The sequence below is a fragment of the Pirellulales bacterium genome, assembly GCA_019636335.1.
Lineage (GTDB): Bacteria > Planctomycetota > Planctomycetia > Pirellulales > JAEUIK01 > JAHBXR01.
This window is the reverse complement of record JAHBXR010000008.1, coordinates 1-220,833: the sequence shown is the minus strand read 5'-3', so window position 1 is coordinate 220,833 and position 220,833 is coordinate 1. Positions and strand designations below refer to the sequence as shown.

Here is a 220,833-nt window from a genome sequence, read left to right as displayed (position 1 = left end):
TGTCGGGGGCTTGATTTCTCGCACGGTACCAATTGCCAAGTCCAGAGTCTTGGTTTTACCGTTTGGGAAAGTGTGTCGTGCGTTGATGCCATAGACGATCTTATCGGTCAGCGCTTGCTCACGAAGCACATCACATGCAGCTAGCAAATCTTCAACGAGGTATGCGCAAAGCGCATTGGAGTGAGCGTCGCTACGCGGATGATATCGATACTTCTGGCGATAGAACTTGTCCACATGAGTGTGGGTGGACATCCAGCTTGCAATCTGTTCCGGCGCGCTCATTCATGCCCTCCTTGGCAACAGGGATGGGCATAATCCAAAAGCAGGGTGGGCTGGTCAAGACCGGTTGGTCTACCCATAATTCAACCGCGCCGGCGTCCCACGCTGAATCGGCACGTCGAACAGACGTGGCCCGTCGGCCGACAGCCCGGCCTTCACCTTGGCCGCCAGTTCATCCGGATCGGTGATGCGTTCGGCCTGCACGCCGAGCGACTGGGCCAGACCGATGAAATCGACCTCCGGTTCGACAAGGTCCATGCCCAGGAACCTTCCAGCCTTTGCTTCCGGCAGGCCGAGTCCCTGGGCGCCGATCTTCAGAATCTGGTACTGCGCGTTGTTCGCGATGACGAACGTCACCGGCAGCTTGTAGTGGGCCGCGGTCCATAGACCCTGGATGCCATACATGGCCGCCCCTTCGCCCAGGATCGCCAGCACCGGCCGCTCGGGCCACGCCAGCTTCACGCCGATCGCGCAGCCCAAGCCCCAACCGAGCGCCCAACCACGGTGGCCGAAGTAACCCGTCGTGTTCTTCAAAGCACCCAAACGCTCGAACATCGTGTTCGTCGACGTAACCGCCTCTTCGATCACTGCCACGTCGGGCGGAAGAATTCCGGCCAACGCCGACATCATCGTTATGGACGAAAGAGGACGCATCGCGCGCTCTTCCACAGCCTTCGCGCGTATCGCCTCCTGCGTCTTGCGCTGCACCTCGCCGTGCATGGCAATCCGTTTCTTCGCCGCTTCGACCGCCGCCGGCTTCATCCGCTCGGCGAGCAGCGTATCGAGCTCGGCCAGTCCCATCTTCGTATCCCCCAGCAGCCCGACTTCGACCGGATAGTTCTTGCCGATCTGCCACTGATCTTCGTCGAGATGAACGATCTTCGACGCGATTGGCAGCGCCCGCGGCGGCTCGTGGTAGACATACTGCCGCAGCAGATCCATGCCGGCGACGAATAGCACGTCGTACTCGGCCAGCCGCGCGTTCACCTCCGGAGACCAGAGCGGCAGCCCCAGCACGGACAGCGGATGATCGGCCGGGAAGCTGAGCCGGCCGTGCGTCGTGCCCGACTCGGAGATTACCGGCGCCCCGAGACGCTCGGCCACGCGAACCAGCTCCGCCACGGCGTCACGCTCGACGACGCGGCTACCGACCAGGATCGCCGGGTTCTTCGCCCCGGCCAGCACGTCGGCCGCGCGGGCCAGCGCCTCGACGGGGGGCCGCGTACGAGTATTAAGCAGCGCCGGCATCGTCAGTTCCAACTCCGCTTCCTCGGACATGATGTCCATCGGCAGCGAGAGAAAGACGGGGCCCGTCGGCGGTGTCAGGGCGGTCTGCACGGCGCGGCGCAGCGCGGAGGGCAGATCTTGCACGCGATTCACCTCGACGGCCCATTTGGTCCAGGGGCGCGCCACGCTCACCATGTCGGACCAGAGGATCGGCTCCTCGAAGCTCAATCGCCGATCGGTCTGACCGGCGGTGATCAGCAGCGGCGTGCCCGCGCGGTAGGCGTTGTAGATCATGCCCATCGCGTTCCCCAACCCACAACTGATGTGCAGGTTGACGAACCCTACTCCGCGCGAGGCCTGCGAGTAGCCGTCGGCCATGCCGACCACGGGTACTTCCTGCAAACCCAGGATGTACTTGATCCGCGTGTCCTGCAGCATCGCATCCATCAGCGGCAATTCCGTCGTGCCGGGATTGCCGAACAAATAGCGGACCCCCGCGGCATGGAGCATCTCGAGCAGGGCAAAGCTTCCGTTCATAATGTGACTATAAGCTCCAGGCTAAAGGCGGTCGGCGCGGGGGACGATCGGGCCTCAGTCTATGGCATGCGCGTAGCGTCTTGCTAGCGTCACGTGAGGACTCGATGAAGGCCCCTCGTCAGATGCCGGAACGATTTCGTAGAATGCGTGGGTGAACCCCGCCTCGCCGCCTGCCTCTACCTCGCGTCACGATCCCTTTGTGGTGGCGGTTGTCTGTGGCCTGCTGTCGGCCATCTTCTACACGGCCACCAACGTCTTTCTGCGCCAGGTGGCCGAGACACGCGACCCCGCCTGGGTGGGCTGCGTCAAATCGTTGCCGGTGGTCCTCGTGGCCACGATCGTCCTCGCGCGACGGCGCCTGCGGGGCGAGCACGTCTTGCCCACCTGGCGCGTGCTCGGGCTGCTCGTCGGCACCGGTCTCATCGTGCAGATCGTGGGCAATGTGCTCAACCAATGGGCGCTCGGGCAAGTCGGCATGACGGTCACGGTCCCCCTGACCCTGGGGGCGATCATCGTCTCCGGGGTCGTCATGGGACGTGTCTTTCTGGGAGAACCGATCTCGCCGCGGGCAGTCGTTTCGCTCGCCGTGCTCGTCCTGTCCATTCTCGTGCTTAGCGTCGGCACCGAGCGCGCCGAGGTCGGGACGACGTCGCTCGGCGCCACGCCCACCCAATCGAGTGTCGCACTGGGAGTGCTGGCCGCCTGCATCTCGGGGCTCGCCTACGCCACCAGCCACGTCACCATTCGCCGCGTCTCGGGCGGAAACACCCCCATGGCGGCCGCGCTCGGGGTGATCGCCTTCACCGGCACCGTAACGCTCGGCGCGATCACGCTCGGCGTCGTGGGCTGGGAAGAAATCCGCGCCACGACCCGCGCCGATCTTTTCTCGATGGTCATGGCGGGCATGTGCAACGCCGCCGCCTTCTTCTCGCTCGGCAAGAGCCTGCAGGTCCTCTCGATGGCCTACGTGAATGCCTTCAATGCCTCGCAGACCGCCATGTCGGCCATGGCCGGGGTGCTCGTTTTCGGCGAGGCCTTCACGCCTACCCTGGCCGTGGGAGTCCTCCTCACCATCGCCGGCCTGCTCGTCATGCGCACCTCGAACCCCCGGCACGAAGAGGTCGGCATGCCGGTCGAGCCGCTCGACGAATGATTCTGCTGAGAAAAGCTCGCGCGGAGGCGCGGAGTAAAACGCGGAGCGGGCCGAAAGAGGTTGGTAACGCGGGGCTCGGAATCCGGTTGCGGTCGTTCTAACTCGTTCTCCTCGTTGCGGTTCTGAACTCGCTTCTCGGTTGCGTCGGTTTCCCTCAAGTTTTTCTGCGGAATCGTTCCAAGATTCACGCGCCGATCGCGACTAACCCTTACGGCCAATTAGTTACCGCCTCGCGGTGGCCGCCGAAGGACCCTCGCAGACCCGTCGTGAGCGCAGCAGAAAGGACCGTGGATCATGATCAAGAAGGCCATCTACGCCGGTGTGGGAGTATCACTCCTGGGACTATTTCTCTTTGGCCGAGACGCCGCCAGTTACGTCGGCACCTCGATCGGTTGGGTCAAGGATTCGGTCAAGGAGGCGGTGCCGATCGAGTTCGAGATCGAGCGCGCCCGCAAGTTGGTTCGCGACATCGTGCCCGACATTCGCAAGAACATGCACGTCATCGCCCGCGAAGAGGTCGAGATCGAGCGGCTCGCCGAGCAGATCGGCAAGGCCGAGCAGACGCAAACGGCCGACCGCGAGAACATCCTGCGTCTGAAGAACGATCTAGGCACGCAGCAGGTGTCGTTCAGCTACTCGGGACGCAACTATTCGCGCGACCAGGTGAAGGTCGACCTGGCGAATCGCTTCGAGCGTTTCAAGACCCGCGACGCCACGTTGGCCAGCCTGCGCGAGATGCACAACGCCCGCGTCGCTAGCCTCGACGCGGCCCGGCAAAAGCTCGACGGCATGTTGGCCTCGAAGCGGCAGCTCGAAGTCGAGGTGCAGAACCTCGAGGCCCGTCTGAAGCTGGTCGAAGCCGCCCAGACCACGAGCAGCGCCACCTTCGACGACAGCCGCCTGAGCCGTGCCAAGGATCTGATCGCCGAGCTGCGTAGCCGGTTGGACGTGGCCGAGCGTCTGGTCGACAGCGAAGGCGCCTACCAGGGGGAGATTCAGCTCAACCAACAGGTGCCGGACGAGATCGTCGACGAGGTGACCGAGTACTTCGAGGCCGGCAGCCAGGATGTCCCGCAGGAAAAGGTCGCCCAAGCGAAAGCGGCGTAGGGACGGCGACTGGCCGATGGCACTGCTGGGCCAGCCAGCAGTGCCTGTCGGGTAGGTGGACATTGCTCGAATGTTTTTGTAGGTCAGGTACCCCGTACCTGACAAACTATCGAGTTGGCCATGTCGAACGCTGTCAGGTACGGGGTACCTGACCTGCAAGGGGCAACAGTGCCACTCGGCGTATGAACGTTGCCAATGGTGAGACTCTCCCCATGTTTCAGGCCTGGCGAATTCAACTGCGTGAAGCGGAGCTGGCGTTCGCCGCCGGCCGGCTCGAAGAAGCGCATTCGATTCTCGGTCGCGAGGGGCTGGACGAGTTTCACCAGGCGCAAAAGCTACGCCACCGGATCGCGGAGCGCATGGTCGATCGCGGCGCCGATCTGGCCGCCAAGGGAGAGACGCAAGCCGGCTGGCGCGATCTCGAACGAGGGGCCCAACTCGGCGCCGACACCAGGCACGTTGCCACCGTCAGACGCTCGCTCATCGAGCGCCTGCTGGGCGAGGTCGAAAATCTGCTCCGGCTCGGCCATACCGAGCAGGCACTCCATCGGCTCGAAGAGCTCGCCGCCCGGCATGCCCTGACGCGCGAAGCAAGGGCCTTGGATACGGTCGTGCGCCGCGTGGCGAACGCCGAGCGATTCATGCGCCGGGGCAAGTTCTCGCAGGCCGAGGCGGAGTGGCTGGCCGCGATCGCGCTGCGGCCCGACCTGACCACGTTGGAAGAGCGTCGTCGAGCCTGTAGCCTGAAGGCGACAGAACTGCGACGCTTGTCGCAGCGGCTGCACGAGGGGATGGCCGCCGCCAACTGGAGCGATGTCCTCGCCACCGCCGAGCAGTTGCTCGTGCTCTCTCCCGGCGATGCCCCGGCTCGCGAGGCCCGCCGCCGCGCATGGTCGGCCGTCGGGACCAGGCTGGCCGATTCGGCGATGATCGGTCCACGCCTGGCGGCCGCTCGAGTAACCTTGCCCGGACCGCGCCAGGCTTCGCCACCGGTAGCCATCATGAACAACTCGCAGCCAGGCCATGCCCCGTCAGGAAAAGCCGGCGCAAGATTTTTGATGTGGGTCGATTCCGTCGGCGGCTTCCTCGTCTGCGATGGGGACGAAGTTACCCTCGGGCAGCCGATCGCCGGACAGCAGGTCGAGATTCCCCTGCTCGGCGATCTCTCGGGCCGCCACGCCATCATTCGTCGTGACGGCGAGGGATACCTGCTCGAGGCACTGCGGCCGACGCGCGTCTCGGGGCGACCGGTCGAAGGAGCCGCCCTGCTCACCGACGGCGCCACGATCGAGCTGGGCGAGGGGGTTGTGCTGCGATTTCGCCGACCCCACCCGCTGAGCTCGACGGCGCGGATCGAATTTGTAAGCCGGCACCGCACGCAGCCGGCGGCCGACGCCGTGATCCTGTTGGGCGAATCTTGTGTCCTGGGACCATCGTCCAAGGCCCACATCACCTGTCGCGATTGGACCCAAGACGTGGTGCTCGTGCGACAGGGGAACGAATTGTACTGCCAGAGCTCGGGAGCCTTTGCCGTCGATGGCGTTGAGCAGAGCGAGCGGGTCGAGATCGGACGCTCGTCGCAGATCACGGGCGAGGATTTCGCCATCAGTCTGGAACCTTTGTAAGAATCGTCCGACGGGAGCGAATGAGTACGGAGACGGCCGTCTGCGGCAGGGCCGGCCCGCGGCGTGCCGGGCGAAAGCCATCGGTACGGCGACCTCGAAGCTGGCCCACTGGGCACGAGTTACGAACAGAATCGGCTGAGAAGCAGGCACGAAAAGCGAGAGCAAGATGTTCCGTGGTTGTGGGGGGCCCAGTAGGCAGCCTCGTTCCGCATGGCAGGCCGGTCCAACCAAGCTGGATTCGGCCCCCGGAAATGGTGCCCACGTTGGGCTACTCGATCCTGGACAGATGGAAGAACCAACAGCTACGCTAGAACAAAGCGGTGCCAAACCCATGAACCTGCGAGCCACCGAAGCGGAAGAGATCCGCGAGCCGCGAGGCGGCCCTATGAAGTTCACCTACACGAGCGGTTCTCGTCCGCTCGATGGTTACACGATCAAACGCGGCATCGGTCGGGGGGGCTTCGGCGAAGTCTATTACGCCGTGAGCGACGCCGGCAAAGAGGTGGCGCTCAAGCTCATTCGACGCAACCTCGATGTCGAGCTGCGCGGCGTCACCCACTGCCTCAACCTGCGCCATCCGCACCTGCTGGCCCTCTACGACATCAAGGTCGACGACCAGGACGACACCTGGGTCGTCATGGAATATGTCCGGGGCGAACAGCTCGAGGATTGCGTGACACGTCATCCCGAGGGGTTGCCCCTCGACGAAGCGCTCGCCTGGATTCACGGCGTCGGCGCCGGCGTGGCTTACCTGCACGATCAGGGCATCGTCCACCGCGATCTCAAGCCCGGCAACGTCTTTAACGACGACGGCATCGTCAAGATCGGCGACTACGGCTTGTCGAAGTTCATCTCGTCGAGCCGCCGCAGCGGACAGACCGAAAGTGTCGGTACGGTCCACTACATGGCGCCCGAAGTGGCCAACGGCCGTTACGGCAAGGAAATCGATATCTACGCCTTGGGCGTGATGCTGTACGAGGTGCTGACCGGTCGTGTGCCGTTCGATGGGGAAAGCGTCGGCGAAGTGCTCATGAAGCATCTCACCGCGCAGCCCGACTTGAGCCGCCTCGCCGAGCCTTATCGTACGGTAGTCGCCAGCGCGCTCGAGAAGGATCCCGCCAAGCGGGCTCAATCGGTGGCAGAGCTGCTCGCGCGATTGCCGCAGCCTGCTTCGGCGCCGCGCGTCTTCACGGCCGTTGCGTCGGCCTTGTCTCCCCGCCCAGCGGCCGAAACGGCCATGTACGATCGCCCTACCCCCGCGCCCTTCATGGCGGTGGCCGGGCACGGCGAGACCGCCTATGCCGGCGCCATTCCCCCGGCGGCTTCCCCCGCGGCCAGGCACGCGCCGACGATGCACGTCGACGAGCGCGACCCCATCGCGCGGGGACTCGGCCGCGTGTGGACCGACCTGCGCACGGGTTGGCAGGATCTCAACCTACCGATCTGGGCGCGCGTGCTGTGCTACGTCTTGGGATCGATCATGCTCGTGGCGACGATGGGTCTTTGGGCGCCTCTGCTCATCCTGTCGTTGCTGATCTACTGCATCTATGCCGTGGTTCTGTCGGCGATCTCGCCGAACCCACCGCGCTTGCCGGCGACGGCCGAGCTGCATCATCCCGATGTGAGCCCGTCTCCCCCCCCGCCCCCTGTTCCGCCGCTCTCGCCGGGTGCGCAGGCCGCGGCTCAAGTGCGCCGCGAAGAGTTTCGCAAGTATTCGCGCCGCGTGCGCGGCGAATCGCAAGCGGTCGCGTTCCTCCCCCTTTCGGCGCGCGATCGCTTTACCGAGCTGACCGGTTCGATGCTGGGGGGGGCAGCCGCCGCTTCGGCCATCAGCCTGCTGTTGCTGCTGATGACCGGCAGCCTGCGTCCCGACTTGTTTGCCTGGTTGGCGATCGTCTCGACGATCGGCACCTGGGGTATTCAGATTGCCGCCAAGAGTTGGGAAGGAACGCGCGTCGAGGTCCTGCCACGCCGCTTCGTCTTGCTGGTGGTAGGGCTGGCGCTCGGCACCGTGGCTTATGGCGTACACAGCGCCTTGTTGATCGATCTGCCTTACTCGACGACGACCGATATCATTGCCCCGCAGCATGGCCCCTTGTCCGCCAGCGAATCGGCCAACACGATTCGCGAGTCGCTCTTCGACGAGCAGGGTGCGCCCCGCCTGACGGCCTATCTCGCCTACTTCGGCTTGCTCTTTCCCGTGCTCCGCTGGTGGGAGCTGGCCGATCCGCAACGCCGTACCCGTCTGCAATTGTGGAACGCCTTCGGCTGCGGGCTGTGGGCCTTTGTCCTGAGCCTCTTCTGGCAGTTTCCGAGCGGCGCGGGCATGGCCGTGGCGTTCACCATCGCGTGCAGCGTGCAGTTGGCCAGTCCCTGGGTGAATCGACGCCTGCGCCGCGCGCAGCGCTCGACTTAGGGGGGAAGGATCAATGACACCACTTCTGGCGCAAATGGGGCCTTCGCTGGCAGGTATGCTTTGCTTTCTGGTTGCCGCCATGATCTTCTTTGCCGGGTCGATTGGCGTGATCGTGCTCCTCTGCACGCGCTTGGGGCGGCGAGCACTAACCATCTGCGCACTCTTCGTAGTGGTGGCGTTTGTGGCGGTCGGCGTATTGCGGTTTCACGGTGCCTTCCGCCATGCGACAGCGCAACGCGCAGCCGCCGAGGCCGATCAGCGGACCGTCGCCGATCGCATCCGCGCCGAGATCGAGGCACGCCTCGGCGGCGACGCGCTCCAGCAGACCGCCGGCCCGCGCCCCGATCACGTCACGCTCGAAATTCGCTGGCATGCCGACAAGCTGCCAGAACTCCGCGCGAATCCCGGCGCCATCGTGTCGGCGGTCACCAGCATACTGACAGCCGTGGACGACACGACGAACGAGGAGACAGATCTCGCTGACGTGCCACTGACGCATTTGCTCGACCTGCGAATCTCTCTCGACGACGACCACAAGTTCCCCCTGGGCGAGGTGGCGCAGGTGGGGCGGCGCCGCCAGGTGGGCGTGGCCCGGCCCGAAGACACGATTCACCTGAGAATCGAAGGTCTTGACGCAAGTCAGGCCAAAAAGCTCATGCACGACGCGACGGCCTTGCTCGAGCGTGCCGTGGCCGCGGCCGACGACCCGCTGCGGACGTTGGTCAACATCGATCGCGACGAGGACTCCCAAGGATTCGCCCTTCGCATTCCTGCCCGCGAGGTACGCCAGGTAGCGGCGAGACTCATGCTGCCCGTAGGCTTGGATACGCCAGTGCAACAGGAGGGCAAGGCCACGAAGAGTGAAAGTGTCGCTGAGCCGGCCGATGAGCTTGCCGCGGCGGAACCCGTCGCCGCCGAGAAACCCCTGTCACCGGAACCGGCAACCCCACAGCCGCCCCCTCGGCCGGTCCAGCCACAACTCGTCGCGACGCCCTCCGTCGCGCGCGACACGTCGTCTGGCCAGCGCGCCAAGCCCGCCTGGGTCGCCAACGGCAAGGAAGAAGAACGGCTCCCCAACGGCGTCTATCGCATCGCCGCCCGGTCGGGACCTTATAGCTCGACCGAGGAATGCTTTGCCGAGGCCCCCACCCTGGTGCGGGGGATTGTCCACCGATACGTCGCCCGACTGTATGGCAACCGCGCGGCCGAGGAGATGCAGGTGCCGGGCATCTGGATCGAGTCGGCGCTCGTCAAGGATCAGTGGATCGGTGAAGTCGAGAGCGTCACCCTCGGCACCACGATGTACGAAATGCACGTGCTCGTCGAGTTTGACGACATGGCGCGACGTGAGCTTGCCGGCATGTGGCACCAGACGCAACTCGAACGGCGCTTGACGATGACCGGCGCCGCCTCGGGGCTGGTGTTGCTCCTGTTGGGAACCACGTTCGGCTATCTCAAGCTCGATACGGCCACACGCGGCTTTTACAGCGGACGGCTCAAACTGGCGGCGGGCGCGATCGTGGCCGGCGCGGGACTGGCGCTCTTCCAGATGTTGCGCATGGTATAGTAAGGTCGCCGCGCGGTCGCGTCAGGTGCCGGGCGGAACCCCACGCGTGGTGCCAAGTTGAATGCTCCTTCGCAATACGAACGTCTCTTGATCGATCGCATCCGCGCGGGCGAACCCGATGCGTGGAGCGAGTTGATCGCGCGCTACGAGGGGCGCCTGCTGGCCTTCGTCGAGAGTCGTTTGCGTCGGCGTGCCTCGAGCGAGGATGTCGTCCAGGAGGCCTTCATCGGCTTTCTCACGAGCCTGCCGAATTACGACGGCGGACGGCCGCTGGAAACCTACCTCTTCAGCATTGCCGCCCACAAGCTGACCGACCACCTGAGACGCGAGGGCCGCCGGCCCACCGTGCCGCTATCGTCGGGGCGAGGGGGAGAAAGCGACTGGGATCTCCCAGGCTCGGAGCGTGCCGCCAGCAGCATAATGCGCAGCGGCGAGCGGCGCCGGCTGGAAGAAAAGGCGCTCACGGCGGCCCTGGCCGAGAACATCGCCCGTTGGCGCGAGCGCGGCGATTGGGAAAAAATCCAATGCGCCGAGCTGCTTTTTGTGCGCGGCCTGCCCAACAAAGAGGCCGCCGCGCGCTTGAGTATTTCGGAGCAGACCGTCGCCAACCACAAGTTCGATCTGCTGGCAAAACTACGCGCCGCCGTCCGCAAGCAGGGCCTGCCGCAAGATGTCTTTCCGGAACTACGCGAGGCGGCGGTTTAAGAACCAGGCAGCTCACGGACGGAAGCAATGCACTACAGCGATACCGATCTCGAAGGTTATCTCGACGAAGCCTTGCCGGCCGAGGAAATGGCGCGCATCGAGCATGCCGTGCGGAGCGACGCTTCCCTCGTCGGACGGCTGACCGAGCTCCACGCTCGGCGCGATGCCGGCATGCATACGTTGGGGGGCATTTGGCGGCGGCATCGCCTCACGTGTCCAGCGCGCGAGCAATTGGGCGGCTTCCTGCTCGGCACGCTCGATCGTGGCACGACGAGCTATGTGAAGTTCCACGTCGAGGTGGTCGGCTGCCGACTCTGCCAGGCAAATGTCGAAGACCTGCGCAATCAACAGCAGGAAGCCGCCGACGCCATCGAGACGCGCCGCCGCAAATATTTCCAGTCGAGCGCGGGTTATCTCCGCGGCAAGTAGACTCTTCACTCGCTGTTCCTTGGAGCAGACAAGTGGCACAGGCCGCCGGCCTGTGGAGAGTTGCTCAAAGCACAGGCTAGCAGTCCGTGACACGTTGTTGGCTACGGTCGTCTCGGCGAGGCCTCTTGGCAGTCGCACGATTCTGCTTCGCCGATTCCGGCTTGGGTTTCTTCACTTCATCGGGGGCCAGCTCGAAACGCAAGCGATAGGCCCGATAGCCGGCGTCGAGCTGCTCGGCGTAGATGGCGTCGATCTCGGCGCGCAGGGCCCGGGCGTTGTCGAAGCCGTCGAGCACCGCGTCCTCGTCGGTCAGCTCGTCGAGGGCCACTTCGTCCACGGCGCGGATCCAGATATATCCTACGCCCGGGATGTAGCTGCGCTGGCCGGCGCGCACGCGGCGCACTTTCCACAGGCGAATGGTTTGCGTCTTGCGCCCCGCGCGAATCGCGTCGAGAAACTTCTTCTTGAAAAGCAACATGAGCATGCCGGCGCAGCGAGTTCGCCGTGCATGCGCGGCACGCCCCCGTGGCCCACGCGCATGCTCGGCGAGGGTGCGTCAGCATAGTGCCGCGTGCGCGGCGAGGTCAAATCGGCGACTGGACCAGCGCCGTATCTCCGGGATACGATACAGGCATGTCGTACGAATCCACTTCCTCGCAGGGCTACGAAGCCGGGCGTCCGCCGGGCGATCCAGGGTCGCCGCGCGGCAAGAGCAGCCTGCGCGAACGGTTCGCCACGTTCGTCTGGCCACGTCTCAAGCCCCGCCTGTGGCAGACCTGGCTGAATCTGCAGATCTGGCTCCCCTTTCTGCAGAATCCCAATGCCCGGGCAAGGCAGATCATCTATTGGGGACGCGAGCATCGCGAGGGGCACGCCTGGCGCATCGGGCTGCCGGCAGTCTGTTGGTACTGCGGCCGGGGCGAGGGGCTACGCAGCCGCGAGTACGACGTCGAGGTCCGCTCGTTCGAATACGCCCTGCAGATCGGCGCCGCGACCGCGGGCTTTTCGCTATTCTTCTTGCTGATCGCCTATTGGCGCGGATCGTGGTGGTTTCTCTTGTTCGCCCTGATCACCGCGCTGGCGGGAGTCGGCATGTTATTTCTCAAGAGTTGGCACGAACGGGTCCGCCTGGTGATGTGGTCCTGTCCCGATCATGCCGCGGCGATGTTGCGTCCCGATCTGGTAGTCGACGAGAATCAACTACACATGGTCATGCCGACCGAGACGCTGGCCGGCGCCGCACAGGAAGAACTGAACGCCGAACGCCGCCGCCTCGCCGCGCAAAAGGGTGCAGGCGGCGGCAGCGGGTCCTCGGGCGGAACGAGTTGGAGCACGCCCCCTTCGCGCAGCGCCGAGGCAGGGCCGGTACCTCTGGCAAACGACGCCCCCCCCGCCTACAAGCCGGTCTACAACACGCCCAACGCCCCCGAGTTGCCCCCCATCAAGCTCTTTGGCGAGGACGACGAAGAGGAGCAGAAGTAGCCGGGATGAGTTTCTCACACGGCGCGGAGCCGACACGAGTTCGCAAGAACTTGGGGCAGAAAGTGGCACAGGCCGCTGGCCTGTGTTACTGCACGGCAATTTCTAAGCCTTAAGCCATGTTCTCGGCAAACTGCCGGAACAGGTAATGGCTATCGTGCGGCCCGGCCGACGATTCGGGGTGGTACTGCACGCAGAAGGCGGGCAGTTCCCGGTGACGCAGTCCTTCGATCGTGTTGTCGTTCAGATTGCGATGCGTGATCTCGAGCGTCTTCGGCAGCGACTCCTCGTCGACCGCGAAGCCGTGATTCTGCGAGGTGATCTCCACGCGATCCGAGTCGAGGTTGAGCACCGGCTGGTTGGCCCCTCGATGGCCGAACTTGAGCTTGTAGGTCTTGGCGCCGCAGGCCAGGGCCAGAAGCTGATGCCCCAGGCAGATGCCGAAGACGGGCGTCTTGTTCTCGAGCACGCCGCGGATCGTTTTGATGGCGTAGTCGAGCGGTTCCGGATCGCCGGGGCCATTGGAGAGAAACACGCCATCGGGTTTCAACGCCAACACATCCTGTGCTGAGGCCGTCCCCGGCAGCACCGTGACGCGGCAACCCAGGTCGTGCAGATGCCGGCCGATGTTCCACTTCATGCCGTAGTCGAGGGCGACGACGTGCTTGCCCCGCGCGATCCCATGTTGGCTGTTCGACTGCGAGGGATTCTCGAGCGTCGTCCAGGGACTCAACTCTTCCGACCATTCGCGCGGCTGGTGGGGAATCACCTCGCGGATCAAGTCGCGGCCTACCAGCCCGGGGCTTGCCTTCGCCTTGGCCACTAGGCTCGCGTCATCCAGATCGCGCGTCGACAAGATGCCCTTCATCGCCCCCACGATACGCAGCCGGCGGACGAGGGCCCGGGTATCGATGTTGCTGATGCCGACGATGTCGTGGCGAGCCAGATACTCGTCGAGCGTGCCATTGGCACGGAAATTACTCGCAATTCGACTCAACTCGCGGACGACGAAACCCGCCAGGTGCGGCTTGCCACTCTCGACGTCTTCGGCATTGACGCCGTAGTTGCCGATCTCGGGGTAAGTCATACAGACGATCTGGCCGCGGTAACTTGGGTCGGTGAGGATTTCCTGGTAGCCGGTCATCGAGGTGTTAAAGCACACCTCGCCGTCCACCTCGCCTTCGGCGCCGAAGCCGATTCCCGTGAAAACCGTTCCATCTTCTAACGCAAGCTTGGCGATGCGCGTCATCTGGCGAACCTGGATGTTGGCGGTGAACCCTGGCTGGGCGTGTAGGGTATCTGAGACTTTGACGATTGCGACCGACGCGTGTGCGCGCCAGTCGATCGAGTCGGTACAGCTTCGCGCGCGGCCGGCGGTGAATTCCTCAGGCTGGGGGCGTGCCTCGGCGTTTCTGCCGCGCGTGGGAGGCACGGTACAAAGACGCCAGGTAAAGCAAGCTGACGATGCCCGTCAGACTCGTTCGACGCGGCACCATTCGACCGTGGGGCGGGAACCTAAAGTCGCAGGGACGGCGGCCCGATAGGGTTTTATAACGGCTGTGGGTCTCCGAAGTTGAACGCCGCAAGGCATTCGATTCGGACAGCCAAAGTGGCGAGGGTTCTTGTCCCGGCGAGCAAGAACCCTCGCTTTTTTTGTTTCGCGGGCGAGCCACGCTGGCGGCTCCGATGACCTTGGAACGCCCCCCTCTGTGCAACTTGAGGGGCGATTATAGCCGCCGCTGGCCATCTCGGCGAGCGGCCCCTTGTGCCCCTGGCGGCATGCCGTTACCGAGTCACGTTCGGATCGACGGCCACGTTGGGAGCCGGCGACGGAGCGGGGGGGGACGGCGGCTCCAACCCCAGGCAGCGACCGATCTGGCGGACCGCCTGACGCAGCCGGTTCTCGTTTTCCACGAGCGCCAGTCGCAAGTAGCCTTCGCCCGAGGGACCAAATCCGGCGCCGGGGCTCACCGCGACGTCCGCCTCTTCGAGCAGCTTCATGGCGAAGTCGATCGTCCCCATCCGCTGCATCCACACCTCCGGCACTTTGGCCCAGACGAACATCCCCGCGCGGGGCGGGGTGATGTCCCAACCGATACGGCGCAGACCTTCGCACAGCACGTCGCGACGACGCTGGTACAGCGCGGCCTGTGCCTCGACGCCGGCGTCCGTGTGACGCAGGGCCATGATCGCCGCCACTTGGATCGGCAGGAACATGCCGTAGTCGTAATAGGCCTTGATCGTCGAGAGGGCACGGATCATCTCGGCGTTGCCGGCGCAGAAGCCGACGCGCCAGCCCGCCATGTTGTAGCCCTTGCTCATCGTGGTGAATTCGACGCCGACGTCGCTCGCCCCGGGGGCGGCCAGGAAGCTGGGGGGCTTGTAGCCGTCAAAGGCGACGTCGCCATAGGCCATGTCGCTGATGACCATGAAGCCGTACTTCTTGGCCAGCTTCACCACCTCGACATAAAACTCCGGCTCGATCGTCACCGACGAAGGGTTGTGCGGGTAATTGACGATCAAGAGCTTCGGCCGCGGATAGAGCTTCTCGCACGTGTAGGCGATGTTCGAGAGAAACTTCTCGTTGTCCTTCACCTCGAGCGAGATCACATTGCCCCCCGCCAGCGCCACGGCATAAACGTGTACCGGGAAGGACGGGGCCGGCACGATGGCCGTATCCCCCGGACCCATCAGCGCCAGGCACAAGTGGCTGAAGCCTTCTTTCGAACCGAGGCAAGTCACGATCTCGCTCTCGGGATCGAGTCGCACGCCGTAGCGCTTGAGATACTTGCTCGCCACTTCGCGGCGCAGGTTCGGAATGCCGATCGAGTGGCTGTAGCCATGGTTGCGCGGGTCGCGGGCCGCCTCGGCCAGCTTTTCGATCACCAGATCCTGCGGCGGATCGGAGGGGTTCCCCATGCCCAGGTCGATCACGTCGGCGCCGGCCCGTCGCTTCTGATACTTGAGCGCGTTGATGCGGCCAAACAGGTAAGGGGGCAACCGCTTGACCCGATCGGCGACCGGGATCTCAAAGGGTTGCGGTAGCCGGGGAATCTCGTCGCGCGGTTGGTCTTGGCTCATCGGAAGCAAGGGGTAAGCATTGGGGGTCGGGGAGCGCTAACCCTTTAGGATATCCGGTTTTCGAGGGGGAACAAGCACGGCGCAGAACCGCCGAATGTCGGCCAGCCAGACACCGCGCACCCCCCGCAAGTTCGCGGCAGCTAAACCGATCGACAATGCTTCGGTCAAAAAACCCTTTGCCCTCCGCGTCTCCTCCTCACTTCGCGTCTCCGCGTGAGCTTTCAGATTTGAAGGTCGGCTCCACCTTGCCGTCGATGATCGCATCGAGCACCGCGGTCAGGTTATCGAGAAAGTCTCCCTGCATCCCCTGCGACTTGGCGAACTCGTCGAGCTGGGCGATCTCGAAATAGCTGCGCGGGCGGATATCGATCTGCCAGGCGGCCTTGGCCGAGGGAGACTGTTTGGCTGCCGTGTAGGCGGTGAAGAAGATCGTGCTGTCGATATCGGACTCGGCCAGCGTTTCCGGCGATTTGTACGGCCTCAGGTAGTTCAGCCGCGTCATGTATTCGCTGGTATTGAAGCTGTGCAACTCGACTTGATCGCCGTTCACGCGCGCACGCACGAAAAACAACTCGTAGTGCGGCTCGAGAATCGGGTCACCTCCCGTCGGATTCGGCTTGGCGAGCGTATCGCGATTGATGCCGACGAAGGTGCGGAAGGCCTCGGCCGACGGCTTCTCGCCAGGGCCTACGAAGAGCCCCAATCCGCGACAGTCGCGGACCGAGTCTTCCATCAGCGCCGCGAATTCCTGGGCCCCGGGCTGGCCGTACGTGCCGATCGCGGCGAACGGCTTGTAGTAGAGATACACGTGGCCGGTCGATTGATCGCGGTGGACGCGGAGCTGGATGCTGATGTAATTGCCCCCGACCCGCGAGAGAATTCGCGACTTGCTCACCGAGGGGAGCTTTTCCTGATCCTCGGGGGTGAGCTGCATGCCGTAGCTCACCACGCCCAGTCGCGAATAATCGTAGGGGAGCTTCTTGGCGACTTTCTTCCCTTTTTCGGTGACGGTGACGTCGTATTCGGTCTTGCCGGCGAAGTCCTCGATTTCGAGCGGATCCCCCACGGCGACCTGGATCGAAGCCGCCTTGCTCGCCGCGTGTGCGGCGGCCAACTCCTCATGCGTCCGCGGCAGCTTCGTGATCGTCTTGGCGACCCAAAGCGGGGTATCGGCTGCCTGGGCCGGCGCGGACAGCAGCAGAACGAGCAGAAACCAGCAGACGCGGCGAGCGACAAACGGCATGACGTACACCCTGGGTGTGAACAATCGGCAAACGCAGCCAGGCGGGCAGCAGACGCTAGAGCCTGACATTTAACTTGGCCGGCACAGCCATGTCCAGAAAGACACCGGCTCGATTACCCGGTAGTCGCGGCCGGAGGCATCAATCTCGGTATTCGGCTCTCATGTGCAAGAAGGTGCCCATGTGCTGCAGCCCCTGGGCTGCGCAACGCCTTTTTTGAGGAGAAGTCGGAGTGAATGAGGTACGTCCACTCGAAATCCAGACAAATTCACGCGGCATGGCCAACAATTCTTCGGCATTCGCTTGCAGCCAGGATTTCAGCCACTGCAGCTTATTCAGAACAACCGTGATTTCTCGATCGCTGGCGGGATGCACCTCGACCCAATACACCACTTCGCTGTCCAGGTTCGCCGGTTGGTGGCCAATGGCGTAGTCCCAGCGTGGATCGTTCGGGCACGCTTTCGACAACGTGGTATCGATGTCGATGCTTCCCGTAAGGCGGCGTGGATCTTCCGTTCGAATGCAAGCACGGTCCGCAGCGGTCAGCGCCTGCAGGCCATCACAATACGCCGACTGCAATTGTGCCGATTGTTCAACAGCACTCTTGAAGATCACGATTGCCCCGCGTGGCTGTTTGCCACGGCTCGCGCCACGGCCGCATTCGCGCGACCGCTGAATTCCGCCAGTCCGCCCCAACTATCATCCGTTTCTTCGTTCGCTACGTCCAGGTCAGAGATGTCCTTCGTGCCGGCGATGGAAGAATCGAAGTAAAACACTCGAACGGAAGCGTCGAGGATCGCTTTCGCGATCTTCTGCATGGCCGGAGTTTCCGGCGCATCGAAAACCTCGAGCAAGGCCTTGGGCGACGCCCCATTCTCTTTCAGGTTTCGAAGTGTCCACATGGCTTCGAGAACTTGCGGCGAATGCGTGGAAAGGCACACGCGGTATCCCCGCATGATAAGTTCAAACACCAGGAGCAACACCACCGAGATCGCCCGCGGATGAAGCCCCATCTCCAATTCCTCGAGCACCACCCATTCGATATTTCCACGCCGCGAGACCTTCGTCGGCGGCATGAGCCAATAGAGGCCGAGCAGCAGCGGCACGAATTCTCGCTGGCCAGCCGACCATACCATGTAAGGGAGAGGTTCGCCGTTGGCGCCAAGCACGAGACGCTTCTGTGCGCGGAACTTGTCGACGTTGACACTGTATTTGGCAAAGATGGTCTGTTCCAACAACTCGCGAAATTCCGCTTTGAGGCGTCTCTCCTGCGGGAACAGCTTCTCACCGCCGCCAAACTCTCGCTCCACGAGCAGACGTAGTTTTTCGCTAAACTCGCGCACGGCGAAGGGATCGCCCGGCGAGTAGTCCGTAAAAGGGCGGGGCCATCCATCGCGGAGCGTCAGCACTCGTTGCGCCGGAATAAAAAAAACGGATTCTTCCTTGCTTCTTTGTTTCCGCCGAATCAGCTTCTGCATATCGACGGCTTCGCCATTCTTGGAAACGGCGCTGGTCCCCTCGCGCCAAATGGCATGCATGCCTTCGCCGAAGTAGATGTCAAAAAATGCAGACAACTGTCCCGACCAATCCAGACCATATCGTGTGAGCTCTCGCTGGATGTGTCCCGTGTCGAGGAGCAGCTTCAGAAATTGCAGCGAAATGCTCTTGCCCGTTGCCTGTGGGCCAACCAGCACGGTGAGATCTCCGAACTTGAGATCCGCCTCTCCAATCTGCCCGATGTTTTGAAGTCTCAAATGCACGAGTGTTCTCTATCATTCCAGGCAGGCGGCGTAAAAATACCTGATGGTTGGGGGGCGTACCTCTCGCAGCCAAGATGTCCGTGTCATCCGGTCATCCAAGTATAGGCGACGCTCGGACGCAAGTCGCTTAAAGCGGTGGCAGGTTGCTGAGAAAATCGCCCAACGCCTCGAAGTATTCCGGCGGATGCAAATCGTTGTGCTGAAAGCCTTCGAGCGTGAGAAATTGCTTCGGTTCGTGCGCCTGCTCGAACAGCTTCCTCCCCAACGCATAGGGCACGATCGTGTCGATGTCGCCGTGGCTTTGCAGCAATGGGCCATGAAATCGCCCAATCTTCGCGGCCGAATCAAGCCGATTGCGCATGAGCATGCTTGCCGGCAGCCAGCCAAAATGAAACTTGGCGACATCGACAAGCGAAGTGAACGTGTTCTGCAATACGAGGGCGCGGGCGCCGTCGTGGGCCGCCAGATCGACCATCACGCCGCCGCCGAGCGATGTTCCCATCAACACGATATCTTGTTCCCTCACGCCGGCACGCTCGGCGAGCCACGCCCGGGCCGCACGCGCATCCTGCAGCACGCCCACTTCATTGGGCGAACCGGCGCTGCGACCATAGCCGCGATAGTCGAAGATCATGACCGAGGCCCCCGCGCGAGCGTGGATCTGGCGCAAGTCTTCGGCCCAGCCCGTCAGGTTGCCGCCGTTGCCATGCGCGAAGAGAATCACCGCGCGGGGACTCGGATGTGGGACGTACCAGCCATGCAGCTTCGTGCCGTCGGCGGCCTCGAACCAGGCGTCCTCGAATTCGAGCCCCAGCGGGTTCCAATCTCCCGTGGGATACTTCGCCGGAAAGTAGACGAGCGAGTTTTCGAAAAAGGAAAACAACACGACCACCGTAAGCAGGACGACGGCAAAGAACAGGACTGCGCGACCAGGCGAGCCCTTTCGAACCTGCGTTCGCGGCGACGGCACGTCGTCGTTCCAGGTGCTGACCATCTCCCACCTGCCGACGACGCCTGAACGGGACTCTCGCTGCGCCGCTACGATCGACGGTTATTGTAGCAGCGCCCGCCCCGCTAGGAACTTGGCCGAAGGCACGCGCGGCGACGCGCTACTCGTAGAGAATACCGAGCACGTCGAGTGCTCGGATCGCGCGCCGCGGATCGCGGATCTCTTCTCCGTCGATGCACTGTCGCCAGACATTCAGGGCGTGCCGCAGATACTGCTCGCGAGATTCGCCCACGCCGTGGGCGCCGAGCTTCTGCAAAAGTGCCGGCCAGAGCTGACGCAAGGCCATCAATGCCGCCGGGTTGCCGGCGATGGCCTCGAAGACGGTGTCGTCGAGCGTTTCCAGTTCGTGCTGAATGTCTGGATGGGCCGCTCCCAGCACTTCGGCGGGTAAGTTTTCCCACATGCGCAACGTGGCCGCCGCCGTGCCCTCGAAGCGACGATGTGCCCCGTCCGCTCGCCGTCCGCCCGAGGACTCCTCGTCGTCGGCCTCGTGGTTCGTCGGCAACGGAATGCTGACGATCCCCTGCTCGTCGCGCGATCTCGAGCCGAACGTTCGGCCACTCGAGGACGAATCGCCGGCAGGGCGTCCCTGCTCGTCCGCGTCATCCCCCGAGGCCCCCGACATCTGCGCCATCAGGCGGCGTCCGAGACTGTTGAGGCCTTCCAGGTCAAGTTCTGGCCGTGGTTGGGCGAGCTGCCCGCCGAACCAGGCCATCTTGCGGCGTTCGAGCGCGGCATCGACGAAGCAGGCCCAGCCGTCGCGCGCTTCGAACTCGCGCGGCGGGTCGCCCGAGAGATCGAGCACGCGCAGGTCGTAGCGCCGTTCGAGACGCCGCGCCTCGGCCTTGGCCGGCGGAAGGCAAATCAGCCGGAAGGGGCGTCGCGGCGAATAACGCAGACCCGTCGAGAAGCTGAATTCCGCGCGGCACTCGGTGGGCAGGCAGTGAATCAGCCCCTGCACGACGCGCTGGCCGTTGTTGCCTACCATGAGCCCCAGGCGCGGCTCTTCGACGAGCGCCTGCACCAGCGTCGAGAGCCAGGTGCTACCCGGGTCGTCTGCCAATTGCCCCACGAGCGCCTGATCGAACGGCGCTGCGCGCCCGACGAGCCGAATGGGCGTCAACCGCGCGGGCACGGGATTGTGGACGCGCAGCGAACCCTGCGCGATCACGGCACGCAACAAGGCGAACGGATTGTTCGAGAAGCGGGCCAGCAATTCCGGGTTTACAAGCAGGCATTGCGTGTAGATCTGCGGTCCGCGCCGGCCGCTGTACTCGGCGCCCGCCGGCGTCGTGCGCGAAACGCAATAAGCGCCGCTGGGCAGGCGGTGAAAGTTCACGCTCGAGGCGTCTGCTCCCTCTTCCCAGAGCGAATCGTGCGACGGCCCCCAGTTCGACAATTCCTGGGCGTCGACGTCGCGCACGCCGGGGCTGGTGCTGACCAGGCGATAACCGCTCGACCAGTCGGTCTGCGCCGAGGTAAAGACTGCTTGTTCGATGAGCATGGCGTGTACACTCGCTCCGTGGCCGACGATGCCTACTTCAGCCGGCCGATGAGCCAATCGAAGGGTTCGATGATGCCGCGCGGTTCGACACGCAACGGAACGCGCACGTGCCCGTCGCCGCGCTGGTAGCGGACCGCGCACGCGCCGGCCACTCCCGACGCAAAGAACGCGTGGTCCTTGAATCGCTCGCGACAGTGCTGCCACAGCCCCGGCGTGTGGGCCTGCGCGAACGAGGCCGCATCGAGAAACGGCTCTTCGCGCTGGTCCGCCTTGCTGAAGATCATCGCCACCGGGCGATTGCGCCAGCCGGTGCGCGGATCGTCATCGAGCTCGTTCAGGTAGCTCAACAGCTTCATCGTGAAGTAGTCCTGATCTTGCGTGCCGTCGTAGAGCTTCATCGTGTCGATCAGGATCATCACGCCCGAGCACTTCTCGAGAAAGGCGCGAATGACCGGATACGAGCGCGGGTGATCCACCTCCTCGAACAGCGCTTCCCCCGCCATGTCGGGCATGATCAACTCGACCGGGTTGCGGCGCTTGGGCACGCGCACCTGGCAGTGGACCCAGTTCCAGCGATCGGGCTCGTTCGGGGTCTTGTGGGGGAACTCGCTCCGCGCGAGCGCCCCGATCGTGAGCTGTTGCAGCGAGATCGAGAAGGCCCCACGCGCCAGCATCTGCATGCCGCTCGCCTGGCGCGAGAGCATGTCGATCAGCATGCCGAGAAAGACCGTCTTGCCGGCGCCGCTGGCGCCGATCGCGGCGATCATCTGCGGGCCGACCTTCTGGCTATTGGCCTGATGCGCCAGCGCCATCGGTGCAAAGCAGTGTCGGCAAAGTTCGGCATCGTAGGTGTTGCCTTCGTCGCAGACGTAGCAAGGCACCTGCACGGCGTAAGACGCCAGCCGGTACGAATCCATCGGGAGCGTGCCTTCTCTGGTCATGTCACGCAAGCCTCAGGGGTGTGGGCAGCGAATGCCGTCTCTTCGTCCGCGTCCGGCTCGCGGGGTTCGCTCGCGCGCGGGGCGCCGGCGAGCGCCAAATCACAAACACTGACGGCGCAACGGAAGCCGATGTTGTGCTTCCGCGCCACCGGGTCCTCGCCGCTCTGGAACTGACAAGTCGCCTGATTGTCGAAATAGGTGTCGAACGCTCCGCCACGAATGCACTTGACCGGCGTGGCCAGAACCAGCCCACCGCCGGGATAGCACCACTCGCCAAAGTTGCCGGTGGTCCATTCCCAGACATTGCCAATCAGTTGATGGACGCCACCGACGCTGACCCCCTCGGAGAAATCGTAGACGGAAACCACTTTGTTCGGACCCGAGCCCCACAGGTTGGCCCGCTTGCGATCGAGCGTATCGCCCCAGGGATAACGGCGCTGAGGACGCTTGCTCGCAGTGAGCTGCACCGGCCACGATCCGGCCTTCTCCCACTCCGGATCGGTCGGCAATCGCTTGCCGATCCAGCGCGCGTACGCCGCCGCCTCATACCAGCAGATGCCCATGACCGGGTGGTCTTCGGCGCCGGGCTCGTGTCGGCCGTTTTTCCAGTAACGTGGACCGGGAACCCCCGTCTGGTCGACGAACTCGAGCACGCCCGGCCAGATGTCGGGCTCCCAGATGGCCATTTGCTCGTAACCCCCCGCCGAGACAAACGCCTGATACTGGCGATTCGTCACCGGGTAGCGGTCGAGATAGAAACGCTCGACGCGCACGATCGTGCCGTGGCAGCGCGGCAGATCACGCACATCCTCCTCGAATTGCTCGTGGGGTTCGCCCACCTGGCCGACGATCAACTCTCCCTCGGGCACCAGCGCCATCGACTCGAACAGCGAGACCCGTGCTCGTTCGTACTGACTCTCGGTCAGGTTCGGCACGATCTCGGGCCGCAGCAAGAGCGCGTAGCGTCCTTGGGCCAACATCAATTCCACCAGCCCCATGGTGTCGGCGGGGGCATCGGACGTCTCGGGCTGCGGCTCGGCCACGATCGTCGGCGTGGGAACGATCACGACGGTCCGGCGCGTGCGCGGCGCCCAGCCCATGGCCCGCAACATGGCGTAGCAGAGCCCCGAGGCGCCCAGACCGAAGCTGTAGTAGTCCTGTCGCAGCAGTCCGACGGCGATGCCTACCAGGCTGACGATACCGATCAACCAGGCAAACTTGTTGTTCTTGAAGGCTTGCATCGCGATGTTCGCTTGTTCGTGTTCCCGAGGAGAAATCGACGCGACGGATTTCCTACGCTACGTGTGAATTGGCGCGACGCTGTGCGCGATCGCGCTGGAGTTGTTCGAACTGCGCCATCACCGAGTCCAGTACGGGATCGGCCGGCGGAGCCGGCGCCGGACGAGTTGGGGGCTGCGGCGCGGGCGCCGCCGCAGCAGCGGCCGGCGCATAACTCGGTGGCGACGCATAGCCCTGCTGGGGATACGCCGGCGGGTATGCGGCAGCAGGCGGAGGAGCCTGGGGCTGCACCATCGTTTGCGTCTCCATGGCGCGGCGCAACTGTCGCAATTCGCCGGCCCACTGGGCCCGCTCTTCCGCAATCCGCCGCTTGTCCTCGGCCGATGCCTCGAGCAACTCGGCCGCGCGATTGCGCACGGTTTCCAGCTCCAGCTCGAGCGACATCCGTTCTTGTTCCAACTCGACCACCTGGTGACGCAACGCCTCGTCGGCCGGATTGCGCCCGTCGGCCGTTTGCTCGCGAAGATCGAGAATCTCGGCCCGCAGATCAGCAATCACGGCTCGCGCGTCAGCTAGATCGATGGCGGTGCCCGCCATGCGCGCCGCTTGGGCTCGTGCCGCGTCGAGCTCGGCCCGCAAGGCACTGCGTTCTTGTTCCAATTCGAAAGCACGCTGCTCGAGCGCGGCATGATCGCCAGCCGCCGCCGCGGCGAGATGCGTCTGCTGACGCGTCAACTCGGCGCGCGATTCGTCGAGCGTCTCGCGCATTTGCGTCAATTCGACCTTCATCGTCGTGGCGCGAACTTCTACTTCCGCCAGCCGCGCGACCTCGTTGCGGGCCGCGGCCAGATCAGTCTCTAACTGGCTCCGCTCGCGCTGCAGCTCCGTCACGCGCTCGCGTTGCGATTGCTCGAGCGTGCGCCGCTCGCTGTCGCTCGACGCGCGAAGTTGCGAGAATTGTTCCTGCACGGCGGCCAACTGGGCCGCGAGTTGCTCGCGCTCGCGCATCTCGTCGGGGAGTCGCGCCGCTTCCACTCGCAGCGTGGCAAGCTGTTCTTCCGCGGCCACGCGAGCAGCCTCGGCTTCTTCCAGCCGGCAACGCAGTTCGCTCTCCGACTGCTTGCGCTCCTGCTGCAATTGCTTGCGCACGCGCTCCACTTCGCTACGCGCCTTCTTCAGATCGGCAGCCAACGACTGGCTGTCGCTGGCCGCCGTGGAAAGATCCTGGAGCTCGTGGCGGGCTTCGGCCAGTTCGTCGGCCAGCTTACCGCGCGCGTCCTCCGCCGTGCTGAGCTGTGACCGCAGCTCGTCCGCCAGTTCGTCGCGCGCGGCGGCGCGAGTTTCTTCCTCGCGGGCGAACCGCGCGCGATTCTCTTGCAACTCGGCTTCGGCCGCGGCCACGCGGGCCGCCGTTTCGGCCAGGCGGGCCGCTTGTTGGCGGGCCGCTTCCTCGGTCGCCGTTCCCTCGGCACGGCGGCGCTCGATGTCTTCCAGTTGCCGGCGAAGCTCTTCCTCGGTCGCCTCGCGAACCGTCTCCCACTCTTTCCGCTCGGCCAGGTAAGATTCGCGATCGCGCTCGAATTCCTCGCGCGAGTGCTTCAACTCCGACTCGAGCTCGGCCAGCTTCGCGTACCGGGTGGCCAGGGCCGCCTCGCGTTCGTGCAACTCGTCGTTGCGCGTGTCGAGCGCGGCGGCACGCTCGGCGATGGCCCCTTGCTCGCGCGAGAGCTGCACGCGCAGTTCGACGATCTCGCGCTCCCGCCGCGATAGCCCGTCGCGCAGCCGCTCGAGCGTCGCCCATTCGTCGGCGAAAAAAGTCTCGATCTCGTGATCCGCCGCGCGCAGGGCCTCCAACGAGGCCGCAATCGGCTTCCAGCTATCGCGTTCGGTGAGGAGAGGAGCAGTCACGCGGGCGTTGATTCAGTGGAAAGTGGTTCGGGACGATATTCCCGCCCCCTACGTGCCGCACGGCGCAACGTGATCTCGCGCGCCACCGCGCAGCCGCACACGGGCGGACATGCCTTTCGCGTCAGACGAACGAACTCTCAGCGGCCGAGCGGCCAATGGGTACGACGTGTCGTCGAGAATGCTGCGAGCACGGGTGAAGGGACCGAGACGCCAGCCAAGCGTGAAGCCGGCCAGTGCCAAGGGAACATGCACTCGGTACGCATCCTTGACTGGACAACCCTACGTCAGCACCTGGGGGGAGGCAAATCGAGATGATGTGCCGCGATCGGGGGGAAGGTGTTTGCCCGTCACGACTTCCGCCACGGGCCGAAAAAATCCACCTCCGAAGTCGATAATTGAACGCTTCGCCCCGCCGCCAGAAGGACATTTCCGCCGGCTTTTTTCTCGCAAATAGCAAGGTGGGGGTGCTGTAAGTAGCTGGGTATACGGGGGTTGCGGCGTTCCCGCGGCTGCCGCGGCCCCCTCGCCCCCTTGCACTGCGGGGCGAATATGCCATCCTTGACGCAGTCGCGCACCGGCTTAGTGCGTTGTTCACGAATGGAGTAGATGAAACGAGACGGAGGAGTGACGCGATGTCGAATCCCAAGAAACTCTTGCTCGCCGTGGCCGCGGCGTTCTTCCTGTGTACCGCCTCAAGCGAATCGGATGCCGCGGGATTATTCCGCCGCGCGCCGGTGAGTACGTTCATGCTGACGAGCGTGGCGACCACCTCGGGCAACGTGGGTGGCATCACCCCCGACTGCTGCGTGCCCGAGCCCCGTGCCTGCTGCCAAAGCGCCTGCTATCGTCCCTGCGTGCGCTACGTCGATCGTAGCTGCTGCCGCTCGTGCGATCCCTGTAACCCACCCGTCAAGCAGACACTGACCTACTGCGATCCCTGCACCGGCTGCAAGATGGCCATCAACGTGTGCATTCCGGCCTGCTGCACCGGCTGCCCACAGGTCTCCGAGCGCTGCACGATCATCGGCTGTGGCGCGGTTACCTACCAGTGGTGCTGCGGCTTCTCGGCCACGCTGCGTTTTGCCCGCTCGGGCGACGTCACCGTGATCTACCGCGGCTAAGAAACCAGATCATCAACAAAGCCCGGCGAGCCAGGTGGCACGCCGGGCTTTGTTTGTTTCTGGCGTGTCGATTCGCCTCGTCGCACGTGCCCTGTTAACATGCGAAGCAACAAATCGGTTGCCCCGTCTTCGCCCCGGAGCGTGCTGAACGATGCGACGTCTGATCGATCTGCTGATTGGTGTGACGATGGTCTTGATCCTCCTGCCCGCGATCTCGCGCGGCGCGGAGAAAGCCCGTCCCAACGTCTTGTTGATCTGCGTCGATGATCTCAAGCCGGCGCTCGGTTGCTATGGCGATCCCCTGGCGAAGTCGCCGAACATCGACAAGCTCGCCAGCCGGGGCCTGCGCTTCGAGCGCGCCTACTGCAACCAGGCGGTCTGCTCTCCCTCGCGCAATTCGCTGCTGACGGGGCAGCGGCCTCAGTCACTCGGCATTTACGACTTGGCGACGAACTTTCGAATCGCCGCGCCCGATCTCGTGACCTTGCCGCAGCACTTCAAACAGCAGGGCTATCGCACCGAGTCGCTCGGAAAGATCTTTCACGTCGGGCATGGAAACCAGGACGATCGCGTGTCGTGGTCGGTGGCCTCTTGGAAGTCCGACCGCGACGCATACGTCTTGCCCAAAAGTAAGATCCGCCGCGGCTCGACGCGCGAAGGCACGCCTTCCCCAAGCAGCCCCGCGAGGAATCGACCCCGCGGCGCGGCGTACGAGGCGGCCGACGCGCCGGACAACGCGTACCCCGATGGCGCCACGGCCGATGAGGCCGTCCATCGCTTGCAGGCGGCGGCCACTAGGCCGGATCAACCGTTCTTTCTCGCCGTCGGCTTCGTGAAGCCCCACCTGCCGTTCTGCGCGCCGCGGAAGTATTGGGACTTGTACGACCGGGCGTCGTTCGAGCCGGCCGCGCGTCAGACTCCTCCCGACGGCGCCCCGGAGTACGCGCCGCAGTTCGGTGGCGAGCTGCGCCGCTACAAGAATATTCCCGGGGAAGGCCTTCTTCCCCCCGAATTGCAACTGACCTTGCAACACGGCTATTACGCGGCAATGAGCTATATGGATGCTCAGATCGGCCGCGTGCTCGACGAGCTCGATCGACTCGACCTGGCCTCGAACACGATCATCGTCTTTTGGGGCGACCACGGGTGGCACCTGGGCGACCACGGCATCTGGTGCAAGCACACCAACTACGAGCAGGCGGCGCACATTCCGCTTATCGTCGTGGCGCCCGGCGTGACGCAGGAGGATACCGTCTCTTCATCGCTCGCCGAAACGGTCGACATTTATCCCACGCTGTGCGAGCTGGCGAATCTACCCCGTCCCGCCGCGCAGGAATTCGACGGTGCGAGCTTCCTACAAACGCTGCGCGATCCCTCGCAGGCCACCAAGGACGCGATCTTCCACGCCTATCCACGCACGCCAAAAGATCGTGAACCATTGATCGGCCGCGCCGTGCGAACGTCGCGCTACCGGCTCGTCGAATGGAAGCAACCCGGCGCCGATCCCGCCACGGCAGACCTCGAACTCTACGACTACGAAGCCGATCCGGCGGAGCTGAAGAATCTGGCTGCCGAGCAGTCGGCGGTCGTCTCCGAGCTGCGCGAGATTCTGGCACAACAGCCAGAAGCAAGACCGCAAATCACACGGCCGCGGTAATTTAAGTAGACAGGCACTTGTACCAAGCGCGCGGACTAGGTTCGAGTATCCGGACCTTGTATTGAGAATTTGCCTTCATAGCCCTTTTCCGGTGTCCCATCAACGACTTCGAAGATGAGTTGGCAAATGCGCATTCCGGCTTCAAGTTTTACGTCCAGAGGGCCAATATTCCACATCTCGAGTTGTAGAGGACAGCCCGGATACGAATCGTCGTCCTTCTTATACCCAAAACCAGCATGAATGGTTGGTGCTGTCACATGAACACCGATCCCGAGGCGGGCAAGGCTGCTCTTGCCTTCGACTCGCGCAGCTAGACGAGATTGGTGGGGAAGCTGGACTTTCTCCATGGTCCAGCCAAGTAAGAATGACTGTGATTTGAATTTGTAACCTTCCTCAGGAATATTGATCTGCTTGGAGTATCGATTCCGCACTGCATCAAAGTTGTAGTCGGATCGAGTTGGACAGACGACCGACTCGACTCCATCGCCCCCCGGTGGTTCCCACAAGACAAGTTCCTTTGCCAATCGCAAGTCGACCGCTGTCGATGACCAAGCTTCTGCAGGAGGCTCTTCGGTAAGCTTAAGTGCCCCGCGAGCAATTGCAGCTTTGATTTCTCGATCCGAGAGAATCATGTATAGGCCTCTATGGGCTCATCAATCTGTTCTGATTTAACCCAAAGCCGATTTGCTCCCGTTTCAGCTTCGTGCGGCAGTTCGATCAAGACGGCACGATTTCGTTGGTCGATGTGGACAACTCCGACCGGCAAGAAATGGAGTTGGTCCTTGTCTGTAAGAAAGTCTCGCTCCACGCGGATGAAATGAGTGCGGCCATGGTAGTCTTTGAAACTGGCTACGGCTTCTGATGCGCGAAGACCATTCGAAACGTTATCGCAACGAAGTTTTGCCATGATGGAGATCCTTTTCTCGCATGACTCGTAAGAGAGCACAGATAACGCCCGTTACTTCCATGATGGCGCAAAGACTAGCATCGGCACAAGCCGTTGACAATGTTGGCAACTAACCGCGGTGCTTCTTCACCGCCGCCGTCAGCGCCGGCACGGCCTCGAACAGATCGGCCACCAGCCCGTAGTCGGCCACCTCGAAGATCGGGGCGTTGGCGTCCTTGTTGATCGCCACGATCGTCTTGCTGTTGCGCATGCCCGCCAGGTGCTGAATGGCGCCGCTGAGACCGCAGCCGATGTAGAGTTTCGGCGCGATCACCTTGCCTGTCTGGCCGACCTGAAAGTCGTTCGGCATCCAACCCGCGTCGACCACGGCGCGACTGGCGCCAACGGCGGCGCCGAGCACGTCGGCCAACTCCTCGAGCAGCTTGAAGCCCTCGGCGCCACGCGTGCCGCGTCCCCCCGAGACCACGGTGTCCGCCTCGGTCAACTCCGGTCGTTCGAGCGGCGTGCGATTCATCTCGACGAACTTCTTGCGAGCATGCGCGAGCGTCGCCGGCAACTCGGCCGCCTTGATCGGCGCGGCGGCGCCAGTCGCGGCAGGCGGATCGAACGACGACGCGCGGCACGTGGCCACCGCTGCCGGCCCGACGAGATCGACGTCGGCCAGCAAATTGCCCGAGAAGGATGGCTTCGTAATGCCGATCTTCGAGCCATCGCACTCGCCGAGGGCGAGCACGTCGGACGCCATAGGGGCCTTGAGCCGGGCGGCGACGCGCGGCAGACAATCGCGCATGGCGGTCGTGGCGGGGCCGGCGACAAGTCGGTATCCGCCCGACTTGGCAACCGCGCCGATCGCGGCGGCGTGCGCTTCGCCGGTCGGTTTGGCCAGATCGGCGTGATCCCCCACGAGCACGGTGCGTGCGCCATGCTCGGCGACGCCGGCTGCGGCCGAGCTTGCGTTCGGACCAAGCAGCAAGGCATCGCACGCGCCGCCGACGAGGCCCGCGGCCTTCAGACCAAAGCCCAGGGCCGCCAGCTCGCTACGCGAAGGGGTCTCGCCGCCGGGAATCAAGACAATCAAGACGTCGGACATCGGGCACCCTACGAGTAGAGGATTTTCAGACGAGATTCTTGGCAATGAGTCGCGCGGCGAGCTCTTCGACCGATTCAACGATCTCGCCCGCCTGTCGTGGCGGCAACGTGTGGTAAGCGGCCACCTTCAGTCCCTGCTCGGGCAGGTCGGCCACTTCGGCCAGCGGCATCACGTCCGAGGGCTTCTTCTTGGCCTTCAAAATGCCGGGGAGCGACGCGTAACGCGGCTCGTTCAATCGCAAGTCGGTCGTGATAACGGCCGGTAGACCAACTTCGACCGTCTCCAGCCCGCCGTCGACCTCGCAGGTAACTCGGGCGATCTTGGCCGCCGGGTCGACCTCGATCTTCGAGGCGAACGACGCGTGGGGCCAGTCGAGCAACTCGGCCAGCATCAAGGGGACCTGGCCATTCTCGGCATCAATGGCCAGCTTGCCCATCAGCACCAGGTCGGGCGACTCTTTTCGTACGGCGGCCGCCAGGGCCGTGGCGGTCTGTAGCGGATCGAGCGGCTGGTCGGTGTCGACCCGCAGCGCGCGATCGGCCCCCATGGCCAGGGCCGTCTGTAATTGTTCGGACAAGCCCGCGGGACCGACCGTGACGGCGATGACTTCGCCCCCGTGCTTCTCGCGCAGACGAAGCCCCTCTTCGACCGCTAGCTCGTCGAAGGGGTTCACTTCGTACTGCAATTGATCGGTGACGAGCCCCCCTTCGGGCGTGAGCTTCATCCGCGTGTCGCGCTGCGGCGTGCGCTTGATCGTGGCGATGATCTTCATGAGAGGCGTGCAATGGTGAATGAAACGACACGCCCGGGGAGACGATTCCCCGGGCGTGCCGCGGATTTTACTACTCGCAAGGTTGCTGCGGGTCGCTCGGTGGCGTTCACGCCACGGAGCGGCCTGCGGCTGCCGACAACTACTTGGCGTACGGCATCAGGATCTCGTCCGGCTTCATCCCGGCGATCGACTTGAAGCCGCCGTCGGCGATCGTGGCGCCGAGCTTCGTGGCCGCCTTGAAGTACGCATCGGTCGGACGCTTGCCGGTGAGGCCGCGCTTCAGGTCCTGGCAGGCGACGTCGGCCGCTGCCCGCACCACTTCGTCATCCTTGCGGGCACCGTACAGCGCCGTGCAGAGCATGACAGTGGCGTCCTGGATGCGACGCGAGATCTCGGACATGCGGCACTGGCGATCGGCCAGGCCAAGCTGATGCTTGCTCATCGTGCCGCTGATGTCCTGCGGCGAGCGCTGCAGGAAGTCGGCCGCGAACTCGGCGTGAGCACGCAGCGCCGCCGGCATCGGCGGCAGGGTCGGGGCCGATACACGACGCAGCTTCTGACCGATGACCCACTTGCCGTAGGCCGTGGCCGGACCACGCAGCGCCCAGAAGTGGGCCGGGTTCGCCAGGTTCGGCTTCTTGATGCCGGCGGCCATCAGGGCCTTGCCGATCGGCTCGAAGAACTGCACGCCGTGCTGCTTCACCAGCGACTTGAAGAAGGCCATGCCGAGCACTTCCCCTTCACCCTCGTAGATGCACGGGGCGAGGTATTCATGCACGTTGTCGCCGAACAGATGCCCCTCGAGGAACGAGCGGCCGCCGTGTGTCTTCATGAAGTACTCGATGGCGGCGTGCTTCTGGGCCTCGCTGCCGAAGATCTTCGCGATGACGCATTCCATTTCGCCGCGGTAACCCTGATCGATGAGACCCGAGCACCACTCGACCAGCGCGTCGCTGGCGGTGATCAAGCCGGCGAGGCAGCCGAGACGGCGCTGCACCAGTTCGCGGGTCGCGATCGGCTGGCTGTAGGTGACGCGGAAGTTCGCCCAAGGAATCATCGAGGCGAGCATCACGCGCATCATGCCCGCGGCGTTGGCACACAACGCCACGCGCCCCAGGTTCAGGCCGTGGTAGGCGATCGTCAGGCCGTCGCCACGCTGCACCTTGAGCAGGTTCTCGGCCGGCACGCGGAAGTTCTTGAAGATGATGCCGCGGTTGTACGCCCCACGAATGGCGTAGAGACCGTACTTCTTGAGCTGAAACTCTTCGTTTTCCTGCTCGGGCAAGTCGGCAATCAACACGGCCGGCTTGTTGTCGATCAAGCAGACGAGGCCCACCGTGCGCCCCGGCACGACGTTCGTGATGAACAGCTTCTCGCCGTTGACGACGTACGAATCGCCTTCGAGCTTGGCCACCGTGCGCAGCGCGGTGAGGTCCGAACCTGCCCCCGGCTCCGTCAACGCGAAGGCCGACAGGCGCTCGCCGCTGGCCAGCTTCGGCAGGTAGCGCTTCTTCTGATCGGCGTTACCGAAGGTGCGAATCGGATCGACCGCGCCGATACAGCCGTGGACCGAGGCGAGACCCGCGACGGTCCCCTCGAGCGTGGCCATCTTGGTCAGGAACGGAGCAAACGCCGAGAACGGAGCGCCGGCGCCGCCGTACTCGGGCTTCACCAGCAGACCCCAGTAGCCGACGCCGCCCAAGTCGTTCAGCAGTTGCTCGCGGAGCTTGCCGTCTTCGTTGTAGAGCGTGCCCGCCTCGCGGTGACGACGCACCACCTCGAGCGAGTCGTCCATCACCTTCTGCAGCGCCGGCGAGATCGTGGCGGGCTGGCTGGTGAAGAGATCGATCGGCAGTTCCTTGTCCCACACCGCGCGGTGGGCCGGGCTGTTGACCGTTTGATACTGCGGCTTGAACAGGGCCTCGACCTGATCGTCGGCCTTGTCCAAAGCACCCGTTCGTCGGGCTTCGTCGTCGCTCTTGCCGGCCAGGCGGAACGCCGTTTCGGCAAACGAGGCTTCTTCTTTCTCGGGCTGCGGTTTCAGTTTGTCTGGCGCATCGGTACTCATGCTTGCTACCCTTGTCTAGTCATGCCTTGTGTTGTTGCGGCTGCTTGACCGACGCGCACTCCGCGTCAACAGGCCATGTATCTCATACCGGAGTTATGGTAATCGGGTGTCAGAGACCGGGCAACGAAACCCACGGGCTCGGTCCTACACTCGTTCAAAAATAGTGGCGATGCCCTGGCCGACACCAATGCACATCGTTGCCAGACCGACGTTCGCGCCCCGATCGATCATGTTGTTTACCAGGGTGGTCGTAATGCGAGCACCGCTGGCGCCGAGCGGATGGCCGATGGCCACCGCGCCGCCGCGGACGTTGATCTTCTCCTCGTCGAGCTTCAGACCGCGAATGCAGGCCAGCGCCTGGGCGGCAAAGGCCTCGTTGAGCTCGATGACGTCGAGGTCTTCGATCTTCATGCCGGCACGCTCGAGCGCCTTCTTCGTGGCGGGGATCGGGCCCGAGCCCATCACCGCCGGGTCGACCCCCGCAATGGCCGTCGCCTTGATGCGCACGAGCGGCTTGAGCCCCAGCGACTTGGCCTTTTCTTCCGACATGACCAACATCGCCGCGGCGCCGTCATTCAGCGGCGAACTGTTGCCCGCCGTCACGGTGCCCATGCCCGGCACGAAGGCCGGCTTCAACGCCGAGAGTCCTTCCATGCTGCAATCGGCACGCACGCATTGATCGGTGTCGAGCAACACGCGGTTGCCCTCTTCATCCTTGCCCCAAGTGGGGATGATCTCGCGCTTGAATTCTCCCTTGGCATGCGCGGCCGCGGCACGCTGGTGGCTGCGCACGGCGAAGGCATCCTGCTCCTGACGCGAGATGCCTTGGGTCATGGCCAGAAACTCCGCCGTGAAGCCCATGCCCAGCGCGGCCTTCGACGTGCGGTGGAAGAGCTTCGGGTTGGGGTCGGCGCCGGCTTCCATCGGAAAGTGACCCATGTGCTCGAGACCACCCACGATCTGGCAATCTTCGAAGCCCGACATGATGGCGTGCGTCGCCTGGTGCAGCGCTTGCAGGCTCGAGCCGCACAGGCGATTCACCGTCGTGCCTCCCGACTCGATCGGCAACCCCGCCATCAGGCCGACGACGCGGGCCACGTTCATGCCCTGCTCGCCCGTCTGCTGCGTGTTGCCCAGCACGATGTCTTCGATCTCTTTCGGATCGACGCCCGAACGCTCGATCAGCGCCTTGCAGACGGCGACCGCCAGGTCATCGGAGCGGACGTCGCGATAATAGCCCTTCTCCTTGTGGGCGCGTCCGACGGGAGTGCGAATGCAATCAACGATGACGGCCGATTTCATCGATTTCTATCTCCGGTGCAATGAGTGCCGCGTTCGGGTCTCGTCGTGCGGCGCTTGTGAAGTTTATTGGTCGGGGTGTTTGTTTTCAGCAGGAAGTCGACGCGTGGCCTTAGCCGTAGAAGCCGCGTCCTTCCTTGGCCAGTTGTTCGAGCATGGGAGTGGGCTTGGCCCGGGCACCCAGCGATTCGAGCGGCTTCAGCATTTCGAGGATCTTCTTCGCGCCGAGCGTGTCGGCCCAGAACAGCAGGCCCCCCTTGAACGGCGGGAAGCCCGTGCCGAAGATCAGCCCGAGATCCACGTCGCGCGGATCGCGCACGATCTTCTCGTCGAGAATACGCGTCGCTTCCAGCAGCATCGGCAGGAACAACCGCGAGACGATCTGCTCGTCGGTGAACTTCTCCTGCTTGCGGATCAGCGGGTTGATGATGTCGCCCAGCGTCGGATCCGGCGCGCCCTTCTTCTTGGGATCCTTGTAGGAGAAGAAGCCCACGCCCGACTTCTGCCCCAAGCGGCCCGCCGTGTACATCGCCGGCAACAGCGGCGACTCCACCACGCGATCGGGGAAGGCGTCTCGCAGCACCGAGCCGGCGAAGACCGCCGTGTCGATGCCCACCACGTCGTACAGCGTGATCGGACCCATCGGCATGCCGAAGTTCTTCGCCGCACGCTCGATCGCCTTGATCTCGGCGCCGTCGAGGATCAACTCGAGCGCCTCGTTCATATAGGGCAACAGCAGGCGATTCACCAGGAAGCCCGGGCCGTCGTTCACCACGATCGGCGACTTGCCGATCGCCTTGGCGTAGGCCACGGCGGTCACCACCGTCTCGTCGCTCGTCTTCGCGCCGCGGATCACCTCGACCAGCGGCATGCTGCGCACCGGATTAAAGAAGTGGATGCCGCAGAATCGCTCGGGACGCTTGAGCCCCTCGGCCAGCCGGCTGATCGGAATCGTCGACGTGTTCGTCGCCAGGATGGCGTCGTCCTTCAGCAGCGGCTCGATCCGGGCGTACAGATCCTTCTTGACCGTCGGGTTCTCGACCACCGCCTCGATGATCAGATCGCAACCGGCGAACTCGGCATCGCTGAGCGTGCCATTCACGCGCGGGGCATTCTCGAGCAGCTTCTTCGGGCTCGGTCCCCGGAGCTTCTTGTCGTACGAGACCGCCTCGAGAACGTTCTTGACCCCCTTCTCGAGCGCGGCGGGCATCGCGTCCGAAATCGTGATCGTGTAATCCTTGCGGAGCGTGGCGGCCGCGATGCCGGCCCCCATGATGCCCGCCCCGAACACCCCCACCGACTTGAGCTGCTTCGGCTTGATCGTCGGATCGGCGACGCCGGTGTCCTTCTTGTTGCGATCGGTCAGCAAGAAGACGTTGATCAGCGAGCGATTCACCGGCGAACCGAACAGGTCGGCGAAGCCTTGGCTCTCGGCCGTGCCAGCGGCGTCCTCGTCGAGTCGCGCCGACTGCACCATCACGTTCAAACAGGCCAGCGGCGCCGGGTACTGCCCTTTCGTCTGCCCTTGGATGTAGCCCTGCGAGGTGGCGAAGAGGAACGTCAGCTCCGTGTCGTCGAGCGGCAGCCCCCCCTTCCAACGCTCGCGATCTTGCTTGTACTCGCCCGACTTCTGCTCGGCGCGGACGAGGCGAATCGCCGCGTCTTGAATCTTCTCGGGAGCGACGACGTCGGAGACGAGCCCCATCTTGTAGGCCGCTTCCGCATCGCACGGCTCGCCGCTGCAGGCCAACTCGACGGCGTTGGCCAGACCGACGACGCGCGGGGCCCGGACCGTGCCCCCCCAGCCGGGATAGATGCCGATCTTCACCTCGGGAAAGCCGAACTGCGTCTTGCGATCGTTCGCCATGATGCGGCGATCGCACCACAGCGACATCTCGGCGCCACCGCCGAGACAGACGCCGTCGATGGCCGAGACCGTGACGCACGGCACCTTCGACAGCCGCTGGAAGAGCTGCCGGCCACGGGTCGTCATCTCGACGATCTGTTCCTTGGTCACCTCCTTGGCCGAGGCGAACTCGGTGATGTCGGCTCCGGCGATGAACGCGCCCGGCTTGCCCGAACGAAGGATGATCCCGGCCAGACCCTTGCGCTTTTCGAGCTCGTCGAGGTGATTCTGCAGTTCGAGCATCACGTGAGATGAGAGAACATTGGCCCCTTTACCGGGGGCGTCGAACGTGAGGACGGCAATGTCCCCTTCGACCATCTCGAGCTTGATGCTGGGTGCGTCGGCCATCGCAAATAGTTCCTCGGAAAGATGTAGTTGGTGTGCGGTGGAAAGTCGCTCGGCGGCGACCTTCGTGTCTTGTAGGTCAGGTACTCCGTACCTGACACAACCTATTGGAGCGCGGCGAGTTCACCTTCGCCAGCTCGCTGCGACGGGGCCGTCTCCGTGGAATGTCCGGTACGGAGTACCTGACCTACGGCGCTCGTCGGCTACGATATCGAACCAGCGCGACGGCCGAACTGCTTCCGTTCGACACCGCGCAAAGAATCTCGCAAGATTGAGTAAGGTGTTTTTATAACACACCCCTCCCAGGCAGGCAGGGGTTAAGGTAGGCAATTTTTTCTATAATCATCATAAATCTAGACAATGCTCGGCCGGCCCCCTTTCATCATCTACGGCGGGTCCCTCCGGCGTCCCGCCGTCGCCATCGCGGTGGCCGAAAATCGCAGGCGCGGCGAGGCGCGACCACAGGTAAAGTGAACGCCGCTAGCCATCGCGCGCGTCGTTTCCCCCCAGGATGAAACGTCTACCCACGCTGCGTATCCCAAAGTCACGTTCGTCTACCCAAGGCCATGACCGCGACAACGCCCAGCCTGCCATCGAATGCCGCCCTGCATGCCTCGGCCCGAGCGATCGCTGGTGCGCGATGGTGCGCGGTGGTCCGCGATGGTGCGCGTATTCGGATGCCTCATCAAGGCTTCAGCGCACAGCCCGGTCTTCGCTGCGCAACTACCCACTGCCCAACAACTTGCTGCCAGATCCGCGGCTTGCGGAACGACCGCATGGTCCGCAGTGGTGCGCGTGGTGCGCGAACCAACGCATTCGCGCTGATAATTTGGCGCCGCGTGCCACGGCTGGCTTTGCTGCTCTGCTTGATTGTCAATCAGGCAATGGCCCAAGACCCTGTGCAATTCGTTCGCCAAGGCCTTTCCGTTAGCGTTCCCGGCGACGTTTCGATCCGCGATGCCGCGGGCAACGCCATCGATATCGACGATTCAGTCACGCTCGACGAGGGATCGAGCCAGCGGCAGATCCTCTTCTTCGATTGGCAACCGCGCGCCGAGTATCGCATCACCGTCGATCGTAAAGCAGAGCAAGCCATGCGTGCTCCGGCTGCTCCGAGTCCCTACCTCGTGCGCACCATCCCGCTCGAAGACGCCTCGGCCTCGGCCGGCGCCGGCATGGGAGCCGCCACGGGCACGCCCCCCGACAGTGTCGTGCGTTTTTCGCCCGACAATCGACTCCTCGCCATCGGCACGTTGGCGGGGCATCTCCGCGTGGTCGACATCTTTACCGGCAAGCTGCTTCATCACCAGCGCATCAGCGAAGGGCAGATCAAGCAGCTCGCCTGGTCCCCCGATGGACGGCAGCTCTACGTCGGCGAGCAGAGTCCCGATGCGAATCTCTTCGCCCTCGCCCTCCCCTCGGAGCATGGTAACGCCAAGGCATTCCGGCGGATTTGGACGTTACGTTTGGCCGATCAACTCGAGTCGAGCCGTCTACCGCCGGGGGATCGATACGGAGTCTACTCGCTGCCGGCCGTACACGATCTCGCCGTCAGCGACGATGGCCGGCTGTTCGTGGTGGGACTGCACAGTTGGTCGGTCGGCGGCACGCCCCGCGTCCGCTCGATGCTCTATTCCGTCTCTGCCGATGGGAAAACGCTCTGGCAATTCCCGGGCGAGCGTGCCGCGGAACTGTCGATCACGCATGCCGCGATCGATGCGGCCGGTACGAAGCTCGTCTTCCTGGCGAATCCGCCGATCTCCCCCGAGGCGGAACCGCGCGTCCGCGGCAACACGTTCTATCAACTCGACGGACTCTCGGGAGAGGTCGTCTACCGCTACTCGCCGAACCCGCTCGAGCCACACTTTCAACGACTCGAGGCCTGGGATTCGGTGGCCGTCTCGCCACGAGGAGATCGCTTCGGTCTCGGATTGGCCGATGGTCGCGCCTTGCTCTTTCTGCCTCAAGCAGGTCGGCCGCCGCGAGTCGAGACCTTTGAACTCGGCACGCCGGTGCTGGTCGGGGGCCTTCCCGTCGCTGCCGCCTGCAGCTACACGCGGGCCTTTGGCGACACCATCTACTTCGAGACGCAAAACTCGCACGTCCCCTTCGGCAGCCCGCAGGCGGCCCATCAGGCCCCCGCGCCCCATCGCGGGGCCAACATGCTGACGGCCTTGGGGCTCGAAGGCTCCGTCCGCTGGCGCTATCGTGGTCCGTTCGCGCTGTCGGGCGTGTGGTGCAATCGAGCCGAGGGGGAGGCCGATCCTCGCTGGCTGATGGTGACCTGCCGCGAACTGCCGGGCGCAGGCGAGCCGGGGCAGTTCGGCTTTCTGCTCTTCGATCTCGCCCGTCCTGGCGGTGGGAGCGACAAGCTGGTGTACTACTACGCGACCGAAGGTCCCGTCATCTTCAATGCCGACATCAGCGCCGACGGGCGCTGGATCGCGGTGACGGAAGTTCCCGCACCGACGCCCGATGGTTTCGACTTGTATGGCACGCACCAGGTTCACATTGTGCATTAGCGCCGCGCGCGGCATCGTCGCGCTCGTCGTGTGCGTGCTGTTGGGGGGCGGTTGCGAGCGGCAATCTTCGCAGGCGGAACTCGCGCCTCCGCAGGTCGAATTCACCCACTTCGGCCTGAGTGTCCACTTTTCCCAGCCCGTCGCCGCCGAGCGACTCTTGGTTCGCACGTCAGGGGGGACGCTCGAGCGAGAGCTTCCGCTGACCGGACAACGTCGTGCGTTCGACGTCCCCTTCGACTGGCAGCCCGGCACGACGTACGTGCTCGAATGGCAGCTTGCCGACCGCCAGCTTCACACCACCGTCACGGCGCCGCCGGAAAAACCAACGTGGCGGGGGACCCTCGAGGCCCCCTGGGGTCAGGGGGGCGTCCCCTTGGGCGAGCCCCCTGTCTGGCGGGCGCTGCTGCCCGAGGATGGACAGCTCTCGTTCGGCCTCGTGCTCGAGAATCTCGTGCAGACGCCCGCGCGATTCGAGATCATGCTGCGCCCGGAGCAGAGCATGGATCTCAACAGCGAAGATCCGGATCTGCAACACACCGACGCAGGCGATTACGTTCGCACGCTCGGATTGAACGTGCAGCACGATTACGCGCAGGTGCTCGGCGAGGCACGCCTGCGCGCCGACGCGGACACGGCGCGCATCGAGGTGATCGTGCGACGCGTTGACGCCATGCCTCCGGAAGAACAGTCGATCACGCTCGAGCTACAGCGGGTGTCGCGCGAACGACTACGTGAACTGATCGCGCCGGGCAACGTGGCCTTCCCCTGCGATCCCCAAGGGCGCCCTCGGCCAGAACGCCAGGGAGACACCGTTACGCTTCCCGACGCGGTCTGGGCGACCGTGCGGCGCTGGTTGCAGCCGACCGAACGGGTCTTCAACTTTCATGGGCCGTACGCCTACCAGGGCTTGCCGATCGAGAATCGCAGCGATGTACCGCTCAATTTGCTTCTCGAGTCGGAGGTGGTCGCCGCGAGTGGTGACGCGCCGCTGTTGAACTTCGCCCCGCCCGTTTGGGCGGCGCCGCGCGAGTCGGCCACGGCCGTACACCTGTTGCGCGTGCCTCCGCGCGAGACCGCCTGGGCCGTCATCCCGCTCTTTGTGCGTCCCGAGACGTCCCCCGGCGACTACGTGCGCCAGATCCGCGTTTCGCTCGCTGGGAGCGCCGCGCCGCTCTACTCGATCGATGCGCCGCTGCGCGTCGTGCGGGGCAACCCGGTCGTGGCCACGGTGGCGGCTGCGTCGCTGGTCGTTTCGGCCGTGGCGTGGCTCCTCTTCTTCTGCGTCGGGCGACGCTGGATCGGCTCGCTTGGCACGACGAGCCTGGCCGTGATCGGCATGCTGGCGGCCCTCCACTTTGCCGTGTCGTTCGGCTCGCGCATCGCAGGAGACGTGATCGCCGCCGTGGCGGGTCCTTTTGCCATCTTCCTTGCCGGTGTCGGCAACGAAGGACTCACCTGTCTCGTGCTGGCGGCCTTGGTCGTGCTCGTCCCTCGCCCCGGCACCGTCACGGTGTCGAGCCTCACGGTCTTCTTGTTAAACGCCATGTTCAGCGGGCAGTTCGGCCTGCTCGACGTCGTCTTCGTCACGGTGAGCATCGTCTGCAACGAAACGCTGCTCGCGCTCGCCGGCGTGACGACGCGCAGCACCTTTGCTCATGATGAGGCAACAACGTTCTCGAGATGGTCGACGCGCTGGCGTACCGCCGGCGCCATCGGCCTGGCGAATGGGCTCGTGCTGTTTGCCCAGTTCTGCCTGATGCAATTACTCGTGCGCCTTTTCTTTGCCACTTGGTACGTCACGGCGGTGGCGCTCATCGTGGGGGTGCTCTACGGCACGATCGGCGCGCTCGCCGGTGCGGCCCTCGGGCAACGATTGCGGAGCACCGCGCGATGAGTACTCCCCCCCTGCAGGTCGTCGATCTCGGCTACACATTCGCCGGCCGAACGGTTCCGTCCTTGGCCGAGATCGATTTCACACTCGAGCCGGGCACGTGGACTCTCCTCGCGGGACGCACCGGCTCGGGCAAGTCGACGCTGCTGCGCGCGCTGGCGGGACTCATTCCGCATCACACCGCGGGCACCATGCGGGGACGGGTCGAACTCGATGGCCGGGACACGCGCCACATCACCAGGGCCGAGCTTGCCCGCACCGTCGGCATCGTGTTCCAATCGCCCGACGATCAGATCTGCAGCACCACCGTGGCGGCCGAAGTCGCCTTCGGGTTGGAGAATCTTTCGGTCGACGAGGCCGAGATCGGCGAGCGCGTCGCCGCGGCCCTCGCACGGGTCGGACTCGCCCAATTCCGCGATGCCCGCACGGCCCATCTCTCCGGTGGTCAGAAGCAGCGCCTGCTGTTGGCGAGCATTCTGGCGATGGAACCCCAGATCGTGCTGCTCGACGAACCCCTCAGCCAGCTCGATCGCGCCACCGCGGGCGAACTGCTGCAAACGCTCGACGACTTGCGCCAGGCGGGGCTGACCCTGGTCACTGCCGAGCATCGGTTGGACGAGATCATCGACCATGCCGATCGGCTGCTCGTGATCGACGAAGGCCTGCTCGTGGCCGATCTCGATCCGCGCGACGTCGCACGCGTACACGCCGCGCTCGCGCAGCACGACCTCGATCCGCCGGAACTCTACGAGTTGGCCGTGCGAAGCGGACAATCGCTGCATGCTTTGTTCTCTCATGCTGGCGACATCCCCTCATCCCCGGCGGGAGAGGAGCCGACCGCGAGCGGGCCTTCACACTCAGTCACCAAGAGAAATTCGCCGTCACGGCTGCTGAGCGTCGAGCAACTCACCCATCGCTTCTCGCGACGCGCGGAACCGATCTGGAACTCGTTGAGCTTTGCCATTCGATCGGGCCAGCGCGTGGCACTCGTCGGACCGAATGGCTCGGGCAAGAGCACCCTTCTGTCCGTCTTGGCCGGAGTCATGCGGCCCAGCGAAGGAAAGGTCGACGCGCCCGCGATCGACCGCGACCGCGCGGCGATCGGGCTCGTGCTGCAGAACCCCGACCTGATGCTCTTTTCGGCCACCGTGTGCGAGGAACTGGCCTTCGGGCCGCGGCAGTTGGGGCTCGATCCCGGCGAGGTGGATCGACGCGTCGCCAATGCCGCTGGAGCGCTCGACCTGGTCGACATGCTCGACGAGCCGCCGATGGCCCTCAGCCAGGGAGAGCGGCTGCGCACCGCCGTGGCGGCTACGCTCACCCTCGCGCCGCGCGTTCTGCTGCTCGACGAACCGACGACCGGACAAGACCTGCGCCAGGTCGAACGCGTGATGCAGGCCATCACCGCCGCCTTGCAAGGTCCCGCGCCGGTCGGCGCGGTGCTGTTCGCCACGCATGATTTGCGCTCTGTCGCGCGCTATGCCGATCGCGTGCTGGTGCTGACGGGTGGCCAACTGCTGGCCGACTGCACGCCCGAAGAGTTCATCGCCCGCGACGAGCTTCTGCGGCAAGCCCGACTGCTGCGCACGCCACTGCTCGAGCTGCGCAGACAACGCGGGCTGCTCGGTTGGACTCCAGCGGAGCTGGCCCAGGAGCTTCGAGCATGAGTGGCGGACTCATTCTCTCCGACGCGCACGGCGCGCCGTGGCTCACGCGGTTCGATCCGCGCCTCAAGCTGGCCTGGCTGGCCTGGGTTTCGACCCTGAGCATCGTTCTCGACAGCACCGCCGCGCTGGCGACCTTGTTCATCGTGGCCGCGCTGTCGGTCGTCGCACTCCGCATGAGGGCAACGGCATGGCTGGTCGTGTTCGCTCTTTTGCTAGCCATCGTGTGGAGCACGCTGCTCAGCCAGGCGCTCTTCTATGCCGAATTGCCGCGCACGGTGCTCGTGCGCTTGATTCCACCCTTCGAATGGAACGGCCGAGTATGGTCGGGACTGTCCCTTTCACGCGAGGGCGCGCTGTACGGTCTGACGCAATCGTTGCGATTGCTCGCCGTGATGATGGCAGGTCTCACCGTCTGCCTATCGACCAGTCCCGAGCGATTGCTGGCGGCGCTGGGGCGCCTGCGCGTGCCGGTGGCGATTGGCTTTACCACGGTCACGGCCCTGCGGTTTCTTCCCCTCTTGGCCGACGAGTTGGCCACTGTCCGCCGGGCGCGCCGACTACGCGGTTACGGCGGGTCTCGCACCACGCGATTCTCGCTCCGCGGCGAAGTGGCGCTGTTCTATCCCGTGCTCGCCGCGGGATTGCGCCGCGCGACGACCCTGGCAGCCTCGGTCGCCAGTCGAGGATTCGATCCGCTCGAGCGCCGCACCTACTACCCGGCACTCCGCTTCCGTTCTATCGAGTGGCTCATGCTCGGCACGCTCGCCGCGACGTGGATCGGCATCGCGACAGTGAAGCTCTTGTACTGGCTCTACCTGGCCGAGCTGTTCTACCGCCCGTCGCTGCGCGGCTGGTACGACGTGGCCCGGCTCTGGCTTTGATCGCTCGCCGGCGCGGCCACGGAGAGCGGAGCGTTCGCCGACGGGCGCCTGGCCACGGCGGGCTGTACCGCCGCCGACTCGTTCGCACGCTCGAACCAGCGCCGCCAGCGAATGGCCTGTTCGTCGAGCGTGGGTGGCGTGACGTCGTTGCCGCGGCCGATGTTCTGTCCCACGACATTGGCCAGACTCGCCGCGGCGGCTCGTTTCAACCCTGGCGGCCCGTCGAGCGAATTCATCAGCGCCGCGGTGTATTCGGCGTGGGGAACTTCGCCCATCATCCGCACGGCCTGCATGCGCACGTCGAGATCGAGATCGTACACCAGACGCTCCAGCGCCGCGCGGCCACTCTCGTGCCCCGCGCGGGCCAGGGTTCGTGCCGCTTCGAGCTGGACGAAGCGATCGGGCGTGGCGAGCAGCGTTTCGACGGGCCGCGGATCGGCCAGCATGCCCGGTTCCCCCAGCGCGCGAACGCCCGCTCGCACCACGGTTGGATCGGCATCGGTCAAGCTCGGCAGCAAGACCGTCACGTGGCGCGGGTCGGCATGCTGGGCCAGATACTCGCAGCCGCGGCGGCGCACGTCGGGCGCTTCGTGCGTCAGTGCCGCATACGCCAGTCGCACCGCGGCCTCGTCCGGTTCAGAGGCGGTAACCACGAGCGCGCTCCGCCACACGTCGGCATCGCGCTCGACCATGACCTTCTCGACCAGGCGCACGAGCGCCAAACGCGATAGCGGGCGCTCACGGACTCGTGCGACCAGCGAGCTCGCCGCGCGACGCCGCTCGACGATCTCCGCGGCGTCGAGTTGCAACAGCACCTCGAAGACCGCATCGCGCTCGGGGAGCACGTGGCGGTAGAGGGCCTCGGGAATGGGCCGGCCACGCTCGAGCGCGAGCACCGTGAGGGGCGCAAGCAAATCATCTTCCATGGCCGATAATGCAGCCAGGGCTGCGGCGCGATCGTTCGCGTTCGCGCCAGCCTGATCGACGATCGACAGCAGTTGATCGACCCGCGCCAGTTGTATGCTATACGCCGTCTCGCTCGTCTGCGGAGCCAAGGTAGCCGTGTTGAGCGAGGCGCCCGCATTCGCGCCAGCCACGGGCTGCACCGGCGAGGCAACCTGTGCCACTTGCGGCGCGTCGACTTCCTGCGTGGTGAGTGATTTGAGGTCCGTTTCTTCATCGACCGCGGCCGCAACGATCTGTTCGGTGGCCGCGCGACGTTCGAGGGCACCCAACGCCTCGCGCTGCGCGTCGAACGGCGCATCGATCGGGAAGTTGGTCGCCTCCGACCAGCGCTCGGCCAGGTGCGCGAGCGCCCCTTTCTTCGTCGCATAGCCCGGCCGCTGCACGGCCAGCAGCCACAAGGGGGCCGCCTCTTCAAAAGGCCACGCCGCAATCGCCTCGACCGCGGCGGCCTGCACCATCGGACTCTGATCGGTCAGAAGCCGCGCGGCGAGCTTGCCCGGTCCCGCTCCCCGGAACCCGCCGATGCCGCGCGCCACCGCCGCGCGCACGCGCCACGATTGGTCCTGCACGGCCAGGTACAAGGACGACTCCGATTGCATCGTTACCAGTGCCTCGGCCGCGGCGATGCGAATCACCTCGGGACGCTGAGCGCCCAGTTGCTCTTCGAGCGGCACGCGCGAGCCCTCGCCTCCCAGTTGCCCGAGCGCTCGAATCGAGGCGAGCTGCACGGGCAACTCGTGATCGCGCAGGCCTGAAGCGATGGTCGCCACCGCCTCCGGCGAGCCCGACTTGGCCAGCGCCAGGAGCGCTACCTGACGTACCCGGCGATCGGGATCGTAACGCAGTTCGTGGGCTTGCGGAGGCAGTGTCACGCCCGGGTTCTGCGACAGAGCCGCCAGCGCGACGATCCGCACCTCGGCGGCCTGGCTCTTCAGGGCGGCGGCATAACGCTGCTCGGCGCCAGGTGCATTTTGTTGGGCGAGTGCCCGCAACAACTCCGCGTGCAACTCGGGGAGATAACTACGAACTCCCTCGCCAAAGCGGCCATACTCGTCGAGCAACTCGTGCAGGGCCGGTTGCGCCGCGGCTGTGTCCAGGTAGCCGAGCGCCTCGGCCGCCGCGCGGCGGCAGGGAAGATTCAATTCGCTGCTTTCCACCGAAGCAATCAGCGTCGGCAGGCAAGTGGTGTCGTCCTGGCGCGCCAGGGCGATCGCCGCGTTGGCCGCCACCACCCGCCGCGTCGAATTCAACGCCACGCGCAGGTTCGGTCGTTTCTTGGCAGGACGCGCGAGGATTTCTTCCACGCCGACGTGACGCCAGCGGTATTCGCTCGGAGCGCTGGCGGTCGGTTTTGAAGTGCGATGGTTCGGCGCCGCGGCGCTCCCTGCTTGCAGCACCGGCGCCTGATCGTTGAGGTGATCGCGCAGCCAGTCGATCTCCCCCGCGCGGCGCGAAGTCTGAAACCAGATGTCGCTGCCCAGTTGACGTTCGACGTCGGCCAGCGCCGCCTCGCGCTCGACTTCCTCGGGCGCGAGCTTTTCCCCTTTCGACTCCCCCTTCGACCTGGCGGCGTTCGTGGCCGCGGTTGAAGAGGGCGCGCTGGCGTCAGCATCGGGCGCCTCGGACGTTGTCGCCAGCGCGTCGGGTCGCTCACTGAGGTTCAGCGTCTGGCAACCGACGATCGCCAGGCACAGCAGGCACGGCGACAGTCGGACCCAAGCGCGCGTAGCGAGAGCCGCGGCACTTGCGATGGAGCAAGAGCGGGCATCCATGCACGCTGGTGATGAGAGAGTGTGGGACATGGTCGGGCAAATCCATTCGCCACGAGCCACGAAACGAGATCAACGCCAGGACATCTATCCGTAACTACTGTAACTTCAACCACACGAGCGAACGAACAACGGCGACGTTAGGGAGACGTGGCACTGGCGCCGGCGCCTAGCGCCTCGAGAATCCCCTTCGCGCGCCCCGAGAGCCAATCATGAACATCGGGAGAGCGGCCCGCGGGAGGCGTCTGCGCTTGAGCCAAGGCACGCAACTCGTCGCTGAGTTTCTTTTTGACGTCTTCGCTCATCGGTCCGGCGGCGTGACGTTGGAGCCCGATCAAGGCCGCCGCCCGCAGCGCATCGCTGAGATCGTCCACCGGCCCCGCGTTGTCGATGAGCTTGAGCAATTCGACCTGCGCCTCTGGCAGAGGCACGGTGCCTGAGCCCTGAAAATTGGGCTCCGTCTTGTTGAGATCACCCAAGATCAAGATGGCGTTCACGCGGGCCGTGGGAGAGTACGCCCCATCGGCGATGATCTCGCGCGTGTGCGCAAGAAACCGGTTCACCGCCTGCGTCCGCGCCGGATCCTTCGCACGCTGCATATCCTGCTTGAGCTTCTTCCGCATTTCGGGCAGCAGCGCCGCGTTCTTGCCGAGCGTGAATTCGGCCACGCGGAACCGGCACCAGTCGTCGAACATCTTTGGATCGGTGATCTGCCCTTCGGCCAGGACCTTGATCATCCCGATCTTCGAACCCGTCGGTTCCTTGAATTCCGACTGCTCTTTGAAGCGAGGTGCCGGAGCGGCCGGCGCCGGCGCAGCAGCAGGTGCGGCGGCAGGTGGTGCCGCGGGAGCCTGCGCCAGGCAAGCCACGTTCGCCTGCAAGCTGCCCCAGGCGATACCGAGCACGGCCGCGAGCGGCACGGCTCGACGGCGCCACCCGTTGCACATCAGGAGATGACGAAGTGCCATCGACGAAGTCCCTTAATTCCAGCAGTCGCCTGGCGGAGTTCCGGAAGCCGCGGGGCGTGGATCAATCTAACAAACGGCAAGCAGGCGCAATACCCAGTGTCTACGATGCAGGCACGGTCGCGTAGCGCCAAGCAGCGGGGATGCCTTGCATGATGCACCCTCGCGGTATTCCATTCATCGCGCGATCGCGCAACTTTCGACGAGTCGCCTCTTCGGGCCACTCGTCCCTCTCCGCTCTTGCGGCACCCACCAGAAGGGACTCGGGTGCGGCAAATATCGGCAAGACAATCACTTGTGGCCACTTCTAGGGTACTCATCCACAGAGGCCAGCGTCAAGTTCGCTTAGCCGTACAAGAGAGATCGCGCGGGGCGACCGGTCAGTTCGCAACTGACGTCCTCACCGTGGGTTACGCCTGGCGTCGGTTTGACAGTCCACCTCCCCCGGCGCTACGATTCGCTAGCCGCCTGGCCTCGACTGCCGCCAAGCCACGAGAATGTGTCCCCCCATGACCCTCCTCTACAGCGATCCCCTTTTCCTCGAGCATGCCACCGGCCATCACCCAGAACGCTCCGAGCGCTTGCACGCCATCGTCCGGCAACTCGAGCGGACGGGGCTCGACCAGCGCTGCGTGCGTCCCACCTGGGCGGCTGCCACGCCCGAACGCATCGGCCGCGTCCATGCCCCCGACTATCTCGAGACGCTACGGCGTTACGCCGAGTCGGGGGGTGGCTGGATCGAGGAGGACACGTTCGTCGCGCCGCGCTCTTTCGAAGTAGCCCAGTCTGCCGCCGGCGCCGTGTGCGACGCGGTCGAGCGTGTCGTCCGCGGCGACCAACAGAGCGCCCTCTGCCTCGTCCGTCCACCGGGGCATCATGCCCTGCCCGACGGCGCCATGGGCTTTTGCCTGCTCGGAAACGTCGCCATCGGCGCTCGGCTGGCGACCGACGAGTTGGCGCTCGATCGGGTGTTGATCGTCGATTGGGACGTCCACCACGGCAACGGAACGCAGGACATCTTTTGGACCGATCCGCGCGTGGCCTTCTTTTCGATCCACCGCTGGCCCTTCTATCCCGGTACCGGTCGGGCCGAAGAGACCGGCACGGGCGATGCGCTCGGCACGATCAAGAATCTGCCGGTCGAATTTGGCACGCGCCGCGGCGATTATCTGAAACGCTTCACGTATGAGTTAGAACGCTTCGCCAACCACATACGGCCGCAGTTGATCCTCGTCAGTGCTGGCTTCGACGCCCATCGCGACGATCCCGTCGGCTCGCTCGGTCTGGAGACCGAGGACTTCGCCGAACTGACCAAGGTCGTCCTCGACATTGCTGCCACGCATTGCGCGGGCCGCCTCGTGAGCACGCTCGAGGGGGGGTACAACACGGGGGTCCTCGCCGGCTGCGTCGAGCTGCACCTCGCGGAACTATTACAACGTGACGAAACGTCCCCGTCGGGCAATCCTTGACTCGTGCGCCACCCGGCCGGGGGGCTTTCTCGTCGGTTTCCGAGAACAATCTTGGCCGATCCGCCGTAGAACCGTATGCTGAAATCGTGAGTTGTTTCTTTGCCCGGAGTTTGGCCGTGTCCGCTTCACGACATCAATCACGCTGGCTCGCCTGGACGTTGGCGCCGGTGCTGCTTGTTGCGGCCATTCTGTCTCCCTGTGGCGTGTGCTGCGCCGTCGAGAAGGGTACTCACGCCGCATCGCCGCGGGGGTCGCATTCCTGCTGTCAGCATGCTGCTGCTCCCCAGGCAGATCCGGCGGAGGCGACGCTCACCACTGGCCCGCACGCTTGCTGCCGCACCTCTTCCGAGTCCACTTCGCAGGGACAAAGCGGTGGAGACTGCGATTGCTGTGTGGGATCGCGAGCGGCCTGGGTCGTACCAAAGTTGAGTGAGCGCGAGCTTGCCAGCGGTCACGATTTCGTCCTCCCGGCGATCATCGACTGGAATGCTTCGGCGGAGTTGGTCATGGTGTCGCGTCTGGCGCCGTCCCAACTCCTCGATGAAGCTCCGCCTCACACCTTGCCGCTGCGGGTCCTGTACTGCAGTTGGTTGATCTAATCGGCTCGGCACGTCGCTACGCGCCAAAAGGCTCGCGGCGACCTCTGCCCTGGCAGCCGACTCTTGTTGCTCGCGAGTCGTTGCCTTTTCGTTGCGCCATGTCGGCGCAAGCAATGCCCCGCCGAGCCAGGTGAATGAGATCTTCCATCCTGAAAGGATCAGTACCATGTTGCGTTCTTTGCTTTCGATCGGGGCGGTCTTCGGTTTGGTGGCAATGTTGGCGTTCGCCGCGGGACCCTGGGCACAAGCAGGGTCGACTTCCGCAGGGGGTGCGTGTGACTGCACCTGCGCCTGCTGCGCCGATGGCTGCCCCAGCGACGGCTGCTGCTGCGCGACGGGAAGCTGCGAGTGCGATGGCACTTGCTGCGACAGCCCCTGCTGCAGCGATGACGCCACGACCGCCAAGCCCGCCGGCTGCGGTCACTGCGCTGCCTAAGCGCGGCTGCTAACGCGGCGATGCTCGCCGCGCTGCGTTGTCAAAAAAAAGACTGGGCGACCGGGGATGGTGCTGCGGCCCTCCTCGGTCGCCCTTCTTCTTGCGCGGAACTCACCAGGAAGTCTGTTTTCACCGAGTGTGCAGGCTGTAACGTGCAAAAACCGCGTGGCGTGAAGCGTTCCGCCGATTGACGCGAGGCGATTCAAGCGACAGCCCCGCAGGCGTTACAATGGAGGTGGATCGAACTGCACAGGCTGACAGTCTGTGCCACTTGCTTTCCGCCTCGCTCAAGCCTCTGCACCACCCGGTTAATCTGCCCATGAAAGACGACCTCAGCCGCAAGCTGCTCGCCGATGTCGACGCCTACTGTCAGGAACTGCGTCCGATCGAGGATCTCTGCTACCTCGAACATCGGCACAACGAAGAGACGCTCAAGCTGGCCAGGAAATACGATCTGCTCGGTATGCCGCTCCCCGTCGAGTACGGCGGCCGCGGGGCCGATGCCCTGACCTACGCCCGCGCGCTCGCCCGCATCGGCCGCGAAGGGACCGGCGTGCGCACGTTTTTCTCGGGCCATACCTCGATCGGTGAATACCCGGTCTGGCGCTACGGCAGCGAAGCGACCAAGCGCAAATATCTGCCGAAGGCGGTCTCGGGCGAGTGCATCATGGCCTTCGGCCTCACCGAGCCCGACGCCGGCTCCAACCCGCTCGAGCTCACCACCACCTACCGCCGCGAGGGGAATCACTTCATTCTCAACGGTGTGAAGTATCTCATCTCGAACGGCTCCATTGCCAACGCCGTCGTGGTGTTCGCTTACCCGGGGGACGCCCCAACGGAAAAGCGCCGCATGAGCGCCTTCGTCGTCGACACGACGGGAGACACGTTCGCCACCGAGGAGCTTCCCTCGAAGCTGGGCATGTTCACCGCCGACACCGGTATGTTCCAGATGACCGATCACCCGGTGCCGCTCGAGAACCTGCTTTCCGAAGAAGGAAACGGTTTCCGCGTGGCGATGGGCACCCTCATCTCGGGTCGCTTGAGCGTGGCCGCCGGTTGCCTGGGCGTGATCGAGGATCTGCTCGCCGAGGCACTCGATTACAGCCGCACGCGCCACCAGCACGGCAAGCCGATTGGCAAGCATCAATTGGTGCAGGCCCACATCGCGCACATCGAGATGGATCGCGCGGCGAGCGACGCCCTGGTCGAACGCGCGGCGCTGGCGAAGCAGGCGAGCGACGAGAATCCAAAAGATGCCGGCCTGCGCGCCGAGGCCGACTTCCGCGTGGCCGAGGCGAAGTTCTTTGCGACGAACGCCGCCTGGGACGCGGCCGATCGCGCGGTGCAGGTCTTCGGCGGCCGCGGCTTTTCGGAGCTTTACCGCGTGGGTCGCCACCTGCAAGACGTCCGCGTCTGCCGCATCTACGAGGGGACCGACGAGATCATGCAACTCAAGATCGCCTCGGCCCTGCTCGGCAAGGATTTTGCCGCGTTCCATTGAGCGACGACGCAAAGCAATGGATGACGTAAGTTAACCACGACGGCACAACGACACGACGTACTCGCGCCATCACAACCCGAAGCGTCAGCGAGGGAATCCGGCAAACGATTCTTGCACAGAAAGAATTGATCCACAGATGGACGCAGATGCACGCAGATGAATTCAATCCTTTCCTATCTGCGTGCGTCTGCGTTTATCTGCGGATAGTAAAAGGATTCCAGAGGGCTTTCGTCAGCATCGACGAAACAACCGACGAAATCTGCGTAATCTGTGGATGAATCCCGTTCGCGAGTGAGCATTGTTAGCCAGCCAGTTGCTCGCGGATCTTGCTCCACGAGGTGCGGATGATCTGTTCCGCTGCGCCGCGCACGAGTGACGGGCTGACGGTCGCCACGAGTCCCTTCATTTCCGTGACTCGGGCCTCCCAGTTGAGTCGCGAGCCTGTCCCTTCATCGGCAATCTTCAACGTCGATTCGACCAGCATCTGCACGCCGATGCCGGAGCTGCGAATGGTCATCTTCGCATGTCGCGGCGCTTCGAGCTCCGCCATCTCGATCGCCAGCTTCATCGTGCCGCGCAGAAACGAAAACCCCGGCTTTACCACGCAGTGGAGCACGCGTTCGCCGGCCTGCTCGGCGCTCACCAGGTCGGGAATGTTCCTGGCAAACTGATCGAGATCCGTCAGCAGGCCAAACACCTTTGCGGCTGGCACATCGAAACGTTCTTCGCCGCCGAAGGTGAGATCTTTTTCGTTGGGCATGGCTGGGTGTGTCGCATCGCGGTATTGGTTAACTTGACTCTGTGACCATTGTAGTACACAAACGCCAGGTGTCTTGCGACGTCGGCATTCAGGCTTCGTTTGCTGGGAGACAGTTTCGATGCTCGAACTCGAACACCGCGGCGAGGTTACCATTCTCCGCATGGCGCGCGGCAAGGGGAATGCGCTGAACCTCGAGTTCTGCACGGCCCTGATCGAGGCCTTCGAGCGACTCGAACGCGCCTCGACTCGCGCCGTGGTGCTCACCGGGCAAGGTAATGTGTTTGGGGCGGGTGTGGATCTCCCGGCTCTCGTGGCGGGGGGCGCGCCGTACCTTCGCCAGTTCCTGCCCGTCATGCAGCGCTCCTTCGAGCGGTTGGCGACCTTTCCCAAGCCGGTCGTCGCGGCGGTGAATGGTCATGCCATCGCCGGCGGCGCAATCCTCACGCTCGCCTGCGATCAGCGACTGATGGTGCGGGGAACGGCCCGCTTCGGCCTGACCGAGGTCCTGGTCGGGGTCGTCTTCCCGGCCTGGGCCTTGGAGATCGCCCGCTTCGCCACGCCGCCGCAACATTTTCAATCGGCGATCGTCACCGGCCGCACCTGGGGTCCCGAGGAGTCACTTGCCCGCGGCTTCATCGACGAACTGCTCGAGCCGGAGCAATTGCTCGACCGCGCCTGCGAGGTAGCCGCCGAGCTGGGGGCCGTGCTGCCGGCCACCTTCGCCGAGACGAAACGCGCCGTCCGCCGCCCCATGATCGAGGCCGCTCAGCGCATCGCTCGTGAAACCGACGCCGCGGTCCTCGCCCACTGGTGCTCCCCCGAGGTGTTACGGCAGATCGAGGAATTCGCCGCGCGGAATATCAAGCGGCGGGAGTAAGGCTGAATTCTGCACACCCGCCAGCCTGAGATGGGCCGAAATAGGCGAACCTCCTCGTCTTGAAGCCCCGCCCCGCGACCCCTATACTCACTGGTTCGGATTCCTCGCGCTCGTCGCCCATGGAGGGGGGGATGCCGGCATGGTGCGTGGCACGCTGCAGCCGTACGAAATCCTGGTTCGCGACCGCCAACGGGCGGATGAGGCCGGGCATCCTTCGATGCTCGACCGGCGGCCGGTCGATGCCCAGCGGCGGCAGTTGATGCTCGTGCTTTCGCCCTGGACGGCGTTTGCCGCGGCGGCCCTGGCCGTGTCGGTCCTGGCCTTCGTCTACACGCTGGGCCGCCACGACCCGCTCCGGGCGCGACCGGTGGAGCCCGCCGCGAGCAATACGCTCGACGACGTCCGCCGACAGGAACCCGTCCCCTACGAACAACTTCAAGTCGACCGCGGCCGTTGATTACAGGCCACGGGTCGGATCGCAGGACACACGCTGGAGATCGACTGACATGACGATGGACAAGAGCCTCAAGCGCCGCACGGCGCTCGTTCGCTCGCGCAACGTGCTGACGCGCGCCGAGCGTATTGCAAAGCTGCAAGAGGGGGATCGCTGGGCCGATGGGCAATCGCCGTTGGGCCTGCCCAAGGTACGCGTGATCAAGCTCTCGATGAAGAAGAAAAAGAAGAAGAAGGAAGAGGACGAAGGCGATACCAAGGCCAAGCCGGGCAAGGGCAAGTAGACGTCCGACCGGTCTTCTCCGGCGGTGCGCGACGGCGCGCCGAGCTTCCCGTCAACCGAATCGCCGGATGCCGAGCGAGGGACGCCTCGCTCTTCGCGGGCACACCGCAGACGGTGCCTCTACGCGCCCGGCTCGCCGATCGTGCGCAGGTAGCTTGCCAGTCGCGACTGCAGCTCGACCAGCCCCTGCCATTGGCGCTGATCGAGTTGCACCGTTTCAGCGTCTTCGTCGACCTGCACTGTCTCGATCAGCAGGCGGATGCGAATGTGCAGGTACTCGATCAACTCCGAGAGTTGCGCCGCCTGACCGGGACTGAGCCGGGCCGGTAGCTCGGGCGGAACCAGGGTGTGGAGCGTCGACTGGGCGTGCTCGCTCCAACTGAGCTCGAAATCGAGCGAATGCCCGTTCACCTCTCCCTGCTCTTCCTCCGGGCTCAGCGTGCGCTCGTCCAGGCTGCCGCGGAGCTGGCGCAGCCGCGTGGCGATCTGTTCGCGCGAGCCGAAGACCATCACCGAGCGACCGACGGCGATCAGATCGCCGTGGCGCAAAATGCGCAGGCGAATGTCTTCGCCGTTGACCTTGGTGCCGTTCGTGCTGTCCAGGTCGGTCAGGACCACCTGGTCGTGGTCCTCCTGGATCTTGAGATGAAAGCGGCTGACCCGCTCGTCATTCAATTGAATCGAATTCCCTTCCTCGCGGCCAACGGTGACCGGAAGGGGAATGTTTTCGTAGACGCGACCACGCTCGGCCCCGTCGATGATCTGGATCGTGACGGTGGGCATGCGACCTGAGAGACGTGGTTGCCACGCACGGCAGCGAAACGGATCGGGATCTCGGCCCGACGCTCTTTTTTAACATGCGGCGCCAAGGGTCTCAAGGCAATCGGCTTACTGCCGTCGCCGGCTCCTTTCCTTGTAAAAACCCCTAGTACGAGCATCATAACCCGAAGCGTCAGCGAGGCGGCACTTCGATCGATGACCTCTCCAAGAACTCCCTCGCTGACGCTTCGGGTTATGATTTTTTTTCGGAAGTACCCAGTTCTGGTCTGCTGGGCAGACGATCTTCCTAAATGTTCCGTGCGAACAGGCGGTAGGTCTTGTAGCGGCGCCCCCCTACCTTTTCGATGGCCCGGTTGATCAGGTCGTTGTCTTCCAGGGTCCAGCCCAACTCGGCGCCGGTGTAGTGGAGCTTGTTGCGACCGGTGTCGAGCGTGTTCAGGATCAACAGCTCGGCGACACCCCGCCGGCGAAACGCCTCGAGGATGCCGAGCACCGCGAAACGGGCCGTGCGGATGCGGCGCTTGGCCCACAGCAGACGCGCCAGACCTACCGGCACGCCATACGTGGTCAGGCGTCCCTTTACCGGCTTCAACGCTTCGTTGAAGTCGGGCAGCGTCATCGAGAAGCCGACCGGGCGCCCGTCGGCCTCGGCCAGAAACAGCAGATCGGTCTCGGCCAGGCTGCGAAGCTGAGCCGCCAGGTGGTAGAATTCGGCCTCGGTCATCTTTACGAAGCCCCAGCTCTTCTCCCAACTCTGGTTGTAGACCTCCATGCAGCGTTCGACCTCGGCGTCGAAATCGTCGCGGCGGAAGGGCCGGATGGTGATGCCGCTACGGGTAGCCAATCGCTTGGCGCGGTCGCGCCAATGCTCGAGCATGTTGAGCTCGTCCTCGAACCACCAGGCGTACAGATCCTTCGCCTTGGCCAGTCCCCACGACTCGAGCAGTCCGCGGTAGTAGGCGGGCTGGTGATTCATCATCACCCGCGGCGGCGTCTGGAAGCCATCGATCAATAGGCCACACGCGTAGTTGGTCGAGTAATCGATCGGCCCCATGATCTGCGTGCGACCGCGACTCTTGAGCCAGTCTTGCGCGGCGTCGAGCAGTGCGTCGGCCACCTGCCCGTCGTCGATCGATTCGAACAGGCCAAAGCAGCCGACGTTCGAATCGTGCTGCAGGTTGTAGCGCGGGTCGTCGCTGACGAGTACCCGGCCTACCACTTTGCCGTTGCGCCGCGCGACGAGCGCCTGGGCCGACCCGTGCAGATAGAAGGGGTGCTGATTCGGGTCGATGAAGGCCTTCACGTCGCGCACTAGGGGGGCGACCCAGTGGGGGTCGTGGGCATAGATCTCGAACGGCAGTTCCACGAAGTCGTGCCGGTCGCGACGGGTGGTCACCTTGCTCACCTCGACCGGCGCCCCCACGGCACGGCCGACGCGCGCCGGCGCAGATTGTTCCGGCGTGTTGCTCCGCGAGTCGCGGGGGACGCGATGGATCGGCCGTACGACCGTGTCTTCGCTCCGGTCGACGACGAGCACGCTGGCATGCGCCTCGACGGCCGCCTGATAGGCCGCCTTGGCCCGGGCAAGACGCTGGGCCGTTCGCTCTGAAGCGGTGGTCGTGCGACGTCGCGAGGGACGATCGGCCGTGATGGTTCCCTCCTGCCGGTTGGTCCAGGTCGCCTCGTGTTCCAGGCCGTGCATGGTGATCTCCTCGTGCCGTTTCGTACGTGCTGGGATAGGATTCCGCGGCCGCTCCTGACCGGGGGATTCATTCGCTCTGATCTGTCGAGCGTGCCCCGGACTGGTTTGTTACAGGCCGCCCATCCGGCACGGCTTGCCGGGGGGTGGAGAGGAACGCAATAACGCCCGGCCCTGGCTAGCGCTGTGTCAAACCTTGATTTTCGGGTGCCGTCGAATTTCAACCCGAAGCGTCAGCGAGGGGACTCCTGGAAAGGGCGTCGATCGAGATGCTCCCTCGCTGACGCTTCGGGTTACGATTCCGCGAAAAGCGCAACTTCAAAACGGACGCTTCGCGCTTGTGATGGAGGTTCTCGAACTTCTGGCTTTGACAGACCTCTAGAGGGGCGATTCCTGCCAGCGTCAAAAGCCGGCCTGTAACAAGGCTGCCGGCCTCACGCTTGGCCTGGTAGACGGTCATGTCGACCGGCTAACAGAGACCACGAACACCGGCGCGAGCCGCAGTAGAAAGCGGAGTGCAAGATGGCAACCGTCACGATCCACGAGACGATGGGACTCGAAGGCAAGCTGACCAACCCGGTCCGCGATCAATTCACACCCAGCCGACGTTTCTCGAGCGACACGTGGCGGACGACTTCGACGCGCCGCGTTCCCACTCCGCCGGTCCAAAAGCCAGTTGCGCCGCAGCCGCAACCCCAGCTCGAAGTCAACGCAGAGACCTCTCTCATCGACATGATGCGTGCCCGCGACAACGGCGTCGACCTGAAGACGGTCGCGGCGTTCTTCCGCGCGGCACTCGAGGAATACGAACGAACCGGCCACAACCTGTATCGCCGTTCGTTGCTCGGCCCGAGCGACGCCGAGGCCCTGGTCCACTATCCCCGCGAGACCGAAGAACGGGAAATGGTGATCCTGGCCTCGAACAACTATCTCGGCCTGACGAGCCATCCGCGCGTCATCGCCGCCGCTCAGGAGGCCGCGGCGAAGTACGGCACCGGCTCGGGCAGCTCGCCCCTGCTGGTGGGCACGTTCCCCGTCACGCGTGAGCTGGAAGCCAAGCTCGCCAAGTTGAAGGGTGCGGAAGAGGCGTGCGTCTTCGCCACCGGCTACCAGGCGAACGTCGGCGTCATCTCGGCCGTGGCCAGCGGACCGAACGACGTCGTTATTCTCGACCGCTACGCCCATGCGAGCATGGTCGATGGCGCGAAATTGTCGGGCGCCCAGGTTAAGGTCTTCAAGCACAACGACGCCGAGCACTTGGATCGCGTGCTTGAGCGCAATCGCGACGCCCGGCTGAAGCTGGTCTGCGTCGAAGGCATCTACAGCATGGATGGCGACATCGCCCCGCTCGACAATATCCATGCGGTCTGCCAGAAGCACAACGCGTTGCTGCTGGTTGACGAGGCCCACTCGACCGGCGTGCTGGGTGAGAACGGAGCGGGCGCCGCCTCGCAGTTCGGCCTCGAAGGCAAGATCGACCTGCACATCGGCACGCTCAGCAAGGCCATCGGCGCCTGCGGCGGTTTCGTGGCCGGATCGGCCGACCTGGTGACCTACATCCGCTACTTCGCTCGCTCGGCGATGTTCTCAACCGCCCCGTCCCCCATGGTCATGGCCGCCGCCAGCGCGGCGATCGACGTACTGCACGACGAACCGGAGCGTCAGGCCCGCCTGTGGGAGAACTGCCGCTTTTTGCACGCCGAGCTCAAGAAGCTGGGCTTCACGGTCAACGACGAGCCCAGCCCGGTGATCCCCGTGATCGTCGGCACGATGGCCGGCCTGCGTCAGATGACGCTCGACCTGCATCGCGACAACGTCTGCGTGAACTCGGTCCCCTTCCCCGTCGTGCCGCACGGCAGCGAACGCATCCGCATCAGCCTGACGGCGAATCACACGCGGGAACAGCTCGTGCGGGCGCTCGAGGCGCTGGCCAAGGCAGGGCGAGCCGCGGGGGTTATCGAGTAGCCGGCAATCTGTGAACCAACGGATCGTGGCTCAGGCCTGGTGGTGCGTACGCTCCCTGACAAGCGTACCGCCACCAGGCCGCTCTGTTTGATCTCTTTCGTGGCAGCGTGAGAATCTTTTTTTGAAGTAACGACCTACCGGCGGATCTTCATCGAGAAGTCGGGATCATCGCGGTAGCGATAGGCCAGCTCGTTCACGCGGGCCCGCGCGTGGATTTGTTCGAACGAGCCCTCCTCGGCCAAAAGCCCCAACTCGTAGGCCAGCTTGTCCGAGTAGCCGGGCAGCAGCACGCGGTAGTCGTACGGAATGCGTCCCGGCGACATGTGATTGATGTGAGCGCGGATGTTCGTCGTGCAGTTGTTCGTCAGCGTGTTGTAGAACTCGGGCTGCTCGTGCAGATCGTTCACCCGGGCGAACACGTCTTCGAACAGCACCCGTACCTGCTCCTTGGTGGCCTTGGCGCGGTAGATGTTCACGTCGTCGAGTCGATGGTTGGTGCGCAGGCCGATCAGGTCGCGTTCGTCGCCGACGACGTACATGATCTCGAACTTGTTGGCGACGCCCCCCAGCGGCGCGTACTCTTCCCCCTTTTCCTTGCGGATCTCGACCGAGACCGCGACGTAGTCTTGCCCGCCAAAGCCGAAGCTCATCATCGTGTGCGCCAAAGCCGGCGAGAGCCGAAACGGCACCACGATGAAGTCGACGCTCGAAAGATCGTCGAGATGGTATGTACGGTCGTAGTGGTGGACGTCGTAATCTTGGGTCGAGCGGTACTCGCAGTTGCGAATGTTGAAGATGCGTACCGTGTCGCCGCGGAACTCGGCGTAGGGGAGCACGGCCTGATCGGGCGACCAGTCGCGGTAGTTCGAGGGGCGCAGGGCGCCACAGCCCGCGGTCGCCACCAGGGCGAGCGAGACGAACAGCAGGCGCAGGAGACGCGGCGCGCAGCCGATCACGAGCCGACTTTCGTTGGGCTGAGGTTGCGGCGAGAGTGAACGCTGCTGCCCCAGAACAGGGCAGACTACGACCAGCAAGGCGACTCTTTACCCGGCCGTCCAGATCGCCGCAAGACAAGACGCCGCACGCATGGCACTGCTGGCATCCATCGGCAGAATTGGATTATCCACAGATTACGCAGATTCGGCAGATTGGCTTTCTCGTCGAAGCGGGCTAGCGATGCACGGAAGTGCCAGCACCGAATCTGTGTGATCTGCGTAATCTGTGGGTGAACGCAGGCACGCGGAAATGCGCTGCTTACTTCGCTCCCGTCGCCACGGCCTGGGGCTTTTCGCCAGGGTGGTAAACCACCTTCGCCTGCGCCTCGACATCTTCCCAATAGAAGAGCTCCGGTTTCAGGCGGCTTTCGGAGAGCAACTTCGCCTGGTCGAAGAAATGGGGCGAGTCGGGATGCCCGCTGCTGCCAAACTGCGTTAGCGAAGCTCCTTGCACGCGCGGGCCAAACTCGACCGTACACATGTAGGTGTTCCCCACTACGCCGTAGTGCTTCTTCATCGAACGCACCAGGGGAATAGAGACGCTGGGGGTGTAGTACGCCACGTTCGCCACGCCCAGAGGGCCGGGCAAGCCGGGGCTCGGCAGGCTCGGCTCGTTGTCGTTGAAGGGAATGTCGAAGAAATCCGCCACGTCGGCGTGGCGCTGCAGGCGGTAGACTTCGCCCCAGGGCATCTTCCAATCGCCAAACAGAGCCTTGATCTTGCCCGCCGCGGTAATGAGGGCCTTGAACCTGGCCTCGGGCGAGTTGACGAACTGTGGCTTCAATTTTTCGGCCGGATAGCCAAAACCGTACAGCTCCTCGTACCAGCCATAGCAAAGCGTGGCCTGGGTCGAATCGTTCCCGCCGCGGCAATCCCAATCGAGCAAGTGCTCGAAGTAGGGCTGCGCCTGCCTGGCCAGCGTGGGGTTCGTGGCCTGGAGCGTCTCGAATTCCTCCTGGAAACGCGGCAATTCGGTGAGCGGCCAGTAGAGCGTCGTGTCGAAGGCGGCCCGTTGCCAGTCGTCGAACGTGATATCGTGCATCTGGCGCAGCAGGTAGCGTGAGATTTTCGCGCGGCGCTTATCGTCGTGCTTGTCCTCAGCCATGTAGGGGGGGAAGTCCATCTCGTGCGCGTTGCCGTCGTCGGTCACGGTAAAGGGGCTCGAGTTGCAACTTTGCACGAAACCGCTGGGGGGATTCAGCACCTGCGGCAGGTCGGCCAGTTCGTGATAGCCGTTCCACTCGGTCTTGGGCGAGCTGCCGTCGACCGGCTTGCTCCAGTTATGGCCTGTCTCGCGGCGCGGAATGATACCGTTGTAGAGATAGAAGATGTTGCCGTCGCGGTCGGCGTAGACCGTGTTCATGAACTGGAAGTTCAGCAGCGACATGCCGGCTTTGAACTCGTCGATGTTCTTGGCCCGCACCAGCTTCATCACCTGCCGCAGCAGGTTGGCTTCGTAGAGCTTGGCCACGTTCGCCGAGAGGAACGTGGTGGCGTTTTCCTTGGCCACGATCGGACCGTGGTGCGTCTTGCGGAAGGTGAAGACCTTGTCCTCGAACTTCGTCCCCTTCTTGATGCGCACCGTGTCCTTCCACTCGGTGGCGACGCGATACCCGCCGTCGTAGCGGTAGGCGAGCGGGTTATTCGGATCGTCGAACGTTTCGCGCCACACGTCGGCGATATCGGGCTCGTTTACGGTGAAGGCCCAACCCAGGTACTCGTTGTGCCCCAGGGCGAGCATCGGGTTGCCGAAGAACGTGGCGCCGGTGAAGTTCCAGCCTTCGCCACTACGCATGTGCGCTTCGTAAAACTGGCCGAAGCCGAACCAGGGCTGGTGAGGATTGATGAAGAGCATCGCGTGCTTTGACTTCGTGCGGCTGGGGGCGATGGCCCAGGCGTTTGAGCCCACGTGCTGGCGGAACTCTTCGTTGTAGGGCTGCGTCGCGGCGCCGGCCTGCGCCGTCCAGATCTCCTTGTTCGACCGCGGCATGAATTCGTCGGTCAGCCGCGTGTAGCGGAAGCCCATCTCGAGGATCAATTGCCGGCCGAAGGCGAGCACCATCCACGGCTCGAACTTGTCGATCAATCGTGGCTTCACCTCGGGGTTCTTCGCCAGGAAGAAATTCAGCCCCGCGGTATAGGCGCGAGCGAGCTTGTACAGCTCCGGCTCCATCGTCTTCTCGTCGCGCTGGGCCGAGGGAACGATCTCGAACGCGCGATTGAGCAAATCGGAGTTGAGACCCTTGCGGCCGTAGATCTCGCTATAGCGACCGAGGCCCAGGATGTAGCTGTCTTCGATCTGCCAGAAATAGTCCTCTGCCTGGCAGTAGGCGAGGCCGAAGACGACACTCACGTCGGTGGGGCCGTCGATGTGCGGCACGCCAAAGCTGTCGCGATAGATCTTCACGCTCTGGGCGAGTTGGTCCGCGTCGAACTCGGTCGAGGCGTCCTGTGCCAGGGCGGGTACAACGCCGGTAGTGCAGAAGCCCAGCAGCATCCCAACGACGAGCAGACAAGAGAAGCCGCGCCAGGCCGCGCTCCTTTTGCGCGCCCTCCACCACGAATTCGATCCGACGATAGTGGCGGGTGAACTCTCGATCGAACGCACGAGCATGTCGCAATCCTTACGAACGTGAAGTGCCTGGCGCGACGAACGGGCAGAGCCAGACAGAATTAGTTTTGAGCGCCATCGGCCGGCTTCTCGGCGGGTTCGGCCTCGGCAGGCTTTTCCTCCGCCGGTGGAGCTTCTTCAGCCGGCTGGGCCTCTTCCGCAGGTTTCGCTTCCTCAGCGGGTTTGGCCTCTTCGGCCGGTTTCTCTTCTGGTTTGGCCTCTTCGGCCGGCTTTTCCTCAGGTTTGGCCTCTTCGACCGGCGGGGCCTCGGCGGTCGTTTCGGCCGCTGGCGGTTCTGCCGGCTTTGCTTCGGCGACCGGTGCTAACACCGCGAGATCCTTCGGTTGCCAGCCCAGTTCCCAGGCGCGGATCGAATCTCCCTGCGTGCCGGCGAAGAGCGTCTTGCCGTCGGCCGCGTAGGCCACGGCCCAGCCGGTGTTTTCCAGACCACCGAGCGAGGCACTCAATTCGCGCCGCTCGACGTTCCACACCCTGACCGCGCGGTCGTAGCCGATCGAGGCCAGCGCGGCGCCATCGGGAGAGAATGCGATGTCGGTGATCCAGTTCGTATGTCCGCCGAGGATTCCCTTCTCGGCCGGCGCGGCGACATCCCACAACCGCACGGTGAGATCCGCGCCGCCGCTGGCCAACGTCTTGCCGTCGGGCGAGAACGCCACCGCCGCCACGGCGTCGGTATGTCCTTCGAGCTTTGCTTTTTCAGCGTTCGAGGCGGTATCCCACAGCTTGACCGTCTTGTCGGCGCTCGCCGTGGCCAGCAGCGAACCATCGGGCGAATAGGCCACGCCACGGATCATCGCCCCGTGAGCCCCTTCGATCGCCGACTTTGGTGTGCCCGAGGCCACATCCCAGAAGCGCACGCTGCCATCTTCGCTGGCCGAGGCGAGCGTCGCGCCATCGGGCGAGAAGGCCACCGCGGTGACCCAGTTCTTGTGTCCTTCGAGGTTCGACTTCACCGCGCCCGACTCGACGTCCCAGAGCTTCAACTCGTGCGCATATCCGCCGGTGGCGAGCGTCTTGCCGTCGGGCGAGAACGCCACCGACCAGACGGCGCTTTCGGCGCCCGCGAGCGACTTCTTCTGCGCGCCGCTGGCGACATCCCACAAGATGACATCGCCAGGGCGATAGAGGAGCGAGTCGCCGCCGCCGGTGGCCAGCGTGGCGCCGTCGGGCGAGAAGGCCAGCGACGAAACCCAACGCTTGTGCGTTCCCAGCGAGGGGGCCTCTTCGGCGACTGCCGGCGAGACCGCGAGTAACAACAGCGTCGCGGCCAACAAGGTTGCCGACGAACGGGACGTGATCGGGCGAATCATGGCGAGCTTCCCCAGACGATTTCCAAGTGCAAACTTCCCCCAGCCAGTAGCGCGGGCACCCTGCTGCCGCTGGGGCAAGCATACGCCACTGCGCCTGCTATGGTATGCTCCGCCGGGGCCGACTGCCAACAAATCGGCCCTCATCGTGGCACTTGCGCTCCCGGCCCGGCCGGGGGTGTGACGCCCTCGGTAGACCATTGACTGCGTGATTGCGGCGGATCGTTTCCAACGGGCTTTCCGACGCGGCCTGCCTCGTCTCCGCGAGGCGTCGCGTGGCAAACAGCGCCAGCGAGCGAGCTTGCAGCTTATAGACGTTCGAATCCCCAGCGGATTGGGGGCCAGACGATAGTAGCTGGCATTGTCGATGCCGCGGAAAGGAAGCCGCTAGGCCCCGAGCAATTCGTCGAGGCGAGCCACGATCGCCTGCGCGTCTCCTGGCTGGAGGCAGAAGGGATCGATCACGAGCACCCCGGCTTGCGCTCCAGCGTCTGCCAGGTAGATCGCTGGCGATCCTTGGGCAAGCTCGCGAGCGACCACGATGGCCGTCTGGCGATCCGGCTGGTCGGGGAATTGAAGACGCACTTGCCGCCAGCGGCCCGCGTGTTCGACCAGCGAGACGTCGAGGGCCGTGATGCGTTTCAGCCCCGCCGCGAGTTCGACGGCAACCTGATCGAGCCGTTCGCGTTCGCCCGCTTCGTCGCGCGCGAGGAAACGTTCGAGCGCGACCGCCAGGCCCACGATTTCCTCCTTGCCGATCTTCATCGCGCGCCCCAGGCCATGATTGGGCACGCCGCGCGTCACGACGTCACGATCGACGAGTTCCGCCGGCGGGTTCCACAAGGCGGGCAGGTGGTCCATGTCCCACATTTGCAGCGCGGCCGAAGCGATCAATTCCCGTCGACCGCAGAGGATGCCACTTGCCTGCGGTCCGCGCAGTCCTTTGCCGCCGCTGAAGGCCACCAGGCTCGCGCCGGCAGCGATAAACGTTCGTAGATTCGATCGTGGCGGCAATTCGGCCGAGGCATCGACGATGACAGGCAGAGAATGCCGCTCGGCCACGCGCACGACCTCGTCCAGCCGAAGATCCGAAAAGCCCGCGGCGAACGCCACGGCCACCGTTCGATCGTGGATAGCCGCCTCGATCTCCCAAGGCTGCGGGTCGCGAGTCCGCTCGGCAACCCCCACCTCGACGATTCTTGCACCGGCGGCGCGGAGCGCGTGGTCGTAGCCGTTGCGATGCGAGCGCGCGACGATGATCTCGTTCGGCAGGCCACGGGTGTCGGGCAGGCGGTCCATCCGCGCAAAGTCGAGCCGCGCAAGACAGGCTGCCGCCGCCAGGGTCACGGCCGCGGCGGCGCCGCTGGTGACGAGGCCGGCTTCGGCGCCGGTCGCCTCGGCAATGCGTCTTCCCACGGCGACCTGCAGCTCGTCGATTCTTACGAAGCTGCGCGACGCCTCGGCCATGGCGGCCACGACTTCGGGCTCCATCAGCGAACCGCCCAAACGCGTCAACGTACCGGCGCCGTTGATGACCGTGCGAACGCCAAGGCGAGAATAGATCTGTGACATCCGAACCGTTGCGTGCGAGGTGCTAGCACCAACCGAGACCCGATCGAAACCAAGAGATTGTCTCCGGGCGATTTTCTCGCGGCAAGTGCGGGTGCCCCAGGCGGTCTGGCCAGGCGTGGCAAGGATGGCCCCTGGCGACGGGCCGGATGGGCAGACTCGGCCAGGAATGACGCCAGCGTGAAACCTTGCCGCGCGGCTTCGGGTAGTCCTGTTTCGGGGACGCACTGCGCGCAAGTCGAAGCGGTTGCCAGGGCCTATTCCGGCCACTATGTTGACGCTGACCGTGGATCGGCGGCGCTCGTGCTTCCCGCTCCCCGTTCTCCTCGCGCGTACTTCGGCCGCCCTTGTTCGCGCGCAGCCTCGACTCGGCGGTCTATCAGCTAAGAGAGCACAAGAAAGGTTCACTCATGCGGAAGACAATTAGCACTACGGCACGCGTCGGGCTGTGGGCGGCACTGGCGCTGGCCATTTCGTTCGGTGCCCGCGCCCAGGCGGCCGACGCGCTCGGTTGGAAGTTCAAGGAAGGCGACAAGGTTCAGTACGCCGTGTTGAACGCGCAGCACCGTCTGATCGACGCCAGCGGCGCCGAGTTCGACATCGATTTCGCCTTCACCACCGACGTCACCTGGGTGGTCGACAAGGTCAACGCCGATGGCAGCGCCGAACTGACGCAGACGATCGACCGCGTGCAACTCAAGGTGAACACGCCCTTCACGGGCGAGTTCGGCTTCGACTCGGGCGATAAGGATTCCCCGGCCCCCGAAGGCCCGATCTGGGAACGCATGGGCCCCGCCATCGAGAAGATGGTGGGCGGTCAGTTCAAGGTCAAGGTCACCAAGCGGGGTGAGGTCACCGAGGTCACGTTGCCGCAGGATCTGCTCGACATCATCAAGGAGCAGTCGGAGCAGGGTGGCGGCGGTGGCGGTGCCGGCGCCCTGTTCATGGGGGGCAACATGTTCGGCGAGAAGGCGATGAAGGACACGATCCAGCGCGGCATCGTGATCTTCCCCGAGTCGGCCGACCAGGAATGGACGCACGTCGTCGAAGAGAAGATGGGCGAGTTCGCCACGATGAAGTTCGACACGAAGTACGTCCGCTCCGGCACCGAGAAGAAGGATGGCAAGGAGCTGCAGAAGATCGAGTCGAAGACCGAGATGACTCTCGAGTTGGCCGATGGCGCCGAAGACGGTGACGTCGTCCTCGAGCTGATCGAGCAGGAAGGCTCCGGCACGATCCTCTTCGATGCCGCCGCCGGCCAGACCGTCTCGTCGACCTCGGTGCAAAAGAGCTCGATGGAGGGTGAGTTCATGGGCAACGAAGTCGCCTTCGAGACCGAGAACAAGGTCGTCGTCGTCCTGGGCACGAGCGACAATCTGCCGAAGGACGAGGAAGCCGCCGAAGAGGCGCCCGCCGACGAAAAGTCGGACAAGTAAGTCGTCCGGCAATCGAGATCGGCACGGCCCGCCCCGGGGGGAGCTTTTCCCGTGGGGCGGGCCTTTTTTCGTGCCCTCAGACGCTAACAAACGCCTGCCCCCTGCGCCTCGCTAGCTTGATGGCGCGGGGTTGAGCTGGTTCCAGCGGCGTTGTTCAGCCCCGCGCAGACCCCCAAAAGTGGCCGGGGAATCCCCCGAGATACATGCAGACGCCAGCCGGTGTACTTGATATGCTTGATGCTTCCGTCAGCGGGCGGGCATCTGGTGCCTCGCCGTACGGCGGGAAGGATTGAGGACGCGGCCGCTTGAGCGCTGGATTGCCACGGCTGACGAATATATGTGGGAAGTTCACTTCCGGGATCCCGGCTTCGACGTCGGAATCGGCAGAGCGGCTTTGACGCCGTCTGAGTGCCTTTGCGGCCTACCCTCTTGGTTTTCTTTCTCCCTGATGATGAACTCGGCCGGTGCCATGCGCGCCGGTGGAACGCATGTCCGCACGTCATGACCTTGTCGCACTTCGCCAAATCGGGCCGGTGATCCTGCCGTCTCTGTTGATGTGCGATTTTGGCAATCTCGAACGCGAGGTGCGACGACTCGAGGAGGCGGGCGTCGGCGCGCTTCATCTCGATGTGATGGATGGCCACTTCGTGCCGAATCTGACGTACGGCATGCCCCTGGTTGAGGCGGTGCGGCGTCTGACCTCGCTGGTCGTCGACGTACACCTGATGATCGACGATCCCGTGCAGTACGCCCCCCAGTTTCTCGCGGCGGGCGCGGATCGGCTGATCGTTCACCTCGAGACGCTGCCCGAGCCCCGTCCGTTGCTCTCCGAGCTCGCCGCGAGCGGCGCCGCCGTCGGACTGGCGATCAATCCCCCCACGCCCGTGAGCGCGGTGGTCGAATATCTCGACCTGTGCGACCATGTGCTCGTGATGAGCGTGATGCCGGGCTTTGGCGGGCAGTCGTTCGAGCGCGTCGCCCTCGACAAGATGCGCGAGTTGCGCGCGATCGCTCCGCCGGAACTGCTGATCGAGTGTGACGGGGGCGTGAATGAAGAAACCATCGGCGATTGTGCCGCCGCCGGGGGCGATCTGTTCGTTGTTGGTTCGGCGATTTTTCGACACCCTGATTACAAACCGCGCGTGGCGCATCTCACCCAGCTCGCCGCCGCGTCTATGACGAGTCGCTAGGACATCCATGGTGCAAATCGTTTTGATCCGGCCGGGAGCCACTGACTTCGACGAGCAGGGCCGCATCCAGGGAACGCTCGACATCCCGCTCAGCCCCCAGGGCAACGATGAAATGGCCCGCGTCATTGGCGAGTTGAAAGACAAGGGGGTCGAGGTGATCTACTGCTCTGATGCCGAGCCGGCCGGCGAATCGGCCGACGCGCTGGCCGCAGGGCTGGGGATCAAGGTCAAACGGCTCGATCACATGGAGAACCTCGATCACGGGCTCTGGCAGGGCATGCAGATCGAAGAGGTGAAGCGTAAGCACCCGAAGGTCTATCGCCAGTGGCAGGAGCAGCCCGAGAGCGTGCGTCCGCCCGAAGGCGAGACCGTGGCTGAAGTCGCCGAGCGGATCCGCCCCGCCGTGCAGCGGCTAATCAAGAAACACAAGCATGGTATGATCGGCCTGGTGGCCCCCGAGCCGCTGGCTTCGCTCGTGCGCCAGCAATTGAACGGGCAGAGTTTGGGAGACTTGTGGCGGGCGAGCGATTCCCACGGCGTGTGGGAGTTGATCTCGCTCGAGCCGCAAGGCGTTTCGGCCCATACCTGAGTTTCCGCGGCCTCGCGCCGCGTCGGAGCTGTCTTACGATGTCCAGCGACAACAACGAATCGCGCACGCGCACGACCCGGCAGCCCAAACGTGGCGTGCCCGAAGGGTTGTTTCAGCGTTGCCCCGGCTGCCAGGAAATCATCTTCCGCAAAGAGGTCGAACGTCGTCTCGGCGTCTGTCCCGAGTGCGACTATCACTGGTATGTGTCGGCGCGCGAACGCGTGCGGCAGGTCCTCGATGACGGGACCTTCGAAGAATGGGACGAGAACCTCGAACCGGGCGATCCGCTCGAATTCGTCGACGTGAAGCCGTACGCCCAGCGCATCGTGGCTGAACGGGCCCGGACCGGCTTGCGCGACGCCGTGGTCACCGGCACCGGCATGATTCGCGCCCGGCGTGTCGCCTTCGCCGTGACCGATTCCGCCTTTCTGATGGGCAGCATGGGTTCGGTTGTCGGCGAAAAGCTGACCCGCACCATCGAACGCGCCACGACGCAGAACCTGCCGTTGATCATCATCAGCGGATCGGGAGGGGGCGCCCGCATGCACGAAGGCATCCTCTCCTTGATGCAGATGGCCAAGGTATCGGCCGCGCTGGCGCGCTATCACGAGGCGGGGGGGCTGTATATCTCGGTGCTCACCAATCCCACGATGGGGGGCGTCGCGGCCAGCTTCGCCTCGCTGGGCGATCTCATGTTCGCCGAGCCCCGCGCGCTGGTCGGCTTTGCCGGTCCGCGCACGATCAAGGCCACGATTCGCCTCGAACTGCCCAAGGGATTTCAGACGAGCGAGTTCCTCCTCGAGCACGGCTTCATCGACCGCATCGTCAGCCGCGCCGATCTGAAGTCGGAGATTGCCCGGGCGATCGACTACTGCGGCAAGTAGCCCCGCCCCCTGGCAGACCGCGCCGCACTACCCCCTGCTGGCCCCTTCAACTACGATTGAAGTGCGCATCGCTGGCTGTCGCGGAATGGCTGGGGAGTTTTCTGCCCGATGAGTTTGCTCGATCGATTCATGACGGTGCTCTCCGGCGGCAAGTGCAACGTCAAGTCGCGCTTCGAGCTGCTGCGCGAGGCGATCTCGGGCACCATGTCGCAGACCTATCGCGCCCGCGACCGGCGCAACGATCAGATCGTCGCGCTCAAGATTCTTGATCCGCAAAAGCTGGCCGATCTCGAAGCACGCCTCCGTGGTCTCAATCGCCCCAAGGAAGGGGAGATTGCCATGTCGCTCGAGCATCCCAACATCGTCAAGACCTACGAGCACGGTCGGACGACGAAGGGCGAGCAGTACCTGGTGATGGAGTTCATCGAAGGCCCCGGGCTGAACTCGCTCATCATCGGCCGCAACGACGAGGTGCTCGATGGCATCCGCGTCGAGTTGATCAAGCAGATCGCGCAGGCGATTGCCGCGGTACACAAGGCGGGCTACATCCATCGCGATATCTGCCCGCGCAACTTGATGATCGATCCGAACGGCGGCGTGCTCAAGCTCATCGACTTCGGTCTCACCGTGCCCGCCACTCCCGAGTTCATGCAGCCGGGCAATCGTACCGGGACCCCCAACTACATGGCTCCCGAACTGGTGAAACGGCAGAAGACCGACCAGCGGCTCGACGTGTTCGCCTTCGGCGTCACGGCCTACGAGCTGTGTACTTATGAACTGCCGTGGGATCGCGGCACCACGGGACAGGCCGCCATGGGACACGCCCAGCGTCCCGCGACCGAGATCTTCAAATACCGGCCGCAGATCAACAAACGACTGGCCGAGGCGATCCACAGTTGCCTGCGACGCGAGCCGGACAAACGGTGTCCCTCGATGGAGCACTTTCTGAAAATGGTGCAGAAAGTGGAAAGTGAGGACGAGGGGTAGGCGTGCAGAATGTAGATCTCGACGCCGAATGTTGACCGGTGGGCAGCATGATGCCAGGGTCGCAGAGATGAGTGACGAACCCTACCGTCATAAGGAATTGGAGGACACCGCGCTCCCCGCGCGCATTTGTCCGAAATGCCATCAGCACATTCCTGAATTTGTCGAGTTGTCTGACGCGGATCGGCAGCGTATCGTCTCGTTAATTCGAAACGGTCGGAAGATGATGGCGATGCAGGAACTTCGAGCGTCCACTGGTTGCTCAATCGCCTTGGCAAAACTCTGGGTACTGCATGAAGGGCGGCCTGACACCCAGGGCACAACCAGTCCGTGTCCTTATTGCGGCCAGCCGCTCCGAACGGCGCTGGCCATGCAATGTCTACACTGCCAAATGGACTGGCATGATCCTGCCCGTCCAAAACGACTTGGCCAGTAGGAGTCTGACACATTCACAGACGGCGAGCGCCGAACTCAACTTTTTAGGGGGCAATGTCCGTTGTTTGAACAACTCAGCGAAGCGGCCACGGCAATCAAACCCATCATCGATGTTGTTGCGGGCCTCGGGCTCGCCGCAATCTTTGGTGCTGCCTTGCTAGCAGTCGTGCGGCGTAATGCCCAACTCCGACAATGGCGCACTTCAAGGATGACCTCAACGACTGGGCCGAAAAACTGCTGCTGAAGCACGATCGCCATCCCAAAGAACTCACGGACGACGAATGGAAATCGGAGTGCGAGTCGATGCTCTACGATGCGCAGTTTACCCCATCTGAGATTACACAGATTCTGGACTTGGCTATAATCGTGGCCAAGTCGACTACCGTCGATCTGCTGGACTATCGCGAACGGTAAGGAAGGCGATCATGCCCGACGCGTCTTACTCCACGGAACAGGAAGCCGTCGCCTCGCGCGAACGCGCACAGCAGGCGCGGTTCGCCTCGAAGAGAACAAAGTCGGTAGCTTTAACAGCGATTGGTGCGATTCTCGCTGTCGTCTTACCGATGGTTGGGCTTTGGATCTTGGCCCTCAGTGCGCTGTTTGTCGCATTGATCGGCCTCTCGAACTACTTCGCGGCGAACGGTCATCTGCATCACCTGCAAAGACGCGAGCGATATCGACGAAGACTCGCTCGTGATTTCTCAAAACTTCGACCGGATGGCCCCACACGCCGCGACTCTCTCGATCCAAGTGGCGTGCCGACAGGCTGATTCGCCGCCCGGCACCTGCCTCGCTGAGTTCGGGGTCAGCGTCGATTCGGTTTTTAACATGCCACGCAAAAAGAAGCCGTCTGTCGAAGCACGAATTGTCGCAGGCTTACAAAGCGTTGCCGATGCCCTGGAAAAGGGAGAACGGCTAGAGGATCGCTTCAACTGCCGCACCGTTCGTCTGAACATCGAATCCGTGGCCTATACCCCCGATCGCGTCAAGTCGGTGCGAGACATGTTGGGGCTCAGTCAGGCCCTGTTCGCTCAGTTCCCTGGGCGTATCAACCAACAGTGTTCAGGCGTGGGAGCAAGGTGACCGAGCTCCCTCGCCTCTGGCATGCCGCTTCATGGACGAGATCGCACACGCCCCGGCCGCTTTCCGCAGACGCTTCTTGAGCTTGACGAGCCAGTAAGCGGGGCGAGGCCGCGCTCCGAATCTTCGGCCGGTGCTGACAGCCTAACTTATTTATGGATCAATGGTTGTGGTGCCATTGGTGCGCCCCGAGTTCCTTGAGAGAACATGCCGAGGGAGCGATTGACCACCCGCGCCGGCGCGGGTAGCATGAGTCGCTTATCGCCTTGAACGGCCCAAGGCGGTATGGCGCTTTCCTTTAGCGTCGCAATCATCTGGCCGGATGTCCGCTCAGAACGCCGGACGCCCCTCGGATGCCACGCATCCGACACGGGCCAAGAGCCGGTGTGCCTATGACGAGGAGTTTCCCTTGGCGAACGTATTGGCGAAGGAGTTGATCGAGGCTGGCGTCCACTTTGGCCACCGTGCCAGCCGCTGGAACCCGAAGATGGCCCCGTACATCTTTGGCCGGCGCAACCTGATTCACATCATCGACGTGCGCGAGACGATCCGCGGCCTGTTGCGGGCGCGTAAGTATCTCTCGCAGGTCGCCTCGGCCGGCAGTCTGGTGTTGTTTGTCGGCACCAAGAAGCAAGCCGCCGAAACGATCCAGCGCGAGGCCGCGCGTTGCAACATGCCCTACGTCAGCGAGCGCTGGCTGGGGGGCACGCTCACGAACTTCCGCACGATTCGCAGCCGCCTGGCCCGTCTCGAACAGCTCGACGAGTTGATGTCGAGCGGTCAGATCTCGGTCTACTCGAAGAAGATGCAGTCGGCGCTCACGCGCGAGCACCGCAAGATGCTGCGCAACCTGAACGGCATGCGTACGCTCAACCGCCTGCCCGAATGCCTGGTGATCATCGATCCTCGCAAAGAGCACAACGCCGTGCGCGAGGCTCGCAAGCTGGGCGTGACAACCTTGGCCTTGATTGATACCGATTGCGATCCCGATCTGGTGGATCTGCCCATCCCCGGCAATGACGACAGCATTCGCTCGATCGAGCTGGTCGTGCGTCATCTGGCCGATGCGATCATCGAAGGGAACGCCAACCGGGGTGAAGCGGCAGCGACCCACGCCAAGGCCTACTCGAGCGAGCCGGCCGAAAACGGCGAGGACAAGGACTAACCCGTACCTGCCCGACGGACGAAGCGCCCCGCGCCTCGCGCATTTTCGGCGGTAGCGATCCGCGCGATCGATCCGCCGTCCTGGCCTGGAGGCGAGCGTCGTCCGTTTCCACCTACAAGAGCGCCTAGCGCAAGGGAGATATTGGAACCATGGCAGAGATTTCTGCAGCAGCGGTCAAGTCGCTCCGCGACAAGACCGGCTTGCCGATGATGGAGTGTAAAGAGGCCTTGAAGGAGACCGGTGGCGATCAAGTCGCCGCGCAGGAGTTGCTCCGCAAGAAGGGCCTGAAGACGATGGAAAGCCGCGCCGGCCGCGCCACCGAATTCGGCCGCATGGGCGTCTACGTCGACTTCGACAAGCAGGTCGGCGCCATGGTCGAGCTGCGCTGCGAAAGCGCTCCCGTGGTGACGAACGACGAGTTCAAGCAGTTGGCTTCCGACCTGGCCAGGCAACTCGCCACCGGTCCCGGCGCCAAAACTCCCGACGACCTGCTCGCGCAGCCGTCGCCGAGCAATCCGCAGACGACGCTCAAGGCTCAATTGGATGACCTGACGAATCGCATTCGCGAGGTGTTCCAGGTCACCCAGATTGCGCGCATCGACGGCCCGACGGGGGGCTATGCCCACCACACGGGCACGAACGGCGTCCTCGTCGAGCTCGAAGGGGGCAATCAACAGTTGGCCAACGACATCAGCATGCACGTCGCGGCCATGCGGCCCGACGTCGTCTCGATCGAGGATCTCGATCCAGCCGTGGTGGCCAAGGAGAAGGAGATTCTCTCCGAAGCCGCTCGTGCCGAAGGCAAGCCAGAGAACATCATCGGCAAGATGGTCGAAGGCCGCCTGCGCAACTACTACGCCGAGCGCGTGCTGAACGAGCAGCCTTACGTGAAGGACGACAAGCAGACGGTGGCCAAGTTCGCCGCCGCCCAGGGGGGCAAGATCCGTCGCTTCATCCACTGGAAGCTTGGCAAGTAGTGCGGGGTACGTTCGACCCGGGGCGCGGATACCGACGGCGGGCGGTGCAGAAGGGATCAAGTCATCATGGCCGATACCACGACCGCTGACCGAACGCGTCCACGCCGCGTCGTGCTGAAGATCTCGGGCGAGAGCTTCAGCCAGGCGGGCGAACGGGGCATCAGCATGCCCGAGGTCTCGCTCATCGCCGAGCAGACGCGTCGGGCGGCCGAGCGCGGCGCGGAGATGGCCATCGTCATCGGCGGCGGCAATATCTTGCGCGGCGCGCAGTTCACCTCGAGCAGCTCGAGCATCCAGGAGGCGACGGCCCACTACATGGGCATGCTTGCCACCGTGATGAACGGGCTGGCCCTGCAGGATGCGCTCGAATCGATCGGCTGTGCGACGCGGCTACTCACCGCCATCCGCATGGATGGCGTGGCCGAGCCGTACATCCGCCGGCGCGCGCGGCGCCACCTGGAGAAAGGTCGCATCATCATCCTGGCGGCCGGCACCGGCAGTCCCTTCGTCACCACCGACACCGCCGCCGCGCAGCGGGCGCTCGAGCTCGAGGCCGACGTCCTGCTCAAGGCGACCCGCGTCGATGGTGTCTACAGCGACGATCCGGAAAAGAACCCGCACGCCGTGCTCTACAGCGAGTTGACCTATCACACCGTGCAGCAGCAGAACCTGCGGGTAATGGACTCGACCGCGATTGCCCAGTGCATGGAGCACGACATGCCGATCCTGGTGTTCAATTACAAGAAAGAAGGCAACATCGAGCGTGCCGTGCATGGCGAAAAGGTCGGCACGCTGATTACCAGCCGTGCGGCGTCCGAATTGGCCGCCGGCGGAAGGGCAACCTCATGAGCGCTGAAGAAATTCTGTTCGACGTCGAAGAACGCATGGAAAAGGCCCTGGGCGTGCTCAGGCATGCCATGACGGGCATCCGCACGGGGCGCGCCAATCCGGGGCTCGTCGATGGCCTCCGCGTCGAGGCGTACGGCTCTCCCACGCCGATTAAGCAACTCGCTTCGGTCGGCTGCCCCGAGCCTTCGCAGATCGTCATCCGGCCGTTCGATCCCGGCACGCTCAAGGATATCGAGAAGGCGATCCAGGCCAGCGGGCTCGGCTTCAACCCGATGAACGACGGCCGCGTGATCCGCCTGAACATTCCTCCCTTGTCGACCGAAGTTCGCCGCAAGATGGTGGCGCGCATCAAGGACCTGACCGAAGAGGCCAAGGTGGCCGTGCGCAACATCCGACGCGACGGCAACAAGCTGGCCGATCAGGAGCAAAAAGACAAGCTCATGACCGAGGACGAGTGCGAATCGGTCAAGGAAGAGATCCAGGAGCTCACGAAGAAGTTCGAGAACCAGGCCTCGGATCTGGCACGCCAGAAAGAGGTCGAGGTCATGGAAGACTGAGCGAGCGGCGCCTTGCGCCATCGCCGGCCGCAGGGCGGTTGGCAAACCATGCTGCCGGCGCTTCACCCGTGCGGATGAAGATTCTGTTCGCTCGACTTGCATTCGTGTCGATTCTCGGACAGGCTGGCAATCTGTGCGGTGAGAGTCATCCCATCTGAATCCAGGCTACCTGCTGTCATGCGCTCGAACTTTCGATCTGTCTTGGTCGTTGCTTGGCTGGCGTTCGCCGTGGTGGCCGTCCAGGCCCAGGCCGCCGATCGTGTCGCCTCGGCGTCCGCTTCGCTGGTCGAGGCCGATCGCATCCTGGTGATTGCGCACCGGGGCGATAGCGCCGCGTACCCCGAGAACACATTGCCGGCCTTCGAGTCGGCGGTCAAGGTCGGGGCCGATCTCGTCGAGCTCGACTATCACCACACGGCCGACGCCGTGCCCATCGTGCTGCACGATCCGACGCTCGATCGCACGACCAACGCCCGAGATAAATTTGGCGTCAAGGGGCTTCTGATCAGCAAGCGCACGCTCGAGGAGCTCGCGGGGCTGGATGCAGGATTGTGGAAGGGGGAGCAGTTTGCCGGAGCGCGGCTGCCGACGCTCGACGATGCGGTCACCGCGATTCAAGCCGGTTCGATGACCCTGATCGAGCGCAAGGCGGGGGACGCCAAGACGTGCGTCGATTACCTGCGTGCCAAGGGACTGCTGAACAATGTCGTCGTGCAGGCGTTCGACTGGAACTATGTGACCGATTGTCACAAGCTGGCCCCCGAGTTGGCCCTGGCGGCACTCGGCCGCGACGAGATTACCGGCAAGCGGCTCGACCTGATCGAAAAGACCGGCGCCAGGATCGCGGCCTGGCACGAGGCCTCGCTCTCGTCCGAATCGATCGGCCGCATCCACAACCGTGGCCTCAAGGCTTGGGCCTACACGGTCGACCATCCGCAGCGCGTGCAGGAGCTCATCGACCTGGGCATCGACGGCATCATCACGAACAAGCCGGCTGACGTGAAGCGGATTCTCGCCGAGCAAGCTGGCCGCTAAGTCGCACGTTTTCCGGCTATTTTCCCACTCAAATTGCCCGAGAGCGAAGCGAGGTTGGCCGCCTCCGGCAGCTTGGCATATCATGGTGTCTAGGGAACATCGGGCAACGTTCCTAATCCCACCGGTGAAGATGGCTCGGGCAACACCTCCTGCCTGACGCGGCCCATGACGATTTCCCGCCTCCTTGCGCCCCTCTGCTTTGCGTTCGCGCTTTCGTTGGCTAGCGGCGTTCTGACCGCTGGCGAGCCAGCCGCCGAGGCGACTGCGCCGCTCGATGCGGCGCCGTCCGACGCGGCAACGGCGCCAGTCTCCGAACAGCAAATCGCAACGTTGCTCTCGCAGCTCGACTCCGAAAATTTCGCGGTGCGCGAGGATGCCGCCCGGCGGCTTGGCGAGTTGGCGTCCCTTCCTCGATACCTCGCTGCCCTGGCTGCGAATTTGCGTCGCGTTTCGCTCGATCCGGCGACGTCGTTCGAGGTGCGCACGCGGATCGCCCCCATCCTCGAACAATTGCGGGCGGAACCGTCCAGCGGCAAGAACGCTCTGCCAGCGCAGCAGGGAGAAGCCCCCACGCCCGAAGAGATCGACCGACTGGCCGCGGCGCTGACCGATGACGAGTACGGAGTGCGTGTCGGTGCGATAGCACGCTTCGACTGGCTGCTGCGGCATCGCGAGAACGTGCCCCAGATTTATGCCACGCTCAAGCGGCGCATGGCCGATCCCACGCTCGGTGAGTCGGGGCGTCGCGATATCGCGCCGGTGCTCGAGCGCGCCCGCGGCGCCTGGCTGCTGGGGCCCGATGACGAGGCGGTGCTCGGTCCGGTGTCCGACGAACAGATGGTGGCTTGGATCGATCTGCTCGCCATGCCCTTGGCGGCCGATCGCGACGATCGCCGTCGCGCGCAACGGCGCCAGGCCGAGCAGGAAGTGCTCGACCTGCTGGCGCGAGCTGCCTACGTGAACAAGGTCGCGCAAGCACTCGGCGAGCGACTCGCCAAGCCCGGGCTGACCGACGATGCCCTCCAGCGAATCGAGAATCTGCTGCACTGGACGAAACCCGCTCTGGTGGCGGAGTTCTGGTTCGTCGATCCTTCGGCCGGTAACACTTCGACGGGCGAACTGCGACACGGCGGCGTCCAGTATCTGCTAGTCGGAGTGCCCAGCCTGGGCGAAGGGGCCGAACGCCCCAGTCACTTCGACCGCATCGACGATCGCGAGGCGCACTGCGTGAGCGGCAATGCACTTTCCGAAGGGAACTATCCCGTGGGGGTGCTGTTTCCTCATCCGCAGCAGGAGAGTGCGTTTTTTCATTTAGTGAATCTTCCCGCACCGCGCCGCCGTATGGCGTACGAGCACTATCTGCGTACCGATGAGGAGCAGCGTGCGCGCGACCTCAGTCGCCGTACGCTCGAGGCCATCGCCGCGCGCAAGTCGCCGTTGCAGCCGTCCGAGATTCTCATGCTGGGCGCCGTCGATCGTGAGGAATTCTCGCGTTTTGTCGGGCCCTATTTCATGGCCGTCGACGACACTCCCTTCGAGATTGAGTTGGCGGCTAACACGCCGGCCGGGCAGACGAGTCGTCATGGTCTGATCTGCTTGATGCTGGCGGACCGCGGCACGCCAACGGCCATTCCCGGATTGCTTAAGGCGATCGAGGCCAAACGCATTCTTCCGCCCACCCCGGGCGGGCCCTGCGACATGCCGTGGATCGCCGCGTTGGCCATTGCCAGTCGCGTGCAGGAGCGCCGCGAATGGCCCGATGTCGACGACTGGCTCGCCAGCCTCGTCCCGCGCACGGAGCCACTCGTGCTCCCGCGTCGCAACGTCAAGCCGGAGGAAATCAACAGCGAGGACGATGCCCCCGAGATCGGCGAAATGTATCCCGACCTGGGAGCGACGGCCGCAGCCATCCTGCTGCGTCGCCATGGCATTGCGCCGAGCGTCTACGGCCTCGAACCGATCGGCCGGCAGTTGCTCATTCACGTCGGATGCCAGGGGCACCGTTTTACGCAAGCCCACCAGCGTGAGGCCCTGCTCGAATGGTGGGGCGACCGGCAGACCGCCCCCTCGGCGACCAGTGCTGCCACTGCTTCGCCGCGACGTTAATCGGTCGGCGGAGGCAAGTCCTCGCTGGGCGTCGCGGCAAGCTCTCTGGCCAGCCGCAAGAATCTTATCGCCAACCAGACCGAGAGTGGGAAGCAGGCGAGGCTCGTCAGGCCGAACGTCAGTGGGACGATCTGGCCACTGCGCCACGAAACGGGCCAGTCGACCGAGTACGTCAGCCACGTGCCCACGGTGAAATTGACGCTGCTAAACATCGTAAAGGTCGCCACGGCGAACCAGACTCGCGCGAGGCTGGGACGTGCCGGTTTCACCTCCGGAGCTTGCGGCGATTCGTAGGGGTTCGTCGTCATGGCAGGTATCGTAACCGATCCCCGCGGATGCCTGTCGTCGACGAGGTCCTGGCCCGGCATCGGCCGGCGGCAGCATGCTCGCCACCGGCAATTCGTTCGAGTACCATCGTGTGGGGTATTCGAGGGTTGTTTCCCGTTCGTGAGCCGGGAATTATCCACCCCATCCGCAGTTCAGCACACCATCACTCCACCCACGCATCGCAAGGCGCAGGCGGTACATCTATGCGATTTCGAGTCGGGCGTTTCATGCCCCTGTCGTTGATTCTGGCAATGGCGTTCCCCGCCCTGCTCTTGGCCGCCGATCCGCCGGAGGGGATCGCCCCGATCGACGACGACGGCAAACGGCTGAATCTCGATTTCGAGTCGGGCACGCTCGAAGGTTGGGTCGCGCAGGGCGATGCGTTCAAAGGCCAGCCCGTGCGCGGCGATACGGTCCATGCTCGCCGTGGCGACTCGCACAGCCGCCACGAGGGAGATTTCTGGATCGGCACGTTTGAAGTCGCCGGCGATCGTCCGCGCGGCACGTTGACCTCGGCCACCTTCAAGGTGACGCACCCGTTCGCCAGCTTTCTGGTAGGTGGTGGACAGAATGCGAACGCCTCGCGCGTCGAGCTCGTGAGCGCGAAGGACAAGACCGTCTTGTTCCAGGCCTCGGGCGAAGACGCCGAAGACATGCGTCCCGCCGTGGCCGATCTCGGCCAGCACGTGGGCGAGGAGATCTTCATCCGTCTGGTCGACAATTCAGGCGGCGGCTGGGGACACATCAACTTCGATCATTTCCGCTTTCATGCCTCGAAGCCCAGCTTTCCGGGACGCGAACGCGCCGGCACGCTCGACGTGATCGCCAACGCGGGCCTGTCGCCGGAAGAGGCCGCCCTCGCAATGACCGTGCCCGAGGGCTTCCGCGTGCAGCTTTTCGCGGGCGAACCGGACGTGCATCAGCCGATCGCGATGGCGATCGACGATCGTGGCCGCCTGTGGGTGGCCGAGGCCTACGGATACCCGCAGCGTGTCAAGGATGACAAGGCGGCGGACCGGATTCTTATCTTCGAGGATAGCGACGGCGACGGGCACTTCGACTCGAAGAAGGTCTTTGCCGACAAGTTGAACCTGGTCAGTGGTTTGGAGCTTGGCTTTGGTGGCGTGTGGGTCGGCTCGGCGCCGCATTTGTTGTTCATTCCCGACGCCGATGGCGACGACGTTCCCGACGGCCCGCCGCAGATCCTGCTCGATGGCTGGGGCTATCAAGACACGCACGAAACGCTGAACGCCTTCACCTGGGGCCCCGACGGCTGGCTCTATGGTTGCCACGGCGTGTTTACGCATTCGCTGGTCGGCAAGCCCGACACGCCCAAGGGAAAACGCACGCCGATCAACGCGGGCATTTGGCGCTATCATCCCACGCGGCACGAGTTCGAGGTCTTTGCCCACGGCACGAGCAACCCTTGGGGGGTCGATTTCGACGAACATGGCCAGGCGGTCTGCACGGCCTGCGTGATTCCCCACCTCTTCCACATCATCCAAGGGGCGCGCTATCACCGTCAGGCCGGGCAGCACTTCGAGCGTTACACCTACGACGACATCAAGACCGTGGCCGACCACGTACACTGGCTTGGCGAACGACCCCACGCCGGCAACAACCGTTCCGATGCCGCGGGGGGCGGTCACGCGCACGCCGGGGCGATGATCTACCAGGGGGGCGCCTGGCCCGAGGAATATCGCGGCCGCATCTTCATGAACAATATCCACGGCGCGCGGATCAATACCGACATTCTCGAGCCGCGCGGCTCGGGATTGGTCGGTCACCACGGGCCCGACTTCTGTCTGGCCAACGACAGTTGGTCGCAGATCCTGAATTTGTATTACGGTCCCGATGGCCAGGCCTACATGATCGACTGGTACGACAACAATCAGTGCCATCGGCTCGAGATCGACGTACACGACCGTTCGAATGGCCGCATCTTCAAGATCGTCTACGGCGATCCTCAACCCGTCGCAGTCGATCTCAAGAAGCTCGACAACGCGGTGCTGGTCGGTCTGCTGACGCACGAGAACGACTGGTACGTGCGCCATGCTCGCCGTTTGCTGCAAGAGCGCGCGCAGGCCGGCCAGGTCGATGCCGCCTCGCAGAACAAGCTGATGGAGCTGGCGTTGGCCCATCCCGACGAGACTCGCCGTCTGCGGGCATTGTGGGCCTTGCACGCCGTGGGGGGCGTCACTCCCACGCGTGTGGCGCAACTGCTCGACAACGATAGTCCTTTCGTCCGCGCCTGGACGATCCAGTTGGCGCTCGAGCAATCGCCCCCGGACGAGGCGTTGCTCGCGCGACTGGTAAGGATGGCCCGCGCGGACGATTCCCCCGTCGTGCGGCTCTATCTTGCCTCGGCGGCGCAGAAGGTGGCCATCGACAAGCGGTCTGAATTGGTGCAGGCGCTGGTGGCGCATGGCGAGGATGCCGGCGATCACAATCTGCCGCTGATGTATTGGTACGCGGCCGAGCCGCTTGCCGAGCCCGACATGAGCCAGGCCTTGGCCGTGGCCAGCGACGGCAAGATTCCGCTCGTGCTCGAGTTCATGGTCCGCCGCGTCGGGGCGATCGGCACGCCGCGGGCGCTCGACACGCTCGTGGCCGGGCTCGCTGCCTGCGACGACGACGAAGCGCGGCAACTCGTTTACGTGCGCGGCATCAACGAGGCCCTCAAGGGGCGGCGCCGCGTCGACATGCCCCAGGGGTGGTCGGAGGTGGCCCAGTGGCTCATGGCCAGCAAGTCGCCCGATCTGACTTCGCTCGTCGAGTCGCTGTCGGTGACGTTCGGCGATCCGGCCGCGCTCGCGCGCGTCCGCGAGTTGGTCGTCGACAGTACGGCCGATCTTCCCACACGCCGCGTGGCGCTGGCCACGCTCTTGGGAGCGAAGGATCCGGAGCTAGCCGGCGTGCTACAGAAGCTGCTCGCCGACGAGACGTTGCGGGCCGAGGCTTTGCGCGGGCTGGCCCTGTACGACGATCCGCTAACGGCCGAGGCGATCATCGCCGTCTATGCCAGGCTCACCCCGGCCGAACGCCGCGATGCGCTCAACACGCTGGCCGCGCGAGCGCCCTACACGCTCGCGCTGCTCGACGCGATCGCCGCCGGCAAAGTGGCCTCGTCCGATATCTCGGCCGATCTCGTGCGCCAGATGCGCAACTTGAAGCATGCCGACATCGATACCCGCCTGGGCGAAGTCTGGGGCACCGTGCGCGAGACGAGCGAGGACCGCGCGAAGCTCATCGCCGAGTACAAGCAGCGTCTCGAACGCAAGCCGGCGATCGAGCCCGACCCCACGCACGGCCGCGCGATCTTCGCCAAGACGTGCGCCCAGTGCCATGCCCTCTTTGGCGCCGGCGGAAAGGTGGGACCCGAGCTCACGGGCTCGAATCGTGCCAATCTCGAATACGTCCTCTCGAACGTGCTCGATCCCAGCGCCTTGATCTCGAAGGATTATACGGCCACGGTCATCGCGACCGACGACGGCCGCGTCGTGACCGGCATCGTGAAGCAGGAAAACGACCAGGCGGTAACGGTCGTGACGGCGAACGAGACGATCGTCATTCCCCAGGGGGAAATCGACCAGCGCGAGCTGAGCGCGCAGTCGATGATGCCCGATGACATCTTCAAGCCACTCTCGGACGATGACATTCGCGCCTTGATCGCCTACCTGGCGAGCCCCGCGCAGGTGCCCATGCTGGCCACCGCGGACAACGCGACGTCCCTCTTCAACGGCAAGGATCTGGCCGGTTGGAGCGGCGACACGTCTCTCTGGAGCGTCGAAGAGGGGGAACTGGTGGGCCGTAGCCAGGGGCTCGATCACAATGAGTTCCTGATGAGCGACCTCGCCGCAGGCGATTTCCGTTTGAAGCTCAAGGTGAAGCTCGTCAACAACGCCGGCAATAGCGGCATCCAGTTCCGCAGCGAGCCACTCGAGCACGGCGAGATGCGCGGCTATCAGGCCGATATCGGCGTCGGCTGGTGGGGCAAGCTGTACGAAGAGAACGGCCGCGGCCTGCTGTGGAAGGCCTCGGGCGAGAAGCACTTGAAGCCCGGCGAATGGAACGACTACGAAGTCGTCGCCGTGGGAGATCGCCTGCGCACCTATCTGAACGGCAAGCTGTGCGTCGATCTCGAAGATGCGCCGGGCGCCAAACGCGGCATCTTCGCCCTGCAACTGCACTCCGGCCCGGCGACCGAAGTGCGCTTCAAGGATTTTCAATTGGAGGTGGATCCCACGGTTGAGCTGGCTCGCGAATCGCAGGATAAGCCGGCCACGCGGGGAGGGGAGTAACGCAGGCGGACTTCCATTAGAAGTTTGATCCGGCTGCCACGCCGATACCAATCGCCGCCGCGACCACTGCGAAAATCAAGCCGCAGCAGATCACCATGGGCAAAAGCACTGCTGCCGTGGCTTTCATCCCAGAGATCTCTTGCGCCTTCATCAAGCCGATGATGTAAAAGACGATCCCCACGATGCCGCTGACGTACTGCCCACAAAACGGAATTGCGAGCAGTAACGACGAAGCACCACCGGCATAAGCGATCACGCGGAAGGTTGTTTCGTAAGGGAAGTTGGCCGCCCCCAGCAGCAGCAACATCAGGTGGTAGATGCCACTCCACAAGAAAGTGGCAATGACGACACCAATGGGAATAAAGACCATCATGGCCAGGGCCATGCCGACTCCCATGCCCGCCATCAGGCCTACCGCCTGAGCGTCAGCCTGACCTGCCTGCGCGCCGGTCATCACCAACTGCAGAAAGATCTGAGGAATGGTGCCGATGACACCACCGATGACGCCGCCAATCATGGCGAAGAGCAATGGTGCGCCAAAGCCTCCTTCGCGACGCATGTCGGCGAAGAGTACCATCGTGTTCGTGTAGGCCAGCGTCACCGTCTCGACGTAGCGCCCTACCAGGGGACGCTCGGTCTGTTCCCAGGGGGGGCCACTGCGGATGCCTCCCGCGGGCGAGAACGGGTCGGGACCCGACGACGCCAGCGGCGCTTGAAACGGGTTTTCGCCAGCCGGAAAACCAGTGGGACCACTCATGCCAGCTCCTTGGGCACGCCTGCCAGAACGAATCTTGTCGTCATCGCAAGAAAACCGGATGCCCTGGCATCCGATGGGGGCGCATCGTACGCCTCGCGCACCCGACGTGTCAACAATAGTTGGCGTCTAGTTGCGGGCCGGTGGCAGATTGAATCGCGCGCGAGAGGCTATCGCCCTTCGAACTTCGGCGCTCGCTTTTCCTTGAAGGCGCGCGGTCCTTCACGGGCGTCGCGCGTGGCGAAGACCGGCATGCCGATTTCCAATTCGCGTTCGAGCGACTGCACGTCGGGCAGACCCAGACAGGCCCGTACCGAGCGTCGAATCGCCTTCACCGCCAGCGGCCCGTTCGCGGCGATCGTGTCGGCGAGGGCCAGCGCCTTGTCGAGCACCTGCTCGCGCGGCACGACGTGATTCACGAAGCCCAACTCGTACGCGCGCCGCGCGTCGATGGGCGTGCCGGTGAGCATGATCTCGAGCGCCGCGGAGAGCGGAATCTGCCGCGGCAGCCGGGCCGTCGAACCGCCGATGGGGAACAAGCCCCAGACCGCTTCGCGCAGGCCGAACTGCGCCGTCTCGGCAGCCACGCGAATGTCGGTGCCGACGACGAACTCCATGCCGCCGGCCAGCGCCGCGCCGTTGATGGCGGCGATGATCGGCTTTTCCGGGTCGAAGTTGCGCAACAGTGCCCGCATCGAAAGCGTGGGATCCTGCACGACCTTTTGATCCCATTCATCTTCGGGCTGCCGGGCCCCGGTAATGAGCGGAATCAAACGCGCCAGATCGGCGCCCGAGCAAAACGCCCCCTCGCCCGCGCCGGTGACGATGGCCACACGAATCTCGTCGTCCGTGCGGACGGTTTCCCAGGCTTCGGCCAAACGCACGGCCACCTCGGGACTGATGGCGTTGTGTGCCTCGGGCCGGTTGAGCGTGATGAGCGCCACATGCCCGCGCTTTTCGAACAAGACGGCACTCATCGAGAATCTCCCCTGAGAAAGCGGTCCCTTGCGTCGTGTCGCTGTGCTTGTCCACCACTGCGGCGCGGACCTGGCACGCCGAGCTTGCGGATGCGGGCGCCAGGCTAACTGTCGAACCACTTCTTGATCGCGCGGACCGTGGTCGCGCGGCCGGCGCGGCCGATCGACGTCGTGAGCGGGATCTTTTTTGGACAGACCGCCACGCAGTTCTGCGCATTGCCGCAGATCTGGATGCCCCCTTCTTCCATCAGCGCGTCGAGACGCTCGCCCGCGTTGAGGCGCCCGGTCGGGTTGCTGTTGAAGAGCACCACCTGGCTGATGGCATGCGCGCCGACGAAGGCACTGTCGAAGGCCTGCTGCTGCCGAGTGGCGAAGTCGTCCTCCGACTCGTCGGCCCCCTGCGTGAGCTCGACCTTGGCGTATTGCGGACACGCCTCGAGGCAGCAACCACAGCTCATGCACTCGCTGAGCGGATAAGCCTGCCCCTGCTCAGCCTGCGATTGGCGCGGGCCGGGGCCCATGTCGTAGTAGCCGTCGACCGGGATCCACGCCTTGATCTTCTGCAAGGCGCGGAACAAGCGCGCCCGGGAAACCACCAAATCGCGCACGACCGGGAACTTGCTCATCGGACGCAGCTCGATTTCGTCGGGCTGCTCGGTCAGCAACTTGTCGACCAGCGCGCTGCACGCCTGGCGCGTGCGACCGTTGATCAGCATGGTGCAGGCGCCGCACACCTCTTCGAGGCAGTTACAGTCCCAGGCGACCGGGGCGACGTCGCGCCCATCGGCCGTATGGGCCTGCGCGGCGATGCGCTGCAGCACGCTGATGACGTTCATCTCCGGCTCGTGCTCGACGCGGTGGCGTTCCCAATAGCTCGCTTCGCCTGGGGCGTCTTGCCGCAGGATGCGCACCATGAAGGTGCGGGGCTGTTGGCTGGCATGGCCGTTTCCGTGACCGCTCGCGTGATGATCGCTCATGGAGAAATCCGCTCGCCTCGTACGCTAGGTTCTAACTGGTGACATCCACGATAGCCGCCGGCTCAGTTGGCCACCGCGGCCCGTACCGCACGCCCCGCCGACGCGCCATTGCCATCCGTGCCGTTTGCTTTGCGCGCCGCCTGGCGTGCCTTCCACGCCTCGTCGATCGCCTCGGCGCCGACCAGACCATACAGACGCGGCCGCGGCGGGATCAGCGACGTATCGACATCTTCATAGGCCAACTGCGGCTCGCCATCCGCACCCAGCGAGGCCACGGTCGACTTGCACCACTTGCGCGAATTGGCCTCGAACCGGTCGCACCACTCCTCGGCCTGACGGCGATGCTCCGCCGGATCGGTCGCCGTGAGCCCCGGCATGGCGAAGTCGGGCTTGAAATGAGCGCCGCGGCATTCGTCGCGCTCGAGCGCCCCCTTCAAAATCGTCTTCGCCAGCGGGAACATGTCGATGAGCGACTTCGTGAACACGACGTTCTGGTTCGTCCAGTTGCCGGTGTCCGACAGCGAGCAATGCTTCGCGCGCTCGGTCAGATCGTAAACCTGAGCCAGCGCCGCTTCGAGGTCTTTGTTGTAGCGGACGACCGTGGCGCCCTTGGTCATGACCTGCCCCAGCGTCTGATGTAGCAGATAGGGGTTTTCGCCGCCGCCGCTGCGCTTGAGCAGGCGGTCGTGAGCATCCTGGTGCTTCTGGCGAGCCGTCTCGTAGAGGCTCGACGGGCGATCGGCCGCTGTCTTCTTCGAGGCCTTGAGCAGCGTCTCGATCCCCGGCGCGGTAATCAAACCGCTGAAGATACAGCTCAACAGCGAGTTCGCTCCCAGGCGATTCGCCCCGTGGTACTGGTAGTCGCACTCGCCGATGGCGTACAAGCCCGGGATGTTCGTCACCTGGTTGCGCGGCGATCCGACCACGAGCCCACCGCTGGCCGACTTTTCGTAATCGACCCATAGCCCCCCCATCGAGTAGTGGACGGCGGGGAAGATCTTCATCGGCACTTCGCGCGGGTCGACCCCCTGGAACTTCTCGTAGATATCGAGAATGCCTCCCAGCTTGCGATTCAGGGTCTCGCGCGGGATGTGGGTCACGTCGAGATAGACGCACTGCCGATCGTGCTCGACGCTCAATCCCTCGTAGGTGCAGACGGCAAAGATTTCGCGCGTGGCGATATCGCGCGGCACCAGGTTGCCGTACTTCGGATAACGCTCTTCGAGGAAGTAATAGCGTTCGCTGTCGGGAATGCTCTTCGGATCGCGCGTGTCCTGCGGCTTGCGTGGGACCCACACGCGCCCCCCTTCGCCGCGGGCGCTCTCGCTCATCAAGCGGAGCTTATCGGCGCCGGGAATGGCCGTTGGATGGACCTGGATGAACTCGCCGTTGCCGTACTTCGCGCCGGCCTGGAAGCAGCGGCTGGCGGCGCTGCCGGTGCAGACCATCGACATGGTCGAACGACCGTAGATCAAGCCGCAGCCCCCCGACGCCACGATGACGGCGTCGGCCGGGAAGGCGCGAATCTCCATCGTCGCCAAGTCTTGCGCGACGCAGCCGCAGCAGACGCCGTTCTCATCGAGCACGGGACCGAGGAAGTCCCAGAATTCGTACTTCGTCACCTTGCCGGCGACTTCCCAGCGGCGCACCTGCTCGTCGAGTGCGTAGAGCAACTGCTGGCCGGTCGTCGCGCCGGCAAAGGCGGTGCGCTTGAAGAGCGTGCCACCGAAGCGGCGCTGATCGCGGAAGCCCTCTTCGGTGCGGTTGAAGGGGACCCCGAGACGATCCATCAGGTCGATGATCTTCGGACCCCACTCGGTCATTTCCTTGACGGGGGGCTGATGCTGCAGGAAGTCACCGCCGTAGACGGTGTCGTCGAAGTGCAGCCATTCGTTATCGCCTTGCTGCCGTGTGAGGGAGTTGACGCTGTTGATGCCACCCTGGGCGCAAACGCTGTGCGAGCGCTTGACCGGAGTGAGGCTCATCAGGTCGACGTCGATGCCGAACTCGGCCAGCTTCATCGCGGCGGCCAGGCCAGCCAGTCCGCCCCCCACGATCATGACCCGTTGTTTCGCCATGAGGACTTTCTTTCTCGTGTTCGGAAGTCGCCCGCTGTGCTCGGGCGTGGGCGTGTGCTAGCGACTGGCGTCGGCGGTTTCGGTCCCGTCGTCCGCCTCTTCTTGTTCGAGGGCTTTGCGTTCCTCGTCGACTTCGGCCGCCGAGACCTCACCGGTCGCGACGCGGTGCTCGTTCAACTTGTTTTCGATGGCGAGCGAGTCTTCGAGATTGACGGTGATCATTCCATACAGGGCCCCCAGCCCCACGGCCGTCAGCGCGAGGCCCACGGCCAGCGCCAGGTAATTGGCGCGGTGTTGCGCGGCGGGGGTGGTCCATAGTCCCCAGGTGATGCCCATCGTCCACAGGCCATTCGCCAGGTGGTAGACGCAGGCCAGAATGCCAATGACATAGGCCAGTTGAATCAGCACCGAGGCCTGCAAGGCCTGGGCCGTCGAGCTGGTGGCGAACAGGACCTGGAACTGTCCCCCCCCCACCTCGGTCGCCAGCGGCTTGAACCAGCCGTGCAGGTGGAAGACGTGCCCCAGGATAAAGAACAGGGCAATCCAGGCCGTGATCCGCTGCAGCGTGTAGCGGTAGTTCTTCGCGTAGCGGTATTGGCTCGTGTTGGGGATCGCCCCCCGGGCAATCATCACGCCCACTACCGCGTGAAAGATCAGCGGCAGAAAGATGAACGTCCACTCGACCAACGGCAGGGCCTTGCCCAGGCTGTGGATCATGTCGACGCGGGTTTGAAAGGCCCGCGCCCCATCGAGCACGCTCGCGTTCGTGAGCAGGTGAACCACCATGAACGCCCCGACCGGCACCAGACCGCTCAGCGAATGCAATCGCCGGATCAGGAACTCGTGGCGCGCGAAAAACGAGGGCGAAGACGAACTTTCCACGGCGTGCCTTCCACTAATCCAGTCTACCGCGGTGGGTAGCGCCGCACGTCATCGCCACGCCGCCGAACACCAGGGCTCCATTGCCCAAGGACCGCGCGACGCGCGACGAATGCCTATTGCGAGGGGGGGCAACGAGTGCCGCTGCGAGGCGAAAGAGACTCGCCGCCGACCGGCGACAATCCGTTACTGCGCCTTAGTATAGGGGTCGTGCCTGGTCTGACAAGGAGACCCCAGCGGCGGCGGATTCCACCACCCGTTGCCGGACCGGGAGATTCGTCCGCACGAGCACGGCCACATCTTCGCAGCCAGCGGGTAGCGTGCTGCCTCGGTAGATCTGGTAATGCGCCGACTCCTGTTGCTCGAAGTGGGCCAGCAATGCTTGTTCGCTCGGCTGCTGGAGCCACAGGGCAACGACGTCGGGCTCGACCTCCGCGACGCGTCCCAGCGCTTCGCGGGGCGATGCGTCGGACGAAATGCCCTGATGCCGCGCCTGGGCGTAGTACCCCACGAGACGCTCCAGATTCTCGGAACAAAGGACCGTGCGATCCTCGCCGTAGTAGTGCCGGATCCACCGCCCGAGATCGGCCTTCAAGTGGCGGCTGCGATATTCGCTCGTCAAGGCGTCCGTGCAGCCGATCGCCCCGATCGCGGCCACCAGCAGGACCGTGCCGACCAGCACCGCGCGACGCGCGACGGGCGCGGTACGAGCGAGCCGGGCCCCCTGTTCCGCCAGCCAAACCACTCCCCCCCCGGCATACGGCAGACCCACCAGCACGATGAGCAGCATGTAGCGGGAGGTGATTTCGTGGTGCGTCCAGAAATAGATCCACACCGCCCCGAGATTCACCGCGGCCAGCATCCACAGGGGGAGTTGGTCGCGCAGAAAATGCTGGCGCCGCACGGCCCACAATCCGACGCCCATCGCCAGCACGTACAGCGGGTGGACCCCTTGCAGGAACGTATGCGCCATGCCCCAGCACATCACCTTGAGGCTGGGACGCTTGCTGGCATCTTCTGGAGTGAAGTTCTCGGTCGAAAGGGGCACGCGCGCGCCAGGCTTTGTCGCCGTCGCACCGTTATCAGACACGTGCGTTCCCTGCGCGGGAGTGGCGGTCTCGGCGCCGAAGGTCCAATTCACCGCCATGGCCAAATGATCGAAGCGTCCCCATTCCCAGCGGTGGTGTCCCGGAAAGCAACATACATTGATCGCCACCAGCCAGAGGGGAGTCATCGCCGCGGCCACACCAATCCTGGCGGCAACAGCCGGCCACGTCGCGCGTGCCGTACGATGGGCGATGGCCCACCACAGCAGCGGCACTACCAAAAACCATCCCTCGAACCGGATCAGGCCTGCCAGCGTCAGGCACGAGCCAACGATCGCGTACAACGCCAGGGTGTAACGCTCGGCCGAGGCCGCGACATGACCGAAGTAGAGAGTCGCTAGCAGCAAGAACCAGAACGTAGGGTCGCGAATGATCTCCGGGCTCCACTCGATCAACTCGGGCTGCACGGCGTAGAGCAGGCAGGCCACCACGGCGGCCCGTTCCCCAAACAGTCGCCGCGTGAACCCGAAAAGGGGGAGCACGGCGAGCGTCGCAAAGGCGAGACTCCACAAGCGACCGGCGGTCTCCCAATCGAGCCCCGCGTGATGCAGTCCAGCCAACACTAAGGGATAGGGGTTCAGTCCCAAGCGCGAGAGCCCCGCGGCATAGTCGCCACGTTCGAAGGCCTCGGCCCGTTCGATGAAGAAGGGGGCATCGGTACAGACCACCTGCCGAATCTGATGCATGGCGAGCCGCGGCGCGAACGCCGCCACGACTAGCACTGCCAGGAGCAGCGCTCGCGCGCGAGCCGTGGGCAAGGTTCCTCTCGCAAACGCTAGGGCTGGATGTGTTTCCATACGGAACGGCCCGTGGGAAATCGATCAGGGAGAGCGGCTGGCGAAGTGTAACCGTCTCGCGAGATCCTCCCGACCCCAGTTGTCGGCGGCCTGCCAAGTTGACAGTCCTTGCCCAAGGCTCGAACAAGCTCAATGCGACGCAGCTTTCCCAGTTTCTCTGGTTTGAGGGCGGTCTGCGTGCTATAAATAATGCTAGAGCAAGTGGTTAGTGCAATTTGCTCGGGAAAGTGATGAGGAGAACCAATCGTTTGGTATCCGAATTGCTTTCTTGCTCGATTGCCGTCAGGAAATTGCCATCCCCTCTGCCTCCTTCCGGCGGTGCCGGTTCGGGTAGTGGCATGCATATTCAACAGCCATCGATTCTCATTACCGACGACGACGCCAACTTCCGCGAGACGTTGCAGGAAGTCCTTGCGCCGCAGGGTTACCGCACCGTGCTGGCGAGCGATGGCGAAGAGGCGTTGCACATCGTCGAGCGGCAGCCGGTCGATTTGCTGCTGATGGACATGCACATGCCCAAGCTGACCGGGCTGGAGACGTTTCGCCGGATGCGTCAGGTGCGGGCCCTGTTGCCATGCATCCTCATGTCGGCCGCGGCCGACGAGAACCTGATGCGCGAAGCGCGCTCGATGCGGATCTTCCGCGTGTTGTGCAAGCCCATGAGCCGGCGGCAAATCACCGTCACCGTGCAGTTGGCGTTGCGACGCACGTACAACCTGCAACTCGGCGACCTGCACCGGCCCGAAAACCAAGCTGGCGAGTCGGAAGAGTAGCCGACTCGTCGTTCGCCCGTTTTCGTGCGGTAGCACCGTGGGCGGTGCTCCGACTTAGGTGCCTTCGGCCTGACCCAACTCGGGACGTTCTTCGTTCGATTCGGCAGGTGTGCTGCGACGCCGATCGCTGAGCGTGCCCGGTACGATCTGGGGACTGGGCGAAGTCTCTTCGATGATCTGCTTCAGCTCGTCGGCGTCGATGACTTCTTTTTCGATCAGCCGTTGTGCCATCGCTTCGAGCGAGGTCCGCCGCGCGGCGACGATGTGCCGCACCTTGCTGATTGCCTCGTCGATGATGCGTTTCACCTCCTGATCGATTTCGCGGGCGGTGTGCTCGCTGTGGCTGCGCTCGCGCGGCCAGTCGCCGCTGCCTGCCAGGAAGGGAGAACGGCCGCTTTCGCGATAATTGACACGTCCCAGCCGGCTCATGCCGTAGTCCATCACCATGCTGCGGGCCATCTCGCTGGCACGCTCGAGGTCGTTCTGGGCGCCGGTCGAAACGTCGTTGAAGACCAGTTCTTCGGTGATCGTGCCGGCCAGCAGTACCTGGATGCGGCTTTCCAACTCGCCTTGTGTCATCAGGTAGCGATCCCCTTCGGGCCGCTGCAGCATGTAGCCCAGCGCCCCCATGCCGCGGGGAATGATCGAGACTTTGTGTACCGGGTCCGTATTCGGCAGGCTGTAGGCCACCAATGCGTGACCGCTTTCGTGGTACGCCACGCGCTGCTTTTCGTCCTGGTGCATGACGCGCTGCTTCTTTTCGAGCCCCGCGGTCACGCGTTCCACGCCGTCGTTGAACTCTTCCATGCCCACGGTGCTCTTTCCCTTGCGGGCGGCGAGCAGGGCCGCTTCATTGACCAGGTTCGCCAGATCGGCGCCGACGAAGCCCGACGTGATGCCGGCGACTTCTTTCAAATTCACCTTGTCGCTCAGCTTCACGTTTTGCACGTGAACCTTGAGGATCGCCTCGCGGCCGCGAATATCGGGGCGATCGACGAGCACGTGCCGGTCGAAGCGGCCCGGTCGCAAGAGGGCCGGATCGAGCGTCTCGGGCCGGTTCGTGGCCGCCATGACGATCACGCCGCTGTTCGAGTCGAAGCCGTCCATCTCGACGAGCAAGGCGTTCAGCGTCTGCTCGCGCTCGTCGTGACCGCCGACCACGCTCGATCCGCGCGTCTTGCCCAACGCGTCGAGCTCGTCGATGAAGATGATGCAGGGGGCTTTGGCTTCGGCCTGTTGGAACATGTCGCGGACGCGCGCGGCCCCCACGCCGACGAACATCTCGACGAAGTCGGAGCCCGACAGGCTGAAGAAGGGCACTCCCGCCTCGCCGGCGATCGCCTTGGCCAACAGCGTCTTGCCCGTGCCTGGCGGGCCGACCAGCAGCACTCCCTTGGGAATGCGACCGCCGAGTATCTGGTATTTCTCGGGCGTGCGGAGAAACTCGACCACCTCGCGCAGCTCTTCCACGGCCTCGTCGATGCCGGCGACGTCCTCGAACGTGACGCCGATGTCTTCCTGGGCGTACATCTTGCCGCGGCTGCGACCGAAGGCCATGGGCGAGCCCGCCCCCCCCAGCCGCCGCATGATGAAGACCAGCATCAACAACAGCAGACCGGTGGTGAGCAGCACCGGGGTATAGAGCTTCCACCAGGGGGCGGCGTCTTCCGCGCGGTACTTGAAGCCGTGCTCTTCGAGCAGGCGGCGCAGCTCGCCGTTGTCTTCCTCGAGCCCCAGGCGCGCCGTGCGGAAGGGGGTCTTCTCGCGGGGGGTGTCGCGCGGGTCGCCGGAAACAATCTTGTACGTGACTGTGCCCGTCACTTCGGACGGAGCCACTTTCACATTTTCGAGATTCTTGTACTCGACCTGGCGCGGCGTGGTGCCGTGCATTTCGGTGGCGGTGAGCGCGTGGTCTTGGGTGTCGCCGGGACCCTTCTTAATCAGCGCGATCAGGTCGCTGTAGATGATCTCGGTGTCCGTGCGGCTGGTGAGCAGATTCACGAGAAACAGGGTGACCACCCCCAGAATCAGCAGGTACCAGACGACGTTGTTGCCCTGTTGGGTCGGTTTCTTCGATTCCCCCGGCTTGCGCGGGGCAGGTTGATCATTCTTCATGCGCTGAGGCTTTCGAGATCTCGATTTCAAGAAGGGAGCTGCCGTAGCGAGCAGCGCGTGGTGGGCAACTTGGAGCGGCCGGACAAAGGCAGAGGCCAGCCAAGGAGCGTACGGCCCCCGATACTAGTACGACGTAATAGTATGGCGTATGGTTTTTTCCGACAACGATACGGCAGATTTCTTTGGCTGGCGTCGCTCGCAACGGACGAAGCTCGCTTGTCCCCCCTGGCGGACCCCCCTAGAATGCGCTGCGTCTGGCTCGAACCTTAACGCGCCCTTGCCATTGCGCCGCGCGACGAGGGATCGCAGGCCGGCAAAAATCGCCCCTCTTTTCGGCCGCGTGGCGAACGTCGTCCGCCGATCTCGCCGCGCCGTTCGTAGAAAGTTGATCCACCGCGGGATGGCGATGGGCCGATTGTAGCGGCAGGCCGTGGTAGACTTTTGGGTTCCCCCTGCCCATTTTCGCCCCAAGAACACGCCCCGCGGCAGCGAATGAACGTTTTGCGAAACGCCCCGGGCGTGCCCCGGTGCTGTCGGTAGTGGGGGTAGTGACACCGTACGGAAGGTGTCGAGGATTCGCCTCTCCAATGGATTATCCCGTGACCAACGTCGCTGTGCTGGGATCAACGGGCAGTATCGGTCGCAGCACGCTCGACGTGATCGCCGGCTCGCAGGGCGAACTCCGCGCCGTGGGTCTCTCGGGGCATCGCCGTTGCGAGTTGCTGGCCCAGCAGGCGGCGCGACATCGTCCCCGCTGGATCGCCGTCTGCGATGGCGACGCGGCGGCCGAGGCCGACTGGTCCTCGCTTCCGCCGGGCACTCATCTGCATGTGGGGGCCGAACAGCTCGAACGTCTGGCGGCCGACGATGAGGTCGATGTCGTCGTGGCGGCCATCGTCGGCAGCGCCGGACTGCGCAGCACCTGGGCCGCGCTCGAGGCCGGCAAGTCGGTCGCCCTGGCGAACAAAGAAACCATGGTCGTGGCCGGACCGCTGGTGACAGAATTGGCCAGTCGGCGCGGCGCCCGGATCGTGCCGGTGGACAGCGAGCACAGTGCGGTTTTTCAGGCGTTGCAGGCCGGACGGCGCGACGAGGTGCGCCGCATCGTGCTCACCGCCAGCGGGGGACCCTTCCGCCGCCACTCGCGGGAACAATTGGCCACGGTCACCGTGGCCGAAGCACTGGCCCACCCCACCTGGGAGATGGGGCCCAAGATCACGATCGACTCGGCTACGATGATGAACAAGGCGCTCGAGATCGTCGAAGCCCGCTGGCTGTTCGATCTACGCCCCGAGCAGATCGAGGTGGTGGTCCACCCGCAGTCGATCGTCCACTCGTTCGTCGAATTCGTCGATGGCTCGCTGGTGGCGCAGCTTGGCCAGCCCGACATGCGCCTGCCGATTCAATATGCGTTGACCTATCCGCGTCGCCGCCCGGGCGTGGCGCCTCGGCTCGACCTGCGGAGCGCGATGTCGCTCGAGTTCGAGCCTCCTGATTTCGATCGTTTTCCGGCCTTGGCCCTGGGGCTCGAAGTGGCCCGGGTGGGAGGCACCGCCGGCGCGGTGTTGAATGCCGCCAATGAGGCCGCCGTGGCCGGCTTCCTCGCCGGCGAACTAGGCTTTACCGAAATCGTTCCGGCCTGCCGCAGCGTGCTGGAACAACACACCTTCGATCCGGCGCCGTCGCTGGCCGATCTCGAACGGCTCGATCGCTGGGCACGAGAGGAGATCTCCCGTTGGGTATGCACTTGATTGCCGCCACCGGTGGCTTTGATTTCATGTATTACGTCGAGTACCTCCTCGTCATTCTCGAGGTGGCCTTTGCGCTGGGCGCCGTGATCTTCGTCCACGAACTGGGACACTTCGCCGTCGCCAAGTGGTGCGGTGTGAAGTGCGAGAAGTTTTACCTGGGCTTCGACATCTACGGGCTCAAGCTCTGGAAGCGCCAGTGGGGCGAAACCGAGTACGGCATCGGCGCACTCCCCTTGGGGGGCTACGTGAAGATGCTCGGCCAGGAAGACAACCCCAACCGTCTGGCCGAAGAGATCGAACGTTCGAAGACGCCGGGCGCGCCAGCCCCTGTGGGGGGCGATGCGCCGAATGCCTGTGAGATTGCCCACGCCGAAGCGGCGCTGCACGATCCGCGCAGCTACCTGGCCAAAAGCGTGCCGCAACGCATGGCGATCATCTCGGCCGGCGTGATCATGAACCTGATCTTCGCCTTCTTCTGCGCGATGGCGGCCTATGTGATCGGCGTCGACTACACCCCCTCGGTCGTGGGAAGCGTGCTTCCCGGCCAGCCCGCGTGGCGGGCCGATATCCGCCCCGGGGACGAAGTGCTGCAGATCGGCAACATCGCGAATCCTCGCTTCAAGCAGGATCTGCGCTCGGAAGTCGCCTTCGGCGCCAAGGATGGCGTGAAGCTGGTCATTCAGCGGCCGGGCGTGACCGAGCCGATCAACGTGACGCTTCGACCCGATAGCGAAACTCAATTGCTCCCCACCATTGGCGTGGCGAGTCTGAGCACGAACGTCATCCATCGTCCGCGTCATGAACGCGACAAACGTCCGGCCGTGCTGCCCGATTCAGCGGCCAGCCGTACGACGCCCCCCTTCCAGGCTGGCGATGAGATCATCTCGGTCGACGGCGCTCCGGTGTCGAACTCGGCCGAGATCGACGCCATTCTGTCGCGCATGCCCGACAAGACGGTCCAAGTGGTCGTGCGTCGCCCAACGGTGAAAGCCGAGCCAGACACGCCAACGAAGCCCGGCGAAGTGGCGACCCCCGCCCCCTACGAGGAGGTGAAGATCAGCCTGCCGCCGAGCCCGCTGCGCACGCTCGGCCTCGAGTTGGGGGTCGGCCGCATTACGGCGATTCAAGACAATTCACCTGCCGCCTCGGCTGGACTGAAAGTGGGCGACCTGATTACCAAGATCGATGGTGAGCCGCTGGGCGATGCCCTGACGCTCCCCGGGCGACTGCGCGATCGCGCGGGCCAGACCGTCACCCTGACGGTCGATCGCCCCGACCAGAACGAGCCCCTGCAATTGACGGCCACGTTGCGCGAACCGTTGTCGAGCGATTGGCCGGGCGTGGTCGTCACCGAGAACATGGCGGTGGGCACCGGCGCCCTGGGCGTCGCCTACAAGGTCGACAACAAGATTGCGAGAGTCGCGCCCGATAGTCCGGCCGCCAAGGCGGGGCTCGCCGCGGGCGAAGCACTCGTCTCGGCCTCGTTCCTGCCTCCCGAAGATGCGACCGCGGAGCAGAAGCAGGCCTTCGAAAAGGCCAAGTCCCTCCCGTTCGACAACGAGCATCACAACGGCGCGGCGCTCTTCTTTGCCGTGCAAGATTACCCCCCGGGCACGCGTGTCAAGCTCGTCGTGTCGAAGGATGGCCAAGAGCAACCGGCGGTCGAGTTGTTGCCGGCCGAATCGAGCGAGCAGTTCAATCCGGCCCGGGTGTACGAGTTGATGCTCGAGCCGCTGACGGCGACGCGCAAGGCCGATTCGCTCGGCGCGGCGGCCGGTTTTGCCCTGACTGAGACCAAGGACGCCGTGCTGCAGGTCTACCGCTTCATCCGCGGACTGGCCAAGCGGCACCTGTCGGTGAAGTTGCTCGGAGGGCCGATCAGCATCGCCACTGCGGCGGGCATGTCGGCCTTCGAAGGACCGTCCGAGTTATTGCTCTTCCTCACCATGCTCAGCGCCAACCTGGCCGTGGTGAACTTCCTGCCGATCCCCCTTTTGGACGGCGGCCACATGGTGCTGTTGCTGTGGGAAGGTATCCGCGGCAAACCCGCCAGCGAGCGGGTGACGATCGCCCTGCAATACGTGGGGCTGTGCTTCATCTTGAGTCTCATGTTGTTCGTCTTCTCGCTCGATGCGGGTCGACTGATGGGACTCGATTGGGTGATGCAGCGTTAACCCGACTTTGCCGGCGACCGCCACGCCGCGCGCCGCGGAAGATGCTTACGGTTGAAACGGCGTGCGGGCTTTCAACTCGAAATCGTCGTCCCGAGCGCCGTAGTAGACGTAATTCGGGATCTGATTGTATTGCGTAAACATCTGCGCCTTGATTTCGTCGAGGAAGCTCTGGTACGTCCCCTGGAAGCCACGATGCCACTGTGACAGGAGCGCGCCGGTGAACGCGCCGTTCGAGGCGCCATCGTCAGCCGTTTGGAAATCCTGGCAGGCCGCCAGCAGGATGAGCGAGGCCTGGATCGGCGTCCGATCGCCCTGCGCCAACTGCGGGTCGGTGAGCACGGGATCATAGACGGCGCGATTTCGTCCATAGATGGCCGCGGCATCGCGGCGATCTATGGAACGCACCGCACGCGACAGATTCGCAATTGTCCGCGTCGCCGTGCCGATTTTATAGTCGAATCCCCGCGCACTCGCGGTACGCCCTTCATCTTCGCCGGTCAGTTCGCTCCGCGACCTGGTCGAGCGCAGTTCACCCAGAAAAGCCTCGTCATTACTCAACATCCGCGAGAAATCGAGGATCTGCAGATCGCTTGTAGGGGCCCGCTGTAAAAGCTCTTTGAAGATCGAACTACCAAAGCCGCAGTCGTTGATCAACGCTCCACCGGCAAGATTGCGATGTGACGTCCCCGCGTGGCACGTGTCGGCAACGACCACGATACGCACCCCCGGGGCGAACTCTTTCCATAGCAGACCTCGCTCGTCGTCGATCCACATACGATCGTAGAGCAGCCAGGTTTCATCAAGATTATCGTAGTTGTTGTTGATCCGCTCATCCTGATTGAGATCTTCAAGCTGAGATCCATGCCCGGCGATGGAAAAGAAAAACAAGCTCCCTGCGGGGAGTGTCGCAGCAGCCTCGCGGATGAGCGAAGTTACTTTCGCGACGGTGGCCTGCTTATCGATCAGCACGTCGACTTGTTCGTAGCCGCCAATTTGTCGCACGATGCCTTCAATGCCGAAGGCATCGTTGTGGCAACCTCGCAAGGAAAGCGTCGAACCGTAGTGATCCGCGTCGACTTCATTCAGACCGATAATCAGTGCCCGGGCACGCGGTTCTTCGGCGGCGGCGGTTGCCAACAGGGTGACCGCCAAGGCCAGGGATAGGAAAACAGAACAGGTTTTCATCACGGTCATCTCCCAGTTTTGAACGGATTGCGAAGCAGGCACATCCCCCCCACGCGGCGCCGTGTCGCGTGGAAGGCGCCGTGAGAAAGCCGGGCCGCGGCAGGCGGTGCGTACGCCTGCCGCAGCCCGGCAAAAGGTCCGATGAGCGTCAGCCCAGAATGATGCCGATCTTGGCCCCCGGGCCAGAAAATGAGCCCGAGAAAAGACCGCGAACCGAGCAAGGCGACGTCCCTCGACTCCCCTCGCTGCCGGCGAGCTTGTCGACCGATACGCGAGTTCCCCCGGCCACGACCGGGTCGCGGCTACGCACGGCCTTGACGATTTCGTCGACCAGGATGGGCACAGCGGCGCCAATGAGCGCGCCGATCAGATCGCGATTCTCGTCGGCCGCCCGACTCAGTTCGCTCCGCTTCAATCCGTCGATCGACAACGTGCAAACGCAGTTGCAGATGTCTTCGCTTCCACGTTCCCCTTCCCCCGCGCTGGCCGAGCGCGAAAGAGATAACCCGACCAAGCCGGCGCTGACGAGCCCGGCCGTCCCCAAGGCAGATCGGCGAGATACAAGTTGCTGGTCCATGCGAGGTTCCTCTCAAATGAAGTACACAGATGGCCGCCCCACCTCCAGAGATGATCGCGTGCCCCTGCGATGCCAAAACGACCGTTGCAGACGATGCCGTTCGGTTCCCGCCGCACGTAGCGAAACGCGTCGAGGGGTCGCACCGATTGGGGCCAAGCGAGCTGCCCGAACCTCGTGCGGCAAACCGACTGCCAGAAATTTAGCGAAGGGGATGACAACTACTTGTCACAGGTAATTGGGCGCGCGCAAAAATGGCGTATAAAAATTTTGCCCTACGACCACCCGAAGTTGCACCGGACGATTCCTTCAATCACAGACGGAAAAACAGTTGTCTCGATCTGCGCCTGGGTCCGTCGATGCCGTATTGTTCGATGCCGTCGGCACGCTGCTGCATCCTCGGCCCACGGTCGACGAGGCCTACTATCTCGGCGGCGTCCGCTACGGTTCATCACGAACGGCCGCCGAATTGCTCCCCCGATTTCGCGCCGCCTTCGCCCGCTCGGAGGCGATCGATGAAGAACGCCGCGATGGCGTCACCAGCGAGGCGTACGAGCGCGCACGCTGGCGGCAGATCGTCGAGGAGGTGTTCGACGATCTTGCGGATCACGAGTCGCTCTTCGCGCATCTGTGGCAGCACTTTGCGCTGGCCGACCACTGGCGACTCTTTGACGACGTGACCTCTTGCTTGACCGATCTGCAAGCGCGCGGCATGCGCCTGGGGGTGGCGTCGAATTTCGATTCGCGTCTGCGCTCGATCTGCGGCGATCTGGCGCCGCTCGATCGCCTGCCGGCCCTCTTCATTTCGTCCGAGCTGGGCTATCGCAAGCCCCACGCAGGGTTCTTTCGCCACATCGAGCAGGCCTTGGGGCTGTCTCCCGATCGACTGTTGATGATCGGCGATACCCCGACGAACGACTACTACGCGGCGCTCGCCGCGGGTTGGCAGGCGTTGTTGATCGATCGGCACGATCGGCATCGCGACGTGCCCGACGAGCATCGATTGCGCAGCCTGGCGGAACTGGCAGATCGCTTGCCCTAGCCAGCACTGCTAGCAAGGGCGCTTCGTTGCTTTTGGGAGTTTTTCTAGCGCCCTTTGCCAGCTCCCAGCCAGACCGCTCTTGCCGCCACTTTCGTGGGGCATTAGATTCCCGCACCCCTTGAGCGAGAAGCGGCTCGCGGAGCGTTCGTCTCCGCACGCCTGAGATCAATTCATGCGCCGCCCGCGGAACTGCGGCGAATCAGTGGGAAAGGAAGCCCGAACCATGGCGGATCGGCTGGCAGGATTGGCCGAATTGGTGGGTGGCGAAGTCAGGCACGGCGCCGACCTGACGATTCTGGGGGCGGCTCCCCTGGCGGATGTTCGGGCGGGCGAGATCACGCTCGTGGATGCCGAAGAGAAGTTGCCCCGCCTGGCACAGACGCAGGCCGCCGCGGTCGTCATCCCCCCCGCATTAGCCGCGGCCACGATGGCGCTTCCTACGATTGTCGTGGCCGATCCTCATGCCGCGTTCGCCAAGCTTGTGGCTCATTTTCATCCCCCGCGACAGGCTCGCCGCCAAGGCATTTCACCGCTGGCTTACGTCAGCCCGAGCGCCAAGCTGGCCGTCGATGTCGACGTCCACGCGGGCGCTTCGATCGGCGATGAGGTCGAGATCGGCGCCGGCGCCACGATTCACAGCGGCGCGGCGATCATGGCTGGCTGCCGCTTGGCCGCGGGCGTGACGGTCTATCCCCGGGCCGTGCTGTACGAAAACACCGTAGTCGGGCCGCGCTCGATCATTCATGCCGGCGCGGTGATCGGCGGCTTTGGTTTCGGTTACTCGTTCGTCGAGGGGCGCCACGCCTTGGCGCCGCAACTCGGCCACGTCGAGCTAGGCGCGGATGTCGAAGTCGGAGCCAATACGACCATCGACCGCGGCACGTTCGGTCGCACCCTGATTGGCGAGGGGACGAAGATCGACAACCAGGTGCAGATCGGCCACAACTGCCGCATCGGCCGACACAACATGCTCTGCTCGCAAGTCGGCATCGCCGGCAGCACCTCGACGGGGGACTACGTCGTGATGGCCGGCCAGGTCGGCGTGCGCGATCACGTACACATCGGCGAAGGCTCTGTGTTGGGAGCCATGTCTGGCGTGGCGAGCGACGTTCCCGCGGGCTCGCGGCTGTTGGGCATTCCAGCGACTCCGGAGCGCGAGCAGAAGCTCAAGCAGGCGGCCCTGTCGAAGCTGCCCGAGATGCGACGTCAGATGAAGCAACTCGAACAAACCGTGCAGCGGCTCGTCGAACGGATCGAGCTGGATGAGACGAAACAAGCGGCCTAGAGGCAATCGTGTCCGAGAGCTGTTCCACGCACCATCGTAGCGCTACCCCGCCGCGCCAGCCGGCCTGCCGTGCCGCGGGAGAAAAGATCGGTCTGCTCGCCGGTTGGGGCGACTTTCCTCTCGATGTGGCCCGTGCGCTCAAGGCGCAGGGCTATCGCACCTACTGCCTGGGCGCGGCCGATCATGCCGACCCGAAGCTGGCCGAGATCTGCGACCACTTTCAGTGGATCGGGCTGGCCAAGATGGGAGGCGGCATCCGCTACTTTCGCCAACATGGCGTGCGCCATGTGACGATGGCGGGCAAGATCCACAAGACGATTCTCTACCAGCCCTGGATCTGGCTGAAGCACCTGCCCGACTGGCGGTTCATTCGTCGCTTCTACCGCCACTTTATCCTCTCCGATCGCGACCGCCGCGACGATACCTTGCTGCGGGCGATCATCGACGAGTTTGCCCTCGACGGCATCGAGTTCGCCCCCGCCACGAACTACGCTCCGGAGTTGCTTGTGAAGTATGGCCAACTGACCAGTCGTGGTGTTTCAACGTACGAGCAGCGCGACATCGAATTCGGCTGGAACATCGCCAAGGAGATGGGGCGGCTCGACATTGGGCAGAGCATCACGATCAAAGGCCGCGCCGTGCTCGCCGTCGAGGCGATCGAAGGGACCGACGAGTGCATCCGCCGCACGAAGCCCTTGTGCCCCTCGGGCGGGTTCACCATCGTCAAAGTGGCCAAACCCCAGCAAGACATGCGGTTCGACGTTCCCACGATCGGGCTGGGGACGCTCCGCACCATGGTCGAATCGGGGGCCCGGGTCCTGGCGATCGAGGCCGGCCGGACGATCGTCTTGAACCAAAAAGAAGTGGTCGAGTTCGCCAATCGCCACAAGCTGACGATCGTGGCGCTGGAGCATGAGGGGCGCTGCGAGTTGCCCGTGGAAGAGGGCCCGGCTGCCGACGCCGCCTGAGACCCCTGGGCAGTGGCCGCCCGGAATGGCGCCGGCCGCGGCGCGAGACGCCTGGCGAGCGGTGGCTAGACACGCGGCCTCTCCGTTTGTGCCCCACGGGGTTCCCGGTATGATGACGGGGTCGTTCGCTGCCTGCTGAATTGTGCCCTCGGAAAGTGTATGTCGCGAGAATCCACTACAACGGCAACCGCCTCGCTCGACCTGACGCGCGAAGAAGCGGAGATGCTTTTGGAAGGTTTGAAGATCCTGCTCAACAGCAAACGCTTCGCCTTCAAAGAGCCGGACGAGTCGGCGCAGCGGCTCCATGCCGATGTCTTCGCCGCGGTGTCGCGCTTCGAGGCGTTTGTCGCCTCGTTTGGCCGCTGAGCCGATCGAGCGGGCCGAATTCCCGACGTCGCCGCCGCGCGCACGAACCCTTTTCCAGGAGCTTGCCGTGCGCTCGCTTTCTTCCTTCGCCGAATGGCATCGCCGCCGAGGGTGTCTCGCCCTGATGGCGGTTGTTTTGTTGTCGTCTCGTGCCTGGGCGGAAGATCCCGCAGCGGTCGAAGACGTCGTTCCGCCACCTTTGACGCATTACAAGGGGCGCGAAATTGCGCCGACCATGGGCTACCTGGGAGCCCCCTGGCTGGTGCGCGAGGAGCGGGCCCGCGAAGAGAACAGCCCCAAGCTCCTCGACGCGCTCAAGGTTCGACCCGGCCAGGTGATTTGCGATCTCGGTTGCGGCAACGGTTACTACTCGCTCGATCTGGCGCGACTGGTCGGACCCGAGGGACGCATTCTGGCCGTTGATATTCAGCCTGAAATGTTGCACCTGCTCGAGCTGCGTGCCAAGCGTGCGAAGCTGGAGCATATCGAGCCCATTCAGGGCACGTTCATCGATCCCAAGTTGCCCGAAGGAGGTGTCGACCTGGTGCTTTTGGTCGACGTGTATCACGAATTTTCGCATCCCGAGCATATGCTGCAGGGCATCCGTCGCAGCCTCAAGCCCGACGGTCGCCTGGTGCTCGTCGAGTTTCGCGAGGAAGATCCGACCGTGCCGATCAAGCCGTTGCACAAGATGTCGCGCAAGCAGATCCTCAAGGAACTCGAGCCGAACGGGTTTCGTCTGGTCGAAGCCTACGAGGAACTCCCCTGGCAGCACGTGATGTTCTTCGTGCGCGACGACGCGGCCGAGAAGTCGATCGATTAGCCCTGGGCGAGACGTGCGGCTTCGACGGCGGAAAGCACGGCTCCGATCGAATCGCGAATCACCAGCTCGGGCGGCCTCGTCTTGCTCGGTCGGCTCGCGGTTGATGATCACGAGGCCTGGCCCGCGCCTTGCGGGCGATGCGCGGCAGACTCGCTGCCGGCTCGACGACCAGCGACGAGCCGATGGCCAGGAACTTTTGGAAGTAAACAGGCTGCACCTTGGACCAGAGGCCCCCCGGAGAACGGAAATCGGGAATGCCACTCTCGGTATTGATGCCTGCGCCGGTGAAGGCAACTGCATGCTTGGCCAGGGCAAGCCACTCGGCAAGTCGTTGGATGGCGTTTGAGGTGGTCATGTCTGTCAAAAAATGGTGCCGTTCTAAGGTGGTGTCGAGAAAGCGATTACCGTCAAATGTGTCTGGCTTCCAGCGTCACCCAACCCCCGCAATGTACGGGTGACTGAGCTTCTTGAAAATTTGTCTCAAGATGATTTTTTACACTCTTTTGAGGGGTTGTAGGTGGCGGAGGGGTTTTCGACATGCGTTCGCTGGCTTTGCCGCAACCTCACCTTATCCCGTTGTTTGCGAAATAATCACGAAGCAGCGAACAGGGGCGACGGGGAGCGATTTGATCGTACTGGCGCTAAGAAAAATTGACACCTACTTCGTCACTAGCCAGTTGCCTTTGCTGTAGCATCGATCTACAATCGAGCCGCTCCGCCGAGTCATGCGAAATAGTTCGATTTTAACGGTTTTTTTCGATCACTACGGCAGCCGAGGCATCTGCCACCTGAACGATCGGACGATAGCTTCGATCCGCGCCGGCCAGACGCGTGTCGTCCTGTCACCAAAACCGAACGACCTCGCGGGTGGGTAGGAGTGATTGCCGGAAGGCAGCCTCACGAGTCGCGCGTCCCTCGCCAGATTCGCAGGCTCGGGAAAATGTCTTCGGGTAATCGAGACGAGTGTTTCCGCGGCGGCGCAAGCGGTCGCGCGGCAAGGGTAACCACGAGCAACGCTCATGAATTGACTAACCGCGATCCATCAGGGGCGGCCTGAGTGGGATGGCGGCGTCACGGAACAAACTCGCCCGGAGCGAATTCAGGCGCTCCGTGCACTGAGAGAACAGAAGAGGCTCTCAGCTCATGAATCCATCAGTATTCACACCTCCGCGGAATGCTGCCGCCGCTGCATTCCCCATCGATTCTACCGATTGGGTCCTCGGGCGCACGCCTGCGATTCGTCGGATCGCTCAACACGCACAGCGCGTGGCCGAAGTCGAATGCACCGTGCTGATCTCGGGTGAGACAGGCACCGGCAAAGAGCTTTGGGCGTCGCTGATCCATCGCCTGGGACCACGTTCGCAGGCCCCGCTGGTGCCGGTCAACTGTGCCGCACTCACGGTGAGCCTGGCCGAGAGCCAACTGTTCGGGCACGAACGCGGTGCGTTCACCGGCGCCGCCGGCAGCTCGCTCGGTGTCTTCCGCGCGGCCGAAGGCGGGGTCGTTTTCCTCGACGAAGTCGGCGAAATGCCGCTCGAATTGCAGCCCAAGCTGCTCCGCGTGCTGCAGCAGCGCGAGGTGACCCCCGTGGGGGCGTCGCGGCCATCGAAGGTCGACGTGCAGGTGATCGTGGCCACGAATCGCGATCTCGAGGCCGAGGTCGCCGCGGGCCGCTTCCGCGAGGATCTCTACTACCGCCTCAATATGGTGGAGTTGAAGGTTCCCGCCTTGCGCGACCGGATGGAAGATCTGCCCGAATTCGTCGAATTTTTCGCCCGGCGCTTCGCCGAGCAATACAAGCGTCCGCTGTGGCGTCCGACCGGCGACGAGTTGCGCAGCTTTTGCGAGTACCGTTGGCCCGGCAACATCCGTCAGTTGGCCCACGCGATCGAGCAATCCTATGTGCTCGACTGTGCGCCCATTCTGCCGGAGCAGCCGCGGTCGACCGAAGGGGAATTGCCGCTCCCCCATTTGAATCTGAATCGCCTGCGCAACGAGGCCGTTCGCCAGGCACTTCGGACGACGCGTGGCCATAAGGGACGCGCCGCCAAGCTGTTGGGCATCCACGCCAATACGCTGACCCGGCTTCTCGCGCAGCTCGATCTCGAGCAGGACGAGGCCGCTCTTAACGCTGCTGAAAACTAGCACGGTTTGCCGCTAGTTCCAGGGATTTACCAGGGTGCCAGGGCCGCTGTGGAACGCTGCCGTGGTCTCGTGCGCTGAGTTGCCCTGTCCCATCCCCGCCCTGAGGCATGGTGTTCCCTTTTCGTTTCGTGGATAGCCCTGGCACACGCCGATGGGCGGATCAATCGCGCGTGCGTTCCTGGCATCCTTTCTTTGGCGTCGGGGGCATCATCTCCGCACCAGGACAGCGCTTCACGGTCGTTCCCTTGTCCTCCTAGCGCCGCCGGGTTCGGACTTGGGCAGCATCGCGCTGCCGTCGCTTGCGCTTCGAAAGTACCGCGCGATCGTGAAATTCATTTGACGCGCGGAACTCGGCTTTCGAGTTGCGTCACGACGTGTCACTGTTTTGGTGAGATTTCATCAATCGAGTGAATCGTGCCGCGATGTCTGGTTGTATCTTCACTTGCGCTCGTGGCGCGACGTATCTCTCACCAGATTGGTGATGCGCGCTGACGGACGCCACGGTGGGCAATCGCGGCGCAGTGCGCAATGCAACTCCCGTACACAAAATAAGTTGCGGCATCAGTTGCAAGAAAAGCGCAGAACCGGCATCCCGGTTGCTTATCCCCTTCGCCGGAATCGCGATCGACGGCACGCGAGGGCAATGCGCGTGCGCCAATCGGAACTCCCAAGCAGCGCGCTCTGCACAGGGATGGGCACTACGCCCCGCGGTTCGACATCTGCGCTTCGAAAGGCAGCAAATATGAAGCAACGAACTTTCGTCTGTACGGCCTGTGCCGCGCTACTGGGCTGGGCGGTGCTCGCACCGCTGACCGCCGCGGCCGCGCCTGTCCTTCTCGAGGACAACAATTCGAGTCTGGTCATCGACACGTCGTCCCCCTTCGCTGGGGCGTTTGACTGGCGCATCGACGGACTGAATCAGCTCAAGCGACAGTGGTTCTGGTATCGCATCGGCGACTCCGGTCCCGAGTCGGCGATCGACACGCTGTTGCAGGGTCCTGCCGGCGCCACCGATACCAATTTCGATGGCGAGCTCGACACCTACTTCGTGCGTTACCTGGGTCCCGATTTCACGCTCGATCTGCGTTACGGCCTCAACGGTGGCACGAGTGGCAGCAACTCGGGCTCAATGTCGACCGACATCATCGTCACGAACACCGGTTCCAGTGCCTTGTTCTTCAATCTCTTTGCCTACAGCGACTTCGACGTGAACGGCACGATTTTGAATGACACGGTGCAGTTCGTGAACGCGAACGCGGTACGTCAGAAAGATGGCGTGACGGTGCTCGAAGCGGCCTACTCGCCCCCCTCGGCCCATCACGAAGCCTCGTATTCGGGATTCACGTTGGCCTCGCTGCTCGACGGCGGTCCGACGACGTTGAGCGATCTGCCGCCAATCGCGGCGCCCCCCATGGGCCCCAGCGATCTGACCTGGACGCTGCAGTGGATTCGCAAGATCGACCCGGGTCAATCGATGCCGATCAGCATGGGGACGACGGTCTCCGTGCCTGAGCCGAGCACGCTGGTGCTGTTGCTCGGCGGAATCGCCAGCTTCGGTCTGTGGCGTCGTCGCCGCGCGACGCACGTCTAGAACGTGAAGAAGTAGTTACGGCCGCGGGCAGGGAGCCCGCGGGTGTCGAGTCGGTCTTTCCCGGAGGGGCGGGAAACGTGGACCGAACGCTGACAGTTCGCCTCAGGGATCGGATTCGCAGTGACACCGCAATCGCAAACTGAACTGGTCCTGGGTGCGGCCGCACCGGCCACATCCCGGGAGACAAAGCTCGGCAATCCTGGGCAATGCGTCGTCGTCTCATCCGACGCGATGCGTTGTGAGACGCTGGCCCGTGCCGCGGCCAGCGGGGGGTGGCGGACCATCCGCTGCCGCACGGCCGAGTCGGCTCGCGGGACAACCGAGCGGCTGCATTGCCAACTGGCAATCCTCGATGTCGAGGCCGCCAGTTCGGGATGTGATGCGGAAGAGTTGCGAATCCTGGTAGAGCAGTTGGCGCGGGAAAACGACTTGTTGCTGTTGGTCTGCGGCAACGAGCGTGACCCGCGCGAAGAGATTTGGGCTCGCCAGTTGGGGGTGTGGCTCTACTTGCCTGGCGTCGTCGCCGGGCCGGAGCTGACCACCCTCTGCAGCGAGGCCCTCGACGTTGCCGAGCGGCTGGCGAACCGTCCCCCTTCGCCACCCTGGGCCAAGGCTGTGTAAGTACCGATCGAAAAGCACCGTCCCCGCGACGCCACCCACGAATAAAGAAAGGCTAATGACATGACCTATAGCAACCTGAACAACGAGTACGAATCCTCTTCGCAAGCTGACTACGGCCGTGCGGACAGCTTCGAGAAGTTGAAGAACCGCCGTCGATCGAACAACTACTCGCGTGCTGGCAATCGCCCCAGCGCCTTCAACGGAATGCACCGCCGTCGCCGCAAGCGCGTGGCCTGGTAGTTGCCGCGGAGAGGTTGACCTTGGCTCGTCGCGCCGAGCGAATCTGCCGTGTCGCTCCGCGACGTGTGGCCTTGAGGTGGCTTTCCGACCGCACGAATTAACCACCGCGGCCCCTGCCGCGAAGATGCCGTTTCCCAAGCTTGGGCCTTGCCCCGCGCCCACGCGGTGAGCTTCGCTCGCACCGAGCGAACCCGAGAAATACCGAGCCCGCCGCAAGACCGCAGACTCGCGGCCGGGCCACGGCGTGCTTCCCAAGTTGAGGTCCGAAGGGCCGTCTCTCGCTCGCCGCGAGACGGCCCTCTGGCTTTTCATCTCCGGCCCAAGCAAGATGTTGCCATTCACGCCGGTCCTTTGCGGAGAACTTCCGATGCGGATTCCGTTTGCTTCTTCGTGCTTGCTGTGTGGCGCCGTGCTGGTCGGTCTCACACTGGGTAGCTTGCCCGCGTCATCCCACGCCGCGGAACCCGAACGCAAGCTGCGCGTCATCTCGTACAACGTGCAGTTCCTGCCCGGCATCGCCAGCATTGCCAACAGGCGGAAGGATCCCGCCTACCGCGCCAAGACCATCGGCGAGAAAATGGCGAGCTTCGACATCGTCGGGCTGAACGAAGTCTTTGAGCATCGTCCGCGCAAGACACTGCTCGAAAGTCTGGAAAAAGGTTGGGACGGCAAGATCTCGTCGGTCGTCAGCCCGGATCCCGAAGACAAACGGTTCAACGGCGGGCTGGCCATCGCCACGCACTATCCCATCGTCGCGTCGCACGTGCTGACCTATTCCAAGGGGAGTTCGCCAAAAGACTACGGCCTGCAGGCCGATGGCTTCGCCGCCAAGGGGGCACTGCACGCGCAGATCGCGCTTGAAGGCGACCGCGCCGACTCCCCGTCTGTCGATGTCTTTGTCACGCACCTCGAGAGCAAGAGCGACGAGATCCGCCGCCTACAGTACACCGAGCTGGCCGGTTTCATCCGCGAACACTCGTCGCCAGACCGACCCACGCTGATCCTGGGTGACATGAATACGCGGGGGAATCCATCGTATCAGCAGGACTCTGCCTCGGCCTATAACCAGATGATAAAGAACTACGGCGCAGCACGGGGCGAGAACAAGCTTGTCGATCTGTGGCCTCATCTGATGGGTGAGGCCCTGGGAGGCACGAACGAACAGGAATCGACCGAGATCGGCAATCGCATCGACTACGTGATGTTCTCGAATCCCACGCAGGGAGGCTTGCAGCTTGTGCCCAAGTCGATCCAGGTGAATGGCTATCTCGACGAGCGCGTCGGAGCGTTGTCCGACCACTCGGCCGTCGAGGCCGAATTCGTCTGGTAGCCCGTCTCGCGACGCGACCGCGATGGGGCTTCAGCCCGGCAGTTCGTCCGACTCGCCCTGATCGAATGGGCTGGGACGCTCCTCGAAGAAGTCGAGATCTTCTTCCGAATACCCGAAGTGATGCGCGAGCTCGTGCAGCACGGTGCGGCGCACCTCGTAGGCAATCTCGGCCCGGCTGCGGCACGCTTCTTCGATCGAACGCTGGTAGAGCACCACGCGATTGGGCGTCGGAGCGCCGTACTCCTGCTCGGTGAGGGGTGAGCCCTGGAAGAGTCCCATCAAGGCCTCTCCCCGACGGATCCCCAGCTCGCGTAATACATGCGCGGGGGGAGTGGGCTCGACATCCACGACCACATTCTCCATGCGCTCGCGAAATGCCTCGGGAAGTTCCTCGATGGCTTGCTGCACCAGCCTGCAGAAGTCGTCGAGAGAGAGCCGTGGTCGGGGCATGATTTGCTGCTCCTGCCTGGGGCGTCGCCGAATCCTTCGCTTGCACGCGCGTGCTACGAGCAGTGTAGCATTCGCCCGTCTCCTGGTGACGTGGCAACCATTCTGGCAGCGAGTCGTACTTTCGCGGACATTGCCGCGAAAAACCTCCAGGATCGTTTCGCGATGAGCCGATGGACTTCGCGTACCCCGACACATGGGAGGGGGGTCGCATTCACTACGGCGCAAGCGGCGCGTGCGCAGTAGAAGCAGCTCGTGGCACCACGTGTTTGCCGCGCTGGCAAGCTAGCACCGCCATGCCGATTTCTCTTGACCCTCGGTTGTAACGGCTGCTATACCGCCCCCCGCGTGAAAACGATCGATGGTCGTTTCACGAGTGTCGAGTTGTCCCTTGAACCCAACGCCCTTGCGCCGTAGGACATCCAGCCCGCATGAGCGTCGAAGGCGATCCAAAGCGGCAGGCCACGGCCACCTCGCAGCGTTCGGCCGCGGCGAACCGAACGCCCGACGTCGACATCGGCGTCATCTATACGCACGAGCAGCAGTACATGCCTCGCTTGCTCGAGACGATGGCGATCTCGGGCGAGGGGCTCTCGATGCGGTTGATCCTGGTCGACAACCGTGCCGATAGTGTCGAGCCGTGGCTCCGCTATTTCCCCCAAACGCTGGTGCTGCGCAACGAGACCCGGCTGGCGTACGGTCCGAATCTGAACCGCATCGTCGAGGCCTCGACCGCTCCCTTCGTGTTGCTGCTCAATACCGACATGTACTTCGAGCCGTCTGAGCAGTGCCTCGCGCGGATGGTGGCCTTCATGCGCGAGAACCCCGATTGCGGCGTGGCCGGCTGCCGCATCTACCGTGCCGACGGCGGCTACGCCCATCCCGCTCGTCGACATCCGTCCGTCTCGGTGATCCTGGGACGCCGTTTCGGTCTGGGGCGTTGGCTGCGCCACAGCATCGATAACTATCTCTACCGCGACCGACGCTCGACCGAGAGCTTCGACTGCGAGTGGCTCTCGGGCTGCTTCATGCTCGTCCGACGCGAGGCCTTTGCCGACGTCGGGCTCTTCGACACGCAGTTCGTCAAATACTTCGAAGACGTCGATTTCTGCCTGCGCATGAACCAGGCGGGCTGGCGCGTGATGTTCCATGGTGGAACGTCGTGTTACCACGTCGAGCAGGGTGCCAGCCGGCGTTTTCTCTCTCGCGATGCCATGCGGCATGGTATGTCCTACCTGCGCTGGCTGCGCAAATGGGGCATTGCGCCTCGATATGCCCCCGAGCCGACCGCCCAGCTAGGTCGTGTGGCCTGAGAATGCCGCCACGCGTGCGGCAGTTTGTTCCGGGCGAAGCACGCTCAACTGGGCCAGCAAATTCCGGCAACCCTGCACGATTCGTTCTGCCGCGCGACCATCGCCATACGGACTGTGGGCCCGCTGCATGCTCCGGTAAACTGCGTCATCGCCGAGTAGTCTACTAGCGGCATGTACGATTCTGCTCGCTACTGTCCCGACCAGACTCGCTTGACCGGATGCGATCGCTTCCGGCCGTTCTGTGACATCTCTCAGGACCAGCACCGGCTTGCCCAGGGCCGGCGCCTCTTCCTGTACGCCTCCCGAGTCGGTCATCACGAAATGACATTGCGCCAGCGCGGCTACAAATTCGCGATAGCCGAGCGGCTCGCAGAGCTGCACACGCGCCACGTCGCCAAGTCGTTGCTCGACACAGGTCCGCACCGCCGGATTCGGGTGCAGCGGCCAGACAAAACGAACGTTATCGTAACGGCTGGCCAGCGTCTCGACCGCCTGGCAGATTCGTTCCAGCGGTGTTCCAAAGCTCTCGCGACGATGCGCCGTGATGAGAACCAGACGTTCCCCCGGCGCTAGCCACGGTGCGAAGATTCTCTCGCGACGTGCCGTCGCACGCAGCGCGTCGATCACGGGATTCCCCGTGACGAGGATCGAACTCCCTGGCACGCCTTCGGCCAGGAGCGTGTGTTGCGCGGCGCTAGTCGGTGCGCAGTGCAAGGTCGCGAGCCGCGTCGTCAGGACACGATTCAATTCTTCAGGAAAGGGTGCGGCAAGATCTCCCGTGCGCAGGCCGGCCTCGACGTGGACGACGGGCACTCGTCGCGCCACGGCCGCCAACGCCGCGGCCATGACGGTCGTCGTATCGCCGGCGACAAGGACCAGGCTGGGTCGCACGACCGCCAGCACGCCATCGATGCCGTCGAGCAGACGCGAGGTGAGCTCCCCCAGCGCCTGGCCAGGCCGCATCAAGTCGAGATCAAAGTCCGCCGCGATGCCAAACGTCGTCAGCGCGTCGTCCGCCAACTCGCGATGCTGCCCCGTGTGCAGGAGGGGGCAGTCGGCCCAAGCCGTTCGCCGCAGGGCCTGAATGACCGGCGCGAGCTTGATCGCCTCGGGACGCGTGCCGATCACCGGCAGGACAGTGGCTCGTTGGTGGCGCCTCATGCGCGCGAGTTTCCGGGATCAGTGGTCAGTGGGGCGCGTGCTCGCTTTTGCCCTGGGGTGGCGATTCTACGGCGTGGGGCCAAAAGGCCAAAGGCGAACGGCGTGCGTAAGTGAGGTTATCCCCCCGATCAGTACCGGCCGAAGGCCCCCAGGCTACCCGAGCGGGGGCGAGGGGGCATTTCGGCTGGCGCAAGCTTGCAATCACCGGGAGAGCTAAAGACAATGGCAGCCAACACTCCCGTCGCCGGCGCGTGCGCTCCTTTTCGAGGGTCCTGCGGTCCCTGAAAACTTCGTGTCCGAGCGACGATTCTCGCATGCCATCCCTTGCCTGAGAGGCGATTCACGTGACGTTGTTCAAGAAGCCGAATCGGCGCCGTTTCTTGCAGACCTCGGCCGCGACGCTGGCCGCTCCCACGATTGTGCCCGCCACGACCTTCGCCAAAGGCCGCCGTCCGGCCCCGAGCGATCGCGTGGTGGTCGGCTCGATCGGCACGGGCGATCTGGGGCGCCGCCATCACCTGCAGCACAAGCTGCTGCCGAATCCGCGCATCGAAGTGGCCGCGGTGTGCGACGTCGATCGCAACCATCGCGACATGGCCGCCGAAGACGTCTACAAGGCCACGGGCCGCCGCGTCGGCGTCTACCGCGACTTCCGCGATCTGTGCGATCGCCAGGACATCGATGCGGTGCTCGTTGCCACGCCCGACCATTGGCACGCCCTGACGGCGATCTACGCCATGGAGTCGGGCAAGGATGTGTACTGCGAGAAGCCCCTCTCGCTGACCATCGCCGAAGGTCAGGCGATGGTGAAAGCGGCCCGCCGCTACGGCAGCATCGTGCAAACGGGCAGCCAGCAGCGCAGCGACGATCGCTTCCGTCTGGCCTGCGAGTTGGTGCGCAACGAGAAGATCGGCAAGCTGCAGCACGTCGATACGCGCATCGGCGGCATTGATGCGGGGCAATGGCAGCCGTCGACCACGCCGCCGCCGGAGTTGGACTGGAACTTCTGGCTCGGTCCCGCGCCGTACGCCGAGTACGCTGCCAACCGCGTCCACTACCAGTTCCGCTGGTTCTCCGATTACTCGGGGGGCAAGATGACCGACTGGGGCGCCCATCACAACGACATCGCGCAGTGGGGCATCGGCTCCGACGGCAGTGGTCCGGTCAAGGTCTTGGGCACGGCCACCTGGCACGAGCAGGGTCCGCACGACGTGCCGGGCGAGTTCGACGTGAAGTACACCTACGACAACGGCGTCGTGCTCGAGTGCCATTCGCAGGGCGAAAACGGCATCAAGTTCACCGGCACCGACGGCTGGGTCTTCGTCAGCCGTGGCAAGATCGAGGCCTCGGACCCGCAACTGCTGAAAACCGAATTCTCGAGCGACGACACGCGCCTGTACGTCAGTCGCGACCACCACCACAACTGGCTCGACTGCATCCAATCGCGCGAGCTGCCGATCTGCGACGTCGAGATCGGTCACCGTTCGGTCACGATTTGTCACCTGGGCAACATCGCCTTGAAGCTGGGACGCGAACTGAAGTGGGACCCCACCGTCGAGCAGTTTGTCGACGACGACCAGGCGAACCGGCTGGCGTCGAAGCCGATGCGGGCCCCCTGGCACCTGTAAGGCTCGCGGAACACCCTCTCGGCGCGCCCTCGGGCGCTGTCTTCACGCACACGCATTCCCGCTGGGGATCTGAAAGGGACACATGGAAACGATTCAAAGCCTGGTCGAGAAGTTGGGCGGCGCCGATCCGGCGCAAGATTTTCGGGCCTACTACGGACTGTGGCAGATTGTGGCGGCGGCCGGTACGCCCGGCAACGACGCCGAGCGTTCGAAGGTGGCGCAAGAGTTGGCCGCCGAATTGAACGCGGAGAAGGAAACGACCGACGGCGAAGGCAAGAAACATAAGTCGGTCAAGTATTCGCCCGCCGTGCGCGGACGTATTGCGCAATTGCTGGCCTGCGTGGCGGCCGAGTCGGAAGTCGAGTCGCTGCAGAAATCGCTCGGCGACTTCGAGACCCGCGAGATGGCCCGCTGGGCACTCGATCGAACGCCGTGTGCCCCGGCCACGGCGGCCCTGTCGGCGGCGGCTTGCGACGGCGTCGGACCCGAGTTTCGCGTGGGGGCGATCAACGCCCTCGGCCGTCGTGGGGGCGCGGAGGCAGTCGCCGCGCTGACCAAGGCCTCGGCCGATCCCGATGCCGAAGTGCGGCTGGCCGCGATCGAGGGCCTGGCCCTCATCGGAGACGCCGCCGCGGACAACGCGGTCGCCGCGGTGATGGCCGATCGCGCCGCCGATCCGCGGGCCTGGCGCAGGGCCTTGAAGGCGCGGCTGCGCTTGGCCGAGACGCTGGCCGCCGCCGGCGACAAGGATGGCGCCAAGAAGGTCTTTCAAGCCGTGTTGGCCTGCGACGCCGACGAACCGCAGTCCGCAGCGGCCCGTCTCGGTCTGTCGAAGCTCGGGTAACCGTCAGAACCGGCCCTCCCAGGTTGGTTTTCTCTTCAACTTTGGGCGGTGCTGCGCGCAAGCGATCTTGCCCTGTCGCGGTAGTCTCGCTAACTTGCGGAGAGTTTGCACCCCCTAGGGGGTGGCCATTGGCCGAGTTCGCGTGTCCCGGAACCGTGGTGGACGTCGGCCCCTGTGTGAGCAAACGCCGTACGATTCGGCCCTGCCCCTTGCTCCGTCTAACTTCCGAGGTGCCCATCGATGTGGCTGCGAAACCCGCGCTTCCAACGTTTGATTGGAGGCGGCATTCTCGAACGCATTTCGATCGGCGCCGTCGCCCGCATGGAATTGATGAGCCTGTCCGGCCACAAAGAGCCGTCGGTGCTCAATCTGATTCGCGATATGCGCCGCAAACGGCGCTCGCTCACCACGGCGAACGAGGCCTTCTTGTGCCACACGATCGCCCGGGCACAGAGCCGCCTCGACGGCGCCATGGCCGAAGTGGGCGTCTACGAAGGGGGGACGGCGCGGATGATCTGCGAGGCGAAGGGAGATCGCGCGCTCTACCTGTTCGACACGTTCGAAGGGCTGCCCGAGCCGACCGAGTCGGAAAAGCAGGTCCACCGCGAGCATCAATACACGACGAGTTTCGAGCGCGTGAAGAAGTTTCTCGAACCCTACTCGAACGTACATATGTACAAGGGGTACTTTCCGGCCACGGCGGGCCCGATCGAGAACCTGAAGTTTTCGTTCGCCAACTTCGACGTCGACCTCTACCAGAGCACGCTCGACTGTTTGAACTTCTTCTACCCGCGCATGCTGCCCGGCGGCATCATGCTCTCGCACGACTACTCCGTGCTGGCAGGCGTGCGTCAGGCCTTCGCCGAATTCCTCGAAGGCAAGCCCGAGGATATCATCGAGCTGCCCACCACGCAGTGCATGCTGATCAAGCGCTAAGACCAGCCTGCAAGCTTCAGCCGCACGACAAAAACTGCTCTCATCGAGTCATGGAAGATGACATGTTGCAGAGGTTTTCTCCGCGAGTGCGTTTTTCTCTCGTGAACTTGTTGTTTCTGGTGTTTGGCATCGCGATCGGCTTTGCCGCCAACGTTCGCACGTGGGAATTGCTCGTCGGTTTGGCGGCGAATGAAGCGTACCGCACCTCGTTGCCCGACTATACGATCCGGCCCCCCGATGTCATCCGCGTCGCTATCACGAGCAGTGCTTCGCACGCCACGGTGTCGGGCGAATACCTCGTCACTCCCGACGGATCGGTGAATCTCGGCTTCTTGGGATCGGTCCCGGTCGCCGGCAAGACGATTTCCGAAGCCCAAGCCGCCATCCAATCAGCGGCCAAAGCGCGGCTCACCGAGCCGCAAGTCAACGTCGATGTTTACGGGTACAACAGCTCGGTTTACTACATCGTCGAGCAGGAGCCGGGCCGTGGCGATTTCGTGACTCGGCTCCCCATTACGGGCAATGAAACGGTGCTGGACGCCGTCGCCCAGATCGGCGGAATCCAAACGCCTGAACGGACACGTGTCTGGATCTCGCGCCCGTCAGCCAACGGAGTCGGAGCCGCCCAGGTGCTTCCCTTGGACTGGAAGCAAGTTTCTCAAGGCACGACGACCACGACGAACTACCAGATCTTGCCGGGCGATCGCGTCTTCATCGCTCGCGCCGACGTGCCGTAGGTCACGTACGGGCCGCGCGACCTACGGGACGTTCACGTCGGTGAGCGTTTCGCCGGGCTCTTCGTCGGCGATGAGATCCAGCAGCAGATCGTAGAGGAACCAGTCGAGCGCGCCGTGGCCGGCGAGCGTGTCGATCGCGTCGTCGGCCAGCGCCGTCACTCCGGGTACGAGCGTCACCGAGCCATTCAGACCCCCGGCGAGCGTGCCCGCGATGTGGGCCACGCGGTCCTCGTAGAGATGCGTCGAGGTCCATTCCGCGTGGAGACTGACGAGCGCGGCCACGTTCGAGTCGAACGTGGTGTTGTTGCCGACGAGCAGATCCTCGTCGGCCGAGCCGTCGAGCACGTCGGCGCCGGTGCCGCCGAAGAGCAAGTCGTGTCCGGCGCCGCCCACGAGCGAGTCGTTGCCTTTGACGCCACTCAGGATGTCGTTGCCGAGGCCGCCGAGCAGGGTGTCGTTCCCTTCGTTGCCGTCGGCGCCGCCGAAGAGCAGGTCGTCGCCGGCGCCCCCCTCGACGCGATCGTTGCCCGTATGAGCGAAGATCTGGTCGTTGCCTGCTTCGCCGAAGAGCGAATCGGCGCGTCCTTCGGCGCCGTCGCCGCCATCGCCGAAGATGGTATCGTGGCCATTTCCGCCGAAGATCGTATCGCGGCCCCCTTCGGTGCCGTCGCCATCGCCGTAGAGCAGGTCGTCGCCGTCGCCGCCGACGATCGAGTCGGCTCCTTCGTTGCCGTCAGCCGAGAGGGAGCTGTTCAGATCGCCCCGTAGCGTATCGTTGGCGCCGCCACCCAAGAGCGTGTCGCCGTGTCGTCCACCTTCGAGGAAGGCGGGAATCGTGACCAGCGCCGCCGCATCGAGGCGATCGTACCCGGCGTGCCCCTGGGCATGGACATTCGTGATGCCGGTGAAGGTCAGCAACTCCCCCACGGCATGGCCCCCTATCGAGACGGTGCGGACTTCGACCACCCCGGGCGCCGTTTCTTCGAATTCGACCACGTCATCGCCGCCGCTCCCTTCCCACTCGACGATCGATCCGACCTGCTCCACCCGGTAGACGTGGATCGCATGCGTGGCAAACGCGCTGACGCCTCCATCGCGATCGGTCACGCGCACCCCGACGTTCCAGGTGCCGACGCTGAAGGCATGCGAAAGGATCACCGACGTCGAACCGTTCGTCGTTTCGTCGACCGTGCCGTTGCCGTCCCAATCGAACTCGTACGTAAAGCTCGAGGCCTGATCGATCGGTCCGGCGTCCGCCGCCGTCGCGGTGAAGGCATGCAGCACGCCAGGCTTCGATACATGAGGGCCGGTGAGCGTCGCCACGGGCGGGGCGTTCAGAATGGCAAGCGACACGGGGGCCGAATCGGTCACGCCCCCGTCGTCATCCTGCACGCGCACCTGGATCTCGATCGCGGCCGGTCCATCGTCGAAGCCCCAGGCGAGCAACTCGGCCCACGTGACGACAACCGATGCGCCGCTCGCATCGTCGAACTCGCCATCGCCGTCGAGGTCCCACAGATAGGTCAGCGGATCGGCCTCGCCCGCGGGATCAGTGCCCGTGGCGGTCAGTGTCACCGTGCTCCCCTCGGCAATTTGGTAGGGGCCCCCCGCGTCGGCCGACGGCGCCGTGTTGTGTACCGTCAGCAGGACCATGGCAGACGTCACGATGTGTCCCGCGCCATCGTCGACGCGCAGCCGGACCTCGTGCGAGGCGGGCCCATCGGCGATGCCCAGTGCCACAAGCGCGGACCAGGGGACGACGGGGTTCAGCCCCGTCGCGTCGTCGAAGATCTCATCGCCATTGAGATCCCAGCTATAGCTGAGCACGTCATCCAGATCGGGGTCGGTCGTCCCCGTGCCATCGAGCGCGAGCGAATCCCCTTCGGCGATCTCGTAGGGGCCACCGGCGTCGGGCACGGGTGGCGCATTGTGTTGGTTGCCAAAATCGATTCCCTCGACGATCTCGCCCGCGGCCAGCATAACCGTGTGCGTGCCGGGCCCGACGATTTCACCGCCGCCGCCAGGCGTTTTGAGCGCCAGAATGGCTTCGCCGAGCGCCAGCACGTCAACGCGAGGAAAGTTCAGCCCGGTGTTCGTGACGTTGTCGTCTTCGTCGTCGCCGTCGTTGATCGTGACACCGGTCGACTGCAATAACGAGCGGAATTCGGCAAACGTGAGTCGTCGTCCGAGTTCTTGCACGGCCAGTTGCTGCGCGAGGACGGCAATGCCGGCGATATGGGGCGCCGCCTGGCTCGTGCCCGAGTAGTTGGAGGTTCCGCCCGAGGGCCCCGCGCCGGTAATCACCGCCCCGGGCGCGAAGACGTCGAGCAACGTGGCGTGTCGTTGCGAGAAGCTGGTGATGCGATCCGGGCCGGTGGTGAAGTCGCGCGCGCCGCTGCTGAAATTGAAGGAGCCGGCGTTCGAGTCCCACACGGCCCCCACCGCCAGCGAATTAGGATCGGCCGCGGGATAAGAGATTCCCGGCGTGCTGTTATTCGTATAAAAGGCATTGCCGGCGGCGGAAACGACAATCACGTTCATCGCGGCCAGCGCCGCCAGTTCGTCCCCCAGGCCGTAGGCCGTGGCAGCCGAGGTATAATTCGTGTCGTCTCCCAAGGACATGTTGACGCTGACGATGTTGTACGTGGTGGCATTCGCGATCACCCACTGCAGGGCGTCTTCAACGTCGCCAAAGCTGCCCTCCCCCCCGGCGTTCGAGAAGACCTTGAGCGCGATAATATTCACGGCGGGCGCCATGCCGCCGAACGTGCCGCTCTGCGAAGCGACGATGCTGGCCACATTCGAGCCGTGTCCGTTGACGTCGCTGGCGTTCGAGTCATTATCGGCGAAATCCCAAGCGTAGACGATGCGATCGGCCACACCGTTGCTGTCGGCGTCGGGCCCGAAGAACGGATGATCGAGATCGATGCCCGTGTCGATGATGACCGAGGCGAAGCCGCTGCCATTGATACCAGCGAAGCGCGGATCGGTCCGGAAGGCCGGCAAATTGATCAACGGCGACGAGACGTTCAAACGCGGCACGTTCCCCAGCGTCGGAGATGAACTGACCAACTCGCCCATCACCTGCATCGGCGCGGTGGAACCGGTCGTCGTGATCGGGGGAATGTCTTGTCGCGCTTGTTGCCCGCTGCCGGCCGATTCGCTTCCGCCTTCGTTCGGCGTCGGGTAGGTTTGCGTCCAGCCGGGCTTCATCAACTCGGCCACGACGTAGCTGCCGGCCGGCAACTCGACAAAGGCGTAGGCGCCGTTCTCGTCCGTGGTGGTCGAGGGCTCGAGGTACGTGATCTGGAGCGACCAGCTTACGAGCGTGCCCACGTCGATGCTCGCGTCGTCCGTGACGCTTAACGTCCAGGTGCCACCGGGATGGAGTCCATCGAAGAGCGAGAGGAGACCCTCGGGCCGGTACGATCCGCTAAAGGGGGCCGTGCCCGCGGTGATCGCCACCGATGCCTCGTCGTCGAGCGTCGTGCCGGTGAAGTTCTGGCCGTTGCCGCCAACATCGGTGAAGAGCTCGACTTGTGCTCCGGTCGGACCGATCAGAAAGACGTCGAGGTCGGCCGCGTAGGTGTGCTGAATGGTGAGCGTCACGTTCACGTCGACGACCGTGCCGAGCTGCGCGACGACGTCGAGCGTGGACGTCACCGTGGTCAGATTGGGAATGGCCACCGGTACGTTGGCCGACGTGACCGTTTGCGTGTGCGTGTCGAACGCGCCGTTCTCGTTCAGATCGAGAAAGATGGTCCAATCCGCAAGCCCCGGCTCCCCTTCGTTCCAGGCGCCATCGCCGTTGAGATCGTTCCACTTCGAGCCGCGGATTTCGCCCGGTGCGTTGTTCACGATCGTGAACGTGGCGGTGTACTGGTCGTCGGGCGATTCGCCGGGCGTCGCATCGTTGTCCTGGTCGAGGGCGAAGCCGTCATCGGCGTCCAGGAGGTCGGGTCCCAGTACGAGCGTATACGCGCCCACCGCGGATTGTGCATTAAACGAGACACGCAACGTGTTCTGATTGAGCCAGGCGAAGCCGGTCAATTCGGCCGCGAGATCTCCCGTCGGGCCGGTGAAGCTGACAACATCCAGGGCCAGCGAGAAGCTCGCCTGATCCATCGCCTCGCTGAAGTTGAACTCGAACGAGTCCCTGGGACCCTCTAAAGAGCCGATGGGAGAGGACGATACGATCCGCGGCGGCGCGGGGCCCGTGGGGGCCGCCGTGCCATGGAGCTTGAGCGTCCAATTCGTCCACGTGCCGACGTCCGCGGCTGCTTCGTCCGCGACCTTGAGCGTCCATTGTCCGAGCGACGACTCGCCCCAATGATGCGTCGAGCTGAAGGTCCAGCTCGCATAGTGGTCGTTCGGATCGTTATGGGGCTCGGCCAGGATCGATTGCGTACCGTCGGGCGAGGTGAGCACGACGCGCAAGTCGCCCCGAAAAGTATGCGACGCCGTAAAGACGACTTCGACGCGTTCGACGACGAGATCGTCGGTCACGTTGATCGACGAGGTAATGCCCGCGGTGCTGTTGTCTGGAATCGCCAGTCCGACGTTCGTCACGGGCGAAACGAACGAGGTCTCGGGCGCGACGGTTGTCCAGGTCGTGGCCGCGGCGACCGCGGCGGCGGCATCGACCGCGCCGAACCCGTACTTGTGATTGACCGGCCGTCCGGCGCCGTTCGTGGCCCAGCCCGGGTCGGCCGGATGGTTTTGCGCCGCGGTGTCGACCAGGATGTACTGCACGTCGCGGTAGGTGAGAGTCGGGTTGGCCTCGAGCATGAGGGCAATGACGCCTGCCACGAGGGGTGCGGAGGACGAGGTGCCTCCAAAAAGGTTGGTGTATCCGCCGCTGGTCGTGGTAGTGGTGATGCCCGCCCCCGAGCCGCTCGAGTACGACGTGACGAGAATCGAGGCGCCAGGCTCGCTGTAGGCGGCCTGCACTCCGTTGTGATCGATCGCCGAGACGGCAATCACGAAGCGGCTGCTGGCATACCCGTCGTAATTCACGTTGTCCTGGTAGGTCAGGCCGTTGCCCGCCGACCAGACGTAGATGCTGCCTAGTCCTCCCCGTCCGGTGGTGACACCGTTTTGCAGGGTGGCGCGCGTGAGTGGCCCCGGCCCCGCCAGACGCTGGCCGTCGTCAAGCGGCCCCCAGCTATTCGTGTAGATGTCGATCGTCTGAGCGGCGTACGACAGGGCGGCCGCCTCCTGCGAGTCGGTGGTCGCCGCGCCGGTCAGACGCAGCGCGGCGAGTTGCGCGTTGGGGGCGGCGCCGGTAACGCCGATGCCGTTATTGCCGCGCGCCACGGCGACCCCGGCCACCGAGGTGCCGTGCGAGTCGCCGCCGAGTTGCTCCGGATCGAGATCGTTGTCGTTGAAGTCGAAACTGGCCGACGCAAGATACTGCGTGGTGAGATCGGGATGCGTATGCTCCAGCCCGTCGTCGACGATCGCGATGACGACGCCTGTGCCCTGCGCCGTATCCCAGGCGCTCGCAAGGTTGGCATCGGCCCCCGGCGTGCCTCCCGACTGGCCCGTGTTCTGCAGATGCCATTGGTCCGCAAAGAGGGGATCGTCGGGCGTGAAACGCCCCTGCTGCTGCTGGGCAAAGACGGGGACGATGCTCGCGAACTCCGCGGCGCCGATCAACTTCGCCACGGCGCGGCTGAAGGGCATCTCGGCCCCGAAGTCGACGAGCAGCGTATCGGGTGCGTAGTCCAACGTACGAACCGCGAGTATCTCGCCCCCACGAGCCAGGTTCGCGGCAAGCGACTTGGTATCGAGCGATGCTCCGGACGAATCGCGTCCCAGCGTGGCGAGCCACTGCCCGGTGTAGACCAACTTGGTTTCGATGGCCGGGGCGGCGGTGGTGGCGATCGCTCGGCCAGCGGCGTCTTTGAGCGAGCCGGTCTCGCTGTTGTTTTGCCACCAGTCGGCGGTGCTGCCCGGCACGAGCGCGTTGGCCAGCACCGCATAGGCAGGCAACTGGTCGAAGGGGGTAACGCTCAGCAAGCGGCGCTGCTCGAGCGATTCGCCCCGCAGTGATCGCGCGTGCGAAACATCGAATTTGCCGCGTCTCGGCCATCCCGATCGGCGCGCGGCGTTCCCCTTCGCAAGGCGCGATGTTGGCGCCGCTGGCATCGATGGCCTCACGAAAGCGTAAGAGCAGGAATCGGGGGGAAGCGACTTGCCATCCAAGCGGGCATCCGAGCCACTGTCGACGTCAAGCTCGTCCGCACGCGAAGCACCCGCCAGGGCGCACAAGCTCCCCGTGCGAAACATTTTATTCGCGGCCCCCGACGACGCAAGAAAAGCTTTGGGCCGCCCGTGCGTGCCTGCCCGCCACGCGTCACGCCGAGCTGGCTTTGCCGCGCAGCCAGCTACGATCGAAAACCGTTCCCGTGGGATTCAGCAGCAGCCAGCAAAGTCCGGCGGCCAGGTACAATCCGGCGAACAACGGCAGCACGAGATGCCAGCCCCCCGACCAGTCGACGACGAGCGGGACCACCAAGGGCAGTACCAGGGCCCCCAGGCTGCCCGACATGTTCATCGTGCTGAATACGGCGGCCACGTGGCGCCCCCCCATGTCGATCGTCAGGCTATAGGAACAGGGCCCGGCGGCGGCCGCACAGAACGAGCCTGCGCTGATCAATAGCACGGCCAGCAGGGCGTTGTCGACCGGATAAGCCGCCAGGATGAAGGCGGCGCAGACGAAGACGCTGACCGTGCTGAGCCATTGCCGCGCCATACGGAGACTGCCCGTGCGTACGAGGAGCCAATCGGACAGGCTCCCCCCCAGCACGCTGCCGACGACGACCGCGATCAGGGGCAGGCTCGTCAGCCATCCCGATTGGGCAATCGAGATGCCTCGACTCTCTTGTAGATAGGTGGCGAACCAACTGGCGAAAAAGATGTAGCCTGCTGCGCGGAAAAACTGTTGGCCATTGATGGCCCACATGGCGGGGCTGGTGAGCAACGCCAACCAGGGGATCGGTTCTTTCCTGGTGGGCGCCGCGGCGCTCGAGGCAAGCTCGACGTTTGTCTCGGGCATGAGCAAGCGGCGCTCGGCGGCGTTCACGCGCGGATGGTCGGCCGGTGCATCGCGAAACCAGAAGTAGAACCAGAGCGAGAAGAGCAGCCCGGGCAGGCAGAACAAGTAGTAAGTTTCTCGCCATCCGACGTCGACCACCAGCCACCCCGCCAAAGCGACCCCCAGGGCGCCCCCGACCGACATGGCGGCCGAGAGGGAGCCGCTGGCCAGCCCACGCCGGTTCAAGGGCAACCATACGGCGACCGAGGTCGTGGCGCAGGGAAAGACCCCTGCCTGGGCGGCTCCCATCAGCGAGCGCGCCGCCAACAGGCCGACAAAGCCATGCCCCCAACCGATCATGCCCGTTGCCAGCGACCAGACGACGGCGAGCAGGGGCAGCGTGCGGCGAGTACCCCAATGGTGCGCCAGCCAGCCCGTGGGAAGTTGAAAGATGGCATACGTCAGAAAGAAGGCCGACATGACGCGTCCCATCTGCTCCTTGCTCAGGCCGAGTTCGGCGCGGATGGTGCTCTCGGCCACGCCGATCGAATTGCGCTGCACGTAGGCGATGATGGCGAAGCCGCACAGCGCCGCCAGGACCAGGTAGCGGGTCAGCGTGGGGCGCGCGGCCGTATCGTCGGGGCCGTGCGACGAGTGGTCGGTGGCTGCGGATGAGGTGGATTCGGTCACGCGGAGACCATGTGGCCTGGGCTGCGGGGCGGCATGCGTCGTACGAGATGTCTTTCGACGGTCGGCGAGGGCAGGTCGAACTATCGCCCCGTTTCGTGTCGGACGCAAGCAAGTTGCCGTGGGGGCGGGCCTCGTGCCGCGGTCGTCGGCCGGCGCTGCGCGGTGGCTCTAGTCCTTTTCGGTGCGATGCTTTACGATGAGCGCGTGCCGCGAGGGAGTCGCGGTGGACGAAACGCCAACCGGGAACGGATGCCTGCCATGACCCGCGACGACGCGCGCCTGCGAAACGAATCGTCCCACAGTGCCACGAGCTCGTGTCGCGCAGCTTGCCCCGTCTGTGGTGGCGCCGTCACCGAGATTCGGGCCAAGCTCGTCTGTACGCACTGCCACACGATCTGCGAAACCTGCTGCGACGGTGGTCGCGCCGGTTAGTTCGCCACGGCCCTTTTCCTGATCTTGCCCGCTACGCCGATTCGCTTGTTCGACGAGGAGAAGTTGGATGTCGATCTCGAAGTTCATGGACCACAACTTTCGGCACTTCAACGCGCGCGAGACGGTCGCCGCGGCGCAGGCCTGGAAGGATCACCTCGCCGCCGGCAACAAGATGCTCGTCTCGCTGGCCGGCGCCATGAGCACGGCCGAGCTGGGCATCTCGCTGGCCAAGATGATTCGCGCGGGCAAAGTTCATGCCATCTCTTCGACGGCCGCCAATCTGGAAGAAGACATCTTCAACCTGGTGGCGCACGACGAGTACCGCATGGTGCCCGAGTATCGCGACCTCTCTCCCGCCGACGAGGTCAAGCTGCGGGACGAAGGCTTCAACCGCGTCACGGATACCTGCATTCCGGAGACGGTCATTCGACATCTCGAGTCGAACCTGACCCGCTTCTGGCAAGAAGCGGCCGGCAAGGGAGAGTCGTACTTTCCTTATGAATACTTCTACCGGCTGATCGAAGACCGCGTGCTCGACGAGCACATGCAGATCCCGCGCGAAGATTCCTGGGTCGTGGCGGCCTACGAGCGCCAATTGCCGATCTACACGCCAGGCTGGGAAGACTCGACGCTGGGCAACATCTTCACGGCCCGCGTGATTGAAGGAAAAATCAAGACCCACGCCGTCATCAAGAGCGGCACGCAGCAGTTGCAGCACTTGGTCGAGTGGTATCGGCACACGCTCCAGGAAGGCACCATCGGTTTCTTCCAGATCGGCGGCGGCATCGCGGGGGACTTCGCCATCTGCGCCGTGCCGCTGATGATCCAGGATCTCGAGCTCGACATTCCTTACTGGAGCTACTTCGCGCAGATCTCCGATTCGACGACGTCGTTCGGTTCCTACTCGGGCGCCGTGCCGAACGAGAAGATCACCTGGAACAAGCTGGCCGAAGATTCCCCCCGCTTCATGATTAACTCCGATGCGTCGATCGTGGCGCCGTTGATCTTTGCCTACGTGTTGGGTGAGTAATCGATGGCGATCCGGCCGGCGCGCCCGGTCACAACGCGAACAGACCAAGGCCGACTCGATCACTGCGACAAACCGCCGGCGACCGCACGTCGCCCGCGGCGATGAACTCGGAGCGGCGCCGATGGAAGATCGCCTGGAATCGGACAAGTGCTCGGTGTTTCTCAAGGCACTGGCCGATCCGCAACGCCTCAAGCTCGTGCAATGCCTGCAAACGCGGGCGCAGAGCGTGACCGAGTTGGCCGACGAGCTGCAGGACGAGCTGCGCAACGTCTCGCACCATCTGGGGGTCTTGAAGAACGCGGGACTCGTCGAATCTCAACGGTCGGGCCGACAGATGATCTACACGCTGGTGCCCGGAGTGTTGCGTCCCGCGCAGTCGCCTGAGGTCCACGATTCGCTCGATTTGGGCTGCTGCCGCCTGGTCTTGGGCCCCACCGAGCCGCAAGAGATCAAGCCACTGCGCGGTCGCGGCGATTGAACGGACGGGCTGCCGCGTCGCGTTGCGCCGGGGGCTCGGCATCGACCAGTTTTTCCTGCGCGGTCGAGTCGAACTGCGGCTCTCGCCACTCATCTGCGCGCGACAGATGCGGCACGGGGATCACCTCGGTGCGCAGGTACAACTCGTCGATCGCCTGCGGATCGCACGTCACCTCGCGAGGTTCCTCGAGGCGGCAAAACCATCGGTCGATTCGTCTGCTATGCAGACAGGTGGTTGCCACGATCAGGCCGAGGATGGCCCCCGTGTAAACATCGCTGACGAAATGCGCGCCGTACGCGATGCGTTCCAGCCCCACGAGCACGGCGCCCCCCAGAAACAGAACGCGCCCGCGGGGATAAACCCAGGCGAGTGCCAAGGCCAGCCCGACGGCGGTCGCCGTGTGCGCCGAGGGAAAGCTTTGTATCGCGCTGGGCGAGTGGACCCCTGGCCACCAGCCGACGAAGGTCGAGGCCATGTCGGCCGGATCGAACGAGCCCGTCACCGGACGGTAACGCCCCACGATCACCTTGAGCGCATCGGCCACCATGCCCGCTCCGATGGCCATCGTCAGCATGCGTGGCGTGCGCCGCAGGTTCTGCGGATCGAGGCGCCAAATAAGCGCCACGATCAAGAGCACGCTGATTCCATTGCCAAACGGCTCGGCCACGGCGAGTAACTCTTCCAACGGTTCGGGGTGGCTGTGGTTGAGCGCATAGACCGCCACTGGGCCGTCGAGCCAGAGCCAGCCGGCCAGCACGCACGCCAGCAACACACCGATGAGAGCGGCGCAGCGCAGCGCCACCGAGGTAGCAACCCACGAGGGTAAGGCCGTCGACTGGAGAGACGTATGAAACATGTCGGCCAGCGCGGGCCGTGGGCGATCGACTCGATGCGCCATCGAGATGAATCCTGCGAAGAGAAATGGATGAGTTGGCCGTTCGTCAGAGTCGACGAGCCGCGAACGCGGTGCCAACGGCGGGGCGGATTCTAGTGAGATCGCAGGGCTGAGAAAACGCCGTTTCGCGACACCCCGCAGCGCCGCATCTGAAGGCAGAAAAATGCTTGCGATGCGTGCTGCAACCCTGGCGGCGATGCTAGCACTTCGGTGAAGGCTTTTCCGAAATGACGTTGCCCATTTTTGCGAGGCACTTCTACACTACGCGGCCCACGCGGCTCCCTCGCCGCGCCGTGCTGTGAAATTTTTCCTCGGCCGCGAGCTATCGTCATGTCGCGTCTCGTCTGGCACCACGTGTGGATCGTGTTGGCGGCAGCCGCCGTGTTCTTCACGAATCTTGGCGGCGCGGGCCTGTTCGACGAGGACGAGCCCAAGAATGCCTCGTGCGCGCGAGAGATGCTCGCGCGGGGGGACTGGGTCGTGCCTCGCTTCAACGAGGAACTGCGGACCGACAAGCCGGTCTTGCTCTACTGGCTGACGATGCCGGCGTATGCCTGTTTCGGCGTGTCGGAGTTCAGCGCGCGCCTGGCTTCGGCCGTCCTGGCGCTGGGCACGGTACTGGCGACTTATCACCTGGGTCGGATTCTGTTTCGCGCCGAAGTGGGACTCTGGGGCGCGCTCGCGTTGACCAGTGCGCTGAGCTTCGATGTTGTGGCCCGGGCCGCCACGCCCGACTCGACGTTGATCTTCTTCACGACGCTCGCGCTGTGGACCTATGCCTGGTCCGTCTCGCGACGAGTGGAGAATGTCTGGCAGCGCGGGGACGAACTGCCGCTCGATCGTCTTGCCGATCCGCTCACGGCGCTGGATGTGGAGTTCGCGGCGATGCGATCGTTCGCCCCGCACGCCTGGTGGGGGGCCGTGTTGCTCTACGCCGCGATGGGGTTGGGCGTATTGGCCAAAGGCCCCGTGGCCGTGGTCCTGCCGACCGCCTGCCTGGGCCTGTTCCTCCTGGTGGTAAACACCCCCTGGCTGACGGCCGAGGGCTTCGGAATCGGACGTCGCGAGAAGCTCCGGCTGTGGATCCTGCGCGCCGTGCGCCCGCTGGCTCCCCGGCGCATTGGGCGGGCAGCGTGGACGCTCCGCCCCGTGACCGCGGTGCTCACGGTCGCGGCGGTGGCTCTCCCCTGGTATGTCCTGGTCGGCCTGCGCACCGATGGCGCGTGGCTGGCGGGCTTTCTGGGCAAGCACAACGTGGGACGCTTTGTCACCTCGCTCGAAAACCACGGCGGGCCTTTCTTCTACTACCTGATTGTCCTGGCCATCGGCTTTTTTCCCTGGTCGATCTTCTTCAGCCTGACCGGCATTCACGTGCATGCTCGACTCCGCTCGCGGCATCCGTGGCGAGCCGGCTATCTGCTGTTGTTGTGTTGGCTGGGCATGTATCTCGTTTTCTTTTCGCTCGCCCGCACGAAGTTGCCCAATTACATCCTGCCCGCTTATCCGGCGCTGGCCCTGTTGACGGGCGCCTTGATCGAGCAATGGGTCGCCGAACCGGCGGCGCTTTCGCGCCGGTTGGTCCGTCTGGCGCTGGGGACCTTGGGGCTCGTCGGAGTCGGGCTGCTCGTCGGACTGCCGATTGCGGCCTACTTCGTGCTGCCCGGCGAGGCGATGATCGGGCTCGTCGGCGTGATACCGCTCGTCGGCGCGATCGTGGCCTATCGAGCCGTCTTGCGGAACGACACGGCCCGCGCGGCGACCGTGATAGCCATGAGCTGCACGCTGCTGGCGTGCGGCGTGTTTGGCTTCGCCGCGTCGCGCGTCGCGCGGCATCAGAACAGCCCCGCCCTGGTCGCCCTCGCGCGCGAGCAGGCACACGGCGCGCCCCAGCTCGCCGCCTTCGATTGCTTTACGCCGAGCCTGGTGTTCTACGCCCAAGGGCGCGTGACGCCGCTGGGAATGCCCGAGGACGTGGCAAACTTTCTGCACAGCGATCGGCGAGCCTATCTCGTGGCCCGGGTCGACAGCCTGCCCTTGCTCGAGCCCGTCTTACCGGCCGAGGTGCGGGTGCTCGCGCGCCAGCCACGCTTCCTGCGCAAGGGAGAGCTCGTGCTGCTGGGACGAGCTGGAACGAGCGTCCCGGCACTGGCGACCCCATCCCGTGCCGTGGCCGAGGAGTTGAAACGATGAGCGTCTCCGTGGTGGTGCCGATCTACAACGAGATCGAAGGGATCGACGCGCTCTACGCGGCGCTGCGCCCGGTGCTCGTGCGGCTGGGTCGTCCTTTCGAGATGATTCTGGTCGACGATGGCTCGACCGACGGTACTTCGGCCGCGCTCGATGCCCTGGCGTCGCGCGATCCGGCCGTCAAGGTGATCCATTTCCGCCGCAACTTCGGCCAATCGGCCGCCATGGCGGCCGGCCTGCACATGGCCCGTGGCGACGCGATCGTGACGCTCGACGCCGATTTGCAGAACGATCCCGAAGATATTCCGCTGCTACTTGCTGAGCTCGACAAGGGCTACGACCTGGTCCACGGCTGGCGGCGCGACCGTCAGGACGAGCTCGTACGGCGCAAGCTTCCGTCGCGCATCGCCAATTGGCTCATCGCGCGCGTCACCCATTTTCCGGTCCACGACCTGGGTTGCACGCTCAAGGCGATGCGCCGCGAGATCGCCGAAGAACTCGATCTCTACGGCGAGATGCACCGCTTCATCCCGATTCTCGCGCATGGGCGCGGAGCGCGTTGCGTCGAAATCGTCACGCGCCATCACCCGCGCCGCTTCGGTACCTCGAAATATGGCCTGTCGCGCACCGTGCGTGTCCTGCTCGATCTGCTGACCGTGAAGTACATGATCCACTACCTCGGCAGCCCGATGAAGCTGTTCGGTTTGTTCGGGCTGGCCTGCGGCGGGCTCGGCACATTGTCGGGAATGGCCACTCTGCTGATGAAGCTGGTCGGAGGCGTCGACATGACCGGCAATCCCCTGCTGCTGCTCACCAGCTTTGCGTTGCTGGCGGGGTTGCAGTTCATCGTGATGGGCATGCTCGGCGAGATCGGCGTGCGCACCTACTACGAGAGCCAGGGCAAGCGGCCCTACGCGATTCGCACGACCAAGAACTTCGAGCAATCGCTGGCCGTGGTGGCCGATTCGGTACCGGATGCCCGCGCCGCGTGAACCTCGGCCGAGCGTCGCTCGATCGAGATTGTGCCGCCGAACAAGACGCAGGGGGCGTGCGAACGAAGATTACGCGCCGATTTCGCGGTCCGTGTTAGAACATCTTGGGCCGCGGCTGAGCGAGCCATTCCTGTGGCGTGGCAGGTTCCTCTTCCTGGGGTGTGAAGAGCGAGCCGAACCAGCTCTTTTTTTTCTGCGGTTTGACCGGTTGCTGCCAGCCGGTGTTCTGCACGATGCGCGACTTTGTTTCCGTGCGCCGGATGCCGAACATGTCGCCGGTCGCGGCGAAAAATCGCTTCGTGTTGGTGCCCATGCGCCCCAGCCACGATGGTTTGCCCGCTGGCATCCGGTGGGCCTGTTTCGTGCTCTGCTTTGCCGACGATTCGACGGCCGGCGGGTGCATGGGCTTGCCGTCGATGATCGGCACGCTCGACGAGCCAAGCGTCTCCATAGCACTGGGGATCTCACTCTCGGAGCTGGCCGAACGCCGCTTGCCGGCTTGTTGCGAGTAGGCCACCGAGCTGACGGCGAATAGCGCGAGCAGACAGGCCAAGGCCGAACCGGCACGCACCGAACTGCCGGTACGAAGTGACAAGCGGTCAGTGAGACGCATTGCTTCGACCTTCCTCTGGCAGCGGCGGCGGCAGGCCCGCGCAAGCCAGATTCCGAGCATGGAAGAAACCTGTTCCAGAACGGCAGAGAAGAGGGGACGGAGTGTCGCAAATGGGGGCCACAGAATCCAGAGCGGTTTTGCTGCGCGCGGGCGCTAGCAATAGTGGCGTCGATTGTCGCTGCGGGGCGTTTGGCGTAGCATGTGGCCTGAAAGGTGGATCGCTCGTCCCCAGCAGGATGCGAGCGGACCTTGCGGCGTAGTCTTTCTCTGGATGTGGTGCGAAGTGGCAACGGCAGCGGTAGCACAGCGACGACTCGGCTTTTTGGGCGCAGGCCGCATGGCCACCGCCTTGGCGCAAGGCTTTCTGGCCCAGGGGTTGGCCAGCCAGCAAGCAATTCTGGCCGGCGAACCATCTCCGGCGGCCGCCGAAGAATTCGCGCGCCACACCGGTTGCCGCACCACGACCGACAATGTCGAAGTCGTCTCACAGGCCGACGTCGTCTTGCTGGCGGTCAAGCCGCAGCAGGTGACCGAGGTGCTGGCGGGCCTCAAGGGGCGTTGGCGTGCCGAGCAACTGGTGCTTTCGATCGCGGCAGGAGTCCGATTGGCGACGCTTGCCGATCTCATCGGCGCCGGCCCCCGACTCGTGCGCGTCATGCCGAACACGCCCTGCCTGGTCGGCCAAAGCGCCAGCGCCTATTCCTTGGGCGCTACCGCGACGCCGGACGACGCCGCGTTGGTGGCCACGCTGCTGGGCGCCGTCGGTCGGGCCTGGCAGGTGTCGGAGTCGCATCTCGACGCCGTGACGGGGCTGTCGGGCTCGGGACCGGCCTTTGTCTATGTGATGATCGAGGCGCTCAGCGATGGGGGCGTCCGCATGGGGTTGCCGCGCGATCTGGCCACGTCGCTGGCCGCGCAGACGGTGCTCGGCGCGGCGACGATGGTCCTCGAGACGGGGGAACATCCCGGCGTGCTCAAGGACCAGGTGACCAGTCCGGGGGGAACGACGATTGCGGGCCTGGCAGCGCTCGAGTCGGGCGGGCTCCGGGCGGCGCTCATCTCGGCGGTCGAGGCGGCCACGCGCCGCTCGCAAGAGTTGGGGCGTTCCGGATAAACTGAAGAGGGAGATTGGGTCCCCGCCCGGTGATCTCCGCGGCGCAACCGGCAAGGTGCTCGTTTCCGGCCGGCTGCCGCCAGATTGCACTCGCTTGGATTGATTTCTCGAGAGGTGTCGGATGTCGATTCTGTGCATGGTGGATGACAAGCACGTCCCCATCTACCGCGTCATGTGGGTCTCGCAATTGCCGCATTTCTGCGGCGCCGAAGATTGCGAGCGCGAAGGCCAGTACGAGGTGCGGCTCGAACAAGGGGAATCGGTTTGGGCTCGCCTCCACGAGCGCGACAAGCTGCTCGAGGCGCTCGAAGAATGGCAGGGCGGATTGGGGCCACCGCCCGACGATGACGTGCTCGACGAAGAGGACGAGTGACGTCACCAGAATGCGAAAGGATGCGAAGCCATGTCGCTTTTCGACGACGAACGCTTTCAGTGGCGCGAAACGTACTTCGTGCTGTTTCAAAATGAGAAGCGACCGAAGCTGGAGGCCGTGGTCCGGCTGCTACGTGGTTTGAATCCGCGCTGCGTGATCGAGGCCTCGCAATCGGACGAGAAAGGACGGTTGGAGCAGTTGACCATCCTTTCGCCCGATGATTATGCCGCGATCGATATCAGCTACATCTACGGCGAGGATGTCATCGCCCAGGTCGACGAGATCGCCGGCGAGCTGCGCGAGACACGCGATTTCGACGTCGAAAAGCTGACCAAGCTCGCCACTGCCGACGCGCGCTTCGATGTCATGCACTTCGAGCAACTGGCCGATGCCGAGGAAGAGGACGAACTGCTCGACCCCAGCGCGCTGCTGGCGGCGCTCGAGTCGCTGGCCGATCTCACCGACGGAGTGGCCGTCGATCCGCAGTCGGGTTCGATTTTGTAACTCCCGGGCGCGCCGCGCCGGTCGCTCACGCTTCGAACGTCACTCGGTGCAGCTCGGCGCCGTCGAGCTTCTTCATCACGAGCTGCAGCTTGTGGCGCGTGGCCGTGCCTTCGAGGATCGTGGCGTGCTGCGGCTTTGGTCCGCCGCCGATGAGTTGGCCGATCGGACGTTCGGCCGTCGGGGGCATCCAGGCGTGCTCGTGCGTGTGACCTGAGATCACTAGCTGCACGCCGGCCTCAACAAGCTGTGGTAGCCAGGCCTCGCGGCAAACCTTGCTGAAACGCCAATGTCCGGGATCGGATACTTCGTCGATCCACCAGAGCGGGATATGGCAGAAGAGCAGCCGAAACGGCGCTTCGCGAAACCACGCCTGGCGCACCACACGGGCGAGCCACTCGCGCTGCCGGCGACGCATCGTCTCGAAGGCGGCCAACCCGCCGAAGACGGGATGATCGTCGGGCTTGTCTTCGCCCGTGTCCAGGACCAGCACGGCTACCGGCCCGCTACGAAAACCGTAATAGAACCGATCGTCGGGCGTGCCGGTGAACTCGGGCAGATGACGCGCCGCGGGACCGCGCACGTCGTGATTTCCCCGCGCGTAGGCCAACGGCCAGCGCGCCGCGATCGTCAGGCCGCCCGGTGAAAGAACCTGAGCACTCAACTTCGACACGTCATAGATGTCGTTCGTCTGATCGCCGTTCCACAAGAGAAAATCGGGCTCCAGCGCCGCCGTGGCCCGCTCGAGCATGTCCAGAGTGGTCTGGTTCTCGTGCGTGTCGTTCCAGACGACGAACTGCGTTTCGTCCGCCGAAGGATCGAGCAGCCGGCAGGCGTACGTCTCGCTCGTCACCGGCTCGCCGGGCAAGATCTTGTAGGCCGTCTGGAAATCGATGGGACGGGCTACGATACGGTATCGCAGCGTCTGCCCCGCCGGCAGCGGCGGAAGCCGAAACTTGAGCACGTGCGGATCGTACGGCAGCAGGCCGGCTGTTTCGGCATCGACACGCTGAAACGGTTCGTCTCCCAGCGCCAGCTCGAGGAATCCCGTCGCCGCGCCACGCACACCCTGCACGACGGTCAGCGCGGCGGAGTCGGGGCCGAACACGACGGGACTTCCGGCGAGCAACGATTCGTGCGATGCTGAGTCCGCCGCGGCGTCGCGCAAGGCACTCGTATGGGCGACGAGCGTAGCCGTCGCCCCCGCACACAAACCCGATTTGAGAAAAGTTCGTCGTTGCACGGAGATGCTCCCCCGGGTTGACTGGTCCCACGGGCGCTATTGTGTGCCACGTGCTGCGGAGTTGCGAGCGGATTGTGCCGTTTTGTTGATGGGCGGCGCCCCCCCTCTACTCGTCGGCGGCAACACGCCGGCTCGCTGCGACAAACGATGAGGTTGGAAAATGACTCGACCGATGGGCGGACACGCTCTTCAGATCATGGTCGTCTTGCTCGCGGCCACTTTGGTTCATGGGGGCAGCCCCCATACGGCCGTCGCCGAGCCCCCCTCGAAGCCGAATATCGTTTTCATCCTGGCGGATGATCTCGGCTATGGCGACTTGGGTTGCTACGGACAGCAGCAGATCCGCACGCCGCGCATCGATCGGCTGGCGACAGAAGGACGGCGTTTCTTGGATTGCTATGCGGGAAGCACGGTCTGTGCCCCGTCGCGCTGCGTGCTCATGACCGGGCTGCACACCGGTCACGCTCGCGTGCGCGGAAACGCCTTGGTCCCGCTCGAGCCCGAGGATGTGACCGTGGCAGAGATCTTGCGCGCGGCTGGCTACGCGACCGGCATCATCGGCAAGTGGGGTTTGGGCGAACCGGGAACGACCGGCGTGCCCACACGGCAAGGGTTCGACGATTGGTTTGGCTACCTCAATCAGCGGCACGCCCACAACTACTATCCCGACTATCTGTGGCGCAATGAGGATCGTGTGCCTCTGGATGGAAATGCCAACGGGAAGCGCGAAGCGTACAGCAGCGACCTGTTCGTCACAGAGGCGCTCGCCTTTCTCGATCGGCAGCAGGAGAAGCCTTTCTTTCTCTATCTCGCACTCACCTTGCCGCATGCGAATAACGAGCTTGGTCGCGAGACGGGCAATGGCATGGAAGTTCCCGACCACCGGCGCTATGCCGATCGCGACTGGCCGGCGCCGCAGAAGGACCATGCCGCGATGATTTCACGGCTCGACGACGCCGTGGGACAGGTGCTCGATCGACTCGAGAAGCTGGGACTCGCCGAGAACACGATCGTGTTCTTCTCGAGCGACAATGGTCCGCACAGCGAAGGAGGCGCCGACGCCAGTTTCTTTCGAAGTGCAGGACCGCTGCGGGGCAAGAAACGCGATTTGACCGAAGGAGGCATCCGCGTGCCGATGATCGTGCGCTGGCCGGGGGTCGTTCCTGCCGGCACCGAGAGCACGTACGCCTGGGGCTTTTGCGACGTATTGCCGACGCTGGCCGTACTCGCTGGCGCCACAGCCCCGGAAGGCTTGGATGGAATCTCCATCGTGCCGGCCCTCGTAGACGACCCTGTGCCAGGGAACAGTGCGTTTGGTGAGCATCCCCCCTTGTATTGGGAGTTCCACGAACGCGGCTTTCAGCAAGCCGTTCGAGTCGGACAGTGGAAGGCGATCCGCCAGCGTCCTGCGGCGCCGCTCGAACTGTACGACCTGTCGCGCGACGTGGGCGAAGAACGCGACGTGGCAGCGCAGCATCCCGAGATCGTCGCCCGTTGCGAGCGTCTTTTCGCGACGTCCCGTACCGATTCACCCCACTGGCGGGTTCCCGACTAACAGCCTGGGGAAGAATGCCTTCGTTGGCATTCTTCCCCCTCGCCAAGTTCGCAGCAAAGCTGCTCACGGCTCGCAAAATCACGACGGACGTCGCGATTTTGGGATCGCATCCTGCGATCCGCACCAGGCCGAGGAATACTTCTCCGGCCTGCTAGGGGCGTCGAGTTCCCGTGACGGCGGCCCCTTAAGTGTGCCTCCTGAAGTGCAACGCCCGCGTAGCCGTTATTACCGGCACCTGGCCATGGCACAAGCGTGTCTTTCCGTACGGTTCGACGGCGGACCCGTGGCAGGCGCAGTAGGCTTTTTCCAGCCAAGTAGTGCGGCGGTTGGTCCTTCTGGTGTACGCCGCGCGATGCTACGCGAGGATGGTTCCGTGCTGATATTCAATACGGGGCGCAAAAAACAACAAGAAGCGCAGCGCCTGCTCGTTCGCATCTTGAACCAGCAGCATCAGGCGTCGAACGTCCGCATGGCGGATATTCGGCAAGAGCAGCGCAGCAATACGACCGTGCCGGTCGTCATCGTGCCATTCGTACGCGGCAAGCCGCTCGTCGAAGAAGTTCTGCCCGCCACGACGTGCGATCTGAGCTCGGTGGGGATCGGGCTGGTGGCCGAACAGGCCGTCGAGTCGGACGAAATTCTGATCGGCTTTCGTTCGGACGAAGAGGTGTTTTTCGTACATGCCGCGGTGAAGCACCAGGAGCGTATCTCGCCCCACTTCTATCAAATCGGCGCTAGCGCGATCGCCGTGCTGCACGCCAGCGACTACCCGCTTCTGGCGACGCTGCCGCTGTAGATCGCGACGGAAACAAAACAGCAACGGCTCTCGCCCGCGCGTTTCTTATTCGAACGACTCGAACGGGTCGGGCTTGCTGGGCACGCGCGGATTCTCGGCCGGGGGGGGCGTGGCTGGCGTATCGAAGGGGTCGTCGCCCCTGTCTTCTTCGGCGGGCGTCTCGGCAGCCGGCGCTTTCGCGGCGCCGGCTGCACCGGCTTCGGTCGTGCCGCTGGGTCGCGTCTCGAGGAGCGGCAGCCGATGCTTGATCGGCTCGACCAGAGCGGTCTCGCGCACGCACTGCAGCACGCCCGATTCGGTACCCAGGTAGATCCGATCGGTCTCGATGTTGGTCACCTTGAACGGCAGCAATTGCGTGTTCAAGGCGGCCAGGCGATTCCCGGTATCGGCGTTCAGAATCAGCAGGCGGCCAAACGCGTCTGACGAATAGACGCGCGAACCGCTCGAGGCGACGAACTGTGTCACGTCTTCGGCCCACCAATTCTGCGAGCCTTGATCGGCGTCGAGCGAGTACATGCCGCCGGCATCGGTAATGGCAAAGACGTCATCGTCGACGACGATCGGCGACTGTCCGATCGGCGCCCCCGCCGAGAAACGCCATTGCATGGCGGCCGTCAGCTCATCGATGGCGTAGACGTAGCGATCCATCGACCCCACATAGACCAGCGGCGCACGGTAGGCCGGCGTGCTCAAGATCGGCGCGCCGGTTTCGAATCGAAACAACACGTCGAGCGTTCTTGCGCGCGAGCCGAACACCATGCCCCGGGTCGTGGTCCACAACACGCTCGTGTTCGTCACCAAGGGGGTCGCGTCGGGCCGCCCCACGCCTGCGTAACGCCAGGCATATTGCCAGGTGGGTTTGCCCGTGATGGTCTTCTTGTTCGACTTCTCGTAAGTAATCAGCATGCCATCGACGAGCGGAATGTAGATCCGATCGTGCCCCATGGCTGGCGGAGCCGAAGGAGCGCCAGGGACGGGTGTCTCCCACAAGGGTTCGCCGGTGGCCAACTCGAGCACGTACAAGTGACCGCCATTCACCACCGCGACGTACTGGCCGTCGGAAGTCGCCGCCAGGCTGGGGTAGTTGCGATTGCCGACGAGCGTGTACCAGGCGGTTTGGCCCGTCTCGGCATTGATCGCGTGCAGCGTGCCACGTTCGCTCTGGGCGAAGAGCATGCCGTGGTGCTGGGTGATGCTGGTCACGCGATCGCGCGTGCGGTCGAGATGGATGTGCGTGGCCCAACTGACGGAGAGGCCGAAACGCGCGAGTCGCTCCGTGGCCAGGAGTTGCCCCTGCTGGGCCCGCGCCGTCGAGGGGAGCAGTCCCAGCACGGACAGCAGCAGGCTCCCCAGTAGTTGTCGGTACGAGAGTTGGCTGGTCATCGAAGGATCACCCTGAAAGCTGTGGCAAACGCGAGCGAGTCGCGAAGGTCGGCACGGTGCGGTAGCCCGGCGAGGCGCGCGACCAAGGGGGTTGGTGTCGCCACGGTTGGCCCGCGGTGGCTCGGCCGTACAAGCGTCGATTCGATGCTCGCCGGGAGCCTCCATAGTAATTCAAGCAGCGGCAATCTCCATCGATCAAGCGGTGGGCAGACGAATCGCCGAAGTTGGCGAAACAGCGTTGCGCCGGCTGACACCCCGCTAGACCATTTGCCGCTGCCTCTTTAGGATGAGCCACGGTCGAGCTTTACGCCTTGTCACGGGGGGACGGGGCGAGGGGCATTGGCTACCGCTTCCCGCCATTCTTGCCCGCCTTTGTACACCAACCACATGCCAGCCCCCTGCCTCGAAGACGCGGAGCCTTCCGCCGCACGGCCCCTCAGCCGGCCGCTTTCGGGGGTGTTTTGGGTCGAACACGATGGACGTCAGTCGCCAAGATCGAGTGAGCGAGACCGCCTTGGAGGAGATCCTGGGCTATCTCAACTTCTCGTCCGGGCGCTCCGATCCCCGCGTCTGGCGCAATTTTAGCGACGTCTTTGGTCAGCTCGAACAGGCGGCCGATGCGTCCGCTCGCCCGTGGGAAGAACTGCGTGCGCTGCTGGCCGCCGAGCTCGACAAGCTGCGGGCCACGAAGCCCGCCTTCGGCGAATGCGAGCAGGCCCGAGCGGTGTTGCGGCTGGCATTCGACCAGGTGCTGCCGGCTTACCGGCAGTTCCACCACGATCTGCTTTTCCACCAGCGCGATCGGGAACTGTATCGGCCCTATTTCGTGGCGCGGGTCTGCGACACGGTGCTCGGCGTGGGTGGTCCCTGGGACGAGGAGCAACGGATCGTGTCGAACACGATCGCGGGGCTGAATAGTTTTCTCGGCCACCGTCCCGTCGCGGTCCTCGAGAACGAGCGCAAGCTGGCCCCCTATCCCCACGAGTGGATCGCGCCGGTGCCGCTCTACCTGGCCGGCGCCGGCGTGGCGGTCGGACGATATCACGATCTCATCGCGCGGACCCTCGAGATCCTCCGCGAAACCGATCCCGACCTGCTCGCCGAAGCCAGCTTCGATTTCGAACGCTTCGACGAACTGGCGTTCGATCCTCGCGCCTACGACTTCTATCACCCGGTGAATCGGCGACCGAATTACCAGTTCGGACAATGGGATCCGCACCTGATCGACAATCGCGGCTTCTACCGTCGTTTTGTCGTCCAGCAAGTCACGCTCGACACGCTGCTGTCGCGCGTCACGCAGAGCGAGCTGCCCCGCGACGAGGTGTTGAGCGAGGCCGCGTCGGTGCTTGCCGGCACGATGTTGATGGCGTCGGCCATGAGTGGGCACGGGCCCGAGGCGCACGATTCGAGCGTGACGCTCGCCACCTTGGTGCCGCGCATCGCGGCGCTGCGCGACGCTTTCTACCTGGGACGCTTGAGCAAGACGCAGGGCCCGCACGGCGAGCGCTTGCAGGCCGAGGCGCAGGCCTTACGGCAGCCCTTCGGCGGCACGCGTCAGCACCTGAATCAGCACCTGGCGCGGCTGCGCGCCGGCCAGTTGGAACGAGCGCACCTGGCACAGATCTACGCCCGAATGGGATTTCCCGAGGCGGCGCTCGAGCAGGCGCAGGAGGTCTCCGTTGCCGGCGTGCGCATGATGTGCGAAATCGAATGCCTGCGCAAGCAGTGTCGCCGCGCGGCGTCCGAGGGGGATTTTCCCGCGGCCGTTGCCGGTCTGACCGAAATCGGCGGTTTGCTACATCGCGCCATCGAGTGCGGCGCCCTGGTCGATCCCTGGAACGTCCTGGGATTTCAGGGACAGTTCAGCGTCTTTCGCGCCCTCGAGAACAGCATCCGCGATCATCGCATCGGGCAACTCGTCAGCCTGATCGAGAACATCTTCGGTACGCTGGCCGAGGTGCATCGCGCCGCCGCCGCCGCGGGGCGCGGCGATATCGAAGGCCAGGTCTCCGAGCAATTCGAGCGCCTCGCCGACTGGTGGGATCGCTTTGCCACCACCGCGGTCAGCGGTCTTCGCAGCGTCTCGGGCGCCGAGGCCCTGACCTCGGCTCGACAGGTATCGCGGGCCTTGCTGACGTGGCACGCGGCGGGCTCATCGGCCGGAAATATCGCCTTCTGGCGCGAGCACGCCGAGCATTTCGCCTCGCCGCAGACGTTTGCCCTGGTGGTCGAAGCACTGCTCGACGCGCACGATTACATCGCGTCGATGGCGCTGCTGATGGCATGGCTCAACCGCAGCAGCGACGTGCCGCTCGAAGAAGGGGGGCGCTCGTTCCACGATCTGGCCGCGCGCTGGATGCAAGACGTAGTGCCCCCGCCGGGTGAGCCCGACGCCACGGAACGCTGGTCGCTCGTGACGCGCTTCTTCGATCATCTCGAGGCGAATGCCGACGAGTTGTGGAGCGTGCCCAGTTTTGCGCTGCAAGCGGAAACGAAATCGAACGACCCGTTGCCACCCCATCAAGACGCGGCCGGTCGGGGAGACGCGTTCGCCGACGATGAGCTGGGGGATGCGGATTCTGTTTCGGATGATGATGACGAGGACCTGTTTGGCGCCGCCTGGGAGGATGTGACCTACCGCGACAGCACCGACGATGGCATCGAGGGAGAAACGCTCGATGTCTCCAGTCCCACGAGCGAATTGGAACTGGAACAGGAGGCCTCGCGGCTGGGACGGCGACTTTCGCTCATCGCCACCTACGCGCGCCTGTGGCGACTGGCCGCGGAGCGGGCCACGCATCCTCTCGTCCCCTCGGCGCCACACGACTATCTGCAGGCCTGGCTCGCGCGATCGCTCGTGAACAGAAGCCAGCTCGATGCGCTGCTGACCGCGATTTTTCGCCATCGCATGGCGCAGTCGATCGGGCCGAACGAGTCGCTCGTCGAGTACGACCGGAAACGCATGGTGCAGCAGGCGTTGCTCGACCGCGTCGTCGATGCCTACGTGGCGACCTCGGACGCCGCGCGCTGGTTGTGTGCGGCCCTGCCGCACGATGCCCCGCTCGAAACGGGCGACCTGGTCCTGTGGGAACAACAGACGGCGCAGGTCTTTCGCGCCTTGATGGCGGGCGATCCCGCCGCCGTCCGGGCGGTGTTCCAGCCGTTGTGCCGTTCGCTGTTGGAGCAGCCCTTGCTGTACGTCCCCTTGGCGCGCCGGGGCGATCCCCGGCGCAAGGCGGTGGCGCAGAGCGTCCAGATGGTGCTGCGAGACTTGTTGGCCGCCCTGCCCCGGCTCGGCTTGTTAACCGAGACGATCACGCTGGTCGACCTGGCGCAGGAAATGGAGAAACGCAACCCCGTGGGGGCCGGCGCCGTCACGGAATTCAATCGGCTGTTTCAGGTTGCCTTTACGGCGGTGGTCGAGGCGCTGGTGGCCGCGACGCCCGGCGCGGCGACGCAGCACGCGGCGGACGACGACGAGGCGCTCGTCGAGTGCATCGAATCGGCCACCGAGGTATTTCTCGGACGCTGGTTGCGACATAGCCGTTCGGCGCGCATCTCCGTGCTCGAACGTGTCGCCAACGACGAAAAATGGCAGGAGCTGCGTAAGTTCATCGAGGAGTATGGCGAGGATCTCTTCACGCAGAAGTTCCTCAACGTGGGGAATCTCCGCGCGATTCTTCATCAGGGGATCGATCTCTACCTCCACATGCTGGCCGAATCGGGCGACGACGTGCCGGCCGTCGTGGCGGCGCTCGATACGGGATTGAACCGTGAAGTGATTGTGGCGCAGCTCGAGTTGATTCTCGAGGCGGTCATCGAGAACTATGCCGAGTACGAAGATTACAACACGACGACCACGCAGTCGGACCACGGGGCGCTGCTCTACACCTTGCTAGCCTTCTTGCGGCTCAAGGCGAGTTACGAGCGCGTCGCCTGGAACTTGAAGCCGGTCGTGCTGGCACACGAGGTGCTCGTCCGTAGCGGTCGTGGCGCGGCGGCCGAGTTGTGGCGACGTTCGCTCGCCGACAAGACCGCGGACATTGCCGATTGGCATCTCGCGCGGCTCGAAGAACTCGTCATGCAACATGGCATGCGTCTGGCGTCGGTCGCCGATCGGCTGGGCGAACGATTCGTGCGGCCGCTGGACATGGGACGCATCAGGGCGCTGGTCGCGCCCGCGATGCAGGCCGCCCGGGCCGAGCCGGGCGATCCGGCCGAGGCCACCGCGACCTTTGTCCGGCTCGCGACCGAGATCGACGAATTCCTGCAGACGCCGACCGGGGCCGGCATCGACTTGCCCCCCTGGCTCGCCTCGCTCGAAGAAGAGGTCGAGGCGATCGAGCTGGTCACCTCGGCCGAGCGTCGCGGTCGCGAGACGACGCTCGAGGTCCCGCGGGCGCCTGTGACTCGCGCGGAATTGAATCGCCAGATCGAACAATGCCCCAGCGAGCTCGAGCTCGATCCATGAGCGAGCGCATCGTTTACTTGCGCGGTCAGTTCGTGCCCGAGTCGGAGGCACGCATCTCGATCTACGATTCAGCGCTCACGATGGGGGACATGGCCTTCGAGGTGACGCGCACCTGTCGCCACGTGCCGTTCCGGCTGGCCGATCATCTGCGGCGACTCGACAATACCTTAAAGGCGATCGGCACCGATCCGGACCTTTCGCTCGCCGAGATCGAGCGGCTGACGATCGAAACGCTCGCGCGCAACCTGCCGACCGAAGCGGACGACGTCGACTGGAACATCATTCACAACGTCTCGCGCGGTCCGGCCTCGGCGTTTGACGAGGCCTTTGCCCTCGAGGAACGCCGCCCGACGGTCGTCATCAGTTGTTATCCCCTGCTCGCCAAGTTGGCGGCGCTGGCTCCGGCCTACGACAGCGGCATCGATCTCGTCGTGCCGACGCAACGGGCCCTGCCGACCGATCTCGTCCACGCCTTCATCAAGACGCGCAGCCGTCTGCACTACCAACTGGCGAATATCGAGGCGGAGCAGAAGTGCCCTGGCGCGACCGCCGTGCTGACCGATCCCGACGGCCATTTGACCGAAGGGACAAGCGGTAACATCTTTCTCGTGCGCAATGGAGAATTGCAGACCCCCGAGCCACGCAACCTGTTGCCGGGAGTCACGCGCGCCCTGGTGCTCGACCTGGCCGAGAAGTTGACCCTTCCGGCCCGCGAGATGAATCTTACGCCGCTCGATGCGCTGTCCGCCGACGAGGTGTTTGTCACCTCGACGACGATTGGCATCCTGCACGCGCGATCCTTCGAGGGGCATGCGATCGGTGATGGTTCCATCGGCACGGTGACACAGTGCCTCCGAGCGGCGCTCGACGCCGAGGTGGGGCTCGACTTTGCCGCCCAGGCACGCCTTTATGCCGCCCGCACCGGCAGGCGTCCTACAGCGAGTTAAACTCGCAAGTAGTCGGGCCATAAGGCATCGCTGACGAAGAGGCCGGCGCGCGTTAGTCGCACCATTTTGCCGTCGTCGATGAGCCACCCCTGACTGAGATGACGCTGCAGCTCGCGGCCGACGAGTCGCTCGAGATCGAATCCTGTCGAACGCAGGAAGTCGTCGCGCCCGACGCCTTCGAGTCGGCGCAGGCCGAAGACCAAAAGCTCTCGGGCGCGGTCTTCCGGCTCGAGCCGCTCGCGGAACTCGACGGCCGATTCTCCCGCCAGCAGACGCTTGAGATAGGTGGTCGTGCTGCGGTGGTTGGTCGAACGCTCGCCATCGACGTAGCGTGCCGCGCCCGGCCCGAAGCTGTGGTAACTGCCCCCCGTCCAATAAATCTCGTTGTGGCGGCAGCGGTGCCCCGCGCGAGCAAAGTTCGAGACTTCGTAATGTTCGAAACCGGCGGCCGTCAGGCGATCGATGGCCCGTGCGTACATGTCGCGTTCCAACTCCTCGGGCGCGGCGGCGAGATCGCCGCGATCGAGACGCCCCCAGAATGTTGTCCCGCGTTCGAATGTCAGGCCGTAGGTCGAGACGTGGTCGGGCGACAGTTCCAGGGCCGCGTCGAGATCGGTCTGCCAACCGGCGAGTGTCTCGCCCGGGGCCGCAAAGATCAGATCGAGCGACACCGAGGGGAAACGTTCGCGGGCCAACGCGAACGCGCGCCGCACCTCGTCGGGCGAATGATCGCGTTCGAGCGTGCGCAATTTGGTGGCCTCGAACGATTGAGCGCCCAGGCTGATACGTGTCACCCCGAGCTCGGCCAGGAGATCGGCCTTTTCCGCATCGAAATCGGCCGGATTCACCTCGACGGAGAACTCGTAGCTCGGGGCAAGCGCGAATTGCCGATGGAGCGATCCCACGAGTCGACGCAAGGCATAGGACGATAATTGTGTGGGGGTCCCGCCTCCGAAGAAAAGGGTGTCGATCTCGCGCGGCGCAGCGCCTGCTGCCAGCGATTGCAATTCGCGCTCGATCGCCTGCAGGTAGGGCTCGACGAGATCGTCGCGGCCGGCCACGAGGGTGAAGTTACAGTAGCCGCAGCGTCGGGCGCAAAAGGGGACGTGAACGTAGACCGAGCGAGGCTCGGGCCACGTGGCATCAGCGGTCATACCAGCCTCAGCACACGACGCGCGTTGTCGCGGAAGATCTTCGCGCTCACTTCGGTGGGCAGGTCGATCTTGGCAAACAGCTCCAACTGGGGAACGTTCTGACCGGGAGCCAGAAAATCGGTGCCGAACATCAAGCGATCGGCACGCCGGACGAGAAACTCGTGCCCGAACTCCAGATCGCGATCGATCGCCATCGCTCCGCTGCCGGCCGAGAGATCGCCGTACAGATTGGGAAAACGATCCATCAGCGCGTCGATGGCCCCCCCCGGCGCCACTTTGCCCCGCGGGTAGCTGCCCAATTGCTGGGTAGTGACTTCACCGGCGATCGAGGCCCACCATCCGGGACCATGTCCGATGAACGTCACTTTCGGGTTGGCTTCGAGGACGCGGCCCAGTCCGGGCAGGCCCCCTTCATCGGTGTTGCGCAGATTGTCGAGATGAAACAGTACGGGGAGTTCGACTTCGGCGCAGGCGGCATAGAGGGCCATGTTGCGAGGATCGTCGATGGCCACCCCCGGCTTATGCTCGCCGAAGCCGCGGGCGCCAGCTTCCACGTACCGTTCGAGCATGCGCACGAGCCCCGCCTGTCCTCCCACGTACGATGTCCGCGGATCGACCGAGCAGAACGGAATCAGCCGATCGCGATGCGCCGCCGTGGCAGCCAGCACGAAGTCGGGCGTGATCGGGTAGGCCGACGACTCGGGCGAGACCAGCGGCAACACCGCCGCTTGAGCAATGTCGTGGGCGTCCATCCAGCGCAAGAGCGCCTCAGCCGAGAGGGGGTCGTCCTTGTTCCACGTCTGCCCGAGATGCGTGTGGATATCGAAATACTTGCCGGGCGGAAATTTCGCTTCCTCTGCAGCACGTGCAGCGAGTCCGTTCATCGTCACACCGGCAAACGCGGTCGCCGCGGCGCCACGAGCCAAACCCGCGCAGAATTCTCGACGTGTTGATGACATGGTTCAAATCCCAACCCGAAGCGTCAGCGAGGGGACTTCACGGGTGGCACTGATCCCGCGGATTTACAGCCAGAGCTGCAAGCGTCCGTCCAGCAGGCCCGGCAGGGCACGTTCGACGCACTCGCGAATCTTTTTCTGATGATAACGTGTGCTGAAGTGCGAAGCGATGATCAACTCGTTGCGGAACTGCTCGCGCCGGGCGACGAAGTCGTCGAGGTGCATGTGCCCGAACTTGTGGATCCGCTCTTTGCGATGGCCGGGGGCGACGAAGGTCAACTCGGTGATCAGCACCTGGGCCTCGAACAGTGCCGGGTTGGCGTCGAGTCCCTCGGGAGCGCTGTCTCCCAGGTAGCCCACCAGCGGAATGCGGACCTCGGCCGTGACGTCGACTCCCGAGAGACGCAAGTCGCGGATCTGCTCGCCGGCCAGTTGCTGGTACTCGGGCTTCAGCTTGCGCCGCCGCTCCCAGACCACGAAGCTCATCGAGGGGACCGTGTGGCGGCTGGCCACGGCCGTCAGCACGTGCTCGCGCGAAAGCTCGACCTCGTCGCCGGGGCGGATCGGTCGCAGGTCGCACGGCATCCGCCCGCGGTCGAGTCGGCTGAAGAGCTTGAGGATCCGTTCCACGTGCTCGATGGTCGACTCGGGAAGATAGATGGTCGGGGGCTCCATCTTCATCATCCGCCGCCGGGCCACGTAGACCGGCAGGGCCACGATGTGGTCGAGATGCGCGTGCGTCACGAACCACGTGGGCGTGCTCATGAACGACCAGGGCTGCGCGCCCAGGTCGAATCCCACCTTGAGCTCGGGAATGCGCCAATACGTCTGCACGGCTGCCCGCGAGTAACCCTCGATGGTGAGGTTTTTGTGGACAAACGATTTGACCGGCAGGTTCTGGATCATGGCTTGGGGGCGGGCGGCGCGCGAAAGGCGTCAGTGTAGACCAGATGCGAAGGGGCACAACCGGCGCTTTCGGGGCGCGAGCCTGACGGCAGGATCGGGTGTCTAGCTTTCGAGTGCTGGCACGGTGCCCACTGGCATTGCTGGCGAAGTATTCTAGAATCGTCGAGTGCCAGACACGCGGGCGTGGTTGCGGGCTCGCCGTCAGGCAGGGCTCGGGCTGGGCCCCGGAGCGACAAGTTGCCACGGCCGCTAGCGCGGCGGCGCTGTGACAGCCGGCTGGCACGCCGGTGAAGCAGGGCGCGCAAGCGGTCGAATCGTCAAATTCGACCGCATCCGGCCGGGGATGCAACTGCCCTTGCAAGTCGGTATGCGAAACCTATAATCCGAAGGTTCCAGTCTATAGCTTGGAACCCACGGGACGATCACGCTTTGAGTTCGCCCGGCTGGCGTAGAAGAGCTCAACGGGCGGGTGTAGCTCAGTTGGTAGAGCACGACGTTGCCAACGTCGTTGTCGTGGGTTCGAATCCCATCACCCGCTCCATTTTACACTTGCGCTCACGACCGTGAGCGGCGTTTTGCGCGAGGCCGCAAGACGCGGGAGGCCGGCTGCAACCGTCGCACCGGCCCGGCAGCAGCAAATCCGGCCGCCAGCAAATCTGGCAGAAACGAGAAATGGCTATCTCCGAGAAGCAGGGCGCGGCCGTGGCGGATGACGCCGCGGACGAAGGCGCGCAGAGCAAGAAGTTGCACCTCGACGTGCAGATCGAGTCCCGTGGCGCGTGCCAGCGGCACCTCACCGTCAAGGTGGCCCGCGAGGACCTGGATCGCTATTTCGACGAGGCCTTTAGCGAGTTGATGGGCTCGGCCGCCGTGCCCGGCTTTCGTGCCGGTCGTGCGCCGCGCAAGCTCGTCGAGGCCCGCTTCAAGAAAGACGTGACCGATCAGGTGCGCAATTCGTTGCTCATCGACGCTCTGTCGCAGGTCACCGAAGACAACAATCTGGCCGCGATCAGCGAGCCCGACTTCGATCCCAGCGCCGTGGTGCTGCCGGACGAGGGGCCGCTGACCTTCGAGTTCGACCTCGAAGTGCGGCCCGAGTTCGATCTGCCCGAGTGGCAGGGGCTCAAGCTCGAGCGTCCCGTGCGCGAGTTCAGCGACGCCGACGTCGAGGCCGAGCTGCAGAAGGTCTTGGCGCGTCGGGGCCGCTTGGTCCCCTTCGACGGCTCCGCTTCGGCGGGCGACTACGTCGTGACGAATCTCTCCTTCAAGGACGGCGACGAGACGATCTCGAGCAGCAACGAAGAGGTGATTCGCATCCGTCCCGTGTTGAGCTTCCGCGACGGCAAGATCGAGAAGTTCGACAAGCTCATGCAGGGCGTGAAGGCGGGCGAGACGCGCGAAGGCAAGGCGAAGCTCACCGAAGACGCTCCGAACGAAGCGCTCCGCGGCAAGGAAGTGACCGCCGTGTTCGAGGTACTCGAGGTCAAGCAGCTCGAGACGCCCGAGATGACGCCCCAATTGCTTGAAGAACTGGGGGGCTTCGACGACGAAGAACAACTGAAGAAGGCGATTCTCGAGAGCCTCGAACGCCGGCTCAGCTATACGCAGCAGCAGCGGACGCGGCAGCAGATTTTGCAGGCCCTCACGGTCACCGCCGACTGGGAGCTCCCCCCCGAGTTGCTCCAGCGCCAGTCGCAGCGCGAGCTGTACCGTGCGGTGCTCGAGCTACAGCGTAGCGGCTTCAGCGACGACGACATCCGCGCCCACGAGAACGAGCTGCGGCAGAACAGCCGCGCCGCCACGGCTCGAGCTCTCAAGGAGCACTTTATCCTCGAGCGGATCGCCGAGGAGGAGAAGATCGAGGACACGCCGGCCGATTACGATGCCGAGATCGCGCTGATCGCGTGGCAGTCGGGCGAGACTCCGCGCCGCGTCCGCGCCCGGCTCGAGAAGCAAGGCCAAATGGACGCCCTGCGCAACCAGATCATCGAGCGCAGGGTCATCGATCTCATCATGTCGAAGGCCACCGTCAAGGACGTGCCCTACAAGCTCGAAGAAGCGGACGCCGAGGCCCTTGACCAGGCGGTGGGTGGGGCCGAAGAATCAGATATCCCCGTGGCCGAGCACTCTGAAGGCGCCCAGCCGATGGGAGAAACTCCGCGCCGCGGCTAAGTTCTCCGTGGCCCCTGCCCCCAGGAGCCCCGGATCGACGGAGTGGCCAGCTCGACGGAGTGTCTGGGAACAACTGAAGGATCGCACATGCACGACGCCGTTCGTTTTCCGATACAAGATTCGCACGCCTCCCACCGCGATTATCAGCGGCAGCGTCAGATGACGCTGGGCGATCTGCTGCTGGAAAACCGCATCATTTTCCTGCAGGGTGAGATCTACGACGGCAACGCCAACGAAATCGTCATGAAGTTGCTGTTCTTGCAGAGCGAAAATCGCCGCAAGGATATCCACTTCTACATCAACTCGCCCGGCGGCAGTGTCACCGCGACGCTGGCCATGTACGACACGATGCAGATTCTGAGCTGCCCCGTGGCCACCTACTGCGTGGGTCTCGCCGCCAGCGGCGGCGCCGTCATTTTGGCCGGCGGCACCAAGGGCAAGCGTTTCGCCCTGCCCCATGCCAAGGTGATGATCCATCAGCCCTACGGCCAGGTGGGCGGGCAGGTCTCGGATATCGAGATCCAGGCGGACGAAATCATCAAGACGCGCGAGGTGCTCAACCGCATTCTCGCGAACCATACGGGCCAGCCGATCGAGCGCATCGCCAAGGACACCGATCGCGATCGTTATCTGGCGGCGGCCGAAGCCAAGGAATACGGCCTCGTCGACGAGATCCTCACCAAGCCCCCCATGGGCGACGGCGAAGAGGAAGAAAAGAAGTAGGCCCGGCTTCCGCAACGCACACATCAGACGGAGCGAACGAGCGTATGCCTCTCATCCCCTACGTGATCGAGAAGAGTGGCCGCGAAGAGCGGGCGATGGACATCTACAGCCGCCTGCTCAAGGACCGCATCGTGTTCCTGGGCAGCGGCGTGAACGACGAGGTGGCCAATGCCATCGTCGCGCAGCTCCTGTTTTTGCAGTCCGAGGATCCGAAGGCGGACATCCACCTGTACATCAATTCGCCCGGTGGCAGCGTCAGCGCCGGCCTGGCGATCTACGACACGATGCAGTTCGTCCAGTGCGACGTCGCCACGTACTGCATCGGCCAGTGCGCCTCGATGGGGGCCGTGCTCCTCACCGCCGGCGCCAAGGGCAAACGCTTCGCGCTGCCGAATTCGCGGATCATGATCCACCAGCCGCTCGCCGGCATGGAAGGCACCGCCGAGGAGATCATGATCCACGCCAAAGAGTTCAAGAAGGTCAAGCAGAAGCTCAACGAGATTCTCATCAAGCACACGGGCCACCCGCTCGAGAAGATCGAGCAGGACACGGACCGCGACCGTTTCATGACGGCCGAAGAGGCCAGCGACTACGGATTGGTCGACCGCGTGATCGCGCACATGGAAGCCAAGATCGTCCCGGAATAGCGAAGCCGTGGCCCCCGGCCGGCACTTCCCGCGTGCCCTCAGCCTGTGGCCCGATTTCGCCAGGTAGCCTCACTTCCCGCACTCGGGCTATCTGACCAGCGCCTGTGAAGGAACACAACCGAGACAGCCATCTGCCTGCGTGCAAGGCCGCGCGCGGACAGCCGGCCCCTTTTGCGCCCGAGGTCAACATGGATGGTTGGCGAATCGCGACGGTCGTAGCGACCTGCTTTCTAGCCGCTGGCTGCCAATCGGGAGCGGAGCTGCGCACCCAGTTGCTCGAGCGCGAGCTGCGCATGCAGGAAGACTGCATCTTCGATCTGGAAAACCAGCTCGACGCCACCGAACGGCGCCTCGAGGCGACACGCCGCGAGAACGAGGCGTTGCGCCGCGAGAAGGGCTCGCCCTCCGGCCGAACGGGGGGCTCGCGCGACGAGGGCTACTACGAACCGCCGGTTACGTCGCCTCCCACGGTGAGCGCCCCGGCGGTCGAATCGAATATTCCGTTTGTCCCCCTACCCTCGACGGGCCCGCTCGAAGAAGCTCCCCCCTATCAGGGACCGCCCACGCTCGACCCCATCGATCCGTCGGCCCCGCCGTCGTCGTCTCTGCCTCCCATGTCGGGCTCGGGCGTTGAGCTACTGCCCGACGGCTCGGCGAGCATGATGGACGGCGAGCAGACCCCCCTCAAGCGGCTGCAGTTCCTCATGCAGAGCCAGGCGGTGGAACCCGAGGAGACCGACTTCCACATCACGGGCATCACGCTGAACCGCATGCTCACCGGCGGTTACGATCTCGACGATCGCTTCGGCGACGAGGGGGTCATGGTGGTGATCGAACCGCGAAACGCGGCCGGGCGGATCGTGAATGTTCCGGCCCAGGTTTCGATCGTGCTACTCGATCCATCGCAGCCGCCGCCGACGGCCCGCGTCGCGCGGTGGGACTTTACCGCCGACGAGGCCGCGAACCACTTCCGCCGCTCGCGACTGGCGCGTGGCATGCACTTCCAATTGCCCTGGCCCGACCGTCCGCCCGCTCAGCAAGATCTCGAACTGCACGTACGGGCCATCACCACCGACGGCCACGAGTTGCGGGCTCAACGGGCCGTGACGATCGACATTCCGGGACGTCCCAGCCATCGCTGGACCTCGGCCGGCGCGGCGCGCCACAACGGCGCGAGGGGAGACGCCTTGGGACACGAGTATGCTGGCCCCCTGGCACCGGCCCGCCAAGAGCCGACGCTGGCCCTGGCGCCGGCGGACGATTCGCAATACGGCGAGACGTACGTCGCGGAGTCGGGGCTCCAGCCGACGTTGCTGTTGCCACCGGAAGAGAGCGAACCGGTGCAGCAGGTCTCGACGACCGCTCGGCATGACGCGGCGCCGTTGCCGCCGATGTCGCTCGAGCAGGCGGCCGATGGGCTGCTGCTTGCCGATGAAATCGCGCCGCAATCGCTGGCCGCGACTCCACGCCAAGCGGAAGAACCTCGCCGATTGGAACTCGGCACCGGCGTCGACGCGCCGCGTCCTCTCGCGCCACAGCCACAGGCGAGGCGTCGTAGCGCCGAATGGTCGCCTTACCGATGAGCCACGATCGCGCGTAGGTCAGGTACGCCGTACCTGACAATGGTGCGACATGGCGAACTCGACAGATTGTCAGGTACGGGGTACCTGACCTACAAGACGCCTAGCGTTCGTCGAGGTTCCAGTTGCCGATGATGACCTCGGCGCCTGGGGTGAGCTGGCGGAGCTTCTCGGCCATCATGTGCTTTTCCGAGACGGTGGCCTTGGCGAGCTTCAGCTTGTACTTGGCCAGCTTCTTGCGGCGATGACGGCGTCGCTTGATCTCTTGATGACGATCGCTGATACCACTCACGCGTGGACTCCTGGCTAAGAGAGTTTGATTTGGTGCCGGACGGGGGGCCGCCGAGCCCCACTGCTCAGGCCGCCGCATCCCCTGGAACGCCCAACTGGCCCAGGTGCAAGTTAGCCCTTGTACCACGGCCAAGGGGGCCGGGTCAACGCGGGGGTGACGCATCCATTTCCGCCGGGTGAGTATGGTCTCTTGGAGGCCCGAGTTTCCGCATCGCCAGATACGAACAAGCCGCGAAGGCACCGGCAATGACGGCAATCAGGAGCAGTGTCTGCCGGTCCGCAGGCGACATGATCGCGACGAAGATGGATTCCCATTTCTGTTCGCTATCGCCGGGTGTGAGGTCGACTGCGATCCGAACAAGAACCCAGGCTCCCACGATTCCAAGAACGATGAACCCTAGTCCCAAGAGCAACGTCACCAAATGGGATATGGCGCGAAGTTGACGGCGTAACGACGCCTGCAGCTTGTCGCTCTGCTCGGCTGCTGGCGCGTCGTAAGGGTTTTCGCGCATGACAGCCTCTCACATCAGCATCCGCGGTACCGCAGCGACAAGGGATACTAACAACGTTACCACGATCACGATGGCAATGAACTTCTCGATCACGATGCCGCGTGAAGGGTCGGCATCGTACGACGGCGACTCCGCGGCGTCTGCCTGTTCGAGCGGCGTTTGGTAAGGGTTGTCTTCGGCCATGCTCGCATTCTAACCGGATGTGGCCGTCGCAACCGCCGATGGCCGAGCTCTATTCCCCGTCTTTCGGCTGCTTGACACCCTCCCTCGCGCAGCCGGTATACTTGCTGTTTCGTGCGTCGTGGCAGCTTGGGCAGATCAGGCTTCGTGCAGGATACCGCTACCTTGAAAGATTTCGATTACGCGGCGGCCAGTACCGTCGACGAGGCGGTCAGCCTGCTGGCCGCGCAGGGAGATCGCGCCCGGGTGCTGGCCGGTGGCACCGACATCATCGTGCAGCTTCGCGAAGGGCTCCGTTCGGCCGACCTGGTGGTCGACGTGAAGAAGATTCCCGAGCTGGTGCGCTACGAGTTCGACGCGAAACGAGGCCTGCGCCTCGGCGCGGCCACCTCCTGCTACCAGATCTACGGCGACGAGGCCCTCAAGCAGGCCTATCCCGCCCTGATCGACTCGGCAAGCTTGATCGGCGGCTGGCAGATTCAGGGTCGGGCCTCGATCGGCGGTAACTTGTGCAACTCGTCGCCGGCGGCCGATTCGATCCCCTCGCTGATCGCCTTGGCAGCCGTGGCCGAGATCGCCGGTCCACAGGGGGTGCGCGACGTACCGGTCGAGAAGTTCTGCACCGCGCCCGGTCGCAACGTGCTCGGTCGGGGCGAGTTCCTCGTGGCACTCAAGTTTCCCGCGCCGGTCGCACGCTCGGGCAGCGCCTACCTCCGTTTCATCCCGCGCAACGAGATGGACATCGCCGTCGTGGGGGCGGGGGTGTGGGTGCGATTGAACGACGCGGGCAACAAGATCGAAGAAGCGCGGATCGGGCTGGCGGCCGTCGCGCCGACGCCGCTGTTGGCCGAAGAGGCGAGCACGTGGCTCGCCGGCAAGCCGACCGACGAGAAGACCTACGCCGAGGCAGGCGAGTTGGCGAAGAAGATTGCCACTCCGATCAGCGATCGCCGCGGCCCGGCCGACTATCGCACGCACCTGGTCGGCGTGTTGATCAAGCGGGCGCTGGCCAAGGCCGTTGAGAGAGCAGGGGCCAGTGGTTAGTGGCCAGTGGGCGGATGTGAAAACGCCCGAAACATCCACTGACCTCAAATACGAACAACTGCCCACTGACCACTGACCCCTGCCCACTAAAAAAAAGGCATTCCGTGGCCAAGAAAACCCACGTTACGACGACGATCAATGGCGAGCCGGTCGAGTTCTTGTGCGAGCCGCGGCAGAGTCTGCTTGAGGTGTTGCGCGACGTGCTGCGGCTGACCGGGTCGAAGGAAGGCTGCAACAACGGAAATTGCGGCGCCTGCACGGTGCTCGTCGACGGCGTGCCGGTCGACTCGTGCCTGGTGCTGGGGGTCGAGGCGGAAGGGGCGGCGATCACGACGATCGAAGGGCTCGCCTGCGATGCACAGTTGCACCCGTTGCAGCAGTGCTTCCTGGAAGGGGCCGCCTTGCAGTGTGGCATCTGCACGCCGGGCTTCCTCATGGCCGCCAAGGCGCTGTTGGATCGCGACCCGCATCCCAGCGAGCACGACATTCGCTTCCACCTGGCGGGCAATCTCTGCCGTTGCACCGGTTACGACAAGATCATCCGCGCCGTGCAAGCGGCCGCCGAACAAGTCAACGAGGGAGTTGCGCGATGAAACGGGACGCCGAATCCGAGAAGTCGTATAAGGTGATCGGCACTCGCCCCGTGCGGCACGACGGCGCCGACAAGGTGACCGGCCGCGCCATTTACGGCGCCGACGTGCAAATGGCCGGTCTCATCCACGGCCGTATCTTGCGCAGTCCCCACGCGCACGCGAAGATCAAATCGATCGACACCTCGGCGGCCCAGAAGCTGCCGGGCGTGCTTGGGGTCATCACGGGTCACGATTTTCCCGACGCGGCCAGCCGCATCGCCGAGTTGGGCGAAGGAGCCGTGAACCTCGCTCATCTGAGCGCGAACTGCCTGGCTCGGGACAAAGCCCTGTATAAAGGGCACGCCGTGGCCGCCGTGGCGGCCGTTTCTCCCCATGTGGCCGAAGAGGCCCTGTCGCTCATCAAGGTCGACTACGAGCCGCTGCCGTCCGTCACCTGGGTGCTCGACGCGATGCAGCCGGGCGCGCCCATCTTGCACGGCGACCTGCGCACCGACGAACTCGGGAAGAAGGGGGAGGAGGAGACGAACGTCGGCGTTCATCTCCAATTCGAAATTGGCGACATCAAGAAGGGCTTTGCCGAGGCCGACGTCGTCGTCGAGCGCGAGTTCCGCACGGCGACCGTGCATCAAGGCTACATCGAGCCGCACGCCGCCACGGCGCTGTGGAACGAAGAGGGACATCTCACGGTCTGGACCTCGACGCAGGGCTCCTTCACGGCGCGGCAGCAGACGGCCGAGCTGCTGCAGATTCCGGTCTCGAAGGTAACCGTCGTGCCGACGGAGATCGGCGGCGGATTCGGCGGCAAGATCACGGTCTATCTCGAACCGGTGGCAGCGCTGTTGAGCCGCAAGACGGGCCGTCCGGTGAAGATGACCATGTCGCGGCAAGACGTGTTCGAGGGGACCGGCCCCACGCCCGGCTCCTTCATGCGGATGAAGATCGGCGCTAAGAAAGACGGTAAGCTCACCGCGGCCGAGGCGTATCTGGCGTACGACGCTGGCGCATTTCCGGGCGGCGTGATCAACCCCGGCTGCATGTGCGTCTTCAGTTGCTATGAGTTGGAAAACGCCAAGGTCGACGGCTACGACGTGGTGATGAACAAGCCGAAGTCGGCGGCGTACCGCGCGCCCGGCGCCACACAAGCGGCCTTTGCCTGTGAATCGGTCATCGACGAGCTGGCCGAACGCCTGGGCATCGACCCGATCGACTTCCGCCTCAAGAACGCGGCGAAGGAAGGGACACGCCGCGTCGATGGCCCGGTCTATCCCAAGGTGGGCCTCATCGAAACGCTCGAGGCGGTCAAGCAGAGCGAGCACTACCGCTCGAAGCTGGCAGGTCCCTATCGCGGCCGGGGCGTGGCCTGCGGATTCTGGTTCAATATCGGGCTCAAGTCGAGTGCCGCCGCGAATGTGAACGCCGACGGCACCGTCACGCTGATCGAAGGCTCGACCGATATCGGCGGCACGCGCACTTCGGTCGCCATGCAACTGGCCGAGACGCTCGGCATTGCCGCCGAGGACGTCATTCCGCGCGTCGTCGACACCGATAGCGTCGGCTACACCGACGTCACGGGAGGCAGCCGCGTCACGTACGCCACCGGTATGGCGGCGCACGAGGCGGCCCTCGATATCCAGCGGCAAATGTGCGAGCGCGCCGCCTTCCTGTGGGAGTGCGCCGCCGCCGACGTCACGTGCGAAGGCGATAAGTACCTGGCCAAAGGCAAGTCGATCACGTTCAAGGAACTGGCCGAGCAGTTGCACAAGACGGGGGGCCCCGTCGTCGGCCGCGGGGCGGTCGATCGCGAAGAGAATACGAACGGCTTCGCTACCCACCTGGCCGACGTCGAGATCGATCCCGAGACGGGCAAGGTGACCGTGCTGCGGTACACGATCGCCCAGGACGCCGGCCGCGCGATTCATCCCAGCTATGTCGAAGGACAGATGCAGGGGGGCGTCGCGCAGGGGATCGGCTGGGCGCTCAACGAAGAGTACCTGTACGACGATCAGAACCGCATGACGAACGCCAGCTATCTCGATTACCGCATGCCGACGGCGCTCGATCTGCCGATGATCGAAACAATCATCGTCGAGGTGCCCAATCCCTCGCACCCGTTCGGCGTGCGTGGCGTGGGCGAGACGCCGATCGTGGCTCCGCCGGCGGCGGTCGCGGCGGCGGTCTACCGTGCCGCGGGCACGCGGATGTTCGAACTGCCGATGTCGCCCCCCCGGGTGTGCGCGGCCATGCAGCACAAGCAGGGCTAACGTCTGGGTGTTTCTCCAGCCCTCGGAAGAATGCGTTGCAAGGGGCGCCGCCGCGGACGACAATGCGCGCGGAAGGGACCGTTCGAAATACCAGCATTCTGCTGCGGAACGAGAGGGGGCGTCGCATGAGTGTTCGCAGGCTCTGTCGCGCGCACGCGCTGTTGTGGTGCGGATTGTCGTGGCTGGTGTTGCCCGCCGCGGTCGCCCAGCAAACCAGCGATGAGTTGGAGGCGGCGCGTCTGGTCGATGAGGCCCTCTCGCACGAGGTGCAAGGAGACGAGGCCGGCCGTCGGCAACTGTTGGACGAGGCGATCCGTCGCTTTCCCGATTTTGCCCCGGCCCGCTGGCAGGCCGGCTTCGTGCGGCAGGAGGGGGGCTGGCTCGATCTCAAGCACGCGCGTGGGTCGGCGGCCGAGAATCCCACGCTGCTCGAGTATTATCGCCGACGCGACGCCTCGGCCGCGACCGTGGCGGCACAGCTTCAACTGGCTCGCTGGTGTGAGCGCCACGGTCTCGAGGCTCAGCGCAAGGCCCATCTGACGAGCGTGCTCACGCTCGATCCCGGCCATGCGGTGGCGCGTCGCGAGTTGGGCTATTTGCGCATCGGCGGAAACTGGATCCGCCAGAGCGGACTTGCCGAGCAAAAAAAGGAACTCGAAGCGCGCCGCCGTGCCTTCGAGCGCTGGCAACCGATCGCCGTGGCCATTCGCACCGGGCTGAAGAGTCCCGAGCCATCCAAGCGAACCAAAGCGCTCGACCAATTGCGCGGCATTCAAGAGGCGTCGGCCATCGAGGCCCTGGAATGGACCTTTGCCGGAGACGAGTTGAATCTCGTGCAACCGGTGCTCGACGTTTGCATGCAGCTCGAAGGGCCGGTGGTGTCCGCGTCGCTGGGACGCTTCGCGGCTTTCTCTCCCTCGATGGACGTGCGGCTGGCGGCGGCCGCGCATTTGGCCAGGCGCTCGGAACGCGAAACGGTGCCTCCCTTGCTCGATCTGCTGAGCACACAGATCGAAGATCGCATCGACTACATGGTCTCGCCGGTGGGGCGATTATACGTGCGGCACCTCTTCTATCGCGAAGGATCGAACAGCCGGTACTTTTTCGTGTCGGATCTCGATTACTACCCGCAAGCGAAGCTCGAGTCTGCCGCCCGTAGCGAGGTGGGCAACAATCTCGCGATGCGGTTCAACCACTATCTCGCGCACGGGAAGATGGAGCGCGATCTCGGCGCCGAGCAGCAGGCCGTCGCCAGGGCCAACGAGTCGATTGCCGAGATCAATTCCCGCGTGATCTGGGTACTGCAGCGATTGTTGAAAGCGGATCTCGGCCATGATCCCTACGCCTGGTGGCAGGCGTGGTATGGTGCCTACAGCACGCCGCGCGGCGAGAAGCAGATCCATGCCACGTTTCAGCGCAAACAAGAATCGGTCGCCTGTCCGACATGCGAAGCGGCGTTCGGCGCCAAGATACAAACCGAGCGGGGTGCGATTCCGATCGAAGAGCTGCTCGTCGGCGATCGTGCGCTTTCGCAAAATCCCGCCACGGGCGAATTGACCTTCCAGCCGGTGCTATTCGTCTCGCACACCGCCGATGCGCATGAGGTGGTTACGCTGCGCATTGCAGAGAACGAGCTCGATGCCACGCCCATACAACGTTTTTGGGTAGTGGGGCGTGGCTGGATCGCGGCGGCCGACTTGAAACCGGGAGACCGCATCCACGGCCTGCACGGCTCGTCGCGCGTCGAGAGTGTCTCGGCCGGCAAGCAAGCCAAGACCACGCACGTCGTCATCGACGGAGCCCAGAACGCCTTTCTGGGGCCAGGTGCCCTGCTCGGGGGCGATCACGCTCGTCGCGAGACCGAAGAGCAGCCGCTTCCCGGTCTGAAGAAGTCGCCCTAGAGAACGCGTCGCAACTCGTGCGGCGTCGCGTGCTCGTCTACAGCCGGCACGAGGCGTTTCAGACGAGACCCTTGCGCACGGCCCAGACGGCGGCCTGCGTGCGATCGGTGCATTCGATCTTGCGCAGGATGTTCTGCACGTGCTCCTTGACCGTTTCGACGCTGATCGAGAGGGACTGTCCGATCTCTTTGTTGCTCAGGCCCAGGGCCACGTGGCGCAGCACTTGGCTCTCGCGCTGGGTGAGGGGCATTTCCCCTTCGTCGAAGACCATGCTCGTCGTGCGCAAGGTGCCCGCCACGCGGCGCACCTCGGGGCTCCACGCCGGCGCGGCCGAGGACATCACGGCGTTGATCGCCCGCAGCAACTCGTCGCGCCCCGCCCCCTTGAGCAGGTAGTCGCTGGCCCCCAGCGTGATGGCGCGGGCAATATACGTCGGGTTGTCGTAGGTCGAGAGGACGATGATCCGCGTCTCGGGGAGCTTCTCCTTGATGTCTCCCAGGGCGTCGAGCCCGTCCCGCTCGGGCATGCGGATATCGAGCAGAATGACGTCGGGCTTCAACTCGAGTGCCTTGCTGAGCGCTTCGTGGCCATTGCCCGCCTCGGCCACGACTTCGATTTCGCCGTCGCTCAATAGGCTGCGGAGGCCGGAGCGAACCACTTCGTGGTCGTCGACAATCATCACCCGAATCGCCATTCGTTCCTCGTCCTTAGTGAGTATGGGGTCTAGGTATCTTCACCTATCGAGCCCTATCGGCTCAGCGGCAAAGTCCGCCTGTGGCGGAAGATTAGCCCCCTCACACGTAGAGTAGGCCGTGCCTAGATCGGGTGGTAGTCCCCAGACGACGTTGGCGAACCACCAAAAAGCGGGGGGTGGTGTGTCACAGGGGGAATCCATTCCCCGATCGGTTGATGACGGTTGTAGGGCTCATAACGTTCGCCCCACGCCAGCGTTACGTGGAGATCGTTTCCTCATGTTTCCGTGACGCGCGGCGCGTTGACGCTCAACCTCGTGTGACGTAGATATTTTTCGACAAGCGCTGTCGTTACTTCTCCCCAACGAACGGCCAGCGATTGGCTTGATCTCGTTTCGCGGCTCGCCACGCCGGGCCCGAAACCGGATTGCGCCCTTCGCACCGTCGAGCACGCAGGCGGCTCGACCAGGGACCGAATTCAGCCGGGTGAGAAGATCCATGAAACAGGGCACGCTGCTGCTCGTCGACGACGACCGCCACATCCTCACTTCGATGGCCGACTGGCTCCGCGAGCAGGGTTACCTGCTTGAGACCGCGGCCAGCTACGCCGAAGCGATCAAGGCCATCGATCGCAAGCCCTACGACCTGGTGCTGGCCGACATTCGGCTCGGCGATGGCGACGGCTTCGACGTGCTCGAGCATTGCCGCCGCACGCGTCCGAACACGCTGGTCATCCTGCTCACCGGCTACGGCACCGTCGAAACCGCCATCGAAGCCATTCGCGCCGGCGCGTTCGACTTCCTGACCAAGCCCTTGATCGACGAAGAACTCGAGTTGGCCATCGACCGCGCGCTCAACCAGCGCCAGGTCATCGAAGAAAACAAGAATCTCAAGGCGCAGCTCGACCTGCGCTTCGGCATCGACAACATCGTCGGCCACGATCCGCGCATGCAGCGTATCTTCGACCTGATCGAGAGTGTGGCCGATACCAAGGCCACGGTGCTCATCACGGGCGAAAGCGGCACGGGCAAGTCGCTCGTCGCCCGCGCGATCCACCGCCGCAGCGCGCGCCGCGACAAGCCGTTTGTCGAGGTGGCTTGCGGGGCGCTGCCCGAGACCCTGCTCGAATCGGAACTCTTCGGCCACGTGGCCGGTTCGTTCACCGGCGCCACCGGCGATCGCCTGGGCAAGTTCCTGCAGGCCGATAGCGGCACGATCTTCCTCGACGAAATCGGCACCGCCAGTCCTGGTCTGCAGGTCAAGCTGCTGCGCGTGCTGCAGGATTTCGAGTTCGAGCCGGTCGGCGGCACGAAGACCTTCCGCGTCGATACACGGGCCATCCTGGCCACGAACGAGGATCTGACGCGTGCGGTGGCCGAAGGGCGCTTCCGGCAAGATCTGTACTATCGCATCAACGTGATCAACATCGAGCTGCCCAGTCTCCGTGAGCGGATTGCCGATATTCCGCTTTTGGCGAAGCACTTCCTCGAGAGTGTGTGCGAGGAGTCGGGGCGCAAGGTGCGCGGCTTCTCGGAAAATGCCTTGGCCGCCATGCAACGCTATCGCTGGCCGGGCAACGTCCGCGAGCTGCAGAACGTCGTCGAACGCGCGGTGCTGCTGGGCAAGGGAGAAATGATCGAGCCCGACGATCTGCCCGCCCAGTTGGCGGCGGCCGCGCCGGTCTCCGTGCAGCCGGTCGAAGGTCGCACGTTGAAGCAGGCGCTCAGCTCGCCGGAGCGTCAGATCATTCTCGACGTGCTCGAGAGCAACGGTTGGAACCGTCAGCTTACGGCCGAGAAGCTCGGCATCAACCGCACGACGCTCTACAAGAAGATGAAGCGTCTGGGGCTGGAAGAGCACGAACAACGCGTGGGGCGTTAATCGGGCGTGCAGGCCGGCGAGCTTAAAGGGCGGGAGGCACAGGCTGTCCTGCCCGTGCTGGGTTCGGCCACCCCTCGCGCTCAAGCCGCAGCCAGTCCCCCCGAGACTTCTTCGCGTCCCAGCTTGCCGGTGGCGAGCCGCATCGACGCGGGCTCGACGAAGCTCAACCCCGCGAGGAAGATCAGCAGGGCAAACAGGTGCAGGCCGGTCGCCAGCGCCAGCAGGCCCCACATCACGGCCGAGATCCCCAAGAGCAGCGGACGTCCCAGGCGATTCCAGATCAGCACCGGGAAGAGCAGCTCGAAGAGCATCTGGGCGTGCGTCCAGGCATTCACCACGTAAGGGTGGCTGGCCAGCATGCCCGTGAAGTCGACGGTGCGCGACTCGGGCCGGGCCAGCAACCACCACACGGCGAGTCCGTTCCACCAGGCGTCGCCGTACATTTTGGCCAGGGCCATCATCACGTAGACGAGCACCAGGTGGACCTGGATGAGTCGCGTGGCGACCGTGGCCGCCCAACTCAAGTGCGCGGTGGCGCGTTCGTCGGGTCGACCGGTGCTCGCGGCGCGACGCCGCGCCGTCTGCCAGGCATCGACCGAGAGATACTGCCCGCATGGCGCGAAGCAGAGATAGAACATCAGGAAGGCCAGAATCGGTTCTGCCTGTCCCGTCAGTTGCGGACCGCGGTGAATGTAGGAGATCACCACGATGAAGGCGAGAATCGAGCTGACGCGCGTGAAATAGCCGACGGTGAAGGCCAGGAGCACCGCCGTGCCCAGGAACTGCGAGAGCCACAACTCGAGCGGCGAGCTGGCGAAGTCGAGATAGGAGACTTCCGTCGGGCTATAGGACATCGAGTTGACGAACGATAATGGCAACAAGCCGTCGGGGCCGAAGAACGTCGTCAGATCGGGCGCATAGGTGATCTGCCAATACAACGCCACGACGCCCACCAGCGCGCGCAACACGCACAGCGAATAGGGGTCGCGCGGGGCAAACCAGAACTGGTTCCAACCGTTGCCGAATTGCTCGGTCAGCTCGTTGAAATAGCTGCTCACCGCGTTCATGGCGTGCTCCTGGGGGCGGCGGGGCCGGAAGCGGGGGCCGCGGGCGAGGTCGTGCCGGGCGCGGGGGCCGTCGTCGCCGGAGGCGGAGCGGTCGTGGCCGGTGTATTCATTGAACCACCGCCGAACAGGGCGTCGTCGTCCGACGTCTTCACCAGGTTCACCTGACCTTCTTCCGTGCGCACGACTTGTGCTTCGTACAGCGTGCGATAGCGGCGGGCGTCGTAAGGGTCGGCTACCGAGAGATCGGGAGATCGGGCGTCGTCCATATTCAGCACGAAATGCCCCCGGCTACGGAACGTGGCCTTCGAGGCCTTCAGCGGCGCCATGACGGCCCCCGAGAGCGCCTGCGGCAACAGGGGTTCGATGGCGTCATTGCCGACGGCGCTTCCGACATTGGCCGCCAGCATCTGGTAACGCTGTTCTCGGACACGGGGCCAGATGTTTTCTTCCGGGATGAGCACCTGCCGGATGTTGCCGTCGGGCAGCGTCACGTCGATTTGCAGTTGCTGATCGACGTCGAAGGTCTCGCCATACGTCAGATAGAACTTGTAGTTCAAGTCCATGTCGAGCAGTTGCAGGTAGTAGGCCGGCAAGCGGCGCAGACCCAACATGAGTCGCGACGTCGCTTGATCGTTGCCGCTGCTCGACAGGGCAGCCACGCCCAAGAAGAACAGGTGGACAACGAGAAGCAAGCTGACCACCGTGCGGATGAGCGGATCGGGGAGCGATGCCGACGGCGTGGGCGCAGCAGGTGCGCGAGAGACAGAAGACATGAGCAATGATCGCGTCGCGGGCCGGGAGGGAGGAGGACGCTCGGATTAGCGCCTACTACTCTATCGGACTCGCAAGGCGCGTTGCGTCGGCCGCGATTCGTACGCTGGCACAACCGCAACAACAAAAAAAGCCGGATCTTCCCGAAGGAAGATCCGGCTTTTGTATGAGCTTCGCGACGTTCGGTCGAAACCGAACGGAGCGGCCACTCACGTTCAATTCAGCTTAGCGACGGAACTGGACCGTGCGGAAGCCGAACGGAGCGCGATCGAGGCTGGCGGCAGCCGGAGCCGGGGGGGCTTCAGCAGCGGGAGCGGCCTCGGCCGGGGCACCACCGCAATCACCAGCGCAGCTGCCCGAGCAGGGGGCCGGACCGCAGCAGCTGTTGCCGTGGCAACCGTGGCAGCCGTGGCAGCGATGACGACGACCGCAGCAGCGGTTGCCGAACAGACGACGACGGCCGTGGCACGAGCACGAGCACGAGCAATCGTTACCCGAGCAATCGCAACCACTGCAACCACCGTCGCAGCCGCTGCAACCATGGCAACCATGGCAGCCGTGGCCAGCGAAGGCCTTGCTCTCACCACCCAACAGGGCGATGCCGACCACCGCGAAGAAAATCGCGATGCCAAACACCAATGCACGATTCATCCTACACTCCTCCACTAACAGGTACCGTAAGCAGGAAGCCAACACTTGTCGCCGTCCCACTCTTGCGCTCCCCCCGCGGGACGGCTATCCAAGGGGAGGCGTCAAAATTCTCTAAGCAGGCTTTGACCGACTTCGCGGACCATCGCTCCGCTTAGCTTGGTAGTTTTTATCGATTGCGTAGCTGCAAGTAACTGCACAGGCTAGGCCGGTAAACTTAACACTCCGGGGGTCGATGTCAAGCGGCGGCGAGAACTTGTAGCTATTGGGCTGGCGTGGTTGGGTGGGGGTTTTGCGATGGTTGTTTCTCAACAGTAGAACAATTCCAACGCCGGTCAACAAAAACAGCGAAGCGATTTTCCGCCTCGAAAGGCAAGAAAATCGCTTCGCTGATGGATTGTTCTAAGTTGTTTTTTAGTAGTGGTTTACGGTTTTTTTGTTCGCCACCGCTACACGGCCTTGCCCCGCACCGATCATGGCGCTAGCGCCGCGCCCCTCCTCGGCGACGGGGGCGAGGCTCGTTCCACGTGCCGATGTCCCGGGGCCACGGCACCGCTGCTAGCACGCGGGCGACAGCAGAATTCTCGGCTTTTTTTCGCCTACTGAGTCGTCGTCGGTTGTGCGGTGGCCGGACCCGGCTGCGCGGCCTGCAAAGTAGCCGGCTGCGAGCGGCGTTCGATCTCGGCCTGCAGCATCTGTTGCTTGCGGAGCATGTCTTCGGGATCCTCGAAGTTCAAGAACAAGGGGGGCTGATCTTCGAATACCTTCGTGGCCATGCCGGCGATCCGCCAGCCGTCGAACTCGCGACGCACCATCCAGATGATCGAGTCGGAGCGGCGCTCGCCCGACTCGTCGACGTCGCTCCACACGCAACTCACGTGGGCTCCGTCCTCGGCCACCATCTCGACGCTGTCCACTTCGAAGCTGGCGGTATCGCTACCCGGCGGCGCGACCACCATCTCCAGCTCCTTGGTCTTTTGACGTGCTGTCGGGGTGAGCATCTCGTCGGCAATCTTTTCGTTGCCCGTACGCACCGCTTCGAGAAATTTGAACACGGCCTTGTCGGGCCCCTCGACGTCGGCCGGGGCCTGGGTCTGCGCGGCCGGTTCCGCGGGAGATTGCGAACCGCAGCCGGTCAACAACAAGGGAGAGAACGCCAACGTGGCGATCGACAACATGCGCAACATGCCCAGGGCTCCTTCCACTGGAAACAGGATCCGGGCGTCCTACCCGGCGTATTTCGGGCGGGGAGTGTCGCAGGTAACGTCCGACCGGTCAAGACAAAGTACGACGCGGAATCCGCCAGCAGTGCTGGCGCGAGAGGGGGCGGGGGGCAACGCGGTGCTGAAGATGAATCGATCGGGCCAAGGGCGTCCGATCAACCCGCGCCGGCGCCTCGATCGAAGGCGTCTTGATCGCGCTGATACAGGGCCAGCGCCGACTCGAACGTCTGCGGAGCGATTCGCCAGACAGGATTCTCGTCCGTGTGCGCACTCGAATGGGCCACGAGCAGGCGGTACATGAACTTGAACAAGTGTCGCGGCACCCGCAGCGAGCGGAACGAATCGATCAGCCGGCGGTCGGTGATCCCCTCGTCGAACAGATCGCGGAGCGCGGGCTCGCGGCCTGGTTCGGCACAGGCCTGCACGCGGGCGGTCGCCACGTCGTACAACGCCTCGCCGGTCCACTGCAGGGAGGGGACCATGTTCTGCTTGTCGAGCCGTGCCCGCTGATAAAAGTCGCGGTCCTCGCGGTCGACAAAGTACGACAGCTCGATCGGCAGCAGCAGCTTCAGCCCCAGCCCCGGGTGCTTGAGGAACTTGTTGTCGAGCATGGGCCACAGCAGGGCCTTCATCTGCTCGGCCGAGCCGTTGATCAAATGGGGCTCGTCCACGCGGTCGACCAGCACGACCAGTCCGTGGAAGCCGAACGAACGCAGGATGCCCTGCAGTTTGATCAACAGTTCGTAGCGGTCGTCGGTGCGTTCGCGATCGGGTAATGGCTGGTTGGCCAACTCGTCGTTTGTAAAGCGCATCATCTGCTTGCGCAGCGGGTTCGTATCGTGGCGCAAGACCCGGGTGTGCCGCGCAATGCGCGAGGCCATCGCCCAGCGCGAGCCGGCCAGCCACAGCCAGGGGACCCAGCCGGCCACCACGGCCAGATAGGGCCAGGGGGTGGCGAGCCAGTCGGACCGCTTCGACACCAGCAGAATGGCGGCCACGAGGAGCGTCACGGCGATGCCAATGGCCAATCGCCGATGGGCGCGCCAGATCGGAAAGCGCAACTTCTTCCGCAGACGCTGCCAACGGACCAGCGGGGTGCCCGAGGTGGACTGATCGTAGCAGGAGGCCAACAACAGCAAGTCACGCTTTTGATGCCGATCGAGCACGCTCAGGTCGAGCGCGCGGGGGTCGCCTGCCTCGCCGCCGATGCGGCCGTCGACGAACACCCGATCGACCAGCGACGTGACCGCGAGGGACAGGATCGCATCCATATGATCCCAGAGCTTCCAGTCGTCGAGCACGCGCCCCGTGCGGCGGCGTCGCGAGCTGGCGTGCTCGGCGAAGCGGTCGAGAAACGGATTGAAATCGTCGTACTCGACGATGAACAACCGTTTGGCCGGGTGCGCCTGGTTGTACTCGTTCAGTTGGCGGACGATCTGCAACCGCAGCGCCGTTTTGCCGGCCCCTTTCTCGCCGAAGACGATCGACGTGGCCGGCTCGCTGGGATCGCCGTAGATCTTATCCCAACTGGGATGCCGCGCGCCGTTCAGACAATGCTCCTTGAAGACGGGGTCGGTCTGGGCGTCTTCGTCGGCGAACGGATTGATCGCGATGCCGTGGTGGGCCAGGAATTGCTGGATCTTCATAGGTGTCTATTCGGCGCGGACGGGCGAGGCTTGCTTCCTACTTGGCTCGCAGTCCGTCCACCATCTCTTGAAAGGCCTTGGACTGCGTTTCGATTGTCTTGGCGGGACCGTAAAACTTGAGATAGATATCGCCGTTCTGCGTGGCGATGACCGCCCCCAGCATGCGGTAGTTTTCGCGTTCGATGGCCGGACCCGGCGCGAAGGGGGAGGGCTTGTCGAGATAGGTGCCGGCGATGTCCACCAGGTAGACGTCCTGCCCGGCGACCTTCTTTTCGGAGTTCTTGGCCCGGTCGGCGGTGCTGCCGCCGTCGGGTTGGGTGAATTGGCCGTACCAGCGTTCGAGATTGGCCTTCACGCCGCCGCCGGCCGCCATGATGGTGAAACGCCCTTCGGCGTCGTCTCCTTCGGCCGCCGGCGCCGCGAACTCGTAGGCCACGATGCGCGACTTGGGCATCTTGCGGACCCACTTCTCGGGGGCGTTGAGCGAGACGGCGCCCAAATCGAGTACGTGCTCGTCGTCGGCCGCCCGGGCCGTGCCCGCCGCAGTGAGACTGAAGAGGGCGAGGGCGCCCGCCGCGAGGCTGCACAACCAGAAGGTGCGAACGTGGTCCACGAGCCGCATGGCGCATCTCTCCGCTCGAGTAGGTGGGGCCAGAACCGGTGCCCGATTCTAGGACATCGGCGGCCGCGCCGACAGTGGCTCGGCCCAGGGGTAATGGGGGCCCCAGAAAAAGACCAAACGGCCCGCCCGCTGGGGTGCGGGGGGCCGTTTGGCGTGGGCGCTAGAGACGCTCTCGGCGGTCGTTTGAAAACCGCTTTGATCGGTCGTCAGCGTGCGATCGGCCTAGTTGCAGCAGCAAGAAGGCTCGACTTCGCAGCAGCTCGGCTCGCAGCACGACGGCTCGCAGCAGCGCTTCTTGCAGCACAGACGCGAGAAGAAGGCACGCAGGCGGTGACCGCAGCGGGGGCGGCAGCAGGGATCGCAGCACGAGTCGCAGCACGAAGTGGCTTCGCAGCAGCTCGGCTCGGCAGCGCAGCACGAGGGCTCGGCGGCGCAGCAGCTCGGCTCGGCGGCACAGCAGCTCGGCTCGCAACACGAAGGTTCGCAGCACGAGCCGCAGCCACGGTGGTGACCCAGGCCGAGCACGCGATCGAGCAGCTCGAAGGCCTGGGCATTCTGGGCGCTGCTGGCCACGAACAAGGCGGCCAAGGCGAACGCCGACAGAAGAATCCGTCGTTGCATGGGGAGGACTCCTAGAAAGTTGGGGAGAATGGGAGGGAGCTAAAGGTCACACGAAGTCATGGTGTCGTATCGACGATGCGGGCCGCGGCCCTTAGCTGACCCGTACGGTTTCGCAACGCGCGGCTTGAATCCATCGCAACGAGCGTGCGCGGACTAGCGACCGTGACGATTGTGCGGCCGCCGAGGCGACGAAGAACTACGAGCTTTGAAGCTCGCTTTCGCCCGGCAGGAGGGTCAGCGGCTTGCCGGCCGACGTGCGAAAGACCGAGAAGTGCCGCCGGTCGAGCGTGAAGACGGTCTCGATTCCGTCACGCTCGGCGAGCCACATGAGGGCGGCATCGGCGAGGTCGAAGCCCTGATCGGAGTAGCGGGCGAGAATCGACGCGATGCCAGGGATGTCGGACTCGTCGAGAGGTAAGAGCCTGATTCGGTGCCCGTCGCAACTCTCGATTAGCCTAAAAACGCCCCTCGAAGTTTTTCGCAAGAGATACGCGGCCTCGGTGATCGCCGGCCAGCACGAGTACATCGGCAGCCGAATTCGCTTGAGGCAATCGCCGCAGACGGACGATCGCGGGTCCGCATGGTTGAAGAGGGCAACCAGGGGCCCTGCATCAATGAGAGTCCGGGTCTTCACCGAAGCCTTCCATATACTTCGGGTTGGTGCTTAGATCCGGGGGCGCGTCCTTTACGCACCCAAGCAAGCCCGCCGCCAGGAAAACATCATACGCGGACGGTTCACTATCCGCAGGAGGGGCTTCACGCACATTTTCCGCATGCGTACGCAATGATACGCGAACAACTTGGTTTTCCGACAACTCAATCGGTTCGAGTGGTCGCAAAAGGCCGTTTTCGACAATCGCACTAAATTCCCATTGCATACGGTAATTCTAACGTTCCCAAACATCGGGGGCCATCCATTCAAGGAAAACCTGCGGTTTACCGCCGCGTTTGGCTCCAGAAGGAGCCGAAGGTGTCGGAGGTGGAGTTGGCCAGCGAGATCTCGGGACTGACGGCCGAGGCCAACGTGCCGAGATCATTCAGGATCTCTCGCATCAGCCAGAAGCAAGTACCAGACGACAAGAACCCGAGCGCGCTCAGTCCTCCAAAGACAAGGGGATCTTTTTCCACGAAGAAGACCGCGAGAAACAGGCTTACAAAGGGCACCGCGATGGCAAATATGAAATCAAAGGCGCATCGACGTGCGAGCGCCACGAGCGCCTTACCGTCGCGTGGATCGGAAGTCTCTGGGCGTATCAGTAAGGGATACAAGCTCCGTGTGCAGATGAACGTAATCAAGAAAAACGTGGCGGTGGCTGCCATGACGCCACTCAATATCTGAGACAAGACGAACTGAGACATCTGGCCCCAATTCACCGCCGGCCCCAAGGCGAACCGCAACCAGCCGGTAAACAGAATCCCAGAAAGAATCCACATCGCCATCGTAGTCGACGAGATGATTCCACCCAGATGCAGGCATCGAATGCGGGCTGGCACTAATTCCGACGCCGGTAAGTCGTGCCCTTCACGCACTCGCTTTATGGCCCTTAGCGCTAGATTTCCGAAGGCGATGCAAATGGCGATTCCAATTCCATAAACCAGCGGATTGAGCGTCCAGATCTGCCAATGAAAGATCGACCGTGCGCGTTCCCCCACATCATCCACGATATTTTGGATGATCGCAGTTTCATTGTAATAGATGTTGAAAACACTCACGATCACGTTTGGCACAACGGCTGCCGTCAGTAGCACGGTTAAGGGCCAGCGTCGTGCGCGTTCGCGCCAGTTGCCCGCGCGCGGACGCAGCAACTGTTGCACGCGCGGTTGCAGGCACAGTTCGAGCTGGCGCTCGAGCTCGCCCCCCGTGCGGAAGCGGTCTTTCGGATCGGGGGCCAGGCACTTGGCCAGCACCTGATCGAGCCCCGGCGGGCAATCGGCGGGCAGTTCGGCGAACTTCGCCGGCGTGATACCCCCCCGCCGCTTCGCCGAGAGCTGTTCGAGCGTCGACGACCAGTTCGCTTTCGGCGCGTCGTCGTCGAAGGGACGTCGCGTCGTGAGCAACTCCCACAGCATCACCCCCAACGAATAGATGTCGCAGGTGTGGTCGAGATCCTCGGGACGGACCGATGTCGTGGCGTTGCAGGCGTCGAGCTGCTCGGGGGACATGTAGGCCAGGCTGCCACCGAAATAGGCCGCCGGCGCCACGCCATCGAGCGTCGAGCTGAAGCTGACGTTGAAGTCGACCAGCTTCGGGGTCCCGTCGGCAGCGAGCAGCACGTTGGCCGGCTTGATGTCGCGGTGCATGACGCCGCGTTGATGGGCATAGTCGAGTGCCGAGGCCAGGCGCGCGCCGAGCCAGCAAACCACGGTCGGCCAACTCGCCTCGGCCAGGCGGGCACGTGTCATTGATTCGCCCGGCGCCGACTCGCCGCGCTTGTCGAGACAGCGATCGATCACCTCGAGCAACATCCGGCCGTGACGCTCGGCCGGTGGAATCTGCCGCGCGTGGTCGAGCGCGTCGTAGAGCGTGCCCCCCGGCACATACTGCATGTAGAGCAGCCGGATGCCCCGATCGGCCAGGTGCCGCTGGTCGTAGATCCGCACGATGTGCGTATGGTCGAGCTGCGCCATCGTCTGCGGCTCGTGACCGCGGTCGGACGAGACTTTGAGCGCGACGAGTCGCTGCATCGAACGCTGGCGGGCTAGATAGACCGTGGCGAATGCTCCTTCGCCCAGTTGCGCGAGCAGGTCGAAATCGTCGACCGTCGCGCCGACCTCGACCTTCTGGATTGCCTCGCGCGACATCATGATCGTCGGCCGCGGCGCGACGTCGAGGCCCAACAGCCGGCCCAGCTCCTCAGCCTGCTGCGGAAAACGTTCGAAGTAATCGGCCACGTCGACCGCGTCGCCCCGTTGGCGGCGGACGTGGAACTCTTCGTAGATCAGATCGGCCGGAAGCCCCCCCTCGCGCAGCTCGGGAAAGTCGGCGACGTACTCCTCGACCTGCTTGGGCAATTCGCGATGTTGCCAGCGGTACTCGAGATCGACCTTAATCAGCTCGATGAGCGCCATGCGCCGCAAGAGGGCCGGCTCGGCGGGAACGAACCGCGCCAGCTCGGGAGGATCGCCTCCCGATTCCCAGGCATTGACGAACGCCTCGACCTGCTCGGAGAGCAGACCCCAGTTTCGCGAGATCGTCTCCGACGACCAGTCGTCGCGTCGGGTGGGCGTTTCCACGTCGTCACTCCGTTCCTGCATCGACCCAAAGTCGGCGCGAGACGAGGTCGTGCCGGACAACTCTCATTCTGGGGCGATTCTCGACGAACCGCAATGTCGGAACCTCTCGACGCTGGAGCATGGCGACAGGCTCGCCCCCCAGGTTCCTAAATTCTAGGACCAATTATCTTGCTCCGCGCGGAGAGAAGGCTACGATGCGCCGTTACCTCGGGCACGGCGGGCGTATTTGGCGCCCGATCGCAAGGCTCGAATTCTTAACACGAGGCAGGCGATGTCCGATCACGCGGACGAGGAGCTCGTCGGCCGTTTGCGCGCAGGGGATGTCGACGCGCTGGCCCAATTCCTCACGGCGCGACAGCGCCCTTTATTGGCGTTCATCGAGCGGCAACTCGGCGCGGCGCTGCGCAGCAAGGTCGAGCCCGACGATCTCTACCAGGAAGTGAGTGCCGAAGCGGTGCGCTCCCTGTCGGGTATCGAGCTGGGAGATCGCGATCCTTTCTCCTGGCTCTGCCAGATTGCCGAACGGCGGATCATCGACGCGCATCGCCGTTTTTTTGGCGCCCAAAAGCGCTCCGCCGCCCGCGAGGTTCCCCTCGGCGCGCCGGTCGGAGGCGATCAAAGCCGCGCGGCGCTCGTCGATCTGCTGGTCATGACCATGACGACGGCCAGCCAGGCCTTCTCGCGCAATCAGCGCGAGATAAAGTTGATCGACGCCATGGGGCAGCTCAATGAGGAGCAGCGCGAGGTGCTCCGCTTGCGGTATCTGGAAGGATTGCCCTCGAAGGAGATCGCCTCGCGGATGGGCAAGACCGACGGCGCCGTCCGCGTCATGCTTAGCCGCTCGCTCGATCGGCTGCAAACGATCCTGGGGCCCGATGCCGCGCCGCGCTGACCGCGGCAGTCCGAAACGCCTCGTCTTGGTTCGCTCGTCCCGTGAGAAAGTGCGCGATGCAGAAAAAACAGGTCTGCTTCGTCACCGGCGCGGCGAGCGGTATCGGCCGGCACCTGGCGGGAGCATTCGTGGCGCGGGGCTGGTCGGTTTTTGCCACCGACATCGAGCGAGATGCGTTGGCGGCGTTCGCGCGCGAGCAAGCGTGGCCTGCCGAACGCGTAGCCACCGCCGCGCTCGACGTGCGCAACTCGCTGGCCTGGGAAGAGACGCTCGACGCGGCCGAAGATCGCTTCGGGCCGATCGATGTGTTGCTCAATGCCGCGGGCGTCATCCGACCGGGACTCGTTCATCATCTGGATGCGGCGGCGGTCGACCTGCATCTCGACATCAATGCCAAGGGAACCATCTATGGCACTCAGGCCGCCGCGCGACGCATGGTGTCGCGCGGCGCGGGGCATATCGTGAACCTTGCCTCGATGGCGGCGCTCGCGCCGGTGCCGGGCCTGGCGTTGTACACGGCATCGAAGTTCGCCGTGCGGGGCTTCAGTTTGGCGATGGCCCGTGAGGTCGCACCACTGGGCGTGGCCATTACGGTGATCTGCCCCGACGCGGTGCGTACCCCCATGCTCGACTTGCAGGTCGACTACCCCGAAGCGGCCCTGACTTTTTCCGCGCCGCGCTTTCTCGAAGTAGGCGATCTGGAACAGATGCTGTTCGGGCGCGTCTTGCCCAGGCGACCGCTCGAGGTGACCTTGCCGCGCTCCCGTGGCTGGCTGGCAAAGTTGTCGAGCCTGGCTCCCGGCTGGACGGCGCCCCTCGTCCCCTGGTTGACCCGACGAGGGCTGGCGGCCCAACGCCGCCTGCGCGCGGATAAGTGATGCATTTTCAGCAAATGTCACGGCGCGCGGAGCAAGTCGACGACATTGCTTGACACGCGCGCGGCGCCCCCGCAGACTTGTAACTCTGCGTCGGAGAGGTGCCTGGTTGCACCCGCTCGTGGGCATGCATCATGTCGCGCTCTCGACTGAATTTGTTGTTCGCGCTGCTGCTTTGTGCCGTCACGGGCTTGGCGTACCGACACGTGACGCAACTCGATTGGGTCGGCTACGACGACGCGCTGTACGTCACGCAGAATCCCAATCTTCGCGACGGGCTCACGCGGCAGAGTTTCGTGTGGGCCTGGACGAGCGAGCGTGCCTCGAATTGGCACCCCCTCACGATGCTCTCGCACGCACTCGACTGCCAGTTGCATGGCTTGTGGGCCGGCGGGCATCATCTGACAAACCTGCTCTTGCATCTGGCGAACGTCTTGCTGCTCTTCGCCGCGCTCGAGTGCCTGGTGCTGGCCGGCGAGTCGACGCCAGGCAAGCAGGCTGCCACGGCGCGCGAGGGGAGCGAATTGCCCTGGAAGGCCGCCTTCGTCGCGGCGATGTTCGGCGTACACCCGCTGCACGTCGAGTCGGTGGCCTGGATCGCCGAACGCAAGGACGTCTTGAGCGCGCTGTTCTTCTTCCTCGCCTTGATCGCCTACACGCGTTTCGTCCGCCGGCCCTCAGCCTGGCGGATGAGCCTGGTGGCCCTGGCCATGACGGCGGGATTGCTGGCGAAACCCATGCTGGTCACCCTGCCCTGCGTGCTCGTGTTGCTCGACTACTGGCCGCTGCGCCGATTTGGTTTCGAAGCGACGGAGAATCGCCGCCTCTTCCTGCGTTGCCTGGTCGAGAAGTGGCCCCTCTTCGGTTTGGCCATCGTGGGTAGCGTGGCGACCTATGGGGTGCAGAGCCGCACGGGCGCCGTCCGCGATTTGGCCAGCATTCCGCTGGTCGATCGCCTGGCGAACGCGGTGGTCGTCTATGCCACTTATTTGTGGCAGACGCTCTGGCCGGTGAATCTCACTTGCTTCTATCCGCATCCGGGATCGGCACTCCTGTCCCGCGCCGATTTCTGGTCCAAGCTCGTGGCGTCGGCCGTCGTCATGATCGGGCTGAGTTGGCTGGCCCTCCTTTCGCGCCGTCGTTGTCCCGCGATCCTCGTGGGATGGCTATGGTACCTCGGCATGCTCGTGCCGGTGATCGGCCTGGTTCAGGTTGGTCGCCAGGCGATGGCCGATCGCTATACCTATTTGCCGCTGGTGGGCGTTTTCATGGCCGTGGCGTGGGGAGTTCCCGCCATGCTGGCGGCGGTCCCCTTTCGTCGCCCGATGCTCGCGGCGGGTGCCGTGGCGTTGGTAGTCGCCTGCACGTTGGTCGCCCAACGCCAGACGCTAACTTGGCGCGATGGCTCGACCCTTTGGAGTCACAATCTTGCCGTCGATGCCAACTCGGGTCTGGCACATTCGGGGCTGGCGCAAGTCTTTGCAGAGCGCAAACAGTTGGCCCTGGCAGAAATGCACGCCCGGCGGGCGCTGCAAATCGCGCCCGACGATCGCTACGCCATGCTCTGCCTCGCGGGGGTGCTGCTGCAGGACGAGCGCTACGACGAAGCGCTCGTCTACTACGATCGCGTCTTGAGCGTGGATCAGCGGCTGCATCAGGCGTGGGCGTCGCGGGCCGAAGTCCAACGGCGTCTCGGCCGTCTTGATGCCGCCAGCGCCGACTTGCGGCGTGCCATCGGCCTCGAGCCGTGCGAGCCGTCGCATCATCGTGCCCTGGCCAGCGTGCAGGCCGAACGGGGAAGCTTCAAAGAGGCCGTGGCCGAGTATCGCGAGGTGCTAATTCTCGATCCGATGGATCGAGCCACCCAGATTGCGCTGGGCGATCTGTTACGGGAACAAGGCGAATTGCCGGCCGCGATCGAGGCCTACAGGGCTGCCTTGAAGCTGGAGCCAAGAGACCAGGTTCTCCGCCGCCGCGTGGACGAACTGCTGGCGATGGCCAAGGTGCAGACAGATTCCGACCCGCCTTAGGCCGATTGCTTGCGGTCCCGCGAATTGACACCTCTCTAGCGCGGGCACAAACTTGAAGGTAGGCCCGTCCTGCCCCGAGAGTTCTCGAGGCGTAAAGTCTACATTCGCGGAGAGTTCCACCCGCGATCGACGCCTCCCCGTTGTTCTTGTTGGCGAAAATGAAGCGTTACGGTCTCCACATCGCGCTCGTTGTCGCACTCGGCGCGTTGACGGCGATCGGTTACTACCAGGTCGCCTGGAACGACTGGGTCGGTTACGACGACGCCGTTTACGTAACCCAAAACCCTACCGTGCGGAAAGGCCTCACTTGGGAGAGCTTTCGCTGGTCTTGGGTCAGCACGCGCGGAGCGAACTGGCATCCGTTGACGATGCTCTCGCACATGACCGACGTGACGTTGTTCGGTCTTTGGGCGGGGGGGCATTACCTGACGAACCTCGCCTTCCATCTGGCGAACGTCGTGTTGCTCTATTTCGGCCTGCAGTACCTGGTGCGTTCCGGACCCCGTGTCGCCGAAGAGCCGATCGGCGCCGCCGACGCGGCCCTTCCCTGGAAGGCGGCCTTCGTCGCCGCGATGTTTGCCATCCATCCGCTGCACGTCGAATCGGTCGCCTGGGTGGCCGAACGAAAGGATGTGCTGAGCACCTTTTTCTTCCTCCTGGCGTTGCTGGCCTACGGCTGGTACACGCGGCGGCCGAGTTTCGGTCGAATGGCCCTGGTGACCATGCTCATGGCGTTGGGGTTGTTGGCGAAGCCGATGCTCGTGACGCTCCCCGCCGTGTTGTTGCTGCTCGATTATTGGCCCTTGGGGCGCTTGTCGCTCGATGGCAATCGCTGGCGTGGCTCGTGGCGGCGTCTCGTCCTGGAGAAGGCGCCGTTGTTCTTTTTGTCGGCGCTGTCGAGCATCATCACCTACAAGGTGCAGAATACCTCGGGCGCGGTGCGGCATTTCACGCATCTGACGATCGACGATCGTATCGCCAACTGCCTGATGGCCTACGCCGGCTATCTCGGTCAGATGGTCTGGCCGCTGAAGCTGGCAGCCTTTTATCCCCATCCGGGCAAGTATCTGCTGACGCGACCGGAGTATCTCGTCAAGTCGAGCGTGGCGCTGGTGGTCATCGTCGCCGCGACCGCGTTGGCCGTTTGGTTGCGACGGACGCGGCCCTACCTGGCCGTGGGGTGGTTCTGGTACCTCGGCACGCTCGTGCCGGTGATCGGCATCGTGCAGGTCGGTAGCCAGTCGATGGCGGACCGCTACACGTATATTCCGCTCATTGGCATCTTCGTGGCCGTGGCGTGGGGCGTGCCCGATCTGCTGGCCCGGGTGCCGGCGCATCGCGCGGTCGTGGCTCTGGCGGCTTTCGGATCCGTCGTGGCCTGCACCTGGCTCACCTGGCATCAGGTGCAGACGTGGAAGAGCGATTATGCGCTCTGGTCGAACGTGTTGAAGGTCGTGGGAGACGACCCGCACGCCCATTGCGGGGTGGCGACCCCGTTGGCCAACGCCGGCAAGCTCGACGAGGCCTACGAACACTGCAAGAAGGCGCTCGCGCTCGATTCCAACGATCCGTTTGTGCTGCACTGCTACGCGGCCGTGATGTACGAGAAAGAAGACTACGAAGCTTCGCTCGAATACTTCAATCTCACGATTCAACGCAATCCGAACAAGGCGTTGGCCTACTCGGGCCGTGCGGCCGCATACCGCAAGTTGAATCGCCTGCAAGATGCCGCGGAGGACTATCGCCGCGCGGCGCAGTTGGAGCCGAACGAAGGCATCTTTTATCTCGAACTCGGCCGCGTCAATTTGGATCTCAAACGCTATCCGATGGCTGAACAGGCCTTCGAGCGGGCCATCGAGTGCAATCCCGAAGACGCCGACAGTTACGCGGGCCTGGGCAATCTGCACGCCCGGCTGGGCCACAAGGAAAAGGCGATCGCGCTGTATCGCCGCGTGCTGGAGATCGCGCCAAACAGCCACGAGATTCGCGAGTATCTTGCGGGTCTGCTGCTCGAAACGGGGCAAACCAAGGAGGCGAGCGACGAGTACGCTCGACTTGCCGAGCGGCAGCCCGCCTCGGCGGACTACGCCAGCAACCTCGCCCGAGCGGCGTTGGAGAGCAAGCAATTCGATCTGGCGGTCGAGAAGTACCGCGAGGCCACACGACTGGAACCCGCAGTGGCCCAACATCAGCTAGGTCTGGCGGCGGCGCTGGCCCGCCAGGGGCGGGATCTCGACGCCGCGATCGAGGCATGCCAGGTGGCCTTGGCCATCGATGCGGAATCCACTTCGGCGTACTACCAATTGGCCGAGATTCACAGCCGGCAGAACGACTGGGAAGCCGCCGCCGCGGACTACGAAGCCGTCCTCCGGATCAAGCCCGACTCGCTCGATGCCGCCAACAACCTGGCCTGGCTGCTGGCCACGCACGACGACGCCGCGCCGCAGAGCTCGCGCCGTGCCGTGGAACTGGCCGAGCAGATTTGCACGGCCACCGAACAGAAAGATCATTCCTATCTCGACACGCTGGCGGCGGCCTACGCGCAGGCGGGGCGCTTTGAAGACGCCGTGCGCACGGCCCGCTTGGCCGTCGAGCGGGCGCGAGCCGCGCGGCAAGAGGCGATGGCCGAGCAGATCAACTCGCGTCTGAGACTCTACGAGGCCGGGCAGCCTTTCCGCGAAGCGTAATGCTCGCTCGGCTTGCACCCGGCCCAGAGGCCGTTAGTCTGGGACCATTCGCGTCGCTGGCCTCGCGGCGCCTGACGCGTGCGACTCGTGCCCCCCCGGCTCAGGAACTGCTGCATGCCCCCTCTTGCCGACATCCACGTCCTCGATCTGACCATGCTGCTGCCTGGTCCCCTGGCCACGCAGATCCTGCGCGACATGGGGGCGCGCGTCACGAAGATCGAGCCACCAGCACCCGGCGACTACATGCAGTTGTGGCCTCCGATGGTCGGTCCGGTTTCGGCTACCTACTTCGCGATCAACCGCGGCAAGGAAATTCGCTCGCTCAATCTCAAGCAAGATGCTGATCGCGAGACATTTCTCGAACTGGTCGCCACCGCCGATGTCGTGGTCGAAGGGTTCCGACCCGGCGTGCTCGATAAACTGGGGGTGGGCTATCGGCAACTGGCGGAGCGCAAGCCCGAGATCATTCTTTGCAGCATCTCGGGCTATGGTCAGACGGGGCCGCTCGCTCGACGCGCGGGGCACGATTTGAATTACCAGGCGCTGGCCGGTGTACTTTCCATCTCGGGGGGGGACGGCGCCATGCCGCCCAACCCGCAGCTTCAAGTGGCCGACACGGCAGCAGGCTCGTACGGCGCCGCGATGCTTGTGCTGGCGGCGCTACTCGAACGCCAGCGAACCGGACGCGGGCGACATATCGATGTGAGCATGTCGGAACAACTCTTGCCGCTCATGTCGACGCTGTACGCCGCGGCCGAGTCGGAGTCGCGCGATCCACGACGCGACGGCGAATTGCTGAGTGGCGGGGCCCCCTGCTACCGCGTCTACCGCACGTCGGACGGCCAGTACTTCAGCATCGGGGCGCTCGAACCGAAATTTTGGCAGGCGCTGGTCGCGGCGATGGGCCTGCCGGAACTGGCCACGCAATCGCACGTGGGCGGGTCGCCATCAGACGAGATCGGCGAGAAGCTGGCGGCGCTATTCGCCACGAAGACTCGTACGGAGTGGGAGCAGATCCTCGCTCCGGCCGATGCCTGCTGCGAGCCGGTGCTGCGCTTCCACGAGGTGATCGAGCATCCGCAATGGCGGGCGCGAGATAGCTTCGAGACGCTCGAGGCCCCCGACGGCCATACGCTACGCGTGCCGCGGATGCCGGCCTCGCTGGCCGGCTTCTCTCGGGGCGGCACTCAACAGTAAGTCGGTCGCCCGCCGCTGGACTGTAATGGCGGGCGACTAGGCCACCTCGCTTCGGCGAAAATGTCCTCCCCATTCCCATCGCGGGAGGACACCTGGCAAGTGGCCGGTTAAAAAATGTGAAATTTTTCACAGTCTCGTAAGTTGTTTTGCAAAAAATGTTTGCGTAAATCGACGTGGGCGCAAGCCCCGGTTTTAGAACGCCAATTTTCTTGACATCCGAGGACCTTCAATGAGAATGAACTGGCCTTCGAGTTGATTTGAGTCGTGCGGGCCATCCCGCCTTTTTCGGACGTTTTGCCAAACCCCACCGAAGTCCGAAAGACATGGCCCCTACGGCAGGTTTGCCTGCCACTCGGAGTGTTCTTTTTATTCGACTGAATTTCGCCGCGCAACGAATCGTTCGTTCCATGTCCATGGGCGCTTTGCGTCGCTAGTGACGTCTGTCCGACTTGGTTCGAGACGCGGCGATCGTGGTATTGCTTTCGTTTTTATCTTTGTTCGAGGCCGTTGGTGCCATTGGGAGTGATTGCGATGAGGAACGTTTTCCAGGCCATTCTGGAATGTGGGCACGATGAAGATTTCGCGCCCGTGGAGACTGAAAACTTTGTGCCGACCGATGCCCCCGCCGGTTCGGCTGCCAAGCTCGAGATCTTGGCCCGTCGTATTGCCCAGGGCATGCCCTTGTGGCATCCCGAAGATCGCGCCGACTACACCGGTCTGACCGGCGTCGTCCGTCCGCGCGAGTAGTTCGCCTGCCAGGTGCGCGGAAATCGGCGATAAGGACATACCGCCGCGTCCCTCGATCAGTACAGCCTGACTCCCCCCGTTGGAAAACGTCGCAAGGAATGCGACGTTTTTCGCATTATAGGGTGCGCATTTTCAGTACCGGCACGCCGGCGGGGCAACCTTCTGCCGGCGCAACGTTGCTGTGACCCTCGCTTGTCGCGTCACGTTGCTTGCACGTCCTGCGACGCAGGGGAGATTTCCCTCTCTGCTTTCATGGCGTCCGCAGGCGCGCAGAATCTCCGCGGTACCCACGTACGCGGAGAGATTCTGCCATCAGCGGTGGCTGTCGGGCCGAACGCCTTCGCGGCGGCAGCGGCGTGCCCGCCGTCGGGAGCTTGTGCCCCTATTGAGGAGCGGCCGCGGCGCCCTGGGTCGAAGCCGGCGCCTTCTTGGCAGGCACCGTGCCCCCCAGATCTTTCAGCATCTTCTCGGCCTCGGCACGATGCACGAAGGGAGCGTCCGAACTGACCGCCAGTTGCAGCAGCTTGACGGCATCGTCGTTGCGCTTGAGTTGCTTCGAGATGTTGGCCATGTAGAAGGCCGAATCGCCCCCAATGCGCGTCGTGCGGCTGAGCGCCTGGAAGACGCGGGCGGCATCGGCCACGCGGTTGTACTTGAAGTACACCCAGCCCAGCGTGGCCAGGGCGGCAGGGTCTTCGGGATACTGACGGGCATTCGTCTCGGCCAGCTCGAGGGCGCGGCGACGCTTGGCGTCGTCTCCCGTCTCGATCAGCACCAGCGCCAGTTGGTCGGCCGCCTGGAAATTACCGGGTGATTGCAGGTATGCCTGTTCGAAGAACTTTTCGGCCGAGGCGTTGTCCTGCTTGAAACGGGCCACCGTGCCGGCCATCAGCTTGGCGGGCAGCGAGCTCGAGTCGACTTCAACCGCTGATTGCACCAGCGGCCAGGCCTCGTCGAAGTCGCCGTTCAGCAAGTGCCAGTCCGCCACGCCCAGCAGGGTCCGAGCATCTTGCGGATTCTTTTCCAAGGCCCGTTTCATCGACGCGGCGGCTTCGGTCTTGTTGCCATCGCCGGCGTAAAGGCGTCCCATGGCGATATCGGCCGGCGGGAAGACCTCGCTCCCCTGGGCGGCGACTTCCAACTCGGCCAGGGCCTCGTCGTAACGCTGCTGCTTGAAGAGGACTTGCGCCAGGTTGAAGTGCGCCACGGCCTTGTCCGGCGCGAGCTCGATCCAGTCGCGCAGCAGTTGTTCGGCGGCCGGCCATTGCTGGCGCCGCATGGCGATGACCGCGCGGAGGCTGTTCAGGTGTACTTGCAGGTCGCGCTTCAACTGGTCGTGGCCGTCGAAGGCCGCCAGCAATTCGGTCGAGCGATCGAGGACCATCGTCGCTTCGAGCAGCCGTCCCTCGCGGAAGGCCAGTTCGCCAATGATCTGATAGGCCGAAGGGTCGTTGGGATCTTCTTCAGCGGCCAGCTCGAGCAAGGTCCGCGCGAGATTGATATTGCCCTGCGCCATGGCCATCCGCGCGAGCAGCACGCGCGGCGGCGAAAGTTGCGGATCGCGCTCCTTGGCCACCTTGAGCTTTTCGAGCGCGCCGTCCAGATCGCCCTGGTCGAACAGCTTTTTCGCCTCCTCGACGTCGGGATACTTGGCGTCCCCTTCAGGCAGCGGCGGAAGAATGACATCGCCAATGCCGTCGGTGGCTGGCACATTCGCGGCTGGTGTTGCTTCTTGTGCCGCGACGCGTCCGGCGACGGTCCAAGCAGCGCACAGACAGACGAGGGTGAGACCGCAACGTACGGCTGCCGTCTGGCGAATACCAACCGGAAGCAGCTTCAGGCTCGTGGACATCGGAAGGCCCTTTGGATGAATCGTGTTATGCCTGTCGAGTTGCCCAGGGGCGTCTCCTCGCGACGACGCCGGCAACATGAATCACGTGAATCAGACGCCCGGTCGATGGGTGCGCAACACACCATGTCGGCCGAAGCGACGGTCGATCGACGGAGGGGAGCCAGAACGGCTTCCCATCTCCCGCCGGCGGCGATGGGCGACGGGGAATTCGCGAGTCGAACCACCCCTGCGATGCGCTCCGGTTCATGGTCGCAGATCGCACGCGAATGTCAAATCAATCGCCGGCCTCGAGGGCCGGTGCTGACGGATGTTCCGGCTGGGCGGGCAATCGCGCCCCCCGACAACCAAAGCATCGGCCCTCGACTCCCGTCGAGCGGTAGCTCGAACCGGAGCGAGGGCCGGGCGCTGGCAGGGGAAATCGGTGGTCGGCCGAAGGGCTTAACGCCGGCCGGCAAAAATGCCGGTCGCGTACCACACGCCGTTATGACCGCGCTTGATGTCGTAGCCGAACAGGCCGTGGCGGGATCGGACGGCGCCCCAGTGCCCCGACGATTGCCGCCAACTGCGCACGCACTCGACACAGGCCTCGACCAGGCTTTGGCCCGGCCAACTTTCGGCGACGACCTCCTGGGCGGGTACATTCGCCGCGATCCGTCCGTTGATGCGGTGGAAGCGCGACTCCCAGCTATGGTGTCCCTGGTTGCGAATCTCGGCCTGGTAGGCGGAGTGCGACTCAGCCTCTTCGCGCAGGACGTCGTTGAATTCGCCGATGGTGCTCTGTGGCCGCTCGGGATGCATCCGCACGGCGTAGATCATGGTCCGCTGGGTGATCGTGCCCGGCGGAAGGTCGAGCATCACCCGCACCGGCTCGGGGCGATAGTAGAGGCCCTGGTTGAACGGGAAAGCGCTCACCACGTGTCCGTAGAACTTGCTATCCCAGTGGGCGAAATCGAGGATCGCCAGCCCTTGCCGCCCCAGCATTTCGCGGAACGACTCGTGCTCGAGGAGCCGGACTTCCTGGCCGTTGACGCGGATGACGGTGTCGAGCGGAATGCGGACACGGGTATACCGCTGCAGCAGTGCCCGAACCTTGGGATCTCCCAGGGTTTTGGCCTCGAAGGCGTCCCGCGCGGCGTTTTCGCCGGGCTGGTAGAAGTACACCACGAGCATCTTGCCCTGGGCCTGGGCTTCGTCCATCGCCTGGGCATAGTCGGTATGCCAGCCGAGTGGGCCTGGGGTGAGCTGGGGCAGGTACTCACCGCTCGAAGGGAGCCAGCCAGCAACGCCGACGGTGATACCCAGGAGCAGACTTGCAGACGTGATCATCGCTTTGGTTTCTCCTCTGGCCGGCAGCACGGCAGGGCCGCCAGCATTCGTGTCACTTCACTGCTGTCATTTTTCGAGAGGCAAGGGAATCAGCCGCCGCGGATACCGCTGGGATCAAAACGACGATTGGATTCACGCCACTCGGAAGCGGGGAGAACACCACCTGCGAATCGGAATGAGACGCGGAATGGCGTTTGCTTCGTGACGCCGGGGCGAAGTTGTGGGACGATGCAACCGCGAGGTTGGGGCTGTCCTGGTGGGCGAGACGGGGCTCGCTGTTGGCAGGAATCTCAGGGGTGTGGTTCAGGGGCCCGTAGGGGGACGCGGTTGGGTTGGAATAAGACCTTTGCGTGGGACGTAACGAACGCGTTATTTTTTCCGCCTAGAGGTTCTGGGTGTATCAAGTGGGATGGTCAAAATCAACCCGCCGAGCCTCTTTTTCGTCCGATTTGCCCGGCAGACGGCCGCTGCCGTAGCTTCGTATGCTGTTTCGTGCTATGTATTTGGGCATCTTTGACCGTCCCTCCGGGGGCCTCAGAAAGGAGCACCGCATGCGCGGCGCACTTACCGGTTTCGTCGTGGCGACTGCCTGTCTGCTGGCCCTGGGCCAGTCGGCCGCGGCAGAAGACGACCGCCCCCTCCGCGCGCGGCTGCGCGAAGCCCTGTCGGACATGCACCGGTGGGTGGGGAGCGAAGAGAACGGGCTGCGCTGGCACCGATACCTCCGCACCGAGGCCCTGGCGGCTGAGTTGGCGGGTCAGAGTGCGCCCGATCCTGCGGCCGTCGACGACATCCTGCGGCGCTACGAGTCGAATGAGCCGGGGCTCGATCAGCCGAAGTTCCGCCTGATACGGGATCTGCTCCGCCGTTGGCGCGAGAACAATGCCAGCCCCGAGCTGGCCGATCTGCCAGCCGCCGCCGCCGAGGCCAAGACGCAGTTCGACCCAGTCACGGCCGAAGAGTTGACCGCCGCCAGAAAGTCGGCCGCGGAGGCCCTGATGCGGCTGGATGCCTATCTCGCACCGCTAGGTCAAAACGGCCAGGACTGGGCCGAGCATCTCCGACTCGCTGCGTTGCGCACCCTCCTCGCGTCGGATCACCCCGACGCCGCGCAGCTCGAAGCAATCCGCAAGCGATTCGACGTTACCTATCCCGGGCTGTCGCTGGCCCCCTTTTCCGACGTGAAGGCCGCCCTCGACACGTATGCCAGCCTGGTGACGCTCTCGCGAGAGGAAAACGCCGAGCAGCAGTTCGGCCAGCGAATCGATCAACTCGTCGAGCATCTGGCGGCGATTGCGACCGACCCGAACCTCGATCGCCGCCACCTGGTCGGCGTGGCCACCGGCTGGCTCGAACGTCGCGGACAGGCCTCGGGACTGGTGCGCGGCATTCGTCGCCACTATGGGCACCCGAACCTCTATGTCCGCGCCTCCGAGGGGTTGGTCGGCGCGGGCATCGAAGGGCCGGTCGAAGAGACCGAGCCCGTTCGCGACGTCATTCTGGGAACCAGCATCCGCGGCTCCGGCACCACGGTTGGCCGCACGCGTGTCGAGTTCGTCCCTAACGAACGACGCGCCGCAATCGACGTGCTACTCGAAGGGACGAATTCGTCGCGCACGGTGGGAGTGAACGGCCCGGCAACGATCTGGAATCGAGGCACGACGCGCTTGGCCGGCCGCAAGCGAATTTTGATCGATGAAGAAGGCCTTCGTACGTTGGATGCGACCAGCGCCGCCATCACGCGCACCAAGACGACCGGCCTCTCGACCGATTTCGGTCCGGTGTTGGCCTGCCTCGCAGACCGCATCGCCTGGAAGAAGGTCGGACAGATGAAGGGGCAAGGCGAGCGCATCGGCTCGCGCCTCGCCGAAGGTCGCATCATCGCTCGCATGAATCGCCAGGCGCAGGAGATGCTGGCCGAGTCGAACGCCGCCTTCTGGCAGAAGCTTCGCCGCCCGCTCGTCGAACAGGGGCAGTTTCCTTCGCTGTTGAGATTCCGCACGACCGACGAAGGGCTGTACGTCATGGCACGCCAGGCCACCGATTGGCAACTGGCCGCCACCGGCGAGCCGCCGCAGCTCCTGAACAATCCGGATCTCGCCCTGCGGATGCACGAATCGACCCTCAACAATTTCTTCGCGGGCATGTTCTCGGGCAGGCGACTCGAGCAGGAAGAGGTGAAGCAGCAACTGATCGAGACCTTGGGCGAACTGCCCGAGAAGCTACGCGACGACGAAGAAAAGGAACCGTGGTCGATCACGTTTGCCGACTATCAGCCGATCGTGGTGCGTTTCAAGGACGATGGCTTTACGGTCGACGTGCATGGCAAGGCGTACACGTCGGGGGACCGTCAGTTTCAGGGGATGAACGTTTCGGCCGAGTACAAGCTGGGCGAAGACCAGAATGGCCTGAAAGCGGTGCGCCAGGGGGAGTTGGTAATTTTTCCGCCAGGATATGTTCCAGGCTCGCGCCCTCTCTCGGTGCGCGAGCAAACGCTACGACGCATCGTGCAACGGCGATTGGGCAAGCTGCTGGCCCCGGAAATCGCGGGCGAGGCGCCCCTCAAGCTGCCCGGCAAGTGGGAGGCGGCCGGACCGCTGAAGCCGGTACAATGGGGGGCGGCCAATGGCTGGCTGACGCTGGCCTGGGATCGCATCTCGAAGCTCCCGGCCGCTCCGGACGGATCTGCGACGGCGCTGCTCGACGTCGAGACGTCGAAGTAGCACAATAGACGTCGCGAGGGGGGAAGCGTCTCGCGAATCGATTTCCTGTCAGGTGCGACGATGGACCGCTTTGTCGACATTTCTTTCGACTGTCTTCCCCTCCGTACGATCGGCCGGCTCGATATTCCGATCGACGCCTCGCCCAAGTTTCGCGCGCGGTGCGAACGCATCAAGCACGCCATGGAGACGCACGGGCTGCACAACACCTACTACCTGCACAACGCTCGTTGCGTGTTTCACCTGACGAACGAGGCCGATCTCGGCATGATCGAGTTCCGCTTCGACGGCACGGTGCTGACGAATCCCACCGACACCGAAACCTTGTCGTGCGATCTACACGTCGAGCTGGTGCGCGAAACGTGCGACTGGCTGACTGAACCGATCGTGGCCTGGTTCCACGAGACGGTCTCGCACGCCGTGCGAGTAGAGTTCGACCGCTTCATCGCGGCCGGCGATCTCAAGCAGGCCATCGAACGCGTCGAACAGATTCAGGCCACCAGCGATCAGCATGGCGGGTATTTGGGGATGTATCTGTAGTTCGCCAGCGAACACGGCACCACGTCCGCGTGCTCAATGACGTGATTCATGCTTAACGAGTTTTCGCAGCAATTTGCTGACCGATTATTCGCACGATATCACGATTGGCGTGGACTTTGGAGCGCTCGCGTCGGCGCCACAGTGCTTGAACTCGAGATTCCCTGTCCCAATCCCAACGCGCGGACTGGGCCCTGTATCAATTCCGACTGTGATGAATTGACCGTCGGTTTCGATCAGTACCACACGCATTTCTTCGGGCGTGACGATGAGTCAAACTCTCAGGACGCGTTAGAGTTTATTGACGCGATTCTCGCCGAGGAGATGGTCATCCTCATCTACCACAAAGGGGGTGAGTGGTTGAAATCGATGGCCGTGCGTCTTATCGACTTCTGGCCACCCCCAGACCCTGGCGTGACGCGAATTGTGCGATCTTGGAACGGCTCGCTTGATGCTGAGTGGTCAGCTTGATTTCGAGTCCACCTATTCTTTGCTTTGTGCATGTCACGTCGAGCCCGTTGCGATCGTGCGGGGGTCGCTCTAGAATTGGCAGGGTTGATCTGAGAATGTGTCTCAACACCGCCTGCCGCGCCTGCCCGTGGATGCCACGCACGAACTGATTCCGCTCGGTCAATTGCTCGCCGGTCAGGCCGCGCGCGTCGAGACGGTTTTGGGAATGCCCGATCTCGTGCATCGACTCAAGGAGCTTGGCCTCCGCGATGGCGTCGTGATCCAGATGATCCAGCCGGGTAGCCCCTGCATCATTGGCCTGGCCGGGCAGCGCTTGTGCTTTCGCGCCGACGAAGTTGCCAGCGTGCTCGTCAAGTTGGGAGCGGCGGCGTGACACAGTTGGCCGAATTGCCGTTGGGGAGCCGCGCTCGCGTTGTGGGCGTGTCGGGCGGGGATGAGATTGCGCTGCGCTTGCTCGAAATGGGGCTGACACCGGGCGTCGAGGTCGCCTTGGTCGGTGTGGCGCCCCTGGGCGATCCGCTCGAACTCGAATTGCGCGGGTATCGCCTCTCGGTGCGGCGCAGCGAGGCCGCCCGAGTCGACATCACGCCGCTGTAGAGTTACCTTCGCTTACCACTCCCCTCTCCGCTTTCTAGACGATCACCCAACGGCGACCGGCACGACATGCAGAGCGCGACCACTTCGACCGCGGTGACGATCGCGCTGGTTGGCAATCCGAACACGGGCAAGTCGACGTTGTTCAACGCCCTGGCCGGCATGCGGCAACGCGTGGGCAACTATCCCGGCGTCACCGTCGAGAAGAAAGTCGGCAAGCTGCGGATCGGCGATCAAGCGATCGACCTGGTGGACCTGCCGGGTACGTACAGCCTCGCGCCGCGTTCGCCCGACGAGATGGTGGCGGTCGACGTGTTGCTCGGCCGCCGCGCGGGCGAAATGCGCCCCGATGCGGTGATCTCGATCGTCGATGCGGGCAATCTTGAACGGAATCTCTACCTGGTAAGCCAGGTGCTCGAACTGGGACTGCCGACGATCGTCGTGCTGAACATGGCCGACGTTGCCCGTCGCCGCGGCGTGACGATCGACCTCGAACGACTCGAACGGCAACTTGGCGTGCCAATCGTCGTGACCGAGGCGAATCACGGTGTCGGTATCGAGGAGTTGAAGCGGTCGCTCACGACGCTGCTAGGTCAGCCGCCGCGCTCGGCCGAGAGCCCTTTTCCCGAGCCGTTCTGCCGCGAAGTCGCCGCGCTCGATGAGCAATTGGCGGCGCGTGGCGGAGGGCATGAGCGGCTGCCCCGTTATCTGGTCGAGCGCTTGCTGCTCGACACGGCGGGTTATCTTGAAGAGACGCTGCTCGACGGCGACCGCGCGAGCCTGCGTCAGGAACTTTCGGCGGCCCGGGCGCGCCTGGCAGCCACCGGCGCGCCGGTGCCGGCGGTGGAAGCAATCGCGCGCTATGGCTGGGTGGGCCGCGTGCTCGAGGGGGTGGTCACGCGCCCCGTTCAGCAGCCCGTCACGGCGAGCGATCGGATCGATCGCGTCCTCACGCACAAAGTGTGGGGCACGCTCATTTTTGTCGTCATCATGGCGATCGTGTTCCAATCGGTCTTCCGCTGGGCCGGTCCGGCCATGGACTTGATCGATGGCGGCTTCGGTGCCTTGGGCGAATGGGCCGGCACGATCCTGCCCGAGGGGGTGCTGCAAAGCCTGGTCGTCGATGGCATCATCGCGGGGGTCGGCGGCGTGCTGGTCTTTCTGCCGCAGATCTTCATTCTGTTCTTGTTCCTGGCGATTCTCGAAGATTGCGGCTACATGGCGCGGGCCGCCTACCTGATGGATCGGCTGTTCGTGCGCATCGGGCTCTCGGGCAAGTCGTTCATTCCGTTGCTCTCGTCGTTCGCCTGTGCGATTCCGGGTGTCATGGCGACGCGCGTCATCGAGAACCGGCGCGATCGCCTGACGACGATGCTCATCGCCCCCCTGATGAGTTGCAGCGCGCGACTGCCTGTCTACACGGTGCTCATCGGCGCGTTCATTCCCGAACGAGCGTACTTCGGCGGACTGCTCAAGCTGCAGGGGCTGACGATGTTCGCCATGTATGTTTTGGGGATTGTCGTGGCGGCGGGCGTGGCGCTGGTGCTCAAGCGCAGCTTGCTGCGGGGCGCGACGCCTCCCTTTGTGATGGAACTGCCCGCCTACAAGTGGCCCGCCCCGTACACGGTGCTGCACCGCATGTTCGACCGCGGTTGGGCCTTCGTGCGGCGGGCGGGGACGCTGATCGTGGCCGTGTCGATCGTGGTCTGGGCGGCGCTCTACTTTCCGCATCCGACCGAGGAGATCGAGGGACCGTTTACCGCGCGCCGCGCCGCGATCGAAGCACAGTTGTCGGCACTTCCCACCGAGGCGACAGAACGCGAATCGCTCGAGGAAAAGTTGGCGGCCATCGACGGTGAGATCGCTGGCGCGTATCAGCGTCAGAGCTTCTTGGGCCGGGCCGGGCACTGGATCGAGCCGCTCGTGCGTCCGCTCGGCTGGGATTGGCGGATCGGCGCGGCCACGATCGCGTCGTTTCCGGCCCGCGAGGTCGTCGTCGCCACGCTGGGCATCATTTACAACCTGGGGGGCGAGGTCGACATCGAGGCGGACGAAGACCGCACGCGGCTCGAATCGGCCTTGCGCGGGGCCAAATGGGATGGCACCGACCGGCCGGTCTATAATACTCCGGTGGCGCTCTCGATCATGGTCTTCTTCGCCCTGTGTGCGCAGTGCGCGGCAACCTTGGTCGTGATCCGCCGCGAGACGAACAGTTGGCGCTGGCCGATCTTTACGTTCGTCTACATGACGGCGCTGGCGTATGTGGCCGCCCTCGTCACGTACCAGGTCGGCATGCTGTTCGTGGCATGAACCGTAGTGAACCGCTCGAGGTTGCCCGCCGATGACCGACACGCTCGACTGGCAAACGTGGATCGTTCTCGCCGTGGTTGCGGCGGCCGCGGCGCATCTCGGCCATCGAGCGTGGCAGCTCTTTGCGACGCGCGACAAATCATCCTGTGGCGGCTGTGGGACTTGCCCCACGGGCGCGGCGAAGGGCGATGGCTTCGTCCCTGTGGAGAAGCTTCGCGCCGAATAACAAACAGCGGCACCGGCTGCCAGCCTGTGCTGCTGTTTTTGCTAGCTGTACCGATCTACCCGATACGCATTTGCTGCTGAGTTAGCGACTCTGCACGCTGACCGAGTCGGTCGACGGCTCGATTTTGCCATCGCCGCCGACTTGCGCGTGGGCGATGAGTTCGGTGGTGGTCGTTTCCCCCAGATCGGTCACGATGCGGATCGTGCGCGAGATCTTGCCCGGCTGTTCGCTGGCGGTGAAGGTCACCGGAATCAGGTGCAGCGGCTTGGCTTCGTCGCCTGCCTTGAACGTGAAGGCGGGATCGTCGCACTCGACCGACAAGACGTGGAACGGCTTCGAAGCGCGAACCACTAGTTGCTTCGTCACCTTCTGGCCTGGCTGCACGGTGCCGAGGAAAAGGGAGGACGGGCTGACGCTGATCTCGGAATTGATGCGGCCTTCGATATCGAGCGGCACGCTATCCGAGCGTTGATCGTTCGTCACGAGGCGAATCTGATCGTGGATGTAGCCGATCGGCGCGTGGGGCATCAGGTGGACGTGCAGATCGTACGAGACCTGGCCGTTGCCGCGGCTCTTCTCGACGAGCTTCGTCTGCACGAAGTCACCGGGCGTTTCGACCTTGAGAATCTTCCAGTCGTTGCGGCCGGCGTAGTCGATCGAGATCTTCTTCTCGACCTGGGTGCCATGCTCGATGGTGCCGATCTCGACCGCGGGCGGATGGAAGACGACATCGCTCCGGATGTAGCCTTCGACCTGCAATTGCACTTCGGCGTAGAACGGCTTGTCGAACGTCACCGTCACCGTGGCCGACTTGCTGCCCAGGAAGGAACGCGTATTGAACGTGGCGACGATTTCCCCCTTCTCGAAGGTCTTCAGGGTGTCTTTCGAGACGGTCGGGGTGGTGCATCCGCAACTCGAGCGGACGCTGGCGACGTGGACGTCTTCTTCGTACAGGTTCTTGAAGACGAAGCGATGTTCGGCCTTCGCTCCGCGGGCCACCGTGCCAAACTTGAAGCTGGGTTCCTCGAACATCTTGCGGGCCCAGTCCTGGGCCGAGGCAGTCACGGCGGCGGAGAGCGCCACCAGGGCAACGAGCGAGGTCGTCAATCGGCGACAAAGATTGTGGCAGTACATAGTCGCTACAAGACTCGTCTGGAGGGCATCACGAACGGGGCAGGGATCGAGATGGAACTTCCACCTCGCAGGATTTGTATAGGTCCGGCAGAACCAACGATCGATCCACCGCGCCGAAACTCTACGAAATCCGGGTAGCCCAGGTCAGTGTGGAGCTTTGCGGAGCCCATGTCTGACGAGGCAAACCCGTTTTCCTGCCTGGGTTTTGCGCGGTCACGATGGTTTCTCGGCCCTTGGAAGCTTCTGACTCAAATCGCAGCGAGAAAAAATACCTTTGACGCAGATCTCCTAAATTGCGGACGTTTTCCGTTCTTTCCAGGGAATCATTCCATGCCGTGCGGCATGGCGCGGACGTGCCGTGCGGACGCAACATAGCTGTGGGTCCGCCGGCGGCGTTCGTTTCCAATTATACCGGCGTTCTAGTACGATGAGCGCCTCGCTTTTTCGCGTTTCTGCCGGAAGAAAGGCCGTCCGATGACCAAGTCCGCGCCACGATCTACTGATTCTTCCGTCTGGACCGGGGGCCGCTTCTTACTACGCGGCTGGCGATCCTTGGGTCTGCTGGCACTGTCATGGATGCTTTTGTTTGCTGGCTGCCAGCCGACAGCAACGCCCGAAAAAATCGAAACGGTCGCCCAGCGTATCGCCCCCGCGCCAGCAGAGAATAGCGATCCAGCCCAAGCTGCAGGCTCCGAGGCGACCAGCGAGGCCGGCGAAGCTGGCGAGCTTGCTGAATCGAATAAACCGCCGGCGCTGGCCGGAGCCGAAGAGGTTGCGGCCGATGCTGCGGCGGAGGCGACCGCGCAAGTTCCGGCAGCTTCGCCGACGGAGCCAGCCCCCGAGACTCCACCCCCGGCGGACGCGACGGCCGAGGAACCCGCCCCTGCGACTCCTGCCGCCGAGGCCAAGCCAGAGCCCGAAGCAGAGCCCGCCATGCCCGACCATCCGTTTCCCCGCAAGCAGCCGGCACCCTCGCTCGATGGCGGCCTGGGTTGGTTGAACACGGCCGGTCCGATCGACTTGAAGGATCTGCGTGGCAAGTTCGTCGTGCTCGACTTCTGGACCTACTGTTGCATCAATTGCATGCACGTGCTGCCCGAGTTGAAGAAGCTCGAGAAGGCCTACCCGAATGAAGTCGTGGTGATCGGGGTCCACTCGGCCAAGTTCGAGACGGAGCAGGATACGCAGAACATCGCCGATGCGATTCTGCGCTACGAGATCGAGCACCCGGTGGTGAACGATGCCAATCACGTGATCTGGGACAAGTACCAGGTCAACAGTTGGCCCAGCCTGCGGATCATCGATCCCGAAGGCAACCTGGTGGCAGGTCAGGGGGGAGAGATCCCCTTCGAAGTGCTCGATCAGTTTTTCAAGCAGGTCATTCCCTTCTATCGGAATGCGAAATTGCTTGATGAAACGCCGGTGCATTTTGCGCTCGAGCGCAGCAAGGCGGCCGAGACGCCCCTGCGCTACCCGGGCAAGATTCTCGCCGACGAAAAATCGGGACGGCTCTTCATTGCCGACAGCAATCACAATCGCATCATCGTGACGAAGCTCGACGGCACGCTCGTCGATACGATCGGCACGGGCGCCATCGGCAAGCAGGATGGCGACTTCGCGACCGCCACGTTCGATCATCCGCAGGGGATGGCGCTGCTCGACGAGACGCTCTACGTCGCCGATACCGAAAACCATCTGTTGCGCAAGGTCAACCTGGGGGCCCGCAAGGTCACCACGATCGCGGGCATCGGCAGACAGGGACACAGCCCCTGGCTGGGACTCAATCTCGACGGTCCGCCTCTCTCTCGCGAACAACTTCCCGAGCGGTACGTGGCAAAGCCGCTCGAGGCGGGGCTGAATAGTCCCTGGGATCTCTGGATCCACGGACCGAACTTGTACATCGCCATGGCCGGGCCACATCAGATCTGGCGCATGCCGCTCGACGAGTCGGAGATTGGCCCCTACGCGGGCAACGGTCGCGAGGACATCGTCGACGGCCCCCTGCTGCCCGAAGCGCCCTACGAGCAAGGATACTCGTCGTTCGCGCAACCGAGCGGTCTCTCGAGCGATGGCGAATGGTTGTACGTCGCCGATAGCGAGGGGAGCTCGATTCGCGCGGTGCCCTTCGACGAAAAAGGTGAAGTGCGCACCGTCGTCGGCACTTCGCACTTGCCGTTCGCGCGCCTGTTCACGTTCGGCGATGTCGATGGCAAGTTCAGCGAGGCCAAGTTGCAGCACGCCCTGGGAGTCGTCTTTCAGCCGGGCAAGCTCTATGTGGCCGACACCTACAACAACAAGATCAAGGAGGTCGATCTCGCCACCGAGACCGTCGCGACGCTCTCCGGCACCGGCCAGCCGGGCACGGCGGACGAACCGGCCGAATTCGACGAACCGGCGGGACTCGCCTATGCGGCGGGCAAGCTCTATGTCGCCGACACGAACAATCACCTGATTCGCGTGATCGACCTGACGACGGCGAACAAGGTGTCGACGCTCGAGATCAAGGGGCTCGCCGCGCCCGAGAAGCCGAAGGTGGAGCTCAAGCCCCTCTCTTCCAGCACGCCCCCCGAGGTGCTCAGCGAGGAGACATTGCAGGCGGTCGATGGCGCGATCAAGTTGGCCGTGTCGATCGAATTGCCCGCGGGCTACAAGCTGAACGATCTCGCGCCGATGGCCTATCGCGTGGAAGCGGCGGCGAAGGAGGGGCCGGTCGATCGCGCGAAGATTGGCGGTACGGTGCGCGTCGAGCCAGCGGCGAAAGATTTCGAGATTTCCGTGCCGGTGGCTTCGGCCTTGGGTATCGACAAGCTCAAGGTGACGGTCGTGTACTACTACTGCCAGGAGTCGGACGAGGGGTTGTGCAAGATGAAGACCGCCTCGTGGCTGATCCCGGTCAAGGTCTCGGACGACAGCGGTCTGGACCGTTTGAAGTTGAAGACGAAGGCCGAGTAACCGCCCCCGGAGTGTCTCCGCCACCGACACGATCGCGGCAGACCGCGCGGTTTGCGCCTTTTTCACAATCGCTACAAGCGAGCGCAACCGTTGCTGGTGCAAGACTCTAGGGTGATCGCAAATCGCCCAGCAGAAGGCGCGATAATTCTTTGACAATCGCCCTTCGATCGAGTAGTTTGAGACCACGATAGGCCAGTGTTTCGTACCTTTGCGGTGCGCGACACGGCTGCCGCCAGGCGACGCCGAGGCAGCGGCCTACCTACCACACCACACGCCATAACGCCGGTGGACGCGCGCGTTGCTGTAGGACGCATCGTGTTGTGAGCCATCGGACCCGCCCCGTACAACTGCGAGTGTCAGCGATCGCGTGCCAGTTGGTACGCGCGGCATCTCGCGCCATCCGATTCGCAACCAGACGACGGAGAACGACTCATGCGCATGCGTAGCTCCAGCCTGAATCGTCGCGGATTCCTCACTGTCGGAGCGGTTGCCGGCGTGGGACTGACGCTGGCCGACTTCTTCGCGATCGAGCAGGCCCGCGCCGACCAGAAGAATTACGAGCACATCGCGGCCAAAGCGCAGAGCGTGATTCACATCTTCCTGCCCGGCGGCATCGCTCATCAGGAGTCGTTCGATCCCAAGCCCTACGCCCCGATCGAGTACCGCGGCGAGATGGGAGTGCTGCAGACGAAGATTCCGGGCGAAGTCTTTTCAGAAACGCTCCCCAAGACGTCGCAGATCGCCGACAAGCTGACCGTTTGCCGCGCCATGTCGCACGGCGAAGCGGCGCACGAGCGCGGCACGCACAACATGTTCACGGGCTATCGTCCCAGCCCGGCCTTGATCTTCCCCAGCATGGGGAGCGTGGTGAGTCATGAATACGGCCCGCGCCACAATCTGCCGCCGTACGTCTGCATTCCGAACCAGCCGAACGAGTTCGCCGGCACGGGCTACCTGAGTTCTTCGTTCGCGCCGTTCAGCCTGGGGGCCGATCCGGCCTCGGGGGGCTTCAAGGTGCTGGACCTCAACCTGCCCGAGGGGGTCGACGAGCCGCGCTTCACGCGTCGCCGTTCGGCGCTCGAAGCGGTGAACGATTATTTCCTGAAGAAGGAAAAGGCCGACGCGATCGGCGCGATGAACACGTTCTACGATCGTGCCTACAGCCTGATCAGCTCGGAGTCGGCGCGCGAGGCATTCAACATCGACGCCGAGCCGGCCGAGATGCGCGACGCCTACGGCCGCAACGAGGCCGGTCAACGCATGCTCATGGCGCGTCGCCTGGTGGCGGCCGGCGTACGGTTCGTGTCGCTCACCTATGGTGGTTGGGATATGCACAACTCGATCGTCGCGGGGATGCGGAACCAGATGCCGGCCTTCGATCAGGCCTTTGCGCAACTGATCGCCGACCTCGATCAGCAGGGTCTGCTCGATTCGACCCTGGTGATGGTGTCGAGCGAGTTTGGCCGCACGCCGAAGATCAACGGCACGGCGGGCCGCGACCACTGGCCGAAGGTGTTCAGCGTCGTGCTGGCCGGCGGCGGCGTGAAACGCGGCTCGGTCTATGGCGCCTCGAACGCCGTGGCCAGCGAGCCGGAGCGCGACGAGCTGAACCCCGCCGATCTGGCGACCACGATCTACAACCAGTTGGGCATCGTCGCCGACAAGGAGTTGATGGCGCCTGGCGATCGGCCGATTGAAATCGTCGATGGTGGCAAGGTCCGCAAGGAGTTGCTGGCCTGATTCAACTACCCGGCTGACCTGGCTCGCGCGTGGCGAACCATGCGCGAGGCACGGGTCGACCGGAGTTAGCTCGCACGAGCGAGTAACCGAACACCTGGCGCCGCGCGTTGCTCGTCTGCGTGTGGCCCGATCCCCCCCGAAGACGAGCACGCAACCCACGGCGCATGCGTGGACGAATGATCGGTGGGATGTGCCGATCGTTTGCGATTAGCGAATACACAAGGGTTTGCCCTATGAACGTCACTTGTCGCTGCGCGGTCGGAAATCTGCTTCCTCGCCGTATGTTCTTGGTTGCCGCACTCTCGTGGGCATTGTTGGTCGTGAACGCCACGCTCGTCGAAGGGGCCAGTCCTTCGCTCGGCTCGATCAGCCCTCAAGGGGGACAACGCGGCACTGAGCTCGACGTCACGTTCAACGGCGCGCGCCTGGCAGATGCCCAGGAGATCTACTTCTACGAGCCGGGCATCTCCGTGGTGAGTCTCGAGGCGGGCAATGACAAGGCCGTCAAGGTCCGGCTGGCGATCGCCTCCGACTGCCGTCTCGGTACGCATGGCATGCGCGTGCGCACTGCCACGGGCATCAGCGAGCTGCGGACGTTCAGCGTGGGGGCGCTGCCCGAGATCGGCGAAGCCGAGCCGAACAGCGAGTTCGAAACACCCCAGAAGGTTGACCTCGGCGTCACGGTCAACGGCGTCGTGCAGAACGAAGATGTCGATTACTTCGCGGTCGACGTGAAGCAGGGACAGCGCATCACGGCCGAGATCGAAGGCATTCGCCTCGGCAACACGTTCTTCGATCCCTACGTGGCGATCATGGACAAGGGACGCTTCGAACTGTCCAACTCGGACGATGCGGCGCTCGTCTGGCAGGATGGCGTCGCGTCGATCGTCGCCCCGGAAGATGGCACTTACTACGTGCAGGTTCGCGAAACCGCCTTCGGGGGCAACGGCGCCTGCAACTATCGTCTGCACATCGGTGGATTTCCGCGTCCTACGGCCACGCTGCCCGCGGGCGGTCGGCCGGGCGAAACGCTCGAGGTGAAATTTCTTGGTGACGTGGCGGGCGAGTTTGTCCAGCAGGTCACGCTACCCAGCCAGACGGTGCGCGATTTCCGACTTGCGGCGCAGAACGAGGCGGGAGTGGCTCCCTCGAGTAATGTCTTCCGCATTTCGGATTTGCCCAACGCGATCGAGGCCGAACCGAACAACGGCCTCGCCGAAGCGACGGTCTTCACTCCCCCGGCGGCGCTCGGTGGCGTGCTGGCTGAGCCGGGTGATGTCGATTATTTCCGCTTTGCCGCCACGAAGGGGCAGGTCTACGACCTGCGGGTCTTTGCCCGCTCGCTGCGTTCGCCCTTGGACAGCGTTCTTTCGGTTCTGCGTGGGACGGACGGCGCCGGGCTGGCCGGCAACGACGACAATGGCACGCCTGATAGCTACCTCCGCTTCACCGTGCCCGAAGATGGCGAATATGTCCTGCAGATGCGCGACCACTTGAATAAGGGGGGCGTCGACTACGCCTATCGCATCGAAGTCGCGCCGGTGACGCCCTCTCTGGTGATGGGACTGCCCGAGCAGTCGCAGTTCGTCGACATTGTGGCGCCGGTGCCGAAGGGAAACCGCGCGGCACTCCTGGTGAGCGGATCGCGCACCGATTTCGGGGGCGAGCTCTCCATTGAACTCAAGGATCTGCCCCCAGGCGTCACGTACGAAACCATGCCCATGGCCGCCAATCAGTCGATCGTGCCGGTGCTGCTCACCGCCGCGGCCGATGCGCCCCTCGGCGGATCGCTCGTCGACGTGATCGGTCGCAACGCCGATGCCAACGTGCCAGTCGAAGGTCGCCTGTTGCAGACCACCTCGATGGTGCGCGGACAGAACAACATCCATGTGTGGGACCACTTCAGCGAGCGCATGGCGACCGCCGTGACGGATGAATCGCCCTACGCGATCGAGATCGTGCAGCCGCAGGTGCCGCTGGTCCGCGATGGCACGATGAACTTGAAGATCGTGGCCACGCGCCAGGAAGGCTTCACCGCGCCGATCGCCGTCCGCATGCTGTACAACCCGCCGGGGGTCGGTTCGTCGGGCTCGGTTTCGATTCCCGAGGGACAGAACGAAGTCCTCTTGCCCCTGAACGCGAACAGCGGCGCCGAGATCCGCACGTGGAAGATCGTGGTCATCGCCGATGCCACGGTCGATAACGGCACGGTCTCGGTCGCCAGCCAACTGGCCGATCTGGAGATCGCCGAGCCCTTCTTCACCTTTGCCTATGGGCAAGCGGCCGTGGAAAAGGGACAGGAGACTGACGTCGTTGTCACGGTGACGAAGAATCGCGACTTCGCAGGCCCGGCGACGGTCGAATTGCTCGGCCTGCCGAACGAGGTGACCACCGCGCAAGGCGAAATCACCCAGGATTCGACCGAGTTGGTCTTCAAGGTCAAGACCACGGCGAACTCCCCTGCCGGCAAGCATCAAACGCTGCTCTGCCGCGCGATCGTGACCGCCCATGGCGAACCGATCACGCACATGATCGGCACGGGTTTGTTGCGTATCGACGAGCCGTTGCCGCCGAAGGCCGATGCGCCGGCGCCGGTTGCCGCGGCGCCGATACCCGCCGCCGAGGCTCCGCCGGAGAAGCGACTCACGCGGCTCGAGCAATTGCGACTCGATCGCCAGAAGGAAAAAGAGGCCCGCGCCACGGCAGCCGCCGCGCCGGCCGAAGACGCCCCCGCCGAACAGCCGGCCCCGGAACCTGCCGCGGCCGGTGGTGGCCAGTAACGTATCGCACCACGTGCGGCGCGACGAGCGACCACGCCGACGCGCCCGACCGAGAACACGACACCGAGATCACCAAGTCCCTCCCGACTTGACCGCCCGAGGATGACGCGATGAACCTGCTCTGTGGAAACGCCAGAGTCACGAAGTTGCTCGCCGTGTTGCTGTTGGCCGTGCCGGCGTTGGCTGCGGCGAGCGATGCGAAGTCGATCGTCAAGATCGGCGTCTATCCTCCCGACGTGCAGTTGACCACGTCGCGCGATCGTCAGCCGTTCATCGTGCAGGGGGTGCGTGCCGACGATGTGACGCTCGACATCACCGACGAAGTGCAGGTGAAGCTGCTCGACCCCGCCCTGGCGCGGCTCGAAGGCAATGTGCTCTATCCCGTCGCCGATGGCGAGACGCAACTCGAAGTGCGCTTCGAGGAACATGTGGCGACGATTCCGGTCAGCGTGCGTCAGGCGACCGAGGATCGGCCGATCAGCTTCAAGCTCGACGTGATGCCGGTCTTCATGCGGGCCGGCTGCAACACGGGGAGTTGCCACGGGGCCGCGCGCGGTAAGGATGGTTTCCGTTTGTCGCTTTTCGGCTTCGATCCCGACGGCGATCACTTCCGCCTCACGCACGAGATCAGCGGTCGGCGGATCAATCTCGCCCTGCCCGCCGAAAGCCTGTTGATGGAAAAATCGGTCGGCAGCGTGCCGCACACCGGTGGCAAGCGCTTCGACGACCAGAGCGAATACTACGCCACCCTCCTGCGCTGGCTCGAGGCGGGCGCTCCGGCCGATGGCGGCGCCGTCCCCCTTTGCGAAACGGTCGAGCTCTATCCGCCCAAGATGGTGCTCGAGGGGGAAGGGGCCCAGCAACGCATGATCGCACGGGCCAAGTATGCCGATGGCACGGACCGCGACATCACGAATCTGGCCGTCTTTCTGACGAACAACGACAACTCGGCGGCCATCACTCCCGAAGGGCTGGTGACCGCCGGCGCCCGGGGCGAGGCGTTCGTAATGGCCCGCTTCGATACGCACACGGTGGGCTGCCAGGCGATCGTCCTGCCGGCGAATCTCGAATATTCCCCCCCCGAGGAATCGGGGGGCAACTATATCGACGAGCTCGTCGGGGCGAAGTTGCAGAAGCTACGTATCTTGCCGAGCGGCCTCTGTTCGGACGAGATCTACCTGCGACGCGTGACGCTCGACATCACCGGACGTTTGCCTACGGCCGAGGAACATGCCGCCTTCGTGGCCGATCCATCGACCGAGAAGCGGGCCAGGCTGGTCGACGAGCTGCTCGAGCGCAAGGAGTTCTCCGAGATCTGGGCCATGAAATGGGCCGAGCTGCTCATGATTCGCTCGACGATCAACGTGAGCTACAAGTCGGCCTTTCTCTACGCGAACTGGCTGACCGAGCAGATCTCGAACAACGTGCCGCTCGACAAGATGGTGCAGGAACTGCTCTCCTCGACGGGGGGCACGTTCACCAATCCGCCCACGAACTACTACCAGATCGAGACCGACACGCTGAAGACGGCCGAGAACGTGGCCCAGGTCTTCATGGGCATTCGCACGCAGTGCGCGCAGTGCCACAACCATCCCTTCGATCGCTGGACGATGGACGATTACTACTCGTTCGCGGCCTTCTTCGCCCAGATCGGTCGCAAGACGGGAGAAGACTACCGCGAGACGATCGTCTTCAACTCCGGCGGCGGTGAGGTGGGCCACCTGATCGGCGGCCGTGCGATGACGCCCAAGTTTCTCGGCGGCGCCACGCCCGACCTGGCCGGCCGCGATCGACGCGCCGTGATGGCCGAGTGGCTCGCCTCGTCGGAGAATCCCTTCTTCGCCACCAGCGTCGCCAACCGCGTCTGGCAGCACTTCTTTGGCGTGGGCATTGTGGAACCGGTCGACGATTTCCGCATCAGTAATCCGGCCAGTAATCCCGAGTTGCTGAATGCCCTGGCGCAAAAATTCACCGACAGCGGTTACGACTTCAAGCAACTGGTGCGCGACATCTGCAACTCGAAGGCCTATCAGCGCACCACCGAGGTGAACACCAGCAACGAATCGGACCAGTTGAACTTCGCCCATTCGCGCGTGCGGCGCATCAAGGCCGAAAACCTGCTCGATGCCATCAGCCAGGTGACCAGCACGAAGGACAAGTTCCAGGGCCTGCCCGTCGGGGCCCGTGCCACGCAGATCGCCGACGGGGCGACGAGTACCTACTTCCTGAACACGTTCGGCCGCTCGACGCGGGTTTCGGTCTGCTCGTGCGAGGTGAAGACCGAACCGACCTTGAGCCAGGCCTTGCACCTGCTGAACGGCGATACGTTTCAGCAGAAGATCGCCGGCGGCGGGCTGGTGAAGTCGATGCTCGATGTCGGCCAGACGCCCGAGCAGGTGATCGACTCGATCTACGTGCGTTGTCTCTCGCGTCACGCGACGCCCGAGGAGGCGGAGAGGCTTGCGGCGATCGTAAACGAGGACGAGAACCAGCAGCGCGGCCTGGAAGATGTCTTCTGGGCGGTGTTGAACTCGCGCGAGTTCTTGTTCAATCACTAAGCGAACAGTGGCAGACTTTGACTGTTCGTGCGAGTCGGAATGAGAGAGAAGTGGCACAGGCTGCCAGCCTGTGCCTGAATGGAAGAAAGAGCTGATGACAGTGTTTCGCACAGGCCAGCGACCTGTGCCACTGAAATACCGGAGAGGGTGATGATGATGGTGACAAGATCGGCACGGAGCAGGCTGAAGTGGCAAGGCATCCCGGGTGGATCGCTCGCCCTGGCGGCGATCGTTCTGTGCGGCGCCGCGCCGCGCGCGCTGCAGGCCGAGGAGCCCGCCAAGAAGGTCACCTACGCCGACGACGTAAAGCCGATCTTGCGCGAGCACTGCTTCAGTTGCCACAACATGTCGAATGCGAAAAGCGATCTCGCGCTCGACGACTACGGACGGCTGATGGCGGGCGGAGCCAGTGGCGAGGTGGTGCTGGCGGGCGATCTCGATAGCTCGCGCCTGTGGATGCTCGTCTCGCACCAGGAAGAGCCCAAGATGCCCCCCGAGCAGGACAAGCTGCCCGAGGCCAAGCTTGCCGTCATCAAGACGTGGATCGAAGGCGGAGCGCTCGAGAACTCGGGCTCGGTGGCCAAGCCGAAGAAGCCCAAGGCGAACCTGATGCAATCGGCCGGCGCCGCGCGGCCCGAGGGTCCGGCGATCATGCCGGAGAACATCTCGAAGCAGCCGCTGGTCTACACGCCCCGCACCACGGCGGTCGCCTCGATCGCGGCAAGCCCTTGGGCCCCCGTCGTCGCGGTGTCGGGACAGAAGCAGGTGCCGCTCTACCACAGCGATTCGGGCGAACTGCTCGGCGTGCTCCCCTTTGCCGAAGGGACGCCCGAGGTGCTGCGCTTCAGTCGTAGCGGCGCCCTGCTGCTCGCCGGTGGTGGTCGTGGCGGGCACTCGGGGCGCGTCGTCGTCTTCGACGTGAAGAGCGGCGAACGCGTCTTCGAACTCGGCGACGAGCTCGATACGGTCCTCGCGGCCGACATCAACGAAGATCACACCCGCGTGGCACTCGGCGGACCGCAACGCGTGGTGCGCATCTTCGACACGGAAGACGGCACGCAACTGCACGAGATCCGCAAGCACACCGAGTGGGTCTACGCCATCGAGTACAGCCCCGACGGCGTGCTCCTGGCCACGGCCGATCGCAACGGTGAGTTGATCGTGTGGGAGGCGGAGACGGCCCGCGAGTATCAGAACCTCAAGGGACACACCGCGGCGGTGAACGCCGTGAGCTGGCGTCTCGATTCGAACCTGTTGGCCAGCGCCAGCGAGGACGGCTCCGTCCGCCTGTGGGAAATGGAGAACGGCACGCAGGTCAAGACGTGGAACGCCCACGCCGGGGGGGTCGCCTCGATCCACTTCACGCACGATGGGCGTCTCGTTACCGCCGGGCGAGATCGCCAGGTGAAGGTGTGGGACCTCGAAGGGAAACAATTAGTCGCCTTCGAGGCGCTGCCCGATCTGGCGCTGGCCGCCACGTTCACGCACGATGGAGCGCGGGTCGTCGGCGGTGACTGGACCGGTGCGCTCAAGCTGTGGAACGTGGCAGACGGCGTGCAGGTGGCGGCACTAGCGACGAATCCGCCCACTTTGGAGATGGCCGCTCTGGCAGCGGCGGACGCCGCCGCGGCCGCCAAGGTCGAGGCCGAAAAGATCGCCACCGAGTTGGCTGCCGCCGAGCAGGAACTCGCCGCGCGAACCACCGAGGCGCAAGCTGCCGCCGCGGCACTTGCTCCCGTACAGGCGGCCGCCGATGCCGCCGCGGCTGAATTGGCAGCCTCGCAATCGTCCGCCACGGCGGCGAACGACACGCTCGCCGCACTGAGAACGGCACTGGAAAAGGCCGAGGCGGCCAAAGCAGTCGCCGACAAGCTCGCTGCCGAAAAGGCCGAGCGTGAGAAGGTCGCCGCCGCTGCACTCGCTGAGGCGAAGACCATCGCCGATGCGGTAGTCGCAGCTCAAATCGCGGCCCAGCAAAAGGCCACCGAACGCCGCACCGCCGCCGACGCGGCCACGGCGAAGGCCACCGCGACGCAAGCCGCCGCTGAGAAAGCTGCTGCTGAAAAGGCAGCGTTCGAAGCGGCCAATCCGCCCGCTACCGCGGGGAACTAGCCTCGGCGGACGTCAGCCATCTCTAAGCGTGGCGTAGCAGAATCTGGGTTGCACGGGCTTTGCCCGCGTTGGGCAGATTTCTCGCGATTCATCGGCATTGCCTCGCAACTCGCGAATGCCAACAATAGGCATGGAGGCAGTCTATGAAGAAATCACGCGAATCGAAGCAAGTCCAGCGTCCTCGCATCGATGTGACGGGTTACGCAGGGCAGTGGCTAGCGCTCGACCCAGAGAGCTATGCAGTCGCGGCAAGCAATCCATCGCCAAAGCGCGCGAGCGAAAAAGCCCGCGCGGTCGGTGTTGAGGATCTCATTCTGCTGTTCGTCCCCACGTCGGATGCCTTTTTTGTCGGCGCCGGGGCATGATCTTTCCCTACGTCGAGTTGTACCGCGAAGGACGACTGCGCCCGCTGCGATTGGTGATGTTATGGAAGAGACCAACACAGGCCTGTGGTGGCGCATTTGCGCGTTAATCGACGCGGTGGGTGGGAGCGTATTTTGCTTCCTCGTTGTAGCTTTTTTCGATGTCGTCATGAGCGGCAGCTTTCTGTTCTCGTTTCTCATCTGCCCGATCTGGTTTCTCGTTGCTGTGGTTCTGGTCTTGGTTCAGCGCCCGAATTGGAAAGTGGGCGCCGCTCGAGTTCTTTTTCCAGTCGTCACCGGAATACTTGTCGTCGCGAATTCGTCGCTGCAGGGAAGAATCGCACGGGCAAATGCGGCACGAGTTATTCAAGCCGTCGATCAGTACCACCAGGCGAACGGCGACTATCCTGAACAATTGGAGGATCTCGTCCCGCAGTATTTGAGCTCGGTTCCGCGGGCGAAGTACTGCTGCTCGCAAGGTGCATTCGCCTATTGGGGCGCGGAACGAACCGATTACATGGCGTCACAACGCCCCATCCTTGTCTGGTGGCAGATTCCTCCATACGGCCGCAGGATTTACTCATTTGAGACGGGCGAGTGGAGTTACTTGGATTAGCGGCAAGCGTTAAACGGATGCAGCACGGGCAGAGCCCGTGGCACCCGGGGTTGTCCCCGCTTCAGCTTCGCGTTCGTTCGTGCATAAGCGCCGAATTTGCGACTCGGTCGTGTCGCTTCTAACGATCATCCGGCCTCGTTTTCTTTTCGCCACGCGCTTTGTTGAAAACTTTCATCACGTGGCGAAAACGCGTGCTAGGTTTCCATAGCCGAAAATCTTGCCGCCATCCCGAGAGTTTGCCTGCCGGCTAAACTCCACGCGGTGCGAAAATTCGGTGGCCGATTCCTCCCCACGGCACGCCTGCTTATGTCGCGCATGATTCCACAATCCGCGCTCGCGCTGCGCGCCGCCATCCTGCTGGCGGTCGCCGCGATCATGTCTTCGACCGCTCCGCGGGCCGAGGCCATTCTGCACGAGTTGTGCATTCCCAATGCCGTGCGCATGACCCCCAAGCCGGGGTGCAACCCCGGCTGCCAGCATTCGGCGTGCATCAGCATCATGCCGGGCACCGTCGTGGCGCCGGTCGGCGCCGAGGTGGTGATGGTCGCCGGCGTGTGCGGCCACGACGGCTATCTGCACAGCGATCAACGCGTCGAGTGGATGATCGATCCCTCGAGCGAAGGTTTTATTGTTGATGTCGGGAACGGAACTTTCCACGATCACTTGCGCAAGTGGCACGAACGCGCGCACAAGGTGGACAACACTTTTGCGGTCGGACGTACCGTGCATCACGGCATCACCCTGACACGTGGCACGCCGGCGCCCGAGGACGACGTGCCCGTGCTTCCCGGTCAGGCGTGGATTACCGTCACGTCGAGCCGCGAAGGGACGAGCGACGTCACGGCATTCGCGCCCGATGTCTTCGGTTGGGATGCACGCCTACAGCGGGCCCGCATTCACTGGGTCGATGCCACCTGGATGTTGCCCCCCGCGGCGACGAATCCCGTCGGCACGCGTCACGTGATGACCACGACGGTGGTGCGTCAAAGCGATCAAACGCCGATCCAGGGCTATCGCGTGCGTTATGAAGTGCAGGGGGGGCCGGCGGCGGGCTTCGCTCCCGATTGCTCGCCGACGATCGAAGTTCCCACGAACGAACTGGGACAGGCCAGCGTCGAGCTGTTCCAGCAATCGCCCGCGCCGGGCACCAATATCATCAGTATTCAGATTATCCGCCCGGCCGACTTTCCCGGTGGAGATGGGCGCCGCCTGGTGCTCGGTACCGGCTCGACGCAAAAGACGTGGGTCTCGAACGATCTGGCGCTGCGCATCAGCGGTCCAGCACAAGCGGCCGTCGGCGGCAACGCCGTCTATCGCATCGAGATCCACAATCCGTCCGGTTCGGCGGCACGCGACATCGTAGTGAGCGATCAACTGCCCGCGGGCATGTCGTTCGTGTCGAGCCAACCACCGACCCAGGCCGCTACCGGCCGGCTCGAATGGCGCTTCGCCGAGATCGGTCCGCGCCAGACGCAGACCATCGAGGTGACGCTCCGGGCCGATCAACCGGGCACGGTGCAGAACTGCGTGACCGTCGCTAGCGCTGCCGGTGTGACCGCGCGGGAGTGCGCTACCACCACGGTGCTGGCCTCGGGGCTCGAGGTGCGCATGACCGGTCCGCCGCAAGCCCAGGCGGGCGAAACGGTCAATTTCGAGGTCACGGTGACCAATCGCGGAGGAACTCCGGCGACGGGCATCGTGATCGTCGATCGTTACGATCCGGGATTCGAGCACGCGACGCGCGCCAATCCGATCGAACGGAACCTTCCCGATCTCGGGCCGGGCGCTTCGCGCACGATCGCCGTGCAATTGCGGGCGTTGCAGCCAGGGCAACAGTGCAACCGCGTCGAGGTCCTCGCCGCGGGCGGTTTGAGCAGCTCTGCCCAGGCATGTGTCAATGTGACGGGAACCCCCATCGTGGCGCCGCCACCGGTGGTGCCGGGCGAAGAGCCCCCGCCGACCACGCCGAATCCCGCGCAGATCAAGGTCGAGAAGACCGGACCGACGCTCCGCAATGTGGGTGGAGTGGCCGAGTTCACCATCCGCATCACGAACATCGGCAGCGTGCGGGTGACGAACCTGAAAGTGGTCGACAACTACGATCCCGGCCTGAATCCCGTGATGGCCACCGATGGTCGGTACTTCATCGGCAACGATCTCGCCTGGAGCATCGATGGTCTCGATCCGGGGCGCTCGGCCTTGCTCGAGGTACATTGCCGCTGCACGCAGGCCGCCGCCCAGACGTGTAACCGCGTGACGGTCACCACCGATCAGGGGGCACGCGCCGATGATGATGCGTGTCTTGAAGTTCGTCCGGTGCAGGGTGGGCTCACGATGACGGTGAGCGACACGCGCGATCCCGTGACAGTCGGTGGCGACGTGACGTACGAGGTCGTCGTGCGCAACACGGCGCAAACGCCCGACAGCAACGTCGCCGTGAGCGTGACGCTGCCGACCGAGTTGAGTCCTGTCTCGACAGGTACGCAGGGGCCCTCGGCGCATACGATCGTCGGGCAGGCGGTCACGTTCCAACCGGTTGCGCAAATACCCGCGGGGGGGACGTTGACTTATCAGGTGCAGGCGCGCGCCAATCAGGCGGGACAGGCCCGCGTCACCGCCACGCTGAATAGCCAATCGCGGATGCAGGCCCTGACGGCCGACGAGACGACCGCCATCTTCACGCAGCGCTAGACGCTTGCGCGTTGCTTCTTTGGCGTCGCGCCACTCCTCGGTGGGTCGCGAGAAGGCGAGACTGGCTGGTTCCCTGGCCGCCGGCCCGGTAAGATTCGTCCGCCCATGCGGGCCGTTGCACGTCCGTGCGAGCATGTTGCACGATTCACGGAGCTGGGAGTAGCGGGCGTTCCTTTACCGTTGCGCGACGATGACGCAGACCAAGAAACCACGTTCTTCCAAAAAACGCGACGAACGGTCCGCCGGCGAATCGGTCGAAACTCGGCTGGCCGACTTCTTCACCGTGGGCTGGATGTTGACCGTCATGATGACCTGCCTGTGCGAAGTCGGAGCCTTCGCGCTGGGGGTCTTTCTGCGCTATTCGGAAGGGGGCACGAACTTCGAACTGCTGCGCGGCATGCTGCTCTTCGCCGCCGTAGTGCTGGGGCTGGTCACGCTGATCCTAACGGCCGTCGTCTGGCGCCTGCGACGCGTGCCGCCGCCGACGAGCGTGACGTTGTTCGCCATCGTGGTGGCGGTCGTGCCGATGCTGACCATGATCATTCAATCGCTGGATTGAACTTGCTTCTCCCGCTAGCGGAGCGGCGATCTTTTTGATGCCGAAGCTGATGGGGACCGGACGACAAGACCAACGCTATGACCGACTACGCCGTCCACGAGCACGAAGAGTTTCTCACCGCCGCGGATGAGGCCCTGGCCGACCCGTCGCTGCAATCGGCGCTGTCGATGCTGGCCGACACGCTCGGCCAGCGCAACAAGGATGCCTTTGCCGAGTTGTCGGACTCGGGCCTGTTGCGCGATCGTGCGCGCGCGATCAAGGATGCCACGCTCGCCGAACTGGATCGGCATCTTGAGACGCTCGAGGCAAGCGTCAATCGTCGCGGCGGCCAGGTGCATTACGCGGCCGACGGCGCCGATGCGTGCCAGACGATCGCCGGCATCATCCGTGCCGCGGGGGGGCGGCATGTCGTCAAATCGAAGTCGATGACGACCGAAGAGATTCATCTCAATCGCGCGCTCGAGGCCGAAGGGTTCCACGTCGTCGAGACCGATTTTGGCGAATACATCCTGCAAGTAGCCGGTCAGCGGCCTTCGCATCTGGTGGCCCCTGCCGTTCACTTGCGCATTCCCCAGGTGGCCAAGATTCTTGGCGACGATGCGGGGGAACAATTGCCCGAAGATGCCGAGAAGCTGGCCGCGTATGCGCGCCGCACGCTGCGAAAAGAATTTGCCCGTGCCGACGTGGGGATCAGCGGCGCGAATTTCGCCGTGGCCGAGACCGGCACGGTCGTGCTGGTGACGAACGAGGGGAACGGCCGCCTAACCACGAGCATGCCGCGCGTCCACATCGCGCTGCTGGGCATGGAAAAGGTCATTCCCCAGCTGGCCGATCTGCCCGTGTTCCTCAAAGTGCTCGCACGCGCGGCGACCGGTCAAAAACTTTCGATCTACACGTCGATGATTACCGGCCGGCGTCAACCGGGCGAACTGGATGGCCCAGATGAGTTTCATCTCGTGGTGCTCGACAACGGGCGCTCGCGCATTCTCGGCGGTCCGCTGCGCGAGAGCCTGTTCTGCATTCGCTGCGGCGCTTGTTTGAACGCCTGTCCGATCTATCGCAACATCGGCGGCCATGCCTACGGCGGCGTCTATGCTGGCCCAATCGGCGCGGTGCTCACGCCGTTGTACTCGGGCCTGACGCATCACCCCCACTTGCCGCATGCCTCGAGCTTGTGCGGGGCATGTCAGGCAGCCTGCCCGGTGAAGATCGCCATTCCCGAGATGCTCGTGCAACTCCGCGAGCAACTGCACCGCGAACCATCGCAGGCCAACCGGGTCGAGAATGCGATCTATCGTTTGTGGGCCGCGATGCTGCGGCGGCCGCGACTGTACCGGCTGGCCACGTGGCTGGCGACGCGCACCATCGGACGCTGGCCGGGTGGGTGGATCCGACACCTGCCGGGCTTGGGGGGCTGGACCGGCGCGCGCGATTTCCCTGCCCCCGCGCCCGAGAGCTTCCGCGACTGGTGGCACCGCGAGGGGCAGGCATGAAGCGCGAGGAGTTTCTGGCCCGGGTGCGCGGCGCCGCCGCGGCCGGACGGGCCTATCGAGTCCATGTGCGAGACGACATTCCAGCTCGTGTGGGCTACGTCGGTGCGGGACCCAATCCGGCCGAGCGCCTGGCGGCCGAGATGAATGCCGTCGGTGGATTTGCGCAATTGGTCGACAGCGAGGAGGCCGCCCGTGCAGCGCTGGCCGAGTTGTTGGTGCGCTACTCGCCCAAATCGGCGCTTTGCTGGCAGCACCCACTGCTCGAACGACTGGGCCTGGCGGCGCTGCTCGAGACGCACGGCGTCGAACATTGGTCGCACGATCTTTTGGCGCCACTCGACCAGCCCACCGCCCGGGCAAAGATGTTCGCCGCCGAGATCGGCATTACGAGCGCGACCTGGGCGATTGCCGAGACCGGCTCGCTGCTGATGGCTGCCACGGGGGGCCGCGAGCGCACGGCGAGCTTGCTCCCTCCGGTTCATGTGGCGATCGTCGAGCGGGCGCAGATCGTGCCCGACCTGTTCGATGCCTACGCACAGCTCGAGGCCGCTGGTGTCGAGAACTTGGCCAGCAACGTGACGCTCATCACCGGTCCCAGCAAGACGGGGGATCTCGAGTTGAAGCTGACGACCGGAGTTCACGGGCCGGGCAAGTGGCATGTAATTATCGTCCGGTGAGCGGATCAAGCTTCCGTCGCGACGACCGTGAACCGTGATTCCTCGATTCCTGCGCGTTCTTGCGCAAGATTCTCGCACGTCGCACGAATGGCCTTGTGCCGGGCAGTAGTCCTGCCATTACATTGTGGTGGCGGCGGTGTGGTGGATGATTCGGTTTTGCGGAAAGACAGGTTTCTCGCATGGGCATTTCGGTACTCGATCCCATCCATCCTGCCATCGAGCGGACGCGACAGATGCTCTTTCGCCCGTTCGACGTCCAGAAATGGGTCACGCTGGGGTTCTGTTCCTTTCTGGCCAATCTGGGGCTCAATAGCGGCGGTGGGGGTGGGAATGGCGGCTTCGGCGGTCAGTTCAGACCGGCTCAGAAACCAGACGAGGCATTTGAGAGCATCAAGCAGTGGACGATCGATCACTATGAATTGATGGTGGCAGTCGTGCTGTGCATCGTGGTTGGCTTTGCCATTATCAGCACGTTGATCATGTGGCTGAGTAGTCGCGGGCAGTTTCTGTTCCTGGCCGGCGTGGCACGCGATCGCGCCGCGGTGCGCGAGCCGTGGCGCGAGTTTCGCGAGCAGGGAAACTCGCTCTTCTGGTTCAACGTGTGGTTCGGCTTTGCCCTGTTTCTCGTGGTACTGGCAGCGCTGGTAACGAGCGGCCTGCTGGCGATGCCCGACATTCGCGCCGAGCAGTTCGGTCCGATGGGGGCGCTCGCGTTGGCCTTGGGGCTGACGGCAATTGTCGTGGTGGCAGTCGTTTACAGTGTGGTGGGCATTCTCCTGTACCAGTTGGTCGTGCCGATCATGTACCTGCGCCGCTTGACGGTGATGCCGGCGTGGGGGGAGTTCAATCGCACGATCGTCGCCGAACACAAAGGCACGCTGGTGCTGTACCTGCTGTTTCAATTGGTGTTGGGAATCGCCTTGGGCATGATCGCGACACTCGTGGCCTGCCTGACGTGCTGCGTCGCCGCGCTGCCGTTCATCAGCTCCGTGGTGCTGCTACCGCTGGCGGTTTTTCACCGCTCGTACACGCTGTACTTTCTGGAGCAATTCGGGCCGGAGTGGAGATTCTTTACTAGACCGGGGGAAGGTCCGTCCGGGCCGATCATACCCACGATAAATCTGTGATTGGTGGGTGCTACGTCCTCGACGGGATGACTGACGAGGAACTGGTCGAGTTTCACTCCGTGATCGAGTCGCCGGTCTATTTTGCGCGACGAGCACCAGAGAATGGATCGTAGCCTGCTTGATACAAGTACGCTGTCGGACACATGCTGCCACGTGGAATGCAATTGCCCACCACCGAGGCCCGGTCTAAGCAGTATCTGAGGTCGCACGGAAGATTCACTTTCTCGCACATCTCGTGTTTTGAGATACTACGAGGACTGCGGAAACGTCATGCCCCGCAACGAATCGATCGGTTCACGCAGTTCTGCCAGCGTTCGGAGTTGTTGCCGGTCACCTATGAAGTGATCGATCTTGCTGCGACGCTTTGGGCCGACGGCAAGCAGCGTGGCGTCAGCGTCGAGGATAGTGACCTGATGATCGCGGCCACCGCCATCCTTGAAAAAATTCCGCTGATCACGGCGAACCCGCGACATTTCTCGTGGATTGCGGATCTGCAAGTTGCCAACTGGCGCGAGTAATATTCTCGGCGAACGATCTGAAATCAAAGATCGTTGGTTTGCTTATTCATCGCGTGCTCGTGCGGATATGGCTCGAGATGCACGAGTACGTCGCGCAGACTGGCAAAGCGGGCGACGAGCTGGTCTTTGACCTCGTGCCCGATGCGATGTCCTTCTTCGACCGTCATCCGGGCATCGACCTCGATGTGGATGTCGGCCAGAAACTCGATGCCCGTCTTGCGCACCCAGAGTTTCTCGACGGCGCGCACGCCAGGGACGGCGGCCGCCACCTCGCGGATCTCGGCCACGAGCTTTTCATCGGCCTGCGGATCGAGCAACTCGCTGGTGCTGCCGGCCAGCAGCCAGCCTCCCGACCACACAATCGCAGAGACGACCACGAGAGCCGCCGCTTCATCGGCCCAGAGAAAGCTGGGTCCTCCCCAACGCACCGCCGCCAGTCCGATCAACACCGCCAGCGAACAGAACGCATCGCTACGATGATCCCAGGCATTGGCCAGGATCGCGGACGATCCGATCCGCTGGCCGATGCGCTGCTTGTAGCGATACAGCCCCTCTTTGATGAGGACGTTGGCGCCGGCGATCCACATGGTCCACACGGGGGGCGTGACATGCTCGATCCACAGCCGCTGGATCGCCTCCCAGCCCACCAGCAATGCCGACACGATCACCAGCAGCGCCACGTAGGAGCCAGCAATCGCCTCGGCCCGGGTGTGACCGTACGGGTGTTCGTCGTCGGCCGGCCGCTGCGCAAACCAGAGGGCAAAGAGCACCACGGCGGACGTCAGGGCATCGCCCAGCGAGTTCACCGCGTCGGAAACGAGCGCGAAGGAAGAGCCGACGATCCCGCCGACGAGCTTGACCACGCCGAGCGAAATATTGACTAGCAGACCGAGCCACGCGGCGCGCATGGCGCTGCGGTAAAGAGGCTGGGGCGAGGCGTGCGCTGGCGTCGACAAGTCAGTGTCCCGGTGGGATCTGCGAAAGGGAGAACGCCGGCGCAAGGGCAATGGCCCCCTGCTATGGACATATTAAATCGTATGCCAAGTAGTGGAAAAACTACAGGGGGAGCTTCATGGTCGCTCGGCGATCAGCAGTTGCTTTATCGCTTCCAACCGGGCAGTTTTTTCGAGGATCGCCGGCGGTGTAGGCTGATCCTTGACCAGTGATTGATAGAAACTAATGTTTTCATCAATCAAATCTGAGGCACAGCGTCCGTCCAAGGTTCTGGTCGTAGGATCGGCGCCCGCCTGCAACAGCAGACGCACAATTTCGAGTTGGCTTCGTGCTACCGCATGCAGGAGTGCCGTCGCGCCGCTTTCACTCGTGTGATGAACGCTGGATTCGGCTTCGAGTAAAAGCTGAGTTGCTTCCGGCGAGCGTGCGAACATGAGGGCAGTGACGCCACGTTGCCAACGCCCGTCGACAGGAGAATGCAAATTCAGCACCAGATCTGGTCTGGCACCACGACTCAGCAAAAATGCGACGGATGAAACTTGGTCGGCATAGGTCGCGTTGTAGAGGGGGGAATTGCCGAACTGTGGATGTACGAAATCAAGATCGGCGCCCACATCGAGCAATTGCCGCAGCAATTCAGGCCGACCTGCTGATGCCGCCGAAAGCAGTTCCATGCCGAGTTCGGTCATGCCGATGAATTCCCTCTGATTGGTCGCGAGACTTGAAGCCAGTAAGCCAATCGCAAAGCGTGCTCCCGTCAGGTCACAGCGAAACTTATCAGCTTAAGGAGCCGGCGTTTCTGGTGACGATACAGGAAGCAAATAGCCGAGATCGGCCTCCTTCTCAAAGTCGCCCCCCTGATCGACGCCGTCGCGGCCTACCGAATAGATGAGCCACCCCTCGTCGACCTGTTTCAAATGTAGTGGTTCCTGCGAGAACGGATCGCGCGTGGCGTTGCCGGAGAGTCCCAGCGAGTCGATCGTGGGAACTGCGTCCGGGTGAGTCTCCAGGGTTGCCTGCAACGCGATCAAAGCGCGCAAGCAGCGCGTGCGCGCGATGTCGGTATAGGCGGCGCGAGAGAAAGCGTCCAGGGCCGGTATCAAGATGCTCACGGGAAAGCCCCGCGTCGTGGACGAGTTCGCCTCATCGAAGGCATGGGGCCCCTGCTGAAGCCGGTCGTTCCAGGTGGCGGCGTCGCGCAGATATTGATATTGCCAATATTGCGTTAGAGGCCGTGCTACTCGCGATTGGGATAGGTCGTCAAGCATCGCCATGCCGAAGATGGCTTCGCTCTGCAGTCCTTCGCACGCAATGGTCAGGTCATCGTGCAGCGCCAGTTCCTGTTCCAGCCGTTGTCGCTGCGATGACGACAGCGGATACTTTGCCATGAGCCTGGCCATCGCAACCTTGGTGTCGTTCGCGTAGGCAGTCGCCAACAGATAGCCAATGATCGTGGGCTCATGACGCAGTATTCGCGCGAGTGACAGGCCAAGCATGAGCGAGTCGAAGGCCTCTTCGTACTGTTCGTCGGCGACGAGTTGCCGCGAGCGCAACCGCAAAGCGCGGGGTATCGTGCGCAATTTCGAGGTCTGGTCCAGTAATCGCTGGGAGAGAATGGCGTGCGAATACTTCCGCATCGTGCCGATCGTGCGAGATTGATAATGTTCTGCCTCCACGGCGGCACGGACCAAGGGAAGAAGACGTGCGTAGGCATCGGACAGGGCCGCCACCTTGGCAGCCGCCTCCGGACCAAGCTCGCTCTCGTCGCAATCATCAGCGGCGATGACGTCGGCCAGTTGCTGGTTGATGCCCTCGGCCCAAGGCAAAGCGCGTTCCAGCATTGCCGCACTATTCTCGTCGTCCGAGAGTCTGGGCATGGCTAGATCTTGGAACGTGTTGGGCAGGCCCTGCGCGCGCCGGGCGGCCAACTCACTCTCGAGCAGCCGCCCAGTGTAGACCAGGGCTAGCGTATGTCCGATGAGCAGGGCCAAAAGCCCACAACCCACCGTCAAACCGAGGATGCGCAAGAACTTCTTCATGGCCGACAACTCCAATCAATTATGGAATAGATGGCCCGTCTTGCTGCGAGGCACGAACGAACAGAAGGTGCGCGTACTGCTCGAAGCTATCGGGGTTCGGCGCCGGACTCGCCTGTAGCCATCGCAACCAGGCCGGAGGCCACCGCGTGACGGGCTCCGCCTGAGCGAACGAGCGAGGCACCGTTACGAGCAAATCTTCGCTGGGGTGCCGGTACGAGGAGAGTCGTTCGTGTACCAGACTGCCCACCGCCAGGTTAAGCCCCAGGGCGACCAAGATCGCCGCGGCTACCCGTTTGCCCCAGGATCGGCGTTGCCGTCGGATGGTCGTCAACTCCTGCGAAACTTGAGCAAGCACGCGAGCGCGCAACGGCGGGGCGGGGTGAGTCTGGATCGATCGATCCAAACTCAATTCGAGTTCATCGTCCGTCATGGCAGTTTCCGTGGTGCGTGTGGATGCCGATCGTCCTCGCGTTGCTCGAGCCACGCACGCATCCGCGACAGCGCAGTGCGATATCGCGTGGCGACGGTTCCCTGCGGCGTGCCGAGCGCCTCGGCGATCTCGACAAACGTCAACTCACCGAAGATTTTCAGTTCGACCACTTCGCGCTGGAGGTCGGGCAATTGGCCGAGCGCGAGCTCTACTTCGTCGGTGTTCTCCCATGGGGGAGTGGTCGCCGCCATGGGTGGGGCTTCGAACGATTCGAACGGGTACCGTCTCCGGTGCCGCGCGGAGCTTACGTAACGCTCGACCTCATGCCGCGCGATGCCGAACAGGTAGGCCGTCAGGTGTCGTACCTGGCGCAGGCCCGCTCGACCTTGGGCCAGTCGCACAAAGGTCTCCTGCAGCACGTCGTCGGCTGCGTCTCGGCTGCGGAGCCGCGAGAGGAGAAAACGGTACAGCCGTAGCGCCAGCGCGTCGTACAACTCGGCGAAGGCGGCCTCGTCCCCTGCGGCCAGTCGCTGTTGGAGTTGCTGCATCGCGGCATCCCGTGGTCCCTCGACGACTCTACCCAGGTAGAGCGCCCGGTGGTCCCCATTTATTGCCTCGGTCGAACGTTTTTTTTCGCTCCTCGGGCGGTCTGCTCGCCGCGCAGGTGCCAATTCTGGGCGAATTCCCGGGGAACCGGTTGGATATTCGCCTTCCCGAGAGGTGCGGGATCGAAAGCCCGCCCTGTTTTCTTGATTTGCCTAAATTGCCCGATTATGGTGGATCTACGGTTCTATGGACCGAGATGCCGCCTTGCCCGTTCGGGTTGGGGGGCAGCCTTAATCTGCAATCAACACGCTTCCCACCTCGTGCCGGCGACAAACGCGTCGTGCGACCTTGGTGGGAGCGTACCGGACAGCGTCGGAAGAGTAGAGGAGTAGCCCCGGTGATGCGCCTTTTCAGTCGACGTGCATGGCTTGCCATGCCGCTGGTCGCGGTTGCCTGCCTCGCGTGGTGTAACCTGGCCAGTGCCCAAACGACGGGTAATTCCAGCGTCGCTGGTGTCTCGATCGATGCCGACGGCGTGCTGCGCAAGCAGCTTTATACCGATCCGTCGGGCATGCTCACGCGCGAGCGCGTAGCCGCGGCCAAGACACGCCTCGACTCGAGCGTGCTGGCCACGAGCAAGCTGCGTAAAATCTCGCTCAACCGTCTCGAGAAGGCGTTGGCCGAGCGCATCGCGATCAATCGTGCGCCGACCGAAGAAATGCTCTACCTCGCCGGCATCACGCGTCTGAAGCATGTCTTCTTCTATCCCGAGACGGGGGACATCGTGGTCGCCGGTCCCGCCGAAGGCTGGATGACCGATCTGTCGGGGCGCGCGGTCGGCCTGAGCCAAGGCCGACCCGTGCTCGAGCTGCAAGACCTGGTCGTCGCGCTGCGCGCCTTCCCACCGGGGGACGTGTCGAAGAACAAGGAGATCGGCTGCTCGATCGATCCGACGCCGGAAGGCCTGGCGCGCATGCAGGAGTTCTTGCAGGCGGTTGGCCCCACGGCGACGCCCGACGACACGCAGTCGATCGTCGATGGCTTGCGTTCAAGCCTGGGCATGCAGAACGTGACGATTCGCGGCGTTTCGCCGAAGACGCACTTCGCTCAGGTGCTCGTCGAGGCCGACTACCGCATGAAGCTCATCGGCATCGGTCTCGAGCAGCCGCCGATCAAGCTGGCCAGCTATGTCGACAAGGCCAGCGCCGCGCAGGTCTCGCGCAACGCGATGCAGCGCTGGTATTTCATGCCAGATTACAAGTGCGTGCGCACCAGCGAGGATGGCCTGGCCATGGAACTGATCGGCGACGGCGTGCAGTTGGTCGGCGCGGATGAAGTCGTGGTGGCCGGTGGGCAGCGCAGGCAGGCCGCCACGGGGGACCGTGCCAGCCAGGCTTTTGTGCGAGCTTTTACCCAGAAGTATCCGCAACTGGCCGAGCGTTCGCCGGTCTACGCGCAGCTCCGCAACCTGATCGACATGGCCGTAGCCGCGGCCTACGTGCAGCAGGAAGACTTCTACGGCCAGGCATCATGGACGCCGACGACCTTCGCCGACGAAAGTGCCTTCCCCGTTGAAACGAGCCCCGAGCCGCGCAACGTCGAGACGGCGGTGACCAGCATCTGGAAGGGCAATCGTCTGATGACGCCCGTCGGCGGCGGCGTTTCGATGCATGCCTCCGAGGCGCTCATTCCCGACAATATGCTCGAGGACGAAGGGGGCGAGCTCGCCAAGAAGCGCGAGGCGATCGAGCTGAACCTGGCCGAAGGCCAGTGGTGGTGGGATTAGCACCTCAGTGTGCTGTCGGGTCGCCGACCGATTCGAGCGGGTTGCCCAGACGCCGTCGGGCTTCTTTGTCGGGCGTGAAGCGGGCGTGCAGCGAGTCCCAGTCGAGCACCAGACGACCTCCCGTGGCACGGTGCTGCCGCGCCCAACTCATGAGCAGGTCGAGGCAGGCATGATCGATCAGATCGAGCTGCTCGAACTCGACATGCAATTCGGCCCCCTGGGGCACACGCTCGAGATCGGCCGCCAGGAGGGGCAGCCGGAGAAACGTGGCGGCGCCTTCCATACGCAGTGTCGCGTGACGCTTATCGCTGGCGATCTGCAGCTCTGTCTTCAGATGCGAGAAGGTGATGAGCAGCTTCAAGGCCGATAGCACGATGCCCGTCACGACGCCGACGAGCAGGTCTTCGACCACGATGGTGACGACCGTGATCAGAAAGATCGCCACCTCGCTCTTGCCATATTTCCACAACTCGACGATCGAACGTGGATTGACCAGCTTGTAGCCCGTGTAGACGAGAATCGCCGCCAGTGCCGACGTGGGCACCATCGTCAGCAGGCGGCTGAACAGCACGACGCACAAGAGCAGCCACAGCCCGTGCAACATGGTCGAGAGACGCGACCGAGCGCCGGCCTGCACGTTGGCGGCGCTCCGCACGATGACGCCCGTCATGGGGGCGGCGCCGAGCAGCCCACAGATCATGTTGCCGATGCCTTGCGCGGCCAGTTCCCGATCGTATTTCGTGCGGGGCCCGGTGTGCATCTGGTCGACGGCCGTGGCGCAGAGCAGCGTCTCGGCGCTGGCGATGATGGCAATGAAGAGGCCCGTCCGTAGCAGCACCAGCACAGATACGTCGTGGAGCGTCGCGAGCGAGGGGAAATGCACGCTTGCGGCCAGGCTGCTAGGCACCTCGACATACAGCACCGGCAGGCTCAGCCAGGCGGCCACGGCTGTGGCCAGCACGATGGCCACGAGCGGAGCCGGAATCGCCTTGATCGCTTTGAGCGGGATGAGCGGCCACAGCAGAATCACGGCGATCGTCAGCAGTCCCAGCTTGGCGGCCCAGTCGTGATTCTTGAGGGCCGCCAAGACGCCAGACAACTCTTGCACCGCGGCGGTCTGCGATTTCACCACGGTCTGGTAACGTTGCTCGCGCAGGTCGTCGAGGGCGAGCTCGTTGGCCTTCCGTGCGCGCTCGAGCGCCTGGGCAAAGGCGTCTCCCTTTTTGCTCTCCAGGGCGAGCAGACCCGAGGTGCGTGCATGCTCGATCTGGCGAACGAGCGCGTCGTGCAATTCCTGCTGGGCCTCGACGAATGACGCTAACCCCTCGGCTTGCTGTTGATGAATTTCTGCCGAGCCATGTTCCGAGATGCGCTCGGCGACAACTTCTTCGATTTCGAGTTGTCGCTCGTGCAACGCGCCGAAGGCCTTGATCTCGTCGGTTTTCAACTGCCGCGTTTCCAGCGTGTCGAGAGCGGGCAAGGGCAATCCTTTGCGGATCGCCTCGGGTATCGTGCGCAGATTTTCCAGGCCCGACTTGCGCGGCTTGTCGTCGACCATGACGTGAATCTGGCTCGAGAGGAGTAGGACGCCGATGCCCGAGAGCATCCCCTTGATGACCGCGGGCGAGACGGCACGAAACCATTGGCCTAGTTTTGCCAGGCCGGCAATCCACTGCAGTACGCCCCCCACGAGCACGACGAGGCCCACGGCCTCGTAGCCGAACTGCTGTACAATCTCGTAGATGACGACGGCCAGGCCCGCCGCCGGACCGCTGACTTGCAAGGGCGATCCCGAGATAGCGCCCACGATCAGTCCACCGACAATGCCGGTCACCAACCCCGCGGCCACCGGCATGCCCGAGGCCATGGCGATGCCCATGCAGAGAGGTAGCGCCACCAGAAAGACCACGATCGACGCGAGAAAATCGTGGCCGAGGTTCGAGCGAAACGACAGGCGTAGCGCACGATGGACGGCCATTCGACGTTTCCTACAAGGAAGTTCTGCCACTCTGGTCGACTCGAACGCAACTTGCGCGCCGCGGCAGGCGGCGGAAGGGATCTCCACGCGGGGGACCTGCTGCGAGTATCGCGGCGGCGATCGGGCGACGTCAAGCGCGCGGGCCGGCATGGCAACCTGGTTCCGATTCCGTCGCCTTGGTTGCAGTGCGACCCCCCACGCCCCACAATGCATCATTCAGTCGCCAGGCAGTTCGGCCGAAGCGGCCATCGCATCAGGGGCAGCGCCGTATGTTGGCGAAGTTGCGCACATTCTCGCTCGTTGGCATCGATGCGCTTCCGGTCGAAGTCGAGGTCGATGTCTCGGCTGCCGCGATGCCGAAGACCGTCCTCGTCGGGCTGCCCGAGGCCGCCGTCAAGGAAAGCGTCCATCGTATCGGCCGCGCGCTGGTGAACTCGGGCTTCCAACGCCCGTACGACCGCGTGGTGATTAATCTCGCCCCGGCGGAACTGCCCAAGCAGGCCGCCTCGTTCGACTTGCCGATCACCCTGGGCATACTCGTCGGCAGCGGACAACTGGCCTCCGACCTGCTCGCGCAATACGCCGTGGTGGGCGAATTGGCCCTCGATGGTTCGACGCGCCCCACGCGCGGCGCCCTGTCGATTGCCATATCGGCCGCCAAGGAACGTGGATTGCGCGGACTGCTCGTGCCCTCGTCGAGTGCCTCGGAGGCGGCGGTCGTCGAAGGGATCGAGGTGATTCCCGTGGCGAGCCTGGCGCAGGCAGTGGCCTTTCTGGCCGGACAGATCGAGATCGAACCGGCGCCTCCGCGCCTGAGCGAGCTGTTTGCCGCGTTGGGACAGTACGAGATCGACTTCGCCGACGTACGAGGTCAGGAGATGGCCAAACGCGCCATCACGGTCGCGGCCAGCGGCGGCCATAACCTGCTGATGCTCGGGCCGCCTGGCTCCGGCAAGACGATGCTCGCCAAACGAGTGCCGACGATTCTGCCCGAGCTCGCCTCGAGCGAATCGATCGAGACGACGCGCGTTTACAGCGCGCTTGGTCTGTTGCAGCCCGGACAGCCGCTGTTGGCGACGCGTCCCTATCGCAGTCCGCACCACACGATCAGCGATGCCGGGTTGGTTGGCGGCGGTTCAACACCGGCGCCGGGCGAGATCAGCCTGGCCCACAACGGGGTGCTGTTTCTCGACGAGCTGCCCGAGTTCAACCGACGTACGCTCGAGGTGCTGCGCCAACCGTTGGAAGACGGCACGATCACGATCAGCCGCGCGCTTTCGAGCACGACGTTCCCAGCCGACTTCATGCTGATCGCGGCGCTCAATCCTTGTCCTTGCGGCTATCGCAATGACCCGCGCCGTGAGTGCCAGTGTACGATCCCTCAAGTCGAGCGTTACATGAGCAAGATCAGCGGGCCGCTGTTGGACCGCATCGATTTACACCTCGAAGTTCCCGCCGTGCCATTTCGCGAGCTCTCTTCCAAGACCGCCGGCACGTCGAGCGCCACGATGCGCGAGCAGGTGTCGCAGGCGCGCGCCATTCAGCGCGAGCGTTTCGCCGGGACTCGAGTCCGCACGAACTCGCAGATGTCGTCGCGGTTAATTCGCCGCCACTGCGAGCTCGATGCCGCCGGACACGAACTGCTCCGCGCCGCGATGAGCGAGCTAGGACTTTCCGCCAGGGCGCACGACAAGGTGTTGCGCGTGGCCCGCACAATCGCTGATCTCGATACCAGCGATACCATCGCCGCCCCTCATCTGAGCGAGGCGATCAACTATCGCGTGCTCGATCGCGCCTTGTGGACGTGATCCTGAATTCTCCTTAAGCATCGCGAAAAGACCTGGGGGCACTGACGTATAGTTGGTTGATCGATTGGCGGTCATGTCCCCTGCCGTTTGTGCCGGTAGCGCCGATGGCAGCGATCGCACGGGGCGAACATTCTCGATGCGATGGCATAGGTTGCCGGGCCGCCGTGACTAGAATGGATGCAAGTTCTCCTCCAGGCAAAAGGCATCAGCGTGGCGTCCTCGTGTTCCAGCACCGCGGTCGAAGCAGGGCTGCGCGTCTCGCTTGAACCTTTGACCGACGTCGCCGTGCTTGAGTCTTTATGGAAGGCACTCGCGCCGTTGTGCGAGCACTCCTTCTTCAACTCCTGGTCGTGGATCGGCTGCTGGCTCGAATGCCTGCCCGAAACGATCCGGCCGCTCGTTTTGCGGGTCGAGCAAGCTGGCCAACTCCTGGGATTGGGGCTCTTCGTCCCGCGCAAGGTTCGCCGTCGTGGAGTCGTTCGCTCACGCGTTCTGTGTCTGCACGAAGTGGGCGATCCGGACTGTGACGCCCTCCGCATCGAGCACAATGGCCTGTTGGTGCAACGGGGACGCGAGGAGGTCGTCGCGCGGGGGGTCGTGGCGTATCTCGATCGCGCGCCCGCCTGGGACGAGATCTTTCTGAGCGGCATGGCCGCCGACAACGCACTGCTTGGGACAGCCGCGGCCGCCGCTTCGTCGGCCCGTCTGGTCATCGAATCGCGCGAGCCCTCGCTGTTCGTCGATCTCGAAGCGTTGCGCCGCGACGGCGCTGATTACCTATCGCGGCTCAGCGGCAATACGCGTTCTCAGATCCGCCGCTCGATGCGCGAGTACGAAACGCGCGGTCCGTTGACCATCGTGGCCGCGGCCAGCGTGGAAGAAGCAGAATCCTATCTCGGCGAGTTGGCCCGGCTGCACCAGCAGCTTTGGACGAGCCGGGGAGAAGCGGGGGCCTTCGCGGGCGAATTCTTCTCTCGCTTTCACCGGACACTGGTCCGCCAGTGTTTCGCTGCCGGCAACATCCAACTGCTGCGGATCGCGGCGGGGGAAGCCACGATCGGATACCTCTACAACTTCGTGTCCGGCGGACACATCGCGTTCTACCAAAGCGGCTTTGCCTATGACGAGAATCCGAAACTAAAGCCGGGACTCGTGAGCCATACGCTGGCCATCGAGTTGAACCGCCAACTCGGGCATCGTGTCTACGATTTTCTCGCGAGCGAAGCCCAATACAAACGCAGCCTGGCCACCGACTCGCAAGAGATGGTCTGGGCGGTACTGCAACGTCCCCGGCTGCAATTCGATCTGGAACGCCGCCTCCGGCAGCTCAAACGCCAGATGGTGGGACGCACGGACGGCGAGACTTCCCTGTAAGCATGGTTGATTCTGCTGTAGACGCGTACGAGCAGCGTCCGTCTAATACAGCAAGTCGGGTTTACGGGTGTGAATGACGCTTGCGTGGGGAGTGCGGCCATGAAGTACGCACGCTGCTTTTTACGTCTTGCGCTGGCCTTGTTCGTGTTTGCGCTCGCCTATCGTCTCTATCCGCATGGAA

The 220,833-nt window shown here is 64.1% G+C and carries 176 protein-coding genes and 1 tRNA gene; 103 read left to right on the top strand and 74 right to left on the bottom strand.

All coding sequences use genetic code 11. The features are described 5' to 3' along the window. Both KF708_10685 and KF708_10680 read right to left on the bottom strand, forming a co-directional pair. The coding region (locus tag KF708_10685; GenBank protein MBX3413144.1) for a hypothetical protein at positions 1 to 282 on the bottom strand (282 nt) is incomplete at its 3' end. A 69-nt stretch (positions 283 to 351) separates the two neighbouring features. Further along, complete coding sequence (locus tag KF708_10680) at positions 352 to 2,043, bottom strand: hypothetical protein (protein MBX3413143.1); 1,692 nt, start codon at positions 2,041 to 2,043, stop codon at positions 352 to 354. A 151-nt stretch (positions 2,044 to 2,194) separates the two neighbouring features. Between KF708_10680 and KF708_10675 the strand changes: the two genes are divergently transcribed. The 7 genes from KF708_10675 (at position 2,195) to KF708_10645 (ending at position 11,045) form a co-directional block, all read left to right on the top strand. Next, on the top strand, positions 2,195 to 3,196 hold the full coding sequence (locus KF708_10675; GenBank protein ID MBX3413142.1) for a DMT family transporter: 1,002 nt from the start codon (positions 2,195 to 2,197) through the stop codon (positions 3,194 to 3,196). A gap of 294 nt (positions 3,197 to 3,490) precedes the next feature. Then, complete coding sequence (locus KF708_10670; protein ID MBX3413141.1) at positions 3,491 to 4,303, top strand: hypothetical protein; 813 nt, start codon at positions 3,491 to 3,493, stop codon at positions 4,301 to 4,303. Between the two features lie 182 nt (positions 4,304 to 4,485). After that, positions 4,486 to 5,928 carry an FHA domain-containing protein gene (locus tag KF708_10665; protein MBX3413140.1) on the top strand — a complete coding sequence of 481 codons (1,443 nt, stop codon included), beginning with the start codon at positions 4,486 to 4,488 and terminating at the stop codon, positions 5,926 to 5,928. A gap of 331 nt (positions 5,929 to 6,259) precedes the next feature. Then, a complete protein-coding gene (locus KF708_10660; protein MBX3413139.1) occupies positions 6,260 to 8,344 on the top strand; it encodes a serine/threonine protein kinase in 2,085 nt (694 codons plus the stop codon). A gap of 13 nt (positions 8,345 to 8,357) precedes the next feature. Further along, on the top strand, positions 8,358 to 9,911 hold the full coding sequence (locus KF708_10655; GenBank protein ID MBX3413138.1) for a hypothetical protein: 1,554 nt from the start codon (positions 8,358 to 8,360) through the stop codon (positions 9,909 to 9,911). A gap of 57 nt (positions 9,912 to 9,968) precedes the next feature. Beyond that, the gene (locus KF708_10650) at positions 9,969 to 10,616 is read left to right on the top strand and encodes a sigma-70 family RNA polymerase sigma factor (protein MBX3413137.1); all 648 of its coding nucleotides are present in this window, start codon (positions 9,969 to 9,971) and stop codon (positions 10,614 to 10,616) included. Positions 10,617 to 10,643: 27 nt separating this feature from the next. After that, positions 10,644 to 11,045 carry a hypothetical protein gene (locus tag KF708_10645; GenBank protein MBX3413136.1) on the top strand — a complete coding sequence of 134 codons (402 nt, stop codon included), beginning with the start codon at positions 10,644 to 10,646 and terminating at the stop codon, positions 11,043 to 11,045. 76 nt (positions 11,046 to 11,121) lie between these two features. Here the strand turns inward: KF708_10645 and KF708_10640 are convergent, their stop codons facing one another. Next, the gene (locus KF708_10640) at positions 11,122 to 11,529 is read right to left on the bottom strand and encodes an ASCH domain-containing protein (GenBank protein MBX3413135.1); all 408 of its coding nucleotides are present in this window, start codon (positions 11,527 to 11,529) and stop codon (positions 11,122 to 11,124) included. 149 nt (positions 11,530 to 11,678) lie between these two features. On the opposite strand from KF708_10640, the gene KF708_10635 reads away from it, so the two are divergent. Continuing rightward, positions 11,679 to 12,527 carry a hypothetical protein gene (locus KF708_10635; GenBank protein MBX3413134.1) on the top strand — a complete coding sequence of 283 codons (849 nt, stop codon included), beginning with the start codon at positions 11,679 to 11,681 and terminating at the stop codon, positions 12,525 to 12,527. Positions 12,528 to 12,636: 109 nt separating this feature from the next. Here the strand turns inward: KF708_10635 and carA are convergent, their stop codons facing one another. The 10 genes from carA to KF708_10585 all read right to left on the bottom strand — a co-directional run bounded on the left by carA (position 12,637) and on the right by KF708_10585 (position 25,207). Continuing rightward, the gene (gene carA / locus KF708_10630; protein MBX3413133.1) at positions 12,637 to 13,773 is read right to left on the bottom strand and encodes a glutamine-hydrolyzing carbamoyl-phosphate synthase small subunit; all 1,137 of its coding nucleotides are present in this window, start codon (positions 13,771 to 13,773) and stop codon (positions 12,637 to 12,639) included. 536 nt (positions 13,774 to 14,309) lie between these two features. Continuing rightward, a complete protein-coding gene (locus KF708_10625) occupies positions 14,310 to 15,605 on the bottom strand; it encodes an aminotransferase class I/II-fold pyridoxal phosphate-dependent enzyme (GenBank protein ID MBX3413132.1) in 1,296 nt (431 codons plus the stop codon). Positions 15,606 to 15,801: 196 nt separating this feature from the next. Continuing rightward, positions 15,802 to 16,848: a hypothetical protein gene (locus KF708_10620; GenBank protein MBX3413131.1), complete on the bottom strand. Its 1,047-nt coding sequence runs from the start codon at positions 16,846 to 16,848 to the stop codon at positions 15,802 to 15,804. 139 nt (positions 16,849 to 16,987) lie between these two features. Next, positions 16,988 to 17,461: a hypothetical protein gene (locus KF708_10615; protein MBX3413130.1), complete on the bottom strand. Its 474-nt coding sequence runs from the start codon at positions 17,459 to 17,461 to the stop codon at positions 16,988 to 16,990. Continuing rightward, positions 17,458 to 18,606, bottom strand: a complete 1,149-nt coding sequence (locus tag KF708_10610; GenBank protein ID MBX3413129.1) for an ATP-binding protein — start codon at positions 18,604 to 18,606, stop codon at positions 17,458 to 17,460. Before KF708_10610 ends, KF708_10615 begins: the two co-directional genes overlap by 4 nt. A gap of 127 nt (positions 18,607 to 18,733) precedes the next feature. Beyond that, the gene (locus tag KF708_10605) at positions 18,734 to 19,489 is read right to left on the bottom strand and encodes an alpha/beta hydrolase (protein ID MBX3413128.1); all 756 of its coding nucleotides are present in this window, start codon (positions 19,487 to 19,489) and stop codon (positions 18,734 to 18,736) included. Positions 19,490 to 19,715: 226 nt separating this feature from the next. Beyond that, a complete protein-coding gene (locus KF708_10600) occupies positions 19,716 to 21,119 on the bottom strand; it encodes a hypothetical protein (GenBank protein ID MBX3413127.1) in 1,404 nt (467 codons plus the stop codon). Positions 21,120 to 21,151: 32 nt separating this feature from the next. Continuing rightward, the gene (locus KF708_10595) at positions 21,152 to 22,060 is read right to left on the bottom strand and encodes a hypothetical protein (GenBank protein MBX3413126.1); all 909 of its coding nucleotides are present in this window, start codon (positions 22,058 to 22,060) and stop codon (positions 21,152 to 21,154) included. After that, positions 22,057 to 23,301: a formylglycine-generating enzyme family protein gene (locus KF708_10590; protein ID MBX3413125.1), complete on the bottom strand. Its 1,245-nt coding sequence runs from the start codon at positions 23,299 to 23,301 to the stop codon at positions 22,057 to 22,059. Before KF708_10590 ends, KF708_10595 begins: the two co-directional genes overlap by 4 nt. Positions 23,302 to 23,353: 52 nt before the next feature. Further along, positions 23,354 to 25,207, bottom strand: coding sequence for a hypothetical protein (locus KF708_10585; GenBank protein ID MBX3413124.1), 1,854 nt, complete (start codon positions 25,205 to 25,207; stop codon positions 23,354 to 23,356). 632 nt (positions 25,208 to 25,839) lie between these two features. Between KF708_10585 and KF708_10580 the strand changes: the two genes are divergently transcribed. Together KF708_10580 and KF708_10575 are read left to right on the top strand one after the other, a co-directional pair. Then, the gene (locus KF708_10580) at positions 25,840 to 26,328 is read left to right on the top strand and encodes a hypothetical protein (protein ID MBX3413123.1); all 489 of its coding nucleotides are present in this window, start codon (positions 25,840 to 25,842) and stop codon (positions 26,326 to 26,328) included. Between the two features lie 151 nt (positions 26,329 to 26,479). Continuing rightward, positions 26,480 to 27,985 carry a sulfatase gene (locus tag KF708_10575; protein MBX3413122.1) on the top strand — a complete coding sequence of 502 codons (1,506 nt, stop codon included), beginning with the start codon at positions 26,480 to 26,482 and terminating at the stop codon, positions 27,983 to 27,985. Positions 27,986 to 28,020: 35 nt separating this feature from the next. Here KF708_10575 and dcd read toward each other — a convergent pair whose 3' ends face one another. The 7 genes from dcd to KF708_10540 form a co-directional block, all read right to left on the bottom strand. Then, on the bottom strand, positions 28,021 to 28,617 hold the full coding sequence (gene dcd, locus KF708_10570) for a dCTP deaminase (GenBank protein ID MBX3413121.1): 597 nt from the start codon (positions 28,615 to 28,617) through the stop codon (positions 28,021 to 28,023). Then, complete coding sequence (locus KF708_10565) at positions 28,614 to 28,892, bottom strand: hypothetical protein (GenBank protein ID MBX3413120.1); 279 nt, start codon at positions 28,890 to 28,892, stop codon at positions 28,614 to 28,616. The genes dcd and KF708_10565 overlap by 4 nt, the downstream gene beginning before the upstream one ends. A gap of 109 nt (positions 28,893 to 29,001) precedes the next feature. Then, a complete protein-coding gene (locus tag KF708_10560) occupies positions 29,002 to 29,982 on the bottom strand; it encodes an electron transfer flavoprotein subunit alpha/FixB family protein (GenBank protein MBX3413119.1) in 981 nt (326 codons plus the stop codon). A 25-nt stretch (positions 29,983 to 30,007) separates the two neighbouring features. Then, positions 30,008 to 30,754: an electron transfer flavoprotein subunit beta/FixA family protein gene (locus KF708_10555; GenBank protein MBX3413118.1), complete on the bottom strand. Its 747-nt coding sequence runs from the start codon at positions 30,752 to 30,754 to the stop codon at positions 30,008 to 30,010. 139 nt (positions 30,755 to 30,893) lie between these two features. Next, positions 30,894 to 32,822 (bottom strand): acyl-CoA/acyl-ACP dehydrogenase, encoded by a 1,929-nt coding sequence (locus tag KF708_10550; GenBank protein MBX3413117.1) that lies wholly within the window; start codon positions 32,820 to 32,822, stop codon positions 30,894 to 30,896. A 144-nt stretch (positions 32,823 to 32,966) separates the two neighbouring features. Beyond that, positions 32,967 to 34,124, bottom strand: coding sequence for an acetyl-CoA C-acyltransferase FadA (gene fadA, locus KF708_10545; GenBank protein ID MBX3413116.1), 1,158 nt, complete (start codon positions 34,122 to 34,124; stop codon positions 32,967 to 32,969). A gap of 109 nt (positions 34,125 to 34,233) precedes the next feature. After that, the gene (locus KF708_10540; protein MBX3413115.1) at positions 34,234 to 36,375 is read right to left on the bottom strand and encodes an enoyl-CoA hydratase/isomerase family protein; all 2,142 of its coding nucleotides are present in this window, start codon (positions 36,373 to 36,375) and stop codon (positions 34,234 to 34,236) included. 881 nt (positions 36,376 to 37,256) lie between these two features. Here KF708_10540 and KF708_10535 point away from each other — a divergent pair. Genes KF708_10535 through KF708_10520 form a run of 4 tightly spaced genes read left to right on the top strand, consistent with a single transcriptional unit; the run spans position 37,257 to position 43,333 of the window. Beyond that, complete coding sequence (locus KF708_10535) at positions 37,257 to 38,894, top strand: hypothetical protein (protein ID MBX3413114.1); 1,638 nt, start codon at positions 37,257 to 37,259, stop codon at positions 38,892 to 38,894. Continuing rightward, positions 38,863 to 40,788, top strand: a complete 1,926-nt coding sequence (locus KF708_10530; protein ID MBX3413113.1) for a phage holin family protein — start codon at positions 38,863 to 38,865, stop codon at positions 40,786 to 40,788. Before KF708_10535 ends, KF708_10530 begins: the two co-directional genes overlap by 32 nt. Next, entirely contained in the window at positions 40,785 to 42,452 is a 1,668-nt protein-coding gene (locus tag KF708_10525; GenBank protein ID MBX3413112.1) for an ATP-binding cassette domain-containing protein, read from the top strand. Before KF708_10530 ends, KF708_10525 begins: the two co-directional genes overlap by 4 nt. Then, positions 42,449 to 43,333: an energy-coupling factor transporter transmembrane protein EcfT gene (locus KF708_10520; GenBank protein MBX3413111.1), complete on the top strand. Its 885-nt coding sequence runs from the start codon at positions 42,449 to 42,451 to the stop codon at positions 43,331 to 43,333. Before KF708_10525 ends, KF708_10520 begins: the two co-directional genes overlap by 4 nt. On the opposite strand, the gene KF708_10515 is transcribed toward KF708_10520, so the two are convergent. Both KF708_10515 and KF708_10510 read right to left on the bottom strand, forming a co-directional pair. Beyond that, positions 43,282 to 46,101, bottom strand: coding sequence for a HEAT repeat domain-containing protein (locus tag KF708_10515; protein ID MBX3413110.1), 2,820 nt, complete (start codon positions 46,099 to 46,101; stop codon positions 43,282 to 43,284). The genes KF708_10520 and KF708_10515 overlap by 52 nt on opposite strands. Positions 46,102 to 46,208: 107 nt before the next feature. Then, positions 46,209 to 47,036, bottom strand: coding sequence for a hypothetical protein (locus KF708_10510; protein MBX3413109.1), 828 nt, complete (start codon positions 47,034 to 47,036; stop codon positions 46,209 to 46,211). A 506-nt stretch (positions 47,037 to 47,542) separates the two neighbouring features. Between KF708_10510 and KF708_10505 the strand changes: the two genes are divergently transcribed. The 3 genes from KF708_10505 (at position 47,543) to KF708_10495 (ending at position 51,038) form a co-directional block, all read left to right on the top strand. After that, positions 47,543 to 48,502, top strand: a complete 960-nt coding sequence (locus tag KF708_10505) for a histone deacetylase (protein ID MBX3413108.1) — start codon at positions 47,543 to 47,545, stop codon at positions 48,500 to 48,502. Positions 48,503 to 48,927: 425 nt separating this feature from the next. Then, positions 48,928 to 49,101 (top strand): hypothetical protein, encoded by a 174-nt coding sequence (locus tag KF708_10500; GenBank protein ID MBX3413107.1) that lies wholly within the window; start codon positions 48,928 to 48,930, stop codon positions 49,099 to 49,101. A 755-nt stretch (positions 49,102 to 49,856) separates the two neighbouring features. Beyond that, entirely contained in the window at positions 49,857 to 51,038 is a 1,182-nt protein-coding gene (locus KF708_10495) for an acyl-CoA dehydrogenase family protein (GenBank protein MBX3413106.1), read from the top strand. A 301-nt stretch (positions 51,039 to 51,339) separates the two neighbouring features. Here KF708_10495 and KF708_10490 read toward each other — a convergent pair whose 3' ends face one another. Further along, positions 51,340 to 51,798 (bottom strand): SRPBCC family protein, encoded by a 459-nt coding sequence (locus KF708_10490; GenBank protein ID MBX3413105.1) that lies wholly within the window; start codon positions 51,796 to 51,798, stop codon positions 51,340 to 51,342. A gap of 118 nt (positions 51,799 to 51,916) precedes the next feature. Between KF708_10490 and KF708_10485 the strand changes: the two genes are divergently transcribed. The 3 genes from KF708_10485 (at position 51,917) to KF708_10475 (ending at position 53,412) form a co-directional block, all read left to right on the top strand. Further along, a complete protein-coding gene (locus KF708_10485; GenBank protein MBX3413104.1) occupies positions 51,917 to 52,675 on the top strand; it encodes an enoyl-CoA hydratase/isomerase family protein in 759 nt (252 codons plus the stop codon). Between the two features lie 139 nt (positions 52,676 to 52,814). Next, complete coding sequence (locus tag KF708_10480; protein MBX3413103.1) at positions 52,815 to 53,132, top strand: hypothetical protein; 318 nt, start codon at positions 52,815 to 52,817, stop codon at positions 53,130 to 53,132. Positions 53,133 to 53,181: 49 nt separating this feature from the next. Next, positions 53,182 to 53,412, top strand: coding sequence for a small basic protein (locus KF708_10475; GenBank protein ID MBX3413102.1), 231 nt, complete (start codon positions 53,182 to 53,184; stop codon positions 53,410 to 53,412). 119 nt (positions 53,413 to 53,531) lie between these two features. Here the strand turns inward: KF708_10475 and KF708_10470 are convergent, their stop codons facing one another. Continuing rightward, positions 53,532 to 54,194: an FHA domain-containing protein gene (locus KF708_10470; protein MBX3413101.1), complete on the bottom strand. Its 663-nt coding sequence runs from the start codon at positions 54,192 to 54,194 to the stop codon at positions 53,532 to 53,534. Positions 54,195 to 54,477: 283 nt separating this feature from the next. Beyond that, entirely contained in the window at positions 54,478 to 55,893 is a 1,416-nt protein-coding gene (locus tag KF708_10465; GenBank protein ID MBX3413100.1) for a GNAT family N-acetyltransferase, read from the bottom strand. A 519-nt stretch (positions 55,894 to 56,412) separates the two neighbouring features. On the opposite strand from KF708_10465, the gene KF708_10460 reads away from it, so the two are divergent. Then, the gene (locus tag KF708_10460; protein MBX3413099.1) at positions 56,413 to 57,855 is read left to right on the top strand and encodes an aminotransferase class I/II-fold pyridoxal phosphate-dependent enzyme; all 1,443 of its coding nucleotides are present in this window, start codon (positions 56,413 to 56,415) and stop codon (positions 57,853 to 57,855) included. A 134-nt stretch (positions 57,856 to 57,989) separates the two neighbouring features. On the opposite strand, the gene KF708_10455 is transcribed toward KF708_10460, so the two are convergent. From KF708_10455 to KF708_10440, 4 genes are all read right to left on the bottom strand, one after another. Further along, the gene (locus tag KF708_10455; protein MBX3413098.1) at positions 57,990 to 58,787 is read right to left on the bottom strand and encodes a DUF4105 domain-containing protein; all 798 of its coding nucleotides are present in this window, start codon (positions 58,785 to 58,787) and stop codon (positions 57,990 to 57,992) included. A gap of 322 nt (positions 58,788 to 59,109) precedes the next feature. Next, the gene (locus KF708_10450) at positions 59,110 to 61,464 is read right to left on the bottom strand and encodes a penicillin acylase family protein (GenBank protein ID MBX3413097.1); all 2,355 of its coding nucleotides are present in this window, start codon (positions 61,462 to 61,464) and stop codon (positions 59,110 to 59,112) included. A gap of 59 nt (positions 61,465 to 61,523) precedes the next feature. Beyond that, complete coding sequence (locus KF708_10445; GenBank protein ID MBX3413096.1) at positions 61,524 to 62,792, bottom strand: WD40 repeat domain-containing protein; 1,269 nt, start codon at positions 62,790 to 62,792, stop codon at positions 61,524 to 61,526. 384 nt (positions 62,793 to 63,176) lie between these two features. Continuing rightward, entirely contained in the window at positions 63,177 to 64,361 is a 1,185-nt protein-coding gene (locus KF708_10440) for a DegT/DnrJ/EryC1/StrS family aminotransferase (GenBank protein MBX3413095.1), read from the bottom strand. A 407-nt stretch (positions 64,362 to 64,768) separates the two neighbouring features. Between KF708_10440 and KF708_10435 the strand changes: the two genes are divergently transcribed. The 13 genes from KF708_10435 to KF708_10375 all read left to right on the top strand — a co-directional run bounded on the left by KF708_10435 (position 64,769) and on the right by KF708_10375 (position 77,645). Further along, positions 64,769 to 65,794, top strand: a complete 1,026-nt coding sequence (locus KF708_10435; protein MBX3413094.1) for a hypothetical protein — start codon at positions 64,769 to 64,771, stop codon at positions 65,792 to 65,794. A gap of 488 nt (positions 65,795 to 66,282) precedes the next feature. Further along, positions 66,283 to 66,984: a ribulose-phosphate 3-epimerase gene (rpe, locus tag KF708_10430; protein MBX3413093.1), complete on the top strand. Its 702-nt coding sequence runs from the start codon at positions 66,283 to 66,285 to the stop codon at positions 66,982 to 66,984. A 7-nt stretch (positions 66,985 to 66,991) separates the two neighbouring features. Further along, positions 66,992 to 67,573 (top strand): histidine phosphatase family protein, encoded by a 582-nt coding sequence (locus tag KF708_10425; GenBank protein ID MBX3413092.1) that lies wholly within the window; start codon positions 66,992 to 66,994, stop codon positions 67,571 to 67,573. Between the two features lie 38 nt (positions 67,574 to 67,611). Then, positions 67,612 to 68,457, top strand: coding sequence for an acetyl-CoA carboxylase, carboxyltransferase subunit beta (accD, locus tag KF708_10420; protein ID MBX3413091.1), 846 nt, complete (start codon positions 67,612 to 67,614; stop codon positions 68,455 to 68,457). Between the two features lie 108 nt (positions 68,458 to 68,565). Beyond that, complete coding sequence (locus KF708_10415) at positions 68,566 to 69,444, top strand: serine/threonine protein kinase (GenBank protein ID MBX3413090.1); 879 nt, start codon at positions 68,566 to 68,568, stop codon at positions 69,442 to 69,444. Between the two features lie 624 nt (positions 69,445 to 70,068). Beyond that, a complete protein-coding gene (locus KF708_10410) occupies positions 70,069 to 70,290 on the top strand; it encodes a hypothetical protein (GenBank protein MBX3413089.1) in 222 nt (73 codons plus the stop codon). 279 nt (positions 70,291 to 70,569) lie between these two features. Continuing rightward, entirely contained in the window at positions 70,570 to 70,959 is a 390-nt protein-coding gene (locus KF708_10405; GenBank protein MBX3413088.1) for a hypothetical protein, read from the top strand. A gap of 319 nt (positions 70,960 to 71,278) precedes the next feature. Continuing rightward, positions 71,279 to 72,121 (top strand): 30S ribosomal protein S2, encoded by an 843-nt coding sequence (rpsB, locus tag KF708_10400; protein MBX3413087.1) that lies wholly within the window; start codon positions 71,279 to 71,281, stop codon positions 72,119 to 72,121. A gap of 149 nt (positions 72,122 to 72,270) precedes the next feature. Continuing rightward, positions 72,271 to 73,098: a translation elongation factor Ts gene (gene tsf, locus KF708_10395; protein ID MBX3413086.1), complete on the top strand. Its 828-nt coding sequence runs from the start codon at positions 72,271 to 72,273 to the stop codon at positions 73,096 to 73,098. Positions 73,099 to 73,164: 66 nt separating this feature from the next. Beyond that, the gene (gene pyrH, locus KF708_10390) at positions 73,165 to 73,947 is read left to right on the top strand and encodes a UMP kinase (GenBank protein MBX3413085.1); all 783 of its coding nucleotides are present in this window, start codon (positions 73,165 to 73,167) and stop codon (positions 73,945 to 73,947) included. Beyond that, positions 73,944 to 74,504 (top strand): ribosome recycling factor, encoded by a 561-nt coding sequence (frr, locus tag KF708_10385; GenBank protein MBX3413084.1) that lies wholly within the window; start codon positions 73,944 to 73,946, stop codon positions 74,502 to 74,504. Before pyrH ends, frr begins: the two co-directional genes overlap by 4 nt. Positions 74,505 to 74,705: 201 nt before the next feature. Beyond that, positions 74,706 to 75,539, top strand: coding sequence for a hypothetical protein (locus tag KF708_10380; GenBank protein ID MBX3413083.1), 834 nt, complete (start codon positions 74,706 to 74,708; stop codon positions 75,537 to 75,539). Between the two features lie 165 nt (positions 75,540 to 75,704). Further along, complete coding sequence (locus KF708_10375) at positions 75,705 to 77,645, top strand: hypothetical protein (protein ID MBX3413082.1); 1,941 nt, start codon at positions 75,705 to 75,707, stop codon at positions 77,643 to 77,645. Here KF708_10375 and KF708_10370 read toward each other — a convergent pair. Continuing rightward, the gene (locus KF708_10370; protein ID MBX3413081.1) at positions 77,642 to 77,953 is read right to left on the bottom strand and encodes a hypothetical protein; all 312 of its coding nucleotides are present in this window, start codon (positions 77,951 to 77,953) and stop codon (positions 77,642 to 77,644) included. The genes KF708_10375 and KF708_10370 overlap by 4 nt on opposite strands. A 222-nt stretch (positions 77,954 to 78,175) precedes the next feature. Between KF708_10370 and KF708_10365 the strand changes: the two genes are divergently transcribed. Continuing rightward, positions 78,176 to 82,273 (top strand): DUF1080 domain-containing protein, encoded by a 4,098-nt coding sequence (locus KF708_10365; GenBank protein ID MBX3413080.1) that lies wholly within the window; start codon positions 78,176 to 78,178, stop codon positions 82,271 to 82,273. A 16-nt stretch (positions 82,274 to 82,289) separates the two neighbouring features. Here the strand turns inward: KF708_10365 and KF708_10360 are convergent, their stop codons facing one another. The 6 genes from KF708_10360 to KF708_10335 all read right to left on the bottom strand — a co-directional run bounded on the left by KF708_10360 (position 82,290) and on the right by KF708_10335 (position 89,802). Further along, positions 82,290 to 83,030: a YIP1 family protein gene (locus KF708_10360; protein MBX3413079.1), complete on the bottom strand. Its 741-nt coding sequence runs from the start codon at positions 83,028 to 83,030 to the stop codon at positions 82,290 to 82,292. Positions 83,031 to 83,197: 167 nt separating this feature from the next. Continuing rightward, the gene (locus tag KF708_10355; protein MBX3413078.1) at positions 83,198 to 84,004 is read right to left on the bottom strand and encodes an enoyl-CoA hydratase/isomerase family protein; all 807 of its coding nucleotides are present in this window, start codon (positions 84,002 to 84,004) and stop codon (positions 83,198 to 83,200) included. A gap of 104 nt (positions 84,005 to 84,108) precedes the next feature. Beyond that, positions 84,109 to 84,981, bottom strand: coding sequence for a succinate dehydrogenase iron-sulfur subunit (sdhB, locus tag KF708_10350; protein ID MBX3413077.1), 873 nt, complete (start codon positions 84,979 to 84,981; stop codon positions 84,109 to 84,111). 62 nt (positions 84,982 to 85,043) lie between these two features. After that, complete coding sequence (gene sdhA / locus KF708_10345; protein ID MBX3413076.1) at positions 85,044 to 87,059, bottom strand: succinate dehydrogenase flavoprotein subunit; 2,016 nt, start codon at positions 87,057 to 87,059, stop codon at positions 85,044 to 85,046. A gap of 57 nt (positions 87,060 to 87,116) precedes the next feature. After that, the gene (locus KF708_10340; protein ID MBX3413075.1) at positions 87,117 to 87,941 is read right to left on the bottom strand and encodes a succinate dehydrogenase cytochrome b558 subunit; all 825 of its coding nucleotides are present in this window, start codon (positions 87,939 to 87,941) and stop codon (positions 87,117 to 87,119) included. Positions 87,942 to 88,134: 193 nt separating this feature from the next. After that, positions 88,135 to 89,802, bottom strand: a complete 1,668-nt coding sequence (locus KF708_10335; GenBank protein ID MBX3413074.1) for a glycosyltransferase family 39 protein — start codon at positions 89,800 to 89,802, stop codon at positions 88,135 to 88,137. Between the two features lie 377 nt (positions 89,803 to 90,179). Here KF708_10335 and KF708_10330 point away from each other — a divergent pair, with 377 nt between their 5' ends. Then, entirely contained in the window at positions 90,180 to 90,614 is a 435-nt protein-coding gene (locus KF708_10330) for a response regulator (GenBank protein MBX3413073.1), read from the top strand. Between the two features lie 54 nt (positions 90,615 to 90,668). Here the strand turns inward: KF708_10330 and ftsH are convergent, their stop codons facing one another. Beyond that, a complete protein-coding gene (gene ftsH / locus KF708_10325) occupies positions 90,669 to 92,729 on the bottom strand; it encodes an ATP-dependent zinc metalloprotease FtsH (protein ID MBX3413072.1) in 2,061 nt (686 codons plus the stop codon). Positions 92,730 to 93,316: 587 nt separating this feature from the next. Here ftsH and dxr point away from each other — a divergent pair. Further along, a complete protein-coding gene (gene dxr, locus KF708_10320; GenBank protein ID MBX3413071.1) occupies positions 93,317 to 94,480 on the top strand; it encodes a 1-deoxy-D-xylulose-5-phosphate reductoisomerase in 1,164 nt (387 codons plus the stop codon). Further along, positions 94,471 to 96,654: a site-2 protease family protein gene (locus KF708_10315; GenBank protein ID MBX3413070.1), complete on the top strand. Its 2,184-nt coding sequence runs from the start codon at positions 94,471 to 94,473 to the stop codon at positions 96,652 to 96,654. The genes dxr and KF708_10315 overlap by 10 nt, the downstream gene beginning before the upstream one ends. Positions 96,655 to 96,699: 45 nt before the next feature. Here the strand turns inward: KF708_10315 and KF708_10310 are convergent, their stop codons facing one another. Together KF708_10310 and KF708_10305 are read right to left on the bottom strand one after the other, a co-directional pair. Next, entirely contained in the window at positions 96,700 to 97,839 is a 1,140-nt protein-coding gene (locus KF708_10310; protein MBX3413069.1) for a caspase family protein, read from the bottom strand. A 148-nt stretch (positions 97,840 to 97,987) separates the two neighbouring features. Continuing rightward, the gene (locus KF708_10305; protein MBX3413068.1) at positions 97,988 to 98,416 is read right to left on the bottom strand and encodes a hypothetical protein; all 429 of its coding nucleotides are present in this window, start codon (positions 98,414 to 98,416) and stop codon (positions 97,988 to 97,990) included. A gap of 328 nt (positions 98,417 to 98,744) precedes the next feature. On the opposite strand from KF708_10305, the gene KF708_10300 reads away from it, so the two are divergent. The 5 genes from KF708_10300 (at position 98,745) to KF708_10280 (ending at position 102,897) form a co-directional block, all read left to right on the top strand. Continuing rightward, positions 98,745 to 99,455, top strand: coding sequence for an HAD-IA family hydrolase (locus tag KF708_10300; GenBank protein ID MBX3413067.1), 711 nt, complete (start codon positions 98,745 to 98,747; stop codon positions 99,453 to 99,455). Positions 99,456 to 99,678: 223 nt separating this feature from the next. Next, on the top strand, positions 99,679 to 100,740 hold the full coding sequence (lpxD, locus tag KF708_10295; GenBank protein ID MBX3413066.1) for a UDP-3-O-(3-hydroxymyristoyl)glucosamine N-acyltransferase: 1,062 nt from the start codon (positions 99,679 to 99,681) through the stop codon (positions 100,738 to 100,740). 8 nt (positions 100,741 to 100,748) lie between these two features. Continuing rightward, positions 100,749 to 101,708 carry a UDP-2,3-diacylglucosamine diphosphatase LpxI gene (lpxI, locus tag KF708_10290; GenBank protein ID MBX3413065.1) on the top strand — a complete coding sequence of 320 codons (960 nt, stop codon included), beginning with the start codon at positions 100,749 to 100,751 and terminating at the stop codon, positions 101,706 to 101,708. Positions 101,709 to 101,867: 159 nt separating this feature from the next. Continuing rightward, positions 101,868 to 102,074 (top strand): hypothetical protein, encoded by a 207-nt coding sequence (locus KF708_10285; protein MBX3413064.1) that lies wholly within the window; start codon positions 101,868 to 101,870, stop codon positions 102,072 to 102,074. A gap of 124 nt (positions 102,075 to 102,198) precedes the next feature. Beyond that, a complete protein-coding gene (locus tag KF708_10280; protein ID MBX3413063.1) occupies positions 102,199 to 102,897 on the top strand; it encodes a class I SAM-dependent methyltransferase in 699 nt (232 codons plus the stop codon). A gap of 58 nt (positions 102,898 to 102,955) precedes the next feature. On the opposite strand, the gene KF708_10275 is transcribed toward KF708_10280, so the two are convergent. Next, positions 102,956 to 103,252: a hypothetical protein gene (locus KF708_10275; protein ID MBX3413062.1), complete on the bottom strand. Its 297-nt coding sequence runs from the start codon at positions 103,250 to 103,252 to the stop codon at positions 102,956 to 102,958. 788 nt (positions 103,253 to 104,040) lie between these two features. Here KF708_10275 and KF708_10270 point away from each other — a divergent pair. The 5 genes from KF708_10270 to KF708_10250 all read left to right on the top strand — a co-directional run bounded on the left by KF708_10270 (position 104,041) and on the right by KF708_10250 (position 108,824). Continuing rightward, on the top strand, positions 104,041 to 105,042 hold the full coding sequence (locus KF708_10270) for a sigma-54-dependent Fis family transcriptional regulator (GenBank protein MBX3413061.1): 1,002 nt from the start codon (positions 104,041 to 104,043) through the stop codon (positions 105,040 to 105,042). Positions 105,043 to 105,784: 742 nt separating this feature from the next. Continuing rightward, positions 105,785 to 106,633, top strand: a complete 849-nt coding sequence (locus KF708_10265; GenBank protein MBX3413060.1) for a PEP-CTERM sorting domain-containing protein — start codon at positions 105,785 to 105,787, stop codon at positions 106,631 to 106,633. Between the two features lie 231 nt (positions 106,634 to 106,864). Beyond that, positions 106,865 to 107,254 (top strand): hypothetical protein, encoded by a 390-nt coding sequence (locus KF708_10260; protein MBX3413059.1) that lies wholly within the window; start codon positions 106,865 to 106,867, stop codon positions 107,252 to 107,254. A 60-nt stretch (positions 107,255 to 107,314) separates the two neighbouring features. Continuing rightward, positions 107,315 to 107,494, top strand: coding sequence for a hypothetical protein (locus tag KF708_10255; GenBank protein MBX3413058.1), 180 nt, complete (start codon positions 107,315 to 107,317; stop codon positions 107,492 to 107,494). Between the two features lie 367 nt (positions 107,495 to 107,861). After that, positions 107,862 to 108,824: a sphingomyelin phosphodiesterase gene (locus tag KF708_10250; GenBank protein MBX3413057.1), complete on the top strand. Its 963-nt coding sequence runs from the start codon at positions 107,862 to 107,864 to the stop codon at positions 108,822 to 108,824. 30 nt (positions 108,825 to 108,854) lie between these two features. Here KF708_10250 and KF708_10245 read toward each other — a convergent pair whose 3' ends face one another. Further along, positions 108,855 to 109,274 carry a metallopeptidase family protein gene (locus tag KF708_10245; protein MBX3413056.1) on the bottom strand — a complete coding sequence of 140 codons (420 nt, stop codon included), beginning with the start codon at positions 109,272 to 109,274 and terminating at the stop codon, positions 108,855 to 108,857. 428 nt (positions 109,275 to 109,702) lie between these two features. On the opposite strand from KF708_10245, the gene KF708_10240 reads away from it, so the two are divergent. Then, a complete protein-coding gene (locus tag KF708_10240; protein MBX3413055.1) occupies positions 109,703 to 110,584 on the top strand; it encodes a glycosyltransferase family 2 protein in 882 nt (293 codons plus the stop codon). Here KF708_10240 and wecB read toward each other — a convergent pair. After that, on the bottom strand, positions 110,567 to 111,745 hold the full coding sequence (gene wecB / locus KF708_10235; protein ID MBX3413054.1) for a UDP-N-acetylglucosamine 2-epimerase (non-hydrolyzing): 1,179 nt from the start codon (positions 111,743 to 111,745) through the stop codon (positions 110,567 to 110,569). The genes KF708_10240 and wecB overlap by 18 nt on opposite strands. Positions 111,746 to 112,095: 350 nt before the next feature. Between wecB and KF708_10230 the strand changes: the two genes are divergently transcribed. From KF708_10230 to KF708_10215, 4 genes are all read left to right on the top strand, one after another. Beyond that, a complete protein-coding gene (locus tag KF708_10230) occupies positions 112,096 to 113,373 on the top strand; it encodes a Gfo/Idh/MocA family oxidoreductase (GenBank protein ID MBX3413053.1) in 1,278 nt (425 codons plus the stop codon). An 82-nt stretch (positions 113,374 to 113,455) separates the two neighbouring features. After that, entirely contained in the window at positions 113,456 to 114,217 is a 762-nt protein-coding gene (locus KF708_10225; GenBank protein MBX3413052.1) for a HEAT repeat domain-containing protein, read from the top strand. A gap of 240 nt (positions 114,218 to 114,457) precedes the next feature. Next, positions 114,458 to 115,153, top strand: a complete 696-nt coding sequence (locus KF708_10220; protein ID MBX3413051.1) for a class I SAM-dependent methyltransferase — start codon at positions 114,458 to 114,460, stop codon at positions 115,151 to 115,153. Between the two features lie 62 nt (positions 115,154 to 115,215). Then, positions 115,216 to 115,890: a polysaccharide biosynthesis/export family protein gene (locus KF708_10215; GenBank protein ID MBX3413050.1), complete on the top strand. Its 675-nt coding sequence runs from the start codon at positions 115,216 to 115,218 to the stop codon at positions 115,888 to 115,890. A 21-nt stretch (positions 115,891 to 115,911) separates the two neighbouring features. On the opposite strand, the gene KF708_10210 is transcribed toward KF708_10215, so the two are convergent. The 3 genes from KF708_10210 to KF708_10200 form a co-directional block, all read right to left on the bottom strand. Next, positions 115,912 to 121,911 carry a S8 family serine peptidase gene (locus KF708_10210; protein MBX3413049.1) on the bottom strand — a complete coding sequence of 2,000 codons (6,000 nt, stop codon included), beginning with the start codon at positions 121,909 to 121,911 and terminating at the stop codon, positions 115,912 to 115,914. Between the two features lie 337 nt (positions 121,912 to 122,248). Continuing rightward, the gene (locus KF708_10205) at positions 122,249 to 123,619 is read right to left on the bottom strand and encodes an MFS transporter (GenBank protein ID MBX3413048.1); all 1,371 of its coding nucleotides are present in this window, start codon (positions 123,617 to 123,619) and stop codon (positions 122,249 to 122,251) included. Positions 123,620 to 123,787: 168 nt separating this feature from the next. Then, positions 123,788 to 124,138 carry a hypothetical protein gene (locus KF708_10200; protein ID MBX3413047.1) on the bottom strand — a complete coding sequence of 117 codons (351 nt, stop codon included), beginning with the start codon at positions 124,136 to 124,138 and terminating at the stop codon, positions 123,788 to 123,790. On the opposite strand from KF708_10200, the gene KF708_10195 reads away from it, so the two are divergent. Both KF708_10195 and KF708_10190 read left to right on the top strand, forming a co-directional pair. Then, on the top strand, positions 124,119 to 125,081 hold the full coding sequence (locus KF708_10195) for a deoxyhypusine synthase family protein (protein MBX3413046.1): 963 nt from the start codon (positions 124,119 to 124,121) through the stop codon (positions 125,079 to 125,081). The genes KF708_10200 and KF708_10195 overlap by 20 nt on opposite strands. Positions 125,082 to 125,202: 121 nt before the next feature. Beyond that, entirely contained in the window at positions 125,203 to 125,559 is a 357-nt protein-coding gene (locus tag KF708_10190) for a winged helix-turn-helix transcriptional regulator (protein ID MBX3413045.1), read from the top strand. Here the strand turns inward: KF708_10190 and KF708_10185 are convergent. Next, positions 125,531 to 126,457 (bottom strand): phosphatase PAP2 family protein, encoded by a 927-nt coding sequence (locus tag KF708_10185; GenBank protein ID MBX3413044.1) that lies wholly within the window; start codon positions 126,455 to 126,457, stop codon positions 125,531 to 125,533. The genes KF708_10190 and KF708_10185 overlap by 29 nt on opposite strands. A gap of 327 nt (positions 126,458 to 126,784) precedes the next feature. Between KF708_10185 and KF708_10180 the strand changes: the two genes are divergently transcribed. Further along, entirely contained in the window at positions 126,785 to 128,644 is a 1,860-nt protein-coding gene (locus KF708_10180; protein ID MBX3413043.1) for a glycosyltransferase family 39 protein, read from the top strand. Beyond that, a complete protein-coding gene (locus KF708_10175) occupies positions 128,641 to 129,633 on the top strand; it encodes a glycosyltransferase family 2 protein (GenBank protein ID MBX3413042.1) in 993 nt (330 codons plus the stop codon). Before KF708_10180 ends, KF708_10175 begins: the two co-directional genes overlap by 4 nt. 94 nt (positions 129,634 to 129,727) lie before the next feature. Here KF708_10175 and KF708_10170 read toward each other — a convergent pair whose 3' ends face one another. After that, positions 129,728 to 130,246 carry a hypothetical protein gene (locus KF708_10170; protein ID MBX3413041.1) on the bottom strand — a complete coding sequence of 173 codons (519 nt, stop codon included), beginning with the start codon at positions 130,244 to 130,246 and terminating at the stop codon, positions 129,728 to 129,730. 271 nt (positions 130,247 to 130,517) lie between these two features. Here KF708_10170 and proC point away from each other — a divergent pair, with 271 nt between their 5' ends. The 3 genes from proC (at position 130,518) to KF708_10155 (ending at position 132,237) form a co-directional block, all read left to right on the top strand. Continuing rightward, the gene (proC, locus tag KF708_10165; GenBank protein ID MBX3413040.1) at positions 130,518 to 131,360 is read left to right on the top strand and encodes a pyrroline-5-carboxylate reductase; all 843 of its coding nucleotides are present in this window, start codon (positions 130,518 to 130,520) and stop codon (positions 131,358 to 131,360) included. Positions 131,361 to 131,481: 121 nt separating this feature from the next. Further along, positions 131,482 to 131,733 carry a hypothetical protein gene (locus KF708_10160; GenBank protein ID MBX3413039.1) on the top strand — a complete coding sequence of 84 codons (252 nt, stop codon included), beginning with the start codon at positions 131,482 to 131,484 and terminating at the stop codon, positions 131,731 to 131,733. Between the two features lie 30 nt (positions 131,734 to 131,763). Continuing rightward, the gene (locus tag KF708_10155; protein ID MBX3413038.1) at positions 131,764 to 132,237 is read left to right on the top strand and encodes a hypothetical protein; all 474 of its coding nucleotides are present in this window, start codon (positions 131,764 to 131,766) and stop codon (positions 132,235 to 132,237) included. Between the two features lie 25 nt (positions 132,238 to 132,262). Here the strand turns inward: KF708_10155 and KF708_10150 are convergent, their stop codons facing one another. After that, positions 132,263 to 133,477: a metallophosphoesterase gene (locus KF708_10150; GenBank protein ID MBX3413037.1), complete on the bottom strand. Its 1,215-nt coding sequence runs from the start codon at positions 133,475 to 133,477 to the stop codon at positions 132,263 to 132,265. 172 nt (positions 133,478 to 133,649) lie between these two features. Here KF708_10150 and KF708_10145 point away from each other — a divergent pair, with 172 nt between their 5' ends. Further along, on the top strand, positions 133,650 to 135,032 hold the full coding sequence (locus KF708_10145) for an arylsulfatase (protein MBX3413036.1): 1,383 nt from the start codon (positions 133,650 to 133,652) through the stop codon (positions 135,030 to 135,032). Between the two features lie 373 nt (positions 135,033 to 135,405). Beyond that, a complete protein-coding gene (locus tag KF708_10140) occupies positions 135,406 to 135,828 on the top strand; it encodes a hypothetical protein (protein MBX3413035.1) in 423 nt (140 codons plus the stop codon). Positions 135,829 to 135,873: 45 nt separating this feature from the next. Here KF708_10140 and KF708_10135 read toward each other — a convergent pair whose 3' ends face one another. After that, the gene (locus KF708_10135; GenBank protein ID MBX3413034.1) at positions 135,874 to 137,211 is read right to left on the bottom strand and encodes a PQQ-binding-like beta-propeller repeat protein; all 1,338 of its coding nucleotides are present in this window, start codon (positions 137,209 to 137,211) and stop codon (positions 135,874 to 135,876) included. A 475-nt stretch (positions 137,212 to 137,686) separates the two neighbouring features. Here KF708_10135 and KF708_10130 point away from each other — a divergent pair, with 475 nt between their 5' ends. Further along, positions 137,687 to 141,682 carry a hypothetical protein gene (locus tag KF708_10130; protein MBX3413033.1) on the top strand — a complete coding sequence of 1,332 codons (3,996 nt, stop codon included), beginning with the start codon at positions 137,687 to 137,689 and terminating at the stop codon, positions 141,680 to 141,682. After that, on the top strand, positions 141,679 to 142,629 hold the full coding sequence (locus tag KF708_10125) for an aminotransferase class IV (protein MBX3413032.1): 951 nt from the start codon (positions 141,679 to 141,681) through the stop codon (positions 142,627 to 142,629). Before KF708_10130 ends, KF708_10125 begins: the two co-directional genes overlap by 4 nt. On the opposite strand, the gene hemW is transcribed toward KF708_10125, so the two are convergent. From hemW to KF708_10110, 3 genes are all read right to left on the bottom strand, one after another. After that, on the bottom strand, positions 142,626 to 143,783 hold the full coding sequence (gene hemW / locus KF708_10120; protein ID MBX3413031.1) for a radical SAM family heme chaperone HemW: 1,158 nt from the start codon (positions 143,781 to 143,783) through the stop codon (positions 142,626 to 142,628). The genes KF708_10125 and hemW overlap by 4 nt on opposite strands. After that, the gene (locus KF708_10115; protein ID MBX3413030.1) at positions 143,780 to 144,667 is read right to left on the bottom strand and encodes an amidohydrolase family protein; all 888 of its coding nucleotides are present in this window, start codon (positions 144,665 to 144,667) and stop codon (positions 143,780 to 143,782) included. Before KF708_10115 ends, hemW begins: the two co-directional genes overlap by 4 nt. 138 nt (positions 144,668 to 144,805) lie before the next feature. Next, a complete protein-coding gene (locus KF708_10110) occupies positions 144,806 to 145,645 on the bottom strand; it encodes a metal-dependent hydrolase (GenBank protein MBX3413029.1) in 840 nt (279 codons plus the stop codon). A 465-nt stretch (positions 145,646 to 146,110) separates the two neighbouring features. On the opposite strand from KF708_10110, the gene KF708_10105 reads away from it, so the two are divergent. The 5 genes from KF708_10105 to KF708_10085 all read left to right on the top strand — a co-directional run bounded on the left by KF708_10105 (position 146,111) and on the right by KF708_10085 (position 150,770). Continuing rightward, a tRNA-Gly gene (locus KF708_10105) sits at positions 146,111 to 146,186 on the top strand. 131 nt (positions 146,187 to 146,317) lie between these two features. Continuing rightward, complete coding sequence (gene tig, locus KF708_10100) at positions 146,318 to 147,817, top strand: trigger factor (protein MBX3413028.1); 1,500 nt, start codon at positions 146,318 to 146,320, stop codon at positions 147,815 to 147,817. 87 nt (positions 147,818 to 147,904) lie between these two features. Further along, positions 147,905 to 148,540 carry an ATP-dependent Clp protease proteolytic subunit gene (locus KF708_10095; GenBank protein MBX3413027.1) on the top strand — a complete coding sequence of 212 codons (636 nt, stop codon included), beginning with the start codon at positions 147,905 to 147,907 and terminating at the stop codon, positions 148,538 to 148,540. Positions 148,541 to 148,584: 44 nt separating this feature from the next. After that, the gene (gene clpP, locus KF708_10090; GenBank protein ID MBX3413026.1) at positions 148,585 to 149,187 is read left to right on the top strand and encodes an ATP-dependent Clp endopeptidase proteolytic subunit ClpP; all 603 of its coding nucleotides are present in this window, start codon (positions 148,585 to 148,587) and stop codon (positions 149,185 to 149,187) included. A gap of 188 nt (positions 149,188 to 149,375) precedes the next feature. After that, the gene (locus KF708_10085) at positions 149,376 to 150,770 is read left to right on the top strand and encodes a hypothetical protein (protein MBX3413025.1); all 1,395 of its coding nucleotides are present in this window, start codon (positions 149,376 to 149,378) and stop codon (positions 150,768 to 150,770) included. Positions 150,771 to 150,870: 100 nt separating this feature from the next. Here KF708_10085 and KF708_10080 read toward each other — a convergent pair whose 3' ends face one another. From KF708_10080 to KF708_10070, 3 genes are all read right to left on the bottom strand, one after another. Further along, on the bottom strand, positions 150,871 to 151,059 hold the full coding sequence (locus KF708_10080; GenBank protein MBX3413024.1) for a hypothetical protein: 189 nt from the start codon (positions 151,057 to 151,059) through the stop codon (positions 150,871 to 150,873). A gap of 142 nt (positions 151,060 to 151,201) precedes the next feature. Continuing rightward, a complete protein-coding gene (locus KF708_10075; protein MBX3413023.1) occupies positions 151,202 to 151,570 on the bottom strand; it encodes a hypothetical protein in 369 nt (122 codons plus the stop codon). Between the two features lie 9 nt (positions 151,571 to 151,579). Continuing rightward, complete coding sequence (locus tag KF708_10070) at positions 151,580 to 151,753, bottom strand: hypothetical protein (GenBank protein ID MBX3413022.1); 174 nt, start codon at positions 151,751 to 151,753, stop codon at positions 151,580 to 151,582. 162 nt (positions 151,754 to 151,915) lie between these two features. Here KF708_10070 and KF708_10065 point away from each other — a divergent pair, with 162 nt between their 5' ends. From KF708_10065 to KF708_10050, 4 genes are all read left to right on the top strand, one after another. Further along, positions 151,916 to 152,794 (top strand): xanthine dehydrogenase family protein subunit M, encoded by an 879-nt coding sequence (locus tag KF708_10065; protein ID MBX3413021.1) that lies wholly within the window; start codon positions 151,916 to 151,918, stop codon positions 152,792 to 152,794. 104 nt (positions 152,795 to 152,898) lie between these two features. Continuing rightward, entirely contained in the window at positions 152,899 to 153,387 is a 489-nt protein-coding gene (locus tag KF708_10060) for a (2Fe-2S)-binding protein (GenBank protein ID MBX3413020.1), read from the top strand. Next, on the top strand, positions 153,384 to 155,648 hold the full coding sequence (locus KF708_10055) for a xanthine dehydrogenase family protein molybdopterin-binding subunit (protein ID MBX3413019.1): 2,265 nt from the start codon (positions 153,384 to 153,386) through the stop codon (positions 155,646 to 155,648). The genes KF708_10060 and KF708_10055 overlap by 4 nt, the downstream gene beginning before the upstream one ends. A 125-nt stretch (positions 155,649 to 155,773) precedes the next feature. Further along, positions 155,774 to 157,549, top strand: coding sequence for a hypothetical protein (locus KF708_10050; protein ID MBX3413018.1), 1,776 nt, complete (start codon positions 155,774 to 155,776; stop codon positions 157,547 to 157,549). A 58-nt stretch (positions 157,550 to 157,607) separates the two neighbouring features. Here the strand turns inward: KF708_10050 and KF708_10045 are convergent, their stop codons facing one another. Further along, a complete protein-coding gene (locus KF708_10045; GenBank protein ID MBX3413017.1) occupies positions 157,608 to 158,243 on the bottom strand; it encodes a response regulator transcription factor in 636 nt (211 codons plus the stop codon). A gap of 496 nt (positions 158,244 to 158,739) precedes the next feature. Between KF708_10045 and KF708_10040 the strand changes: the two genes are divergently transcribed. Further along, positions 158,740 to 160,122, top strand: coding sequence for a sigma-54-dependent Fis family transcriptional regulator (locus tag KF708_10040; protein ID MBX3413016.1), 1,383 nt, complete (start codon positions 158,740 to 158,742; stop codon positions 160,120 to 160,122). An 80-nt stretch (positions 160,123 to 160,202) separates the two neighbouring features. On the opposite strand, the gene KF708_10035 is transcribed toward KF708_10040, so the two are convergent. The 9 genes from KF708_10035 to KF708_09995 all read right to left on the bottom strand — a co-directional run bounded on the left by KF708_10035 (position 160,203) and on the right by KF708_09995 (position 169,954). Further along, positions 160,203 to 161,189 carry an HTTM domain-containing protein gene (locus KF708_10035; GenBank protein MBX3413015.1) on the bottom strand — a complete coding sequence of 329 codons (987 nt, stop codon included), beginning with the start codon at positions 161,187 to 161,189 and terminating at the stop codon, positions 160,203 to 160,205. After that, on the bottom strand, positions 161,186 to 161,962 hold the full coding sequence (locus KF708_10030) for a hypothetical protein (GenBank protein MBX3413014.1): 777 nt from the start codon (positions 161,960 to 161,962) through the stop codon (positions 161,186 to 161,188). Before KF708_10030 ends, KF708_10035 begins: the two co-directional genes overlap by 4 nt. A gap of 1,245 nt (positions 161,963 to 163,207) precedes the next feature. Then, the gene (locus tag KF708_10025; protein MBX3413013.1) at positions 163,208 to 163,795 is read right to left on the bottom strand and encodes a hypothetical protein; all 588 of its coding nucleotides are present in this window, start codon (positions 163,793 to 163,795) and stop codon (positions 163,208 to 163,210) included. A 191-nt stretch (positions 163,796 to 163,986) separates the two neighbouring features. Next, positions 163,987 to 165,477: a hypothetical protein gene (locus KF708_10020; protein MBX3413012.1), complete on the bottom strand. Its 1,491-nt coding sequence runs from the start codon at positions 165,475 to 165,477 to the stop codon at positions 163,987 to 163,989. 37 nt (positions 165,478 to 165,514) lie between these two features. Then, positions 165,515 to 166,099, bottom strand: a complete 585-nt coding sequence (locus KF708_10015; protein MBX3413011.1) for a hypothetical protein — start codon at positions 166,097 to 166,099, stop codon at positions 165,515 to 165,517. Positions 166,100 to 166,321: 222 nt separating this feature from the next. Further along, entirely contained in the window at positions 166,322 to 166,720 is a 399-nt protein-coding gene (locus tag KF708_10010; protein MBX3413010.1) for a hypothetical protein, read from the bottom strand. Positions 166,721 to 166,916: 196 nt separating this feature from the next. Then, positions 166,917 to 167,354: a PIN domain-containing protein gene (locus KF708_10005; protein MBX3413009.1), complete on the bottom strand. Its 438-nt coding sequence runs from the start codon at positions 167,352 to 167,354 to the stop codon at positions 166,917 to 166,919. Next, positions 167,332 to 167,598 (bottom strand): antitoxin family protein, encoded by a 267-nt coding sequence (locus KF708_10000; protein MBX3413008.1) that lies wholly within the window; start codon positions 167,596 to 167,598, stop codon positions 167,332 to 167,334. Before KF708_10000 ends, KF708_10005 begins: the two co-directional genes overlap by 23 nt. Before the next feature lie 58 nt (positions 167,599 to 167,656). Then, complete coding sequence (locus tag KF708_09995) at positions 167,657 to 169,954, bottom strand: protein kinase (protein ID MBX3413007.1); 2,298 nt, start codon at positions 169,952 to 169,954, stop codon at positions 167,657 to 167,659. Positions 169,955 to 170,225: 271 nt separating this feature from the next. On the opposite strand from KF708_09995, the gene KF708_09990 reads away from it, so the two are divergent. The 6 genes from KF708_09990 (at position 170,226) to KF708_09965 (ending at position 178,382) form a co-directional block, all read left to right on the top strand. Next, the gene (locus KF708_09990; GenBank protein MBX3413006.1) at positions 170,226 to 170,846 is read left to right on the top strand and encodes a sigma-70 family RNA polymerase sigma factor; all 621 of its coding nucleotides are present in this window, start codon (positions 170,226 to 170,228) and stop codon (positions 170,844 to 170,846) included. A 56-nt stretch (positions 170,847 to 170,902) separates the two neighbouring features. Beyond that, complete coding sequence (locus KF708_09985) at positions 170,903 to 171,724, top strand: SDR family oxidoreductase (protein MBX3413005.1); 822 nt, start codon at positions 170,903 to 170,905, stop codon at positions 171,722 to 171,724. A 131-nt stretch (positions 171,725 to 171,855) separates the two neighbouring features. Next, positions 171,856 to 173,751, top strand: coding sequence for a tetratricopeptide repeat protein (locus tag KF708_09980; protein MBX3413004.1), 1,896 nt, complete (start codon positions 171,856 to 171,858; stop codon positions 173,749 to 173,751). Between the two features lie 158 nt (positions 173,752 to 173,909). Further along, entirely contained in the window at positions 173,910 to 176,438 is a 2,529-nt protein-coding gene (locus KF708_09975; GenBank protein ID MBX3413003.1) for a tetratricopeptide repeat protein, read from the top strand. A gap of 114 nt (positions 176,439 to 176,552) precedes the next feature. Beyond that, the gene (locus KF708_09970) at positions 176,553 to 177,635 is read left to right on the top strand and encodes a CoA transferase (protein ID MBX3413002.1); all 1,083 of its coding nucleotides are present in this window, start codon (positions 176,553 to 176,555) and stop codon (positions 177,633 to 177,635) included. Between the two features lie 522 nt (positions 177,636 to 178,157). Further along, a complete protein-coding gene (locus tag KF708_09965) occupies positions 178,158 to 178,382 on the top strand; it encodes a hypothetical protein (GenBank protein ID MBX3413001.1) in 225 nt (74 codons plus the stop codon). Positions 178,383 to 178,764: 382 nt separating this feature from the next. On the opposite strand, the gene KF708_09960 is transcribed toward KF708_09965, so the two are convergent. Together KF708_09960 and KF708_09955 are read right to left on the bottom strand one after the other, a co-directional pair. Then, positions 178,765 to 180,234, bottom strand: coding sequence for a tetratricopeptide repeat protein (locus KF708_09960; GenBank protein MBX3413000.1), 1,470 nt, complete (start codon positions 180,232 to 180,234; stop codon positions 178,765 to 178,767). Positions 180,235 to 180,672: 438 nt separating this feature from the next. Next, the gene (locus tag KF708_09955; GenBank protein ID MBX3412999.1) at positions 180,673 to 181,560 is read right to left on the bottom strand and encodes a hypothetical protein; all 888 of its coding nucleotides are present in this window, start codon (positions 181,558 to 181,560) and stop codon (positions 180,673 to 180,675) included. 551 nt (positions 181,561 to 182,111) lie between these two features. Between KF708_09955 and KF708_09950 the strand changes: the two genes are divergently transcribed. The 7 genes from KF708_09950 (at position 182,112) to KF708_09920 (ending at position 188,418) form a co-directional block, all read left to right on the top strand. After that, on the top strand, positions 182,112 to 184,283 hold the full coding sequence (locus tag KF708_09950) for a hypothetical protein (protein MBX3412998.1): 2,172 nt from the start codon (positions 182,112 to 182,114) through the stop codon (positions 184,281 to 184,283). A gap of 60 nt (positions 184,284 to 184,343) precedes the next feature. Then, positions 184,344 to 184,820, top strand: coding sequence for a hypothetical protein (locus KF708_09945; protein ID MBX3412997.1), 477 nt, complete (start codon positions 184,344 to 184,346; stop codon positions 184,818 to 184,820). A 48-nt stretch (positions 184,821 to 184,868) separates the two neighbouring features. Continuing rightward, positions 184,869 to 185,288 (top strand): hypothetical protein, encoded by a 420-nt coding sequence (locus KF708_09940; GenBank protein ID MBX3412996.1) that lies wholly within the window; start codon positions 184,869 to 184,871, stop codon positions 185,286 to 185,288. A gap of 97 nt (positions 185,289 to 185,385) precedes the next feature. Next, positions 185,386 to 185,661: a ferrous iron transport protein A gene (locus KF708_09935; protein ID MBX3412995.1), complete on the top strand. Its 276-nt coding sequence runs from the start codon at positions 185,386 to 185,388 to the stop codon at positions 185,659 to 185,661. Next, entirely contained in the window at positions 185,658 to 185,885 is a 228-nt protein-coding gene (locus KF708_09930) for a ferrous iron transport protein A (GenBank protein ID MBX3412994.1), read from the top strand. Before KF708_09935 ends, KF708_09930 begins: the two co-directional genes overlap by 4 nt. A 66-nt stretch (positions 185,886 to 185,951) precedes the next feature. Next, positions 185,952 to 188,192, top strand: a complete 2,241-nt coding sequence (feoB, locus tag KF708_09925; protein ID MBX3412993.1) for a ferrous iron transport protein B — start codon at positions 185,952 to 185,954, stop codon at positions 188,190 to 188,192. A gap of 31 nt (positions 188,193 to 188,223) precedes the next feature. Next, positions 188,224 to 188,418: a FeoB-associated Cys-rich membrane protein gene (locus KF708_09920; protein MBX3412992.1), complete on the top strand. Its 195-nt coding sequence runs from the start codon at positions 188,224 to 188,226 to the stop codon at positions 188,416 to 188,418. A gap of 81 nt (positions 188,419 to 188,499) precedes the next feature. Here the strand turns inward: KF708_09920 and KF708_09915 are convergent, their stop codons facing one another. Further along, a complete protein-coding gene (locus KF708_09915; protein MBX3412991.1) occupies positions 188,500 to 189,552 on the bottom strand; it encodes a DUF1573 domain-containing protein in 1,053 nt (350 codons plus the stop codon). A 987-nt stretch (positions 189,553 to 190,539) separates the two neighbouring features. Between KF708_09915 and KF708_09910 the strand changes: the two genes are divergently transcribed. The 13 genes from KF708_09910 (at position 190,540) to KF708_09850 (ending at position 209,737) form a co-directional block, all read left to right on the top strand. Continuing rightward, the gene (locus KF708_09910) at positions 190,540 to 192,504 is read left to right on the top strand and encodes a redoxin domain-containing protein (GenBank protein MBX3412990.1); all 1,965 of its coding nucleotides are present in this window, start codon (positions 190,540 to 190,542) and stop codon (positions 192,502 to 192,504) included. Between the two features lie 432 nt (positions 192,505 to 192,936). Next, complete coding sequence (locus tag KF708_09905) at positions 192,937 to 194,244, top strand: DUF1501 domain-containing protein (GenBank protein ID MBX3412989.1); 1,308 nt, start codon at positions 192,937 to 192,939, stop codon at positions 194,242 to 194,244. 233 nt (positions 194,245 to 194,477) lie between these two features. Then, on the top strand, positions 194,478 to 197,024 hold the full coding sequence (locus KF708_09900; protein MBX3412988.1) for a pre-peptidase C-terminal domain-containing protein: 2,547 nt from the start codon (positions 194,478 to 194,480) through the stop codon (positions 197,022 to 197,024). Positions 197,025 to 197,134: 110 nt separating this feature from the next. Continuing rightward, positions 197,135 to 199,582, top strand: a complete 2,448-nt coding sequence (locus KF708_09895; GenBank protein ID MBX3412987.1) for a DUF1553 domain-containing protein — start codon at positions 197,135 to 197,137, stop codon at positions 199,580 to 199,582. Positions 199,583 to 199,732: 150 nt separating this feature from the next. Further along, complete coding sequence (locus KF708_09890) at positions 199,733 to 201,694, top strand: hypothetical protein (protein MBX3412986.1); 1,962 nt, start codon at positions 199,733 to 199,735, stop codon at positions 201,692 to 201,694. A 143-nt stretch (positions 201,695 to 201,837) separates the two neighbouring features. Further along, a complete protein-coding gene (locus tag KF708_09885; protein ID MBX3412985.1) occupies positions 201,838 to 202,059 on the top strand; it encodes a hypothetical protein in 222 nt (73 codons plus the stop codon). Positions 202,060 to 202,120: 61 nt separating this feature from the next. Next, positions 202,121 to 202,672, top strand: coding sequence for a hypothetical protein (locus KF708_09880; GenBank protein ID MBX3412984.1), 552 nt, complete (start codon positions 202,121 to 202,123; stop codon positions 202,670 to 202,672). Between the two features lie 306 nt (positions 202,673 to 202,978). Then, positions 202,979 to 205,363 carry a DUF11 domain-containing protein gene (locus tag KF708_09875; GenBank protein ID MBX3412983.1) on the top strand — a complete coding sequence of 795 codons (2,385 nt, stop codon included), beginning with the start codon at positions 202,979 to 202,981 and terminating at the stop codon, positions 205,361 to 205,363. A gap of 190 nt (positions 205,364 to 205,553) precedes the next feature. Further along, positions 205,554 to 205,922 (top strand): hypothetical protein, encoded by a 369-nt coding sequence (locus KF708_09870; GenBank protein ID MBX3412982.1) that lies wholly within the window; start codon positions 205,554 to 205,556, stop codon positions 205,920 to 205,922. Positions 205,923 to 205,999: 77 nt separating this feature from the next. After that, positions 206,000 to 207,415 (top strand): iron-sulfur cluster-binding protein, encoded by a 1,416-nt coding sequence (locus KF708_09865; GenBank protein ID MBX3412981.1) that lies wholly within the window; start codon positions 206,000 to 206,002, stop codon positions 207,413 to 207,415. Continuing rightward, entirely contained in the window at positions 207,412 to 208,092 is a 681-nt protein-coding gene (locus KF708_09860; GenBank protein ID MBX3412980.1) for a lactate utilization protein, read from the top strand. The genes KF708_09865 and KF708_09860 overlap by 4 nt, the downstream gene beginning before the upstream one ends. 179 nt (positions 208,093 to 208,271) lie before the next feature. Then, complete coding sequence (locus KF708_09855; protein ID MBX3412979.1) at positions 208,272 to 209,219, top strand: hypothetical protein; 948 nt, start codon at positions 208,272 to 208,274, stop codon at positions 209,217 to 209,219. Between the two features lie 164 nt (positions 209,220 to 209,383). Beyond that, positions 209,384 to 209,737 carry a PIN domain-containing protein gene (locus tag KF708_09850; GenBank protein MBX3412978.1) on the top strand — a complete coding sequence of 118 codons (354 nt, stop codon included), beginning with the start codon at positions 209,384 to 209,386 and terminating at the stop codon, positions 209,735 to 209,737. A 23-nt stretch (positions 209,738 to 209,760) separates the two neighbouring features. Here KF708_09850 and KF708_09845 read toward each other — a convergent pair whose 3' ends face one another. The 5 genes from KF708_09845 to KF708_09825 form a co-directional block, all read right to left on the bottom strand. Continuing rightward, on the bottom strand, positions 209,761 to 210,645 hold the full coding sequence (locus tag KF708_09845) for a cation transporter (GenBank protein MBX3412977.1): 885 nt from the start codon (positions 210,643 to 210,645) through the stop codon (positions 209,761 to 209,763). A 162-nt stretch (positions 210,646 to 210,807) separates the two neighbouring features. After that, a complete protein-coding gene (locus tag KF708_09840) occupies positions 210,808 to 211,380 on the bottom strand; it encodes an ankyrin repeat domain-containing protein (protein MBX3412976.1) in 573 nt (190 codons plus the stop codon). Between the two features lie 93 nt (positions 211,381 to 211,473). Beyond that, complete coding sequence (locus KF708_09835; GenBank protein ID MBX3412975.1) at positions 211,474 to 212,619, bottom strand: hypothetical protein; 1,146 nt, start codon at positions 212,617 to 212,619, stop codon at positions 211,474 to 211,476. Positions 212,620 to 212,749: 130 nt separating this feature from the next. Continuing rightward, entirely contained in the window at positions 212,750 to 213,160 is a 411-nt protein-coding gene (locus KF708_09830) for a hypothetical protein (GenBank protein MBX3412974.1), read from the bottom strand. After that, a complete protein-coding gene (locus tag KF708_09825; protein ID MBX3412973.1) occupies positions 213,157 to 213,708 on the bottom strand; it encodes an RNA polymerase sigma factor in 552 nt (183 codons plus the stop codon). The genes KF708_09830 and KF708_09825 overlap by 4 nt, the downstream gene beginning before the upstream one ends. 431 nt (positions 213,709 to 214,139) lie before the next feature. Here KF708_09825 and KF708_09820 point away from each other — a divergent pair, with 431 nt between their 5' ends. Beyond that, on the top strand, positions 214,140 to 215,492 hold the full coding sequence (locus tag KF708_09820; protein ID MBX3412972.1) for a DUF1598 domain-containing protein: 1,353 nt from the start codon (positions 214,140 to 214,142) through the stop codon (positions 215,490 to 215,492). A 4-nt stretch (positions 215,493 to 215,496) separates the two neighbouring features. Here KF708_09820 and KF708_09815 read toward each other — a convergent pair whose 3' ends face one another. Beyond that, the gene (locus KF708_09815; protein MBX3412971.1) at positions 215,497 to 217,470 is read right to left on the bottom strand and encodes a SulP family inorganic anion transporter; all 1,974 of its coding nucleotides are present in this window, start codon (positions 217,468 to 217,470) and stop codon (positions 215,497 to 215,499) included. Positions 217,471 to 217,739: 269 nt separating this feature from the next. On the opposite strand from KF708_09815, the gene KF708_09810 reads away from it, so the two are divergent. Together KF708_09810 and KF708_09805 are read left to right on the top strand one after the other, a co-directional pair. Next, a complete protein-coding gene (locus tag KF708_09810) occupies positions 217,740 to 219,278 on the top strand; it encodes a YifB family Mg chelatase-like AAA ATPase (GenBank protein ID MBX3412970.1) in 1,539 nt (512 codons plus the stop codon). A 177-nt stretch (positions 219,279 to 219,455) separates the two neighbouring features. Beyond that, positions 219,456 to 220,652, top strand: coding sequence for a GNAT family N-acetyltransferase (locus tag KF708_09805; protein ID MBX3412969.1), 1,197 nt, complete (start codon positions 219,456 to 219,458; stop codon positions 220,650 to 220,652). Positions 220,653 to 220,833 lie beyond the last annotated feature (181 nt).

Excerpts from the sequence above, each read along its gene's own strand:
- KF708_10680 (MBX3413143.1), bottom strand. The coding sequence starts at position 2,043 with ATGAACGGAAGCTTTGCCCTGCTCGAGATGCTCCATGCCGCGGGGGTC.
- KF708_10670 (MBX3413141.1), top strand. The coding sequence starts at position 3,491 with ATGATCAAGAAGGCCATCTACGCCGGTGTGGGAGTATCACTCCTGGGA.
- KF708_10665 (MBX3413140.1), top strand. The coding sequence starts at position 4,486 with ATGAACGTTGCCAATGGTGAGACTCTCCCCATGTTTCAGGCCTGGCGA.
- KF708_10660 (MBX3413139.1), top strand. The coding sequence starts at position 6,260 with ATGAACCTGCGAGCCACCGAAGCGGAAGAGATCCGCGAGCCGCGAGGC.
- KF708_10655 (MBX3413138.1), top strand. The coding sequence starts at position 8,358 with ATGACACCACTTCTGGCGCAAATGGGGCCTTCGCTGGCAGGTATGCTT.
- KF708_10645 (MBX3413136.1), top strand. The coding sequence starts at position 10,644 with ATGCACTACAGCGATACCGATCTCGAAGGTTATCTCGACGAAGCCTTG.
- KF708_10640 (MBX3413135.1), bottom strand. The coding sequence starts at position 11,529 with ATGCTCATGTTGCTTTTCAAGAAGAAGTTTCTCGACGCGATTCGCGCG.
- KF708_10635 (MBX3413134.1), top strand. The coding sequence starts at position 11,679 with ATGTCGTACGAATCCACTTCCTCGCAGGGCTACGAAGCCGGGCGTCCG.
- carA (MBX3413133.1), bottom strand. The coding sequence starts at position 13,773 with ATGACGCGCATCGCCAAGCTTGCGTTAGAAGATGGAACGGTTTTCACG.
- KF708_10625 (MBX3413132.1), bottom strand. The coding sequence starts at position 15,605 with ATGAGCCAAGACCAACCGCGCGACGAGATTCCCCGGCTACCGCAACCC.
- KF708_10620 (MBX3413131.1), bottom strand. The coding sequence starts at position 16,848 with ATGCCGTTTGTCGCTCGCCGCGTCTGCTGGTTTCTGCTCGTTCTGCTG.
- KF708_10600 (MBX3413127.1), bottom strand. The coding sequence starts at position 21,119 with ATGCTCATCGAACAAGCAGTCTTTACCTCGGCGCAGACCGACTGGTCG.
- KF708_10595 (MBX3413126.1), bottom strand. The coding sequence starts at position 22,060 with ATGACCAGAGAAGGCACGCTCCCGATGGATTCGTACCGGCTGGCGTCT.
- KF708_10590 (MBX3413125.1), bottom strand. The coding sequence starts at position 23,301 with ATGCAAGCCTTCAAGAACAACAAGTTTGCCTGGTTGATCGGTATCGTC.
- KF708_10580 (MBX3413123.1), top strand. The coding sequence starts at position 25,840 with ATGTCGAATCCCAAGAAACTCTTGCTCGCCGTGGCCGCGGCGTTCTTC.
- KF708_10575 (MBX3413122.1), top strand. The coding sequence starts at position 26,480 with ATGCGACGTCTGATCGATCTGCTGATTGGTGTGACGATGGTCTTGATC.
- dcd (MBX3413121.1), bottom strand. The coding sequence starts at position 28,617 with ATGATTCTCTCGGATCGAGAAATCAAAGCTGCAATTGCTCGCGGGGCA.
- KF708_10565 (MBX3413120.1), bottom strand. The coding sequence starts at position 28,892 with ATGGCAAAACTTCGTTGCGATAACGTTTCGAATGGTCTTCGCGCATCA.
- KF708_10560 (MBX3413119.1), bottom strand. The coding sequence starts at position 29,982 with ATGTCCGACGTCTTGATTGTCTTGATTCCCGGCGGCGAGACCCCTTCG.
- KF708_10555 (MBX3413118.1), bottom strand. The coding sequence starts at position 30,754 with ATGAAGATCATCGCCACGATCAAGCGCACGCCGCAGCGCGACACGCGG.
- KF708_10550 (MBX3413117.1), bottom strand. The coding sequence starts at position 32,822 with ATGAGTACCGATGCGCCAGACAAACTGAAACCGCAGCCCGAGAAAGAA.
- fadA (MBX3413116.1), bottom strand. The coding sequence starts at position 34,124 with ATGAAATCGGCCGTCATCGTTGATTGCATTCGCACTCCCGTCGGACGC.
- KF708_10540 (MBX3413115.1), bottom strand. The coding sequence starts at position 36,375 with ATGGCCGACGCACCCAGCATCAAGCTCGAGATGGTCGAAGGGGACATT.
- KF708_10535 (MBX3413114.1), top strand. The coding sequence starts at position 37,257 with ATGGCCCAAGACCCTGTGCAATTCGTTCGCCAAGGCCTTTCCGTTAGC.
- KF708_10530 (MBX3413113.1), top strand. The coding sequence starts at position 38,863 with ATGGCACGCACCAGGTTCACATTGTGCATTAGCGCCGCGCGCGGCATC.
- KF708_10525 (MBX3413112.1), top strand. The coding sequence starts at position 40,785 with ATGAGTACTCCCCCCCTGCAGGTCGTCGATCTCGGCTACACATTCGCC.
- KF708_10520 (MBX3413111.1), top strand. The coding sequence starts at position 42,449 with ATGAGTGGCGGACTCATTCTCTCCGACGCGCACGGCGCGCCGTGGCTC.
- KF708_10515 (MBX3413110.1), bottom strand. The coding sequence starts at position 46,101 with ATGTCCCACACTCTCTCATCACCAGCGTGCATGGATGCCCGCTCTTGC.
- KF708_10510 (MBX3413109.1), bottom strand. The coding sequence starts at position 47,036 with ATGGCACTTCGTCATCTCCTGATGTGCAACGGGTGGCGCCGTCGAGCC.
- KF708_10505 (MBX3413108.1), top strand. The coding sequence starts at position 47,543 with ATGACCCTCCTCTACAGCGATCCCCTTTTCCTCGAGCATGCCACCGGC.
- KF708_10495 (MBX3413106.1), top strand. The coding sequence starts at position 49,857 with ATGAAAGACGACCTCAGCCGCAAGCTGCTCGCCGATGTCGACGCCTAC.
- KF708_10490 (MBX3413105.1), bottom strand. The coding sequence starts at position 51,798 with ATGCCCAACGAAAAAGATCTCACCTTCGGCGGCGAAGAACGTTTCGAT.
- KF708_10485 (MBX3413104.1), top strand. The coding sequence starts at position 51,917 with ATGCTCGAACTCGAACACCGCGGCGAGGTTACCATTCTCCGCATGGCG.
- KF708_10480 (MBX3413103.1), top strand. The coding sequence starts at position 52,815 with ATGGTGCGTGGCACGCTGCAGCCGTACGAAATCCTGGTTCGCGACCGC.
- KF708_10475 (MBX3413102.1), top strand. The coding sequence starts at position 53,182 with ATGACGATGGACAAGAGCCTCAAGCGCCGCACGGCGCTCGTTCGCTCG.
- KF708_10470 (MBX3413101.1), bottom strand. The coding sequence starts at position 54,194 with ATGCCCACCGTCACGATCCAGATCATCGACGGGGCCGAGCGTGGTCGC.
- KF708_10465 (MBX3413100.1), bottom strand. The coding sequence starts at position 55,893 with ATGCACGGCCTGGAACACGAGGCGACCTGGACCAACCGGCAGGAGGGA.
- KF708_10460 (MBX3413099.1), top strand. The coding sequence starts at position 56,413 with ATGGCAACCGTCACGATCCACGAGACGATGGGACTCGAAGGCAAGCTG.
- KF708_10450 (MBX3413097.1), bottom strand. The coding sequence starts at position 61,464 with ATGCTCGTGCGTTCGATCGAGAGTTCACCCGCCACTATCGTCGGATCG.
- KF708_10445 (MBX3413096.1), bottom strand. The coding sequence starts at position 62,792 with ATGATTCGCCCGATCACGTCCCGTTCGTCGGCAACCTTGTTGGCCGCG.
- KF708_10440 (MBX3413095.1), bottom strand. The coding sequence starts at position 64,361 with ATGTCACAGATCTATTCTCGCCTTGGCGTTCGCACGGTCATCAACGGC.
- KF708_10435 (MBX3413094.1), top strand. The coding sequence starts at position 64,769 with ATGCGGAAGACAATTAGCACTACGGCACGCGTCGGGCTGTGGGCGGCA.
- rpe (MBX3413093.1), top strand. The coding sequence starts at position 66,283 with ATGTCCGCACGTCATGACCTTGTCGCACTTCGCCAAATCGGGCCGGTG.
- KF708_10425 (MBX3413092.1), top strand. The coding sequence starts at position 66,992 with ATGGTGCAAATCGTTTTGATCCGGCCGGGAGCCACTGACTTCGACGAG.
- accD (MBX3413091.1), top strand. The coding sequence starts at position 67,612 with ATGTCCAGCGACAACAACGAATCGCGCACGCGCACGACCCGGCAGCCC.
- KF708_10415 (MBX3413090.1), top strand. The coding sequence starts at position 68,566 with ATGAGTTTGCTCGATCGATTCATGACGGTGCTCTCCGGCGGCAAGTGC.
- KF708_10410 (MBX3413089.1), top strand. The coding sequence starts at position 70,069 with ATGGCGCACTTCAAGGATGACCTCAACGACTGGGCCGAAAAACTGCTG.
- rpsB (MBX3413087.1), top strand. The coding sequence starts at position 71,279 with ATGTCCGCTCAGAACGCCGGACGCCCCTCGGATGCCACGCATCCGACA.
- tsf (MBX3413086.1), top strand. The coding sequence starts at position 72,271 with ATGGCAGAGATTTCTGCAGCAGCGGTCAAGTCGCTCCGCGACAAGACC.
- pyrH (MBX3413085.1), top strand. The coding sequence starts at position 73,165 with ATGGCCGATACCACGACCGCTGACCGAACGCGTCCACGCCGCGTCGTG.
- frr (MBX3413084.1), top strand. The coding sequence starts at position 73,944 with ATGAGCGCTGAAGAAATTCTGTTCGACGTCGAAGAACGCATGGAAAAG.
- KF708_10375 (MBX3413082.1), top strand. The coding sequence starts at position 75,705 with ATGACGATTTCCCGCCTCCTTGCGCCCCTCTGCTTTGCGTTCGCGCTT.
- KF708_10370 (MBX3413081.1), bottom strand. The coding sequence starts at position 77,953 with ATGACGACGAACCCCTACGAATCGCCGCAAGCTCCGGAGGTGAAACCG.
- KF708_10365 (MBX3413080.1), top strand. The coding sequence starts at position 78,176 with ATGCGATTTCGAGTCGGGCGTTTCATGCCCCTGTCGTTGATTCTGGCA.
- KF708_10360 (MBX3413079.1), bottom strand. The coding sequence starts at position 83,030 with ATGAGTGGTCCCACTGGTTTTCCGGCTGGCGAAAACCCGTTTCAAGCG.
- KF708_10355 (MBX3413078.1), bottom strand. The coding sequence starts at position 84,004 with ATGAGTGCCGTCTTGTTCGAAAAGCGCGGGCATGTGGCGCTCATCACG.
- sdhB (MBX3413077.1), bottom strand. The coding sequence starts at position 84,981 with ATGAGCGATCATCACGCGAGCGGTCACGGAAACGGCCATGCCAGCCAA.
- sdhA (MBX3413076.1), bottom strand. The coding sequence starts at position 87,059 with ATGGCGAAACAACGGGTCATGATCGTGGGGGGCGGACTGGCTGGCCTG.
- KF708_10330 (MBX3413073.1), top strand. The coding sequence starts at position 90,180 with ATGCATATTCAACAGCCATCGATTCTCATTACCGACGACGACGCCAAC.
- ftsH (MBX3413072.1), bottom strand. The coding sequence starts at position 92,729 with ATGAAGAATGATCAACCTGCCCCGCGCAAGCCGGGGGAATCGAAGAAA.
- dxr (MBX3413071.1), top strand. The coding sequence starts at position 93,317 with ATGGATTATCCCGTGACCAACGTCGCTGTGCTGGGATCAACGGGCAGT.
- KF708_10315 (MBX3413070.1), top strand. The coding sequence starts at position 94,471 with ATGCACTTGATTGCCGCCACCGGTGGCTTTGATTTCATGTATTACGTC.
- KF708_10310 (MBX3413069.1), bottom strand. The coding sequence starts at position 97,839 with ATGAAAACCTGTTCTGTTTTCCTATCCCTGGCCTTGGCGGTCACCCTG.
- KF708_10305 (MBX3413068.1), bottom strand. The coding sequence starts at position 98,416 with ATGGACCAGCAACTTGTATCTCGCCGATCTGCCTTGGGGACGGCCGGG.
- lpxD (MBX3413066.1), top strand. The coding sequence starts at position 99,679 with ATGGCGGATCGGCTGGCAGGATTGGCCGAATTGGTGGGTGGCGAAGTC.
- KF708_10285 (MBX3413064.1), top strand. The coding sequence starts at position 101,868 with ATGTCGCGAGAATCCACTACAACGGCAACCGCCTCGCTCGACCTGACG.
- KF708_10280 (MBX3413063.1), top strand. The coding sequence starts at position 102,199 with ATGGCGGTTGTTTTGTTGTCGTCTCGTGCCTGGGCGGAAGATCCCGCA.
- KF708_10275 (MBX3413062.1), bottom strand. The coding sequence starts at position 103,252 with ATGACCACCTCAAACGCCATCCAACGACTTGCCGAGTGGCTTGCCCTG.
- KF708_10270 (MBX3413061.1), top strand. The coding sequence starts at position 104,041 with ATGAATCCATCAGTATTCACACCTCCGCGGAATGCTGCCGCCGCTGCA.
- KF708_10265 (MBX3413060.1), top strand. The coding sequence starts at position 105,785 with ATGAAGCAACGAACTTTCGTCTGTACGGCCTGTGCCGCGCTACTGGGC.
- KF708_10260 (MBX3413059.1), top strand. The coding sequence starts at position 106,865 with ATGCGTTGTGAGACGCTGGCCCGTGCCGCGGCCAGCGGGGGGTGGCGG.
- KF708_10255 (MBX3413058.1), top strand. The coding sequence starts at position 107,315 with ATGACCTATAGCAACCTGAACAACGAGTACGAATCCTCTTCGCAAGCT.
- KF708_10250 (MBX3413057.1), top strand. The coding sequence starts at position 107,862 with ATGCGGATTCCGTTTGCTTCTTCGTGCTTGCTGTGTGGCGCCGTGCTG.
- KF708_10245 (MBX3413056.1), bottom strand. The coding sequence starts at position 109,274 with ATGCCCCGACCACGGCTCTCTCTCGACGACTTCTGCAGGCTGGTGCAG.
- KF708_10240 (MBX3413055.1), top strand. The coding sequence starts at position 109,703 with ATGAGCGTCGAAGGCGATCCAAAGCGGCAGGCCACGGCCACCTCGCAG.
- wecB (MBX3413054.1), bottom strand. The coding sequence starts at position 111,745 with ATGAGGCGCCACCAACGAGCCACTGTCCTGCCGGTGATCGGCACGCGT.
- KF708_10225 (MBX3413052.1), top strand. The coding sequence starts at position 113,456 with ATGGAAACGATTCAAAGCCTGGTCGAGAAGTTGGGCGGCGCCGATCCG.
- KF708_10220 (MBX3413051.1), top strand. The coding sequence starts at position 114,458 with ATGTGGCTGCGAAACCCGCGCTTCCAACGTTTGATTGGAGGCGGCATT.
- KF708_10215 (MBX3413050.1), top strand. The coding sequence starts at position 115,216 with ATGTTGCAGAGGTTTTCTCCGCGAGTGCGTTTTTCTCTCGTGAACTTG.
- KF708_10195 (MBX3413046.1), top strand. The coding sequence starts at position 124,119 with ATGTCGATCTCGAAGTTCATGGACCACAACTTTCGGCACTTCAACGCG.
- KF708_10200 (MBX3413047.1), bottom strand. The coding sequence starts at position 124,138 with ATGAACTTCGAGATCGACATCCAACTTCTCCTCGTCGAACAAGCGAAT.
- KF708_10190 (MBX3413045.1), top strand. The coding sequence starts at position 125,203 with ATGGAAGATCGCCTGGAATCGGACAAGTGCTCGGTGTTTCTCAAGGCA.
- KF708_10185 (MBX3413044.1), bottom strand. The coding sequence starts at position 126,457 with ATGGCGCATCGAGTCGATCGCCCACGGCCCGCGCTGGCCGACATGTTT.
- KF708_10180 (MBX3413043.1), top strand. The coding sequence starts at position 126,785 with ATGTCGCGTCTCGTCTGGCACCACGTGTGGATCGTGTTGGCGGCAGCC.
- KF708_10175 (MBX3413042.1), top strand. The coding sequence starts at position 128,641 with ATGAGCGTCTCCGTGGTGGTGCCGATCTACAACGAGATCGAAGGGATC.
- KF708_10170 (MBX3413041.1), bottom strand. The coding sequence starts at position 130,246 with ATGCGTCTCACTGACCGCTTGTCACTTCGTACCGGCAGTTCGGTGCGT.
- proC (MBX3413040.1), top strand. The coding sequence starts at position 130,518 with ATGTGGTGCGAAGTGGCAACGGCAGCGGTAGCACAGCGACGACTCGGC.
- KF708_10160 (MBX3413039.1), top strand. The coding sequence starts at position 131,482 with ATGTCGATTCTGTGCATGGTGGATGACAAGCACGTCCCCATCTACCGC.
- KF708_10155 (MBX3413038.1), top strand. The coding sequence starts at position 131,764 with ATGTCGCTTTTCGACGACGAACGCTTTCAGTGGCGCGAAACGTACTTC.
- KF708_10145 (MBX3413036.1), top strand. The coding sequence starts at position 133,650 with ATGGGCGGACACGCTCTTCAGATCATGGTCGTCTTGCTCGCGGCCACT.
- KF708_10135 (MBX3413034.1), bottom strand. The coding sequence starts at position 137,211 with ATGACCAGCCAACTCTCGTACCGACAACTACTGGGGAGCCTGCTGCTG.
- KF708_10130 (MBX3413033.1), top strand. The coding sequence starts at position 137,687 with ATGGACGTCAGTCGCCAAGATCGAGTGAGCGAGACCGCCTTGGAGGAG.
- KF708_10125 (MBX3413032.1), top strand. The coding sequence starts at position 141,679 with ATGAGCGAGCGCATCGTTTACTTGCGCGGTCAGTTCGTGCCCGAGTCG.
- hemW (MBX3413031.1), bottom strand. The coding sequence starts at position 143,783 with ATGACCGCTGATGCCACGTGGCCCGAGCCTCGCTCGGTCTACGTTCAC.
- KF708_10115 (MBX3413030.1), bottom strand. The coding sequence starts at position 144,667 with ATGAACGGACTCGCTGCACGTGCTGCAGAGGAAGCGAAATTTCCGCCC.
- KF708_10110 (MBX3413029.1), bottom strand. The coding sequence starts at position 145,645 with ATGATCCAGAACCTGCCGGTCAAATCGTTTGTCCACAAAAACCTCACC.
- tig (MBX3413028.1), top strand. The coding sequence starts at position 146,318 with ATGGCTATCTCCGAGAAGCAGGGCGCGGCCGTGGCGGATGACGCCGCG.
- KF708_10095 (MBX3413027.1), top strand. The coding sequence starts at position 147,905 with ATGCACGACGCCGTTCGTTTTCCGATACAAGATTCGCACGCCTCCCAC.
- clpP (MBX3413026.1), top strand. The coding sequence starts at position 148,585 with ATGCCTCTCATCCCCTACGTGATCGAGAAGAGTGGCCGCGAAGAGCGG.
- KF708_10085 (MBX3413025.1), top strand. The coding sequence starts at position 149,376 with ATGGATGGTTGGCGAATCGCGACGGTCGTAGCGACCTGCTTTCTAGCC.
- KF708_10075 (MBX3413023.1), bottom strand. The coding sequence starts at position 151,570 with ATGCGCGAAAACCCTTACGACGCGCCAGCAGCCGAGCAGAGCGACAAG.
- KF708_10070 (MBX3413022.1), bottom strand. The coding sequence starts at position 151,753 with ATGGCCGAAGACAACCCTTACCAAACGCCGCTCGAACAGGCAGACGCC.
- KF708_10055 (MBX3413019.1), top strand. The coding sequence starts at position 153,384 with ATGAAACGGGACGCCGAATCCGAGAAGTCGTATAAGGTGATCGGCACT.
- KF708_10050 (MBX3413018.1), top strand. The coding sequence starts at position 155,774 with ATGAGTGTTCGCAGGCTCTGTCGCGCGCACGCGCTGTTGTGGTGCGGA.
- KF708_10045 (MBX3413017.1), bottom strand. The coding sequence starts at position 158,243 with ATGGCGATTCGGGTGATGATTGTCGACGACCACGAAGTGGTTCGCTCC.
- KF708_10040 (MBX3413016.1), top strand. The coding sequence starts at position 158,740 with ATGAAACAGGGCACGCTGCTGCTCGTCGACGACGACCGCCACATCCTC.
- KF708_10035 (MBX3413015.1), bottom strand. The coding sequence starts at position 161,189 with ATGAACGCGGTGAGCAGCTATTTCAACGAGCTGACCGAGCAATTCGGC.
- KF708_10030 (MBX3413014.1), bottom strand. The coding sequence starts at position 161,962 with ATGTCTTCTGTCTCTCGCGCACCTGCTGCGCCCACGCCGTCGGCATCG.
- KF708_10025 (MBX3413013.1), bottom strand. The coding sequence starts at position 163,795 with ATGTTGCGCATGTTGTCGATCGCCACGTTGGCGTTCTCTCCCTTGTTG.
- KF708_10020 (MBX3413012.1), bottom strand. The coding sequence starts at position 165,477 with ATGAAGATCCAGCAATTCCTGGCCCACCACGGCATCGCGATCAATCCG.
- KF708_10015 (MBX3413011.1), bottom strand. The coding sequence starts at position 166,099 with ATGCGGCTCGTGGACCACGTTCGCACCTTCTGGTTGTGCAGCCTCGCG.
- KF708_10010 (MBX3413010.1), bottom strand. The coding sequence starts at position 166,720 with ATGCAACGACGGATTCTTCTGTCGGCGTTCGCCTTGGCCGCCTTGTTC.
- KF708_10000 (MBX3413008.1), bottom strand. The coding sequence starts at position 167,598 with ATGCAATGGGAATTTAGTGCGATTGTCGAAAACGGCCTTTTGCGACCA.
- KF708_09990 (MBX3413006.1), top strand. The coding sequence starts at position 170,226 with ATGTCCGATCACGCGGACGAGGAGCTCGTCGGCCGTTTGCGCGCAGGG.
- KF708_09985 (MBX3413005.1), top strand. The coding sequence starts at position 170,903 with ATGCAGAAAAAACAGGTCTGCTTCGTCACCGGCGCGGCGAGCGGTATC.
- KF708_09980 (MBX3413004.1), top strand. The coding sequence starts at position 171,856 with ATGTCGCGCTCTCGACTGAATTTGTTGTTCGCGCTGCTGCTTTGTGCC.
- KF708_09975 (MBX3413003.1), top strand. The coding sequence starts at position 173,910 with ATGAAGCGTTACGGTCTCCACATCGCGCTCGTTGTCGCACTCGGCGCG.
- KF708_09970 (MBX3413002.1), top strand. The coding sequence starts at position 176,553 with ATGCCCCCTCTTGCCGACATCCACGTCCTCGATCTGACCATGCTGCTG.
- KF708_09960 (MBX3413000.1), bottom strand. The coding sequence starts at position 180,234 with ATGTCCACGAGCCTGAAGCTGCTTCCGGTTGGTATTCGCCAGACGGCA.
- KF708_09955 (MBX3412999.1), bottom strand. The coding sequence starts at position 181,560 with ATGATCACGTCTGCAAGTCTGCTCCTGGGTATCACCGTCGGCGTTGCT.
- KF708_09950 (MBX3412998.1), top strand. The coding sequence starts at position 182,112 with ATGCGCGGCGCACTTACCGGTTTCGTCGTGGCGACTGCCTGTCTGCTG.
- KF708_09945 (MBX3412997.1), top strand. The coding sequence starts at position 184,344 with ATGGACCGCTTTGTCGACATTTCTTTCGACTGTCTTCCCCTCCGTACG.
- KF708_09940 (MBX3412996.1), top strand. The coding sequence starts at position 184,869 with ATGCTTAACGAGTTTTCGCAGCAATTTGCTGACCGATTATTCGCACGA.
- feoB (MBX3412993.1), top strand. The coding sequence starts at position 185,952 with ATGCAGAGCGCGACCACTTCGACCGCGGTGACGATCGCGCTGGTTGGC.
- KF708_09920 (MBX3412992.1), top strand. The coding sequence starts at position 188,224 with ATGACCGACACGCTCGACTGGCAAACGTGGATCGTTCTCGCCGTGGTT.
- KF708_09915 (MBX3412991.1), bottom strand. The coding sequence starts at position 189,552 with ATGTACTGCCACAATCTTTGTCGCCGATTGACGACCTCGCTCGTTGCC.
- KF708_09905 (MBX3412989.1), top strand. The coding sequence starts at position 192,937 with ATGCGCATGCGTAGCTCCAGCCTGAATCGTCGCGGATTCCTCACTGTC.
- KF708_09900 (MBX3412988.1), top strand. The coding sequence starts at position 194,478 with ATGAACGTCACTTGTCGCTGCGCGGTCGGAAATCTGCTTCCTCGCCGT.
- KF708_09895 (MBX3412987.1), top strand. The coding sequence starts at position 197,135 with ATGAACCTGCTCTGTGGAAACGCCAGAGTCACGAAGTTGCTCGCCGTG.
- KF708_09890 (MBX3412986.1), top strand. The coding sequence starts at position 199,733 with ATGATGATGGTGACAAGATCGGCACGGAGCAGGCTGAAGTGGCAAGGC.
- KF708_09885 (MBX3412985.1), top strand. The coding sequence starts at position 201,838 with ATGAAGAAATCACGCGAATCGAAGCAAGTCCAGCGTCCTCGCATCGAT.
- KF708_09880 (MBX3412984.1), top strand. The coding sequence starts at position 202,121 with ATGGAAGAGACCAACACAGGCCTGTGGTGGCGCATTTGCGCGTTAATC.
- KF708_09875 (MBX3412983.1), top strand. The coding sequence starts at position 202,979 with ATGTCGCGCATGATTCCACAATCCGCGCTCGCGCTGCGCGCCGCCATC.
- KF708_09870 (MBX3412982.1), top strand. The coding sequence starts at position 205,554 with ATGACGCAGACCAAGAAACCACGTTCTTCCAAAAAACGCGACGAACGG.
- KF708_09865 (MBX3412981.1), top strand. The coding sequence starts at position 206,000 with ATGACCGACTACGCCGTCCACGAGCACGAAGAGTTTCTCACCGCCGCG.
- KF708_09860 (MBX3412980.1), top strand. The coding sequence starts at position 207,412 with ATGAAGCGCGAGGAGTTTCTGGCCCGGGTGCGCGGCGCCGCCGCGGCC.
- KF708_09855 (MBX3412979.1), top strand. The coding sequence starts at position 208,272 with ATGGGCATTTCGGTACTCGATCCCATCCATCCTGCCATCGAGCGGACG.
- KF708_09845 (MBX3412977.1), bottom strand. The coding sequence starts at position 210,645 with ATGCGCGCCGCGTGGCTCGGTCTGCTAGTCAATATTTCGCTCGGCGTG.
- KF708_09840 (MBX3412976.1), bottom strand. The coding sequence starts at position 211,380 with ATGACCGAACTCGGCATGGAACTGCTTTCGGCGGCATCAGCAGGTCGG.
- KF708_09830 (MBX3412974.1), bottom strand. The coding sequence starts at position 213,160 with ATGACGGACGATGAACTCGAATTGAGTTTGGATCGATCGATCCAGACT.
- KF708_09825 (MBX3412973.1), bottom strand. The coding sequence starts at position 213,708 with ATGCAGCAACTCCAACAGCGACTGGCCGCAGGGGACGAGGCCGCCTTC.
- KF708_09820 (MBX3412972.1), top strand. The coding sequence starts at position 214,140 with ATGCCGCTGGTCGCGGTTGCCTGCCTCGCGTGGTGTAACCTGGCCAGT.
- KF708_09815 (MBX3412971.1), bottom strand. The coding sequence starts at position 217,470 with ATGGCCGTCCATCGTGCGCTACGCCTGTCGTTTCGCTCGAACCTCGGC.
- KF708_09810 (MBX3412970.1), top strand. The coding sequence starts at position 217,740 with ATGTTGGCGAAGTTGCGCACATTCTCGCTCGTTGGCATCGATGCGCTT.
- KF708_09805 (MBX3412969.1), top strand. The coding sequence starts at position 219,456 with ATGCAAGTTCTCCTCCAGGCAAAAGGCATCAGCGTGGCGTCCTCGTGT.